This window comes from Nocardia concava NBRC 100430 (assembly GCF_000308815.1).
Lineage (GTDB): Bacteria > Actinomycetota > Actinomycetes > Mycobacteriales > Mycobacteriaceae > Nocardia > Nocardia concava.
In genome coordinates, this window is sequence record NZ_BAFX01000074.1 from 1 (window position 1) to 227,514 (window position 227,514).

General features: G+C 67.0%; 222 protein-coding genes, 1 pseudogene and 1 riboswitch (1 of these 224 only partly in view). Of the genes and pseudogenes, 135 read left to right on the forward strand and 88 right to left on the reverse strand.

All coding sequences use genetic code 11. The annotated features are described in order from the left end of the window. Positions 1–933, reverse strand: a 933-nt coding sequence (locus ON43_RS14400; RefSeq protein WP_040807787.1) for a nucleoside-diphosphate sugar epimerase/dehydratase, incomplete at its 3' end; no start/stop codon positions are given. A gap of 342 nt (positions 934–1,275) precedes the next feature. On the opposite strand from ON43_RS14400, the gene ON43_RS14405 reads away from it, so the two are divergent. The 3 genes from ON43_RS14405 (at position 1,276) to ON43_RS46790 (ending at position 6,708) form a co-directional block, all read left to right on the forward strand. Then, complete coding sequence (locus ON43_RS14405) at positions 1,276–1,566, forward strand: hypothetical protein (RefSeq protein ID WP_245568589.1); 291 nt, start codon at positions 1,276–1,278, stop codon at positions 1,564–1,566. 100 nt (positions 1,567–1,666) lie between these two features. After that, entirely contained in the window at positions 1,667–2,284 is a 618-nt protein-coding gene (locus ON43_RS14410; RefSeq protein WP_040807788.1) for a hypothetical protein, read from the forward strand. A 107-nt stretch (positions 2,285–2,391) separates the two neighbouring features. Continuing rightward, entirely contained in the window at positions 2,392–6,708 is a 4,317-nt protein-coding gene (locus tag ON43_RS46790; protein ID WP_040807790.1) for a caspase, EACC1-associated type, read from the forward strand. 4 nt (positions 6,709–6,712) lie between these two features. Here the strand turns inward: ON43_RS46790 and ON43_RS14420 are convergent, their stop codons facing one another. Beyond that, a complete protein-coding gene (locus ON43_RS14420; RefSeq protein WP_218003267.1) occupies positions 6,713–7,246 on the reverse strand; it encodes an SRPBCC family protein in 534 nt (177 codons plus the stop codon). Positions 7,247–7,307: 61 nt separating this feature from the next. Between ON43_RS14420 and ON43_RS14425 the strand changes: the two genes are divergently transcribed. From ON43_RS14425 to ON43_RS14455, 7 genes are all read left to right on the forward strand, one after another. After that, the gene (locus ON43_RS14425) at positions 7,308–7,895 is read left to right on the forward strand and encodes a TetR/AcrR family transcriptional regulator (protein ID WP_040807792.1); all 588 of its coding nucleotides are present in this window, start codon (positions 7,308–7,310) and stop codon (positions 7,893–7,895) included. 35 nt (positions 7,896–7,930) lie between these two features. Next, complete coding sequence (locus tag ON43_RS14430; RefSeq protein WP_157514032.1) at positions 7,931–8,257, forward strand: hypothetical protein; 327 nt, start codon at positions 7,931–7,933, stop codon at positions 8,255–8,257. A gap of 136 nt (positions 8,258–8,393) precedes the next feature. Continuing rightward, positions 8,394–9,629 (forward strand): cytochrome P450, encoded by a 1,236-nt coding sequence (locus ON43_RS14435; RefSeq protein WP_040807798.1) that lies wholly within the window; start codon positions 8,394–8,396, stop codon positions 9,627–9,629. 15 nt (positions 9,630–9,644) lie between these two features. Beyond that, a complete protein-coding gene (locus ON43_RS14440) occupies positions 9,645–10,373 on the forward strand; it encodes a TetR/AcrR family transcriptional regulator (protein ID WP_040808087.1) in 729 nt (242 codons plus the stop codon). An 84-nt stretch (positions 10,374–10,457) separates the two neighbouring features. Beyond that, complete coding sequence (locus ON43_RS14445; protein ID WP_157514033.1) at positions 10,458–10,925, forward strand: hypothetical protein; 468 nt, start codon at positions 10,458–10,460, stop codon at positions 10,923–10,925. Further along, positions 10,898–11,242 (forward strand): transcriptional regulator, encoded by a 345-nt coding sequence (locus ON43_RS14450; protein ID WP_218003268.1) that lies wholly within the window; start codon positions 10,898–10,900, stop codon positions 11,240–11,242. Before ON43_RS14445 ends, ON43_RS14450 begins: the two co-directional genes overlap by 28 nt. Positions 11,243–11,269: 27 nt before the next feature. Then, positions 11,270–11,683, forward strand: coding sequence for a VOC family protein (locus tag ON43_RS14455; protein WP_040807801.1), 414 nt, complete (start codon positions 11,270–11,272; stop codon positions 11,681–11,683). A 10-nt stretch (positions 11,684–11,693) separates the two neighbouring features. Here the strand turns inward: ON43_RS14455 and ON43_RS14460 are convergent, their stop codons facing one another. From ON43_RS14460 to ON43_RS14475, 4 genes are all read right to left on the reverse strand, one after another. Next, complete coding sequence (locus tag ON43_RS14460) at positions 11,694–13,115, reverse strand: DUF2252 domain-containing protein (RefSeq protein ID WP_040807803.1); 1,422 nt, start codon at positions 13,113–13,115, stop codon at positions 11,694–11,696. A 2-nt stretch (positions 13,116–13,117) separates the two neighbouring features. Continuing rightward, a complete protein-coding gene (locus tag ON43_RS14465) occupies positions 13,118–15,352 on the reverse strand; it encodes an MMPL family transporter (protein ID WP_245568590.1) in 2,235 nt (744 codons plus the stop codon). A gap of 77 nt (positions 15,353–15,429) precedes the next feature. Then, the gene (locus ON43_RS14470; RefSeq protein WP_040807804.1) at positions 15,430–16,419 is read right to left on the reverse strand and encodes a hypothetical protein; all 990 of its coding nucleotides are present in this window, start codon (positions 16,417–16,419) and stop codon (positions 15,430–15,432) included. A gap of 54 nt (positions 16,420–16,473) precedes the next feature. Further along, on the reverse strand, positions 16,474–17,865 hold the full coding sequence (locus ON43_RS14475; RefSeq protein ID WP_040808093.1) for a threonine/serine exporter family protein: 1,392 nt from the start codon (positions 17,863–17,865) through the stop codon (positions 16,474–16,476). Positions 17,866–18,003: 138 nt separating this feature from the next. On the opposite strand from ON43_RS14475, the gene ON43_RS14480 reads away from it, so the two are divergent. The 3 genes from ON43_RS14480 (at position 18,004) to ON43_RS42490 (ending at position 22,967) form a co-directional block, all read left to right on the forward strand. Continuing rightward, the gene (locus ON43_RS14480; protein WP_040807805.1) at positions 18,004–19,911 is read left to right on the forward strand and encodes an acyl-CoA dehydrogenase family protein; all 1,908 of its coding nucleotides are present in this window, start codon (positions 18,004–18,006) and stop codon (positions 19,909–19,911) included. A gap of 204 nt (positions 19,912–20,115) precedes the next feature. Further along, positions 20,116–22,266 (forward strand): MMPL family transporter, encoded by a 2,151-nt coding sequence (locus ON43_RS14485; RefSeq protein WP_040808095.1) that lies wholly within the window; start codon positions 20,116–20,118, stop codon positions 22,264–22,266. A gap of 47 nt (positions 22,267–22,313) precedes the next feature. Then, on the forward strand, positions 22,314–22,967 hold the full coding sequence (locus tag ON43_RS42490; protein ID WP_051178426.1) for a phosphatase PAP2 family protein: 654 nt from the start codon (positions 22,314–22,316) through the stop codon (positions 22,965–22,967). 1 nt (position 22,968) lies between these two features. Here ON43_RS42490 and ON43_RS14495 read toward each other — a convergent pair whose 3' ends face one another. Both ON43_RS14495 and ON43_RS14500 read right to left on the reverse strand, forming a co-directional pair. Beyond that, the gene (locus tag ON43_RS14495; protein WP_040807807.1) at positions 22,969–23,862 is read right to left on the reverse strand and encodes a nuclease-related domain-containing protein; all 894 of its coding nucleotides are present in this window, start codon (positions 23,860–23,862) and stop codon (positions 22,969–22,971) included. 83 nt (positions 23,863–23,945) lie between these two features. Further along, positions 23,946–25,652: a GMC oxidoreductase gene (locus tag ON43_RS14500; protein ID WP_040807809.1), complete on the reverse strand. Its 1,707-nt coding sequence runs from the start codon at positions 25,650–25,652 to the stop codon at positions 23,946–23,948. A gap of 150 nt (positions 25,653–25,802) precedes the next feature. On the opposite strand from ON43_RS14500, the gene ON43_RS14505 reads away from it, so the two are divergent. From ON43_RS14505 to ON43_RS14540, 8 genes are all read left to right on the forward strand, one after another. Beyond that, positions 25,803–26,429 carry a CDP-alcohol phosphatidyltransferase family protein gene (locus ON43_RS14505; RefSeq protein ID WP_040807810.1) on the forward strand — a complete coding sequence of 209 codons (627 nt, stop codon included), beginning with the start codon at positions 25,803–25,805 and terminating at the stop codon, positions 26,427–26,429. Between the two features lie 73 nt (positions 26,430–26,502). Then, positions 26,503–26,901, forward strand: a complete 399-nt coding sequence (gene gcvH / locus ON43_RS14510) for a glycine cleavage system protein GcvH (RefSeq protein ID WP_051178428.1) — start codon at positions 26,503–26,505, stop codon at positions 26,899–26,901. Between the two features lie 185 nt (positions 26,902–27,086). Then, entirely contained in the window at positions 27,087–27,554 is a 468-nt protein-coding gene (gene garA, locus ON43_RS14515; protein WP_040807812.1) for a glycogen accumulation regulator GarA, read from the forward strand. 44 nt (positions 27,555–27,598) lie between these two features. Further along, positions 27,599–28,372: a transcriptional regulator FtsR gene (gene ftsR, locus ON43_RS14520; RefSeq protein WP_086007953.1), complete on the forward strand. Its 774-nt coding sequence runs from the start codon at positions 27,599–27,601 to the stop codon at positions 28,370–28,372. A gap of 67 nt (positions 28,373–28,439) precedes the next feature. Further along, a complete protein-coding gene (locus tag ON43_RS14525) occupies positions 28,440–28,913 on the forward strand; it encodes a bifunctional nuclease family protein (RefSeq protein WP_040807814.1) in 474 nt (157 codons plus the stop codon). A 218-nt stretch (positions 28,914–29,131) separates the two neighbouring features. Beyond that, positions 29,132–29,698 carry a MerR family transcriptional regulator gene (locus ON43_RS14530; protein WP_040807816.1) on the forward strand — a complete coding sequence of 189 codons (567 nt, stop codon included), beginning with the start codon at positions 29,132–29,134 and terminating at the stop codon, positions 29,696–29,698. 130 nt (positions 29,699–29,828) lie between these two features. Beyond that, a riboswitch (glycine riboswitch) is annotated at positions 29,829–29,924 on the forward strand. A 161-nt stretch (positions 29,925–30,085) separates the two neighbouring features. After that, positions 30,086–32,926, forward strand: a complete 2,841-nt coding sequence (gene gcvP, locus ON43_RS14535) for an aminomethyl-transferring glycine dehydrogenase (RefSeq protein ID WP_040807818.1) — start codon at positions 30,086–30,088, stop codon at positions 32,924–32,926. A 124-nt stretch (positions 32,927–33,050) separates the two neighbouring features. Further along, complete coding sequence (locus ON43_RS14540; protein ID WP_051178429.1) at positions 33,051–33,707, forward strand: AAA family ATPase; 657 nt, start codon at positions 33,051–33,053, stop codon at positions 33,705–33,707. 59 nt (positions 33,708–33,766) lie between these two features. Here the strand turns inward: ON43_RS14540 and ON43_RS14545 are convergent, their stop codons facing one another. Together ON43_RS14545 and ON43_RS14550 are read right to left on the reverse strand one after the other, a co-directional pair. Then, the gene (locus ON43_RS14545) at positions 33,767–35,629 is read right to left on the reverse strand and encodes a glycoside hydrolase family 5 protein (RefSeq protein WP_040807820.1); all 1,863 of its coding nucleotides are present in this window, start codon (positions 35,627–35,629) and stop codon (positions 33,767–33,769) included. A 99-nt stretch (positions 35,630–35,728) separates the two neighbouring features. Then, positions 35,729–36,349 (reverse strand): TetR/AcrR family transcriptional regulator, encoded by a 621-nt coding sequence (locus ON43_RS14550; protein WP_051178431.1) that lies wholly within the window; start codon positions 36,347–36,349, stop codon positions 35,729–35,731. 75 nt (positions 36,350–36,424) lie between these two features. Here ON43_RS14550 and ON43_RS14555 point away from each other — a divergent pair, with 75 nt between their 5' ends. Both ON43_RS14555 and ON43_RS14560 read left to right on the forward strand, forming a co-directional pair. Then, entirely contained in the window at positions 36,425–37,447 is a 1,023-nt protein-coding gene (locus ON43_RS14555) for a GlxA family transcriptional regulator (protein ID WP_040808102.1), read from the forward strand. Between the two features lie 127 nt (positions 37,448–37,574). Then, positions 37,575–38,291 (forward strand): alpha/beta fold hydrolase, encoded by a 717-nt coding sequence (locus ON43_RS14560; protein WP_040807821.1) that lies wholly within the window; start codon positions 37,575–37,577, stop codon positions 38,289–38,291. 21 nt (positions 38,292–38,312) lie between these two features. On the opposite strand, the gene ON43_RS14565 is transcribed toward ON43_RS14560, so the two are convergent. Next, positions 38,313–38,918, reverse strand: coding sequence for a TetR/AcrR family transcriptional regulator (locus ON43_RS14565; RefSeq protein WP_040808104.1), 606 nt, complete (start codon positions 38,916–38,918; stop codon positions 38,313–38,315). 91 nt (positions 38,919–39,009) lie between these two features. Between ON43_RS14565 and ON43_RS14570 the strand changes: the two genes are divergently transcribed. Then, positions 39,010–39,735: a carboxymuconolactone decarboxylase family protein gene (locus ON43_RS14570; RefSeq protein WP_040807822.1), complete on the forward strand. Its 726-nt coding sequence runs from the start codon at positions 39,010–39,012 to the stop codon at positions 39,733–39,735. On the opposite strand, the gene ON43_RS14575 is transcribed toward ON43_RS14570, so the two are convergent. Beyond that, the gene (locus tag ON43_RS14575; protein ID WP_051178434.1) at positions 39,647–40,873 is read right to left on the reverse strand and encodes an MFS transporter; all 1,227 of its coding nucleotides are present in this window, start codon (positions 40,871–40,873) and stop codon (positions 39,647–39,649) included. The genes ON43_RS14570 and ON43_RS14575 overlap by 89 nt on opposite strands. A 99-nt stretch (positions 40,874–40,972) precedes the next feature. Between ON43_RS14575 and ON43_RS14580 the strand changes: the two genes are divergently transcribed. Then, positions 40,973–41,470 (forward strand): Lrp/AsnC family transcriptional regulator, encoded by a 498-nt coding sequence (locus ON43_RS14580; protein ID WP_218003269.1) that lies wholly within the window; start codon positions 40,973–40,975, stop codon positions 41,468–41,470. Between the two features lies 1 nt (position 41,471). Here the strand turns inward: ON43_RS14580 and ON43_RS14585 are convergent, their stop codons facing one another. The 3 genes from ON43_RS14585 to ON43_RS14595 form a co-directional block, all read right to left on the reverse strand. Further along, positions 41,472–42,152 (reverse strand): DUF2510 domain-containing protein, encoded by a 681-nt coding sequence (locus ON43_RS14585; RefSeq protein WP_157514034.1) that lies wholly within the window; start codon positions 42,150–42,152, stop codon positions 41,472–41,474. A gap of 92 nt (positions 42,153–42,244) precedes the next feature. Continuing rightward, a complete protein-coding gene (locus ON43_RS14590; protein ID WP_040807827.1) occupies positions 42,245–42,568 on the reverse strand; it encodes a hypothetical protein in 324 nt (107 codons plus the stop codon). A gap of 55 nt (positions 42,569–42,623) precedes the next feature. Further along, positions 42,624–43,433 carry a LysR family transcriptional regulator gene (locus tag ON43_RS14595; RefSeq protein WP_040807830.1) on the reverse strand — a complete coding sequence of 270 codons (810 nt, stop codon included), beginning with the start codon at positions 43,431–43,433 and terminating at the stop codon, positions 42,624–42,626. A 67-nt stretch (positions 43,434–43,500) separates the two neighbouring features. Between ON43_RS14595 and ON43_RS14600 the strand changes: the two genes are divergently transcribed. After that, entirely contained in the window at positions 43,501–44,394 is an 894-nt protein-coding gene (locus ON43_RS14600; RefSeq protein ID WP_040807832.1) for an NAD(P)H-binding protein, read from the forward strand. A gap of 89 nt (positions 44,395–44,483) precedes the next feature. Here the strand turns inward: ON43_RS14600 and ON43_RS14605 are convergent, their stop codons facing one another. The 4 genes from ON43_RS14605 to ON43_RS14620 form a co-directional block, all read right to left on the reverse strand. Next, positions 44,484–44,894, reverse strand: a complete 411-nt coding sequence (locus tag ON43_RS14605) for a DUF7144 family membrane protein (RefSeq protein WP_040807833.1) — start codon at positions 44,892–44,894, stop codon at positions 44,484–44,486. Between the two features lie 91 nt (positions 44,895–44,985). Then, positions 44,986–46,659, reverse strand: coding sequence for a substrate-binding domain-containing protein (locus ON43_RS14610; protein ID WP_063712555.1), 1,674 nt, complete (start codon positions 46,657–46,659; stop codon positions 44,986–44,988). A gap of 122 nt (positions 46,660–46,781) precedes the next feature. After that, a complete protein-coding gene (locus ON43_RS14615; RefSeq protein WP_040807834.1) occupies positions 46,782–47,048 on the reverse strand; it encodes a WhiB family transcriptional regulator in 267 nt (88 codons plus the stop codon). A 63-nt stretch (positions 47,049–47,111) separates the two neighbouring features. Then, positions 47,112–47,657, reverse strand: a complete 546-nt coding sequence (locus tag ON43_RS14620) for an HNH endonuclease (RefSeq protein ID WP_040808110.1) — start codon at positions 47,655–47,657, stop codon at positions 47,112–47,114. 392 nt (positions 47,658–48,049) lie between these two features. On the opposite strand from ON43_RS14620, the gene ON43_RS14625 reads away from it, so the two are divergent. Together ON43_RS14625 and ON43_RS14630 are read left to right on the forward strand one after the other, a co-directional pair. Next, positions 48,050–48,967, forward strand: coding sequence for a LysR family transcriptional regulator (locus ON43_RS14625; RefSeq protein ID WP_040807837.1), 918 nt, complete (start codon positions 48,050–48,052; stop codon positions 48,965–48,967). 39 nt (positions 48,968–49,006) lie between these two features. Continuing rightward, entirely contained in the window at positions 49,007–49,819 is an 813-nt protein-coding gene (locus ON43_RS14630) for an amidohydrolase family protein (protein WP_040807839.1), read from the forward strand. 15 nt (positions 49,820–49,834) lie between these two features. On the opposite strand, the gene ON43_RS14635 is transcribed toward ON43_RS14630, so the two are convergent. Continuing rightward, on the reverse strand, positions 49,835–51,238 hold the full coding sequence (locus ON43_RS14635) for an MDR family MFS transporter (protein ID WP_051178436.1): 1,404 nt from the start codon (positions 51,236–51,238) through the stop codon (positions 49,835–49,837). Then, positions 51,235–51,897: a hemerythrin domain-containing protein gene (locus ON43_RS14640; RefSeq protein WP_040807841.1), complete on the reverse strand. Its 663-nt coding sequence runs from the start codon at positions 51,895–51,897 to the stop codon at positions 51,235–51,237. The genes ON43_RS14635 and ON43_RS14640 overlap by 4 nt, the downstream gene beginning before the upstream one ends. Before the next feature lie 96 nt (positions 51,898–51,993). Between ON43_RS14640 and ON43_RS14645 the strand changes: the two genes are divergently transcribed. Then, on the forward strand, positions 51,994–52,605 hold the full coding sequence (locus ON43_RS14645; RefSeq protein ID WP_040807843.1) for a TetR/AcrR family transcriptional regulator: 612 nt from the start codon (positions 51,994–51,996) through the stop codon (positions 52,603–52,605). A gap of 42 nt (positions 52,606–52,647) precedes the next feature. Here ON43_RS14645 and ON43_RS14650 read toward each other — a convergent pair whose 3' ends face one another. Beyond that, the gene (locus tag ON43_RS14650) at positions 52,648–53,775 is read right to left on the reverse strand and encodes an NADH:flavin oxidoreductase (protein ID WP_040807845.1); all 1,128 of its coding nucleotides are present in this window, start codon (positions 53,773–53,775) and stop codon (positions 52,648–52,650) included. 116 nt (positions 53,776–53,891) lie between these two features. On the opposite strand from ON43_RS14650, the gene ON43_RS14655 reads away from it, so the two are divergent. Together ON43_RS14655 and ON43_RS14660 are read left to right on the forward strand one after the other, a co-directional pair. Then, positions 53,892–54,323: a MarR family winged helix-turn-helix transcriptional regulator gene (locus tag ON43_RS14655; RefSeq protein ID WP_040807847.1), complete on the forward strand. Its 432-nt coding sequence runs from the start codon at positions 53,892–53,894 to the stop codon at positions 54,321–54,323. Between the two features lie 225 nt (positions 54,324–54,548). Beyond that, positions 54,549–56,591, forward strand: coding sequence for an MMPL family transporter (locus tag ON43_RS14660; protein WP_245568591.1), 2,043 nt, complete (start codon positions 54,549–54,551; stop codon positions 56,589–56,591). Positions 56,592–56,772: 181 nt separating this feature from the next. Here ON43_RS14660 and ON43_RS14665 read toward each other — a convergent pair whose 3' ends face one another. Both ON43_RS14665 and ON43_RS14670 read right to left on the reverse strand, forming a co-directional pair. Beyond that, positions 56,773–57,951, reverse strand: coding sequence for an NAD(P)/FAD-dependent oxidoreductase (locus ON43_RS14665; protein ID WP_040807849.1), 1,179 nt, complete (start codon positions 57,949–57,951; stop codon positions 56,773–56,775). A 142-nt stretch (positions 57,952–58,093) separates the two neighbouring features. Next, the gene (locus tag ON43_RS14670) at positions 58,094–58,654 is read right to left on the reverse strand and encodes a DUF4383 domain-containing protein (RefSeq protein ID WP_157514035.1); all 561 of its coding nucleotides are present in this window, start codon (positions 58,652–58,654) and stop codon (positions 58,094–58,096) included. 352 nt (positions 58,655–59,006) lie between these two features. Between ON43_RS14670 and ON43_RS42495 the strand changes: the two genes are divergently transcribed. Further along, entirely contained in the window at positions 59,007–59,852 is an 846-nt protein-coding gene (locus ON43_RS42495) for a hypothetical protein (RefSeq protein WP_051178440.1), read from the forward strand. Positions 59,853–59,943: 91 nt separating this feature from the next. On the opposite strand, the gene ON43_RS14680 is transcribed toward ON43_RS42495, so the two are convergent. Beyond that, entirely contained in the window at positions 59,944–60,630 is a 687-nt protein-coding gene (locus ON43_RS14680; RefSeq protein WP_040807852.1) for a DUF8020 domain-containing protein, read from the reverse strand. Positions 60,631–60,668: 38 nt separating this feature from the next. Further along, positions 60,669–61,595, reverse strand: a complete 927-nt coding sequence (locus ON43_RS14685; protein WP_040807854.1) for a PDR/VanB family oxidoreductase — start codon at positions 61,593–61,595, stop codon at positions 60,669–60,671. 144 nt (positions 61,596–61,739) lie between these two features. On the opposite strand from ON43_RS14685, the gene ON43_RS14690 reads away from it, so the two are divergent. From ON43_RS14690 to ON43_RS14725, 8 genes are read left to right on the forward strand one after another with little or no spacing between them, the layout of a single operon-like run. Further along, positions 61,740–62,900: an acyl-CoA dehydrogenase family protein gene (locus ON43_RS14690; protein ID WP_040807856.1), complete on the forward strand. Its 1,161-nt coding sequence runs from the start codon at positions 61,740–61,742 to the stop codon at positions 62,898–62,900. 44 nt (positions 62,901–62,944) lie between these two features. After that, on the forward strand, positions 62,945–63,469 hold the full coding sequence (locus ON43_RS14695; RefSeq protein ID WP_040807858.1) for a YiiD C-terminal domain-containing protein: 525 nt from the start codon (positions 62,945–62,947) through the stop codon (positions 63,467–63,469). Next, a complete protein-coding gene (locus tag ON43_RS14700; protein ID WP_040807860.1) occupies positions 63,466–64,359 on the forward strand; it encodes an alpha/beta hydrolase family protein in 894 nt (297 codons plus the stop codon). The genes ON43_RS14695 and ON43_RS14700 overlap by 4 nt, the downstream gene beginning before the upstream one ends. Positions 64,360–64,368: 9 nt before the next feature. Then, positions 64,369–65,487, forward strand: coding sequence for an ABC transporter ATP-binding protein (locus tag ON43_RS14705; RefSeq protein WP_040807861.1), 1,119 nt, complete (start codon positions 64,369–64,371; stop codon positions 65,485–65,487). Positions 65,488–65,519: 32 nt separating this feature from the next. After that, positions 65,520–66,890: an ABC transporter substrate-binding protein gene (locus tag ON43_RS14710; RefSeq protein WP_245568592.1), complete on the forward strand. Its 1,371-nt coding sequence runs from the start codon at positions 65,520–65,522 to the stop codon at positions 66,888–66,890. Then, on the forward strand, positions 66,887–67,735 hold the full coding sequence (locus tag ON43_RS14715; protein WP_040807864.1) for a metallophosphoesterase: 849 nt from the start codon (positions 66,887–66,889) through the stop codon (positions 67,733–67,735). The genes ON43_RS14710 and ON43_RS14715 overlap by 4 nt, the downstream gene beginning before the upstream one ends. A 3-nt stretch (positions 67,736–67,738) precedes the next feature. Further along, positions 67,739–68,692, forward strand: coding sequence for a carbohydrate ABC transporter permease (locus ON43_RS14720; RefSeq protein ID WP_373283445.1), 954 nt, complete (start codon positions 67,739–67,741; stop codon positions 68,690–68,692). Beyond that, positions 68,685–69,509 (forward strand): carbohydrate ABC transporter permease, encoded by an 825-nt coding sequence (locus tag ON43_RS14725; RefSeq protein ID WP_051178442.1) that lies wholly within the window; start codon positions 68,685–68,687, stop codon positions 69,507–69,509. Before ON43_RS14720 ends, ON43_RS14725 begins: the two co-directional genes overlap by 8 nt. 34 nt (positions 69,510–69,543) lie before the next feature. Here ON43_RS14725 and ON43_RS14730 read toward each other — a convergent pair whose 3' ends face one another. Beyond that, the gene (locus ON43_RS14730) at positions 69,544–70,173 is read right to left on the reverse strand and encodes a LysE family translocator (RefSeq protein ID WP_040807867.1); all 630 of its coding nucleotides are present in this window, start codon (positions 70,171–70,173) and stop codon (positions 69,544–69,546) included. A gap of 285 nt (positions 70,174–70,458) precedes the next feature. Here ON43_RS14730 and ON43_RS14735 point away from each other — a divergent pair, with 285 nt between their 5' ends. Next, a complete protein-coding gene (locus tag ON43_RS14735) occupies positions 70,459–70,713 on the forward strand; it encodes a hypothetical protein (protein ID WP_157514036.1) in 255 nt (84 codons plus the stop codon). Here the strand turns inward: ON43_RS14735 and ON43_RS14740 are convergent, their stop codons facing one another. After that, positions 70,714–71,934, reverse strand: a complete 1,221-nt coding sequence (locus ON43_RS14740) for a cytochrome P450 family protein (RefSeq protein ID WP_040807869.1) — start codon at positions 71,932–71,934, stop codon at positions 70,714–70,716. It abuts the gene before it with no gap. Positions 71,935–72,105: 171 nt separating this feature from the next. Here ON43_RS14740 and ON43_RS14745 point away from each other — a divergent pair, with 171 nt between their 5' ends. Genes ON43_RS14745 through ON43_RS14755 form a run of 3 tightly spaced genes read left to right on the forward strand, consistent with a single transcriptional unit; the run spans position 72,106 to position 73,711 of the window. After that, the gene (locus ON43_RS14745) at positions 72,106–72,531 is read left to right on the forward strand and encodes a hypothetical protein (protein ID WP_040807871.1); all 426 of its coding nucleotides are present in this window, start codon (positions 72,106–72,108) and stop codon (positions 72,529–72,531) included. Continuing rightward, a complete protein-coding gene (locus ON43_RS14750; RefSeq protein ID WP_040807872.1) occupies positions 72,525–72,752 on the forward strand; it encodes a helix-turn-helix transcriptional regulator in 228 nt (75 codons plus the stop codon). The genes ON43_RS14745 and ON43_RS14750 overlap by 7 nt, the downstream gene beginning before the upstream one ends. Continuing rightward, positions 72,749–73,711 carry an NAD(P)-dependent alcohol dehydrogenase gene (locus ON43_RS14755; protein ID WP_040807873.1) on the forward strand — a complete coding sequence of 321 codons (963 nt, stop codon included), beginning with the start codon at positions 72,749–72,751 and terminating at the stop codon, positions 73,709–73,711. Before ON43_RS14750 ends, ON43_RS14755 begins: the two co-directional genes overlap by 4 nt. 191 nt (positions 73,712–73,902) lie before the next feature. Here ON43_RS14755 and ON43_RS14760 read toward each other — a convergent pair whose 3' ends face one another. Continuing rightward, positions 73,903–74,781: an alpha/beta fold hydrolase gene (locus ON43_RS14760; RefSeq protein WP_051178444.1), complete on the reverse strand. Its 879-nt coding sequence runs from the start codon at positions 74,779–74,781 to the stop codon at positions 73,903–73,905. Positions 74,782–74,876: 95 nt separating this feature from the next. Here ON43_RS14760 and ON43_RS14765 point away from each other — a divergent pair, with 95 nt between their 5' ends. Next, positions 74,877–75,851 (forward strand): helix-turn-helix transcriptional regulator, encoded by a 975-nt coding sequence (locus tag ON43_RS14765; RefSeq protein WP_040807875.1) that lies wholly within the window; start codon positions 74,877–74,879, stop codon positions 75,849–75,851. Between the two features lie 18 nt (positions 75,852–75,869). Here the strand turns inward: ON43_RS14765 and ON43_RS47155 are convergent, their stop codons facing one another. Both ON43_RS47155 and ON43_RS46205 read right to left on the reverse strand, forming a co-directional pair. Then, entirely contained in the window at positions 75,870–76,097 is a 228-nt protein-coding gene (locus tag ON43_RS47155) for a hypothetical protein (RefSeq protein WP_373283449.1), read from the reverse strand. Further along, positions 76,031–76,510 (reverse strand): TetR/AcrR family transcriptional regulator, encoded by a 480-nt coding sequence (locus tag ON43_RS46205; RefSeq protein ID WP_505778414.1) that lies wholly within the window; start codon positions 76,508–76,510, stop codon positions 76,031–76,033. Before ON43_RS46205 ends, ON43_RS47155 begins: the two co-directional genes overlap by 67 nt. A gap of 128 nt (positions 76,511–76,638) precedes the next feature. On the opposite strand from ON43_RS46205, the gene ON43_RS14775 reads away from it, so the two are divergent. From ON43_RS14775 to mtnK, 5 genes are all read left to right on the forward strand, one after another. Then, positions 76,639–77,775: an FAD-dependent oxidoreductase gene (locus ON43_RS14775; RefSeq protein WP_040807876.1), complete on the forward strand. Its 1,137-nt coding sequence runs from the start codon at positions 76,639–76,641 to the stop codon at positions 77,773–77,775. Positions 77,776–77,873: 98 nt separating this feature from the next. After that, positions 77,874–78,953 carry a substrate-binding domain-containing protein gene (locus ON43_RS14780; protein WP_040807878.1) on the forward strand — a complete coding sequence of 360 codons (1,080 nt, stop codon included), beginning with the start codon at positions 77,874–77,876 and terminating at the stop codon, positions 78,951–78,953. Then, complete coding sequence (locus ON43_RS14785) at positions 78,940–80,487, forward strand: sugar ABC transporter ATP-binding protein (protein ID WP_040807879.1); 1,548 nt, start codon at positions 78,940–78,942, stop codon at positions 80,485–80,487. The genes ON43_RS14780 and ON43_RS14785 overlap by 14 nt, the downstream gene beginning before the upstream one ends. Positions 80,488–80,524: 37 nt before the next feature. Continuing rightward, complete coding sequence (locus ON43_RS14790; RefSeq protein WP_040807881.1) at positions 80,525–81,553, forward strand: ABC transporter permease; 1,029 nt, start codon at positions 80,525–80,527, stop codon at positions 81,551–81,553. After that, positions 81,550–82,755, forward strand: a complete 1,206-nt coding sequence (gene mtnK / locus ON43_RS14795; protein WP_051178446.1) for an S-methyl-5-thioribose kinase — start codon at positions 81,550–81,552, stop codon at positions 82,753–82,755. The genes ON43_RS14790 and mtnK overlap by 4 nt, the downstream gene beginning before the upstream one ends. Here mtnK and ON43_RS14800 read toward each other — a convergent pair. Next, on the reverse strand, positions 82,749–83,171 hold the full coding sequence (locus ON43_RS14800) for a tautomerase family protein (protein WP_040807883.1): 423 nt from the start codon (positions 83,169–83,171) through the stop codon (positions 82,749–82,751). The genes mtnK and ON43_RS14800 overlap by 7 nt on opposite strands. Positions 83,172–83,196: 25 nt before the next feature. Beyond that, positions 83,197–83,898, reverse strand: a complete 702-nt coding sequence (locus ON43_RS14805) for an SDR family oxidoreductase (RefSeq protein WP_040807884.1) — start codon at positions 83,896–83,898, stop codon at positions 83,197–83,199. A 351-nt stretch (positions 83,899–84,249) separates the two neighbouring features. Here ON43_RS14805 and ON43_RS14810 point away from each other — a divergent pair, with 351 nt between their 5' ends. After that, positions 84,250–85,056 (forward strand): hypothetical protein, encoded by an 807-nt coding sequence (locus ON43_RS14810; protein WP_040807887.1) that lies wholly within the window; start codon positions 84,250–84,252, stop codon positions 85,054–85,056. 370 nt (positions 85,057–85,426) lie between these two features. On the opposite strand, the gene ON43_RS14815 is transcribed toward ON43_RS14810, so the two are convergent. From ON43_RS14815 to ON43_RS14835, 4 genes are all read right to left on the reverse strand, one after another. After that, complete coding sequence (locus ON43_RS14815) at positions 85,427–86,011, reverse strand: Uma2 family endonuclease (protein WP_040807889.1); 585 nt, start codon at positions 86,009–86,011, stop codon at positions 85,427–85,429. A 273-nt stretch (positions 86,012–86,284) separates the two neighbouring features. Then, a complete protein-coding gene (locus ON43_RS14820) occupies positions 86,285–87,625 on the reverse strand; it encodes a tyrosine-type recombinase/integrase (protein WP_040807892.1) in 1,341 nt (446 codons plus the stop codon). Between the two features lie 253 nt (positions 87,626–87,878). After that, positions 87,879–88,142 carry a hypothetical protein gene (locus tag ON43_RS14825; RefSeq protein ID WP_245568595.1) on the reverse strand — a complete coding sequence of 88 codons (264 nt, stop codon included), beginning with the start codon at positions 88,140–88,142 and terminating at the stop codon, positions 87,879–87,881. Between the two features lie 874 nt (positions 88,143–89,016). Further along, a complete protein-coding gene (locus tag ON43_RS14835) occupies positions 89,017–90,207 on the reverse strand; it encodes a PucR family transcriptional regulator (RefSeq protein ID WP_083913421.1) in 1,191 nt (396 codons plus the stop codon). Positions 90,208–90,343: 136 nt separating this feature from the next. Here ON43_RS14835 and ON43_RS14840 point away from each other — a divergent pair, with 136 nt between their 5' ends. The 3 genes from ON43_RS14840 to ON43_RS44810 all read left to right on the forward strand — a co-directional run bounded on the left by ON43_RS14840 (position 90,344) and on the right by ON43_RS44810 (position 93,646). Continuing rightward, the gene (locus ON43_RS14840) at positions 90,344–91,813 is read left to right on the forward strand and encodes a long-chain-fatty-acid--CoA ligase (RefSeq protein WP_040808125.1); all 1,470 of its coding nucleotides are present in this window, start codon (positions 90,344–90,346) and stop codon (positions 91,811–91,813) included. 51 nt (positions 91,814–91,864) lie between these two features. Beyond that, positions 91,865–92,716, forward strand: coding sequence for an alpha/beta fold hydrolase (locus ON43_RS14845; protein ID WP_040807894.1), 852 nt, complete (start codon positions 91,865–91,867; stop codon positions 92,714–92,716). Positions 92,717–93,493: 777 nt separating this feature from the next. After that, positions 93,494–93,646, forward strand: a complete 153-nt coding sequence (locus ON43_RS44810) for a hypothetical protein (RefSeq protein ID WP_157514037.1) — start codon at positions 93,494–93,496, stop codon at positions 93,644–93,646. Positions 93,647–93,760: 114 nt separating this feature from the next. On the opposite strand, the gene ON43_RS14850 is transcribed toward ON43_RS44810, so the two are convergent. Then, the gene (locus ON43_RS14850) at positions 93,761–94,264 is read right to left on the reverse strand and encodes an Lrp/AsnC family transcriptional regulator (protein WP_040807895.1); all 504 of its coding nucleotides are present in this window, start codon (positions 94,262–94,264) and stop codon (positions 93,761–93,763) included. A 278-nt stretch (positions 94,265–94,542) separates the two neighbouring features. On the opposite strand from ON43_RS14850, the gene ON43_RS14855 reads away from it, so the two are divergent. From ON43_RS14855 to ON43_RS46795, 4 genes and pseudogenes are all read left to right on the forward strand, one after another. Next, entirely contained in the window at positions 94,543–96,885 is a 2,343-nt protein-coding gene (locus ON43_RS14855) for a thiamine pyrophosphate-binding protein (protein ID WP_040808126.1), read from the forward strand. Between the two features lie 12 nt (positions 96,886–96,897). Next, positions 96,898–97,989, forward strand: a complete 1,092-nt coding sequence (locus ON43_RS14860; RefSeq protein ID WP_040807897.1) for a 2-oxo acid dehydrogenase subunit E2 — start codon at positions 96,898–96,900, stop codon at positions 97,987–97,989. 313 nt (positions 97,990–98,302) lie between these two features. Further along, positions 98,303–99,594 (forward strand): annotated as a pseudogene (locus tag ON43_RS14865) (IS701 family transposase). An 81-nt stretch (positions 99,595–99,675) separates the two neighbouring features. Further along, positions 99,676–99,807, forward strand: coding sequence for a transposase (locus tag ON43_RS46795; RefSeq protein WP_167333438.1), 132 nt, complete (start codon positions 99,676–99,678; stop codon positions 99,805–99,807). An 89-nt stretch (positions 99,808–99,896) separates the two neighbouring features. Here ON43_RS46795 and ON43_RS14875 read toward each other — a convergent pair whose 3' ends face one another. From ON43_RS14875 to ON43_RS14890, 5 genes are all read right to left on the reverse strand, one after another. Continuing rightward, positions 99,897–101,273 carry an acyltransferase family protein gene (locus ON43_RS14875; protein WP_083913422.1) on the reverse strand — a complete coding sequence of 459 codons (1,377 nt, stop codon included), beginning with the start codon at positions 101,271–101,273 and terminating at the stop codon, positions 99,897–99,899. A gap of 189 nt (positions 101,274–101,462) precedes the next feature. Beyond that, on the reverse strand, positions 101,463–102,818 hold the full coding sequence (locus ON43_RS14880) for a glycoside hydrolase family 27 protein (protein WP_086007954.1): 1,356 nt from the start codon (positions 102,816–102,818) through the stop codon (positions 101,463–101,465). 95 nt (positions 102,819–102,913) lie between these two features. After that, positions 102,914–104,338 (reverse strand): MFS transporter, encoded by a 1,425-nt coding sequence (locus ON43_RS14885; protein WP_218003271.1) that lies wholly within the window; start codon positions 104,336–104,338, stop codon positions 102,914–102,916. 233 nt (positions 104,339–104,571) lie between these two features. Continuing rightward, positions 104,572–104,742, reverse strand: coding sequence for a hypothetical protein (locus tag ON43_RS44815; RefSeq protein ID WP_157514038.1), 171 nt, complete (start codon positions 104,740–104,742; stop codon positions 104,572–104,574). A 249-nt stretch (positions 104,743–104,991) separates the two neighbouring features. Further along, positions 104,992–105,591: a TetR/AcrR family transcriptional regulator gene (locus ON43_RS14890; RefSeq protein WP_040807901.1), complete on the reverse strand. Its 600-nt coding sequence runs from the start codon at positions 105,589–105,591 to the stop codon at positions 104,992–104,994. Positions 105,592–105,747: 156 nt separating this feature from the next. Here ON43_RS14890 and ON43_RS14895 point away from each other — a divergent pair, with 156 nt between their 5' ends. Beyond that, positions 105,748–106,182: a type II toxin-antitoxin system Rv0910 family toxin gene (locus tag ON43_RS14895; RefSeq protein ID WP_040807902.1), complete on the forward strand. Its 435-nt coding sequence runs from the start codon at positions 105,748–105,750 to the stop codon at positions 106,180–106,182. A 30-nt stretch (positions 106,183–106,212) separates the two neighbouring features. Here ON43_RS14895 and ON43_RS14900 read toward each other — a convergent pair whose 3' ends face one another. After that, complete coding sequence (locus tag ON43_RS14900) at positions 106,213–106,908, reverse strand: TetR/AcrR family transcriptional regulator C-terminal domain-containing protein (RefSeq protein ID WP_051178452.1); 696 nt, start codon at positions 106,906–106,908, stop codon at positions 106,213–106,215. A 141-nt stretch (positions 106,909–107,049) separates the two neighbouring features. Here ON43_RS14900 and ON43_RS14905 point away from each other — a divergent pair, with 141 nt between their 5' ends. Then, entirely contained in the window at positions 107,050–107,865 is an 816-nt protein-coding gene (locus ON43_RS14905) for a class I SAM-dependent methyltransferase (protein WP_040808134.1), read from the forward strand. A gap of 3 nt (positions 107,866–107,868) precedes the next feature. Here ON43_RS14905 and ON43_RS14910 read toward each other — a convergent pair whose 3' ends face one another. Both ON43_RS14910 and ON43_RS14915 read right to left on the reverse strand, forming a co-directional pair. After that, positions 107,869–109,023, reverse strand: a complete 1,155-nt coding sequence (locus tag ON43_RS14910) for an acyl-CoA dehydrogenase family protein (protein ID WP_040808135.1) — start codon at positions 109,021–109,023, stop codon at positions 107,869–107,871. Positions 109,024–109,108: 85 nt separating this feature from the next. Continuing rightward, positions 109,109–109,630, reverse strand: a complete 522-nt coding sequence (locus ON43_RS14915) for a flavin reductase family protein (protein ID WP_083913423.1) — start codon at positions 109,628–109,630, stop codon at positions 109,109–109,111. Between the two features lie 153 nt (positions 109,631–109,783). Between ON43_RS14915 and ON43_RS14920 the strand changes: the two genes are divergently transcribed. The 11 genes from ON43_RS14920 (at position 109,784) to ON43_RS14970 (ending at position 119,742) form a co-directional block, all read left to right on the forward strand. Then, a complete protein-coding gene (locus ON43_RS14920; protein ID WP_040807907.1) occupies positions 109,784–110,452 on the forward strand; it encodes a TetR/AcrR family transcriptional regulator in 669 nt (222 codons plus the stop codon). Between the two features lie 106 nt (positions 110,453–110,558). Continuing rightward, positions 110,559–111,197 (forward strand): TetR/AcrR family transcriptional regulator, encoded by a 639-nt coding sequence (locus ON43_RS14925; protein ID WP_040807908.1) that lies wholly within the window; start codon positions 110,559–110,561, stop codon positions 111,195–111,197. Between the two features lie 2 nt (positions 111,198–111,199). Next, entirely contained in the window at positions 111,200–112,045 is an 846-nt protein-coding gene (locus ON43_RS14930; protein ID WP_040808137.1) for an MlaE family ABC transporter permease, read from the forward strand. Further along, complete coding sequence (locus ON43_RS14935; protein ID WP_040807910.1) at positions 112,045–112,911, forward strand: ABC transporter permease; 867 nt, start codon at positions 112,045–112,047, stop codon at positions 112,909–112,911. Before ON43_RS14930 ends, ON43_RS14935 begins: the two co-directional genes overlap by 1 nt. Positions 112,912–112,915: 4 nt before the next feature. Continuing rightward, positions 112,916–113,959 carry an MlaD family protein gene (locus ON43_RS14940; protein WP_040807911.1) on the forward strand — a complete coding sequence of 348 codons (1,044 nt, stop codon included), beginning with the start codon at positions 112,916–112,918 and terminating at the stop codon, positions 113,957–113,959. After that, the gene (locus ON43_RS14945; protein ID WP_040807912.1) at positions 113,956–114,963 is read left to right on the forward strand and encodes an MlaD family protein; all 1,008 of its coding nucleotides are present in this window, start codon (positions 113,956–113,958) and stop codon (positions 114,961–114,963) included. Before ON43_RS14940 ends, ON43_RS14945 begins: the two co-directional genes overlap by 4 nt. Next, positions 114,963–115,994: an MlaD family protein gene (locus ON43_RS14950; protein WP_040807915.1), complete on the forward strand. Its 1,032-nt coding sequence runs from the start codon at positions 114,963–114,965 to the stop codon at positions 115,992–115,994. Before ON43_RS14945 ends, ON43_RS14950 begins: the two co-directional genes overlap by 1 nt. Continuing rightward, the gene (locus tag ON43_RS14955) at positions 115,994–117,103 is read left to right on the forward strand and encodes an MlaD family protein (RefSeq protein WP_157514039.1); all 1,110 of its coding nucleotides are present in this window, start codon (positions 115,994–115,996) and stop codon (positions 117,101–117,103) included. Before ON43_RS14950 ends, ON43_RS14955 begins: the two co-directional genes overlap by 1 nt. Then, positions 117,100–118,137, forward strand: coding sequence for an MlaD family protein (locus ON43_RS14960; protein WP_063712551.1), 1,038 nt, complete (start codon positions 117,100–117,102; stop codon positions 118,135–118,137). The genes ON43_RS14955 and ON43_RS14960 overlap by 4 nt, the downstream gene beginning before the upstream one ends. Then, positions 118,134–119,102: an MlaD family protein gene (locus tag ON43_RS14965; protein ID WP_040807917.1), complete on the forward strand. Its 969-nt coding sequence runs from the start codon at positions 118,134–118,136 to the stop codon at positions 119,100–119,102. The genes ON43_RS14960 and ON43_RS14965 overlap by 4 nt, the downstream gene beginning before the upstream one ends. A 34-nt stretch (positions 119,103–119,136) precedes the next feature. Beyond that, positions 119,137–119,742 carry a hypothetical protein gene (locus tag ON43_RS14970; protein ID WP_051178459.1) on the forward strand — a complete coding sequence of 202 codons (606 nt, stop codon included), beginning with the start codon at positions 119,137–119,139 and terminating at the stop codon, positions 119,740–119,742. A 26-nt stretch (positions 119,743–119,768) separates the two neighbouring features. Here the strand turns inward: ON43_RS14970 and ON43_RS14975 are convergent, their stop codons facing one another. Continuing rightward, positions 119,769–120,467: a TetR/AcrR family transcriptional regulator gene (locus ON43_RS14975; protein WP_051178460.1), complete on the reverse strand. Its 699-nt coding sequence runs from the start codon at positions 120,465–120,467 to the stop codon at positions 119,769–119,771. Between the two features lie 110 nt (positions 120,468–120,577). Between ON43_RS14975 and ON43_RS14980 the strand changes: the two genes are divergently transcribed. The 7 genes from ON43_RS14980 to ON43_RS15005 are packed head-to-tail and all read left to right on the forward strand — an operon-like array spanning position 120,578 to position 127,209. After that, positions 120,578–121,426 (forward strand): alpha/beta fold hydrolase, encoded by an 849-nt coding sequence (locus ON43_RS14980; protein ID WP_040807919.1) that lies wholly within the window; start codon positions 120,578–120,580, stop codon positions 121,424–121,426. After that, positions 121,423–122,316: an alpha/beta fold hydrolase gene (locus ON43_RS14985; RefSeq protein ID WP_040807922.1), complete on the forward strand. Its 894-nt coding sequence runs from the start codon at positions 121,423–121,425 to the stop codon at positions 122,314–122,316. The genes ON43_RS14980 and ON43_RS14985 overlap by 4 nt, the downstream gene beginning before the upstream one ends. Continuing rightward, a complete protein-coding gene (locus ON43_RS14990) occupies positions 122,313–123,887 on the forward strand; it encodes an FAD-dependent oxidoreductase (RefSeq protein WP_040807923.1) in 1,575 nt (524 codons plus the stop codon). Before ON43_RS14985 ends, ON43_RS14990 begins: the two co-directional genes overlap by 4 nt. Before the next feature lie 13 nt (positions 123,888–123,900). After that, positions 123,901–124,146 carry a hypothetical protein gene (locus tag ON43_RS45555; protein WP_051178461.1) on the forward strand — a complete coding sequence of 82 codons (246 nt, stop codon included), beginning with the start codon at positions 123,901–123,903 and terminating at the stop codon, positions 124,144–124,146. Further along, positions 124,136–125,227, forward strand: coding sequence for a zinc-dependent alcohol dehydrogenase (locus ON43_RS14995; protein WP_063712552.1), 1,092 nt, complete (start codon positions 124,136–124,138; stop codon positions 125,225–125,227). The genes ON43_RS45555 and ON43_RS14995 overlap by 11 nt, the downstream gene beginning before the upstream one ends. Further along, complete coding sequence (locus ON43_RS15000; protein ID WP_051178463.1) at positions 125,224–126,396, forward strand: DUF3500 domain-containing protein; 1,173 nt, start codon at positions 125,224–125,226, stop codon at positions 126,394–126,396. The genes ON43_RS14995 and ON43_RS15000 overlap by 4 nt, the downstream gene beginning before the upstream one ends. Before the next feature lie 33 nt (positions 126,397–126,429). Continuing rightward, positions 126,430–127,209, forward strand: coding sequence for an HpcH/HpaI aldolase family protein (locus ON43_RS15005; RefSeq protein ID WP_051178464.1), 780 nt, complete (start codon positions 126,430–126,432; stop codon positions 127,207–127,209). A 607-nt stretch (positions 127,210–127,816) separates the two neighbouring features. Here ON43_RS15005 and ON43_RS43695 read toward each other — a convergent pair. The 3 genes from ON43_RS43695 to ON43_RS15020 are packed head-to-tail and all read right to left on the reverse strand — an operon-like array spanning position 127,817 to position 130,622. Next, a complete protein-coding gene (locus ON43_RS43695) occupies positions 127,817–128,341 on the reverse strand; it encodes a YceI family protein (RefSeq protein WP_083913425.1) in 525 nt (174 codons plus the stop codon). 8 nt (positions 128,342–128,349) lie between these two features. Beyond that, positions 128,350–129,201, reverse strand: coding sequence for a fumarylacetoacetate hydrolase family protein (locus ON43_RS15015; protein WP_040808147.1), 852 nt, complete (start codon positions 129,199–129,201; stop codon positions 128,350–128,352). Positions 129,202–129,257: 56 nt separating this feature from the next. Continuing rightward, positions 129,258–130,622 (reverse strand): amidohydrolase family protein, encoded by a 1,365-nt coding sequence (locus ON43_RS15020; RefSeq protein WP_157514040.1) that lies wholly within the window; start codon positions 130,620–130,622, stop codon positions 129,258–129,260. Positions 130,623–130,845: 223 nt separating this feature from the next. Between ON43_RS15020 and ON43_RS15025 the strand changes: the two genes are divergently transcribed. Next, on the forward strand, positions 130,846–131,901 hold the full coding sequence (locus ON43_RS15025) for an MCE family protein (protein ID WP_245568596.1): 1,056 nt from the start codon (positions 130,846–130,848) through the stop codon (positions 131,899–131,901). Between the two features lie 52 nt (positions 131,902–131,953). Here ON43_RS15025 and ON43_RS15030 read toward each other — a convergent pair whose 3' ends face one another. The 3 genes from ON43_RS15030 to ON43_RS15040 all read right to left on the reverse strand — a co-directional run bounded on the left by ON43_RS15030 (position 131,954) and on the right by ON43_RS15040 (position 137,345). Then, on the reverse strand, positions 131,954–133,393 hold the full coding sequence (locus ON43_RS15030; RefSeq protein WP_040807929.1) for a carotenoid oxygenase family protein: 1,440 nt from the start codon (positions 133,391–133,393) through the stop codon (positions 131,954–131,956). 1,477 nt (positions 133,394–134,870) lie between these two features. Beyond that, entirely contained in the window at positions 134,871–135,812 is a 942-nt protein-coding gene (locus ON43_RS15035; protein WP_051178466.1) for an esterase/lipase family protein, read from the reverse strand. A gap of 30 nt (positions 135,813–135,842) precedes the next feature. After that, the gene (locus ON43_RS15040) at positions 135,843–137,345 is read right to left on the reverse strand and encodes a UbiD family decarboxylase (RefSeq protein ID WP_040807930.1); all 1,503 of its coding nucleotides are present in this window, start codon (positions 137,343–137,345) and stop codon (positions 135,843–135,845) included. A gap of 80 nt (positions 137,346–137,425) precedes the next feature. On the opposite strand from ON43_RS15040, the gene ON43_RS15045 reads away from it, so the two are divergent. From ON43_RS15045 to ON43_RS15090, 10 genes are all read left to right on the forward strand, one after another. Beyond that, the gene (locus ON43_RS15045; protein WP_040807932.1) at positions 137,426–137,899 is read left to right on the forward strand and encodes an SCP2 sterol-binding domain-containing protein; all 474 of its coding nucleotides are present in this window, start codon (positions 137,426–137,428) and stop codon (positions 137,897–137,899) included. A gap of 80 nt (positions 137,900–137,979) precedes the next feature. Continuing rightward, positions 137,980–138,630, forward strand: coding sequence for a TetR/AcrR family transcriptional regulator (locus ON43_RS15050; RefSeq protein ID WP_157514041.1), 651 nt, complete (start codon positions 137,980–137,982; stop codon positions 138,628–138,630). Between the two features lie 155 nt (positions 138,631–138,785). Beyond that, positions 138,786–140,192 (forward strand): cytochrome P450, encoded by a 1,407-nt coding sequence (locus ON43_RS15055; protein WP_245568609.1) that lies wholly within the window; start codon positions 138,786–138,788, stop codon positions 140,190–140,192. A gap of 106 nt (positions 140,193–140,298) precedes the next feature. After that, a complete protein-coding gene (locus tag ON43_RS15060) occupies positions 140,299–141,864 on the forward strand; it encodes an aldehyde dehydrogenase family protein (protein ID WP_040807933.1) in 1,566 nt (521 codons plus the stop codon). A 46-nt stretch (positions 141,865–141,910) separates the two neighbouring features. Then, a complete protein-coding gene (locus ON43_RS43705; RefSeq protein ID WP_083913427.1) occupies positions 141,911–143,302 on the forward strand; it encodes an SDR family NAD(P)-dependent oxidoreductase in 1,392 nt (463 codons plus the stop codon). After that, positions 143,299–144,936, forward strand: a complete 1,638-nt coding sequence (locus ON43_RS15070; RefSeq protein WP_083913428.1) for a DUF4334 domain-containing protein — start codon at positions 143,299–143,301, stop codon at positions 144,934–144,936. The genes ON43_RS43705 and ON43_RS15070 overlap by 4 nt, the downstream gene beginning before the upstream one ends. Before the next feature lie 11 nt (positions 144,937–144,947). Then, positions 144,948–145,508, forward strand: a complete 561-nt coding sequence (locus ON43_RS15075; RefSeq protein ID WP_040807935.1) for a UbiX family flavin prenyltransferase — start codon at positions 144,948–144,950, stop codon at positions 145,506–145,508. Beyond that, on the forward strand, positions 145,505–145,960 hold the full coding sequence (locus tag ON43_RS42505; RefSeq protein ID WP_051178468.1) for a hypothetical protein: 456 nt from the start codon (positions 145,505–145,507) through the stop codon (positions 145,958–145,960). Before ON43_RS15075 ends, ON43_RS42505 begins: the two co-directional genes overlap by 4 nt. A gap of 19 nt (positions 145,961–145,979) precedes the next feature. Then, a complete protein-coding gene (locus ON43_RS15085; protein ID WP_040807937.1) occupies positions 145,980–147,533 on the forward strand; it encodes a succinic semialdehyde dehydrogenase in 1,554 nt (517 codons plus the stop codon). 1 nt (position 147,534) lies between these two features. Next, positions 147,535–148,338 carry an SDR family oxidoreductase gene (locus tag ON43_RS15090; protein WP_040807939.1) on the forward strand — a complete coding sequence of 268 codons (804 nt, stop codon included), beginning with the start codon at positions 147,535–147,537 and terminating at the stop codon, positions 148,336–148,338. Between the two features lie 46 nt (positions 148,339–148,384). Here the strand turns inward: ON43_RS15090 and ON43_RS15095 are convergent, their stop codons facing one another. Then, positions 148,385–150,160 carry an AMP-dependent synthetase/ligase gene (locus tag ON43_RS15095; RefSeq protein ID WP_040807941.1) on the reverse strand — a complete coding sequence of 592 codons (1,776 nt, stop codon included), beginning with the start codon at positions 150,158–150,160 and terminating at the stop codon, positions 148,385–148,387. Positions 150,161–150,402: 242 nt separating this feature from the next. Between ON43_RS15095 and ON43_RS42510 the strand changes: the two genes are divergently transcribed. The 4 genes from ON43_RS42510 to ON43_RS15115 all read left to right on the forward strand — a co-directional run bounded on the left by ON43_RS42510 (position 150,403) and on the right by ON43_RS15115 (position 155,407). Further along, positions 150,403–151,569 carry an FG-GAP repeat domain-containing protein gene (locus ON43_RS42510; RefSeq protein ID WP_051178469.1) on the forward strand — a complete coding sequence of 389 codons (1,167 nt, stop codon included), beginning with the start codon at positions 150,403–150,405 and terminating at the stop codon, positions 151,567–151,569. A gap of 35 nt (positions 151,570–151,604) precedes the next feature. Next, positions 151,605–153,353 (forward strand): alpha/beta hydrolase family protein, encoded by a 1,749-nt coding sequence (locus ON43_RS15105; RefSeq protein ID WP_157514042.1) that lies wholly within the window; start codon positions 151,605–151,607, stop codon positions 153,351–153,353. Between the two features lie 127 nt (positions 153,354–153,480). Then, a complete protein-coding gene (locus ON43_RS15110; protein WP_083913429.1) occupies positions 153,481–154,440 on the forward strand; it encodes a CE1 family esterase in 960 nt (319 codons plus the stop codon). 166 nt (positions 154,441–154,606) lie between these two features. Beyond that, positions 154,607–155,407 carry an MmyB family transcriptional regulator gene (locus ON43_RS15115; RefSeq protein WP_157514043.1) on the forward strand — a complete coding sequence of 267 codons (801 nt, stop codon included), beginning with the start codon at positions 154,607–154,609 and terminating at the stop codon, positions 155,405–155,407. A 957-nt stretch (positions 155,408–156,364) separates the two neighbouring features. On the opposite strand, the gene ON43_RS15120 is transcribed toward ON43_RS15115, so the two are convergent. Beyond that, positions 156,365–157,126 carry a class I SAM-dependent methyltransferase gene (locus ON43_RS15120; RefSeq protein ID WP_040807946.1) on the reverse strand — a complete coding sequence of 254 codons (762 nt, stop codon included), beginning with the start codon at positions 157,124–157,126 and terminating at the stop codon, positions 156,365–156,367. Between the two features lie 318 nt (positions 157,127–157,444). Between ON43_RS15120 and ON43_RS44820 the strand changes: the two genes are divergently transcribed. Further along, positions 157,445–157,609: a hypothetical protein gene (locus tag ON43_RS44820; protein ID WP_157514044.1), complete on the forward strand. Its 165-nt coding sequence runs from the start codon at positions 157,445–157,447 to the stop codon at positions 157,607–157,609. A 271-nt stretch (positions 157,610–157,880) separates the two neighbouring features. Here ON43_RS44820 and ON43_RS15130 read toward each other — a convergent pair whose 3' ends face one another. After that, the gene (locus ON43_RS15130) at positions 157,881–158,426 is read right to left on the reverse strand and encodes a hypothetical protein (protein ID WP_245568597.1); all 546 of its coding nucleotides are present in this window, start codon (positions 158,424–158,426) and stop codon (positions 157,881–157,883) included. Positions 158,427–158,642: 216 nt separating this feature from the next. Between ON43_RS15130 and ON43_RS15135 the strand changes: the two genes are divergently transcribed. The 3 genes from ON43_RS15135 to ON43_RS15145 are packed head-to-tail and all read left to right on the forward strand — an operon-like array spanning position 158,643 to position 160,323. Continuing rightward, positions 158,643–158,972 (forward strand): hypothetical protein, encoded by a 330-nt coding sequence (locus ON43_RS15135; RefSeq protein WP_040808163.1) that lies wholly within the window; start codon positions 158,643–158,645, stop codon positions 158,970–158,972. Beyond that, positions 158,953–159,471 carry a DUF6879 family protein gene (locus ON43_RS15140; RefSeq protein WP_040807949.1) on the forward strand — a complete coding sequence of 173 codons (519 nt, stop codon included), beginning with the start codon at positions 158,953–158,955 and terminating at the stop codon, positions 159,469–159,471. Before ON43_RS15135 ends, ON43_RS15140 begins: the two co-directional genes overlap by 20 nt. A 3-nt stretch (positions 159,472–159,474) precedes the next feature. Beyond that, on the forward strand, positions 159,475–160,323 hold the full coding sequence (locus ON43_RS15145) for a helix-turn-helix domain-containing protein (RefSeq protein WP_040807950.1): 849 nt from the start codon (positions 159,475–159,477) through the stop codon (positions 160,321–160,323). Positions 160,324–160,559: 236 nt separating this feature from the next. Here the strand turns inward: ON43_RS15145 and ON43_RS15150 are convergent, their stop codons facing one another. Beyond that, entirely contained in the window at positions 160,560–162,743 is a 2,184-nt protein-coding gene (locus ON43_RS15150) for a malate synthase G (RefSeq protein WP_040807952.1), read from the reverse strand. A 183-nt stretch (positions 162,744–162,926) separates the two neighbouring features. Here ON43_RS15150 and ON43_RS15155 point away from each other — a divergent pair, with 183 nt between their 5' ends. The 3 genes from ON43_RS15155 (at position 162,927) to ON43_RS15165 (ending at position 165,597) form a co-directional block, all read left to right on the forward strand. Beyond that, a complete protein-coding gene (locus ON43_RS15155) occupies positions 162,927–163,673 on the forward strand; it encodes an SDR family NAD(P)-dependent oxidoreductase (RefSeq protein WP_040807953.1) in 747 nt (248 codons plus the stop codon). A 71-nt stretch (positions 163,674–163,744) separates the two neighbouring features. Next, positions 163,745–164,305, forward strand: a complete 561-nt coding sequence (locus ON43_RS15160; protein WP_083913448.1) for a TetR/AcrR family transcriptional regulator — start codon at positions 163,745–163,747, stop codon at positions 164,303–164,305. 2 nt (positions 164,306–164,307) lie between these two features. Beyond that, positions 164,308–165,597 (forward strand): acyl-CoA dehydrogenase family protein, encoded by a 1,290-nt coding sequence (locus ON43_RS15165; protein ID WP_040807955.1) that lies wholly within the window; start codon positions 164,308–164,310, stop codon positions 165,595–165,597. 81 nt (positions 165,598–165,678) lie between these two features. Here ON43_RS15165 and ON43_RS15170 read toward each other — a convergent pair whose 3' ends face one another. The 3 genes from ON43_RS15170 to ON43_RS15180 form a co-directional block, all read right to left on the reverse strand. Continuing rightward, positions 165,679–166,404, reverse strand: coding sequence for a hotdog fold domain-containing protein (locus ON43_RS15170; RefSeq protein WP_040808166.1), 726 nt, complete (start codon positions 166,402–166,404; stop codon positions 165,679–165,681). Between the two features lie 91 nt (positions 166,405–166,495). Next, entirely contained in the window at positions 166,496–167,071 is a 576-nt protein-coding gene (locus ON43_RS15175; RefSeq protein WP_083913449.1) for a DUF305 domain-containing protein, read from the reverse strand. Between the two features lie 104 nt (positions 167,072–167,175). Further along, the gene (locus ON43_RS15180; RefSeq protein WP_040807959.1) at positions 167,176–168,753 is read right to left on the reverse strand and encodes an LVIVD repeat-containing protein; all 1,578 of its coding nucleotides are present in this window, start codon (positions 168,751–168,753) and stop codon (positions 167,176–167,178) included. Between the two features lie 170 nt (positions 168,754–168,923). On the opposite strand from ON43_RS15180, the gene ON43_RS43710 reads away from it, so the two are divergent. Continuing rightward, on the forward strand, positions 168,924–169,547 hold the full coding sequence (locus tag ON43_RS43710; RefSeq protein WP_083913431.1) for a DUF4232 domain-containing protein: 624 nt from the start codon (positions 168,924–168,926) through the stop codon (positions 169,545–169,547). Positions 169,548–169,555: 8 nt separating this feature from the next. On the opposite strand, the gene ON43_RS15190 is transcribed toward ON43_RS43710, so the two are convergent. Continuing rightward, a complete protein-coding gene (locus ON43_RS15190) occupies positions 169,556–171,331 on the reverse strand; it encodes a tetratricopeptide repeat protein (RefSeq protein ID WP_157514045.1) in 1,776 nt (591 codons plus the stop codon). A gap of 450 nt (positions 171,332–171,781) precedes the next feature. Here ON43_RS15190 and ON43_RS15195 point away from each other — a divergent pair, with 450 nt between their 5' ends. Then, positions 171,782–173,335, forward strand: coding sequence for a VWA domain-containing protein (locus ON43_RS15195; protein ID WP_040807962.1), 1,554 nt, complete (start codon positions 171,782–171,784; stop codon positions 173,333–173,335). Here ON43_RS15195 and ON43_RS15200 read toward each other — a convergent pair. The 5 genes from ON43_RS15200 to ON43_RS15220 all read right to left on the reverse strand — a co-directional run bounded on the left by ON43_RS15200 (position 173,301) and on the right by ON43_RS15220 (position 179,952). After that, the gene (locus ON43_RS15200; protein ID WP_245568599.1) at positions 173,301–174,233 is read right to left on the reverse strand and encodes a 3-methyladenine DNA glycosylase; all 933 of its coding nucleotides are present in this window, start codon (positions 174,231–174,233) and stop codon (positions 173,301–173,303) included. The genes ON43_RS15195 and ON43_RS15200 overlap by 35 nt on opposite strands. Then, complete coding sequence (locus ON43_RS15205; protein WP_040807963.1) at positions 174,230–175,294, reverse strand: hemolysin family protein; 1,065 nt, start codon at positions 175,292–175,294, stop codon at positions 174,230–174,232. The genes ON43_RS15200 and ON43_RS15205 overlap by 4 nt, the downstream gene beginning before the upstream one ends. Beyond that, positions 175,287–176,657, reverse strand: coding sequence for a hemolysin family protein (locus ON43_RS15210; protein WP_040808170.1), 1,371 nt, complete (start codon positions 176,655–176,657; stop codon positions 175,287–175,289). Before ON43_RS15210 ends, ON43_RS15205 begins: the two co-directional genes overlap by 8 nt. Before the next feature lie 417 nt (positions 176,658–177,074). Further along, on the reverse strand, positions 177,075–178,511 hold the full coding sequence (locus ON43_RS15215) for a GuaB1 family IMP dehydrogenase-related protein (RefSeq protein ID WP_040807964.1): 1,437 nt from the start codon (positions 178,509–178,511) through the stop codon (positions 177,075–177,077). Positions 178,512–178,740: 229 nt separating this feature from the next. After that, entirely contained in the window at positions 178,741–179,952 is a 1,212-nt protein-coding gene (locus tag ON43_RS15220) for an RNA-guided endonuclease InsQ/TnpB family protein (protein ID WP_245568600.1), read from the reverse strand. Positions 179,953–180,162: 210 nt separating this feature from the next. On the opposite strand from ON43_RS15220, the gene ON43_RS15225 reads away from it, so the two are divergent. Continuing rightward, complete coding sequence (locus ON43_RS15225) at positions 180,163–180,603, forward strand: nuclear transport factor 2 family protein (protein WP_040807966.1); 441 nt, start codon at positions 180,163–180,165, stop codon at positions 180,601–180,603. 7 nt (positions 180,604–180,610) lie between these two features. Here ON43_RS15225 and ON43_RS42520 read toward each other — a convergent pair whose 3' ends face one another. The 7 genes from ON43_RS42520 to ON43_RS15260 form a co-directional block, all read right to left on the reverse strand. Next, the gene (locus tag ON43_RS42520; protein ID WP_051178472.1) at positions 180,611–180,991 is read right to left on the reverse strand and encodes a cupin domain-containing protein; all 381 of its coding nucleotides are present in this window, start codon (positions 180,989–180,991) and stop codon (positions 180,611–180,613) included. Between the two features lie 239 nt (positions 180,992–181,230). Further along, positions 181,231–182,835 carry a DEAD/DEAH box helicase gene (locus tag ON43_RS15235; RefSeq protein WP_373283447.1) on the reverse strand — a complete coding sequence of 535 codons (1,605 nt, stop codon included), beginning with the start codon at positions 182,833–182,835 and terminating at the stop codon, positions 181,231–181,233. Then, the gene (locus ON43_RS15240; protein ID WP_040807967.1) at positions 182,828–183,769 is read right to left on the reverse strand and encodes a M56 family metallopeptidase; all 942 of its coding nucleotides are present in this window, start codon (positions 183,767–183,769) and stop codon (positions 182,828–182,830) included. The genes ON43_RS15235 and ON43_RS15240 overlap by 8 nt, the downstream gene beginning before the upstream one ends. A 44-nt stretch (positions 183,770–183,813) precedes the next feature. Further along, the gene (locus tag ON43_RS15245; protein ID WP_040807969.1) at positions 183,814–184,215 is read right to left on the reverse strand and encodes a BlaI/MecI/CopY family transcriptional regulator; all 402 of its coding nucleotides are present in this window, start codon (positions 184,213–184,215) and stop codon (positions 183,814–183,816) included. Positions 184,216–184,293: 78 nt separating this feature from the next. After that, a complete protein-coding gene (locus ON43_RS15250; RefSeq protein WP_040807970.1) occupies positions 184,294–185,121 on the reverse strand; it encodes an ABC transporter ATP-binding protein in 828 nt (275 codons plus the stop codon). Then, a complete protein-coding gene (locus ON43_RS15255) occupies positions 185,118–186,143 on the reverse strand; it encodes a FecCD family ABC transporter permease (protein WP_245568601.1) in 1,026 nt (341 codons plus the stop codon). The genes ON43_RS15250 and ON43_RS15255 overlap by 4 nt, the downstream gene beginning before the upstream one ends. 134 nt (positions 186,144–186,277) lie before the next feature. Continuing rightward, entirely contained in the window at positions 186,278–187,315 is a 1,038-nt protein-coding gene (locus tag ON43_RS15260; RefSeq protein WP_040807973.1) for a FecCD family ABC transporter permease, read from the reverse strand. A gap of 135 nt (positions 187,316–187,450) precedes the next feature. Between ON43_RS15260 and ON43_RS15265 the strand changes: the two genes are divergently transcribed. Continuing rightward, complete coding sequence (locus ON43_RS15265; RefSeq protein WP_040807974.1) at positions 187,451–188,158, forward strand: hypothetical protein; 708 nt, start codon at positions 187,451–187,453, stop codon at positions 188,156–188,158. A gap of 25 nt (positions 188,159–188,183) precedes the next feature. Here ON43_RS15265 and ON43_RS15270 read toward each other — a convergent pair whose 3' ends face one another. Both ON43_RS15270 and ON43_RS15275 read right to left on the reverse strand, forming a co-directional pair. Continuing rightward, positions 188,184–189,341 (reverse strand): lipase family protein, encoded by a 1,158-nt coding sequence (locus ON43_RS15270; RefSeq protein WP_051178473.1) that lies wholly within the window; start codon positions 189,339–189,341, stop codon positions 188,184–188,186. Between the two features lie 124 nt (positions 189,342–189,465). After that, entirely contained in the window at positions 189,466–190,389 is a 924-nt protein-coding gene (locus tag ON43_RS15275; protein WP_040807976.1) for a LysR family transcriptional regulator, read from the reverse strand. Between the two features lie 270 nt (positions 190,390–190,659). On the opposite strand from ON43_RS15275, the gene ON43_RS15280 reads away from it, so the two are divergent. The 12 genes from ON43_RS15280 to dmpG all read left to right on the forward strand — a co-directional run bounded on the left by ON43_RS15280 (position 190,660) and on the right by dmpG (position 200,990). After that, positions 190,660–191,088, forward strand: coding sequence for a MarR family winged helix-turn-helix transcriptional regulator (locus ON43_RS15280; protein WP_245568602.1), 429 nt, complete (start codon positions 190,660–190,662; stop codon positions 191,086–191,088). Continuing rightward, the gene (locus ON43_RS15285) at positions 191,085–191,498 is read left to right on the forward strand and encodes a hypothetical protein (protein ID WP_040807977.1); all 414 of its coding nucleotides are present in this window, start codon (positions 191,085–191,087) and stop codon (positions 191,496–191,498) included. Before ON43_RS15280 ends, ON43_RS15285 begins: the two co-directional genes overlap by 4 nt. 46 nt (positions 191,499–191,544) lie before the next feature. Next, the gene (locus tag ON43_RS15290; RefSeq protein WP_040807979.1) at positions 191,545–191,988 is read left to right on the forward strand and encodes a PaaI family thioesterase; all 444 of its coding nucleotides are present in this window, start codon (positions 191,545–191,547) and stop codon (positions 191,986–191,988) included. Positions 191,989–192,091: 103 nt separating this feature from the next. After that, a complete protein-coding gene (locus tag ON43_RS15295; RefSeq protein WP_040807981.1) occupies positions 192,092–192,394 on the forward strand; it encodes an urease subunit gamma in 303 nt (100 codons plus the stop codon). Between the two features lie 4 nt (positions 192,395–192,398). Further along, the gene (locus ON43_RS15300) at positions 192,399–192,710 is read left to right on the forward strand and encodes an urease subunit beta (RefSeq protein ID WP_040807982.1); all 312 of its coding nucleotides are present in this window, start codon (positions 192,399–192,401) and stop codon (positions 192,708–192,710) included. Then, positions 192,710–194,431, forward strand: coding sequence for an urease subunit alpha (locus ON43_RS15305; RefSeq protein WP_040807983.1), 1,722 nt, complete (start codon positions 192,710–192,712; stop codon positions 194,429–194,431). The genes ON43_RS15300 and ON43_RS15305 overlap by 1 nt, the downstream gene beginning before the upstream one ends. Before the next feature lie 174 nt (positions 194,432–194,605). Continuing rightward, positions 194,606–195,460, forward strand: coding sequence for an alpha/beta fold hydrolase (locus ON43_RS15310; protein WP_040808180.1), 855 nt, complete (start codon positions 194,606–194,608; stop codon positions 195,458–195,460). Between the two features lie 2 nt (positions 195,461–195,462). Next, entirely contained in the window at positions 195,463–196,485 is a 1,023-nt protein-coding gene (locus tag ON43_RS15315; RefSeq protein ID WP_040807985.1) for a VOC family protein, read from the forward strand. After that, complete coding sequence (mhpA, locus tag ON43_RS15320) at positions 196,482–198,236, forward strand: bifunctional 3-(3-hydroxy-phenyl)propionate/3-hydroxycinnamic acid hydroxylase MhpA (protein WP_083913435.1); 1,755 nt, start codon at positions 196,482–196,484, stop codon at positions 198,234–198,236. The genes ON43_RS15315 and mhpA overlap by 4 nt, the downstream gene beginning before the upstream one ends. Further along, positions 198,233–199,048, forward strand: a complete 816-nt coding sequence (locus ON43_RS15325) for a 2-keto-4-pentenoate hydratase (protein WP_040807986.1) — start codon at positions 198,233–198,235, stop codon at positions 199,046–199,048. The genes mhpA and ON43_RS15325 overlap by 4 nt, the downstream gene beginning before the upstream one ends. Further along, positions 199,045–199,980, forward strand: a complete 936-nt coding sequence (locus ON43_RS15330; RefSeq protein WP_040807988.1) for an acetaldehyde dehydrogenase (acetylating) — start codon at positions 199,045–199,047, stop codon at positions 199,978–199,980. Before ON43_RS15325 ends, ON43_RS15330 begins: the two co-directional genes overlap by 4 nt. Next, complete coding sequence (dmpG, locus tag ON43_RS15335) at positions 199,977–200,990, forward strand: 4-hydroxy-2-oxovalerate aldolase (protein WP_040807989.1); 1,014 nt, start codon at positions 199,977–199,979, stop codon at positions 200,988–200,990. Before ON43_RS15330 ends, dmpG begins: the two co-directional genes overlap by 4 nt. 2 nt (positions 200,991–200,992) lie before the next feature. On the opposite strand, the gene ON43_RS15340 is transcribed toward dmpG, so the two are convergent. Then, positions 200,993–201,631: a TetR/AcrR family transcriptional regulator gene (locus tag ON43_RS15340; protein WP_051178475.1), complete on the reverse strand. Its 639-nt coding sequence runs from the start codon at positions 201,629–201,631 to the stop codon at positions 200,993–200,995. Between the two features lie 91 nt (positions 201,632–201,722). Here ON43_RS15340 and ON43_RS15345 point away from each other — a divergent pair, with 91 nt between their 5' ends. From ON43_RS15345 to ON43_RS15355, 3 genes are all read left to right on the forward strand, one after another. Beyond that, positions 201,723–202,856 carry an amidohydrolase family protein gene (locus tag ON43_RS15345; RefSeq protein ID WP_040807992.1) on the forward strand — a complete coding sequence of 378 codons (1,134 nt, stop codon included), beginning with the start codon at positions 201,723–201,725 and terminating at the stop codon, positions 202,854–202,856. A 65-nt stretch (positions 202,857–202,921) separates the two neighbouring features. Then, complete coding sequence (locus ON43_RS15350; RefSeq protein WP_040807994.1) at positions 202,922–203,593, forward strand: O-methyltransferase; 672 nt, start codon at positions 202,922–202,924, stop codon at positions 203,591–203,593. 116 nt (positions 203,594–203,709) lie between these two features. Next, positions 203,710–203,964, forward strand: a complete 255-nt coding sequence (locus ON43_RS15355; protein ID WP_040807995.1) for a hypothetical protein — start codon at positions 203,710–203,712, stop codon at positions 203,962–203,964. 15 nt (positions 203,965–203,979) lie between these two features. Here the strand turns inward: ON43_RS15355 and ON43_RS15360 are convergent, their stop codons facing one another. Next, positions 203,980–204,534 carry a PadR family transcriptional regulator gene (locus ON43_RS15360; RefSeq protein ID WP_040807997.1) on the reverse strand — a complete coding sequence of 185 codons (555 nt, stop codon included), beginning with the start codon at positions 204,532–204,534 and terminating at the stop codon, positions 203,980–203,982. Positions 204,535–204,619: 85 nt separating this feature from the next. Between ON43_RS15360 and ON43_RS15365 the strand changes: the two genes are divergently transcribed. Together ON43_RS15365 and ON43_RS15370 are read left to right on the forward strand one after the other, a co-directional pair. Further along, a complete protein-coding gene (locus ON43_RS15365) occupies positions 204,620–205,024 on the forward strand; it encodes a nuclear transport factor 2 family protein (RefSeq protein ID WP_040807999.1) in 405 nt (134 codons plus the stop codon). 4 nt (positions 205,025–205,028) lie between these two features. After that, positions 205,029–205,439 (forward strand): YchJ family protein, encoded by a 411-nt coding sequence (locus ON43_RS15370; RefSeq protein ID WP_040808000.1) that lies wholly within the window; start codon positions 205,029–205,031, stop codon positions 205,437–205,439. Between the two features lie 125 nt (positions 205,440–205,564). On the opposite strand, the gene ON43_RS15375 is transcribed toward ON43_RS15370, so the two are convergent. After that, complete coding sequence (locus ON43_RS15375; protein WP_040808001.1) at positions 205,565–206,233, reverse strand: TetR/AcrR family transcriptional regulator; 669 nt, start codon at positions 206,231–206,233, stop codon at positions 205,565–205,567. Positions 206,234–206,345: 112 nt separating this feature from the next. Between ON43_RS15375 and ON43_RS15380 the strand changes: the two genes are divergently transcribed. Beyond that, on the forward strand, positions 206,346–207,845 hold the full coding sequence (locus tag ON43_RS15380; protein WP_040808002.1) for an MFS transporter: 1,500 nt from the start codon (positions 206,346–206,348) through the stop codon (positions 207,843–207,845). Here ON43_RS15380 and ON43_RS15385 read toward each other — a convergent pair. Further along, positions 207,790–208,659: a hypothetical protein gene (locus ON43_RS15385; RefSeq protein WP_157514047.1), complete on the reverse strand. Its 870-nt coding sequence runs from the start codon at positions 208,657–208,659 to the stop codon at positions 207,790–207,792. The genes ON43_RS15380 and ON43_RS15385 overlap by 56 nt on opposite strands. A gap of 111 nt (positions 208,660–208,770) precedes the next feature. On the opposite strand from ON43_RS15385, the gene ON43_RS15390 reads away from it, so the two are divergent. Then, positions 208,771–209,673 (forward strand): SDR family NAD(P)-dependent oxidoreductase, encoded by a 903-nt coding sequence (locus ON43_RS15390; protein WP_245568603.1) that lies wholly within the window; start codon positions 208,771–208,773, stop codon positions 209,671–209,673. On the opposite strand, the gene ON43_RS15395 is transcribed toward ON43_RS15390, so the two are convergent. Further along, positions 209,662–210,639, reverse strand: a complete 978-nt coding sequence (locus ON43_RS15395; RefSeq protein ID WP_040808007.1) for a zinc-binding dehydrogenase — start codon at positions 210,637–210,639, stop codon at positions 209,662–209,664. The genes ON43_RS15390 and ON43_RS15395 overlap by 12 nt on opposite strands. A 124-nt stretch (positions 210,640–210,763) precedes the next feature. Here ON43_RS15395 and ON43_RS15400 point away from each other — a divergent pair, with 124 nt between their 5' ends. Continuing rightward, positions 210,764–211,108, forward strand: coding sequence for a hypothetical protein (locus tag ON43_RS15400; RefSeq protein ID WP_040808008.1), 345 nt, complete (start codon positions 210,764–210,766; stop codon positions 211,106–211,108). Between the two features lie 22 nt (positions 211,109–211,130). On the opposite strand, the gene ON43_RS15405 is transcribed toward ON43_RS15400, so the two are convergent. Together ON43_RS15405 and ON43_RS15410 are read right to left on the reverse strand one after the other, a co-directional pair. Beyond that, positions 211,131–211,997: a sigma-70 family RNA polymerase sigma factor gene (locus ON43_RS15405; RefSeq protein ID WP_040808010.1), complete on the reverse strand. Its 867-nt coding sequence runs from the start codon at positions 211,995–211,997 to the stop codon at positions 211,131–211,133. 4 nt (positions 211,998–212,001) lie between these two features. Next, entirely contained in the window at positions 212,002–212,397 is a 396-nt protein-coding gene (locus ON43_RS15410; protein ID WP_040808182.1) for a VOC family protein, read from the reverse strand. Positions 212,398–212,587: 190 nt separating this feature from the next. Here ON43_RS15410 and ON43_RS44825 point away from each other — a divergent pair, with 190 nt between their 5' ends. After that, a complete protein-coding gene (locus tag ON43_RS44825; protein WP_157514048.1) occupies positions 212,588–212,731 on the forward strand; it encodes a hypothetical protein in 144 nt (47 codons plus the stop codon). 29 nt (positions 212,732–212,760) lie between these two features. Continuing rightward, positions 212,761–213,765, forward strand: coding sequence for a PHP domain-containing protein (locus tag ON43_RS15415; protein WP_040808011.1), 1,005 nt, complete (start codon positions 212,761–212,763; stop codon positions 213,763–213,765). A 13-nt stretch (positions 213,766–213,778) separates the two neighbouring features. On the opposite strand, the gene ON43_RS15420 is transcribed toward ON43_RS15415, so the two are convergent. The 6 genes from ON43_RS15420 to ON43_RS15445 all read right to left on the reverse strand — a co-directional run bounded on the left by ON43_RS15420 (position 213,779) and on the right by ON43_RS15445 (position 220,209). Then, positions 213,779–214,123: a hypothetical protein gene (locus ON43_RS15420; protein ID WP_157514049.1), complete on the reverse strand. Its 345-nt coding sequence runs from the start codon at positions 214,121–214,123 to the stop codon at positions 213,779–213,781. Between the two features lie 203 nt (positions 214,124–214,326). Continuing rightward, positions 214,327–215,610: a glucarate dehydratase family protein gene (locus ON43_RS15425; RefSeq protein ID WP_040808013.1), complete on the reverse strand. Its 1,284-nt coding sequence runs from the start codon at positions 215,608–215,610 to the stop codon at positions 214,327–214,329. Between the two features lie 80 nt (positions 215,611–215,690). Then, a complete protein-coding gene (locus ON43_RS15430) occupies positions 215,691–217,157 on the reverse strand; it encodes an aldehyde dehydrogenase (NADP(+)) (RefSeq protein WP_218003272.1) in 1,467 nt (488 codons plus the stop codon). Between the two features lie 55 nt (positions 217,158–217,212). Beyond that, positions 217,213–218,346, reverse strand: a complete 1,134-nt coding sequence (locus ON43_RS15435; protein WP_040808014.1) for an L-talarate/galactarate dehydratase — start codon at positions 218,344–218,346, stop codon at positions 217,213–217,215. Position 218,347: 1 nt separating this feature from the next. Then, complete coding sequence (gene kdgD, locus ON43_RS15440) at positions 218,348–219,253, reverse strand: 5-dehydro-4-deoxyglucarate dehydratase (protein WP_040808016.1); 906 nt, start codon at positions 219,251–219,253, stop codon at positions 218,348–218,350. 47 nt (positions 219,254–219,300) lie between these two features. Beyond that, positions 219,301–220,209, reverse strand: coding sequence for a LysR family transcriptional regulator (locus tag ON43_RS15445; RefSeq protein WP_218003273.1), 909 nt, complete (start codon positions 220,207–220,209; stop codon positions 219,301–219,303). Positions 220,210–220,412: 203 nt separating this feature from the next. Between ON43_RS15445 and ON43_RS15450 the strand changes: the two genes are divergently transcribed. From ON43_RS15450 to ON43_RS15490, 9 genes are all read left to right on the forward strand, one after another. Then, positions 220,413–221,216, forward strand: coding sequence for an IclR family transcriptional regulator (locus tag ON43_RS15450; protein WP_051178477.1), 804 nt, complete (start codon positions 220,413–220,415; stop codon positions 221,214–221,216). 36 nt (positions 221,217–221,252) lie between these two features. Continuing rightward, entirely contained in the window at positions 221,253–222,056 is an 804-nt protein-coding gene (locus ON43_RS15455; protein WP_040808019.1) for an NAD-dependent epimerase/dehydratase family protein, read from the forward strand. 119 nt (positions 222,057–222,175) lie between these two features. Next, on the forward strand, positions 222,176–223,564 hold the full coding sequence (locus ON43_RS15460; protein ID WP_083913436.1) for a sugar porter family MFS transporter: 1,389 nt from the start codon (positions 222,176–222,178) through the stop codon (positions 223,562–223,564). Beyond that, positions 223,561–224,562 (forward strand): lactonase family protein, encoded by a 1,002-nt coding sequence (locus tag ON43_RS15465; protein WP_040808021.1) that lies wholly within the window; start codon positions 223,561–223,563, stop codon positions 224,560–224,562. The genes ON43_RS15460 and ON43_RS15465 overlap by 4 nt, the downstream gene beginning before the upstream one ends. Continuing rightward, positions 224,559–225,353 (forward strand): aldose epimerase family protein, encoded by a 795-nt coding sequence (locus ON43_RS15470; protein ID WP_040808022.1) that lies wholly within the window; start codon positions 224,559–224,561, stop codon positions 225,351–225,353. Before ON43_RS15465 ends, ON43_RS15470 begins: the two co-directional genes overlap by 4 nt. An 84-nt stretch (positions 225,354–225,437) precedes the next feature. Beyond that, complete coding sequence (locus tag ON43_RS15475; RefSeq protein ID WP_157514050.1) at positions 225,438–225,665, forward strand: hypothetical protein; 228 nt, start codon at positions 225,438–225,440, stop codon at positions 225,663–225,665. 47 nt (positions 225,666–225,712) lie between these two features. Then, positions 225,713–226,345, forward strand: coding sequence for an urease accessory protein UreF (locus tag ON43_RS15480; protein ID WP_040808024.1), 633 nt, complete (start codon positions 225,713–225,715; stop codon positions 226,343–226,345). 66 nt (positions 226,346–226,411) lie between these two features. Next, positions 226,412–227,143 carry an urease accessory protein UreG gene (ureG, locus tag ON43_RS15485; RefSeq protein ID WP_040808026.1) on the forward strand — a complete coding sequence of 244 codons (732 nt, stop codon included), beginning with the start codon at positions 226,412–226,414 and terminating at the stop codon, positions 227,141–227,143. Further along, a protein-coding gene (locus ON43_RS15490; RefSeq protein WP_040808187.1) for an urease accessory protein UreD crosses the window boundary here: on the forward strand, positions 227,133–227,514 show its 5' portion. Its footprint extends 269 nt past the window's final position; only the first 382 of its 651 coding nucleotides appear in the window; it begins with the start codon at positions 227,133–227,135; its stop codon lies off the right edge, out of view. Before ureG ends, ON43_RS15490 begins: the two co-directional genes overlap by 11 nt.

The window sequence follows — 227,514 nt, forward strand, 5'->3', positions numbered from 1 at the left end:
GGCCGCCTTGCCGAAGGACTTGGCGCGATCGTATTGCGGGCGGCCGATGTGCAGCAGCGGCAGGTTCGCGACCGGGCGGATCGAAAGGCGTTGATCGGCAACGTCCACCACGCCCGGGGTGACGACCAGATCGATGCCGCGCGGGGACAGCTGCCAGACCAGATCGTTGATGCCGGTGGTGCCGAGGCGCTCGGTGGCGGCGATGGCCACCGTATCCGCGCCCGTGGCCTCGACGGCCTCGATAATGGTCGATTCCGCGCCCAGTACGGGCAGCCCGGACTCTTCGATATCGGTGAGTTCGTCCTCGGCGGCATAGGGGCTGTAGACGCCTACCACGCAGTAGCCCACGGCGGGATCGCGTTCGAAGCAGCGCATGATCTCGTGCGCCGAATCATGGCGGCCCACAACGAGGACCGAGGTCAGGAAGCGGCCCTCGCGGTGCTGGCGGCTGGCGAACTTGCGCCACAGCATCCGGTTGATCATCAGACCGAGCAGGCCGACCGGCAGCGCGATGGCCAGATAGCCGCGCGCGAACTCGATGCGGAGTAGCAGGGAGGCGATGGCGATCAGACCGAATAGTCGCATCGTGGCGCCGACCAGACGCCGGTACTCCTCGGAACCGGACCCGATGATCGCTGTCGACCACGCGTTGCTCAGCGCGAGGAAGCCGAGCCACGCCAGGACGAGCAGCGTCGAGATCGCCGAATATCCGACCCGGGCGCCCCCGGCCCAATCCAGCTGCGAATCATTGTTGTTGAGGCCATCGAAGCGGATGAGCTGGGCTCCCGCCACGGCCCCCGCCACCACCAGCGCATCGCTGATCCGTAGCCGCCGGCCGTATTCCGCCTGCCAGCGCCCTTGCCCGGACCGATGCAGCCGTTCCCGGCGCCGGTTTCGGAGTAATTCCTGGTCCTGTTCGATCTGGAAGGCCATTCCGGAGCTCCATCGTGTGCACACTGCGCATCATGGCCGTCCCCCCTGATCTGGACGCCAGAGCTGAATCCTACTGTGTTCGCCAACCGAACGGCGAGTGATTGACCTGAGACTGAATAGTCTGGATGCCAACGGTTTTCGCCCGCCGTCCGGTCTGTCCATCGGGTGCGCCAACCGGCCCGTTACCGGTCCTGTCGTCGGCTTCTCGCCCCCGCTTCCCCCATGGCAGAGTTTCTGCGGATCAGCAGTCCGCCGACGCGTCCGGATCCGGCACCCGAAGTTGTGACGAGCCACCAGAATCGGTGTCTGGCGGGGCTATTCGAGACTCGGACATCATGAGCCATGTTCAGAAGATCCGGCATCTTCGCCGATCCGCCGGTCGAGTTGACCACGGCCCAAATGGGGTCGGCGGTGCGCGGGGCCAAGCGAGCCGCTCGTGAATCCCGCCGGTCACTGCGCACAGCGGGCGGCCAATACCGGCGGTACCGCAGGAGCGCGGGTGCGATCTATCTGGATTGGCCACGGTGGCGCGCGGAGTACCTCCGCGAGTATCGCGGCGGGTCCGATTGGGTCGGGCCCGACAACCCGGACGGTATCGGCGGGGCCGCCTCCCTCAGCAGCTCGGGATTATGAGATAGGTCGAATTCGGTTGCCCGGCAGCCTTGTCGGCGATTCCTTCGGGCACCGAAAGCGGCCTGGCCGACCGGATGGTCGTGTTAGGGTTGGGGGAGGGGTGACCATGCTTGACGGATTCCTTTCAGCCTTTTTCGCGGGACTGGTCAACAACGTGATCAAGCCGGTGTCCGAGCTGATTCCCAGGTGGGCGTTGATCGCAATCGCGGTGGTGCTGGCCGGGGCGGGCATCTTCTACGGCGGCGTACTCACCGGACGCCATGGTGCCCAACAATCTTCGACATCGGCGGGGGTGACCTCGACGTCCCCGACGCCGACCGCGCCGAAGACCTCGCTGGGCGGGCTCGACCTGCAGCGATACTGTGTCTCCTACGGGTACGACCATGTGGACGTGCTGTCGTGCCAGGCGACCATCAATCTCGACAAGGCCTGCGAATGGCAATACAACCAATCGGGCCTGCACCTGAATTTCTCGTCGAGCGATCCGCGTAGCGGAATGTGCTATTCGCCGGAACAAATTGCCAAGGGCGGAATCTCGGATATGGCCGGCTACTGCCATGCGACGTTCCGGACCAGCATCGGCGTCGACGCGGCGATACTCGACAAGACCTGGGTGTGCCAGGCCCCGATCGATCCGCAGATCGCCTGTATCTGGCAATACCAGTCGGCCAAGGTGGAACCTCGGCAAGAGGGCGACACCTTGAAGTGCTACAAGTAGCGGGAGCACAGTTCTCTCCTCGCCTTGCGCGGCATGGCAGACTTTTCCCGACACGCCGTGCGGGGGAAGGATGACATGGAACTGGTGCTCGCGGCCGGGGCGGCTGGATGACGCTTCCCGATCCGGAGGCCTCCCGTGCGGTGCTCATCGGAACCGCGAGCTACGGAGCTGATTCGGGATTCAAGTCGTTCCCGGAGATCGCCCGCAGCCTGACCGATTTCGCCGGCTTCCTGCGCACCGAAACCGGAATCCCGGAGCGGCACATCGAGGTGGTGCTCGACCCCTCGGACAGTTCGGCCATCGCGGCGAAGGTCACCGCGGCGGCGCAGGCGGCGACAGGGCTGCTGCTGATCTACTACGTCGGCCACGGCGCTGTGGTCGACAATCAACTGCACCTGACCCACACCGGGTCTCGCGTCGACGACGCCGATGTGACGGCGCTGGGGTACCCGATCCTGCGATCGCGGATCAAGGCGAATGCTCGCGGGCCGGTCGTGGTCATCCTCGACTGCTGTCACAGCGGCCGGGCCGTCGGCCGCGAGGTGCTCGCCGGGGACAGCGAGATCCTGCGCGCGGCAACCGATATCGACGGCGCCTTCGTCCTCACCGCCACCGACGAGAAGACGAAGTTCGCCCTCGCCAAGGGCGATGGCGGGCGCACCGCGTTCACCGCGATGATGCTCGACATCCTGCGTACCGGGGTCCCGACCGCGGATCGATACCTGACCATGTCGGTCCTCTACCGTGAACTCCGCGACCGGCTGCCCGCCGCCAATATGCCCAAACCCAAAGCCCTGGAACGCGGTACGGCCGGGCGGGTGGCGCTGGCCGCGAATCCGGCGTGGACCGGCCGCAGCGCGCCCGAGCTGCTGCCGACCACCTCCGTCACCCCGTACCTGGCCCAGATCCGCGATCTCACACCCGACGACGGGTTGCTGGACCGGGAGACAGAACTGGCCGAGCTCGCCGAATTCTGCTGGGGCGAAGAGGCTTACGTGTGGTGGCAGGCGGGACCGTGGGCGGGCAAGACCGCCATCATGACCTGGTTCGCGCTGCATCCGCCGCCGAATGTGCACGTGGTGTCGTTCTTCATCACCTCGCGGCTGGCCGCCCAGGACGACCACAATGCCTTCACCGACGCTGTCGTGGAACAGCTTTCGGCGCTGCTGCCCGATGAGGCCGCGACCGTCGCGCGGGTGAACCCCAACCGCGATGCCCTGCGCCGCCACCTGCTCGACATCGCGGCGCAGCGGGCGGCGAACAGTGGGCGCCGGATCCTGTTGCTGGTGGACGGGCTCGACGAGGATCGCGGTAGTCCCAGCATCGCGTCGCTGCTGCCGCGGCATCCCGGGCCGGGGCTGCGGGTCGTCGTGGCCGGGCGGCCGAATCCCGGTCTGCCGCTGGACGTTCCCGGCAGCCATCCGCTGCACCACTGCCGCCGCCGCGAGGTCGAACGGTCGCGCACCGCCTTCGACATCATTCAGGCGGCGCGTCTGGAGCTGCGCGGCATACTCGACCGCTCCGATGTCGATCAGGAGATTCTCGGGCTGATCACCGCGGCGCACGGTCTCACCGGGGCCGAGCTCGAGGATCTCACCGGTCTGCCGCCCTTCCGGATCGACCGCGTCCTGTCCGGGGCCACCGGGCGCACGTTCCGCGCGCAGTCCAGTCGATTCGCCGCGGACCAGATCCATCTGCTCGCGCACGAGACGCTGCAGCGGGAGGCCGAGACCGCGCTGGGCCGGGTGCTCATGGGCACCTATCACCGCCGCATCCACGAGTGGGCGATCGGCTACCGTGCGCGCGGCTGGCCGGTCGAGACGCCGACTTACCTGCTCACACGGTATTTTTCGATGCTGCGCGGGCGCGGAGACATCGCGCGGATGACCGAGTTGGCGCTGGACACCGCGCGACACGATCGGATGCTGGAGCTCACCGGCGGCGACGGGATCGCACGGACCGAGATCGGCACGGTGTCGGCGTTGTGGCTGGGCAATCAGGATCCGGATCTGCTCGCGGTGTGCAAGCTCGCCATGCGGCGGCGGCATTTGACGCAGCGCGGCAGAGACATTCCCACTCGGTTGCCCGCCGCGTTCGCGCTGCTGGGTGAACTGGCGCGGGCGCAGAGCCTGGCCGACGGGATTCCGTTGCGCGGTCGGCGGGTGCAGGCGCGCATCGCGGTGATCGCGGTTCAATTCGGTGCGGCCGACCGGCGACGGAACCGCAGACTGGTCGACTCGCTGCGGGGATCCGGCGACCGGGTGCTGGACGATTCCGGGCTCGGTGAGCTGGCCGCCGCTCTGGTCGCGGCGGGCGATGTCGAGACCGCCGAGGAGCTCGCGCACGAGATCACGACGCCGTGGGAGCGGGTTCGCATACTGGCACAGCTGGTTTCGGTGTGGTGGCAGGAGGGGCGGCAGGCCGAGGTCGCGGCCGCCATGACCGAGATCAACCGGCACGTGCTGCTGGTCAAGGCGGCCGAACGCCGCGACGAGATCCTGGGGTACGCGGCGGCCGCGTTCGCCGACACCAGGGATTTCGAGCGCGCGCTGGCGCTGGCGGACACGCTGCGCACGCTCGAGGATCTGGTCGCGGCGCGCTGTCGCATCGCCCGGGCCATGGTGGGCCACGGTGCGACGGAATCGGCTCGGGGATGGGTGCATTCGGTGCTGGCCACCTCCGGACGGGCGACCGTCGCCGACCCGATCGGGCGGTCCCGGGTGCTCGGCCGAATCGCGGGCGATCTCGTCGCGGCGGGCTTCTCCGATGAACTCCGCGAACAGGTCGACGATCTCGCGGCCCAGGTGGCCGGATGCGCGCCGCGCGCGGCGGTCGCGGTGCTCGAGGGGCTGGTGCGGTGCCTGGTCGAACTGGGGGAGGCCGACCGCGCGATCGAACTGGCCGATCGGTTCTCCTCGGGGACAGCGCAACTCGATCTGCTGACCGACACGCTCCCGGCGCTGGTGGCGGCCGGTCGATCGACGCGCGCCCGCCGGCTCGCCGCGGATATCGAACTCACCTCCTACCGCACGCCGCCGGACCCGTATCGGCGGGGATTCCCGCTGCACACGCTGGTGCGCGCGCTCGCCGCCGCCGGGGACCTGACGCGCGCTCACGCCGTGGTCGACCGCATCGACGACACGGGTTGCCAATTCCTGGTTTTCACCTACCTCGGCACCCGGGCCGGCGAATCCGCCGCTCGCGCAGACGATTTCCTCGACCGCGCCCTGAATACGGTGAACGGCCTGCTCGGCCAGGTGGAGACCTGGGACGAGCAGGCCACCGACGCCTTCGCCCGCACCGTCCTCGGCACCGACTGGCTCGGCCGCGACCGCGTCGAGAGCTCGCCGACCCCGCTGACCGAACTGGTGCGAACCCTGCTCGCGCGGGGCGCGATCGACGTGGCGGCCGGGCTGGCGGACCGGCTCGCCTCCCTCTACTCGATCTGGTTCGAATCCGCCGACAGCCTCGACCGCGGGCTGGGTGAGCTCGCGGCGGTATTCGTCGAATCGGGCCGCGCCGATATCGCGGCCCGCATGATCGCCACGATCCCCGGCCTCCTGCGCCGCCTGACGGTGCTGCAACTGCTCGTCGAACGCCTCGACGGTGATCAGGTGGCGCCCATCGTGAAACCGATGCTCGACGAAGTCGAGGACGAGGTGATGACCGGCCGACTCACCGAACAGCCCCTGAATCGCGTACGCCTGGCCCAACTTTCGGCCGCCGTCGGCGACGCCGACCGCGTGGCCCGCCTGATGGACGGGCTCACCGACGTCGGCCCTGCCGCCCAGCGCATCGTCTCGTCCCTCGCCACCGCCCGAGCCCGCGCCGGAGCCATCGACGAGGCCGCCGCCATCGCAGGCGCCATTTCCGACCGTGCCGAACGCACCCGCGCCTGCGGCGAAGTCGTCACCGCCCAGATCCGCGCGGGCCGCGAACGCGCCGCCCTCCACTCCGCCACCCGAATCCCGGAGCCCGCCGAACGAATCCGCCTCCTGGCTCTGGTAATCCCGGCCCTCGCACAGAAATTCGGCCCCGCGGCCGGTCACACCACCCTCCTCGAAGCGACGAGCCTGCTCGCGACCATCGACAGCGCCGCCCACCGCGATCGTGCCGCCGCCGTCCTGGTCGACGCCGCCCTCACCATCGGCTCGATCGACCACGCCCACGAGCTGGCCGACTCCGTCGAATCCGACCTCCGCCCAACCCTGCTCTCCCGCATCGCCGATGCTCTGGTCGCCACCCTCGACGACATCCCACCCTCCGACCGCGACGCCTCCCGCCGCCGAATCCGCCGAATCCTGGCCGAGATCTGGGGATCGGGCCGCTGGTACTCGGCCCTGGACGCGCTAGCCCGCTTCGACCCGCCCCTGCTCGCCGAAATCGCCGACGAGGCAGTGCGATTCGACGCGAGTGGGCGCTGACCCCTCACCTCACCGGTACTGCTCCACCCGCAGCGCTTCGCCGCCCGCTGACCTCCGCGCTGTGCACCCGTCCGCGCAGAAAGCGCACATATCGGCTGTGACGGCTCTTCGGTGGCGTGCCCGGAACGAGATCGGCCTCGGCCCGATCGAGCGAATCCTCCAGTGCCGCATCGTGCAACCACCGCCACATGAGTGGCCAGCTGAACCGAGCCGCCCCGTGTGTCCGCATGACCAACTCGTGCGTCAGCCGGGTATGCGTGGCATCCACTTCCTCCACGAGGAATCCATGGGTTCCGTCGAAGCCGAGCGGTCGCCGAAACCGGAACACCACCTCTCGCCCCGGCACGTACTTCACGCAGATGTAGCGGATCGGCCCGTGGCCACCCGACGCCCCGACACCCAACGGCCGGTCGAAACGCATTGCGGGCCAACGGTGTACCGGCCACAGTCGATCGTCGTCACTGGCGAGGCTATCGAGCAGCCGACCGACCGACTCCGCGTCCGCGGTAATCACCCGGCTGTGGACATTGCGCACCATGACCGAACCTCCCATTTAGCGAATACTCTCTAATTCACAATTAGAGGGTACTCTCTAGAACGTGTCAAGAAAGCCGTCGCACACCGCCGACTCCCTCCTGGACGCCGCCGCCGAACTCGCGGCCGCCGAAGGCGCCGCAGCGGTCACCATGAGCGCCGTCGCCGCAGCCGCCGGCGCCCCGAGCGGCTCCGTCTACTACCGCTTCCCCGACCGCCCCGCTCTCCTGGCCGCCCTCTGGCTACGCACCCTCGACCGCTTCCAATCCGGATTCCTCGAGGCTCTGCAACTGGACCCACCCCACCAAGCCGCCATCCAAGCCGCCCACCACGTCACCGCCTGGTCGCTGCAAAATCCCACCGACGCCGCCGTCCTGCTCACGGGCCCAGAACCTTTCGGCTACACCCAGTGGTCCGACGAAGCCCGCGCCGCGGCCGCCGACCGCCAACACCGGCTCGACGCCGCCATCCAAACCCTGGCCACCCGCCTCGGCTACCGCACCAAATCCGACCGCGAACGCCTGACCCTCCTCATCATCGACCTCCCCTACGCCGCCATCCGCCGCACCGCCCACCACCCCAACTCCGACCTCCCCACGACCGCGAAGGCCGTCGACCAAATCGTCCGCGACGCAATGGCTGCCACGCGATAGCGGTGTCCCGCGAACCCGCGGATACGATCGCGCTCATGGCATCGCCCGATAGGAGCACCGGCATTCAAGCGGTTATCACCGGCCCGACCACTGGATACAGCGGCCACACGATCACCCTTGACGGCAGCCGGTCTCGGGCCGGCGACGCGTCGATCCACTACCACTGGACACCCGACGCGGCCCTTATCGCATGCAATCCGGACTTCGCCCAGCAGGCTCGAAGCTCTTCCATCACGCTTGTGCTCCCCGAAACACCCCTGCGCACCGTCCGAAGGGTGGAGCTCACGGTCCACGGCGCGGAGAAGGAGACCTCGCATCGGACCCTGCACAGCATCGCCATCAAACCGGCCCCGCCTCAATGACCCGCTGCGCCTCGGCGGTTCGACGGAACTCGGCGTGGGCATGACACATCAAATGAACGCTATTTAGTAATAGGTGTTCACAAAGTGGGGTGTGGTGTGGAACACTCGGCGGCGAACGTGTTCCAAAGGAGGTACCGTGTCCGCGCCGTCCATCCCCAATCGGATCGATTTCACCGATCCCGATCTGCTCGCCACTCGCCTGCCCGTCGAGGAGTTCGCCGAGCTCCGTCGTACCAGCCCCGTTGCCTGGATTCCGCAGGTGGGCAGCGGGTTCAAGGATGACGGCTACTGGGCCGTCACCCAGATGGAGGACATCAAGGAGATCTCCAAGACTCCGGATGTCTACTCCTCGGAAGAGAACACCGCGGTCATCCGCTTCTACGACGACATCATGCGCGAGGAGATCGAGGTCCAGCGCTTTCTGCTGCTGAACCAGGATCCGCCGCGCCACACCAAGCTGCGCCGCATCGTGTCCAAGGGTTTCACCCCGCGCGCGGTGGAGAGCCTGCGCAACGCGCTGCGCGAGCGCGCCGAGCGAATCGTGCACGAGGCCAAGAAGAACGGCTCCGGCGACTTCGTCAAGGAGGTCGCGTGCGAGCTGCCGCTGCAGGCCATCGCCGAGCTGATCGGCATCCCGCAGGAAGATCGCGGCAAGATCTTCGACTGGACCAACCAGATGATCTCCTACGACGATCCGGACTTCGAGGGTGACCACAAGGTCGCCACCGCCGAGGTCATGGGCTACTCCTGGAACCTGGCCGAGGAGAAGCGCAAGTGCCCGGTCGACCTGGACGGCCACGAGCAGATCATCAACACCCTGCTCAATGCCGACGTCGACGGCGAGGCCCTGGCCTCGGACGAATTCGCCTGGTTCGTCATCCTGCTCGCGGTCGCCGGCAACGAGACCACCCGTAATGCCATCACCCACGGCATGAAGGCGTTCGTCGACCACCCCGAGCAGTGGGAGATCTACCGCGAGCAGCGCCCGCGCACCGCGCCCGACGAGATCGTCCGCTGGGCCACCCCGGTCATCGCCTTCCAGCGCACCGTTCTTCAGGACACCGTCCTCGGCGGCCAGGAGCTCAAGAAGGGCCAGCGCGTCGGAATGTTCTACTCCGCCGCCAACTTCGACGAGACCGTCTTCGAGAATCCGTTCGAGTTCAATGTCCTCCGGAACCCGAATCCCCATGTAGGCTTCGGCGGCACCGGCACCCACTTCTGCGTGGGCGCCAACCTGGCCCGACTGGAGATCGACCTCATGTTCAACGCCATCGCCGATGTGATGCCGAACCTGAGCCAGGTCTCCGACCCCGTCCGCCTGCGCTCGGGCTGGCTGAACGGCATCAAGAGCTGGCAGGTCAAGTACGAGTGAGTGGTCGAAACCAGCATGAGTGAACCCCGTCGACGCGGCCGGATGCCTGCGGTCAGCGACGCCGACATCCGCCGCGTCGCGCGGTCACTGCTGGTCGAGCAAGGCCCGGACGCGATCACGCTGCGGGCCATCGCGCGGGAGCTGGGCATCACCGCTCCCGCGCTCTATCGCTATTACGAATCCCGCGACGATCTCGTCGCCGCCGTCCGCACCGACGTCTGCGCCGACCTGGCCAAGGACCTCGAGGCCGCCATCGCCGACCTCCCCGACGACGCCGGCACCCGCTTCTTCGCCATCTGCCGCGGCTTCCGCACCTGGGCCCTGACCCACTCCCGCGAATTCACCCTCGTCTTCGCCTCCCCGGTGACCGCCGGAATCACCAGCGCCATGCAGCAATTCGGCGAACCCGTCGGCCGCATCTTCCTCGGCGCCGCCGGCCGCCTGCTCACCGAATACGAGGTAGTCACCCCGCCCCTGGACCTCATCCCGTCCGAACTCCGCGACGACCTGATGAAGTTCCAAACGGAACTCCTTGCCGTCCTGGCGGATTCGGGCCAGAAGTTCCCCGCGGAAAAGCTCGACCTGGGCGTCAGCTACGTCATGATCCAGTTCTGGGCCCGCCTCTACGGCCACGTAACCCTAGAGGTCTTCAACAACTACCCCATCCAAATCTCCCACCCCGACGTCCTCTTCGACTCCACCCTCGCCGACATCGGCCGCAGCATCGGCCTGGTCGCAGGCTGACGCCCACGCTGCCGCCGTTGATCTCCTACGCACAGGACGGGAAACTGGTTTCCTGTTGGAAACTGGTTGATGTACGTTGATGGGGTGACCGAGATTCAGACTCCGCAGGAAGCGTTGGATGTTGCTGCCGCCAGTACGCGGCAGGCGCGGGATGCGGCCGCGTTGCCCACCTGGGGGCCGATTGCGGCGGGGGTGGCCGGCGGGCTTGCCGTCATGCTGCTGTGCACGGTGGTCGAGATCGGGGTCGTGAGTCCGCTCGGGTGGGGTGCCGGTGTCGCGGGAATTGCTGCGGGAGTGGTGTATTACCGGCTGCTGGGCTGGTTGAAGCGGGTGCGCCGGGAGCGTGGGATCATTCCGCTGCCATTGGCGGAGTGGAAGCAGAATGTGCTTCTGATCGTGGTGATCATGGTGGTACCGCCGGTTGGACTGGCCGGCTCGGGCTTGGATGTGTGGCTGCGGCTGCTGTCCGCCGCGATCATGGGCGTCTGGATCTGGTTCACGCAGGCGCGACCCCGGTTCACCTGGTGGAAGAACCGGCATTGGAAGAGCTGAACGAGCTGTTCGGCTCGCTGCCGCGGTTGAAGCTCGTCGCCTTCCTCGACGGGTGCAGCGAAGCGGAATTCCTGGTGATCACCGACCTGTGCGGGCTGAACAAATCCACCCTCTCCAAAGCGATGACCACCCTGGAAACGGCCAAGTACGTCACCGTCACCAAGGGCTACGACGGCCGCAAGCCGAAGACCTGGCTGGCCCTGACTCACAAGGGCCGCACCGCCTATCACGCCCACCTGGCCGCCCTCGCCGCTCTCACCCGCAAGGCAAGCGAGACCGACCACCGTCCTGACGACACCGGACGAACCGGCGGGTAAGGGCAACGGTGTGGAAGCATCGGCCGCATGTCGATTTCAGCGGAGGCCATTGCGCATGTGCGGCTCACGGTTTGCGATATCGAGCGGTCGCGGGCGTTCTACGAGGCGGTGTTCGGATGGCCGGTGGCGCTGGAGGTTCCGGCCGGCGCGGACGAGGAAACCCGGCAGCGGCTCAGCTTCCTGCACGGCGGCGTGATCTATCGGATGCCCCAGGGCCTGCTCGGCCTGCGCCCCGCCGCCACCGATCGCTTCGACGAAAACCGCGTCGGCCTGGACCATCTCGCCTTCGCCGTGCAATCACTGGCCGAACTGGAAGCCGCCGCAACACATCTCGACACCTGCGGCGTCATCCGCGAGGAGATCAAAGACATCGGCGTGAGCTACATCCTCGAATTCCGCGACCCGGACAATATCGCCCTGGAGCTGGTCGCTCCCAAGTAGCGGGCGAGTCTCACACCCCTGTCTCCGCTGCGATCCGGCCCGTGCGCACCGCCGCGACCAAGTCGGCGTGGTCGGCCTCGGTGCGGTTGGCGTAGGTGACGGCGAAGGAGGCGATTGCTTCGTCGAGTTCGTCGCTCTTGCCGGAGTATCCGGCGATGAGGCGGGGGTCGGCGGTGTGGGAGTGGGCGCGGGCGAGGAGGGCGCCGGTCATGCGGGCGTAGTCGTCGATTTCGTCGGCGGGGAGTTCTGCCGGGTCGACGCTGCCCTTGCGGTTGCGGAATTGGCGGACCTGGAAGGGGCGGCCAGCCACTGATGTCCAGCCGAGCAGGATGTCGCTGACTACCTGCATTCGCTTCTGGCCGAGAACGACTCGGCGGCCCTCATGGTCCACCTCGGGTACTTCGAAGCCGGCGGTCATCAGGTGCGGGACCAGGGTGGACGGGCGGGCCTCCTTTACCTGGAGGACGAGGGGCTGGCCCCGATGGTCCAGGAGGAGAACGACATACGAGCGGGTGCCGACGCTGCCTGCGCCGACGACTCGGAAGGCGACGTCGTGGACCGCGTGGCGGGCCAGCAGGGGGAGCAGGTCCTCGGGGACCGTTGTCGCGTACTGCTCGAGGGACGCCGCCACCGCTGCGGCCTCGGAGTCCGGCACCCGTCGCAGCACCGGCAATGCCTCGATGAAGCGCCGTCCACCGTCCTCGAGCTCCTCCGTCGACGTCGACGCGAAGCGCCCGCTGGTATTGGCCCGCGCCTTGCGGGAGACCCGCTTCAGTGTGCCGAGCAGGTCGTGGGCATCGGCGTGGGAGACGAGTTCCTCGTCCGCGATGGCGTTCCACGCGTCCAGCACCGGCAGCTCGGCGAGCAGCCGCATGGTGTGGCGATACGCGCCCGCCGCGTCGAAAGCCGCCTTGCGACAGCGGTTCTCATCGGCCCCGGCCTCGCGGCCCGCGAGTACGAGCGAGGCCGCGAGCCGCTTGAGATCCCATTCCCAAGGGCCCTGGACCGTCTCGTCGAAGTCATTGAGGTCGATGACCAACTCGCCCCGCGCATCGGCGTACAGCCCGAAGTTGGCGGCATGCGCGTCCCCGCAGATTTGCGCGCGAATCCGCGTCATGGGCGTGCGCGCGAGGTCGTACGCCATCAGACCCGCCGACCCGCGCAGAAACGCGAAGGGTGAAGCCGCCATCCGGCCCGCCCGCAGCGGAGTGAGCTCGGCGATCCGCCCACGATTGGATTCCTCGACAGCGTCGGCAATGTGCGGCCGCGCTCCGTCGAGCTCGAATGCGGAATGCGCGCTGCGCGGCACCGACTTTCGCAGCGCCTTGCCCTCGTTCTTCGGCGACCCCTGGGCGGGCCACTCGGCGAACCCCCGCACCGGCGGCAGCCGCCGCAGACCCGACCCGGTCGCCGTTTCCTCGATGCCGGTCACGGTCAACTCCTGGCGTCGACGAGTTCGGGCTCGCGCAGGTGCTGGGGTTCGGCCCGAAGAACGGGTTCGCCCAAGCCGATTCGACGTTGGAGGCGCTTCATCCAGGCCGGAGCCCACCAGGCCCGGTCGCCGAGGAGCTTCATGGTGGCGGGGACGAGGAGCATGCGCAGCACGGTGGCGTCGATGAGCAGGGCGGCGATCATGCCGTAGGCGATGTACTGCATGAGAACCAGATCGGAGAAGGCGAAGGCGCCGGTCACCACGAGCAGGATCAGGGCCGCGGCGGTGATGATGCGGCCGGTGTGTGCCGTGCCGGAGCGGATGGCCTCCTCGGTGGTCGCGCCGCGCGCGCGGGCTTCGACCATGCGGGACAAGAGAAATACCTCGTAGTCGGTGGAGAGCCCGTAGATGATCGCGATGATCAGGAACAGGATGTTGGCCTGGATCGGCTGCGGGGTGAAGTTCAGCAGGGTCGCGCCGTGACCCTCGGTGAAGATCCAGGTCAGGATGCCGAGGGTGGAGCCCAGACCGAGAACGCTCATGAAGGCGGCCTTGAGGGGCAGGACCAGCGAGCCGAAGGTGAGGAACATGAGGATCGTGGTGAAGGCCAGCACCAGCAGGATCATCAGCGGCAGCCGATCGAGCAGCGCCGCGATGGCATCGTGCTGGATCGTCGGCACACCGCCGACGAGCAGCGTCACATCATCGGGAACCGGCAGCGCCCGCAGATAGTCGATCGTCTTGTCGTACTTGGTGGAATCGACCAGGAACGCCGAAGTCCGATAGATATCCGCCTGCTTCTTCGAGCGGGTCGGAATATCGAACCCGGCGGGCAGCAGTCCGGGCGCCTTGCTCGCCTGCGCCAGCAGCGGACCGACCTCGGTGCTGTCATCCGTCTTGATGATCAATTCGATCGGATCGGACTTGCGGTAGGGGAAATAGGTGTCGATCTGCTGCTGAGCCACGCGCACCGTATTGTCCGGCGGCAGATACTTCTCGCTGAACCCGCCGAAGGCGATATTGCGCACCGGCACGATCAACAGCAGCAGACCGAGGATCAACACCGCGGTGATCTTGCGCGGATGCCGCATCACCCAGTCGGTGCTGCGGCCCCAGAACCCGTTCTCCACCTCGTCCGCCGACTGTGTACGCCGGAATCGCTTGATGCCCAGCGCATCCACCCGCCGACCCAGGATCGCCAGCATCGCGGGCAGAATCGTCACGGCCGTCAGCGCCGCCAGCGAGACCGTGGCGATCGCGCCGTAGGCGATCGACTTCAGGAACCCCTGCGGGAAGATCAGCATGCCGCCCAGGCTGGCCACGATCATGGTGGCGGAGAACAGCACCGTGCGTCCCGCGGTCATCACCGTGCGCCGCACGGCCGTGGGCGTGTCATATCCCGCGGCCACCTCCTCGCGGAACCGGCTCACGATGAACAGCGCGTAGTCGATGGCCAACCCCAGCCCGATCATCGAAACCACCGGGGCCACAAAGGAATTCACCTCGGTGTAGTTCGTGATCCACCGCACGATCCCGTTCGCGCCCAGCACCGTGAGCACACCCATCAGCAGCGGCAGCGACGCGGCCACCACACCGCCGAAGATGAAGAACAACAGCACCGCCACCGCCGGAATGGCCAGCAGCTCCATCCGATGGGTATCGGCGGAAATGGTGTCGGTCAGCGCCGTGGCCACCGGCTGCAGCCCGCCGACCCGCACCTCGATCCCGGGAACCGTGAACGCGCCCTTCACCTTCGCGTACTCCGCCGCGAAGTCGCCGCCGACGACGTCCTTCAGGGCGATGCCCGCGATCGTGCGCGTCTTGTCCTTGGTGGCGAAGGCGGCGGAGGGACCCCGCAGGGAGTTCACATTCGGCCAGTACGCGAAACTCACACCCGCGATCTCGTCCGGAAAACGCTGGGGGAGCGCGTTGAGCGCATCGACCACCGGCTGACTGACATCCGGATCATCGAACGTCGTGCCCTCGGGCGCCTGGTAGAGCACGACCACATCGACATCGTGGGTCGCCTCGAAATTGATGGCCGACAGCTGCGATTCGAGCACGGACTCCGAACTCGGATCGTCCAAACCGCCCGCGCTGAGATGACTCTCGAAGCCCCAGGCGTATCCGCCCAGCGCCAGCATCGCCGCCGCGACCAGGGCGAGCACGACGAACCGGAAGCGCGCTACGAATTTGCCCCATAGCGCGAACACATCTCGATCACGCGGTCGCCTCATGCCCATACGACACGGTAACAGTCAAGATCACTAGAAGTGAAAAACGTTGCAATACAATGCAATTCAGCTATTTCCGATCAGTGGCAGCCATCGGTGGCGGGAATCGGGTGGGTGGGGTCGAAGTAGTAATCGGAGTCGTGCTCCGGCGGTGTTAACCCGTGGCCGTTTCCGAAGGAAGGCGCCAGGAAACCCTTTCTGGCCCAGGCGCAATCCACGGCATAGGTGTGGCCCTTCCCGTTGCGTAGCCAGATGCCCTGGGACTCGGCCGAATACGGCCGCCCCGAGCCGTCGGTCGCGCCGACGAAGGTGTAGTCGATTTCCCACCGCTGCACCACCACGATGTCCATCGCCTGGTGGACCTTCTGCGGATTCCCCGGATCGAAGGCGTAGGCCACCACGTAATTGGTGTGCACCGCCAGATCGCCTTCGTCATTGACCTGGGCGACCATGGTGCCGTTCACCTTCGGCTGCGCGGGCAGCAATTGCTGACCCGGCGCGAGCGCGGTGACGAACATGCCCTTGCCGTCCTCGGGAGTATCCCGGATTTGTTTCTCGGCGTATTCGCGGTATTTCGGCGCGAATTGGCTCAGCACCCGCGCGGTGTCATCGGCCAGCAGCGTGGCGCGATCGACCCGCGCGGTGATCAGGGCCGGGCGGGTGCGCTCGTAGGCCGCGGCGACGGCGCCCGCGTCATAACGCCCGACGGGTGCGGGTTCGGGCGCCACGAATCCCTCCGCACCGTCGGCCCAGCCCGCCGCGGGAGTATTGAGAAACGGCATCGTGAGATTCACCCGCACGGTTTCGGGCGCCCGCTTGGTCGAGGTCGCGCTCGGCTGCCCCGAACTCGATACGCCGACCGCCCCCATACTCGGCCGATTGAACGCGATCCACGCCCCCAGCACGACCACCAGCACCGCGGTCACCGGTATCCATCTGCGCATCCGGCGGTTTCGGCTCGACCAACGCTGGCGGCGCGCATGCTGTTTCTCTATGCGCGCGATGCGGTCGGCCCATTCCGACCCCATCAGATCCGGGTGGTTCGCCAGATCGTCGTTCTCGCTGTTCATTCATCCCCACGTTCGGTCGAGCGGACCGACGTTAACGGACGAACCGGGCGCTGATCAACTGGAGGCGAAGCGCGGCCGCCGAATGCTGCCGATCCGCCTCACAATGCGGGGTCGGCGCAGGTCGCGGGCGATCCACTCGCCGAGCGTGACACCGGCGGCCAGGGCCAGTCCCACCGCGAACGCACCCGAGAGTTGATTGAACCCGATCAGCAACTCGTCATTGAGAAACGCGTACAGCCCGCGGTACACGCGCAGACCGGGCAGCAGGGGAGTGATGCCCGCGACCGCCACCACCAACGGCGGGGTCAGCGCCCGCCGCGCGAGCAGACCACCGGCCAGGCCCACCACGGTCGCCGCACCGCCCGAGGCCACGATCGGCCCGAACCCGAAGTGCTGGATCAGCAGATACACCACCGTCGCCGCCGCACCGCTGAAGGCCGCCGCGGCCAGCGCCCGCTGCTCGGCGTAGCAGGCCAGCGCGAAGGCCAGCGAGGTGACGGCACCGGCGAGCAGCTTGAGCGGCAGATTGGTCAGGTCGCGCGCGGTGACCATGTCCACGGCCGGCACCGAGGCCTCGAACACCTCGGCCACCCGCAGGGTGAGCGCGATGCCGGCGATGATGCCGCCGGTCATCATGATCACCTCCAGCATGCGGGCCGACGCGGTGATCGGCGCGCCCGTGATCGCGTCCTCGACCGCGCCGACCAGTTGTAAACCGGCCAGCAGCACCGCGATTCCCGCGGCGATGATGAGCGAGGGATCCAGATGCAGGCTCGAGGCGTAGGTAGATATGAGCACCGCGGGCGTGGCGGCGATGATGCCACCCATCATGTGCTGGAAGAAGAAGGGCAGCCCGCGCCGATTCAGAATCCGGTTGGTGCGGTCGATGAGGGTGGTCGTGGCGAAACTCAGCAGGGCGATCAGCCAGCCGCCGTTGAGCAGCACCGCGACACCCGCGGCCATCAGCGCCCAGCCGACGGTAGCCGACCATCGGGGATAGGGATGCGGCGCGGAGGTGATCTCGTCGAGGGCTTTCAGCGCCTCCTGCGGCGGCACCAGTTCCTGTCGGATGCGGCGGGTGAGCCGATCGACGGCGGCCAGCCGGGTGAAGTCGAGGGACCGGTAGTGCACCACGCGCATGGTGGAGGCCGGGGGTAGTCGCGGGCCGCGGTCGGCCGAGATGCGAATCGAGTTGTAGGTGACGTCGATATCGCATTTGGACAGCCCGTAGGTGGCGGCGATGAATTCGATCTGGGTGGTGGTGTCGGTGACGGCCGTGCCCGAGGCGAGCACCACCTCGCCCACCCGCTCGGCCAGATCCAGCACCTCGGTCACGGTGGCGTCATCGGTGAGGTCGATGGGCTGCACCGGTGCGGGGGCTTCCACCACCGTGTCCACGGTGGCGCGATGCTCGGCGGTCACGCGGTCCACGGTGCCGGTCAGCAGCCGCTGCCAGCGGGCGCGCAGCCGGGGGGCCGTCCCCACTTGCTCGTCGGTAGCCAACTCGTTGGTCACAAGGCCGACCGTACACGGGTGCGAAAGATCACCGGGGTCAGTGGTGCCCGGGCAGTAGTGTTTTCGAGTATGGCGACGAGCGACGTTTCGATTGCGAAAGAGCTACGCGCGGCACTCGACGGCCCTTGGCGGGAGGTGCGTGAGGAAGCCCGGGCGAGCATCGACGACGACCGCCTCTACGGTGATCCGTCCCTCGACATGAAGGCGGCGCGAGCCCGTGTCCTGGAACAAATGCACCTGGTCGCGTCCTACGGCTGGGTCGAACGGGGGTTCCGGCATGTGGACGGGCGCCCGGCCGATCCGGGCGCGGCGGTCACCGCGCTGGAGATGCTCGCCTACAACGATCTGTCGCTGTGGGTGAAAAGCGGTGTGCAGTGGGGACTTTTCGGTGGCGCAGTAGAGAACCTCGGCACAGATAGGCATCGCGGCTACATCGACGATCTGGTCTCGCTGCGACTGCTGGGCTGTTTCGCCATGACCGAGACCGGGCACGGCAGCGATGTCGCGAATCTGGAGACCACCGCCACCTACGATCCGGCCACCCAGGAGTTCGTGGTGCACAGCCCGACTCCGTCCGCGCGCAAGGATTACATCGGCGGCGCGGCCGAACATGCCCGCATGGCAGCGGTTTTCGCACAGCTGATCACCGGCGGCGAAAGCCAGGGCGTGCACTGCTTCCTGGTGCCGATTCGTGACGAGGCGGGCAGCGACCTGCCCGGCGTCACCACCTCCGACTGCGGTCTCAAGGGCGGGTTGCTCGGCGTCGACAATGGCCGAATCGTGTTCGACCAGGTGCGAATTCCGCGCGAGAACCTGCTCAACCGGTACGCCGATGTCGCGCCCGACGGCACCTACTCCTCCGATATCTCGAACCCGAGCCGCCGCTTCTTCACCACCCTGGGCACGCTGGTGCGCGGACGGGTCAGCGTCGGCGGTGCGGCCGCCGCGGCGGCGCGGATCGCGCTGTCCATCGCGGTGCGCTACGCCGAGCAGCGCCGCCAGTTCGCCGATCCCGATACCGGCGAGGAGACGCTGCTGCTGGACTACCGCAGCCATCAGCGCCGCCTGCTGCCGCTCGTAGCCCGTTCCTACGCACTGGCTTTCGCGCAGAACGACCTCGTGCGCCGCATGCATCTGGTGCAGACGGGCCAGGATCTGGATCCGCGCGCCCAGCGTGCGCTGGAGAATCGCGCGGCCGGTCTCAAGGTGGCCCAGACCCGGCATGCCACGGCGGCCATCCAGGAGTGCCGCGAAGCCTGCGGTGGCGCAGGCTATCTCACCGAGAACCGGCTGGTCACCCTCAAGGGTGACACCGATGTGTTCACCACCTTCGAGGGCGACAACGTGGTCCTCACCCAGCTGGTAGCCAAGGACTTGCTGACGGCCTACGCGGAGGAGGTCCGCGACCTCGACGCGCTCGGGTGGGTGCGCTTCGCCGCCACCACGGCCCGCGATGTGGTGCGCGAGCGTTCCGGTGTGCGACAGATGATCCAGCGGCTGCGCGACCGCGGCGACGAGACCGTCGACGACGCCGACCTCTCCCGCCGCTCGGTGCAGCTGCAGCTCTTCGCCGACCGCGAGGACTACATGGTCCGCACCGCCGCCCACCGCCTGCGCGCCCGCGCCAAGGAAACCGGCCCGTTCGAAGCATTCAACAACGCCCAGGACCACATCCTCGCCGCCGGCACCGCCCACATCGAGCGAATGGTGCTGGAGGCCTTCATCGATGGCATCGCCGACATCGAGGACCCCGACGCCCGCGCCCTGGCCGACTCCGTCTGCGACCTCTACGTGTACTGGACCATCGAGCAGAACCAGGCCTGGTACATCATGCACCGCTTCATGTCCGTGGAGCGGGCCAAGGCCGTCCGCCGTGGCGTCAACGAACTCGTCGACCGCCTACGCCCCCAAGCCCTCACCCTGATAGAAGGCCTCGGCGTCCCCGAAGGCATGCTCCGCGCCGCCATGCTCGACTGACGCACGCCGCCGGGCGCGGCCGTTCACACTGAACCTGATTGCCGCTGTGCATCGTTGAGAGGTTGACCACACTCGCACTACTACATGCTGTCGTACCCCAAGATGTGATCGATATCGTCCCCGCGCGAGCGGGGGGATCGCTTTGCCGCGAGGGGGAGTCATGATCTCGGTACGCGTCCGATCGCACGACGGTGAGGGCACGCGATGATCGATCGGTTGATCACACCGGCGCTGCGGACGCCGAAATTGGTGCTGGTTCTGGTGGGGATCGCGTTCGTGCTGTGCGGGGCACTGGGTTCGCAGGCGGCGGCGCGGCTGACCAATGGTGGGTTCGTGTCCACGGAGTCGGAGTCGGCGCGGGTCGCCGGGATTCTGGAACGCGATTACGGCATGTCCGGGATGCAGTTGGTGCTCACGGTCGAATCGCCCGGCGGCGCTTCGGGTCCGGCCGCGAGCGGCCGCGGCAAGGAGATCGCCCAGCAGTTGAAGGGTGACTCGCGGATCTCGAAGGCGGTCTCGCCGTGGACCGATCCGATGCTGAGCAAGGCGCTGCTCAGCAAGGACGGCAAGATCGGGCTCATCGTGGCCACCGTGCTCGGCGACGAGAACAACGCTCCCGGCATCGCCCACGAGCTGGCATCCGAATTCACCGGAGACAGCGACGGTGTCACCGTGCGGGCCGGGGGACAGGCCATGGTGTGGCGCGACACCGGGCAGCAGACCCAGAAGGATCTGGCCGTCGCCGAGGCCATCGCGCTGCCGCTGACCTTTCTCCTGCTGGTGTGGTTCCTGAGAAGTCTTGTCGCGGCGCTCATTCCGTTCGTCACCGGCGTGGTCGCCATCGCGGGGGCCAGCGCGGTGCTGTACCTCATGACCTATGTGGTTGAGCTGTCGGTGTTCGCGCTCAATATCACCACCGCCATCGGCCTGGCCTTGGCCATCGACTACTCGCTGCTGATCATCGGACGCTATCGCGAGGAGATCGCGCGGGGGAGTGATCGCACCGAGGCCCTGACCGTCGCCATGCAGCGCGGTGGCCGGGCGGTCGCCTTCTCCGGCAGCACCGTCGGCATCGCGCTGATCGGAATGCTGTTCTTCCCCATGGCCTTCCTGCGCTCGCTGGCCTCGGCCGGGCTCGCGGTGGTGGCCCTGTCCATCCTGCTGACCTTGACCATGGTGCCCGCCCTGCTCATGCTGCTCGGCGACCGCATCAACCGGAAACCGTTGCGGGAGGCGGCGCCTGTCGAACACAGCCCGCTGTACCGGATGGCACGCCGCGTACAACGGCGGCCCGCGCTGTACGCCCTGCCGGTCCTGGCTCTGCTCCTGCTGCTGGGCTCACCGATCGTCGGCCTGAAACTGGGTCTGCCCGACGACCGCGTCCTGCCGGGCACGCTCGAATCCCGTCAGGTCGGTGATGTGCTGCGAGATCGGTTTGACGACAACGCGACCGGGACCGTGCAGATCATTCTGAGCGGCGTGCGGAACGACTCGATCGCCTATGCCGCCGAGCTGTCGAAGGTCGCCGATGTCGACGCGGTCGTCGGTCAATCGGGCACTTTCCGCAACGGCCAGCTCGTCGGCCCGGGGGATCCCACAGCGATCGGTCCGGATACCGTGCACCTGTCCGTCGACTCCCGACTCGACCCCTATTCGGAAGCGGCACAACGGCAATTGGACGCTCTGCGTGCCGTGGCAGCGCCCGCTCCGGTGCTCTTCGGCGGCCTCGCCCAGCAGACCGAGGACGCCGGGCAGGGCATCGCCCAGGGCTTCCCCAAGGCCGTCGCCTGGATCGCGATCGTCACCTTCGTGCTGCTGCTCCTGCTCACCGGCAGTGTCGTGCTGCCGCTGAAAGCCCTGGCGCTCAATACGCTTTCGCTGTCGGCGACCTTCGGCGCACTGGTGTGGATCTTCCAGTGGGGCCACTTCGGCGGCCTGGGCACCCAATCCACCGGATACACCATCGCCACCCTGCCGGTCCTGCTGTTCTGTGTGGCCTTCGGCCTGTCCATGGACTACGAGGTGTTCCTGCTTGCCCGCTTCACCGAGGAATGGGAGCAGTCCGCGAAGACCCGCGCCGACAACGACAATGCCGTGGCCCTGGGCATCGCCCGCTCCGGGCGCATCGTCACCGCCGCGGCCCTGCTCATGGCCGTGGTCTTCGCGGGCATCGCCGCCAGCGGCGTCACCATGAACCGCATGCTCGGCCTGGGCCTGGCGCTGGCGGTGCTCATGGACGCCACCCTGGTCCGCATGGTGCTGGTGCCCGCCTTCATGCGCGTCATGGGCACCGCCAACTGGTGGGCCCCCGCCCGCTCGCGCCGACTCCTGGAACGAGCCGCCCTGCGAGAGTGACACCTGCCCTGCGAGAGTGACGCAGGGACCGTCGCTATCGTGCAGGCGTGACCAGATCGACCGCCCCCGCCCCGGCGCAGCCCGGCACCTGGCCCCGTCGCGCCGCCCTGCCCGCCCTGTTGCTGGCGGGCGTGGTCGTCACTCTGCTTGTGCCGCTGTCGTTTCCGCCCGGGGGAGGGTCGACGAGCCTGGACCTGACCCTGGAACGCGACATTCACTCGGTCCTGGACGCGCACCGGTGGGTGTACTCGGTGCTGATCTTCCCCAGCGATAGCTATGTCGTCCTGCCCATGCTGCTCGCCTCCGCCGCCTGGTTCGCCTATCGGCGGCAGTGGTGGCAGGCGGGCTTCGCGCTGGTGGCCCCCGAGCTGGTGGTGGCGGTGAATACCTTTGCGCTGAAGCCGTTCTGGGGCCGCGAGCTCCAGCACTACCTCGCCTACCCCAGCGGCCACACGGTCCAACTGGTGGCCGTCGCGACCGCCTTCGCCTTGGTGAGCGATTCCGCGCGCGTCCGCGCGGTCACCACCATCGTCATGATCGTGGTGCTGCCGGCCGTCATGATCGGCATGGTGGGCTTCGGATACCACCATCCGACCGACGTTCTGGGCGGTACAGCGGCCGCTGTCGCACTCGTGACGGCGCTGTATCTGCCGTTCCGCTACTTCACGGCTATGCCTCCGGCACAGCCGATTTCACGCTGAGCTAGAGCGTCGTCCAGGCCAGCGCGACGACGAACCAGACGCCCCACACCAGCGCGATGATGAAGCCCAGCGTCAGCATCACCCGCATGAACCCGCGCCCCACCTCGATCCGGTCGCCGGTGCGCGGGTAGAGCTTGCGCGGGCTGAACCACGGCTCCGGAATGTGCAGGCCGTGCCCGGCCATCGCGGCCTCGCGCTCCAGTCGCGCCTGCTCCTCCGCGTACGCCTCGGCCTGGGCCTGCTGCGGCCCGCCGTGCCACAGCGTCACGTCGATCGGACCCAGGAAACCCTCGTTGAGCAGGTCCTGCGGCGAGGGCAGATACGGCAGGATGCCCAGGCCGCGGAACGCGAACGCCACGTCATTGGCCGACCATTGCGGTCGCCCGCGCGAGAGCAGGCTGGTGAAATGGTCGCGCAGCGCCCGTTCGTCGCCCAGCAGCACCTGGAAGCTCGGATCGCTCCACAGCTGCTTGACCCGCAGATTCGACCCGGGCGGCGGCACCACCAGCACGATGCCGTGAATGACGCGCTGCCCCAGCCCGCGCTCGGCCAGCCAGTTCTGCAGCGCGAAGGTGTGATCGCGGGACTTGTCCAGCGGGGTGCGCTTGTCACCGCCCTCGAAGCCGATGATCCGGTCGCCGACCCGCCACGGGCCGTTGACGGGAACCTCGAGCTCACCGTCGAGCTTCTCCGAGAGCGCCTCGGCCTCGATCACCACACAGCTGTTGGGAGTCCACACCACCGCGTCGAAGGGATGCAGCCGATCACCGTGGAACAGACTGCAATTCACGGTCGCGACACCCTTGGGATCGGTGGTGCCCTTCCAGGTGCGCATCCAATCGATGAGCACCTTCTCGGCGTGGGTGCCGGCGGCGTTCTGCACTCGGACGAGCATCGGCTCTCACCTTCCTCGTCGAATCGATACCGGGAATGGTACGGGCACAACGCCCCAAACTACCGCCGGGCACGCCGCCGCGCTCAATTCACCGGCAGCGCCGGATCGGTGGGGTAGTCGGTCGGGAAGATGGGCAGCCGCAACGCGCCCGGCGCGAAGTCCGGCACCACCGCGTGCTTGGGCGCGACCGGGTTGATGCGCCGGTACGGCGCGCCCAGCTCCGGACGGGTGTCGGCCTCGTTTCGGTTGGGCCAGAACGCCATTGCGCGCTCGGCCTGCGCGGTGATGGTCAGCGACGGGTTCACGCCCAGGTTCGCCGTCACCGCCGAGCCGTCGGCGATGTGCAGGCCCGGATGGCCGAACACCCGCTGATACGGGTCCACCACACCGCTTTCCGGCCCCTCACCGATCACGCAGCCGCCGATGTAGTGCGCGGTGGCCGGGATATTGAAGACATCCATGGCCAGCATCTGCACATCCCCGTCGACCTTCTCCCCGAACCGCCGCCCGACCTCGTGGGCGAGCGGGATCCAGGTCGGATTCGGCTTGCCCGTGCCCTGTTTGGTCTTGAGCTGCCCCCACCGCCGGAACGAGGTCAGCGAGTTGTCGAGGGACTGCATGACCAGCAGGATGACCGACTTCTCCGAGGCCCGGCGCGCATTCAGGCTGCGCGCGAACACCACCGGATGCAGCACCATGGCCAGCAGGAACCGCAGGAACCGGAACGCGCCGCCGTCGACCAGCGGCACCGACAGCGGGAACAGGCCGTTCTGGCCCTTGCCGTAGTGGCAGACCTCGACATGGGTGTCGGGTTCGGGATGGATCGAGGAGGTGATGGCGATGCCTTCGGCGAAATCGTCGCGCGCCTTGCTCACCACATTCAGGATGGCCTCGGAGTTGGACCGGGTCAGCTCGCCCAGCCGCGGCGACAGATTCGGCAGCACACCCTCGTCGCGCATCTTGTGCAGCAGCTTCTGGGTGCCCAGCGCCGCGGCCGCGAACACCACCTGCTCGGCGGTGAACACCTTGCGCCCCTTGCGAACCCAGCGATCCGAGCGCTGCGTCTCGATGGCGTACCCGCCGCCGGTCATGGGCCGCACCTTGGTCGCGGTGGTCAGCGCGAACACGTGCGCACCGGCCTGCTCGGCCAGGTACAGATAGTTCTTGGGCGTGGTGTTCTTGGCATTGTGCGGGCAGCCGGTGAAGCAGCGCGCACAGTGGATGCAGCCGCTGCGCCGCGGCCCGACCCCGCCGAAGTACGGGTCGGCCACCTCCACGCCCGGCTCGGCCTCATTGAAGAACACGCCCACATTGGTGGCGTGGAAGGTGTCGGCGACCCCGAGATCCTCTGCCACCGAACGGATCACGTCATCGGCCGGGGTCATGCGCGGATTCGGCGCGACACCCAGCATGCGCTGCGCCTGGTCGTAATAGGGCGCGAGCTCCTCGCGCCAGTCGGTGATGTGCGCCCACTGCTTGTCGCTGTAGAACGCCGGCAGCGGCTCGTAGAGGGTGTTCCCGTAGATCAGCGACCCGCCGCCCACCCCCGAGGCGGAGAACACCGCGCACTTGCCCAGCACGCTGATCCGCTGCGTCCCGGTCAGCCCGAGCCGCGGCGCCCAGATCGACTTGCGCACATTCCAGTTCGTCTTGGGAATGTCCTCGGCGTTCCACCGGCGGCCGGATTCGAGCACGGCCACCCGGTAGCCCTTCTCGGTCAGCCGCAGCGCCGAAACGCTCCCCCCGAATCCGGAACCGATAACGACGACGTCGTAGTCGAAGTCGGGCATGGTCTTTCCTCTCCCTGCAACCCCTGGATGAGAAGGATCGCGTCCGATTCTCTCACCTCTGTATGGCGCAGACCATATCTCTTCCGTACCTGGGCGGCGCGGCGGCGTGCCCGGATGGTGATGCCGGAGTGATTGAGGTAAGACCGGTCTGTGACTACCGAGCGGAACGCCGAACCGGTCTACAGCGACCGGATATTCACGGTGCCCAATATCCTCAGCGTGCTGAGGCTCATCGGCGTCCCCGTTTTCCTCTGGCTGCTGCTGGTCGAGAAGGCCGACGGCTGGGCCTTCACCCTGCTGGTCCTCAGCGGTGTCACCGACTGGCTCGACGGCAAGCTGGCGCGCCTGTTGGACCAATCGTCCAGACTGGGCGCCCTGCTCGATCCGCTGGTCGACCGCCTCTACCTGCTGGCGACCCTGGGCGGCTTCCTGATTCGCGGCATCCTGCCCTGGTGGGTGGTGGTCATCCTGGTCGGCCGCGACGCCATCCTGACCCTGACCCTCGGCATCTACAAGCGCCGCGACCTGCCCCCGCCGGACGTCATCTACCTGGGCAAGGCCGCCACCTTCGCCCTCATGTCCGCTTTGCCGTGGTTGCTCGCCGGTCAGATGGACTGGGCCGCCGCGGGTTTCGGCCGCGCCTTCGGTGGGGCATTCTTGGTCTGGGGCACGGCGGTCTACGTCTGGACCGGAATCCTCTACGTCGGCAAGGCCGTCGCCGTGGCCCGAGCGATCCCGCCCGCGGGCCCGAGCGATACCGCCCGTGCCACACCATGATCACTCCCGATAGGGTGTGCCCGACGGATCGACGACGATCCCGAGAGGAACGCCCGTTGAAAGGACACTGCCAGTGACCGCAGTACCCGAGCAGTTGCGCTACTCCGAAGAGCACGAGTGGGTGAGCAAAGTGGGTCCGACCCGGGTTCGGGTGGGCATCACCGATTACGCGCAGTCGCAGCTCGGTGACGTCGTGTTCGTGCAGCTGCCCGGCGTGGACTCCGATGTCGCGCTTGGTGACAGCATCGCCGAGATCGAGTCGACCAAGAGCGTGTCCGACATCTACGCCCCGCTCGCCGGGAAAGTCGTTGCGGTGAACGAGGTTCTGGACGCCGAGCCCGAGACGGTCAACTCCGAGCCCTACGGCGACGGCTGGCTGTTCGAGATCGAGACCGACTCCGCCGAGGCGCTCGACGCCGCACTCGGAAAGCTCCTGGATGCCGCAGGTTATCAAGGAGTTATCGGAGGCTGAAGGAGCCTTCACAGTTCTACCTGCACGGGTACGCCCTGGCAGGGTACGGTCAATGCCAACAGAAGTGCGCGCAGCCGGTGCCCGGAGTTTCCGGAACTACCCGAAGCGGGGAGCGGCCGGAGTGCCGCATCGCTGAGGGCACCAATTGCTTGCATGGATTATTCGGTTCGAGGAGGAGAGCAAGGGTGAGCGAGAACAAGGACCCGGGTTACCAGGAGACGGCAGCAGAGACCACTTCGGTGTTCCGCGCCGACTTCCTGAACGAGGTCGACACGTCGCGCACCGAGCAGACCGGCGAGCAGCCGGTACAGGGAGTGGAGGGCCTGCCCGCGGGCGCGGCCCTGCTGGTGGTCAAGCGTGGCCCGAACGCCGGTTCGCGCTTCCTGCTCGACCAGCCGACCACCTCGGCGGGACGCCATCCCGACAGCGACATCTTCCTTGACGATGTCACCGTCAGCCGTCGCCACGCGGAATTCCGCCAGGACGACGACACTTTCCAGGTGGTCGACGTGGGCAGCCTCAACGGCACCTACGTCAACCGGGAGCCGGTGGATTCCTCGGAGCTGCAGAACGGTGACGAGGTCCAGATCGGCAAGTTCCGCCTCGTCTTCCTGACGGGTCCGCGGCCGGCGGCGAGCGACTCGACGCTATAGGGCCGAGCGGAATGACTGGCGCAGCGCAGTGGACGCGCGGAGGCATGTCGATCGGCTCCGTGCTGGATCTCCTGCGTCCGGATTTTCCGGACATCACCATCTCCAAGATCCGATTCCTGGAATCGGAGGGTCTGATCAGCCCGGAGCGCACGCCCTCGGGGTACCGCCGCTTTCACGTGGCGGACGTCGAGCGCCTGCGCTTCGTGCTGACCGCACAGCGGGATCAGTACCTGCCCCTGAAGGTGATCAAGGAACAGCTCGAAGCGATCGACAGTGGGGCGGCGACGCTCGGGGTCCGGGAGGCCCGGGCCCGGGCGAACGCCGTGGGAGGGGTCGCGGCCATGCCCGATTCGACAGATGGGCTGGCCGCCAACGGGAACGGCCGCCTGCGGCGGCTGAACGCGGTGCCCGGTGAGGTATCGCCCGAGGAACTCCGGTTCGATCACGAAATCCGGATCACCCGGGCGGATCTGCTCGACCAGGCGGGTATCGACGAGAAGTTCCTGACCGAACTGATCCGCGCCAACCTCATCACCCCCGGCGCGGCAGGCTATTTCGACGGTGACGCGGTCACGCTGGCCCGCACCGCCAAGGCGCTGAGCGAATTCGGTTTGGAGGCAAGGCATCTGCGCGCCTTCAAGCTGGCCGCCGATCGCGAGGCCGCCATGGTCGCGCAGATCGCGGCCCCGATCGCCAAGAGCCGCGACGCCGATGCCCGCGCGCGGGCCGAGGAGACGGTGCGCGAGTTGGCGGCATTGTCGCTGACGCTGCACACCTGCCTGGTGAAGACCTCTGTGCGCGCTTCCCTCGGCGGCTGAAATCTTCGCCTAGACTCGGTATTACAGCCGGGGGCTGGCGGCCGGTGTGGATTTGGGAGGCAGTGCGATGAGCGAAATGCGTGTGATCGGCATCCGTGTCGAACAGCCACAGAATCAGCCCGTGCTGTTGCTCCGAGAGGTTTCCGGCGACCGGTATCTACCGATCTGGATCGGGCAGGCCGAGGCCACCGCGATCGTGCTGGAGCAGGAGGGCGTGACACCGATCCGCCCGCTCACCCACGATCTGATCAAAATCCTGATCAAGGAGCTCGGCCACACCCTCAAGGAAGTGCGGATCGTGGATCTGCAGGAGGGCACCTTCTACGCGGATCTGGTCTTCGAGAACGATCTACGCATCTCCGCGCGGCCCTCGGATTCGGTGGCCATCGCGCTGCGGGTGGGCTGCCCGATCTATGCCGAGGAGCCGGTGCTCGAGGAGGCCGGACTGGTTATGCCGGACGAGCGCGAGGACGAGGTCGAGAAGTTCAAGGAGTTTCTCGAATCGGTATCTCCCGATGATTTCAAGGCCACGGACAGCTGACCAACTTCTGACCTGGCGATGATCTTGGTCTGAGCTCGAAACGAGACAAATCCGTGTCTCTACCTCAGGTTTAGGGTTAAAAACACGCGGCCCGATCATGCTTGGACGGACCCGATTCTCCCGCAACAATCAGGAGAGTAGCCTCGATTGATAGGCCAACGCTCCAGAGTCGATTGACAGAGCCCAGCCCTGATAGGCAAGCAGTAAGGGAGTAGTCAGTGGGAGATCAACCGCAACCTCAGGATGTGGTGCAGCCAGGGCTGTTCCCCGATGACACGGTGCCGGACGAACTCGTCGGCTACCGCGTGCCCAGCGCTTGTCAGGTGGCCGGGATCACCTACCGCCAGCTCGATTACTGGGCCCGCACCGGACTGGTCGTCCCGTCCATCCGCAGTGCCACCGGATCCGGCAGCCAGCGCCTCTACTCGTTCAAGGACATCCTGGTCCTCAAGATCGTCAAGCGCCTGCTCGACGCCGGCATCTCGCTGCAGAACATCCGCATCGCCGTGGACCACCTGCGCAGCCGCGGGGTCGAAGACCTCGCCGGCATCACCCTCTTCTCCGACGGCACCACCGTCTACGAGTGCTCCTCCGCCGAGGAAGTGGTCGATTTACTGCAGGGCGGACAGGGCGTCTTCGGCATCGCGGTCAGCGGTGCGATGCGCGAATTGACCGGGGCCATCGCCAACTTCCCGGCCGAGCGCGCCGAAGCGGGCTCCACCTCGGATCGCCCCGAGGACGAGCTGTCCTTCCGTCGCAAGGCCCGGATGAGCAAGACCGGCTAGAAGACCCTGTTTTCGGATGCGCGTCGCCCGTTGGGCGGCGCGCATTTTCGTTGTCCGGATCCGGTCGCGATGTGAAACGCAGCCCAGGCAACATTCCTGTAACTTGACGCCCTCTAAACTGGCAGTGCGTCGCAGCCGTGCGGGAGAGTTCCGGGGGTAGCCTCGGACGCCGAAGGAGCAGCACCTCCCCGTCAATCTCTCAGGCACAAGGGACCGTGCGGAGTTTCGACGCCTCTGGAAAGTGGTGGCCGCGCGTCACCCGCCCATGGTGAAAGGTCAACGGCCGCAAGGCCGGGGTCCGAATCTCTCAGGCATCGAGGACAGAGGGGGAGGGCAGACGAAGCGCCGGTTTTCGGACCGGCACCCCGCCCACCCCTTGGAGCAGCCGTGATCTGGACTCGATCCTTCGCCGACCGCCACATCGGCCCCGACAGCGGTGAGACCGGCCGCATTCTGGAGACCGTGGGCGTGGAGTCGCTGGACGAACTCGCCACCAAGGCCGTGCCCGCCAGCATTCTGGACGCGCCCGCCGGCAATGGTCTCGACGCGCTGCCCCCGGCGCTGTCGGAGCACGAGGCCCTCGCCGAGCTCGCGGCGCTGGCCGGTTCGAACACCGTGGCCACCTCCATGATCGGGCTCGGTTACTACGACACCCTCACCCCGCCGGTGTTGCTGCGCAATCTCATCGAGAACCCGGCCTGGTACACCGCGTACACGCCCTACCAGCCCGAGATCAGCCAGGGCCGGCTCGAGGCGCTGCTGAACTTCCAGACCATGGTCGCGGACCTGACCGCCATGGAGGTGGCCAACGCATCCATGCTGGACGAGGCCACCGCGGCGGCCGAGGCCATGACTCTGCTGCAGCGGGCCAACCGCAAGAGCAAGTCGCAGCGGCTGCTCATCGACACCGACCTGTTCCCGCAGACCCGGACGCTGCTGTACACGCGCGCCGAGCCGCTGGGCATCGAAATCGTCGAGGCGAACCTGGCCGATGAGGCGCTGCCCGAGGGCGAGTTCTTCGGTGTGATCGTGCAGCAGCCGGGCGCCTCCGGGCGGATCGTGGACTGGGCTCCGGTCATCGAGGCCGCGCACGCGCGGGGCGCACTGGTCGCGGTCGGCGCGGATCTGCTTGCGCTGACACTGATTACGCCGCCGGGGGAGCAGGGCGCGGACGCGTGCTTCGGCACCACGCAGCGCTTCGGTGTGCCGCTGGGCTTCGGCGGGCCGCACGCGGGATACCTCGCGGTGCACTCCGCGCACGCGCGCCAGCTGCCGGGTCGACTGGTCGGTGTGTCGGTGGACGCGGACGGCAGCCTGGCCTACCGGCTCGCGCTGCAGACCCGTGAGCAGCACATTCGTCGCGAGAAGGCGACCTCGAACATTTGCACCGCGCAGGTGCTGCTGGCGATTCTGGCCGCCATGTACGCCTCCTACCACGGCGCCGACGGGTTGCGGTCGCTGGCGCGTCGCGTGCACGGTCACGCGCAGTGGCTGGCCGCCGGACTCGGCGACGCGGTCGTGCATCAGAGTTTCTTCGACACCGTGCTGGTGAACGTGCCCGGCGGCGCGGAAGCCATTGTGACCAAGGCGAAGGGGCACGGGATCAACCTGCGGCTCGTCGACGCCGATCACGTCGCCATCGCGTGTGACGAGGTCACCACCGACACCCATGTGGTCGCGGTGCTGGACTGCTTCGGCGCGGAGATCCCGGTCGGACCCGAAGGCGCGCTCTTCCACGGCAAGCAGCGCCCGCACATCGAGGTCCGCACCTCGGAGTTCCTGACCGCCCCGGCGTTCACCAAGTACCGCACCGAGACCGCCATGCTGCGCTACCTGCGCGCGCTCTCGGACAAGGACATCGCCTTGGACCGCAGCATGATTCCGCTGGGTTCGTGCACCATGAAGCTGAACGCGGCCGCGGAGATGGAGTCCATCACCTGGCCCGGCTTCAACCGGGTGCACCCGTACGCGCCGGTGGAGGACGCGCCGGGCCTGATCAAGCTGATCGAGGACCTCGAGGGCTGGCTGTGCGCGGTCACCGGCTACGACCAGGTCTCGTTGCAGCCCAACGCCGGTAGCCAGGGCGAATACGCGGGCCTGCTCGCGATTCGCCGCTACCACCTGGATCGTGGTGACTCGCACCGGGATACGTGCCTGATCCCCGCCAGCGCGCACGGCACCAACGCCGCCTCCGCGGCCATGGTCGGCATGCGGGTGGAGGTCGTCAAGACCAGCCCCAACGGCGATATCGACCTCGACGACCTGCGCGCCAAGATCGCCGACCACGCCGAGCGGCTGGCCTGCATCATGATCACCTACCCGTCCACGCACGGCGTGTACGAGCACGAGGTGGCCGAGCTGTGCGGGCTGGTGCACGAGGCGGGCGGCCAGGTGTACGTGGACGGCGCGAACCTCAATGCCCTTGTCGGACTGGCCCGTCCGGGCAAGTTCGGCGGCGACGTCAGCCACCTGAACCTGCACAAGACCTTCTGCATCCCGCACGGCGGCGGCGGTCCGGGCGTCGGCCCGGTCGCGGTGCGCGAGCACCTGGCCAAGTACCTGCCGGGCGATCCCCTCGAAAAGGGTTCGCACGCGGTGTCGGCCGCCAAGTACGGATCGGCCTCGATCCTCCCGATCACCTGGGCCTACATCCGCATGATGGGCGCCGACGGCCTGCGCCGCGCCACCCTCACCGCCATCGCCTCGGCCAATTACATTGCCCGCAAGCTGGACCCGCACTTCCCGGTCCTCTACACCGGCGACAACGGCATGGTCGCCCACGAGTGCATCCTGGACCTGCGCGAGATCACCAAGCAGACCGGCGTCACCGTCGACGATGTGGCAAAGCGCCTGGCCGACTACGGCTTCCACGCCCCGACCATGAGCTTCCCCGTCGCGGGCACCCTCATGGTGGAGCCCACCGAGAGCGAAAACCTCGAAGAGCTGGACGCTTTCATCGAGGCCATGATCGCCATCAAGGGCGAGATCGACCAGGTCGCGGCCGGTGTCTGGCCGGTGGAGGACAACCCGCTGCGCGGCGCCCCGCACACCGCGGAATGCCTGGTGGGCGAATGGGATCACCCGTACAGCCGCGAAAAGGCCGTCTACCCCATGGGTGTCAAGCATGCCCGCGCCAAGGTGTGGCCGTCGGTCCGTCGCATCGACGGCGCCTACGGCGACCGCAACCTGGTCTGCTCCTGCCCGCCCCTGGACGCCTACGCGGAGTGATCCGCGCGGCTCGATGAGCGTGGTCGAGTGCCCCTCCGGTTCCAGGAACCGGAGGGGCACTCGGCATTCGGCCGATGAGTCATGTTCGAGGTCCGTCACCGGCGCGGACGGATAGTTTTGTCGAATGGGTGTCGGTGGGCGTGACCGGTCCTGTGATGCGGCGGCGTTGCGTGCGCGGTTACGTCACGTGTATTGGATCGGCGGGGGCAGCGGTGCGGGCAAGTCGACGGTCGCGGCGAATCTCGCTGCGCGGCACGGGTTGCGGGTGTACTCGACCGATGAGGCGATGCGGGCGCATGCCGCACGGAGCACTCGGGACGACTCGCCTTGGCTGAGCCGGTTTTCGGCGATGAGCATGGATGAACGCTGGGTGGAGCGGTCACCGGAGACGATGCTCGACACCTTCCATTGGTTCCGGGGTGAAGGATTTCGGTTCATCGTCGACGACCTGGTGGGCGTGTCCGGCGAAACCGGGGTCATCGCAGAGGGATTCCGCCTGCTGCCGCCTCTGGTGGCTCCGCTGCTCGCCGAGCACGACCGCGGTGTGTGGTTGCTTCCGTCGCCCGAGTTCCGCCGGAGAGCGTTCGACCGGCGCGGCTGGGAGATTCCCGGCAAGACCGGTGATCCGGAGCGTGCCGCGCGCAATCTGCTGGAGCGGGATCGGTTGTTCACCAACCGTCTTCGGGAGGAGACCGCCCGCCTCGGGCTGCCCGTCATCGAGGTCGACGACATATCCGAGGAGGATCTGACGGCCCGGGTCGGCGCGGTGCTCGGCCTGTGAGCCTGCTTCCGGCGGAAAGGGAAGCAGGCTCACGGTGCGGAGCCTTGGGTGGCCAACGGTCAGGGAAGGGTGCGGCAGTAGAGGGCCTGGGGGCGGTTGCCTCGGTTGTTGTTGCCGGAGAAGGCGATTCCGGCGACGTACTCGTTGGCGTTGCACTGGCCCTTGTAATAGCCGTTGGCCCAGTCGCCGCCCTCGCCGGAGGCGGGACGGTTGTCGCCACGGTCGAACCAGACGGTGCGTCCGGCGCCTGCCAGGGGGAGGCGGGCGGGGGCGCAGAGGATGGCGGACATGGCGTCACCGTGCAGGCTGTAGCCGAGCATGAATTGGCCTTCGGCGCACTGGTATTTGGTGAAGCCGTTCGCCCAGTCGGTGGTGACCTTCTCGGTGTTGACCTTGACCGCGTCGGCGCCGGGCTGCCACAGGTCGCTCACGGTGGCGTCACCGCAGAGCCCGCCCTGGCCGCGGTCGGTGACACCGAACAACCGCTGGCCGTCGGGACACACCATCTTGTGCGCGCCGCCGTCCCAGTCCGCGGCGGCGCGGATCGAACGGTTGTCGTCCTCGTGGATGCCCTGCAGCATGGACCAGCTGCGAACCGGGGCGACCTTTCCGGTGAATCCATTGGCGGCCATCAGGCGATCGAAATGCCCACCGCGCCAGTCGTCCGCGTCGGTGATCTTGCGCAGCCCGCCGCCGGTGTCATAGCGCAGCAGGCCCCAGGAGTTGCCCTTGTCGCTCTGCTGGAAGCCGACGATCGGCCAGTAGGCGAAGTCGAGATCCCGATCGATCAGGTAGTCGACCATGTTCTTGAACCACGCTTTGTCGAGATCGCTGGAATCGGTTTTGCCGACACCGAATTCGCTGACCCACACCGGGGCGGTGAAATGCTTGTCGGCCGTGGTGGCGACGTAGCCCGCGCGTTCGTCCATCGACTTGAACAGATCGGCGCGCGACATGTCGCGGAAGCGCGGATCGTGGGTCTCACCGCCGCCGAGGCCGGTGCCGCCGGTGTGATTGGGGCCGATATAGCCGTAGAAGTGGACCGCGTACACGACCTTGTGGGACGTCACCAAGGTGGTGGACAGTCGCTGGATCGGCTCCAGCATCGGCCGCTCGTGCCAGGTCAGGTCGGTGGGGATGCCCATCCAGTTCACGCCCTCGACCATGATGAGCAGCTGCGGATTGCCCTTGGTGAGGATGGCGTCGCCCGCCTCCTGCGTGGCGTCGGCCCAGTCGTGGCTGTCGCCCTGCCCCCAGTTGGGGTTGTCCCAGGTGTCACGGCGCACCTCGTTGCGCAGGTCCGCGCCGATGACGCCGGGATCGTTGCGATAGCGGGCGGTCATGAAAACCCAGTCGTCGATCCACTGCTCCCAGGACTGGCCCGAATTCCAGCGCTCGTTGCCGTCCACGCCACAGCACCAGCGCGTACTCGTGGTGTGGTTGTTGAGGATGACGCCGAGCCCGGCCGAGGTGAGGGCGGTGACGGCCCGGTCGTACACCTCGAGCGGGCGCAGTCCGTTGAGTTCCGGGTTGACGGTCAGTCCCTGCACCGCGCGGGTGTCGGTGATCATCTGGTTCGAGAACGGCAGGCGAATGCTGTTGAGCCCCAGCGCCTTGAAGTCCGCGACCAGTTTGGCCATCGGTACCCGGTCGAGTCCCAGCGGGGCCCGGTGCCCGTTCTCCTCGGCGGCGTTGTTGGCGTCCACCTCGTCGTCGCCGCTGCCGTTCCAGGTGCCGCTGGCCCCGTGCCAGTTGCCGGACTTCAGCTTCACCCGATTGCCGCCGGCATCGACGATGTATCGCCCGCTCGTACTCAAGGGGCCCTTCAGACCCCCGGGGTCAGCCGTTGCGGGAGCGGTGCCGTTCATGAACGGCACCGCCAGCGTCCCGAGCAGGAGCAGCACCGTGGCCAGCTTTCTCATTCCGAATCCTCATCATCGCGAAGCCAATCCGATCGACCGTAGGATCGGGCGCGCGATTTCTGAAACAGCAAAATTCGGGCCGCTGATCAGCTTTTCTTGTTAATCACCTGAGCGGCAGGGATGGTCGGCCCAGGCCGCGGGCAGAATTTCGCCCGAGATGTCGGCGATTTCGCTCAAACGGGACGGGGCGACGCCCATGCGGCTCAGCTGGATCAGGCCCTGGGTGGTCATGATGATGTTGGCGCTCAAGGTCGAGAGCAGGGTTTCGTCGATCGGGCCCGCGGTGGCCATGGGCTTGCGGAGGCGTTCGGCTACACCGTTTTCCATGGCGGCGGTGGTGCGCGCGCCGATGGTCGCGACCTCGGGGATGCGGGTGGCCAGCTGGGCGATGCTGTTGATCATCAGGCAGCCGCGGCGGTCCGGGTGGGCGGCGCAGTCGTCGATGACGGCCCGGCAGAGGGCACGGACGGCGGCGCGGGCCGAGCCGGGGGCGGATTCGACGACCTCGCAGACGAAGCGGGCGCGTTGGTCGCAGTAGCGTTCGAAGGCGGCCAGGAACAGGCCGCGCTTGTTGCCGTAGGCGCCGTAGAGGCTGCCGTTGCCGATGCCGGTCGCACGGGAGACGTCCTCCACCGAGGTGGTGTCGAAGCCCTGGGCCCAGAAGAGCTCGATCGCGGCATCGAGCAGTGTCTGCTCGTCGAACTGCCGTGGTCTACCCATGGGGATCACCGTATCAATATGCGATCTGGCGCACTCCACTTGTTCTGGAGGCGTGCCTCCAGAATACTGGTGGATATGTCCTCCATATCTTCCGATTCGACCCGCCGCCGGGTGGGGATCCTCATGTTCGATGGTGTGAAGATGCTCGACTTCGCAGGCCCCGCCGACGTTTTCATGGAGGCCAATCAGGTCGTGCACGACTATGAGGTGGTGTTGCTCTCGCCGGACGGCCGCGATGTCCAGACCTCGATCGGGGCGCGGGTGGCGGTGTCCGGGGCCGCGGCGGAGGCCGGGCGGTTCGACACGGTGATGATTCCGGGCAGTGAGCTGCCCGCGTCGGTGTTCATGACGCCGGAGGTGCTGGCGGCGGCCCGCTGGCTGTCGGCGCGCACACGTCGGTTGGTGTCGTTCTGCAGTGGCACCAGGGTGCTGGCCGAGCTCGGTTTGCTCGATGGGCGGCGAGTGACCACGCACTGGAAGTTCGCGTCGGATCTGGCCCGCCGATTTCCGGCGGTGGAGGTGGACGCCGACGCGATCTTCGTGCGCGACGGAAACCTCTACAGCTCGGCCGGTGTCACGGCGGGAGTGGACCTGGCGCTCGCGCTGGTGGAGGAGGATCACGGTGCGGAGGTGGCGCGGCAGACGGCGCAGCTGCTGGTGGTGTACATGCAGCGAGCCGGTACGCAGTCGCAGTTCTCGGCCTCGCTGGCCGGGCCGGTGCCGCGCAGCTCGCTGGTGCGCACGGTCGTCGATTTGATCTGCGCGGATCCTGCCTTCCCGCATACGGTGCAGACCCTGGCCGCGCACGCACGGGTCAGCGTCCGGCACCTGACCCGGCTGTTCCGGTCCGAGTTGGAGCGGTCACCGGCCGAATACGTGGCCTTCATCCGCTTCGGCGTCGCCCGGGACCTGCTGCACAGCGGGGCGTCGGTGACCGAGGCGGCGACGGCCGCCGGTTTCGGCAGCAGTGAGGCGCTGCGCCGGACTTTCATCGCGCGCCTGGGGATTTCACCGCGCGCCTATCAACAGCACTTCCGGACCACCGGGTCGGCGAGCTGGGCGGACCGGCCGGACACCACCATCGCCGCCGTGTCTTGAATCGTGGACTTCACGGCCCATCCGGCGGGGCGCGGTTCGATATTTCCGGACGAAAATGAAAGCCGCTGTGGCACAGGCCATCGCGACACTGCCTGATCTCCGATTCGACTCGAGGAGTTACCCCGCTATGACGACCGCCCCGACCGTGGTTCTGGTGCACGGCGCTTTCGCCGATTCCTCCAGCTACAACGGCGTCATCGAAATCCTGGCCGCCGAAGGCATCCCGGTGCTCGCCGCCGCCAACCCCTTGCGCGGTCTCACCTCCGACGCCGCCTACATCGCCTCCGTCGTGGACAGCATCGACGGGCCGGTGGTGCTGGCCGGACATTCCTACGGCGGCAGCGTCATCAGCGTTGCCGCACAGGGAAAGCCGGAGGTCAAGGCACTGGTCTACCTGGCGGCCTTCATCCCCGCCGAGGGTGAGAGCGCACTGGAACTGACCGACAAGTTCCCGGGCTCGACCCTCGGCCCGACCACCCGCCCCGCGTCGTATCCCGCGGCGGATGGCGCCGAGGCCACCGAGCTCTACATCCGCCGGGACGAATTCCCGCAGCAGTTCGCCGGGGATGTTCCCGCCGCCACCGCCGCCGCCATGGCGGTGACGCAGCGCCCGGTCGCAGTGGCGGCGCTCCAGGAACCGGCCGCGGCCGCCGCCTGGACGACCATTCCGGCCTACGCGCTGCTCACCACCGAGGACAAGAACATCCCCGTGGAGGCTCAGCGTTTCATGGCCGAGCGTGCCGGTGCCGACACCGTCGAGATCGCCGCTTCGCACGCGGTCACGGTGTCGCGGCCCGACGCGGCCGCCGAGCTGATCCTGCGGGCGGTACGCGCGATCGGCTGAGCAAAGGGCAAGCGCCCCTGATCAATCGAGGCCGACGAGTTTGGTGAGGAAGCGGTCGAGCTGCTCGTCGGCGGGGGGCCAGGGCATATCGGGTTCGTTGATGCGTTGGGAGAGCATGCCGTTCACGGCGGTGCGCAGGTCGATGGCGACGGTGGTCGCATCGTCGGCGGGGGCCAGGTTCGCGTCCATGCAGCGCTGGACGGCGTCGACGGTGCGCTGGACCATCACCTGCTTGAACGGCATGCCGAGCTTTCGGTGCACCAGACTCTCGTGCAGAACCTTGTAGAGGCCGGGATGCCGCTGGGCCCAATCCATTTGGGCAAGCATGCGCGCGCGTAGTCCGCGGGCGGGATCTTGCTCGGCGGCGTCCGCGGCGTCGCCGGCGCCCACCAGTTCCTCGTGACAGCGCTGGGCGACCGCGAGTACCAGCGAATCCCGGTCGGGGAAGTGCAGATACACCGAGGTGGCGGCGATCCCGACGGTGCGGGCCACCGCGCGCAGTGACAGCGCCTCGTCGTCGGCGAGGTCGTCGAGCATTCGCATCGCGGTCTCGACGATCTCCTCCCGCAGCATCTCGCCGCGTCCGCGGGCGTTCGGGCGGCGGCGCGGTGCCGAGATTTCTTCCATGACCGGCATTGTAACTGGACAGTCATAGCGCTACATTTATAGCGCTACAGCTGTAGCGCGACACATGTTCATAAAATGAGGAGTGGTCGCCATGACCGCAGTCACCCCGCCCGCCGAAACCGATATCGCGGCACTGGATTCGATGTTCGCGCAGATGGAATCGGCCAGCGTCCGGCACGCCGACGCGGTATCCAGCTTGTCCGAGCGGGAGAAGGTGTTCCTGCGCCTGACCGCCGACGTCTGCGCCCAGGCCCTCGGGCTTCCTTTCGAACGCCACCTGCGCGACGGACTGAATCTCGGCGTGACCTCCGCAGACGTGCGCGCCCTGCTGCGCCTGATCTCCTACGACAGCGGCTATCATACGGCGCTGGCCGCATTCGATCGCCTGGCCGAGCTGGAAACGGTGCTGGGCCTGCCGATTCCGGAGACCGTGGAACCGCTGCCCGGCGAGCTGGTGACGTCGGGCCCCGATGCTCCGCCCTCGCCGCTGCCGGAAGCGGCGCGCGCCACCTTGGCTCAGCTGGATCCGTACTTCCTGGATTACTTCGATCTCCAGTCCCGGATGCGCACGCCGTCCGGTCCGGGGACCCTCACGGTTCGCGAAAGAGCCTTCACCACAATGAGTATCGATATCCACTACCAGACCCTGGGCGATACCTTCCGCATCCACACTCAGCGGGCGCTCGGCGGCGGCGCGACCGTGGACGACGTCCGGGACGTGCTGCGCTTCAACGCGCAGTTCGGCGCCACGCGAGCCTGGCAGGCGTGGAAGGCATTTCACGCCCACGCCGCCGAGGGGGCATGGGAGCTCGGCTGAGCAGTGTGGCGGGGACGGCCAGGACTATGAGCGACAGGGCCGCCAGGAGGGCGTAGCCGCCGAGTGCGTAGCCCGCGGTCGAGGCGAGGGTGGCCAGGGCCGATCCGCCCCACACCCGTGATTCGACGGCTCCCTGGATGTGCATGCGTTCGGTCTCGGGGAGGTTGCCCGCGAGCAGGTTGCTGGCTCCGATGTAGGCGAGGTTCCAGGCGTAGCCGAGCAGGAACAGGTCGATCGCGAGTAGGGCACCCCCGACGGCGCCCGCCACGGGGGCCGCGGTGGCCGAGATCGCCAGCAGCGCAAGGCCGGTCACGATCAGGGGCCGGCCGCCGAAGCGGTCGCACAGCAGGCCCGACAGGGGTGCGAGGGCGAACATGCCGAAGGTGTGGGCGGAGATCATCACGCCGACGATGTGCAGGCCGTGGCCGTGCTGGTGGATGGCGAGCGGGGCGGCGGTCATGATCGTGGTCATGACCACCTGCGCGGCCAGCATGGAGGTAAGGGCCAGCCGCATGGGCGGGCGTTGGGGCGGAGTCTCCGGTGGAGTGGTGGACGTGTCGCGGCGCAGGGTGGTAGCGGTGAGGGCCGCGACCGTGACGGATACCGTGCCGAGCAGGAAGACGGCCGTCTGCGCGGGGCGGTCCACCGTCTGTGCCGCCGCCGACAGCGGGGCGAGCAGGAGCGGACCGCCCACCGCCCCAATGGTTCCCGCCCACACGACCACGGCCAGCAGCGCACCCGGCCGTCCCGGCCGCAGGTCGGCGGCCGCGTACCGGGACAGCTGGGCCGCCGCATTGCCGACGCCGAGCAGCACCATGCCGACGATCAGCAGCCAGACCGTCACCGTCGACAGCACCGCGCACAGCCCACCGGCCACGCCGACGGCGTATCCGCTCACCAGGCCCGCACGTCGACCGCGGCGTGCCATGACCGCGGTCAATCCCGATGCCCCGAGCGCGGTTCCGAGCACACCGGCGGCGCTCGGCAGCCCCGACCAGGCCGGGCCCAAAGCATCGGCGGCCACCAATGTGCCCATCGTGGAGGCGGTCACCATGGTCAGGCTCATTGCCGCGGCACCCAGGAACAATGCCACCAGCCACCGGCGTTTCAGCACCGGCTCGGTCTCGATTGCGGTCATGAGAAAACGCTAGAAGCCGTGCGGGCCGCAAAGAATATGATGGTCAAGGAGATTCGGCCGCTTCGGCTGCCGATCGCAAGGCGTTCAGGAGGAATCGGTTTGCACACGAACAAACCCCTGGACGACACCGACTGGAACATCCTCGCCGAGCTCCAAGCCGACGCCCGCCTCTCGTACAACGAATTGGCCCGCCGCGTCCACCTCTCCGCGCCCGCCGTGGCCGATCGGGTGCGCCGCCTCGAGGAGTCGGGCGTGATCGCCGGTTACGAGGCCCGCGTCGACCCGCGCCGCACCGGCCTGCCGGTCCTCGCGTTCATCCAATTGCGTTGTGCCCTGGGCAAATGCCTGCTGAAGACCAGCACCGCCGAGGACTATCCGGAGGTCGTGGAGGTTCATAAACTCAGCGGCAGCCACTGCACCCTCCTCAAGGTCCGCGCCGCCTCCCTGCAGCACTTCGAGGGCTTGGCCGAGCGCATCGGCGAGCACGGCACCATCGAGACCCATATCGTCCTGTCCACCCAATACGAGACCCGCTCGATCGTGCCTCTGGAAGTGGACCGCCCCGTGAGCAATCCGAGCGGCTGGCCGCAGCGCTGAGTCAGGCTCCCGTGGTGCGGGAGCGGATGGCGCGGTAGGTGCGGGGGACGGTCGCGAGAACGAGGCTCGTCAGGGGATCGGTGAGTGGGTGGTCGAGGTGGACCCACATCTCGTATCGGTCGATCAGAATGCGGTTGAGGGGCACCACCTTGTAGTCGATGGTGCCGATCTGTGCGCCGTCGGCATCGCGGACGAGGAATCGGGTCGATCTCGAGCCGGTGCATTGGACCGTGGCGACCAGCCGATCGTCCTCGTCGGTAATTGTGAACTTGCCTGTCGCCGACCAGCCCTGGGTGATCTTGCCGAGCCCGTCGATGCGCGTGACGGCCTTGAACCGGACGACGCCCTCGGTGATCGTGTGGACGAGTGCGTCATGCTCGTCGCGAAGTTCGACATTCGAACCGGCCAGCCGCTCCAGCGTTTTCGCCCCGATCGGCACCAGCGACCCCACCGCCGACCCGTCGCCGTCGACGATGCTCCAGCCGTGATGCTCGATCAATTCCGCCTTGTGCCGAAACACCAGCGCCCGTTCCCGGAGCAGCCGCGGATCGTCCGAAACCTGCTGCGTCGCCGTGGTTCTCACGGGCAGCGGTTGGCTGCGTTCGGTCCATCGATAGCCATCCCAGAACCGGAGAACGCCGCGCTCGGGATACCAGCCCGCGGGCGGAAGCGGTTGCGTCATGCCCTCAGGGTAGGAATCCCGGGCCTGCGGCCCCACCCACCGCAGGGGTGGGAAAACATCACCCGGTCATCGATCGAGTCGCGGACCCGATGCTATGCCTGGCCGGTTTCGAAGCGGCTGACCTTGCCACCGGTGATGGTGAAGCGCCATGCGGTGCGCATCGCGCCCCAGGTGTCGTTGCGGTAGTTGGCGATCAGGGCGAGGCCGTCGTCGGATTGCGACTCGACGTCCATGTGGCCTCCCGAGGAGAAGATCTCGCGCTCGGTCCAGTCGTCGACGTCGCGGTCCGAGCCATCGTCGGACATGGTCACTCCGGGCGTGAGGGTTGCGGCGAATGCGCTGCGGTCTCCGGAGTTGAGCGCGTCGACGAATGCCCGTACGGCGGGGTTGGTCAGCTGATTGACGGCGATGCTCATGAATTCACTCCCTTGCGGTTGGCGGGAACGATCTCACTTGATGCGAACCTCATGGTCACACGGGGCGCAGGGTGGTCAGGGCTGTGTCGAGGAAGTCTCGGACGAGTTTATCGGGGTGGCCGGAGGGGAGGACCAGGCAGGTTTCCAAGGCGGGGGCGTCGGTGACGACGTGATGGACCACATCGGGGCGGGTGTAGGCGCGGGCCAGGCTCAAGGGGACCAGGGCCAGACCCTGGCCGGAGGCGATCAGCTCGAATTTCTCCTCCAGGGAGGCCGTGCGGCGGTTGGCGAAGTCGAGGATCTGTTCGCCGTCGAGGTCGGCTTCGGTGAGGGAGTCGCGTGCGGCGAGTGGGTGGGTGGTGGGCATGCAGGCCACCCTGGGATCGAGGCCCACGGGGATGGTGCGCATGCCGGTGTCGTCGAAAGGTCTGCGGAGGTAACCGATTTGGGCGCGGCCGTCGCGAAGTGGAGTGTCTCGTTCCCACCAGCGGGCGGGGACTATGTCGGTATCGATGTCGGGGTGGAGGGCGGCGAATTCGCGGATGGCTTCGGAGATCCGCAGGCCGGGGGAGAAGGCGATGACCAGCCGTCGCGCGCCGCGGTCGGCGCGCTGGACGCGTTGCACCGCGGCATCGACGGCGGCGAGGATGCTCTGCGCTTCCTCGTAGAGCTGCCTGCCCGCGGCCGTCAGCTCCACATTGCGAGTGGTGCGCACGAGCAGCGCGCAGTCCAGTTCCTGTTCGAAGGCCTTGATCTGGCGGCTCAGCACGGGCTGGGCGATGTAGAGCTGCTCCGCGGCCCGGCCGAAGTGGCGGTGCTCGGCCACGGCGGCGAAGTAGCGGAGCTTGCGCAGATCCAGATCCATACCTTCACGGTATCAATCGATGGAAAGGGTCTTGGACGTCGCGTCGTGGGCTCACCAGACTCGAAGCATGATCGTCATTACCGCCCCCACCGGTCACATCGGCAGCCGGCTGCTGGAGATCCTGCTCGAAACCGCCACTCGCGGTGAGGAATTGCGCGTCATCGTGCGCGATCCCGCCAGGCTGCCGGAGGCGGTCCGCTCCCGCGTCGACATCGTCACCGGATCGCACGGTGACGCCGATGTCGTGGACCGGGCCTTCGCCGGCGCGGACGCCGTCTTCTGGCTCGTCCCGCCCGACCCCTCCGCCCCGACCCAGGACGCCCCGTTCTCCGGCTTCACCGCCGCGGCCGCGAAGGCGTTCACCAAACATCGGGTCGGCCATGTCGTCGGCGTCTCGGCGCTGGGCCGCGGCACGCCGTTCGCCGATCGGGCCGGGCACGTGACGGCGTCGCTCGCCATGGACGACCTCATCGCGAGTACGGGCGTGGCCTTTCGGGCGCTCACGAATCCCTCGTTCATGGACAACCTTCTGTGGCAGGCGATTTCGATCCGCGAGACCGGCGTGTTCACCGGAACCGTGGCCCCCGACCGTGCCGCGCCGATGGTCGCCACCCGCGATATCGCCGCGGCCGCGGCCCGCCTGCTGCTCGACCGCTCCTGGACCGGAACGGGTGAGGTGCCGGTGCTGGGACCGGAGGATCTCGCGCCGAATGACCTGGCGCACACCATGTCCGAGGTGCTCGGCCGCCCGATCGGCTACCAATGGCAGTCCCTCGACGACTGCCGTGCCACGCTGACCGCGCGCGGTACCAGCGAGGCGATGGCCACCGCCTTCGTCGACATGATGCGCGCCAAGGAGAGCGGCCTCGACGACGCCGTCCCGCGCACCGAGGCGACCGCCAGCCCGACCACCTTCCGGGAGTGGTGCGAGCAGACCCTCGCACCGGCGGTCGGCGTCTGAGCGATAGCCGATCGCGCTGAGCGTTGGCCAATAACGAAGTGCCCCACCGGTTCCGGGAACCGGTGGGGCGCTTTCTGTGGTGCCGGAGTCTAGCTCGACGCGGGCTTGTAGGCCGCGATGGCCCAGATCACCACGACGTCCAGCGCGATGATGAGCAGCGACCAGGCCGGGTAGTACGGGATCCAGAGGAAGTTCTCGACGATCGAGAGCGCCGCCAGGATGATGGCCGCGGTGCGACCCCAGGTGGTGCCCATGAGCAGGCCGATGGCCACGCAGATCTCGATGACGCCGAGGACGATGTGGATCCAGCCCCAGCCGGTGGTGTTCAGCTTGTAGATGTAGTCGTAGCCGACTACCAGCAGGTCGTCCGAGGCGACCGCGGAGATGCCCTGCAGGACCGAGAGCACACCGATCACGATGAGCAGAATGCCCGCCGCGATCGATGTTCCGGCTGCCAAGCCCTGCTTCAATGTCGGTTCAGGACCGGTACTGTGTGCCATTCGCCGAATATGCCACGGGTTTGCTGGCTAATCGGACAACCGATACCGACGTGTTGCGGTGGGGATTTCCGCACACTCGTCGGACTGGGGGTCACGGCGTGGTGAGCGCCTGTGAGACAGCGGTTCCGAACGGGAGATCGGCGGTGGTGCCGACCTTGGTGTATGTGCCGCCGGTGCGCTGGCTCAGGGTTTGCAGGGTCTGAGTGCCCGCGCCGCCGACCACGATGACGTCGACGCGCACCGGATGGGCCGGGTCGGTCGCGGCGGCGATATCGGCGAGCAGCTGATCGCCGGTGATGGGGGAATCGTCCTCCGGGCCGTCGGTGATCAGCAGAATCGAATTGGTGCGCGCCGTCGCGTAGTTGGCCAGGACGTTCTTGTAGGCCGCCTCGAGGGTCGGATAGGTGCGGTCCGGCTTGGACGGACTGGCGGTGACGGTGGTCAGGCCCTGGCTGATGGCCGCCCGCTGGTCGTTGCTGAGCGGCGCGGTCGCGGTCACCACCTTGTAGGGGTTGTTGCCGTCGAGATTCTTCGAGTACTCCCACACGCCGAGCCCGAACTCCGGCGGCATCACGCCCATCGTGGACTCCAGTGCCGCAACGGCATTCGCGAGCCGGGTGCCGTAACCCTCGGCGGCGGTCATGGACGAGGAGACGTCGAGCAGCACGGTCGCCTGCACGCCGAGCACCGGGTGGGCGAGGATCTGATTCACCTTGTCCAGCACCGCTTTCGCCGGCACCGGGGTGGTCGCCGGGGGAGCGGCGCCGAAACCGTTGTCGGTGAACAGCTTCGACTGGTCGGGGGCGCGCAGGAAATCGGAGAACAGGCTCGCGACCAGATTCTGGGTCGCGTCCACCCAGGAACCGGTGAGCTGGGCGGCCGGATAGTCGGCGACCGGGCCCGCGCCGTCGGGGCGGAAGGCGGTCAGGCCGTTGCGGGCGCGGATCTGCTGCTCGGTGGCCGGCACGGCGTGCACAGGCGCGTTCGCCTGGGTGTTGGCGGCGAGGTCGGTGAGCGCGGTGGCGGTATCCTTCGCCGCGGGTGCGGATGCGGCCAGGTTCGAGATGGCCGAGACGACCTGACCGGTGGCGACCGCCTTCGCGTCGAGGGGATCGGTGCCGGAGACACCCGACCCGACCGCGGAGGCGACCGCGAGCGAGGCGTCGCCCGCGGGCAGGGCCAGGCGCAGCTTGCCCCAGGGCGCGAGCCCGATATCGGCGAGTGAACCGCTCTGCAGCTTCGGCAGATCCGCCCAGTGGACCTTGCCGGTTTCCAGGGCGGTGCGAAGTTCATCGGGGACCGCGAGAGAAATAGGACTCACGGCGATCGGCGCGGGGGTCCCGGCGATCAGGCCCGGCACCCGCATCTGCTCGACCGAACGGGTGGACTCCGGAATCCAGAGCCCGGGCTGCGGGCCCAGCGCCGGATCCCACGGCTTGCCGGAGGTGAAGCCCGCGACCATGGCGGCCGACGGCTGGGCCGTGACGCTGACCTGCGCGCAGTGGTCGCGGACGTGCGGCTTGGTGGAGTTGAAGCGGTCGGCGGCGGATTTGACGGGGGTGAGGATGTCGGGATCGACGGTGACATTCAGGGTCGCGGTGCCCTCGACGCAGGAAGCGGCCGCACGGGTGTCGCGCTCCTTGGACCGATCCGATAACCAAGCCCAGCCGACGACGGCCAGCGCTAGCACGATCACCGCGGCGATTGCGATAACTGGTCCCTTGCTGACACCTCGTGACCCGCCCGCGGCGCGATGAGTACCCACGATCGACCATCCTATGATGACCACCAGGTCACCACGTGTACCAGCCGGTTACGCGCAATCCGACCGGCACGGAACGGAAACGGCGGCCACCCCGCAGAAGTGGCCGCCGTCACGCGGATTCGTCAATCGCGAATCATCTTGCCGCGGTCGTACTCGTGGCCGCCCCAGACACCGGACTGGCCGGTACGCGAGGCGAAGTCACCGCATTCGCGGCGGATCGGGCAGGACTCGCAGATCGAGCGCGCGTAGTCGAAGTCCTGCGAGGGGTACGGGAACCACGCCTCGTGGTTCGGGTCGCCCTTGCAGGCCGCGTGCTGCCAGTAGTCCTTCGAGTCGGAGATGGGGAGCAGATCCGCCAGGGTCGGCTCCCGAAGTGCAGTGTTCGTCATCGGATCTCGCTCCTTTCATGTCCGATCACGCGTGATGGATTACTTCTGTTCAGTCGATTCGGTTCACGAGGCGGCCAGTTCCTTCCAGACCTGGCGCTGCGCCCGCTCTCTGTCGTTGGGCGCCTTGGGCTCCCACAGCAGGCGCATCCCGGCCTCCTCCGGAGTCCGGTCCGCCTTGTAGGTATTGCAGGGACCGCACGCGGCGATCAGGTTGGCCCAGGTGTTGGGCCCGCCCTTGGACCGCGGGCGGATGTGGTCGACGGTGCGTGCCCAGCCGTTGCAGTACCCGCAGCGGTAACGATCACGCCGCAGAATCGCGGGCAGGGTCGCGCGGCTGTCGTCGTCGTGCACGAGGATCCGGTGCTCGAGGTAGATGTAGCGGTGCAGCCGGATGGTTTCCGGCAGCGCCAGCTCCAGGTGCTTCGAGCGGACCGGGAAGTGCGGCGTGCGATCGGTGACCGTCTCGGCGGCACCGCTGAGCAGCAGCACCACGGCACGGTCGGCGCGGATCGTGGTCAGCGCCTCGTAGGAGGCGTTGAGCAGCAGCACTCCGGCGTGTATCCAGTTGTCGGTGGTTATCTCCGGGTCTTCGGCATGACGGAACAGCATGGGGGTCACCATGTTTCGTGAAAGGGAACGACAGGAAAGAAAGAAGGGGCCGGGGTCTACGCGCGGGCCTGGAGACGGCCGATGGACCGGTCGTTGCCGCGTGGTGTGCGCTTGGTACTCAAGCCGTCTCCTCCTTTCCTGCTGGTCACGACCGTGGCGGTCGGGTGATCTTCGGTGAAACACATGGTGGCACAACGGCCATGCCGTGTGCGAGCGGATTTCTCCCCCGTAGACAGACAACGAACGAGCGCCCCGACTTGTTCCGGGGAGACGGGAATCACATCGGGGGTTCACTGTGTAGCAACCGAACCGGGGGTGGCTGTGCGGTCGCGATTCATCATCGGTTATTTGCCGCCGCTACCGTGAGAGTCACTCGGAAGGAGCCTGGCGTCATGGAGTTCCGACATCTCGTTTCGTTCATCACGATTGCCGAAGAGTTGCACTTCGGCCGCGCAGCGCAGCGCCTCCACCTCACGCAGCCCAGTCTCAGCGCACAGTTGCAGAAGCTGGAGAAGTCACTCGGGGTCCAGCTGGTCGCCCGGAATTCCCACGAGGTTCGGCTGACCGCGGCCGGACGCGAGTTCGAGTTACAGGCCCGCCAGATCGTCGCCCAGATGGAGCGGGCGGCGCGGGCGGCCAAGGCCACCGCCGAGGGGCGGTCGGGCAGTCTGGCCATCGGCTACAACCTGCCCGCGAGCCGGCATGTGCTGCCGGACACGCTGGTGCGGATGACCGAGCGGCATCCCGACATCGTGGTGTCGTTGTGGGAGAAGCGGACCGGGCCGCAGCTGGCGGCGCTCTCGGACGGCTCCCTCGATATCGCCCTGGTGTACGGGCATCCGAGCACGGCGGAATTCCGCTATCGGCGGCTGCTGCACCGGGTGCCGCTGGTGGCGGTGGTCGGGCGAAGACATCGCTGGGCCGACCGCCCGGGCGTGCCGTTCGCGGAGCTACAGGGGCAGGATTGCGTGCTGTTCGCGCGCGAGCAGTGTCCGGCCATGTACGACACCATCTTCCGGGCCGCGGCGCAGACGCGGATCACGCTCAACGTGGCCCATCACGCCGATGATCCGGGTGCGACGGCGCACATGGTGTCGGTGCGGCCGATGGTCGGGTTCGCCTCGCTGCCGCGCGCGATTTCCATGGGAATGGGTGCGCCCGGCAGCAATTCGGTCGCGGTCAAACTTCTCGATCCGGTACCCACTCTGGATTTGTATGCGGTGTGGCGGGCGGAGGAACAGAATCCGGCCGTGGCCGCCTTCCTGGAATGTGTGGAATCGGAGGAGCTCGCCGCGCTCGCCTCGGCATGATGGGAGACATCCGCCCGCCACGCGAAGGAGCACGCGCAGATGACCGTCGACGCCTGGGCCCAGCACCCCACCGCTCGCTTTCTCGCCCACGACATGTTCGCCTCCCTGCGCCGTTGGTCCGGCACGGAAATCCCGACCGGCGAGATCCCTCTGAAGTCGACGCTGGCCGTCATGGACGCGGCCGGCGTCGATCACACCCTGTTGTCGGCCTGGACCGCACCGGAGGGCGTGCTCATCTCCAATGACGAAGTGGCCGAATGGGTTTCCGAAGCACCCGACCGCCTCTCCGGTATTGCCTCGGTGGATCTGCGCCACCCCATGGACGCGGTGCGCGAGTTGCGTCACCGGGTCGAGGACCAGGGGTTCAAGGCGCTGCGAGTGCTGCCCTGGCTCTGGGAGACCCCACCCACCGACCGCCGGTTCTACCCGCTGTTCGCCGCGTGCGTGGACCTCGGCATTCCCTTCTGCACCCAGGTCGGCCACACCGGCCCGCTCCGCCCCTCCGAAACCGGTCGGCCCATCCCCTACATCGACCAGGTGGCCCTCGACTTCCCGGAACTGACGATCGTCTGTGGCCACATCGGCTACCCCTGGACCGAGGAAATGATCGCCGTAGCCCGCAAACACCCCAACGTGGTGATCGACACCTCGGCCTACACCACCAAACGCCTTCCCCCCGAACTCGTTTCGTTCATGAAGACCGGCACCGGCAGCCACAAGGTCCTCTTCGGCACCAACTACCCGATGATCTTCCCCCAGCACGCCCTCGACGGTCTGGACGCGCTGGGCCTGGACGACGAAACCCGCACTCGGTACCTGGACGCGAACGCCCGCCGGATCTTCGCGTTGTAGCCGAACGGCGGGTCGCTACGGGGCTGTGGGTTGTCGGTGGCGCGGCAGCATCAGCGCCGGCAGGACCGCGACAGCGCCGAACATCAGTGCCCACCAATATGTTTGGGTGAACGCGTGGGCATCGGGTGGGCGATGGTCGAGGTAGCGTTGCAACAGCACCAGCAGCGCTGCCACGCCGAAAGAGCTGCCCGCGCGGATGCCGACATTGGTAGCGGTCGTGGCCGAGGGGATTTCGGAGTGCCGCAGGGTGCGGTAGCTGGCGCCCATGGCCGCGGGCATGACCATGCCGTGCCCGAGACCGATCACGAACAGTGTTGCGGCGACCGGGATATCGCCTGCCGATCCGATCCGGATGAGACCGAGCAGGCCCACCAGCACGACGGGGAGACCGGAGAGGATCAGCAGCCTGGGGGAGTACCTGTCGCTGAGCTTGCCGGTGAGCACCGTGGTCGCGATCGCGCCGATGCCGAGCGGCGCGACCAGCGCTCCCGAGCGCAACGGGCTGTCGCCGTGAACGGTCTGAAAGTTCAGCGGCAGTAGCGCTGTCAGTCCGGACAGGGTGGCGATATAGACGAACATCATCGCGTTGACGGCGGCGAAATTCCGGTCTCGCAGCAGTCCGACGTCGACCAGCGCGGTGTCGCCTCTGCGCAGGGCATGGACGGCGTAGCCGCCGACCAGCACGAGTCCGGTCAGTACACCGGCCACGACCCGGATGTCGGTGGGGCTCGTTCCGCCGCCCGCCTGCGAGGTGCCGTACACCAGCGCACCCAAACCCGGGGACAGCAGAGCCAATCCGGGAAGGTCCAGGCGCGCGGTGCGGTCGCGGACCCGGTCGGGCGGTAGCACGCGAATGGCGGCGAGGACCGCGATCGCGCACAACGGGACGTTGATGTAGAACATCCACCGCCACGACAGGTGGCCGAGGATCAGACCGCCGACCGTCGGGCCGAGCACCGGGGCGAGCATGGCCGGTACCGCGACCGCGCTCATGACGCGGCCCATCCGCTCCGGCCCGGCGGCGCGGGCCAGCATGGTCTGCCCGATCGGCATGACCATGCCCGCCCCGAAGCCCTGCAGTAGTCGGAACATGTTGAGCGCGAAGATGTTCCAGGCCAGTCCGCACAGGACCGACCCGGTGATGAACAGCAACAGCGAGGCGATCCACATGGTCTTCGGGCCGAATCGCACGATCGCCCAGCCCGACAGCGGGATGCTGGCCGACAGCGCGAGGGTGTATCCGGTCAGCACCCATTGCACCGTCGTGAGCGGTGAATGGAACCGGGTGCCAAGGGTGTTCACGGCGACACTGGTGATCGTGGTGTCGAGGATGGTCATGATCGCGCCCAGCACCACCACGAGCACCAGCTTGCGCAGGGCCGGGTCGAGGTCCGCCGAGGTGGTGGGTGCCCGCGTCATTTGTCTTGCTCCGCGCGCTCATCGGCCTGCAGCCAGCCGCGGCGCGCGCGGGTGTAGCGAGGTTTCAGCACGTAGCGGTAGAGAGCGCGGATCGGGGCGGGCAGGAAGTCGAGCATCTTGGCCTGGGCTGCGGCGGGCGCGTCGTCCAGCGCCCACGGCAGGTACTCGGTCACGGCGCGAAGTCCGTTGCGTTTGCGCATTTCCGCGCCGAAGGCCGCCCAGCCGGGGCCGCCGACGGTGCGATCGATGAGCGGCAGGGCCACCTGCTCCTCATGGGTGAAATGCGTGTCGAGGGCCGCGGCGAGGGCGTCGACATCGGACCGCAATCCCGGGCCGCCCGCGGAATTGGCGATGCCGAACTCCACCTTGCCCAGGAGGTCCTCGATGCCCTCGTGCTCGGCCTCCATCTCATCGAGAATCGCCAGGTCCGCCGGATCGGCGACAGCGGCGCGCACCAGCGGCCACAGCGCGGCGTCCTCGGTGCTGTGATGCCGGTCGAGTTGGCGGCGGAACGTCTCCCATCCGATCGCCACCGAAGGCTCGGCGAGGCGGCCCGCGGCGACGGCGGACGAGAGGCGGACCAGGTCGCGCATGCAAGCGTCGTGGGCCAGGTACATGCCGAAGAAGTCGATGGTCGTGGTCGGTCTGTGCTCGTTCATGACCAATGTCCTTTCGCCGCACGGTGATCCGCGACGATTGAATTTAGTTAGACTGTCTGTATGAATAAATCACCCGCACCGGGTACTGTCAAGGCCATGAGCCCACGCCAGTACAACCTTGGAAAGCGCACCGCGCAGGTCGAGCTGAGTCGCCGACAGGTTCTCGATGCCGCCAGGTCGTTGCTGGGTGAGTCCGACAGTTACACCGGTTTCACACTGGACGCGGTGGCCAAGCGCGCGGACGTCGCACGTGCCACGGTCTACTACCAGTTCAAATCGAAAACCGGTCTGCTGGAAGCGGTCTGCGACGACCTCGGCGTCGCGGGCGGCCTCTCCGAACTGGTCAAAGCCTTCACCAACCCCGAACCCCTAGCCGCCCTTACCGAATTCATCACCTGCTTCGCCCGCTTCTGGCAGGCCGACCGCCCTGCCATGCGCCGCCTACGCGCCCTGGCCGCCCTCGACACCGACGTCCATGCGGTCATCACCGCCCGCGACGACCGCCGCCGCGAAGGTTTGCTGGTATTGGCCGCGCCCTTCGCCGACGGCGGCGCCGCAGCGGAAGATATCGATCAGCAGGTGCGAATCCTGCTGGCCCTCACCAGCTTCGAAACATTCGACACCATGGTCGGACCCGACGGTGACCTGCTCGACGCGGTACCGGTGATCGCCGGCCTCGCGGCGACCGTCCTCGGGCCGGACGCCTGAATCTCGTTGGTTCGGAACGCGATTCGATCAATCGATCGGTGCCTAGCTCAGGGACTTCAGGGCCGCGGCGTCGTAGGGCTTCAGCTCGTCGATTCGGCCCGCGAGGACCTTGGCCGCCCATTCCGGATCCTGAAGCAGCGCCCGGCCCACGGCGACCAGGTCGAATTCATCGCGCTCCAGGCGGTCGAGGAGATTGTCGAGGCTCCCGAGGGGAGCGCCCTGGCCGGCGAAGGCGCGCAGGAAGTCGCCGTCGAGGCCGACCGAGCCGACGCTGATTGTCGTTTTGCCGGTGAGCTTCTTGGTCCAGCCGGCCAAATTCAGGTCCGAGCCCTCGAATTCGGGGATCCAATAGCGGCGGGTGGAAGCGTGGAAGGCGTCGACACCGGCGGCGGCGAGCGGGGACAGGATCGCCTCGAGTTCCTGCGGGGTTTGCGCGAGCCGGGCGTCGTAGGCCTCCTGCTTCCACTGGGAGTAGCGGAAGATCACCGGGAACTCGGGGGAGACCACCGCGCGGACCGCCGCCACGATCTCGGCCGCGAACTTCGTGCGGGCGACGGAATCGCCTCCGTAGGAATCGGTTCGGCGGTTCGTCCGCTCCCAGAGGAACTGATCGAGCAGGTAGCCGTGCGCGCCGTGCAGTTCGACGCCGTCGAATCCGATGCGCTCGGCGGCCGCGGCGGCCTCGGCGAACGCGGCGATGACGTCATCGAGGTCACGCTGGGTCATCGCCTTGCCCGTGCCCTCGGTGCCGTCGACGCGAATACCGGACGGGCCGACCGCGGGGGCGTCGGCGAAGGGCGGCTCACCGTGATTGCGGACCATGCCGATGTGCCAGAGCTGCGGCATGATCGTGCCGCCCGCCGCGTGCACGTCCGAGACCACCTTGGCCCAGCCAGCCAGCTGCTCGTCACCGTGGAACCGCGGCACCCGATCGCTCTGCCCGGCGGACTCGTGGCCGACGTAGGTGCCCTCGGTGACGATCAGGCCGACACCCGCGGCCGCGCGGCGGGCGTAGTAGGACCGGACATCGTCGCCGGGAATGCCGCCGGGGGAGAACATGCGCGTCATCGGCGCCATCACAATGCGATTCGGGACGGTCAGCCCGTTCAGCGTGATGGGGCGTGACAGCAGGCTGGCCGCGCGGGACACATCGGAAACGGTGACGGTCACGGGTCGCTCCTCGGAGTTATTTGTCAATGTGGATGGTTGAGAACTTCAAGCAATGCGACCCGACGCTAACCGCAGATGCTTGAGGTAGTCAAGTATCTGCGGATAGGCTGATTCCCATGGCCGCCGCTCCCCGCACCGACACCGCCCAGCTCATGGAGTTGCTCTCGCTCTCGCTCGGCGTCTACTACGGGGACTTCACCGCGGCGGCCGCGAGCGAAAATCTCACCGCGATGCAGGGCAAAACCCTGACCGTGTTGCGCAGGGGCCCGATCGCCATGCGCGCACTGGCCGAGATCATGGCCTGCGACGCCTCCAATGTCACCGGCATCATCGACCGACTGGAGAAGCGCGGCTTCGTCCGCCGCGAGCCCAGCGCCTCGGACCGCCGCGTCACCAACCTCGTCATCACGCCGGAGGGCGAGCAGCTCTCGGACGCGATCCGCGCGAAGATGCACACCACCCGCGACGGATTGAACAGACTCGACTCCGAGGAGCGGGCTCAGTTGTGCGCCTTGCTGAAACGAGCCTTCCTCTCCCGCCCCGAATAGCACCAGTAGTTCGCAGACTCGGCTCGCTGCGTGCCTGCGGCGACGCTGTGACCAAACGCTCAGGGTTTCCCCGGATGCGGTGAGAGTCGGTGGCGACCATAGTTATTCGCGTCATCGTCCATATGACTGACAGGGGGGCGTATGTCTGCGCCGACTGATCCCGATATGACCGACTTATTAGGTCGATTGTCCAGAATTCCGAGTGGCCGTCGCAGCAAGTGGGTTGTGGTGGGGGTGTGGGTCATCGCGTTCATCGCGTTGGCGGCATTCGCGCAGCAGCTCACCGGTGCGCAGAAGAACGACAATGTGGCATGGCTTCCCGGTGGGGCCGAGTCCACGCAGGCCTATCATCTCGCCGAACCGTTCGGCAACGCCGACGAAGCGCCGGTGGTGATCGTCTATGAGCGACCCGAAGGCATTACCGACGCGGACAAGGCCGTCGCCGAGGCCGATGCGGCGAAGTTCAGGTCGGTGAACCATGTCGTCGGGGAGAAGGTGCTCGGGCCGATCGTCGCCAAGGACGGCCAGGCGCTCGAGACGGTGGTGCCGATTCGAATGGGGACCGGCGGCTGGAATCAGTTGGCGGACACCGTGAAAGCCCTGAAGAACGCGGCGGGGGAGCGGCCGGACGGGCTCTCGTTCCTGCCGACCGGTCCGGCCGGTTACGCGGCGGAGTTCGGGCAGGCGTTCAAGGGCATCGATGGAATGCTGCTGTATTCCGCGGGTGCGGTTGTGATCGTGGTCCTGTTGGTGACCTACGGCCCGATGCTGTGGCTGCTGCCGATCATCGCGGCGGCCGTCGCGTTGACCATTGCCCAGAGCGCCGTATTCGGCGCTACCAAGCTGGGATTGACGGTGAACGCGCAGAGTGCGGCGATCCTGATGATCCTGGTGTTCGGCGCCGGAACCGACTATGCGCTGCTGCTGATAGCGCGGTATCGGGAGGAGTTGCGACGGCACGAGGACAAGCACGAGGCGATGGCCGTCGCGCTGCATCGGGCCGGGCCCGCGGTGCTGGCCAGCGGTGCCACCGTGATCATCGCGATGCTGACATTGCTTGTGGCGGAACTGAATTCCACCGCGGGGATCGGGCCGGTCGCCGCGATCGGCATCGCCGTGGGTCAACTCGCGATGCTGACGCTGCTGCCCGCCCTGCTGGTCATCGCCGGTCGATGGATCTTCTGGCCGCGGCACCCGAACTTCGGCACCGAGGATCACACCGCGACCGGAATATGGGCTCGGATAGGCAATTTCGTCGCGATGCGACCGCGGGTCGTGTGGGCGGTCACCGGATTGGCGTTGGTGGCCTTGGCATTCGGCATGACCGGGCTCGACACCAACGGGGTCGCGGGCCAGGACTCGTTCACCACCAAGGTCGACGCGGTGCGCGGCACCGAGGTGATGCAGAAGCACTTCGACATCGGCACCGGCAGCCCGGTGGTCGTGGTCGCGAAAAAGGATCGGGCAGAGGCCGTTCGGGATGCGCTGGCCGCGACACCGGGCATCGTGTCCGCGACTCCCGCGGTGACCAAGGATGGCTACGCATACCTCGAAGGCACGCTGGCTGACGCACCGGACAGCCGGGCCGCCGACGCGACCATCGACCGGGTGCGCGAACGAGTGCACGCCGTCGACGGCGCCGATGCCAAGGTCGGCGGCACAACCGCGATCCAACTGGACATCAAACGCTCTGCGTCACACGACAACAAGGTGATCGTCCCGCTTGTCCTGGTGGTCGTCATGGCAATCCTGATGCTGCTCCTACGCTCCCTGCTCGCCCCTGTGCTCCTGACGTTGACGGTGGTTCTATCCTTCTTCGCAGCACTCGGAGCAAGCACGTTGCTGTTCCACGCACTCGACTTCCACGGCGCCGACCCCGGATTACCCCTGATCACCTTCGTATTCCTCGTAGCCCTGGGCATCGACTACAACATCTTCCTGATGTCCCGAGTACACGAGGAAGCCAAGCAATTCTGCACCCGCCGAGGCGCATTGGTCGGCCTCTCCGCCACCGGCGGCGTAATCACCTCCGCCGGCCTGGTCCTGGCAGGCACCTTCGCCGTCTTCACCACCATGCCCATCGTCACCTTCGCCCAAATGGGCATAGTCATCGCCGTAGGCGTCCTCCTGGACACCCTGATAGTCCGCTCCATCCTCGTAACCGCCCTCAACCTCGACCTCGGCGACCGAATCTGGTGGCCAAGCGCACTTTCCCGCCAACCCCAGCCCCAACGCCCCGAACCCGAACTGGCCGAATCGAACGCCTGAACGCTCACGGCCACCGCCATCGAAAGACCCCACCCGGGGGAGACTCTGGGCGGGGTCTCCCCAAACCTCTTTTCCGACAGGGGTGTTCATCTGGCGCGGTGTGGGCGGCTTTGGAAACGGGAGCTGTCGCCCGCATCGCGCCATGACGGGAGGTGTTGAGACGTGAGTGTTGGTGAAGCGGTCACATCGTCAGTTGCGCGGCGGAGGCGGGTTGTTCGGGGCGTGGGCCGCCTTTGAGCCAGGACAGTGAGCCGGGGTTGCTGGCCTCGCGGCGGATTTTGGTCACTCCGAGATTGCAGGTCATTTCCTTGATCTTCGCGCCCGCGCGGCCGCCGATGTAGAGGTTGATCGCGATGTCGTCTTTGCGGGCGAGCTGTCGGATGCCGGCGCGGCGGCCGAGGCTGACGCAGGTTCCCAACAGGGCCAGGTCGATCGGCGCTGGTTCGGTTCCCGCAATGTGGCTCAGGACGGTGTTGGCGGCCTGCGCGCCGAGGGGGCCAGCGCCCTGGCCGCTCATCCGCAGGGGTTGGCCCGACGGTGCGGCGGCGTCGCCGGTCGCCACGATGCGCTCGTCGTCGATGCTCGTCAGTGTCTCGTCGGTGAGCAACCGGCCGACCGCGTCGGTGCGCAGCCCGCTGTCGGCCGCCAGTGTCGGGACTCCGAAGCCTGTCGTCCAGATGGTGAGTGCGCTCGGACGCACGGTGCCGTCGGCGAAAACGACTGCGTCGGGCCGAACCTCGGCCACCCTGGCGGCCTCGAGGACGACGACACCGTGCCGCGACATCCATTTGGCGACATAGCGGCGACCCGGCGCACTCAACGACGGCATCAGGGTGCCGCCGCAGACCAGCGTGACCGCACGTCCTTGTTCGGCCAGCTCGGCCGCCGTCTCGATACCGGTCGCGCCGCCGCCGACGACGGTGACCGGAGCATCGAGTGGCAACTCGGCCAACCTGGCGTGCACCCGCTGCGCGGACTCGAATTCGGCGATGGGGAAGGCGAACTCGGCAGCGCCGGACACCGACGGAATCAGGGCGGTGCTGCCGACCGCGTAGATGACATGGTCATAGTCCAACGCGCCGCCCGACACCAGCCGCACCTTCCGAGCCGCGGTTTCGATGCGGGTGGCGCTGTCGACCACCAATTCGACGTCCTCCCCGAGGAGCGTGCCGTAATCGATCGTCGCCTCGCCGGTACCGGCCACCAACTGGTGCAACCGGAGTCGATCGACAAACGTGGGACGGGGATTCACGAGCGTGACATCGACATCGGTGCGCAGCCGCAGCCGATTGGCGGCGACGGTGCCGGCGTAGCCGCCACCGATAACGACAACCTTGTGGTGTGTGTTGTGTTCAGTCATGCCCTCGAGACACCGCTGATCGCGGAGATATGACACGACCCGATGTGACGTGCGCCACGTGATCGGAAGTCAACTCGCCGTATCTCGCCGACCGCCTGTTGCGGCGTTGCGGTTGGAGTGCCACAGACCCGGATGCGTGTTCCTAGCTGGTGACCGTGGTGGTTCCGGGGAACGAGCGGCGCTCGCCCAGGGTGGCGAGTGTGCCTGCGGCGAGCATGATTACGGCTTCGACTGCGTGCACGATGCTGCCGAAGGTGTCGACTGCCATCATGTGCAGGACATTGTCGCCACCGATGAATCCGAGTGCGGCGACGAGGAGATAGAACGGCCCGCACGCATACAGGTAGCCGACCGCGCGGTTGCGAAAAGGCGCGAGGGCGAGAGCGGCCATTCCGGTGAGCAGATGAAACAGTGCGTGCCAGCCGTTGACGGTGACCGGGATGAAGCCGAGGAACCGCATAGTGCAGGACTGCATGTGTCCGCCGAAAGCCATGTCCGGGTAGATCCCGTAGGCGATCACGCCGTTGGCGGTGAACCACGCGCCGATCAGGAAAACAACTACCTGGACAGGAGACTCGAAGATCGAAGTGGCATAGCGCAGCACCCGGGCGCGGACACCGGCGAATAGCGGCTCCCACCATTTCTGGGCGCCTCGTGACACAGTGCCGGTTTGGATCATTGCCGCCTCGTCACCGAGCGCCACGGCCGCATGTCACCTTTGGACGACTTCTTTGTCATACCCAGTCACACTACATGTGACATTGCGTTACAGGCAATTTTCAAGAGTGAGAGGGTGGCGGCGGAGTCGTTCGATGGCGCGGGTTTCCCTTGGAGCGCAGAGGTATTCATCGATCAGGCGGCTCGTACCTTGATGGCCTTCGTAACTGGAGGTCGATCGGTTCGGTGGACCGGTGGGTGGAGGTCGGCGAATGGCCGGTTTGCCGGTGGGAGAGGCGGTTTGGAGTGGGCTCGGAGTAAGATCGGCGGGGCCATCGCGGGTTCGGGTCCGCTGCCGAGAGGCTCGACGGTGGATCACCGGATCGGGGGAAGCGCCGATGTCCGAGTTGCGTGGTTATGCGGTGTTGGCCGCCGCGGTGCCGGTGTTGTTCGGGTCCGGCGTGGCCGCGGCGCAGCCCGCGGAATTCGGCCGGCCTGCCGTGGATCGGCTCTCGCCGACGGAAACTCCTGGCGCCGTGGCGAATCCGGATCCGCATTCGCTGCGGTTGGGAACCACCACGGTCCCGCTGCCGGACGGCATCGACCCGCGGTTGCGGGACCAGGCCCAGGCCTATGTGGACGGGGTGCAACAGCAGATCACCACCGCCCTTGACGGCGCCGGCGTTCCGCGTGGCGAAGCCGACCGCCGCAGTGCCGCGACCGTGGGCGGAGCGGTCATCGGCGCCGCTGTCGGCAAGCTCGCCGTCTTCCCGCTCGAGATCGTGGGATGCGGAGTCGGCGCGGCGGTCGGTGCGGTCGCGGGTGGTGTGATCGGTGGACTTCCCACCGTGGGCGCCGGGGTACCGGTGGGCGCGGCGGTCGGCGGTGTGGCGGGCTGTCTGCTCGGCGGATTGGCGGTGGCCATCCCCGTGGACGTGATCGGCCTCGTCGGCGGAGCCGTCATAGGGGGCGCCGCCGGTGGGGCATTGAGTACCGGCGGCGACGAATCCTCGACCTCGACCGACCTCCTCGCCAAAACCCCCACGCCCCAACCCGATCCACCCGTCTTCGAGCCCGCCGCGCCGGTGGCCGAGGCCGTCGCCGCGATCAGCCCCGACGCCGACGCGGCGGTCACGTCGCTGCGCTCCGCGATCGCCGCGATACCCCCACTGGATCCCAGTGCGCTCGGCGTACTCACCCAGCCCGCCAACGATCTGCTCGCGGCGGTGCAAGCAGCGCTCTGAATTCCGGCGCACGGCGAAAAGACCCCGCCCGGAGGGGAATCCGGGCGGGGCCGTGTCCCCCGCGCGAGCGGTCGCCGGGTTTGTGGCTGCGTTATTTGGCGGGGGTGAAGGGGGAGTTGATGGTGGTGAAGTACTGGATGGCCGCGGCGATGGCTACCGGGGCCGTGACGAACAGCTGACCCGCGATGGTGCCGAGGAAGCCGACCGCGGCGGCCCCCGCGATGCAGCCCGCGAGGGGGCCCGCGCCGAAGAGGGTGGCCAGGGCGCCGGTGAGGGCCAGGCCTACGGTGGCGCCGCCGAGGCAGCCGAGGGCTGCACCGGCCAGGCCGCCGGTGAGGGTGCCGATGGTGGCGCCGGTGGAAATGGTGGTGGCCATGCGGTTCCAGGCGGCCTGTTCGCGGTCGTACATCGACTTCCAGGGGGCCTGGTCCTCGTAGGGGAGGGCGACCGGCTGGTAGACGGCATGGGATATGTCGAATCGGGGGGTCAGGGTGGCGGTGCGGTCGGTGATGTCTGCCGCGATCGGGAAGACGAAATCGTCTACGCGGAAGGACAGTTCGGTGCCCGCGAGGACGGTGCCGTCGGTGGCCTTGATCTTGAAGATGCCGTTCTCGACGACCATGGAGCCCGCGTCGGTCCGGATGACCGTGGTGGCGGGGGTGCTGGTCGCGGTGTAGTTCAAGGGGGCGGGGGTGTCGGCCCCGGCCGTGCCGGTGGCGCCTGCGCCGATGCACAGGGTGGCCGCGAGCAGCGCGGACGCCGCAGCAGTGTTCCTCATCTGTTTCTCTCTGCGTGTGTTTTCTGGTGCTTCCCGTGTCAGAGATCGAGCACGAGAACGTCGGAGAGCGCCCGGGACACGCAGGGCATCAGGGCCCTGCCGTGGGCGCGTTCGTCGGCGGTCAGCACCGAATCGCGGTGCTGCACTTCGCCTTCGAGGAAGGTGGTCTCACAGCTGCCGCAGGTGCCCTCGCGGCAGGAGGTGACGATCGCGACGCCCGCGCCTTCGAGGACGTCGACGATCGTCCGGTCCGCCGCGACCGACAGCACCTGACCGCTGTGCGCGAGCCGGACCAGAAAGGCGCGATCGACGGCATTGTCGACGCGCCGCGGCGTGAACCGCTCGGTGTGCACCGCCAGGCCCCGGCGCGCGGCCTCGGACTCGACGGCGTCGAGCAGGGGCGCGGGGCCGCAGCAGTACACGGCGGCGGTGGTGTCGGCCAGCAGGGAAGCGATGGGCAGGAGCCCGGATTCGTTCTGCGGCAGCAGATTCACGTGCTCGTAGCCCTGGAGCTCGCCGGTGAAGGCGAGATGCTCCCGGCTGCGCGCACCGTAGTGCAGGCTCCAGCGCGTCCCGGCGCGCTCGGCGGCGGCCACCATGGGCAGGATCGGCGTGATCCCGATACCTCCCGCGATGAACACGTACTCCTCGCTCGCCACGAGCTCGAAGTTGTTGCGTGGCAGCGACACCCGCAGCTCGGTACCGGAAAGCGCGGTTTGGAACAGATGCTCGGATCCGCCGCGCCCCGCCGGTTCCCGCAGAATCGCGATGCGCCAGCGCCGCTCGTCGGCGGGATCCCCGCACAGCGAGTACTGTCGTGTCCCAACGGATCCCGCGTGCACGTCGATGTGCGCGCCCGGCGTCCAGCTCGGCAGTACACCGGAGCCGGATGCCGAAAGCTCGAGGGCGAACACGCCCTGCGCCACGTCCCGCCGGTCGGTCACCCGGACCGTCAGCTCGCTCATCGCATCCCCTCGTGGAGTCGGTGTCGAGGCCAACCCTGGTGGAGCCGGGGCGTCGATCGCGTGGCGGTTGCCCGAGTCGATTCGACCGATAGGCATTGACGATCGTCCCGCCGAACCACCCTGCCTCCGCCCGAGACTGGCCCCATGAGCGCTGTGGCGGAACTGGTCGAACGGACCAGAGCATTCGTGACCGAGCACGTGTACCCCGTGGAGCGCGAGGTGGTGGCCGGCGGCCGCGTCACCGATGACGCGCTGCGGCTGGATCTGCAGAAGAAGGCCAAGGAGGCCGGGGTGTTCGGGCCGCTGTCCGATCCGCGCTACGGCGGACTGGGACTGGACACGCGGGGTCAGGCGCAGGTTCTCGAAGCCGCGGGCGCGAGCCTGCTGGGTCCGCTCGCGGTCAACGCGTGGGCGCCCGACGACGGCAATATCCACCTGCTCGCCCATGTCGCCAATGAGGAGCAGCGGGAGCGTTATTTGGCTCCGCTGGCCTCCGGCGAGGTGCGGTCGGCGATCGCGCTGACCGAACCGGCCCCGGGCGCGGGCTCGGATCCGCGCATGCTGCGCACGGTCGCCCAGGAGGCCGACAACGGCTGGATCATCAACGGGGCCAAGCACTTCACCACCGGAGCCAATGGCGCGGCCTTCACCATCTGCGTGGCCATGACCTCCGACGGGCCGACCATGTTCCTGGTCGACCAGGACAATCCCGGCCTGCGCGTGGGACGCCGCATGCCGACGCTGGACCACACCAGCGCGCCCGGCGGCCACTGTGAGGTCGAGTTCGTCGATTGCTTCGTCCCCGATGAGGCGGTGCTGGGCGAGGTGGGCCGCGGCCTCGAGCTCGCACAGGTCCGGCTCGCGCCCTCGCGGCTGGTGTTCTGCATGAACTGGCTGGGGCTGGCGGTACGGGCACAGGAGCTGACCGTCGAACACATCACGCGCCGTTCGGCTTTCGGCGTCCCGATCGCCGAGCACGGCATCGCGCAGGGCCTGGTCGCCGACAACGAGATCGATATCGCCGCCGCCCGCGCCCTGGTGCGCTCGGTCGCCGAGACCATCGACACCTTCGGCCCGTCCTCTCCGCAGGCCCGTCATGAGACCTCGGTCGCGAAAACCTTCGTCTCCGAAGCGGTGTGGCGGGTGCTCGATCGCGCCGTCCAGCTGCACGGCGGACTCGGGGTCTGCGAGGACCACCTCGTCGCGCGATTCCTGGTGGAGGCCAGGGCTTTCCGCATCTACGAAGGCCCGTCGGAAGTGCTGCGCTGGTCGATCGCCCGCCGAGTCCTGCGCGGGCCGCGCTGAATCCGAGAGCCGCGCTGCATCCGAAATCAGAAGGGAAGACAAAGATGACCGGAACACTGGCCGGATTCGCCGCCGCCTATCCGGAATTGGATTACGGCGCTGTCGATTACGAGTACCTGCGGGTGGTATCGCAGGAGATGGTGCCGTTCGGTGGCCACGTCGGCACCCTCGTCACCGAGATCGGCCCGGAGCGGGCAGTGGTGGAGATCCCCGCCGTGGAGCAGGTCCGCAACCACATGGGCACCGTGCACGCGGGCGCGCTGTTCACCGCCGCCGATATCGCGGGTGCCGCGGCCTTCGTCGGCGCGGCCGCCGAACGCCTCTACACGGTGGAGCGGCTGGTGCTGCGCGGCGGCACCGCCTCGTATCGCAAACCGGCACTGGGCCGTATCCGCGCCGTCGCGACCGTCGACGGGCCCGAGGTCGCGCTGATCCTGGCCGCGACGGAGTCGGCGCGCTTCGAACTGTCGGGCAAGGCGTCGCTGTTCGACGACAACGACGTGCTGGTCGCCAAGTTCACCTTCGACTACGTGTGCGATGTGACCATCGCCGGAACCGAGGCGCGATGACCACCGCGACCCCCGAATCCCGTTCGGACTTCACCGGCTTGGAATCGAGCCGGGTGGAGACCGCCGACGGCGTGACGTTCACCGTGCGGTTCCTGCCAGCGGAGAACACCGCCGCGCCGGTCGTGCTGATCCTGCCCGCCATGGCTATGAAGGCCAAGAACTACTTCTCCCTCGCCAAAGCGCTGCACGCACAGGGCCTTTCGGTGGCCACCGTCGACCTGCGCGCTCACGGCGAGTCCACCCCGAAGCTCGGTGAGCACACCGATTTCGGCTACCGCGAGATGATCGAAACCGATCTGCCCGCCATTGTGTCCGCGGTGGAGGATCGCTTCCCCGGCGCACCGATCCACCTGTTCGGCCACAGCCTCGGCGGCCAACTGGCACTGTTGTTCTCGGCCGCCGAGACCGGCCGCATCGCCGGCGTCACCGTCATCGGCACCGGCACCGTCTTCTGGTGGGCCTTCGGACCGCGCCGCTGGTGGGAGGCGCTGAGCCAGATCCAGTGGATCGGCCTGGTCTCGCGGGTGCGCGGCAGCTGGCCCGGCGGCGTGCTGATTCCGGCCCCCATGCCCGGCGGGGTGATGATCGACTGGTCGGTGCACTCGCTGACCAGCTACTACCGCCCGAGCGGCACCAAACGCCGCTACAACTCGCTGCTGGCGGCCATGCGATTGCCCGTCCTGGTCATCTCGCTGTCCGAGGACGTGCTCGGCCCGAAATCCAATGTGGACTTCCTGGTTTCGCGAATGCCCGCAGCCCAGGTGACGCAGTGGCACATCGACGAGAACTCGAAGGTCGCCAACCGCGACCACTTCCTGTGGGTCAAGGACGCCCCCGCCATCGCCGCCGGCGTGGCGAATTGGATCACGACCGGCTCCGCGCCGGCCTGAAGGAGAGACGTGGCCCGGCTGCAGATCGACGCGGTGTCGAAACAATTCGGCGCCGACTACGCGGTGCGCGAGGTGAGCCTCGACATCCCCGACGGTGAATTCCTGGTGCTGCTCGGACCCAGCGGTTGCGGCAAATCCACGCTGCTGCGAATGATCGCGGGGCTCGAGCAGCCCAGCGAGGGCCGAATCCTGCTGGACGGCAACGACATCACCGACGAGGCGCCGCAACAGCGGGATCTGGCCATGGTTTTCCAGAGCTACGCGCTGTATCCGCACCTGAGCGTGGCCAAGAACATCGGCTTCCCGCTGCGCGCCCGCCGCCGCTCGCGAGCCGAAATCGCCCGGAGGGTAGGGGAAGTCGCGGGCACGCTGGAACTGTCGGCCCTGCTCGAGCGTCGTCCCGCCGCATTGTCGGGCGGGCAGCGGCAGCGAGTCGCGTTGGCGCGGGCCATGGTTCGCGATCCCGGCGCGTTCCTCATGGACGAGCCGCTGTCGAACCTGGACGCCAAGCTGCGCAGCGCCACTCGCGCCGAACTCATCGGCCTGCACCGGCGCCTGGGGGCGACATTCCTCTACGTCACCCACGATCAGGTGGAGGCCATGACCATGGCCACCCGCATCGCGCTGCTCAATGCGGGACGGGTGGAGCAGGTCGGGACGCCCGAGGAACTCTACGACCGGCCGCGCACCGCCTTCGTCGCCGGATTCCTCGGCTCGCCGCCGATGAATCTGTTTCCGGCGGAGGTGATTTCGAACGACGGCGCGCTGCGGGTGCGAGCGGACGGCATCGACGCCGCCCTCGGGCTGAACGGCGGACCCGAGGACGCCACCGCCGTGCTCGCGGGCATCCGCCCCGAACGACTGCGCCTGGATCCGGCCGCGACCGCCGTGCGCGGGCGCGTGACCATGGTCGAGAACCTGGGCAGCGAGGAACTCGTGCACATCACCGCTGGCACGGTCGAGCTGTGCGTGCGCGCGCCCCGGCCGGTGGGCGTCGCGGTCGGCGAGGACATCGGATTGCGCGCCGACGCCGCCGACATCCACCTGTTCGATCCGGCCTCCGGGCTGCGGATGACCTGGCAGGAGCCGGAATCCGACAGCGCGGACGCGACGGCCTCCGTCGCCTGAACTTCGATCACCACTCGATGAGGAGAAACCCCGTGAAACGCACCGTGCCCTTACTGGGCCTGGTGTTCGCCGCCTGCCTCGCGCTCACCAGCTGCGGGCTGGGCGGCACCACCGCCACCGAAACGACCGCCACCGCGCAGGTCCCCGAACTCGGCCCCGACCAGAAGGTCTCGATCGTCTTCGAGTCCTACAACTACGGTCTGGCCGGCGCGTGGACCGATACCTTCAACGCCCTGATCGCCGACTTCTCCAAGAAGTTCCCCAACATCAAGGTGACCGCTCAGAAGCCGCAGGGCAACAGCCCCAACCCGGCCAGCGACACCATCTCCAGCATTCAGAACCAAATCGTCGCGGGCAATCCGCCCGATGTCGCCCAATTGGGTTTCAGCGACCTGGATTTCACCGTTCACCAGCTCGGCGCGAAGCCGCTGGACACGCTGTTCGGCAAGCAGGCGGTGCAGGCCAACTTCGACGGGCAGCGCTTCCACTTCCATCCGCGGGCGCGGGTGCTCGACGACTGGGACGGGCACACCTACGGCGTTCCGTTCGTGTTCTCCACGCCGGTGCTGTACTACAACGCGAGCCTGTTCACCGCCGCCGGACTGGATCCGGCCAAGCCGCCGACGACCTGGCAGCAGGTTAGCGAGGACGCCAAGGCCATCGCGGCCAAGACCGGCCAGGGCGGGGTGTACCTGGACTGCCTGACCAAGTCGGCCAAGGACTGGTGCTTCCAGTCGCTGGTGCGTTCCAATGGCGGACGCGTCATCTCCGAGGATCGCCACCGCCTGACCTACGCCGACGCGCCCAGCGTCGAGGTCGCCAAGATGGCGCAGGATCTGGTCGGCGCCGGCGCCATGCCGAAGCTGGCGCAGAAGCAGGGCTACGAGGCGTTCGCGCGCGGCGAGATCGGCATGATCCTCGAGACCAGCGCGATTCAGGGCACGTTCGTCGCGGGTGCGAAGGACAAGTGGGATCTGCGGGCCGCCGCCATGCCGCGCTTCGGCGACAAGGTGCCGGTGCCCACCAATTCCGGTGCGGGACTGCACATTCTGACCAATGATCCGGCCAAGCAGCGCGCCGCCTGGGAGCTGATCAAGTACCTCACCAGTGAGGACGCCTATGTGCAGATCTCCAAGAACATCGGGTACCTGCCGCTGCGGTCGGAGATGGTGACCGACACCTCCGTGCTCGGCGCGTGGGCGTCCCAGAATCCGCTGCTGTCACCGAATATCGCGCAGCTGGCCACCATGGAGCCGTGGATTTCCATGCCCGGCAACGATTATCTGCAGATTCGTGACGGCATGATGGACGCCATCGAGTCGGTCGTGTTCCAGGGCAAGGACGCCCAGTCCACGCTCACCGCCGCGCGTGACGCCGGCGCCAAACTCCTGCCCGCCTCATGAGCCCGCTGACATTGGTGCAGCTCACCGACACTCATATTCGCGCGGCAGGGGAGCAAGTGCTCGACGCGGTGGACACCCACGCGGTACTGCTGGGCGTTCTCGACCGGCTGCGCGGCGGCGGGCGGCGCATCGACGCGCTCATTCTGTCCGGCGATCTGTCGGACAACGGCTCGCCCGAGGCGTATAGGCGGCTGCGGGACGCGGTCGAGCCGGTGGCCGCAGAACTCGGCGCGAAGGTGCTGTACGTGATGGGAAATCACGACGAGCGCAACGCTTTCGGGACGGAACTGCTGGGTCTCGGGGCCGAGGCCACCGGGCCGTACGACCGGGTGCTGGACGTGGACGGGCTTCGAGTGATCGGCCTGGACAGCACGACCCCGGGCCGCCACGACGGCCGCCTGGAACCCGAGCAACTGGCCTGGCTGGGTGAGCAATTGCGGCGGCCCGCCGAGCGCGGCACGCTGCTGGTGCTGCACCATCCGCCGCTGCCGTCGGCCATTCCCGCCGCGGAATTTCTCAAGCTGCAGGACGCCGACCGGCTGGCCGAGGTAATCGCGGGCACCGATGTACGCATGATCCTGTGCGGGCACAACCACATGACCGCCGCGGCGGCGCTGGCCGGAATCCCCGTGTGGGTCGGCCCGGCCCTGGCCTATCGCATCGATGCCATGGCACCGGCCGGACGTCAGCAGGCCTTCGGCGGTGCGGGTTTCACACGCCTGGACGTGCTCGGCGAGACGGTCATCGCGACGGCGGTCGATGCCATCCCGGTCAATCGGATCTACGACAAGTCCGAGACCGAGGTGCAGGATCGGCTGTCCGCGCTCGCGGCGGAAGCCGGGTAACCGGTGTTCGTCACGGTCGAACTCGAGGACGCGCCGCCGGTGCTGGCCACGGCACCGGCGGCGCGTCCGCGGCGTGCCTTGATGCGCCGGGTAGCGCGGATCGCGGCCCCGTACCTCTATCTGGCGCCCGCGGTGTTCCTGCTGGTGGTGTGGACGTATCAGCCGCTGGCGCAGGCGCTGCAGCTGTCCACCTACTCGTGGAATCTGCTGCCGACCTCGCCGATGCGGTCGGTCGGGTCGGCGAATTACGAACGGCTGGTGGATCTTCCGGCCTTTTGGGCGTCGGTGCGCCGCACATTCGTGCTGATCGTCGGGCTGCTGCCGTTCACGGTCGGGCTCCCGGTGCTTCTCGCGCTGGCCAGTCGCCGGGTGGGGCCGCGCGCTCGCACCGTCTATCACGCATTGATCTTCGCGCCGTTCCTGGTCGCGCCGGTGGCGGCGGCCGCGGTGTGGCGGTGGCTGCTGCATCCGCGCACCGGATTCGTCGACCGCGCACTGGATTCGCGGCGCAACTGGGTCTACGACGGCAGCACCGCGCACTGGGTGATCATCGGCGTCACCGGGTGGCAGTTGCTCGGCTTCGCGGTGCTGGTGGTGTGGGCCGGATTGGCCGGTATCAGTGGCGATTACGACGAGGCGGCACGTGTGGACGGCGCCAGCCCCGCACAGATCCGCCGCTGGATCACCCTGCCGCTGCTCTCGCCGACCCTGCTGTTCCTGGTGCTGATGACCGTACTGCTCAGTCCCACACTGACCTTCCCGCTCATCGACACCATGACCCAGGGCGGCCCCGCGCAGGCCACCACCAACATCTACTACCTGCTCTACGAATACGCCTTCCACAGCTTCGACGCCGGTCTCAGCGCCGCCGCCGGTGTGCTGATGTTCGTCGGCTTCGGCGCGCTGGCCGCCGGGCTGGTCTGGATCTCGGAAAAGGTTGCCTTCCACGATGATTGACTCCCCGACGGGGCAGCGGCTGCGGACCGCCGGCGGCCATGCGCTGCTGGCGGGCACCGCGCTGATCTGCGTGTTCCCCATCTACTGGCTCTTCGCGACCGCCCTGCGCCGCCCCGAGGAAGTCGGGTCGCTGTCGCCGCTGCCGTGGCCGATCTCGCTGTCGAACTTCTCCGGCGCGGCGCGTCAGGTCGACATCACCGGCCTGATCGCGAATACCTTTGCGATGGCGGCACTCTCGGCCCTCGGCCAGCTCCTCATCGCCCTGCTCGCGGCCTACGCGTTCGTCATCTACACCTTCCGCTTCCAGCGCCTGCTCTACCTGGCCTTCGTAGGCACCTGGCTGGTCCCCTTCCAAGTCACCATGCTCCCCAACTACATCCTCCTGACCCGACTGGGCCTGCTGGACACCATCATCGGCGCCATCCTCCCCACCCTCTGCTCGGCCCTGGCAGTCCTGCTCCTCCGCCAGCACATGGCCGCCTTCCCCAAGGAACTCATAGCCGCCGCCCGCATAGACGGCCGAGGCAGCTGGTCCATCCTCTGGACCGTAGTCGTCCCCAACCTCCGCCCCGCCCTAGCCGCCCTGACCATCCTCCTGTTCATCAACGCCTGGAACGAATACTTCTGGCCCGCAGTAGTCCTCCGCCGCTCCAATGCCGTCCTCCAACTGGGCCTCCGCTCCTTCATGGGCACCGAAGGCGACCAATGGGGCCCCATGATGGCCGTAGCCGGCCTGGCCTGCCTCCCCGTCCTCCTCCTCTACCTCCTCCTCCAACGCCACATAGTCAACGCCTTCGTCCGCTCCGGCCTCAAATAGCCGAGTACACCGCAGCTTCGCCGCGACCACCCCGTCAGCGGTGACTCGCGGCCAGCTTCACGCCGAAGGCGACCAGGACGGTGCCGGTGAGGGTGTCCATTACTCGCCGCACCGAATCTCGGCTCAGCCACGCCTTCGCGAGGGTTGCCGCGCCGATGATCGCGGTGAACCAGATCATGCCCTCGATGTTGTGCACCACGGCGAGGGCACAACCCATCAGCAGCGGTGACGCGCCGGTCGGCAGAAACTGCGGCAGCATCGCCACGTAGAAGACCCCCACCTTCGGGTTGAGCAGGTTGGTGCCCAGCCCGCGTGCCCACGCGCCCAGTATGCCGTTCGGGGAAACAGTATCCGAGGGTCGTCGGGTCATATCCGAACGCCGGACACCCTGACGGATCATGCCGATGCCCATCCAGATCAGGTACAGCGCGCCCGCTATTCGCAGTGCGGTGTAGCCCAGTTCCGAGGCCGCCACCAACGCTGAGACTCCCGCCGCCGCGGCGATTCCCCACACCAGGGTCCCGGAACCGATCCCGACGGCGGTCGCGAACGCGTAGCGGCGTCCTCGGCTCACTGCCGCCCGCAGGACGATCGCGGTATCCAATCCCGGTACGACGGTAAGCAATCCGGCTACGACTGCAAACGACATCAAGGCTTGCATCATCTGCTCAGCCTAGGGCGTGGGCGCGGCCGGACCTGGGCGGGCCAGTTGTGAAAGGTGTTTGTTTATGACAGATTTGGTGACCTATTCGCGGCGGTGTCGCCGGGTGGGGATGGACTGTTAGGGTTCGCCGCTGTCTTTGTTCGGGGGTGGCGGATGTTCGAGTAGAGGGAATCGGTGGGGATGCGACGCGTTTTCTTGGTGGGTTCCGCGTGGGCCGGGATGGTCGCGGTTGCGGCCGGGGTCGCGGGGGCTGTTCCGGGAGATATGAGTAATGGGGAGCCGGATGTGGTTGCGCAGCAGCAGGTTCGGCAGGTTGCGGTGGGGGTGGATATTGGGGCGGAGGTGTGGGTGTTTTCGCCGCCTGCGGGTGGGTTCACCTGCTACTGGGGATATGTGCCGTATCCGGGGCATGATGCGCAGGGGAAGCCGTATCAGCCGTGGGCGGATACGGTTCGGGTGGTGGGGCCCGGCGGGTGGAGCGAGCGTCTGGATACCGGTGCGGTGATCCAGACGAACTGCTATATGCGGGCCCGGCGGTAGTCAGTCCAGCAGGACCGGGAGTTCGCGCAGGGAGTGGATGAGGGTGCTCGGATGCCACGCCAGCTGCTCGGCCTCCGTGGACAGTCTCAGCTTCGGGAAGCGGGATAGCAAGGCGGAGAAGGCGATTCGGGCTTCCAGGCGGGCCAGGGGAGCGCCTACGCAGAAGTGGATGCCGTGGCCGAAGGCCAGGTGGCCGGTGGTGTCGCGGTGGGGGTCGAGGTCGTCGGGGGAGAGGTAGCGGTCCGGGTCGCGGTTGGCGGCGACGAGGGCGATGAAGACGAATTCGCCCTGGGGGATGTCCACGCCCGCGATGGTGACCGGTTCGGAGGTGTGCCGGATGGTGCTCATGTTCACCGGGCCGTCGAAGCGCAGGAACTCCTCGATCGCACCGGGAATCAGCTCCGGATCGTCGCGCAGGGCCTGGAACTGTGCCGGATTGCGGAGCAGGGCCAGGGTGCCGTTGGCGATCAGATTGACGGTGGTGTCGTGCCCGGCGACCAGCAGCAGGAACGCCATGCCGACGAGCTCGGCCTCGGTGAGCGTGTCACCGTCCTCGGCCGGAACGGCCAGGGCGGACAGCAGATCGGCGGCGGGCGCAGCGATCTTCTCCCGCACCAGCCGGGTCAGATAGCCGGCCATAGCGCGGGTGGCGTGCTCGCGCTCGTCCTCCACGCCCGCCACCGCGACCAGCGCCTTGGTCCAGTGCTGGAAATCCGCGCGGTCCTCGATCGGCACCCCGAGCAGCTCGCAGATCACCGTGATCGGCAGCGGCTCGGCGAAGTCGTGCAGCAGATCCGCCTCGGCGCGACCGTCCATGGCGTCGACCAGTTCGGTGGCGATCTCCTCGATGCGCGGGGCCAGCGCGGCCACCCGGCGCGGAGTGAAGGCACGGGTCACCAGCTTGCGCAGCCGCGTGTGGTCGGGCGGATCGGTATTGAGCATATTGGTCAGCAGCGCCAGATCTTCCGGGGTCGCCTCCGGCGTACCGCGTTTGCGGCTGATGATCCGGTTGGTGACCACCGCGTCCTTCTGCAGGCGTGGGTCGTTCAGCGCGGCGCGCCCGGCGGCGTAGTCGAGAATGACCCAGCGAATGATGCCGTCGGGGAACCGAACCTGCCGCACCGGGCCGTCCTCGCGCCAGCGGCGGTAGTGGGAATGCGGATCGGCGAAGAATTCCGGCCCGATGGACTCGATCCGATCCGGGGCTTCGATGTCTGCCATAACGCGACACTATCCGATGTAATCAACTGTGGTGGCGACGAATTCATCACTGAACAGCCCACCGCCGGTCCGGCGCGAGCGGACGATGCGAGCGTTCGAGCCCGCGCGAGACCCACTCTCGTGATGTAAAAAATTCTGTACACCGAGTCGGGTTTGCTTTACATTGCATGCATGCCCTACGAGGAGAAGCGAACCTGCATCCTGGGTGCCGCGGCCGTGGTCTCGTACGCGATCTATCTGATCGTCGTGCTGGCCCGGGCGCGGCACTCGGCCTTGGTGGACGTGGCCTACGTCGCGCCGCTGCTCTGGACGGTCGGCGCCTCCATCGCCGTCTCGATCCTGGCCAGCATCACCGTCGCGCTCGTCTCCCGCGACCGCGACCGCCGCGACCAACGCGATCGTGAAATCGATTCGCGCGGAACGCAGGTCGGCAACGCGTTCATCGCACTCGGTGCGATCGCGGCGCTGGTGCTGGCCATGGCCGATGGGGACCGGTTCTGGATCGCGAACGTTCTCTACCTGGGTTTCACCCTCGCGGCCGTGGTCGGCGCGGCCACCAAACTCGCCGCCTACCGGCGGGGGATGCCGCCGTGGTGAAGCCGACGCGGGTCACCAACAATATTCGCGCGCTGCGCTTTTCCCACGGCGAGATGACCCAGGCCGAACTGGCCGACCGGCTCGGGGTGACCCGGCAGACCGTCAATGCCATCGAACAGGGCAAGTACTCGCCATCCTTGGAGGTGGCGTTCCAGATCGCCCGGGTGTTCCGTGCACCGCTGGACGAGATCTTCGAATATCCGGAAGAAGACGAGCCATGAAGGCCATCACGCAAGACGCCTACGGCGGCACCGAAATGCTCTCCTACACCGAGGTTCCCACACCGGATACCGGGCCGGACGGGGTGCTCGTCCGGGTCCGGGCCGCGGGCGTGGACCCCAGCGTCTGGCACATCATGACCGGAGAGCCGCGGATCGCTCGGCTGGCGCTGGGGCTGCGCCGGCCGCGAGAACGGGTGCGCGGCTGGGACGTCGCGGGGATCGTCGAGGCGGTCGGCCCGCGGGTGACCGAATTCAAACCCGGGGACGAGGTTTTCGGCACCGCGCCCGGCTCCTTCGCCGAATTCGTCTGCGCCCCGGCCGCCAAGTTTCAGCCCAAGCCGGTGCGGCTCGGCTTCGAACAGGCTGCGGCGCTGCCGATCTCGGGGATGACCGCGCTCACCGGGCTGCGGGACGCGGGACGGATCGAGGCCGGGCAGAAAGTGCTGATCATCGGTGCGTCAGGCGGGGTCGGCCACCTCGCCGTGCAACTGGCCAAGCACTACGGGACCGAGGTGACCGGCGTGTGCTCGGGCAAATCGGCGGAGTTCGTGAAGGAACTCGGCGCGGACCACGTCATCGACTACACCACCGAAAAACTCACCGGCCATTACGATCTCATCCTCGACATAGCCGGCATCCGGCCCCTGCCGCAGCTGCGCTCGCTGCTCACCCGCACCGGGACCCTGGTCCTCGTCGGCGGCGAGGGCGGCGGCCGCATCCTCGGCGTGCTCGACCGCATGCTCCGCGCCATGGTGCTGTCGCCCTTCACCCGCCAGCGCCTGCGCGCACTGGTGTCGCTGCCCGCACCCGAAACCCTGCACACCCTCGCCGAACTCGCGACGGCGGGTGCGGTGACCCCGCGCATCACCCGCACCTACGCCCTGCCCGAGGCAGCCGCCGCCATCGACGCCCTGGCCACCGGCCACTCCCGCGGCAAGGCCGTCCTCGTCGTCGGCTGACCCCGGAAACGCCCGAACCCCTCCACCGCGGTCCGCAGTGGAGGGGTTCGTGAAATCGTCTGCTCTACAGCGGGATCGGGCCCGAGGAACCCGTGGTGAGCCAGGACCAGGTCGCATTGACATGGCTCAGCAGCACATTGGCGATTTCCAGGACGGTAGAACCCATCGATTATTCCTCAAAGTCGGGGTTGTCAACGGTGCACAGCGTATCCGCCCCCGTCCGGCAGCGAAACCGGCTGGCGCGACGGCGAATCGGCGAGGAAGGCCAGTAGATCGGCGGTGAGCCGCTCGCCGTGGGTGAGGTACAGGGCGTGCGGGGCGTTCTCGTAGACGATGAGTTCGCTGTTCGGGAGGAGATCGGCCTGGCGGCGGCCGCCGAATTCGAGGGAGATCGACGCGTCGGTGTCGCCGTGGATGATGAGGGTCGGCACCGTGATCGCGGGCAGTTCGGCGCGGAAATCGGTTTCCACGACGCTGCGATTGCTCTCGATGGCAGCCTGGAGAGACGTGCCGAGGATCGACGCCAGCGCCCGGTCGCGGGCGAACTGGGAGACCGCGCAACCCGGTAGACCCGCACCGACATACGGATCGGCGTTGTCGGTGAGCCACGTGTCGAGACCGTGCCGCCACGAATCGCGCAGCGCCTCGGCCGCTTCCGCCGGGACGCCTTCGGGATTGTCCGGCGTCGCGAGCAGGAACGGCAGGGCGGCGGCGACCAGGACGAGCCGGTCGACGCGGGCGCTGCGGTAGCGGGTCAGGTAGCGGACGATCTCGCCGCCGCCCATGGAATGCCCGACCATGGTCGCGTCGTGCAGGTTCAGGTGATCGAGCAGATCGGCCAGATCATCGGCGAGGGTGTCGTAGTCGTAGCCGAGACCCGGATCATCCGAGCGACCGTGACCACGCCGGTCGAGGGCGATCGCCCGGAATCCCCGTGCCACCAGATCGGCCATCACGCCACGGGGTTCGGTGCTGTCCATGGCCCAGGCCGAGCAGAACACGACCGGGCGGCCGGTGCCCCAGTCGCGGTAGAAGAGGGTGGTGCCGGTGCGGGTTTCGATGAAAGGCATTGCGGTGTCTCCCCATTCGGTTCGTTCGGAACGAGGAGCAAACTAGCGGCGCTTCACTGACATCTAGTGTCAGTGGATTCCGGCAGAATCTCGGTATGCGTGCCAGCCGTCTGATGTCGATCCTTCTGCTGCTGCAGACGCGCGACCGGGTCACCGCGCAGGAGATCGCCGACCAGCTGGAAGTCTCGGTCCGCACCGTCTACCGGGACATGGAATCGCTCTCCGCCGCGGGCATTCCCGTCTACGGCGACGCGGGCCACGACGGCGGCTACCGCCTCCTCGACGGATTTCGCGCCAAGCTCAACCTCCTCACCACCGACGAGGCCGAGTCCCTGTTCCTGTCCGGATTGCCCGCCGCCGCCTCCGATCTGGGGCTCGGAGCCGTCGTCACCGCCGCCAACCTCAAGGTCATGTCCGCCCTGCCCCCGGAGCTGCGCGACCGGGCGGGCCGCATCGCCGAACGATTCCACCTCGACGCCCCCGGCTGGTACAGCGAGACCGAACCCACGCCCTACCTCACCCCGGTGGCCAACGCCGTCTGGAATGAGCACGTGGTGCGTTTCAATTACATACGTTGGGCCACACCGCATCTCGTGACCCGGACCACCGAACCGCTCGGGCTCGTCCTGAAATCCGGCAACTGGTACCTGGTCGGTCGCACCGATGCGCAGATCCGTACCTACCGAATCTCGCGAATCATGGAACTGGAGATTCTCGACGACCCCGTGGCTCGTCCCGCCGACTTCGACCTGGCCGCCTACTGGTCCGGCTACCTCGAATCCTTCGACCAACGCCGCCACCGGGATTCGGCCTCGATCCGCGTCGACAGCGCGACCTTCGAACGCCTCACCGAGCTCCTCGACCCTGCCGCGGTGCAGGCTGCCCGGGAATCGGCCACCGCGCCCGACCCGACCGGCCACCGCGAAATCCGGCTCCCCATCGAATCCCTCGAGCGCGCCGTCCCCGACGTGCTCCGTCTCGGCGCGGGTGCGGAAGTCCTCGGCCCCGAGGAACTCAGGTCGCGCCTCGCCGCCGAGACCGCCGCCATGGCCCGCGCCTACCGGCCCTGACGTCGGCGCGGGGTGGAGTCAGCTGCCCGCGGAACCGAGACCTAGATGCTCGGCCAGGATCGCCACCTGATCGGCGAACTGTTCGAGAAACTTCGGCGAGCGCGGATCGACTCCGCAGGCGGCCTCGACGATCTGCGGCAAGGTGGTGGGAGCCATGGCCATCGCCATGAGCATGACCGTCAGGCATCCCGGGTCGAGCTCGGCCGGCAGCTTGCCCGACTGCTGAAGCTCGCGCAGTTCCGCGATGGTGTCCGCGAACCGGTCCGAGGCCGTGGGGGTCTGGGTTCCGGCGTATTCGAGCCCGCCCACGCCAGCAGGCGGACACCCTCCGGATTGTGCAGCGCCTCGAGCGCGTAACTGCGCAACTGCTCGGGCAGCGGAGTGTCCGCCGGCGCCACCTCGCCCCGGCGCTGCTGCCACCACTGCTGCGAAATGGCCTGGTACAGGCCCTCTTTCCCATCGAAGTAATACGAGATCAGCTGCACGTTCACCCCGGCCCGGGCCGCGATCGCGCTGATTCTGGCACCGGCGTAGCCGTGCGCGCCGAACTCCTTCATCGCCGCGTCCAGGATCAGGGCGCGGGTGCGTTCGGGATCGCGCTGCCGCTCCTGCGGCTTGGGCGATCGGCGGGGAGTCGAAGCGGGCATGGACGCGATCATACATCCGCCTGGTTCAATCAAACGAACACTTGATAATGTCAATAAGACGATTGACAGGGCTGTGCTGGCGGCGCACCCTGGAGACGCAGCTGCCGAAGAGTCGAACGGAATCGTCGAGGAGTATCGAAATGAAAGACAGCACAAGGGTTCTCATCGCCGGCGGGGGAGTCGGCGGTCTGACGCTGGCGCAAGCCCTGCGCACCGCCGGGATCGAGGTCGTGGTCTATGAACAGGACCCCACGCCGCAGACCCGTAATCAGGGCTATCGCATCCACATCGATCCGGACGGCAATGCCGCGCTGGGCGAATGCCTCACTCCGGAGATCTTCGACGCGCTGCGCCGTTCCAGCAGCATCAGCGGCGATATGGTCACCAGATTCACCACCGGACTCGAGCGGGTGTCCGCCTACGAATTCCCCGGCATTCCCGCCGACATGATCACCGCCGTGGATCGCAATGCCTTCCGTCGCGGGCTGCTCACCGGGTTGGACGACGTCGTGCGATTCGGCCGGACGGTCTCGGACTACCGGATCACCGACTCCGGCCGAGTGCGAGTCGAATTCGCCGAGGGCGGCACCGACGAGGGCGATCTGCTGGTCGGCGCCGACGGCGTCGGATCGGTCATCCGCCGTCGACTGCTACCGGAGGCGATCGTCGAGGACTTCGGCATCCGCTGCCTCTACGGCCGCATGCCCCTCACCGGCAACCTCGAACCCGAGGAATTCGACCGCGGCCTGACCATGGTGGCCGAGGGCCGCACCTGCGTCGCCGCCTTCGGACCCGTCCGGTTCCGCACACCCCAGGCCGGGCAGCCGGACTACTTGATGGTCGCCCTGTGCGCGACACCCGAACGCCTCGGCGTCGGCGACGAGGTGCTGTTCCGCATGTCCGCCGAGGAACTGTGGAAGCTCTCGTCCGACATCGTCTCCGACTGGCACCCCCGGATTCGCGACATCTACGCCCGCTCCGAGATCGACAGCTTCTTCCCGATCACCTTCCGCATCAGCGCCCCGGTGGCAGGCTGGGAACCCGGCCCGGTCACCCTGATCGGCGACGCCATCCACGCCATGCCCCCGACCGCCGGTGCGGGCGCGAACACCGCCTTGGCTGATGCCGCCACCCTCGCCCGCGAAATCCTCTCCGCCACAAGGGGAGAAAAGTCGCTCGCCACAGCCCTCGGCGACTACCAGTCCGTCCTGCTGCCCCGCGGCCACCGCGCCGTCGAGAACTCCCGTCGCATGGCAGCCGAGATGTTCTCCGACTGACGCGGATTCCGATCACGCTGATCGAATGCGGTGTGCGGAAAGGTTCCGATCGGTAGTTTCCCGGTTTTGCCTTTCCGTCCGACCCTGGAGATTCCACCGTGTCACGCTTGGCCTCGGTCCTCACCGTTCCCGCCCTCGTCCTGTTGGCGACGGCGTGCTCCCAATCCGGCGGGGGCGCAACGGGACCGCAGGCCACCTCGACGGTCGCGCAGGCGACCGGCCCGCGGCCCGCGCCGTTCGATCACGGCGCGGTGCCGGTGGCCCTGGTGCGGCAGAGTGGTGCGGGCGACTACTTCGAGCAGTGGGGCCAGGGCGCGAAGGCGCAGGCCAAGGCGCTCGGCATCGATCTGTCCGTCTACGACGCGCAGGCCGACAATGCCAGGCAGGCAACCGATCTCTCCACCGCGATCAACTCGGGTGTGCGGGCGATCATCGTCGACCACGGCTTCCCGGCGACGCTCGAGCCGCTCATCGATCAAGCCGTCGGCAAGGGCATCACCGTGGTGACTTACGACGTGGACACCACCAACCCGAAAGCTGTGACCACGAGCCAGAACGACGCCGATATCGCCAACGCGGCCATCGGAGCGCTGTCCGCGGCCATCGGCAAGAACGCACCCGTCGGCTACGTCAATGTTGCCGGGTACGCGCCGCTGGATCGCCGGGATGCGGTGTGGCAGCGCGCCCTCGGCGACAACGGCTGGACCCAGGCGTTCAAGGTGGGGAAGGTGACCGACTCCACCGCGACCGACACCGTGCCGCTGGTCAGTGCCGCACTGACCCAGCACGGCGAGGTGAAGGGCATCTTCGCGCCCTATGACGAGCTCGCCAAGGGGGCGACGCTCGCGGTGCAGAACAAGCGACTCAGCGGGGTCAAGGTGGTCGGGGCCGACATCTCCAACGCGGATATCCAAGCCATCACCGCCGCCGACAGCCCGTGGGTGGCGACGGCCGGGACCGACCCGTCGGCGGTCGGCGCGGCCGTGGTGCGCACCGCCGCCCTGCAGCTGGCGGGACAGCTCGGCAAGCCGAGCGTGCAGTTCCCGGCCGTGGCCGTCACCCGGGATCTGCTGGTGTCCAAGCAGATTCAGAACCTCGATCAGCTGCGTGCGGCCGTGCCCGCCTTGGCACTGGGACAGGTCAGCGCCGCGGACTGGATTCCCGTTGTCGCTCACTGACTCCGGGGAGCCCGCCGATACCGGCACGCCCGCACCCGTGGTCGCGCTGCGGGAGGTCGGGATGTCCTTCGGCGGGCGCGCCGTGCTCGACGGGGTGTCGCTGGACCTCACCGGAGGCCGGGTGGTCGCGCTGCTGGGCGCGAACGGGGCCGGGAAATCGACGCTGATCAAGGTGCTTTCGGGCATGTACCCGGCGCACCGGGGCGAGATCCGGATCGATGGCGTCCCGGCGCGGCTGCATTCACCCGCCGAGGCGCGCGCATTGGGCATCCGCACGGTGCATCAGCACATCGCCGACACCGTCGTTCCGGGCCTGTCGGTGGCGGAGAACCTCGTCTTCGAGGAGCTGGCGGCGGGCCGGGGCCCGGCCCTGTTGAAAGGCTCCCGAATCCTGGCACGCGCCAAGGAGATCCAGGACGTGCTCGACCTGGGCTGGGATGACCGCCTGCTGCGGCGCGATGTCGCCGAACTCGGCATCTCCGATCGGCAACTGCTGATTCTCGCCCGCGCCCTGGCCACCCGTCCCCGCCTGCTGATCCTCGACGAACCCACCTCGGCGCTGTCAGCGGCCGAAGCCCGACGATTGTTCGCCCTCGTCGAACGGCTGCGCGACGCCGGGATCGCCATCCTCTACGTGTCCCACCGGATCGGCGAAATCGACGCGCTGGCAGACGATCTGGTGGTACTGCGCGACGGGAAGCTGACCGAGCTCCAGCAACGGCCCTTCGACTGGGATGCCGCGCTGCGCGCCATGCTCGCGACCGCACACTCGGCGGCCACCCGACGGCCCGCCGACGCCGGACCGCGCGACGGTGAACCGGTGTTGTCGCTGCACGGCATCCCGCTGCGACCCGCCCGCCGCCCGCTGGACCTCGACCTGCGCGCCGGTGAAGTGACCGGCATCGTGGGATTGCTCGGCGCGGGCAAGACCGAAACGGCGCGCGGCGTCTTCGGCGCGGACCGGTTCGCGGGCGGCTCGATGCTGTTGGACGGCAAGCCCTTCCGTCCCCGGCATCCGGCCGACGCCATCCGGCGCGGTGTGCATCTGGTGCCCGAGGACCGCCACGCGGACGCCCTGGTGCCGGGATGGTCGATCGCGGAGAACATCAGCCTGCCGTTCCTGTGCTCGGTGTCGAATCGCTGGGGATGGCTCGGCTCCGGAAAAGAGGCCGCCGCCGGCCGTCGCGGCATCGACGAACTCGGTGTCGTCGCACGCGACGAGCACAGCCGCATCGAGGAACTCTCCGGCGGCAATCAGCAGAAGGTGGTGGTCGGGCGCTGGCTCGCGGGTCCGCCCCGGGTGCTGGTGCTCGACGAACCGTTCCGCGGCGTCGATCTGGGCGCGCGCCGGGACATCGGGCAACGGGCGCGGGCGCTGACCGCCGCGGGCGGCGCGGTACTGCTGCTGTCCGCCGATGTGGACGAGGTGCTCGAGGTCGCCGATCGCGTCCTCGTGCTCGTCGACGGCGAAATCCGGCTCGACACCTACGATCCCGACCCCGATGCCATCGTGCGGGCCCTCGCCGCCGTGTGACCACCGGCCGAATTCCACTGTCCTACAGAAAGACTCCATGACGATCACCGAAGAAACGTCCGCGGCGACCGTCGCGCCGCGCGTGCGGCGCGCGGGCGACCTCGTCGTCAAATACGGATTCCTGGTCGTGACGGCCGGGTTGTTCGCCTATTTCAGCGTGAGCGAACCGGCATTCCGCAGCGGTTCCACCCTGCTCGAGGTCCTGCGCTACGTGTCCGTCGCCGCCATTCTCGGCCTCGGCGTGACCCTGACCATGGCCGTCGGCGGCCTGGACATGTCGGTGGGCGCGGTCGCGGGTCTCGCGGTCTCGGTCGCGGCGCAGACCATGGTGGTGCACAACCAGATCGGCGCCATCGCGATGCTGGCCGTGCTCGGCGTCGGCGCGCTCGCCGGTCTGGTGAACGCCGCACTCGTGGTGCTGCTGCGGGTGCCCGACATGCTCGCCACCCTGGGCACCATGTTCGCCATCTCCGGGCTGAAACTGGTGATGGTCGACGGACAGTCGATTTCGCCGGGCATGACCCTGGCCGACGGATCGACCGCACCCGGCAAGTTCACCTCCGGATTCCTGTCCATCGACCGCGGCAGCGTGCTCGGCGTACCGAACTCGGTGCTGATCTTCGCGGTGCTCACCATCGCGGCATGGGTGTTCCTGGCCCGGACCCGGTGGGGCCGGGTGCTGTACGCGATCGGAGCCAACCGGGAGGCCGCGCGCCTGGCCGGGGTGCGGGTCGGGCGCTACCGCAGCCTGGCCTACGTCCTCTCGGCGCTGCTCGCCGCCACCGGCGGGCTCATCCTGGCCGCGCGCATCGGCCAAGGCGATGTCTCGGCGGGCAACTCGCAACTGCTGGAGGCCGTGGCCGTCGCGCTGGTGGGCACCTCCGTGCTGGGGCGCGGGCGGCCGAACGTCTGGGGGACCGCGCTGGGCGCGGTGCTGATCGGCATAGTGTCGTCCGGGCTCACCATCGCCGGATTGCCCTACTACACACAGGACGTCGTCGAGGGTGTCGTGCTCATCCTCGCGCTGGTCTGCAGTTTCACGCTGTCCGAAGGGAGAAGATCGTGACCGGGGACTATCGCATCCTCGAACCCGCCGATGTTCCGGAGTACCTGCGCGAGCGCGGCTACTGGGGCACCGGCGACGTGGACGTCCGGGAGGTGTCCGACGGCAATCTGAACCGGGTGTTCATCGCCACGCGCCGCGACGACGGGCGCAGCGTCGCGGTGAAACAGGCGCTGCCCTGGGTCCGGGTCGCCGGGCCCTCGTGGCCGATGAGCCCCGCCCGCGCGGACGCCGAAGCCCGCGCCTACCAACGGGTTCGGGCCGTCGCACCGGAGGTTGTCCCGGTCCTGCACGACTACGACGCGGCGAACTACGCGCTGATCCTCGAAGACCTCTCGGATCTGCGCGTGCTGCGCGGCGTCCTGAACGAGGGCGGCGGCTACGGCGGCGTGTCCACGGCGGTCGGCGTCTTCGTCGCCCGATTGTCCTTCGCCACCAGCGATTTCGGATTGTCCTCCGGCGAACGCAAGGCGCTGATCGCGGAATCGGTGAATCCCGACCTGTGCAAGATCACCGAGGATGTGTTCCTCGCCGAACCGTTCATCGAGCACGAGCACAACCACTGGCACGAGGGCGTGGCCGACCTGGCCGCGGAATTCCGTGCGGATTCGGCCCTGCGCACCGAAATCGCCGACCTCCGACACACTTTCATGACCAGCGCCCAAGCCCTCCTGCACGGCGACCTGCACACCGGCAGCATCATGACCGGCACCCGCGACGGCTCCGAAGTCGTTCGGATCTTCGACCCCGAATTCTCCTTCGTCGGCCCCATCGGCTTCGACCTCGGCTCCTACTGGGGCAACACCATCGCCGCCGAGGCCCGCGCCCGCGCCCTCGGCCGCCCGACCGAACCCGGCGCAGAGCTCACCCTCAGCTGGCAGGCCTTCACCACCGAATTCCGCCGCCTGTGGCCCACCCGCGTCGACACCTTCTTCGACGACGCGTACCTCACCCGCTTCCTCCACCGCGTCTGGACCGAAGCCCTCGGCTACGCCGGCGCCGAACTCATCCGCCGCACAATCGGTTTCGCCCACCTGTCCGACCTCGACACCCTGCCCGACCCGACCCTCGCCACCCGCCAAGCCCTCCTCGCGGGCCGCGACCTGATCCTGCACCGCACCACCCTGGCCAACCCTGCCTCAGCCGCCGGCCTCCTCGAAGGGTCGGGCCGGGCCATCGAAGGTGCCGCCTGGGCGAGTCAGTAGGGGATGGGCCGATTCTCCTCGGCCCAGGCATGTTCGGCCGCACTACCGATCGGTGGTGGGAACAGTCCTGCGATCATCCAGGTGTCCCGTGGCACTTCGGTCACATTGAATTCCAGATGCAGCCCGCGGTCGTGCGTGTAGGGCGCGAGCATCGCGTCCAACCCCTGCGTCATCCGCTTGCGCATCTCCGGATCCTCGAGCGTGCGCGCCAGATGGTCCACCGTGATCCGCACCGAAGCGCCGGTGGCCCGCCCTCCCACATAGAACGAATCCGACGGAATCTCGTGATAGAGCACCACCGCGTAGAACTCCGGGAGGCCGAACCGCACGTAGTACGCGGTGATCTCCTTGGCCAGACGCTCCTTGTCCGAGGCGGTGTAGGTGTTCGCGGGATGGTAGATGTGCCACAACGGCATGACGATCGACTCCTGTTTCGAAGGCTCAGCGCAGGAAGGGAAGGGTGAGGTTCTCGACGGGTCCGTTCAAGCCCGACTTGACCTGCCGGGTGAACTCGTCCACCAGCACCTCGGTGGCCCCGCCCTCGAGACCGTCGGCCAGCGCCGTGGCGACCTCCGCCGGGCTGAGTTTCTGGGTCTGAATGCCCTTGACCATGTCGGTGTCCGCGAAACCGAGGTGCACGCCCACCACCTGGGTTCCCTGCCCGGCCAGCTCGATGCGCAGTGAATTCGTCAGCGACCACAGCGCCGCCTTCGACGCCCCATAGGCCCCCGCACCCGAACTCCACGACAGCACCGAGTGGATATCCACCAGCGCCCCACCGCCGTTCGCCTCCAGAATCGGCGCGAACGCCTGCGCGATACGCAGCGGCCCGAACACATTGGTCTCGAATGTCTCGACCACATCGGCCATTTCGGCCTTCAGCAGGGGAGCGGACCGCAGCACCCCGGCATTGTTGATCACGATCTCCACATCGGCGGCCGCTTCCGCCAGCGCCGCAACGGAATCCGGGTCGGTAACCTCCAGCTCCAGCGGCACCACGCGCGGATCCGCACTCGCCTCCGGCTTACGCGCCGTGACATAAACCTTCGCCGCACCCCGCGCCAGCAACTCCTGCGTGAACGCGCGCCCGAGCCCGCGCTGCCCGCCGGTGACAAGCGCGACAGCACCCTCAATCCTGGCCATCTCTACCTCCTGAGTTCCAGACCATCTAACTTTATTTCACTATAGTCAGGCAATCGGGTCGATGGCTAGGTCAGAGGTCCGGGTGTGGCGGACCGAGGCAGTGGGGGAAATCCGTCCGGCGACATTGAAATGTTCCTCGACACGGGTTCGAGAATCCGGGCGGATTCGTCTGCCCGGCAGACAGCGGGTTTGCGGGAGGATCACTGGGAGCGTATGCCGCCGAACAGCCGTTCAAATAGCAGAATCAGGCATCGGTGCGAAAGGAACGTGGTGTTCAGAACAGGAACGGATATCGAAGTCCCAGAACTTCCCTGGCCGCAGGCGTGGGGTAGCGCACGGCCGCGTCCGGCGATGGTCATCGCAGCGATCTTCTTCGGGATCGGCTTCCTGATCGCGATCCCGTTCACCCTCGATGCCTCCCGGGCTGGGAACTCTCTCAAGACGTTCTACGGTGTCGCGATCGCCCTCGTCTGCCTCAGTTTCGTGGCTGCCGCATCGTTGAATCTGCGTGTGCGCCGCAAACGCCTTCCATCAGGAATCATCGATGGAGCAGTTGATGGCATTGTGGGACTACGACTTTCACTAGTTCGATACTGGCGTGCAATCCTCGCGATGTGGCTCATCGCGGGCACCGTCTTCATGATCGCTCGTGCGGCCTTGGTCCTTCGGCAACTGTTTTCACACGACGCAGACGGGCAGGGCACAGGGGTGGCACTGGAGGTGACGCAACTCGTGATCGCGGTTGCGGTCATAGGCGCGTTCGCCTTTCTCGCCGTATTCCTCTTCACAGGGCGACGTGACAACCATGTCACACTCGACGAGGCGGGGCTGGTGCGAGTCTCCGGACCCGTCACGAAATCGATTGCCTGGGAGGATATCGCAGTTGTCACGCCCTTCCTTGCGAACGAAACACCAATGGTGCGAATAGTTCCTACGTCCGGAACCTCCTTCCAAACCGACACTGGTAAGAGCAGAGCGGCGCGCTGGGGGCGGCAACGAGCCGACCGGCAAATGGACCTCCCGGCACTGGCCTTCGGCATCGACCCCGCACTGCTGCTCCATCTGGTGCAGTTCTATCAACGGCATCCCGAAGACCGCCACGAACTGCGGTCCACGGCCGTTCTCGACAGAATCCGCAGTGGAAAACTAATGGGCTGAGCGGACGAGGTTCTGCGGTCTGATTGCGCGATTGCTGCTCTACCGTTTGTGGTCGGGGTGTAGCTGATCCTCTGCCTCTGAAGCCTTGCGTCTCTGGGCGGCCCGTCTCAGATTCTGTTGTATGACTAGACGCTGGTGCTGCAGTTGTGCGGCTTTCCTCTGTGCGGAGCTTGGGCCTGGTCCGAGGTGCATGTCGCCTCCGCTCCGATTCAAAGGGATGTAATTGACCCAGTCTCCGAGCCGAAGATCATGATCGCCACTGCTCGCGGTTGACCTCGACGGCGATCCGCTCGGGCTTGGGTAACGGGCCGTTGAAATGTTGTTCCACGGGGTTCGAGAATCCGGGTGGGTTCGTATGGCCGGCAGGCAGTTACGAGAAGTCGGCCAGGCGGGACAGTGGGAAGGAGATCGGGAACGGGTCGGTGACCTCGAGGATGTCCTTCTCCTCCAGAAGGATTGGATCGCCGTAGGCAGAGCCTTCGAGGCGGCGGATCTGAATACGTGGACGCGGGTCGAAATCGACCAGCCAGTACTGCTCGATTCCGGTGCGGGCATACTCGATCACCTTGCGGTGGCGGTCTTCTCGCTCGCTGCCTGAGCCGCGGGAAACGACTTCTATTGCCAGTTGGACGTCGGTACCGGGGAACAGCGAGAGGTTTAGATGCCATGCGTCGCGCGCAGCCGTCCTGCTCACGACGACGACATCGGGTTTTCTGGCACCGGAAGGCGTTGGAATGTCCATCGGCGCTTGGATGTAGATGTCGGCTCCGGATCGCTTGGCGGCGCTTTCGACGATGTCCCTGAGCGCGTACACGACGTAGTCATGGCGAGGACTGGTCGACCGTTCGATCAGCCAGCCGTCGACGAGTTCGAAGCCTTTACCCTCGTCTCGAAGGTTTGCCATGTCCGCCACGCTGTAGGGACCGTGGCCATACACCGGATCGCGTGCGCTCACCGGTTGCCGTCTTCGCGCTGAGGAACATGCGCCCAGAATAGGGGAATCCCCGGCAGACCAGTGGTCGACCGGGGATTCCTAAGGGGCTCAGCCAGAGTCGGGGTTACGCCGTCTTGTTGAAGGCCTTGGCCTCGCGGCGGCGGCGGTGGAGGATGGGCTCGGTGTAGCCGCTCCGGCACTCTTACCCGGTCTGACCTGCGCCGGACGCCGACACGAGTGGGCGTGTGACCGTTTTGTGGACGTTTTGGGCAGATCAGTCTGCATACCTGGTACTCACCGTGCGTCGGCCAGATCGACGACCACGCGCTCGTCGGGGACGTAGTGACGCGCTGTGATGGGCGAGTTCTCCTCATGCCCGAGGATGAGACGCGCGGCCGGGAGTTTGTACTTCTCGGCGACGCGGGTCGCGCGGGTCGAGCGCAGCGTTCTCGGCGTCGACCACTCCAGGCCGGTTCCACGCACGACCTTGGCCCAAGTCAGTGACATCTGTTCCGACCGCACCACCTTCCCTGTTCGAGAAGGGAGCACCAGCCGCTGCCCCGGCCGAGCCGCGATCTTCCGTCGTCGCAGCATCGTCATACAGTCGTCGCCAACCTTGATCGTTCGCATCGATTTCGCGGTCTTCGTGAACGGCTGCCGATACGCAACGCACACTACGTCCTCGTCGGCGAAATCCGGCCAGCCGCGTGGGTAGACGATCTCATCGCCTTGGAGGTTGTACTGCGCGACGACACTTCTGACCTGATGCACACGGAGTTCGGAGTCGACGATCGTCCCGGTGACACTGACCTCGCATCGATCGAAGTCGATGTCATCGAACAGGACGGCAAGTGCCTCGCTGGGGCGAGCGGCAAGCTCGTACGCCAGGGCCCTGAAGTCCATGTAGCGCTGCTCGAACCAGGGCGAGGCGAACGGGCGTGGGAAGTAGCCTCGCTCCGCCTCCAGGTACGAGCTCATCTCGTTTGGCGTGAACGGCTGCGGTTCGTCAGGGAAGTACGGGTTGGGGGTGGTCCTCGCACGGCCCCGCTTGACGACGGCCTTCGTCCGGCTGCCTTTGTTCCTCTTCACGCTGTTGACCGGGTTGTCATCGCGGAGCCCGTCGTCCACCAGCATCTGAAACGCATTGCGCAGGATCGACTTCTGGCGGGTCTTCTTGTACGCGGTTCCGTTCATTTGCTCCAGATGGATGCGGATGTGGAACGGTCTGGTCTCCAGCGCCTTCATCCGCCCCAACGCGGACCCCGAAATCGTGATCTTGTCTTCTTTCCCCCGACCTTTCGTCGCGGGATTGATCTCTCGCCGATAGTGTTTGGCGTTCTGCGGGCGCTTCGTGTCGTCATGCTCATACAGCTTCAGCCACGTCAGGCATAACGCCTCGACCGTCACGTTGGGACTGTAGGCGCCAAGCGACTCGGCCCGCGGTTTCCATGCGGCGATTCGCTTCTTCAGGTTCGCGACGGCTTTCGGCTTCGACTTCCCGGAGGCGTGGACCTTTGTCGGCTCACCGAGCGGCTCGCCGACAAGGCAATGGATCTGGTAGGTCTGACGCGACGCACTCCACTTCGGTTCACTGAATTTCCCGGGGATCCCCGGGCCCAGCTCAGCCTGTGACATACGCGGCCCCCCTGTTGGCAACCGCGCCGCCCGAGTACCGCAGACCTCCGGCACCCGGATGAGACAGGTGCCGCGCTGAATCCACCGCCTGTCCAAGCATTTGCCACCCCTTCCTACTCGGTCATTCGCCTTGGTCTACCTGGGCACTGCCATTCAGCTGTGCCGTGCGGCGAGAGCGTAGGAAAGTCAGAAGCACGCATGAAAGACCACCAGCAGTAGCTGTGTGATTGCTAGACGACCTGTGTATGAGGTACTACAGATCACCGGTCATGTTCTCGTCGATGAAGGCACGCAAGGAACGCCACGGATAGAGGACACTGCGGCCATACTTCATATAGCGTGGCCCGATTCCGAGGTGTCGGTCGTTGGCAAGCTTGCCCACGGTTGTCCGCAGAAATCTGGCCGTCTCGGCGGGAGTTGCCAACTCGCACATATCCGCTCGTGCCGCGAGATCCTTCTCGGTTTCATGCCTCATCTCTGAATGCTTGCCTTCCGCATCCATTTGATCATCCTCCATCGCTCACCTCCATTCATCTCAGATTGAATATGCGCCTACCTAATTGAAAATCCAGAGTCCTTCTCAACTTGATGGAACCAACGATAGCCAATTATCGGCCATTTTCTATGTCCCCAACGCGTCGCCCATTACATTCCATATGGCGAGCTCTCGGACCCTGGTCAGTGTCTCCCCGTCGAGCCCTGGACCATCGAAAGGCGGCCCGGGACTACTGCGCTTGTTTTCGTGATGCCGTCATGGCGTGATCGGGTTCAGGCCTGCTTCGGTGAGGCAGCCGTCGATCAGGTTGGGGCGCTATTGGATCCGGCGTAGCCCGGTGCGGACGTCGATAGTTAGACAGGCGGGGTCGGTGACCAGGTGTTGGCCAAGCGGCGCCGTGGGAGGGGTCAGATGCCTTCCGGTCGGGTTGAGCTCGGTCGCGTAGGCCGGCAACTGGTAGACCGTCAGCTAGTCCCGGTCGGCGAGACATTCACGCAGCCGCTGGCTAAGACCAAGGTCGAGCTGGCTCGGCTGATGACGCAGAAGGCGACGGCACTTAACGAGCCTGGGCGGTGAACGCTGGGCTCATAACCCAGAGGTCGCAGGTTCAAATCCTGTCCCCGCTACTAATGAGGGCGGTCCTGACCGATAGGTTTCAGGACCGCCCTCAACTTTTGTCGAGGCTCCTGGCAACGGATTTGGCAACTTCCCGGGATGCCTGCGCCTGATCGGTGCGTCGAGACTGTGAAATGCTTTGCTACCAGGCGGTTCTCGGTGAACCAAGCGGGAGGCGGTGGGACGGTGCGATCGCTGGGGTGCCAGCCCAGTGATCGCAGGCGGGCGGGATCCCGGACCTCGGGGGATCGAGGGGCAGTCGATCTGGTGGATGGACCTGTCACAGGCTGCGATTCGGGCGGTGCAATGCACGCAAGGCGGCCCCGAGTTCGAGGATTGCTCGGGGGTCGGTGAGGGAACGGCCGGTGACTTCCTCGATGCGGCGCAGGCGGTAGCGGACGGAGTTGGGGTGCAGGAAGAGTTCGCGGCCGGTGTCGGCGGCGGAGCCGTTCGCGGCGTACCAGGTGCGGAGGGTTTGCAGTAGCCGTTCGCGTTCTTCATAGGGCAGGGCCAGAAGGGGGCCGAGCGAAACTCGGGTCATCCGTTCGGCTTCGACCGGTGCTGCCGCGATCAGCATGGCGAGGGGGTCGTCGTCGAAGCGGGCGACGCCGCGGGGGCGGTCGCGTAGACCGGTGAGGGCGAGCCGGGCGAAGTGCAGTGCCTGCGGTGTCTCGGGCAGGGCGTCGTAGGGCGGGCTGATGCCCACGCGGGTGTGATGGGCTCGTAGTGCCTTCAGTGCCGATCGTTCTCGGGATTCGGGCAGAGCGAGTACACCGATCTGCTGGTCGGGCAGCAATCGCCAGGCGGAGGTGATTTGTGCTGCGCGCAAGGTGGTTTCGATGCCGGGTAGCGCTTCGCGTCCGGTGGCGGGTGCTTCTGCGGCGACGACGACGTAGCGGCCGGCGGGTGGCAGGCCGAGGATCCGGGTTGCTTCGCCGAGGGTGGCAGGATCGGCGATCATGCCGGTGAACAGGGCCTCGACCAGCACGGAGCGTTCGTGTTCGCGTTGCAGGACCAGTTCGGTGCTGGTTTCTCGGTAGGCGGCCGCGACCGCGACCGCGTATTCACCCGATAGAGCCCAGACCTCTGCGGCGAGGGCGACGAGCATCGCGTCGGTGACCTCGGGGTGGCGTCGTGAGGCGGAAACCAGTTCGGACCACAGGAATTCGAATCCGATGCGGAAGGCGTGCAAGGTTTCGGCCAGGGGCACACCCTGCTGTGCACGTAGTCGCCCGGTCTCCTTGGGCGGTTCCGGGTCCACCGGTGCGGTGGTGGTGAAGTGTCGCAGCATCAGAGTGAGATTGCGCGTGCAGGAGGTGCGAATGGTGTCGAAGGGCACCTGCGCCTCGTTGCGGTAGGTGTCGAGTTCGGCGAGGAAGCGCCGGGCCAACCGCAGTCCGAGGTCGTCGATGGTCTCGAGTAGGAGCGCGGCTACTTCGACGATTGCTTCCGGCGGCGTGGTGCGGGGCATTTCCGCAGGTTACCGGTTCGTGGTTGTTGCGGCGAACAGTTGGCGGACCGGTGATGTTGTCCCTGCGTCCATGGGAGCGCGATCGCATCGATGCGACGATTTCGGCGATGTTTTCGGCACTACCGGAAAGTTGACGATGCGCTCCTTGACCGTGAATCTGCTGCAGTCGGCCCTGCGTGTCCCGGACCGGGTCGCGGTGCGATCGGACGATACGGTCCTGACCTATGCGCAGCTCGAGGAGCGGACCGCGCGGGTCGCCTCGATGCTGCGTGCCGAGGGCGTGACTCCAGGGTCTCGGGTGGCTCTGATGATGCCCAACGTGCCGGAGTTCGTGGTTCTCTACTACGGGATCCTGCGCGCGGGATGCGTTGTGGTGCCGATGAATCCGTTGCTGAAGGCCCGTGAGGTCGCCTACTACCTGTCCGATTGCGGTGCACGAGTGCTGTTCGATTGGAGGGGCGGTCCAGGGGAGGGGCCGCAAGGGGCGGCGGCGAGCGGGACCATTGTCCGGACGATCGATCCGACGTCGTTTGCCGCCCTGCTGGCGCGGCACGCGCCACGCCATGACAGTCCAGAGGTGGAGCTGGATCAGGTGGCGGTGATCCTCTACACCTCGGGGACCACCGGCCAACCCAAGGGAGCGGCGCTGACGCTCGCCGGGCTCGCGCACAACGCCGAGGTGTACGCCTCGACCGTGCAGGAGCTCCACCACGATGATGTGATCCTGGGCTGCCTGCCGCTGTTCCACACCTTCGGGCAGACCTGCGCACTCAATGCCGCGATCTATTGCGGAGCCGCGCTGACATTGGTTCCGCGCTTCGAGCCGGCCACGGTATTCGAGGCGATCGCCCGCGACCGGGTCACTGTCTTCGCTGGTGTGCCAACCATGTACTCCGCGCTGCTGCACGACGCGGTCGCGACGACAGCGGACGTCACGTCGTTGCGGCGCTGTGTATCCGGCGGTGCGTCGCTGCCGGTGGAACTGCTCACCGCCTTCGAGAAGACCTTCGGCTGCGAAATCCTGGAGGGCTACGGTCTGTCGGAGACCAGCCCCGTGGTCACGTTCAACCACGCCGGGCGGCCGCGCAAACCCGGCTCGATCGGTGTGCCGATCCGTGACGTCGAGGTCGAGTTGGTCGATGTGATCGACGGGATCGGCGAGATCGCGGTCCGCGGCCCGAATGTCATGTCCGGCTACTGGAATCGGCCCGAGGCGACCGAGGCCGCGATTCCCGACGGCTGGTTCCGCACCGGCGACCTCGCCCGGCGCGACGACGACGGCTACTACTACATCGTCGACCGCAAGAAGGACATGATCATTCGCGGCGGGTACAACATCTACCCGCGCGAAATCGAGGAGCTGCTCTACGAACACCCCGATGTCGTGCAGGCCGCCGTCTTCGGCATCGCCGACGATCACTTGGGGGAGGAGATCGTCGCCGCCATCGTTCTGAGCGCGGAAGCGAACACCACCGCGGAGGAACTGCAGAGCTTCGTGCGCGAACGCATCGCTGCCTACAAATACCCCCGCCACGTGTGGTTGCTCGACGAGCTGCCCACCGGCCCCAGCGGCAAGATCCTCAAACGCGCCATCACTCGGCCGTGAAACACGCCGCCACCCTCCATGTTTCATCCCTCGAAGCCGCAGGAGCATCCCATGTCCACCTTCACCAGCAGCGATGGCACCGTCATCCACGTCCGGGAATGGCTGCCGGTCGACCAGGAACCGGTCGGGATCGTGCAAATCGCGCACGGGATGGGCGAATACGCCGCCCGCTACAGTCATCTCGCCGAACGACTCGCCGACGCCGGATACGCTGTCTATGCCCCGGACCATCGCGGGCACGGCCACAGCATCACGGGCACGCCCGGCGACCTCGGCGAGAACGGGTGGAACTTACTGGTCGAGGACCTTGTGACACTCACCAGGCTGCTGCGCGTCAAGCACACCGGGATTCCCGTCGTCCTGTTCGGACACAGCCTCGGATCCTTCGCGGTTCAGCAGTACATTCTCGAACACTCGGGCCTCGTCGACGATGTCGTGCTGTGCGGTACCACAGCGGTCGACCAGCTGTTCGCCATGATCGCCGAGGCAGATGGAGATCTGCTGGGGCTGTTCAATGCCCGATTCCAGCCCACACGCACGACGGCCGACTGGATCAGTCGTGACGAGGGGCAGGTCGACGCGTATGTGGCACATCCGTGGTGCGGGTTCGATCTCGACCCGGCCAACATGACGCTCTTGGCAACGGTTGCCGCCGAACGGCTTTCGAATCCGACAACCGTTCCCACCGATCTACCTGTGTACGTGATGGTGGGTGATCGGGATCCGCTCAACGACAATCTGCGGTTGAGTGATCTGCTGATCGACCGATATCGCGAGGTCGGGTTGACCGACATCACCTACCGCGTGTATCCGGGGGCGCGGCACGAGATCCTCAACGAGATCAACCGCGACGAGGTGGAAGCCGACCTGATTGCTTGGATTACCCGTGTGCCGAGTCCATAATCGTCTGCTGCCCAGAGCATCTCGTAACAATGAGGGCGGAATCGGCCGGGCGAGACGATTGTTCATCGCACTCGTCAGCTCGGTCAGGAAGTTCTCGGACTGCCGGAGCTGCTCGGGGAATGCCGGGCATGACGGCGGCGACCTGCTCGCCGAGCCGGCGGAAGAACTCGTCGGCGAGCTCGTGTACCTCTGTCGACCTGGTCCGCCTAGGCCTGGCCTTCGAGGTCATCGGTCCAGGCGCACTGGCAGTGTTCGCCTTACCGGAGCGACAAGGCTCCCCGGCCCGCCCAGCCATTGGGCGCGCTGGGATCGTGATCTTTGCCGTGGTGGTGCCGATGCTGACCGAACCTCGCCTCCGGGACCGCGAACAACTGGCACGGCGACCGACCAGCACCCACGCCGATCGGCCGAAATTGGCAACGGATTTGGCAACCGGACACGGCGAAATCCAGTGTGCCGGGTGAAACGACACGGATAGCACGGACGATCGAAACCCCGCTGACCGGCACGGAACGGATTCCGCCGAACACGGCGGGACCGTGCGGGGCAGGTCCTTGTTGGCTCATAACCCAGAGGTCGCAGGTTCAAATCCTGTGCCCGTTACTACGAAAAGCGGCCCTGGGCAATAGGTTTCAGGGCCGCCTTTCAACCTTTGTCGAGGTTGATGACATCGCAGTTGGCATCACGCCGAAATGCTCATATTGGTCACCGCTTGAAACGCTCCGAAACGCCTGCTACCAGGTGTTTTCCATGGGGCGGAGCGGGACGGATGGGACTGTGATCGCTGGGTTTGCCAGCCCTATGTGGTACCACCCGCGCTGGTTCGACCGCTACGTCCCCGACCTCGACATCGAGGGCGTCGAACTCGAACAGCGATTCGCCCGCGATGCCGAACCGGAAGCTCCGCAGCCGGTTGCGGAATCCTCATGACCTGCGCTGGTGACAGAAGCCGATTTCGCCCTGACCAGCATCGAGCGCTAGGTGGTCATCGACGCTGACCATCGTGGCTGGACCGCGGGGTGACCTTACCTGGCCGAGTTTGGACTACTCGGCTTCGGCCTGAATCGAGGACTCCGCCGCTAGCTGCTCGATCAGGGGCGTCAGTCGATACCCCACGAGCTCACGCATGACCAGAGCGGTGTTGGTGCGTTTGACGCCCCTGATGCCGAGAATTCGCCCTGCGATCCGGTAGAGATCGTCGGCGTCCCGTGCCACCACCTGGATGAGCAAGTCCGATACACCGCTGAGTCCATGTACCTCCACGACCTCGGGGATTGTCTCCAGGGCCGCGGAGACTTCGTTGAGCAGACGTTGCTTGACGTTCGTAAACACGAAGGCGCGCAGCGGAAAGCCCAAGAACGCAGGTTCGACACGTCGCTCGAAGGAGCCGAGGACGGCCGACTGATCCCAGCGGGCCAGCCTGGCTTGGACGGTGTTGCGGGAGACGCCGATGCGGTGCGCCAGGGCGACCGTCGCGGCCCGCGCATCCGCTCCCAGCGCCTGGAGCAGACGACCGTCGAGTGCGTCGCCGACTGTTTTGCTTGTCATATCGCTGACCTTCCGCCGCGACGTGCCGACGTATCGCGTGCGATCTGCTCAAATTTCCTGTCGGCGATTGCGCGAATCTTGTATCAATGCTGCACTTGTGAGGCAGTTTTGCACAAGCATGCTGTTTTCGGTAGGTCGGAGATCCCGCTGCCGCCTCAATCCGCCGCGCTCGCCGACCACTGCGTGCGCAACGGTCAGTCTCACCTCGTCATGCGTGCTGCGCCGGTTCTATCGGCGCGGACGTCGCGCCTATCGTGATCATCTCCCAGGAAGCTGCCATGACCGTGTCCACAGCAGATCGGCCATCTGGTCCCCGGTTCGGGGCTCACTCCACGCACGCCGACACTCTCGACGAAATTCAGCGTCGAGTGCTCTGGTTGTCGACTGGAATCGTTCACCACGCCAACAGAATTCGGCCGAATGCGTCGGGGCTCAAGGTGGGTGGCCATCAAGCCTCGTGCGCGTCGATGGTTTCGATCATGACCTCGTTGTGGTTCGAGCAGTTGCAGCCAGGCGATCGAGTTTCGGTCAAGCCCCATGCGTCTCCGGTGTTGCACGCGATCAATTACCTGCTCGGCGTGCTCGACGAGAAATATTTGACGACTCTGCGCGAGTTCGGGGGCCTGCAGTCGTATCCCAGCCGGGCGAAAGACCCCGACCCCGTGGACTATTCGACCGGATCGGTCGGAATTGGTGCTACCGCTCCGATCTGGGGCGCGATCGCACGGCGATACGTGAACGCCGCGATCGGCAATACCGGAACCGGCCGCCAATACTCGCTGGTCGGCGACGCCGAACTCGACGAGGGAGCGGTCTGGGAGGCAGTACTCGACCCCTCGGTCGCCGACCTGGGGGAAATCGTCTGGATCGTCGACATGAACCGTCAATCACTGGACCGGGTGGTGCCGAACATCGCTGCGGCCAGGCTGGAGAAGATGTTCGACGCTGCCGGCTGGCAGGTGATTACCGTCCGGTTCGGCAAGCTCCTGGAATCGTTGTTCGTTCGCGCTGGCGGGCCTGAGCTTCGCGCCAGGATCCTCGACATGTCGAATCCCGAATATCAACGCCTGCTCCGGTGTTCATCCGACGAGCTGCGGCGACGGTTACCCGGCAGTGGGATCGGCGCTGGACCGATCGAGGAACTCGTCGCGGAACTCGACAACGAGACGCTCACCAGGGCGATCGGTAATCTCGGTGGACATGACCTGGACGCGCTTCGCGCCGCCTATGCACAGATCGACGACACGCGGCCCACCGTGATCATCGCGTACACCATCAAGGGATATGGGCTTCCTACCCAAGGACATCCCCAAAACCACTCCTCCCTGCTGACCGTCGAACAGTTCGCAGCACTGGCCGACACGCTGGGAATGAGCGTCGAGACCCCCTGGATCAAATTCGATGACAACACCCCCGCCGAACGACTCTGTCGAGCCGCGGGCGAGCGCTTGCATCGGCCCGAAATTGCTTCTGTAGCAACTCCTGCGGTGCCCGCTGATATCGGCCGTACCCCCGGGGGCATCGCCACTACACAGGCGGCACTCGGCCGGGTACTGCTCGATCTGTCCAGGCAGGCACCCGAGGTCGCGAAGCGGGTGATCACCGTGAGCCCGGACGTGAGTTCCAGTACCAATCTGGCCGGCTGGCTCAACAAGGTCGGAGTTTGGTCACCGCACGAGCGGCACGACTGGTTCGCGGACGACGCCGAGACGATCATGCACTGGCGGGAGGATCCGACCGGGCAGCACATGGAACTGGGAATAGCCGAAACCAATCTGGTCGGGCTGATGGGTGAACTCGGTGCCACCTGGAGTCGGTGGGGGCAGCCGCTGTTCCCGATCGGAGTGCTCTACGACCCCTTCGTGGAGCGGGCGCTCGAGCCCTGGTCGTACGGGATATACGCTGGGGGCCAGTCGATTCTGGTCGGTACGCCGTCGGGGGTGAGTCTCGCCGCGGAGGGCGGGGCGCACCAGTCGATCAAGACGCCGTCGATCGGGCTCGAACAACCCGGGTGTATCAGTTATGAGCCGGCATTCGCGATCGAGGTCGAATGGACTCTACTGGACGCGATTTCGCGCCTCGGTCGCCCCAATGGAAGTTCCTCATATCTGAGGCTTTCGACTCGGCCGGTCGATCAGACGCTGGCCGCGGTGCCCGCTGATCCGAGTGCTCGTCAGCGCCGCCGCCGTCACGTACTCGCAGGTGCCTACCTGCTGCGCAAAGCTTCGCGACCGACGGTGACTCTGGCGGCGATGGGTGCGATGATGACCGAAACGATCATTGCCGCAGACCGACTCGCGGATCTGGGAATCGATGCCGACGTCATATGCGTGACCAGTCCCGGCTTGCTGTACGACGCCCTGCAGTCCCGGCGAGGCCGCAGTGAGGGCTCGTCCTGGATTCTCGACCAGGTTTTCGCCCCCGATCGTTCCGCGCCGATGGTGACCGTCCTCGACGGACACCCTCACACCCTCACCTTCCTGTCGACGATCAACCACGTCCGAACGATGTCGCTGGGGGTCAGCAAGTTCGGGCAAGCCGGCTCGCTCCAGGACGTCTACCGCTATCACGGCATCGATGCCGACTCGATCGTCGCCGCGGCCCTCGACCTCACCGACTGACCAAGGAAACAAATGAACACACCGCAGGCACTCGCCGGCGTTGTCACGCTGCAGCCACTCGGCGACAACATCACCGAAGCCACCATCACACGCTGGCTGAGGGCCGTCGGAGATCACATCGATGCTGATGAACCGCTGGTAGAGGTCGCCACCGACAAGGTGGACACCGAGATCGTGGCGACGCTGTCGGGTACGGTGCTCGAGCTTCTGGTCGCCGAAAACGACGTTGTTCCGATCGGAGCTCGGCTGGCAGTCATCGGCCAGATGGAAGGAGCCGCTCCTCGCGAGATGACCGCCCCGCCAGTGCCATCAAAGCCGATCGAGGCGCCGGTGGTGGAGCTCGAGCCGCCGAACGATGCCCCTGCGCCCGCGGCCACACTCGCATCGGATGCGCGAATCGAGCGGCTCCCGCGAATTCGGCAGACCATCGCCAAACGGATGCTCGAATCACTGCACACGACAGCGCAACTCACCACTGTCGTCGAAGCGGACGTCACCAACGTCGCGCGCCTGCGCGATGCCCACAAGGAGGACTTTCGGCGGCGGACCGGCGTGAAGCTGTCGTTCCTGCCCTTCTTCGCCAAGGCGGCGATCGAAGCACTCGTCGTACATCCGGTGCTCAACTGCTCGGTCAACTCCGAGTGCACCGAGGTGACCTACCACTCCGCGGTTCACCTCGGCATGGCTGTCGACAGCGACCGCGGCCTGATGGTCCCGGTTATCAGAGATGCGCAGACTCTCACCATCCGCGCACTCGCACAGGCGATCTCGGACAGTGCGGATCGAGTGCGCACCGCGACGATCGGCCCCGACCAGCTGATCGGCGGCACCTTCACGATCACCAACACCGGCAGTCGAGGCGCGTTGTTCGACACCCCGATCCTCAACCTCCCGCAATCGGGAATCCTCGGAACCGGCGCGGTCGTCGAACGCGTGGTGCCCCAGCGAGATTCAAGCGGCGCACCGACCTTCGGAATCCGCTCGATGGTCTACTTGTCGATCTCCTACGACCACCGGATCGTCGACGGAGCCGACGCCGCCCGCTTCCTCGGAACGATCAAACAGCGCCTTCACAGTGGATTCAGCGCCGAGGAACTCGGCTGATCGGCCTTCTAACGTGAGGACCCGCGCAGGGTGGCCGCACCGGCGAAGAGGGTTGCCACAGCGAAGAGGGTAGGGGTTAGCAGATCGAGCCAGAGTCGGGTTGTAGGCAATGGGAAGGTACCGGCCTCGGCCATGGCGTCGGCGGCGTAGCGCAATGGCACCATGTCGCTGGAAATCGGGAGTAAGCCTTTATCGGCTTCTTGCTGGTCGACTGGTCATCGAAGCAGTCTTGTGCACCTGTGAGTCCTAGTACTCCAGCCGCACTTCGTGATGTTGTTGGGTAGCATAGGGTTTCGTGCTGGTTGATGAGGATCTGGCAGCGTGGACTGCTGGGCTCGAGGAGTTGTTCGGGCGGGTTGCGGGGCGGTTCCACCGGGCGGAGCCGCGGTTGCGGGCACGCGCGTACGTACGGGGCCTGCTCGCACCGCTAGCGGGGAAAAACGGCTGGACCTTGGCCGAAGCCGCAGGTGATTCGACCCCGAACGGGATGCAGCGGCTGCTGAAGAAGGCGGCCTGGGATGTCGACGGCGTCCGCGACGAGGCACGCGCCTATGCCGTCGAGCATCTGGGCGATGCGGACGGCGTACTGGTGGTCGACGAGACCGGATTCCTCAAGAAAGGAACGAAATCGGCTGGGGTGCAACGGCAATACTCGGGAACGGCTGGCCGGATCGAAAATTGCCAGCTCGGCGTGTTCTGCGCCTATGTCACCGCGAAGGGCCGCACGTTGATCGACCGGGAGTTGTATCTGCCCAAGTCGTGGACCGCCGACCGGGATCGCTGCCGCGACGCCGGCGTGCCCGACGAGGTCGAGTTTGCTACGAAACAAGTCCTGGCACAACGGATGCTGGCTCGCGCCCTGGACGCCGGTGTGCCCGCTCGGTGGGTCACCGCCGACGAGGTGTACGGCGGTGATTCGAAGTTCCGGCTCTGGCTCGAACGCCGACGGATCGGCTATGTGGTGGCCGTGCCCAGCAGCGCGCCGATCGTGTCACTGGCGGGTAGTTGGCGCGCCGACCAGGTCGTCGCGGACGCACCACACGAGGCGTGGAAGCGTCTGAGCTGCGGCGACGGAGCGAAAGGCCCCCGGCTGTTCGACTGGGCCGTCGCCACACTGCCCTCGGTCAGCGAAGCCGGCTCCGGGTGGCGACGCTGGCTTTTGGCCCGCCGGTCCCTGACTCGAAACGCCAAGGGCGAACTCGAAATCGCCTACTACCTGTGCGGTGCGCCGATCGGCACTCCCGATGAGGATCTCATCCAGGTCGCCGGCGCCCGCCGGTCGGTCGAGGACTGTTTCCAGACCGCGAAAACCGAAGTCGGGCTCGATCAATATCAAGTCCGCCGCTACGACGCCTGGTACCGCCACATCACCCTGGCCATGCTCGCCCACACCTATCTCGCCGTCACGGCCGCTGTTTCCCCAAAAGCCTTGGCAGCGGCCTCATTCCACTCACACTCGGCGAAATCAAACGTCTCCTGGCACACCTGATCACACCGATACCGAACCTGACCATGGCATATCGCTGGTCGACCTGGCGACGAAAACACCAGCACCGCGCCAAGCAAGCCCACTACCAGCGAAGACAGGAAAACATCACGAAGTGATGCTGGAGTACTAGGTCCTGTCTCCTAATGGAGTGAATCGATCGGCCCCGATCTTGGGGCCGATCGTGCATCATGTCCGCCGTGGCGACCGTGATCGGTGATCGATACCAGGTTCTGACCGACAAGCAGTGGGAGCTGCTGGAGCCGAACGCCCAAGGCCACGTGGGCCGGAACTTCGCCGACAACCGCCTGATCGTGGAAGGCATGCTGTAGCCGCGCTGCTGGCTCTGGCCGATACCACCGGCAACCTGGACACTGGGTCCCCACCTCTGTTGTCTACGGACTCATGGCTGTCGAATATTTCACGAGCCGGGTTCGGACCGGGGAGTTGTGAGGGGTACCGGATTTGCCGTCGATGAAGGTGTGGATGACATGGTGGCCGCTGAACTCGCTGCGGTATCGGGTGACGGGGTTTCCTTGGTTCTCTTGCGTGCCCACCGGTGCATGATCGGCTTGTCCACCAGGTGGTAGAGCGCGGCGGCCAGTGGTAGCTGAATGACGAATGTCAATGCGGTGATGAAAAGATAGCCGTGGAAACCCCAGCTGTGCCCGGCGATGAGGTGGCGCTGCAGGAACAGCTGGACGGGATATCCCACCATGTAGAACGCGAAAGATACGTCGCCCAACCACACTCCGAGCCTGCTACTGTAAATCCCTTTGATGCCGCGGAGATCGCGCACCGCATAGGTCGCGATGAGTGCGGCGAGGGGCAGCATCATCACAATGGAGGTCTTGAACGCCATCGGCACGTAATAGGTCAGGGCGTAGGCCCCGGCGCAGACGACCAGCGTCCAGGCGAGGTTGGTGTTGCGCCACATTCCCGATTTCACCAGGCGGCAGAACAGGACGCCGATAAAGAATTCCAGCAGGCGGGTGGGTGGGAATTGGTAGGACAGCCACGCGCTGGTCGGCATCGCAAACGTTCCTGAGCTACCGACCGAACCGGCCATGTCTGGGGACATGGGCATACCGGGGGATACGGACATGGTGGCCGAGTAGTCATAGCCCGACCAGGTTATATCCGGCGATTTCTGCAGAGGTGGATACATCGACGTAATGCTCGAAATATCGAAGGCGGGAGAACTGAAGTGGATTATCAGGTGTATCGCCAGCAGGATTCCGGAGAGGATTCCGATGGCCCACCAGATCGCTCGCCCGCGGATCCGGTTGACGAGTGGCACCAGGAATGGAAAGAGGAAGTAGAACAGCATTTCGGAGCAGAGGCTCCACGACGGACTGTTCAATTCCGCGCTGGTGCTCCAATCCTGGGACCAGGTATGGATCAACAGGAAGTTCGGGATCTGACCGGCCAGTTCGGCGAGTGGGAAACCGAGCAGGACCACTACGATGAGGGCAGTAATCAGATGCGACGGAAAGATTTTGAATACCCGACGCCTAAGAAATGCGCGGATGGTGTCCTTGGCGCTGTCGTACGACCAGTCGATGATGAATCCCGACAACAGGAAGAAGAATGCGACGCCGGTTGCGCCGAGCTGCAGTGGGGCGATGTCCGACAGCTTTTTCGAGGCGTTCGAGGCGGAGAACGGAAATAGTTGGATCAGGAATCCCGAGTGTAAGAGAAATACCGCGAAGGCGGCAATAAATCTCAACCCGGTAAGGGAAGGTAGCGCGGGTAGACGGCCTTTCGTGGAAGCTATTTCCACAGCGGGTGCAGACATGGAAGGTTGACCACCTCTCTGGCGGGAATGTAGTCGGTGAAATGTGGTGACACGTCGATTCGCCGGTGAATCGGCGGCACTTGGGGCTGTGTCGTGCTTGGGGCGCCTGGCCCGCGGCCGACTCGGAGGACACCATCACCGAGACCGGAACTGAAGCGTCGCGGTGTACTTCGGGCGGACCTGCGGTGTTCAGGTCGAGCGATCGGGTGTTACGCGCACCAGGGTGACCCCGTGTGGCGGGATGTCGTGTGCGGTGATCGGGCCTGTTGTCGTTGTGGTCGTGTGTGCCCATGGGTCACGGACCTGGTACTGGTCGGCTGTTGCGAGTCCTGTTGCCGTGGTGGTGGTTTCGATGGTCGTCGGGCGGTCGCTGTCGTTGTGCAGCGCTACCGCGACGGAGCCGTCGGCGAGTGGTTTGGTGATGATGCGATGGTCATTGGGCAGGGCGGTGCCAGGTGTGCGTGTGAGGTCTTGGTCGATGGCGATGACTTCGCGGTTGGTGAGGATGTCGCGGGTTTCGGTGGACATTGTTCGCACGTCGTTGCCGGCGATCAGTGGTGCGCCGAGCATGGCCCACAGTGAGAAGTGGGCGCGCTGTTCGGCGATGGTGAGGCTGTCCTGCCGGCGGAGCAGGTCGAGCAGTTGCGGGGAGATGCGCAGACGGGGGCCGAGATGTTCGGCGTCCTCGGTGGACAACGCACCCTGTTTGGCGGCCATGGCGGGCATGCCGTCGGTGTGTGCGCCCAAGAACTCGGCCATGGTGAGCCCGACGACGAGCATGTCCGGATCGCGCCCGGTGCGGTTTCCGGCGGCTGTGGCGGTGTATTGATCCATGACGCCGACGAATCCGCGGGTGTCGAAGCCGCCGATCTTCGCCGGTGGTAAATCGTTGCGCCACAAGGGGATCAGGTCGCCGGTGCTGCGCGTCATATCGGCTACCGCCGACCAGTCGTAGGTGGCGCCCGCGTCGGCGTCGTCGGAGCTGTTGGGGTTGATGCTGTAGACGATTGCGCGACCGGTGGCGCGTAGCTCATCTCGCATCGCGGTGAATACGTCGACCTGTTCGTTGTGGTCGGAGTCGGCGTGGCACCAGTCGTATTTGAGGAGGTCCACGCCCCATGCGGCGAATTGCCGCGCGTCCTGGGCCTCGTGGCCGAGGCCGGCGGTGGCTCGGGTCTGCCCGCAGGTCTCGTTGTAGGGGCTGGAGTACAAGCCCAGGAGCATGCCGTGGTCGTGGGCATAGCCGGCGACGGCGGCCATGCCGTGCGGGAACTTTTCCGGATCGGCCTGCAGGTCGCCGTGCGAATCTCGCTCGGGTGCAGCCCATCCGGCGTCCAGGTTGACAAACCGGTAACCGGCATCGCGCATGCCGGAGGCGATCATGGCGTCGACGGTTTCTCGGATTGTGGTCTCGTTCAGTGGAATTCCAGAATTCCAGCTATTCCAGCCCAGCACCGGGACGGGGACCGTGCCGGGCTCGGTCGGGGACGCGTTCGCTGTCGCCGCGGTCAAGACCGTACCCGCGACGAACACTGCGAAGGTCATTCGCCGTCGCATCACCACTCCGATCGTTCCGGGGAAGCCCGCTGGTAGATACCTGCGATACTGCTGAACATGGCTATCTGCTCTCGGGTCGTGGGTCACATGTGGACGGTCGGTGTCTGCGAGTCGCTTTGTTCGAGGACGTCGCGGCGGTACAGCAGAGCGGTGACGACCATGCCGGTGCCGAGGATGGCGGCCGACCACCAGTAGGCGGTGGCGTAGCTGGTGAGCTGAGCGTTGGCGAGTACACCGGGGTCGACGGGGCCGTGGGATGCGAGGTAGTCGTCGGCTGCGCTGGTCGACATGGTGGCGAGGAACGCGGTTCCGATCGAGCCGCCCACCTGCTGCGCGGCATTCACGGTCGCGGACGCGGCACCGGAGTCCGCGGCCGCCACCCCGAGGGTCGCCGCGCTCATGGCGGGCGCCACGATCAAGCCCATACCGAAACCGGCGACGAACAGTGCGGGCAACACGTGGGTGAGGAACGCGCTGCTCAGGTCGAAGGTGGTCATCCACACCAGTGCGATCGCGGTGATCGCCATACCGGGTGGCACAACGAGTTTGGGGGTGATCCGTGGGATCAGGACATTGTTCGCCGTGATGGCCGCGATCATCAGACCCACGACCATCGGCATGAACGCCAGGCCGGTGCGGATCGGCGTGTACCCGAGATTGAGCTGCAGATAGTAGGTGAAATACAGGAAGATGCCGAACATCCCCGCACCGCTGATGAAGATCGCGGTCATCGATGCGGCGCGAGTGCGGTCGGTCAGGATCCGCAACGGCAATACAGGATGATTCGTGCGGGTTTGCCACCATACGAAAGCCGCCAGCAAAACGACGCTGGCCGCCAGCAGACCCCAGGCGGAGATATCTGCCCAACCGTTGGTCTGCGCGTTCGTGCAGCCGTAGACGAGGCTGAACAGACCAGCCGACACCAGCGTGATGCCGGGTACGTCGAGCCGCGCCGTGCGGTCCCGGCGGCCACGCGGCAGTAGGAGTGCCCCGCCGATTGCCGCGAGGAGCGCGAAGGCCAGATTGACGAACAGCGTCCAGCGCCAGCTCAGCGTCTCGGTCAGGACACCGCCGAGCAGTAGCCCGATGGCGCTGCCCGCACCCGACACCGCGCCGTACACGCTGAAAGCGGTCGCTCGTTCCTTGCCTTCGGTGAAGATGGTGGTCAGCAGCGACAGCGCGGCCGGGGCGAGTAGTGCGGCGAAGATGCCCTGTCCGGCTCGGGCGGCCACCAATATTTCGAAACCGGGTGCGGCACCGCCCACCGCGGACGCGATGGCGAAGCCGATCAGACCGACGAGGAACGTCGCTTTGCGGCCGAACAGGTCTGCGATCCGTCCGCCCAGGAGTAGCAGGCTGCCGAAGGCGAGGGCGTACGCGGTGACCACCCACTGCCGCTCGTTGTCGCTGAAGCCGAGGTCGTGCTGCGCCGATGGCAATGCGATGTTCACGATGGTCGCGTCGAGCACCACCATGAGCTGCGCGAGGGCGATGACGATGAGTAGCAACCACCGCGAACGGCCGGGACTTCGGGAGGAATCGGCTGGGGCAGGGTCGCTTTTGGTCGGTTCGACAGCCGCATGCTCGGGCATGGACTACGCCTCTCTTATAGTACGAAGTCGTTCTATAAGAAGAATGGCAGTGGCTTGGGAGGAACGCAACCGTACTATTTAGAGTGTGAGCCGTGTCTCATGAGAACGACTCGGGCTGCCGCTGTCGGCTGGGCGCGGCCGAGATTCAGTCAGCGACAGGCGGAGTGGTGTAACGCCGGTAGCTCGATGTCGTCGATGAATCTGGTGATGTAGTCGGCATCGGCGAGGGAACCGTCGAAGACCGGCCGCGTGACGAACACGCCGAAGAGCGGTGGGTCCAGCGCCGCGGTCGATAGCTCGTACTCGCGACTAGGCGTCATGTGCGGCCGCCGAATAGGCGTTCTCGGTCACGGCGGCTCCTCATCGCCTGTGGAGTAGCAGAGCCAGGTAGTCGGGATGGAAGCCGCGGAAGTCTTCGACACTGGGGTCGGACACGACCTCAGCTGCCGCTTGCCCGTGATAACTCGAACAGGGCGTCAACGACCATCTGCTGTTCCGGGGGACACCGGTCGATCGCGTCATCATCTGTTGCGATTTCCGCCTAGCTGGCGGTTGTCCGCCGGGTCGTGCTAGGCGTGCAGTGGTGTGTGGAGGGCGGGGAGGATCAGTTCGTCGATGAATCGGGTCATGTAGTCGGTATCGGCGAACGAACCGTCGAAGAGCGGGCGGGTGACGAAGACCGCGAAGAACAGGTGGGACAAGAGGTCTGCGGTGGGGTGTTGTTCGGGCAATTCTCCTCGCTCGACCGCTCGATCGAGGAAGTGGGTCAGGACGGCGGTGTCGGGCTCGAGCAGGACGGATCGAAGGGTCGCCGCCAGGTCGGGGTTGGTGAGCGCGGCGTGATCGAGGGCGGCGATCAGCGCCGTGTCCTGCGCCGCCCGCGGTGTGAAGCGGCTGGCCATGGCCACCAAGTCGCCGCGCAGGCTTCCGGTGTCGATATCTTTCGCGTCGGTCGGGCCGGTGACGCGTATGGCCGCGGCGACCAGTTCGGGCTTGGTCGGCCACATGCGATACAGGGTTGCCTTGCTGCAATGTGCCTGCGTAGCAAGGGTGTCCATGGTCAGCGCCTCGTATCCGACCTCGCGCAACAGGTCCAGCGCCGCGGTCAGCAATTCATGCTCGCGGGCGGGGGACATACGAGGTCGGCGAATGCGCTCGGTCTCGGGCATCGCGACTCCTCGGGAATAGTACGGGTCTGTACTCAACGATAGCGGTCGAGCTTCCGGTGGCCGACGAGCATCGAATTTCGGTTACGGTGTTTCCGAAATTTGGACATTCCGGCTACGCTGTAACCGAAATAACCGTGCGAGTCCAGGAGAAGTCGTATGCGCACCGTTGAGACCACTGCCAGCTACCAGGCCCAGCCCGATCAGGTGTGGGCGGTCATCGGCAACCCGGCGCGATGGGGGGAATGGCTGGCCATTCACAAGTCGTGGAAGACGCCGGTGTCCGATCGGATCACCGAGGGCGAGACGGCGACCGCGGCCGCCAATGTCATGAATATGCCGGTCACCATCGACTGGACCTTCGAGAAGGTCGATGTGCCCCGATCGATCACCATGGCCGGCACGACACCGGTGGGCGTGACGCTCGCCCTCGACATTCACCTTCGCCGAGTCGATGGCCAGGCCACCCATGTGGACCTGCGGGTGAGCATCAACGGCGGCATGATCGACGGCCCGATGGGGGCGATCTTCAAGGGTTCCATCGTTGGCGCGCTGGACAAGTCGCTGAAGAAGGCCGGAGCGCTGATCTCCTGATGTCGGTGGGTTCGCCCGGCCCTGGCCGGGTCACCGCGACGCTGGGGAGTGGTGCAGGGCGAGCCCTTCGATGATCATGTCCAGGCCGAAGGCGAACTCGTCTTCGAGCCTTTGTGTGGGCAGGCAATCGGCGACCGCGATGGTCGAGGGGAAGTCGGCCGGATCGAGCTGGTGGAAGAGCGCGGTGAGACGGGCGGGCTCGGGGTCGGGGGCGGTGGGGTCGTGGAGCTGCGCGGCGAACCCGAGGACGTATCGGGCCAGCACGGCGTACGTGCGGGCGGCCGCTTCCGGCGCGAAACCGGCGTTGAGCAGCATGGTGAGGAAACGCTCGCGTAAGGCGAGTGCATTGGGGCCGGTGGGGACTTGTTCGATGAGCAGCGGTGCGATGCCGCGATGCCGACGGAGGGTCTCGAAGATGGTCTGCGCCGCCGCCCGGCAGGCCTGTCGCCAGTCGCGATCGGTCGTGTCGATATCCAAATCGACCTCTCCGAAGACGTGGTCGACCACGAAACCGACGAGCTCGGGACGTCCGGTGACGGCTCGATAGAGCACCGCCGTGCCGGTGTCGAGTCGCTGGGCGAGGGTGCGCATCGATAAGGCCGCCGCGCCTTCTTCGTCGACCAATTGCACTGCGGTGGTGACGATTTTGTCGAACGGCACGCGCGGGCGCCCCGGTGAGCGACGCGCCGGGCGGGTGCCGGTTTCGGGTTCGATGCTGCTTCCCATGCGCACATTGTCGCCGACGGCGACGCTGTCCCGGGAACGGCACGTGGTTACGGCGAAGCCGAATGTGGTCGAACCCCGATTTTATTGGCTACGCTGTAGCCGATAACGTCTCGTTCTCGGCTCTGAGGAGTAGGCATGAATATGAGTGACGCCGAATCGGCTATCGCGACAATGCCGCGCGGCGGCCCCGACGCCTCCTGGCTGGACCGGCAGCTGCAGACGGACGTACCGGAATATCTCGATCGCTACGACGTCCCGGATGAGCTGAAGCAGAAGGTCATCACCGCCCTCGATCGGTTCGGCACCCTGGCCCGAGTGCACGAGAAGAACGCTCGAACGGCGTTGCGGATGGTAGCCGACGTACCGGAGCCGCGCATCCTCGAACTCGGTGCGGGCCACGGGAAGCTGTCGGCCAAAATCGTCGAGTACCACCCCGGGGCCACGGTCACGGTGAGCGACCTGGATCCCACCTCGGTCGCCAAGATCGCCGCCGGCGAGCTGGGTGCGCATCCTCGGGTGCGCACCCAGGTCATCGACGCGACCGCCATCGATGCCCCGGACGACAGCTACGACCTCGTGGTGTTCGCGATGTCGTTTCATCACCTGCCGCCTTCGATCGCTTACCGCGCGATCGCGGAAGCGACCCGGGTAGGGAAGCGGTTCCTGGTCATCGATCTCGAGCGGCAGTCTGTGGCGGGGCACGCGGTGGGTGCGATTCTGGGTTTCCCGCTCCTGGCCGCAGCGCTGCTCGCCCCGCCGGTCCGGCCGTTCGTCCACGATGCCGTGATCAGCGGCTTGCGCGCCTATAGTCGCTCGGCGTTCTCGGCTCTCGGTCGAGCGGCTAATCCGCACATGGACATCGAATTCCTGCCCACCCGAACGCGATTCGGACCTCCGTCGACGACGGTCGTGTTTTCGCGACCGAGGGGCGTGCCGAATCCGCTTCCGGCGGAATGACGCTCAGACGAGCGGTGTGATCTGCTCCGAGATACCGAGTAGGGCCTTGCCATAGGTTTCCATCGAAACGTGCGGCAGGGTCACTGCGTGCCGGGCGGCGATATTGGAATCGCGCCAAATGCGCTGCATGGCATTGACTTCGGCGAATGCTCCCGCGCCGTGGGCGTCGAGCAGGATGGTCAAGGCCTCGTTGATGCTGCGCAATGCGATCGCGACATCGCCTCTGATCCGGGCGCGGTCGAGCAGCTCCGGGTAGATTCCGGCCTCGGCGAACGCCTGGACGTCGTCGGCCGCTCGATAGGCGTGCAGGTGCGCGGTTTCGATCTTCATCGCGGCCTCGGCGACCAGCAATTGGAAGGCCACGGAGTCCGCTTGCCGGGTGATCGTGGTGTACGCGAGCGCCTTCTCCGCCGCTTTGGTGCGGACCAGCTCCAGGGCCGCACGGCCGAGGCCCAGTTGCGGTCCCAGGACCGCGACGTTCAGGAACGAGGCCATGGCCGAGCGGTAGAGGGGCGCCTCGGGATGCTCGGAGATGTACTCGCCCATCAGGATCGGAAGCAGCGGCACAACGCGAGCATCGGGAACGTACACGTCTTCGGCGACGATCGTGTTGCTGCCTGACGCGCGCATTCCCGCGACGTACCAGGTGTCCTCGACCTGGAAGTCCCCGCGGGGCATCGCGATCGCGACCTGGTCGAGCGGCTGACCGTCGTCGTCGACCAGCAGTGCCCCGTTGGTGGCCCAGTCGGCGTGCAAGCTGGCCGACGCGTAGGGCCAGCGGCCGTTCACCCGGTAGCCCCCGTCGACCTTGCGGACGGTGCCGGAAGGCGCCAGCACACCGGCGATGATCAGATCGGGGCTCGTGGCGTACATCTGCTCGAAGTCGCTGCCCCCTTTGAGGGCGGCCAGCCAGGCATTGGTATTCGACAGCATGACGACCCATGCCGCGCCGCCGTCAGCTTCGGCGATCGCCGACGATACGTCCAGCAACGCGCGCGAGCTGCTCTCGAGGCCGCCCACGCGACGCGGTACCAGGAGTCGGAACGCGCCGGCTTCCTTCAGCGCGTCGATCGTCTCCTCGGACACGCGTCGGGCCGATTCGCTTGCGGCCGCGTTCTTCCGGATCAGCGGCGTCAACTCCTTGATGCGCGCCAGCACATCCTCGACGGTCTCGACCCGACTGTTCGCTGCGGTGGTCATGGGTGCTCCAAAATTGTTGTGATGGTGGAAATTCGGTGGCTGTTCAGGCGACGAGCCGGCGATACCGCGAGCCGTGGAAGACCAGGGGGTGCGCACCGGGACGCGCCCGGATGCCGTGGATGGTGAGCACGACGATCGTGTGATCACCCGCGGGAAACTCTTCGTACGGGGCGCAATCCAGCCATGCCGTCGCACCGGCGATCAGTACGGCGCCTTCGGGGGTGCACTCGTACTCGATGCCGGAGAACCGGTCGTTCGAGCGCGACGCCAATTGCCGGCATGTCGGCTCCTGCTCGTCGCCGAGGATGCTGAGCCCCAGTCTGGGCGCGTCGCGTAGCTCCGCCCAGGTCCGCGAGCTGTTCATGATGCAGATCGACACGAGCGCGGGTTCCAGCGACACCGAGGTGAACGAGCTGACCAGCATGCCCGCGGGCCGTCCCCGCCGCTCGGCGCAGACCGCGAGTACGCCACTGGGGAAGCAGCCGAAGGTGAGCCGCAGCTGGTCGGGGCTGCGGGGCGTTTTCAAAGAGGCTGCGGAAACGTCGATCTCGACGCTATCGCTCATAGCACAACTCCTAAGTGAGCCAGGCCACTTCCCGGCCTTGGCGAGCAGCGTAACTATCTCGTTGATTTTATGTCAATGACTTCAAATCAACTTGTTTCTCCCTGGTCGCGAGGGCACTATCGGGTGGAGACGGCTAGGTGAGGGAAGGGCGAGATGACTGAGACGACCAAGGCGGGCCGACCGAGTGCGCGGGCCGCGCAGGCCGCCGAGACCCGGCAGCGCCTGGTGGATGCCGCGGTCGAGCTGTTCGCCGAGCGCAGCTACGACGAAGTGGCCGTGGCTGATATCTGTCAGGCCGCCGGGGTCGCGCACGGGTTGCTCTTCCATTACTTCGGCAACAAGCGCGGCATCTACATGGAGGCGATTCGGGAGACGTCGCATCGCATTCTGCAAACCCATGTCGTGCGTCCCGGGATCTCGCCCGTCGAGCAGATTCGCGAAGCGTTCACCGCCCAATTCCGTTATCTGGCAGCGCATCGCGGTCTCGCATTGCGTTTGGTGCTGGGTGGCCGGGGCGCCGATCCCGAGGCGTGGGAAGTGCTCGAGTCCGGGCGCTGGCAGACCATCGAGGGCTGGATCTCGCTGCTGGGGATGGACCCGCAGAACAAGGCTCTGCGCATGATGATCCGGTCGGTCGTGGGCGCGATTGACGAGGCTGCCGCCTACTGGCTACAGAACGACGAACCGTTCGATGTCGATGTCGTCGTCCAATGTCTGATGCACCTGACTGCCTCGGCAGTGCGCTCGGCTGCCGCGCTCGACCCCACGCTCGATATCGAGGCGACGCTGCGGCCCTTGCTCGAGGAGTTCGCTGCCTCCTGACATCCTGACCGGCTCCGACGTGGCCGGAGTGGGCAGAATAATAACGGCAACAATGTTGCTGAAATAGCTTGACGACCGAAGTGATTACGGACACACTGTATCCGTTATGGATGGACACGCTGTCGTGGAATCACCGGACGTCGCCGCACCGAATGCGCGAGCGCGGCGCGTCTCGCGCACCCGGGCCGCCCTGATCCGATCCGGACGACAGGCCCTCGTCAGCGGCCGGGCGACGCGGCTCGGCATTGCCGATCTGGCGCGCGACGCAGGCGTCGCGACCGGATCCTTCTACAACCACTTCACCGGCAAGGACGAGTTGTTCGCGGTGGTTATCGCCGAGGTGGTCGACGGGCTCGCCCGCATCCTCGACGACGCTGTCGCGGGCGTGGACGAGCCCGGCGAATACCTCCGCGCCCAGATCCGCGCACTCGTGGCGATCGGCCACGCCGATCCCGGCACCGCCGCGGTGGTCGTGGTCGCGCGATATCAGGTGCTCGAGGATCCCGCCATCCGCTCGCACCTGTCCTTCGGCGTCCATGCGGGGCTGTCGTCGGGATGCTTCCGCGTCCACGATGTCGAGGCCGCCCTTGACCTCGTGGGTGAAGTCGTCCTGGCGCTCCTGCGAACATCGCGGCGCAATCCCGCCGCGGTGACGACCGAGTGGATCGAGACCCTGGCCCAGCAGGTGCTGTGCGCGCTGGGATATCCGAGCGAAACATCCCGAACGAAAGAACGACTGTCGTGACTCTGCTACCCAAAGTGTCCGGCGCACAGCGTGATTCCGCTTTGCGGCTCGTGCGCGAGAACTTCTCCGACACCGTCGTCTCCGGCCTGCGTACCTGGGGGCGGACGGTCGACCTCGTCCTCGAGTCGGTCGGACAGGGGATGGGCGATCTGGTGCGCGGACGCTTCCAATGGCGCGAAATGCTGCATCAGGCCTGGTATTTGGTCACGGTCACCGCCCTGCCCGCGATCCTGATGGCGGTTCCGTTCGGCGTGATCGTCTCGGTGCAGATCGGCAACATGATCCGGGAATTGGGCGGGGACTCGCTGCTGGGGGCGGCGAGCGGACTCGGGGTCATCAAACAGGGCGCCCCGATCGCCACCGGACTCCTCCTCGGCGGCGCCGGCGCCGCGGCGATCGCCGCGGACCTGGGCGCCCGAACCATCCGCGAAGAGGTGGACGCGTTGCGGGTCATGGGCGTCAGCCCGGTCCGCCGCCTGGCGGTTCCGCGCATAGTCGCGATGGTACTGGTCGCGCCACTGCTGAACGTGCTGATCATCTTCACCGGTGTGGCCGCGGGATACTTCGTCGCGATCAGCGCCCAGGGCGTGACCTCCGGAAGTTACTGGGCCACTTTCGGTTCCTTCACCACGGTGACCGACGTGGGGATCTCGCTGCTGGAAGCGATCCTGTTCGGCTTCATCGTGGCGATCATCGGCTGCCAGCGCGGGCTGGAGGCCAAGGGCGGGCCCCGCGGCGTGGCCGACGGGGTGAATGCCTCGGTGGTGCTCTCGGTGGTGTCGGTTCTGGTCGTCAATCTCGTTGTCAGCCAGCTGGTTCAGATGTTCGCTCCGACGAGGATGGCGTGATGACCGCGACGCCGTACGCGCCGCGCGGTCTCCGCTGGGCATATCGAGCGGTCCGCGGCAGACGACGGCTGCTGCTGCCGATCGATTCGATCGGATTCATGCTGTCTTTCTGCTGGCACACGCTCTCGGCTATTCCCTTGACGCTCAGGCACTATCGCATGCAGACGCTGCGCACCATCAGCGAGACGACCTGGGGGAGAGGCTCGCTGATCGTCGGCGGCGGCACCGTGCCGATGCTGATCGTGCTGGGCATGGTGCTCGGCGCGGCCGTGGGTATCCAGTCCTTCGGCACGCTGAACATGGTCGGACTCGGCCCGCTGACCGGCATCGTCTCCTCGTTCGCCAATACCCGCGAACTCGCGCCGATCATCGCGGCCATCGGATTCGCGGCCCAGGCCGGATGCCGGATGACCGCGGAGATCGGATCGATGCGCATCTCGGAGGAGATCGATGCGATCGAATGCCTCGGCCTGCGCTCGATTCCGTTCGTGGTGACGACCCGGGTGATCGCGGGCGTGGTCGCGATCGTGCCGACCTTCCTGATCACCTTGATCCTCAGCTACCTGTCCTGCGCATTGGTCGTCGTCGGCGTCCACGGTCAGGCCTCGGGGGTCTACGACCACTATTTCAACCAATTCGTCAGCGGCCCCGATATCGCCGCTGCCGTGCTGAAGGTGATGGTCTTCGGCGTCGCGGTGATCCTGATCCATTGCTATCAGGGCTATTTCGCGACCGGCGGCCCGGAAGGCGTCGGCATCGCGTCGGGACGGGCGGTGCGCGCCAGCTTCGTCGCGATCATCACATTGGACATGCTGTTGAGCCTGATGATCTGGGGCTTCAACGCGACGATCACGTTTACGGGATAGCGACATGCCAGTATTCGGGTTGCCCGGGGCGGCCATCACCGAAAAGACCGCACGGCGAACGGGATTGCTCGCCCTCGTGGCCGCCGTGGCCATGGCCGCGGCCTGGACCGGGGTGCAGTCGGCGCGTGTGGACGATCGGATGCGCGTCACGCTGCGCACCGAGCAGATCGGCGACGGCATCGTCACCGGTGCGCGAGTGCGGCTGGACGGAGTGAACATCGGCGAGGTCACCGGCATCGACAGTGCCGGTGACGGGCAACAGCGGATTACGCTGCGGCTGGACAAGTCTCAGCTCAGCGGGCTCACCGACACGCTCGCCCTCGACTACGCGCCGTCGAACCTGTTCGGCATCAGCGAGGTCGAATTGCGCCGCGGCCAAGGCGGAGTCGTGTTGCGCGACGGCGAGAACGTCGATCTCACCGGCGCCTCGGCGGCACGAGTCACGAACGCCACCCTGGGCACGCTGATCCGGTCGCTGGGGCAGACCACCGACCAGGTCCTCACGCCGCGGCTCGCCGAACTGCTCACCACGCTGGCCACCGACGCCAAGGCCTTCACCCCGATTCTGGAGGCCATCGTGATGCTGGGCCGCGTCGTCGCCGAAACCCAGCGCTACGATCCGTCCTTCCTGATCGGCCGGTATGCCTCCACGTTGCACGGCACCGCCGACTTCGCCGGTGCTACAGTCGATCTGCTCGACCACATCAACAACATCGAGGTCTTGCGCACCGATCAGCCGCTGTTCGATTCCGGCGTCGCGCTGCTCGCCGAGCAGATGTTCCCCGCGATCACGAACCTGGGATACACCGGAGAGCGGTACTACACCGGTTACGCCGACATGCTGACACCGTTGCTGAACGTCACCGCCCAGATGGTGCCCACACCGCAGCGGTCGAGTGCGGAGCTGCGAACCCTGTTGGAACGCATCGACAATGCGTTCGTCGACACCCCTGACGGCCCGGTGCTGCGCCTCGAACTCACCCTGCGCGGTTTTCCGGTGCTGGCCGCCCCGCTGTTCGGCACCGCGAGCGCGGGAGGCGCACGATGAAATCGACTGCCGGCGTGCTGCTTCGGCTCGTGGTGTTCGCGGCCACGATGGCGGTGCTGTTGGCCGCGGTGGTGGCGGCGATCGAGCGGCCCGTCTCCGGTCGCACCGACTCGTTTCGGGTGCTGTTCACCGATGCCAACGGTCTGAAAGCCGGTGACGACGTGCGGATGTACGGCGTGCAGGTGGGCAAGGTCGGCGCGATCAAGCTGACGCAGGGCCGCGCCGCCGTGCAGGTCAGCGTGCAACGCGATCACCCGGTGTTCGAGACGAGCGTCTTCGCGATCCGCTATCAGACCTTGACCGGTCAGCGGTACGTGGATGTCCGCCAGCCCGCGGCGCTGGGCGTGCGGCTGACGGCCGGGGCGACCGTCGCACCCGAGCACACGATCCCGTCCTTCGATACCACCACCCTGTTCAACGGGCTGCAACCGGTGTTGCGGGACTTCTCGCCGAGCGCGCTCAACCAGCTTTCCGAAAGCGTGCTCGCGGTGATCGAGGGCAACGGTAGCGGTCTGGGACCGGCACTGGACGCGGTGGAACAACTGAGCCGCTACGCGGTGGATCGGCAGGCCGTGATCTCCGTCCTGGTCCGCAATCTGCACACCCTCGACGACCGCCTCGGCGGTAAGTCGCCGTATCTGGACACGCTGATCCAAGGACTGACCAACTTGTTCACGGTGCTGGAAGACAAGCTGAAAGGTCTCGTCGACTTCGCCCTGGCCGCGCCGCCGGTCCTGGGTCCCCTCGACGATCTGCTCGCGACCCTCGGGCTGACCCCGGACACCAATCCGGACCTCGACAATGCCCTGCACGCCGCGTTCCCCGACCCGCAGGCGGCCACCGAGGTACTGGGCAAGCTGCCCGGACTGCTGCAGTCGCTCGATGCGATGTTGCCCGCCGCCGCCCCGGAGCTGACGGCGACCTGTTCGAACGGAAATGCGCCGGTGCCACCGCAACTGCGGGTATTCATCGGCGGCCAGAGGATCACGCTGTGCAACCGGTGATGTCAGAACTTCGCAAATGGATTCCCCTCGGCGGTGACCGGCCCGTCGCCGATGCGCGAACGGTGCGCCGACGCGAACTGCGGCTCGGCTCGGGCGGCGCGGCCGCGGTGGTCGTGGTGCTGGCCGCCTGCGGTGTCCTCTACGCCGCGCCCCCGGGCCGCGCGGAATACGGGGCCGATATGACCGAGGCCGGAGCGATTCGCGCCGGTGAGGACGTACGCATGGCCGGCATCACCGTGGGTACGGTGAAATCGCTGGAATTGCACGACGATCGGGTGCACATGACCTTCACGGTCGATTCCGATGTCTTCGTCGGCGACCAGTCGACCCTCGACATCCGGATGCTCACCATCGCGGGCGGCCACTATGTGGCCTTGATCTCGGCCGGTTCGAAACCGTTGAGCCGCAAGGTGATCGCCAAGGATCGGGTACGGCTGCCGTACACGCTCGGTCAGGCGTTCCAGGACGCGGTGACCCCGGTCCACGACGTCGATGGGGAAACCTTGCGGAAGAATCTCGCCGAACTGCAGACGGCGCTGGTCAAGAGCCCGGACGGGCTGCGTCAGCTGGGACACGCGGTCGACTCGGTCGTCGACATTCTCGACCGGCAGAACGCGGATGTCTCTCGGGCACTGGCGATTTCGCAGGAGTATCTGAGCGCGATCAGCGACGATACCGCGCTGTACGGCCGACTGACCCACGAGCTCAACCTCACCACCGACATCCTCGTCGACAAGCGGGCCGAGTTGCGCGCGTCGCTGGATCTGCTCGAACGGATGCTGTCGCGCCTGGCGGCGATCGAACCGGCCTACGACAGCTCCCTCAAACCCATGTTCGACAAACTCGCCGAGGCGGTGCCCGAGTTGGATCGGCTCACGGGTCGGCTCGACCAGGTCGTCGCCAACGTCGAGCACCTGGGGCAGCAACTGACCGAGATCGCCGGTGCTCCGGGCGGGCCCGCCCTCGACCGGTCGGCGACCACGGTACCCGCGCCCGCACTGTGCATTCCGGTGCCGGGGAGGACCTGCTGATGCGCCGATTCCTTGCTTCCCGAGGCTTCATGTCGGTCGCGGCGGTGATGGTCATCGCCGTGGTCGCGGCCGCCGGCTATATCGTGCTGACCGGTGCGGCGAAGCCGACGCGCGCGTATTGCGCCATGATGCCGGACGCGGCGGGGCTGTATCAGGGCAGTCACGTCACCATGCTCGGCATCCCGGTCGGCTCGGTGACCGGGATCGAACCGTCCGGTGACGGGGTGCGAGTCGAGTTCCGGATCGAGTCCGATCATCCACTGCGCGGCGATGTTTCGGCGGTGACACTGTCGGACACCCTCGTCGCCGACCGCAACCTCGCCATGCTGTCGGCGCCACGACCGGCCCCCGAGTGGGACCCGGGTCGGTGCGTCACCCGCGCGCTCACCCCCAAGAGCATGACCCAAACCATGGACGCGCTGTCCAAACTCGCGAGCGAACTGAGCGCACCGGACGACCCGGCCCGCAGCAGCACCCTCGGCGGCGGCGTTTCGGCCCTGGACACCGCCGTCACCGGTACCGGCGATGCGCTCAACGCGTTGTTGTTCAAGCTCGGCGATGCGTTGAAGTCACCGGATGCGGCCATCGGGCGCATCGGCGAATTGATCGATGCGATCACCACCTTGAGCGCGGCGATGAAGAACAACTGGGGCGATCTCGAACACATGCTGACCCGACTCGGCGGCATGCTGGATCAGGCCAATACCGAGGTGATTCCGCCGTTCGTCGGCATTGTCGACGCGCTGCGCGTGCTGCTGCCCTGGTTCAACGACATCACCACGACATTCGGGCGGTCACTGCTGAACCTCGTGCGCGCGACGGTGCCGCTGGTGCGCTGGGTCGGCGCGAATGTCGGCACCCTCGAGCAGTTGGTCGGCATGATTCCGACGCTGACCGACGCCTTCCGCAGGTCCGTCGACCCGGCTACCGGGCAGGCCGCGCTCGCCTACGCCGGGCCGAAAACGGCTCTCGCCCAAGCCGATGCCGAGCAGACGTGCGCGGCGATCAACCTCGCTCTCCCGGGCCGGTGCCACAGCGCCGAGCACGGTTTGGCCGAGATCGATCTGGTTCCGTTGGTATTGGCTATGGCCGGAGCGAGGGTGCAATGAACTTCACGACGAAGCTGCTCGCACTGGCGGTGGTCGGATGTGCGGTCGGCGGCTGCGCGTTCGATCCGTCGGCTATCACGCTGCCGGGCACCGGCCGCGGCGCCGGATATCGGGTGCATGTCGAGTTCGCCAATGCGCTCAATCTGCCGGGGCGGGCGAAGGTGATGGCCAACGGTGTCCAGGTCGGCGACCTCGCGGCCGTGCGCGTGGTGGATCCCGCCGCCGCCGCGCCCGGCCATGTGATCGCCGACGTCGACATCGACCGCGCGGTCCGACTGCCCACCGCCACGACCGCGCAGCTGCGACAGAACACCCTGCTCGGCGATATTTTCATCGAACTGACCACGCCGCCGGGCGGATTCGGCAACACCCTCGCCGACGGCGGCACCATCCCGATCGCACAGACGAAACCGGCGGTCCAGGTCGAGGACGTCATGGCGGGCCTGGCGACGTTCGTGCAGGGCGGTGCGGTCCAGCAGTTCCAGGATCTGGTGAATCGCTTGAACGCGGCATTGCCCGCACAGCCGTCCGACAGCGCGCACATCGCGCAGGTCCTCGGCGCCGACTTCGGCGATGTCGCACAGCATCTCGGCGAAGTCGACAACTTCCTCGACGGTATGGAAGCCAATGTGAACATGGCGCTCGACCGCGATCGGGCACTGCAATCACTGCTGACCGAGCAGGGCGCCACACACGTCACCTCGGCGCTGCACTCGCTGATCCTCGTCCTCGGCCTGGCCGGTGCGCTGGGTGACATCGTCCACGCGCTGACCTGGATAGCGCCCCTGGCATCCGCGGGCGACGCCGCGGCGAAAGCCCTGGTGCCGTTGCTGTTCACCGATCGACCCCTGGACCTGAACGCGCCGTCGAACCTCAACCGGCTGGTATCCCTGCTCCGAGACCAGATCATCCCCTTCGTCGAGCACGGCCCGAAGGTCGACCTCGTCGGCATCGATGCCGGAAACGGTGTCCCCGCGTCGGAGCAGACCGCGCGGCTCATCGACACGTTGCGCATGATCGGAGCAGTCCGTTGAAATCCCGAATCCTCGGTCCCGCACTGTCATTGGGCAGCATCGCCGCCGTCGCGCTGATCGCTGCCGCCTACCTCGCCTTCGATGTGGTCGGCGTCGACTGGTTCACCAGGTATTCCACCTTGACCATGACGCTCACCAATTCGGGCAGCCTCGGTCCCGAATCGCCGGTGTCGCTGGCGGGGCTGCGCGTGGGAAAGGTCGTCTCGGTGCGCAATGGCGAGGGCGGCGTCCGCGTCAGCATGAAGGTGAACGATGACTACCGCATTCCGGTCGCGAGCACGGTCACCATCGAAAACCTTTCCGCGCTGGGTGAACCCGAGGTCCGATTCACTCCGAACAGAGGCAGCGCCGCCCCGTACCTGCGCGACGGACAACAGATCGACACCCGCGTGATCCGGACACCCACATCGATACCGGAGGTGGCTCGTCAGGTAACCCACCTGATGGAGCAGCTGGATCCGCGGGCGATCGGCGATCTCGTCGACACCTTCACCCGCGGGCTGGCCGGTACCGAGGCGATCGTGCCGCAGCTGGGGCGATCCACCAGCCTGCTCGCCGCCACCCTGCTCGCCCGCACCGATGCGATCCATCGGATGCTCACCGACCTGCAGGCGGTGGGTGCGGATATGGAGTGGACCGGTCCGGCGCTGAGCGCTGCCGCGCCGGGCTGGAGCCAACTCGGAACCTCGGCGGACAATCTCGCCCAATCCATCGAGAGGTTCGTCCGCATAGGGCAAATGCCGGACATGTATGTCGAAGGCACCGGCCTCATGCCGTTCTTCGCCGAGTTCACCGACTACCTCGCGCAGATGGGGCCCGGACTGGCGCAGCTGGTGCCCGTGCTCAGCCCCTTGGCGGCCCAGGCCACCGGGCAGTTGAGCAGCGTCGACCTCAGCGCGCTGATTTCGCAAGCGCTCGCCGAAACCGGCGACGGCGCACTGCGTTTGCAGATCAACGTCAAATAGCCGACGTGCAGACCCAATCACCGTAGGAGTAGAGATGTCCATCGAAACCGAAGATCGAATCGACGAGGAAAAGACGACGCAGGCGGACGCCCCGGCCTCCGAGGCCGGGCGAACATCGGGGACGGTGTCGATCCGGTTGTCCGCCATCGCGGTCGGAGCCGCGCTCGCGGCATTGGTCGCGGCCACGGGGATTTTCGCCGCGTTGTGGATGTCGGCTCGCGGTGACCTCAGCGACCGCGATGCCACCGCCGCCGCCGACCGCCGGGCCGAGCAGACCGCCACGGAGTACGCGGTCGGCGCGTCCACCATCAATTTCCAGGACTACAACGCGTGGGTCGGCAAGCTGAAAGCCAATACCAGTCCCCAGCTTTCGAACAAGTTCGACGCCACCGCACCCAAACTTCAGGAGATTCTGGTGCCGTTGAAATGGTCGTCGACCGCGACACCGATCAGCGCGGTCGTCACCTCCGAGACCGGCGGCGTGTACAAGGTGAACGTTTTCCTGAACGTCAATTCCACCAATGCCCAAACTCCCGACGGCGGTCAAACAACGGTGACCTACAACGTCACCGTCGATTCGGGCGCGGGGTGGAAGATTACCGACGTCGGGGGCATGGACGGCGCCCTGCCGTTAAAATAATCGCACTGCCGTTGAAATGAGAGCCCTCATGGCTGGGCGGTGCCGTCGCGCAGCGGCACGAGGCCGGCTACGAGAAGTTCGAGACCGAAGCGGAATTCGCTCTCCAATGTCTGCGCCGGCAGATGATCGGCGACGGCGATCGTGGCGGGGAAGAGCTCCGGATCGAGCCGACGATACAGCGCTGTAAGGGTTGCGGGGTCGATGCTGGCAGCGGTGCTGTGGCCCTGTAGCTGCGCGGCGAAGCCGATGGCATACCGGGCGATGGTGGCGTACGCCAGCGCCGCCGATTTCGGCGAAAACCCATGGGCCAGCAGCATGGCCAGGACGCGCTCGCGCAGCGCCAGCGAATGGGGCCCGATCGGCACCTGCGCGATGAGCAGTGGCGCGATCCCGGGGTGGCGGTGCAGCACCGAGAAGATCGCCTCGGCGACCGCGATGCCCGCGCGCTGCCAGTCGCCGTCGGGCTCGTCGTCGCCGATGTCGATCTCGCCGAGCACCCAGTCGACCACGTGGGCGAGGAGTTCGGCGCGATTGGCGACCGCTCGATACAGCACGGCGGTGCCGGTATCGAGGCGTTGGGCGAGCGCGCGCATCGACAGCGCGTCGGCGCCCTGCTCGTCGACGATCTGTAGCGCGGTCGTCACGATCCGGTCGAAGGGGACCCGTGGGCGGCCGGGGGAGCGTCGCGTCGGCGCCTCGACGGCGTCTGAATCGGTAGTGGTCACGCGTTCGTCCTTGGGGTGTCGTCGGGTCTGGACACTCGATCATCATATCGGTAACGACGTTGCCGATTATGCTTGACCTGGCGTCATATATCGGCAACACTGTAACCATTATGAGTAGACGAGCAGCCGAGGATTACCTCGACCCCGATTCGCGCTACGCGGTCGTCGAGGGGCGAAATATCCACTACAAGCGCGCTGGCGCCGGTGCCCCGGTGCTGCTGCTACACGGCAGCGGATCGTCGCTGCACTGCTTCGACCGGGTGGCCGCGGATTTGCCCGCGTTCGACGTGATCCGTCCCGATCTGCCCGGCTTCGGTCTCACCGGCCCACGCCGCGACCGGGACTACCGGATCGCGGCCTTCACCGAGACGGTCGCCGCATTCCTGGACGCGATCGGTGTCGCCAAGGTGGCGATCGTGGGCAATTCGCTGGGCGGCAATATCGCCTGGAATTTCGCGTTGGACTACCCGCACCGAGTGGACCGGCTGGTTCTGATCAACGCCACCGGCTATCCGGGTAAGTCGCTACCGCTGGCAATGCGCCTGGCGCGCAACCCGATCGGTCGCGTGCTGATCCACCGGCTGTCCTCGCGATCGGCCACCGAACGCAATCTGCTCTCGGCGGTGGGATCGCGTAAGTCGGTGGTGGATGAGGCGATGGTGGATCGCGTGCATGCGATGCTGACCCGGCCGGGCAACCAGCAGGCGTTCATCGACTTCGCCAATACCGACCAGATCGACCGCACCGCAGAGATTCCGGCCATCGCCGCACCCACGCTGGTGCTGCGCAGCGCATCGATCGACGCCCAGTATTTCGTCCGCGATATCCCCGGCAGCCTCGAACGCGTGCACCCCGGCGGTGGTCATCTGCTTCCCGACGAGGACCCGGAATGGGTGGCGAGCGCGCTGCTGGAGTTTCTGCCCGCCGAGGTGGTCGCGCCGAAAAGGAGCCGACGATGAAGTATTTCGTGGTGCGCGGCGAAACCCGTCGCGTCGATCGGGCCACCCGGGCTGATTTGCGCGGTGATTTCCTCGAATGCAGTGCCGGGATAACACATTACGAGCTGACCGGCCCGGAAGGCGGCGAGGTCGTCGTCTGTGCGGGCAGCCTGACCACCCCCTTGTTCTACTGGGATCAGCTGGTGGGCGAGTTGCATTCGCGCGGGTTCCGGACCCTCACCTACAGCCCGTACGGCCGCGGCTATTCCGACCGCGTCCAGGCCACCTACGACGAGGCCCTGCTGGTCGGGCAACTCGCCGATCTGACCGAGCGCCTGGGCCTGGTCGAGCCCTTCCACCTCGTAGGCGCCTCGATGGGTGCTTTGGTGGCAATGGTTTTCGCCCAGCAGCACACCGCCCGGGTCGCCACCTTGACCTTGGCCGGTCCGGCCGGGCTACAGCCCGCACCCGCCTTCGCCGCCGTGCTGCGCAACGAGACGGTGGGCACTTTCGTGGCGAAGAAGCTGGGCAGCAAGATGCTCGACCGGCATCTGTCGCATAACGTCCGCGATCCCGAGCGGTCAGCGGTGCTGACGGCGATGGTGCGCGAGGCCTACCTTTTCGAAGGATCGATCTACGCCCTGGCCGCCACGATCGCCGACTTCCCCCTCGGCGGTCGCCGGGAGCTCTATCGGCAGACCGGGCGCTTACCGATCCCGAAACTGTTGCTGTGGGGCGACGAGGACACGGTCACCCCGATCACCAGCCTCGACGAGGTGACCGAGCTGCTGGCGCCGGTCGAGTCGCACATCGTCTCCCCGTGCGGGCACATGGTGCCCTTCGAGGAACCCGCCGAGATGTGTCTGCGGTTCACCGCGTTCGTCAATGCAAGGAAGGAGTCGTCGCGATGACAACCAAGCCGAAGACCGAAACAGTCGACGTCCTCGTCGTCGGCGCCGGACCGACCGGTACCGCCCTGGCGCTCGATCTGGTCCGCCGCGGCGTGACGGTGCGGATCATCGACAAGGCCGCCAACGCATTCGAAGGCTCGCGTGCCAAGGGAATCCAGCCGCGCAGCCTGGAGGTCCTCGAGGACCTCGGTGTCCTGGAGGAGATTCTCGCCGGCGGAGCCAATTATCCGCCCCTGGGCATTCACGCGGGCCCGCTGACGATTCCGTGGCACATGGTGTCCCGTAACGACATGACATCCGATGTGCCGTACCCGAATACGTGGCTGATTCCCCAGTTCCGCACCGACGCCGCCCTGCGCGACGGATTGCGGCGCAGGGGAGTGGCCGTCGAAACCGAGTGCGAATTCCTCGGATTCGAACAACGGCCGGATGCGGTGGTCGCGACCATCTCGGGCCCCGGCGGGGTGACCGAGATCAGCGCGCGCTACCTGGTCGGCGCCGACGGCGGCGCGAGCGTGGTGCGCCGGGCCGCCGACATCGGCTTCGAGGGTTCGACGGACGAAGCCGATCGAATGATCATCGTCGACGCCGCGGTCGACGGCCTTTCCCGGGACCGCTGGCATGTGTGGCCGCGGCCCGGTGGCCGATTCGTGGGCGCGTGCCCGCTGCCGCACTCGGATCGGTTTCAGGTGATGATTCGCCTGAACCGAGGCGAGGAGCCCGCTCTCGACGAGGAGAGCCTGAACGCGCGCTTCCGCAAGCAGACCGGCGACAGGAAGCTGCGGCTGTTCGATATCGGCTGGAAGTCGGTGTTCCGCCCCAACATTCGCCTCGCGGAGCGCTATCGCTCGGGCCGGGTGTTCCTCGCCGGCGACGCCGCCCATGTGCATCCGCCCGCGGGTGCGCAGGGACTCAACACCGGCCTGCAGGACGCTTACAACCTGGGCTGGAAACTCGGCCAGGTACTCGCGGGCGCTCCCGAGTCCCTGCTCGACACCTATGAGGCCGAGCGGCAACCGATCGCCGCCGGTGTCCTGGGTTTGGCGACCAAGAAGTACGAGGGCCTGGCCAAGCTCGACCCGTCGGCGATCAAGCGCGGCAACGATGAACGGCAGCTCGACCTGAACTACCGGGGCGGGCCATTGGCGAAAACCGGAACTGGCCGGACCGCGAAGTTGCAGGTCGGCGACCGCGCCCCCGACGCGAAACTGGTGGACGCGAACGGCGGCGCGCGACGCCTGTACGAGCTCTTCGCCGGAGCGCATTTCACCGCGATCGCCTACGGCGGCGCGGCCGTCGAGGAACTGGCGGCACTGTCGTGGCCGACGGCTGGCGCGGGACTGAAGAAGATCGCCATCGATGGCGGGGAAGACGCGAATGCCGATGTGGTGCTTGCCGATATCGCGGAGTCGTTCGCCCGCGCGTATGGCGTCACCGACTCCGCCCTGCTGTTGATCCGGCCCGATGGATACCTCGTCTCGATCGCCACCACCGATATGAGTCGCGCCGTCGGTGCCCAGGCCGCGTTGCTGTCGCCCGCCGTCGAAATTCCTGCCGTGCCGACAGTTTGATTTTGGAAATGCGATGTTGTGGCACCTGACCGTCGATTTCGGGATCGGTTCACCATTGCATTTCCTTGCCACCTACGAGGCCGCCATCACGTTCGCGCGGGAGGCGGTCGAAGGCGGCTGGGCGCGGGCCGTCGCCGTCGATGATCGCGTGGACCAGAGCTATCCGGCCATGCCGTGCCAGGGCCTGTTCGCCCAGCCGTGCCCGCCGAATTCCGTGCGTATTCCTAACTTCACCAGAAAGGTCGCAGATGCCCCCTGAGACGATGTTGGCCGCGGTACTCGGCGAGCCGGGGACGATCACCACGACGCGGTTGCCCGTCCCCGAGGTCGGACCGGACGACGTCCTGGTCCAGGTCCGCCGCGCGTCGCTGTGCGGTTCGGACCTCAAGATTCGAAGTCAGAAATTCTTCGGCGGCGACGGGCCGCCTTCGAAAGCCTTTGTCCCCGGGCATGAATACGCGGGTGTGGTGGTCGCGGTGGGCAGTAGCGTCGACGAGTTCGCGGTCGGCGATCGGGTGGTGACCGAGGCGCACCGCGGGTGCATGCGCTGCGTCAACTGTCTTTCCGGGTCCTATACCGACTGCTTGAACTCCGGCAAGCTGCACAAAGGCCATCGGACGCAAGGCATGACGGTCAACGGCGGATTCGCCGAATACGTCGTCAACCACGTGTCCACACTGCATCTGCTGCCGGACGCCGTCGACTTCGACGCGGCGGTCGTCCTCACCACCGTCGGCTCGGTCATGCACGCCTTCGACGCGCTCGGCTCGCTCGTGGTCGGCGCCAGCGTCGCCGTGATCGGCCCCGGCCCCATCGGGCTGCTGGCCGTCCAGGTCGCGCGCCAACTCGGAGCCGCACCCGTTGCGCTGATCGGCACTCGGGCCAGCCGGTTGGAACTCGGGAAACAGTTCGGCGCCGACCTGGTGATCGATTCGCGCACCGAGGATTCCGTTGCCGCCGTGCGCGATCTCACCGGCGGGCGTGGTGCCGATATCGTGCTCGAATGCTCGGGTGCCGGGCCGTCGGTCGATCAAGCGATCCGGATGGCCAAGCGGTCCGGAAAGGTCGTGCTGGTGGGCTTTTTCGAGCAGCCGGTGACGGCGGACCTCAATCATGCGGTCATGAACGGCATTTCGCTGCAAACGGTCCGTGGCGAAGGCGCCGGTTCGGTGGCCAGGGCCGTCTCCCTGGCCGGTCAGGGCAGAATGGACACCAATGCGCTTGTGACACACCATTTCCCGCTCGAGGACATCGGTGAGGCGTTCGACACCTATGCCGAACGCCGTGGCGATGCCATCAAGGTGATGCTGGACGTGTCCGACGACCCGCAAGCGCCATGATCGGTGCAGCGCATACGCAGGCCACCGAGACCGACTCGCGACGAGCGGTCGCCGCGGCGATGACGACCGCGGTCACGGCGTGGCTGGACACCCTGACCGACTCCCAGCGTGCCGCGGCGCTGTTCGATTCGCCGCTGGTCGCCGCGGCGAATGCCGAACGCGTGCGGTGGTATTACACCCCGACCGACCACGGCGGGCTGGCCCTGCGTGAGCAGTCCGCCGCCCAGCAGCGGCTGGCGATGCGACTGGTCGCCTCCGGGCTGTCCGAGGCCGGGTACGCCACCGTCGCCACCGTGGTCGGTCTGGAGAACATTCTGGACCAGGTCGAAGGCTGGAAAGCCGATTGGGCCAGGGAACGCGGACGCGACCCGGAGTTGTACTGGCTCAGGCTGTTCGGTACGCCGGGCAGCCCGGTGTGGGGTTGGCGCTTCGGCGGTCACCACATCTCGCTCAACTACCTCATTGTCGACGGTTGCCTCGTCTCGACGACACCCTGTTTCATCGGTGCCGACCCGGCGAGCACCGCCCTGCTGGGTGGTTCGCCGCTGCGGCCGCTCGGCGGGATCGAGGAGGTGGCAAGGAATCTGGCCCGCTCCTGCACCCCGGAGCAGCGCGAACACGCCTTGCTGCACGAGTCCGCGATCTCCGACATCGTGTCCGGCAATCGGGCCCGGGTGTCGCACGGCGACACCATGATGCATATGCAGGACCTGTGGCGCGGCCAGTTCGCCGACCCCGCGCTGAACGAACTCGTCGACGACATCGACCGGCGTGCGGAAGCGGCGACCGGATACACGGAGGCGGATCACGCGGCATTGGCAATTTCGGTGCCGCCCAAGGGAATCTGCGCACGGAGTCTCGACGCCACGCAACGGCAAGACCTGCGCCGGTTGATCGCGCTGTATACGGACCGCGCACCGGCCGCGATGGCGGCTGTCCATGCCGCGCGCTACGCCACCGACGCGGTCCTCGACGCCACCTGGTTCGGGTGGGCCGGAGGCATGGACCTCGATGATCCCCACTACTACCGGATCCAAGGACCGGACCTGCTCATCGAATACGACAACACCCAGCGCCGGGCCAACCACGCGCACGCCGTCTGGCGGGATCTGTCCGCCGACTTCGGATTCGATGCGCTCGCCGAACACCGAATGAACCACTCCCACTGACAGGCCGCCGCGCCGACCCGCAAAAGAGGCACCGTGACGAACAATTCGAAGACAAGCGTGACCGCATTCGCCGAGCAGCTGCGGTCCGGGGCGACAGCCGTGGGTTACTGGGTGGTATGCGACAACCCGGTGGCCACCGAACGGATCGCGATGCTGGATTACGACTACGTCTGCATCGACGCGCAGCACGGCCTGATCGAATATCGGGGCCTGCTCGCCGGAATCACCGCGATTGATGCCGCGGGGACCGCTGCCCTGGTCCGGGTGCAACTCAACGACCCGTTCTGGATCGGCCAGGCGCTTGACGCGGGCGCCTGCGGAGTCATTGTGCCCATGGTCGACACGGCGGCCGAGGCGGCAGCGGCGGTGGCGGCGTGCCGCTTTCCGCCGGTAGGCCGCCGCAGCAATGGCGCGCTGCGCGCGGGGCTGCGGATCGGCCCCTCGCTGGCCGAAGCCAACGTCCAGGTCGCGTGCGTGGTGATGATCGAGACCGCGGATGGCTTGCGCCATGTCGACGAGATCGTGTCGGTTCCCGGAGTCGACGCCCTCTACATCGGGCCCTCGGACCTGCGTCTCGCACTCGGCGGCGCGAGTCCCACCGACCCGGCGGTCGATGCCGAGTTCGAGGAGGCGCTTCGCGTGGTGCGCAAGGCCGCTGCCGCCGCCGGAAAAGCCGTGGGCATCCATTGCCCGAACGGTGCGGTTGCCGCACGCCGCCTGGCCGAGGGCTTCAACTACGTCAGCATCGCCAACGACTTGATGCATATGGAACAGGCAGCCAAAAGCCACCTCGCACAGGCGACCATCGAATAAAGGGCCGCCATACAGACCTGCAGCACGCTTCCGAGCGGCCTCGAAGTCGGGGCCATCAAGCGTCCGACTCGACAACTCCTACCTGACAACTTTGCGCGGAGTCGGCGGGGTGCACTCCCACACACCCCAGTCAGACGAAGGCTCCGACCCCGCAAAGGCCCGCGTTCCCTGCCGGAATCAACATCCCACAGCGGCCATCGGCCCCACCCCAACGATGGCGCTGACAGAGAGCATCCCCACCCTCACGTTCAATGGGGCCAGCTCCTGGACTGGCTCAAAGAGTTCGCCTCGGAGGCGATCAGGCGAGGGTGGGATCCGGAGGAGTATCCACCACCAAGGGCGATGGGCCAAAGATCCACGGCTGGTGGATGTATGGGCACGGCCGCAGTGTCGTTCGGGTTGTCGCTGAGGACGGTTCGGTGTGGCTTATCAGTGAGAAGGGCTGATGCAACCTGCTTAAAATCCCGTGAACCGAGGATTCGGAACTGGGCCGGGGGCCGGGCCGGCGAGTGCACGCACATGCCGCGCAGCTTGTCGGCGATGTCGAGGCGGTCCGGATCGGCGTGGATGGTGTTGCTGCGGAAGGCAATCGGCGGAGGTGCTCGAGTCAGGATTGGGCGTTCGGCTGGCCTGCGCGGTCAGGGGTAGGGATGAGGGTGCCTCGGATCGCGAGGTCGATATGAGGGCGGACGATGCCTAGCGGGGGTTTGATGCCCAACGCCGATAGGTCTATCCGTTTGGCGGCCGTGGCGATGAGTTGGGCGCCGTATTGTTCGAGTTCGACGTCGAGGCGGATGTCGGTCGTTGCGTCGCGGACGGTCAATACGCCGTCCACCTCGAGGCGCGTGGCACCGCGAGCGCCGGCGCGACCGTGGAAGGAAATCACCGGGTGGGTTTCCACGTCGAGGAACGTGGGTTCACGTAGATGCCGATCGCGAATATTGAGACCGGTTGCAATGCTTGCGGCATGCACTTCCAGTAGTACCGCGGCGGTTGCGTTCTTGTCCCAGGTTATCGAGCCGCTCGCTCGGCGAAAGCGACCGGAGACGGGGACTAGACCCCAACATCCGCGCGCGGAGAACCCGATGTCCGCGGTCGCTGGATCGAGTTCCCAGGTACCGGCTTGCTCCATTCTGCCGTTCATGCGGGACCGGCCGCGACGATGGGATTCTGCAGCTCGCCGACACCGTCGATCCGGCTGATCAGGATCTGGCCGGGTGTCAGGAAGCGCGGCGGATTCAGCGCGCTGCCGATTCCAGCCGGTGTTCCGGTGAATAGCAGGTCACCAGGCAGGAGAGGGAGCACGGCCGAGAGGCGTGAGATCAGCTGTGGCACTGGGAAGATCATGTCCTTGGTACTCGTCTTCTGCACTTCTACTCCATCGAGAGTGCAGGTCATGTGCAGGTCGTCGGGATCGGGCAGCTCGTCGGGGGTGACCAGCCAGGGGCCGATCGGGCCGTACCCGGGGAGGGATTTGCCGAGACTGAATTGCGGTGCGGGCCCGCGAAATTGGATGGAGCGTTCGGAAATGTCTTGGGCCACGGCGACACCGGCGACATGTTCCCAGGCGCGCTCGGCCGAGACGTCGCGTGCGTGGACGCCGATCACGACCGCCAGCTCGATCTCCCAGTCGGCGGTGCCGTCGGTCGGTACGGGAATGCTGCTATGGGCACTGGCCAGGCAGCTGGCGAACTTGGTGAACACGAGCGGGTCGCTCGGCAGGTCGAGACCGGACTCGGCGGCGTGCTGCCGGTAGTTCAATCCGATGGCGAAGATCTGCGGCGGGCGCGGCGCGGGAGGCTGCAGGAGCGCGAGGTCCAACGGCTCGGCGGTGGACAGGTCGGCGCTCTCCGCCCACTGTCGGAACCGGGTCCAACGTTCGTAGATCGACTGCGGTTCGGCGGTGAAACGCCCACCGCTGGCGCGTTCGACGTCAACGGCTCCGGCCGCGGTCACGATGACCAGGCGGCCATCGAGATTACCGATCCTCACTGTCACTCCTTGGCGTTGAAGATATTGTGGCTTTGTCTAATTCGAGGTATGTGCGGTCATATCCACGGATCCGCGGACAGGGCTCGGCAACCCGTGAAAAGGATCTTGTCGACACGGGAACGGCTTACGAGACCTGCCGCGGAACTTTCGAGATGCTGTAGCACCGATTCGACGTCCACGCCGAGCAGTCGACCGTCGCGCTTGACGATGCGTCCGTCCACGATGACGGTGTCCACGTTGCTGGTGTCCATGTGCTGCACGATCGCACCCGCCGCGTGATTCACCGGTCCCGCGTTGAGCGTGCGCGCGTTGAGCGTGATGACGTCTGCCCGCTTGCCCGGTGTCAGGGATCCCACGAGGTGATCGAGATGAGCGCCTTGCGCACCGCCGAGGGTTGCCATTCGGAGTATGTCGCGAACCGAGATCGGCTGTACCTCAGTCGAATTGGACTGCCTAGCGACTTCTATGCGACTGCGCTGCCAGGTGTAGGCCGCGCGCATCTGGGAGAAGAAGTCGACGGGTGCGATGCCGACCGTGTCGGTGCCGAAGCTCGTGGCGATCCCATGGTCGAGAGCTGCCTGCAGGGCGGGTTGCCCCATCGCCAGCGTCTGCTCCGCACTGGCAGAGACCGACACCGTGCCGCCGGTTCGCTGGATGACTTGCCAGGCGGCATCTTCGAGGCCGAGGCAGTGGATGTAAGTGATCCAAGGCCCGAGCAGTCCCTTCGTTTCGAACTGTTCGAGCACGCGCCCCCAAGTGGCGTCGTTGACGTGCGCGAACATCGGCAGCTCGAGATCTCGGGCGAGCGCGAACAAATCCTCGTCGATGTGATAGCCCAACGCGAGCCGGATCAGGGTCTGATCGCCGGCTGCCCCGGCATTCGCGAGCAGGCGGTGGATGTCGTGCGGGTGGGCATACGAGGGATCCGGCTCGTGATCGCCCAGCGACGGCGAAAGGCTGAAGACACAACGGATTCCGGATCGGCGGATGCCATCGAGCGCAGCGTCGGTGTGGTCGGGGGTGTAGGAACATTGCGAGGTGTCGACGACGGTTGTGGTGCCCGCGGCCAGGTTCTCCAGCGCTCCGCCGAACTGTCCCCAGTAGACGTCGTCGGGTGTGTACTGATGAAACAGCGCGTCGGTGCCGACCCGGGATTGCATGAAGTAATCGACGTCGAGGGCGTCGGACCAGAAGGAGCGCAACGCGGTCTGAAACATGTGGTGATGCGAATTCACGAAGCCGGGAAGAATGATCTTGCCCGTGCAATCGACCACCTGCGCGTCGGCATGCACCTCCTGGCCGACTTCGGCGATCCGGCCGTTCTCGAGTAGCACGTCCCCGCGCTCGAAATCGCCCAGGCTCTCGTCCATCGTGAGCACGATCCCGCCGCGTAGCAACAAGCGTCCGTCTATCTCGTTCATAATGGTAACAGTGTTGCCGTTATTGTGAGGAGTGTCAACGGGTGGCCCGATCTGGGCGCCTGCCTATATTCGGCAACGGCGTCGCCTTTAGTGATTGACACACCCTCGAATAAAGGCAACACTGTTGCCGATAAGGATCCGTGTGGGCGACCGCAGGCCTCTACGTGATCCAAGCCGCTCCGCCTCGCCTGGAGATTTCATGCCCTTTGCAATCCGTGTCGGATTGACCGCCGTGCTCGGGTGCGCGTCACTGCTGGCCGGTAGCTGTTCTTCGGTGTCGCATCCGATCGTGCGCGACACTCACATCACCGCTGACTTCCGCAGCATTGCCGGTGTATACGAGGGCAATCCCATTACGGTGCTCGGCTTGCAGGTCGGGACGGTGGACAAAATCATCCCGCGCAGTGGTTTCGTCGAGGTTCACATGAGCGTCGACGGAACGGTGGAGATTCCCAAAGATGTTGTAGCGGCGCTCATTTCACCGTCCATCGTCACCGACCGGCACATCGAGCTCACGCCACGCTACACCGGTGGCCCCACCCTGCCGGACAACTCGCACCTGAGTGTCGAGTCCACTCGCACTCCGGTGGAGTTGGACGCGATGATCAGGACGATCGACGAGTTCTCCGCGGCTCTGAAACCCGAACCGGGCACTCGAATCGGACCACTTTCCGGTCGGGTGCTGTACCCCCTGCTGGACCGGCAGGGCGAAAAGCTGCGCGACAGTCTCGACGCCTTGTCGGGCGCGCTGCAGGTCGGCGCGCAGAACAAGGACGCGATCAGCTCGATCATCGTCAAGCTGAACGAGCTGACCACGATGCTCGCCGACAATGACAGCTCGGTGCGCGACTTCAGCGCAAACCTCACGCAGATGACGTCGATGCTGGCCGAGCAGGCCCCTGGCCTCCAGGCCGCGCTCGATCAACTCGATGGGTTCCTGGCCGATACCAGCACCACCTTCGGTCAGTACTCGGACCGGTTGGCCTACACGCTGTCCGGGTTGACGGCGGTGACAAATCAGTTGCGTGCCAACGCCGCTGGAATCACCGAGGTTGTCGACGTTGCGCCCCTGCTGTTCCAGAACCTCGACCGATCGGTCGATCGCTCCGACCGATTTCTGCGCGCTCACGCGGTATTGGGTACTTCGCTGTCCGGAGAGGCGATCAGCCTGTTCTGTGAGCGCATTCAGATGCGCTCCGACGGCTGCCGCACTGGAAAGGTGCAAGACTTCGGCCCTGACTTCGGGCTCATGGCAGCAATGTTGGGCCTGACCCCTTGAGAGTGCGTCGGGGCGGGCACCGGCGCACCGTCGAGGGGCTGCGATGGACGGTTCAGGCTCCGCGCAGAGCGGCGTCGAGTTCCGAGGCATCGGCCCAGCTGCCGTGGAATCCCATGGGAACCCGATGGTTCAGCTTGATCCGGGCGATGGGTGCGGCCGTGAAGTCCCGCGCGTCCTGGACGACGACCTCGCTACGATCGACGGCGGGATCCCACCAAATGGACAGCAGCCAACCGTCATCCTCGTCCGTGGCATCAGGGCGTGGCACGAATTGTGGTTCGCTGGGTGAGGTCAGCGAACCGTCGAGGGGTTGGACCGACGTCTGGCCCGTGAGGTAGTCGTGCTTGGCCACGCCGTCGGTGAACCAGTCTCCGACCCCTCGGGTCGTGGCGTAGTAGCCGTACCGATGCGACAACCCGGTGCGCTGCTCGTTGATCTGAGGGAACTCGCCGAGGATGTCGGTGGTCTGGCTGTCCTTCACCGTCCCCGCGGCGAGGTCGAGTTCCCACCGCCAGGGTGTGGCGACCAGCTGCTTGAACCACCAGTTCCAATCCCCGCCCGGCGGTGGGGATTCGAGCTCCTTACGGGTGGGACCGAAGCGCTCCGTACGGTGCCCATCGACCACGATTCGGGTGCCATCCTGATAGGCATTGAGGAAGTGAGTGGGCGCGAAAACGTCGGGGGAGTCGAGCCAGCGAACTACACCGGTCTTGCGATGCAGGACGGCCCATCGGCAGATCGACAATGTCTCCGGTTCCCAGACTGTCGAGGGCTGGCCGTTGAAGACGTTCTCGATGCGGACCATCGCCGGATAGGCCAGGAAGATCGCGTAGTCGGGCGTGACGGCGTAATCGTGGACGAAAGTGGGAACGCCCAGGTCGACGAGGTGACGATCGAGGATCTTGCCGTGCCGGTCGGCCCGGTACCAGGTGAGGGCGCCGTTGACGTTGCCGAAGAACAGGAAGTCACCGTTGGTCGGGTCGACTTTGAAATGGGCCGTCATCGGTCCGACGATCTCGCCACCGAAGTCGTAGCACCGGCTGACCGTCTCCAGGGTGTCCGGACGCAGCTCGTGTGGAGCGGCCGCTTCGCAAAGTACCAGCAATCGATTGTCGTAGAGAGTCACGTGCGTGTTCGCTGGGTTCTTCGGGAGTGTGCCCGGTGGCAGTGCAACGTCCGAGCCATGCATGAAGCTGCCGAAGATCGCTTGGCCCCGTTGCCTTTCCAATTGCAGCCCCGCAGTGGCGACGTACCGGTTGCGATAGGTTGCTCTGCCGTCGCGGAGGAAGATGGCGTTGATCATCCCGTCGCCATCGAACCAGTGATGCCGAGTGGGATCAATCGGGCGATAGGCCTGACTGCTGCTGACTCGATACAGCGCGCCACTCAGCTCACGCGGGAGCCGTCCCTCGATTTCCAGATCGAAGGCCTCGCCCTCTTCTCGCCATGGTGCGTAAGGGCCGTTGAGAAACATGTTCGTGGGGTCCCACATGGGCACTCCTCTTTGTCATGACTGGAATCCGGGTGTGACCACGGTTCAATATGGTACGAATCCGTTCTATATGGAGAGCTTCGCATGAGTGTGGGAGAAACGCAATCGTACTATTTGTGCTGTGATGGCGGTCTCAGCCTGGCTTGGCCCCTAGTTCATGGCGTCGAAGATCTGTGGTGCCGAGCTGAGTGTTGGGAGGTACCGCATGCTGCTGCATGACGCGACGGCGGGTTTCGTGGATCGCGGCGGTGGCGGACTTTGGCGGGGCTCGACGCGTCCGCCCAGGATGGTCCGTCGGCCGTCGCCGGGCCTGCCGTCAACTCAAAATGGCTGTGCGCCTGGATGAAATGGAAACTAACTTGCTCCGCCTAAATGCCCCACCGAACAGGAATCCTGGCACGGCGAGATCGAGGGGCTCCCACCGCGCGCCCGCCTAGGTCAGAACCGTTGTCGTTCACCGTGTTCGGTGGGATCCGCCCGCATTACCGCTGTTGCGCCGCCTTGCCGAGGTCCAGGACACAACGCGACTTGGTTAGGGGTGCGCGACGACCAGATCGTCGCGGGCGGGGAGATCGCGGGCGGCGGGCTCACCGCAGCGCTGACTCTGCTCGTTCGCGACCGGGGCCAGGCCGAGATCGCATTCCGGATGCCCATCTACCTACCAGAGGTCGCAGGTTGCGAGCCATCTTGGCTGCCAGTCGGAATCCTGGCGCAGGTTCGAGCGCTCGATGCCGCGGAACCGGTGGGATGTGATGGGAATTTTAGTGCCATTTTGCGTGCCATTTTGCGGCCGGAATGGTGCGAATCCATAGGTTTCGGCAGGACACGATGGGACGTCTCGGGATCGTGAAATCGCAGGTCAGAATAGGAGACCCCCCCAAGATCGCCTGGTCAGTGGCCGATCTTGGGGGTTCTACGAGATGATGAAAAAGTGATGGTCTAGGACCAGGCATTTCGGCCGCTCGGTGGGCGTTTTGTGCCTCTGAAGTGCCACTTTGGGTGCCACTTTGAGCCGGTTCGAGAGGTGGCCTCTACGGTCGAGTCCTTCGTCGTCGGTGGGTGGATGAAGAAGGACTGACGGTTTCTGCTGGTCAGCGGGTCATGAACCTCTGAACCGGGTCGCAGAGTGCCATTTTGGTGTCAGTTTGAATGGATTCGGCTGTTCCGGGACGCCAGTCTTGTCGACTGTGACGATGCCGCTGGTGGACCGGCATGCCGGTGCATGCGACCCCGCAACGAATTCCTTATCGATGTGCCCCTGTCGAGCGCAGCTGTCCACCCGCCGGTTCCTTCTTCATCGTCTCGAGGATGACCTTCAGCGGGATCGTCGTGGCTTCGGTGTCGAGGTTCCTGATGACAGTGTGGATGTGCTCGAGTCGTTGCAGGCGCGGATTGTAGTTGAGTGGGATGGCGTCGAGACGAATCGCCCGTGACCCACTGACGTCGCACCGTTGCTACGCGACACGCAGGTTGGTAGTCAGTCCGTGTAAGTAGGCAGCGCCGGTTCGCTGGCGACGAATGGTTGTTGCAGTGCTTGGATGCCGCCGAGAGTGACGCCGTGGGCTTCGCCGGTGAGCATTGCGGGTGCATCCGCGTACGGCATGAATTGGGTTGAGCAGACTGTGGAGTCGATGCGGGTGGGGTCGGCGGTGCCGTCGTGGGTGAGGGCGTCGAGGGTCAGGGCCCAGGAGATGGAGTCGCCGACGATGAGGCCGTGGTCGGCGATGCGGGTGGCGCAGAGGTTTTGGAGGGCGATGTTGCGGGCGCCGGTGAGGGTGCTGGCGGTGGGCTGGGGGAGGACTACTTCGTCGAACATGCTGTAGATGCTGGTGTAGTCGATGGTGTCGGGCAGTTTGTCGCGGGTCAGACGGCGCAGGAATTGCGAGCCGGGCCGCATCTGCCAGGCGAGTGCTGGGCACAGGGAGGCAGCGCACAGCAGGTCGGCGTCTGCGGTGCCGTTGTAAACGCCTGCCAGAGAAACGTATTTGTCGACGGCCGCGGCAGCACTGGGCCAGAACTTCAGCGCCCACAAGGCCAGTGGTGCGCCTTGGCTGTAGGCGACGACCGAGATCGGCTGTCCGGAGCGCACATTCGCGACCCGGATGGCATTGACGACGACTTCGGCGCTCTCGTACACGCTCGTCACTGCTCGGTCGAGTTCGACGGTGCACACCGCGAACCCGGCGGCCTCCAACCCTGATCGCCAACCCCACGACCAGGTTTCGGCGGCGTCGATCGCGGTTCCGGGCACGAGTAGGACAGTCTTCTTCCGTGCGATGTCCGGACCGCAGTCGACGGCTGCATCCAGGGAGGATTGCGGGGTGGTCAGTGGCGGGTCGGTCGCTTCCGCGCCGGCGGTCGGTGCGTGGAGGCTGGTCAGCACGACCGAGGACAGTGCGGCAAGAACAAGGGCGCGCAACGTTGGGCTCCTGTGGGTGAATCGATTCGGTCAGCGTGGGGTGGTGTCGGGGAAGCCGTCGCCGAGCCAGTTCGCGAGCACGCGGTCGCGGACGGCGGCGGGGACGTTGTGGGCGAAGCCGGTGCGCTCGGGGCGAGTCACGCCCACGGGCGGAAGGCAGTTGTAGACGATGCGGGGGTTCATCCAGCCCTGCGGGTAGTTCCCGATGGCCGGGAAAATGTAGGGCGTGGTCGGCCAATTGAGGACGCCCTCGACGAGAATCCGGTTTTCGGGCCTGGTGTCGTAGCGACCCTGCAGCGCCCACACGACCTCGCCGAGATCGGCCGGGTTCACGTCGTCCTCCAGCACGATGACGGTATTGAGCGGGGTGCCGTGCCCACGCATGCCGAGCGCGGTTTCGGCGATGCGGCGGGACAGGATTCGGCCGTCGGATTCGACGTCGCGCCAGTCGTCGGTGACGGTGACGACGAGCCATCCGCAGGCGGATTCGAAGGGTGTCCAGGCGGTGGCGACGGGCAGGCCCGCGGTCCGCAGGGTGACCACCATTTCGGCGGCCATGCCAGGGCCGATGATGGTGTGGGTTTCGTCGGCGGGTTCGCCGGAGGAGGAGAACGGGAAGATCGGGTTGTCCCGGTGGGTGATCGCGTCGACGTGATAAACCGGCTCGGGGGCGGGGGTGTCCGGGAACATGTAGCCGCCGAAGTCGCCGTAGGGGCCTTCCAACGCGAGTTCGGAGATGGAGAGCCGGCCCTCGATGACGATCTCGGCGGTCGCGGGAACCTCCAGATCGTTGGTCTCGCACGTGATCACTTCGACGGGTTCGCCGAAATAGCCACCGATGTAGTTGACCTCGTCGATGTCACGCGGCAGCGGTGAGCCCCCCGCGAACAACGCCAGGGGTTCGACGCCGAGCGCGAGCGCGAAAGGCATGTCCTGCCCCAGTTTTCGCCATTCCGCGAAGATCTGGCCGAGGTGCTGGAACGGCATGACGGTCCCGGTGGCCCGACGCTCGTCGAGCACCTGGATACGGGCGACGGACCAGTTCGTCCAGCGGCCGTCAGGGCTGCGGACGATGATGATGCCCAGGGTGTTGAGGTAACGGCCGCCGTCTCCCGCATGCAGATATGGCGAGGGCAGCGTCGTCAGGTCGACCTCATCACCGAGCAAGATGTGCTGTTTGCAGGGCGCGGCCTCGACGCGCACCGGGGGGATCGGGGCGCGATCGCGCGCGGCGACGAGCGTTTCGATGATCTCGCGCGCATCGGCGTGCGGATCCAGGCCGAGAGTGAGGGCCAGGCGGGAGAGGTGCTGTCCGGGAATCCGGCTGGTGCCGACCGGTGCGGTGAGGGCACGGAAGCCGGGCGCGGTGTCCGTGATCGAGGTGAACAGTGCTGCGGGGGAGCCGGTTTCGTAGATCCGGCGGGAGATGGCGCCCATTTCGAGGTTCCAGTCGACCTCGCGCTCGACCTCGACCAGCTCGCCTATCTCGCGGAGCGCCTCGATGTAGTCGCGCAGACTCGAAAAGCGTTTCATGCCAACTCCTGTTCACCCTTGATTGCACACAGTATCGTACACTCTGTTCGATATTGGAAGACTCCGAAAGAGGTTGTCCGGTGCTGGTCAAAGACCGTCTCGCGCGGGCGAACGCGCACTTCATCGCCGGTCGTAGCCCGGCTCAACTGGCGATACTCGACCGCGGTCCGGTGCGCCGGGTCGTGCTGGCAACGCTGCCCACGCTCATGCGATTGTTGTTCGACGAGTCGGGCACGCGGGCGCTCGGAGGCGATCCGCTGTCGGGCACGCTCGAACTGAATATTCGCCGACCCGATGGAACGGGCGTCGACCCGTTCGAGATCGCGATTCGCGACGGCGGCTGTACGGTGTCCCGCCGCAGCAGCTTTCGCCGTCCCGACGCTCGAGTGACCATCGGACTGGCCGACATGGTGCGGATGGGCAGCGGCGCGGTCGACCCTGGCCGGTTCGTCGCCGAGGGCATGGCCGACGGGCGGATTAGCATGGGGGGCGATCCGTTCCTCTTCCTGGCCGTTCCCAATCTGTTTCGGATGGCCAACCGGAAACTGATCTGAACACCCCGTCGTCGCGAATGCGCACAGGATGTTCGACATATCGTTCGACCAGTGGGCTGCTCGAGCGATAGGATTCGTTCATGGCATCGGTAACCCGCAACAAGAGTAGCCACCGTGATCGGCGCACCGCGACGGCTCGTCGCGTGCTCGAGGCGACGGACGCGTTGTTGCGGGGCGGGGAGCGGTTCACCGAGATTCCGGTGGAGCGCTTGCTGGCCGAGGCGGATGTCTCGCGGTCCACGTTCTACGTCCATTTCGCCGACAAGTCGGTTCTGCTCGCACAGCTGGCGGAGCAGGCTCTCGCCGATATCCAGGCGGCGGCCGAGGTGTGGTGGTCGCTCGAGCATGCGATCGGACCGGAGCCGGCGGCGAAGACGATTCGCGGGATGATCAAGGTCTATCGCAGGCACGCACACGTCTTGCGCGCCCTGACCGAGGTCTCGACCTATGACGACGCGGTGGGTGCGCTGCGACGGCAGCGGATCGAGGACTACACCGCGATGTCGGCCCGCCGGATGCTCGAGGAGCAGCGGCAGGGGTTGATCGCCGCGGAGGTGGATGTCGACTACACGGCTTCGATGGTGATCCACCTGATCGACGGCGCGATCATGGAGCACATCGCCTACGGCTCGCCGCGCGATGACGCACGGCTGGCGAATGCGCTGGCCCGAATGGGCTGGCTCGCGCGCTACGGGCGGATCCCGGCCGAAGGTGCCGCCGGGCTGGGCTGAATCGCCGCTCGCACACACGAAATACGGGCCGCTGCGACCTTCGTCGCGGCGGCCCGCGTCTTGACACCTGTGGCCTTCCGAATGCAATATCGAACAGACTGTTCGACACACTGGTGTGTCGGCGCCGTATTTCGAAGGAGGCGGCGGTGAAGTCGCTGCTCAAGTTGCCCGAGGATTTCGAGCTACCAGCCCTCCGTCCACAGCAACCGGCGCCGCCCCGGCCGGGGAGCGGCCTGAAGTCGATCCCGGGTGACGCCGGACTGCCCGTCGTGGCCGATACGTTTCGATACTTCCCGGATCCCGGCGCCTGGTGCGTGCGGCAATACCACCGGTACGGACCCGTGTCGTGGTTCGGGCTGATCGGGCTCACCGGGGTGGCCGCGCTCGGCCCGGACGCCTGGGATGTGGTGGCGCGCAACAAGGATCGCGCCTTCGCGGCAGGTCCGGGGTGGGGCAAGATGATCGGCCCGTTCTTCACCCGCGGTCTGCTGCTGCTCGATTTCGACGAGCACCTTTTCCACAAGCGGGTCATGCAGGAGGCGTTCGGCCGGCCGCGGCTGATCAGCTACCTGGACGAGATGAACCCGGCCATCACCGCCGCACTGGCGAAATGGCAACCGGGGCAGCGATTCCCGGCCAGCCGTCAGCTCAAACAGCTGACCCTGGACGTGGCGACCCGGGTGTTCATGGGTGAGGAACCGGGGCCGGAGTCCGACGAGCTGAACGCCGCCTTCACCGACTGCGTGTACGCGGGCTCGGCCCCGATCCGCTTCCGGATGCCGGGCGCACGCTACCGGCTGCCGGGCACCAGGTGGGCTCGCGGGCTCGACGGCCGCAAGGTACTCGAGCGCCACTTCTACGAGCGTCTCGCGGACAAGCGCGCATCCACGGGCAACGACCTGTTCACCGTGCTGTGCCACGCGCGGACCGGGAACGGCGAGGAGTTCACCGATGTGGACGTGGTCAACCACATGATCTTCCTGATGCTGGCCGCGCACGACACCGCGACCATCACCATGACCACCATGCTCTACCAGCTGGCCAAACATCCGCAGTGGCAACAACGTTGCCGCGAGGAATCCCTGGCGCTGGGCAAACCGGCCCTGGAGTTCACCGATCTCGATCGGCTGCCCGCACTGGACATGGTGATGAAGGAAGCGCTGCGCCTGGTCGCACCGATCCCGCACATGCTGCGCTACACGGTGAAGGACACCGAAATCCTCGGCCACTTCGTCCCGCAGGGCACCTATGTGCTCGTCAACCCGCAGATGAGCCATCAGCTCCCCGAAATCTGGCCCGACCCGGCGCGATTCGATCCGGAGCGTTTCGCCGAGGACCGCCGCGAGGACAAGGCGCACAAGAACGCCTGGGTGCCGTTCGGTTCGGGCGCGCACAAGTGCATCGGCATGTACTTCGCGGGTATGGAGATCAAGGCGACCCTGCATCAGATGCTGCAGCGCTTCGAGTGGTCGGTCGAACCGGGTTACGAGATTCCCTGGGACCGTTGGACATTGCCGATCGCCAAGGACGGCATGCCGGTCGACCTGCGCCCGCTGCGGTAGTGGAACCGAACTCGCTTCGGACGTTGACAACGCCCGCAAGTATCGAACACTATGTTCGACAACTAGTTCATCAAAGTGCGCGTCCGCGCCCGACCCGAGGCCAGTGATGTCGACCAGAACAACTCCCCGAAAGCCGGTCACCGCCCCGGTTCTCCAGGTGCACCGCCCCGCGGACGGCACCGTGCTCGCGGAACTACCGATGACGACCGCCGCACAGGTGCACGAGAAGGTGGAGGCCTTGCGCGTCGCGCAGCCCGCCTGGGAGGCGCTCGGTGTCGCCGGGCGCGCCAGACACTTGGAGAACCTGCGAGATTGGTTGCTCGACAACCAGGAACGCATGCTCGGGCTCATGCAGGCGGAGGCGGGAAAGCCGCGTGCCGACGCCATGATCGAGCTGGGCTGGATGGGCGACATCGTGAACACCATGGCCGCGGGCAGCCCGAAGTGGCTGGCGGATCGGCACGTTCGCCCGCATCTGCCACTGCTGGCGACCCGCCGGTTCACCGTGGTGCGGCGGCCCTTCCCGGTGGTCGGGGTGATCGGTCCGTGGAACTTCCCGACCGTGCTCTGCGCCGGCGACGGCATTCCCGCGCTGTTCGCGGGCGCGGTGGTGCTGCTCAAGCCCTCGGAGATCACACCGCTGGCGTGTGCGGAGGTGGTGCGCGCCTGGCGCGAGGACATCGGCGCCCCACCCGTGCTCGACGTCGCGATCGGACTGGGCGAGGTCGGCGCGGCACTGGTCGATGCCGTGGACTTCGTGCATTTCACCGGCTCGGTGCGGACCGGGATGCTGGTCGCCGAGCGGGCGGCCAAGACGGTGACACCGGTGAGCCTCGAACTCGGCGGCAAGGATCCCTTTGTGGTGCTGCGGGATTCGAATATCGCCCGGGCGGCCAACTGCGCGGTGTTCAGCGGCCTCGCCAACAACGGCCAGGTGTGCGTGTCCACCGAGCGCATCTACGTCGAGGCTCCGATCTACGACGAATTCGTGGCACGGGTGGTGGCCAATGTGCGCGCGCTGCGCCGGGGCACCGACGGCCCGCACATCGGCGTCGAACTCGGCGCGATGACCTCCGCGGCCCAGATCGGCATTGTCGAAGACCATGTGCGCGAGGCGATCTCGAAGGGTGCGCGCGTCCTGACCGGCGGCAGCCGGGTCGAGCGCGCGGGCAACTGGTTCGAGCCGACCGTCCTGGTCGATGTGGACCACTCCATGAAGGTGATGGTGGAGGAGACCTTCGGGCCGGTGCTGCCGATCATGAAGGTCGCCGACGCGGAGGAAGCCATCCGGCTCGCCAACGACTCCGAATTCGGGCTCTCGGCAACGGTTTTCAGCGGCGATGTGAAGCGCGGTGAGCAGGTGGCGCGGCGGATCGAGGCCGGTTCGGTGAACGTCAACGACTACGGATCCACCACCACCTGCCTGGATGTGCCGATGGGCGGCTGGAAGAAATCCGGCATCGGCTCGCGGGCCGGGTCGACCGCGGTCACGAAATACACCCGCACCCAGGCGATCGCCAGCCCGCGCGTGCCGACCCTCGACACCGAGGCGTGGTGGTTCCCGTACTCGCCGCTGAAGCAGGGCGTCGTGGAGTGGGGCCTGCGCCTCCTCAACGCACGCGGCCTGCGACGACTCGGCCTGCGCCGCGATCTGGCCGTCGACGGACGGTGACGAGCGTGGAAACAACAACCCGCACAACAGGACTGGAGAACAAGGCATGACCGCGGATCACACGGCGGAATCGGCTCGGATCGGCCGCCTCTACGTCGAACTGCTCGGCAATCGTGAGTTCGAGAAGGCCGCCGCGCTGTGGAAGGCGGGCGAGATCGACGACATCGTCGGCGTCGGCAAGCTCCGGGCCCCGGAGGGGGTCGTCTCCTTCTTCGAGGGCGTGGTCGCGGCCGTACCGGACATGCGCCACGAGGTCCTATCGGTCACCGCGCAGGATGACCGGTGCGTGGTGCTGTGGCGCATCTTCGGCACCTTCGACGGGTCCGGCACCCTGATGGGGCTCGCCCCCAACGGCCGTGCGCTGAGCATGCTCGGCACCGACGTACTCACCATTCGCGACGGCCAGATCGTCTCGAACACCTCGCTGTCCAACGGCCTCGAGGTGGCACGCCAGCTCGCCGTCATGCCGCCGCAGGGTTCGATCGCCGAACAGGTGACCTTCGGTCTGGTCAATTCGCTTGCACCGCTGGCCAAGGCGGTGCGCCGCAAGCGTGCCGAGAGCGCGCGGATACCGGCCGACGCCCTGGCGGACAAGCACGTTGTCATCACGGGCGCGGCGCGTGGCATCGGGCGCTGCACCGCGGAGGCCTTCGTAGCGGCGGGCGCTCGGGTGGCCATCGGTGACCTGGACGGCGCGGCCGCCGAGGCCACCGCTGCGGAGATCGCCACACGCACCGGCGGGCACGTCCTCGGTTTCGCCGTGGACGTCACCGACACCGCGGCGTTCGCGCACTTCCTCGACGCGGCCGAGGACGCTCTGGGCGGATTGGATGTCCTGGTCAACAATGCCGGGATCATGCCCACGGGAGCATTTCTCGAGGAATCGGATCTGCTTACCGACCGCCAGATCGAGGTGAATGTGAAGGCGGTCATCACCGGCGCCAAGCTCGCCGGTGGGCGCTTCGCCCGCCGACGCAGCGGCCATATCGTGAATGTCGCCTCCATGGCCGGTCTGTCCCCGGCTCCCGGCGTGGCGGTCTACTGCGCCACCAAGGCAGCCGTCGTGTCCCTCGGCGACGCGCTGAATCAGGAGTTCACCGGAACCGGCGTGCGGGTCAGCACGATCGCGCCGTCGCTGGTGCGGACCGAGCTCTCGGCGGGAATTCCGGTGCCGCGCATGCAGGAACGCTTCCTGCTGGTCGATCCGGAGGAGGTCGCCGCCGCGGTCGTCGCGCAGGTGGTCGGCCGTCGGGGCGGCCTGGTCACCGTGCCCCGCGCGACCGGCGCGTTCGTCCAGTCGACCCGAATGCTGCCCGAAGGCCTGCGCAACACTCTCTACCGCGTCACCGGCGTCAGCTCGGCCAACTTCCGCACCGACGAGACGGCCCGCAAGAGCTACCGCGACCGGATCGCCGCGGAAAGCGCGGTGGCGCAATGACACTCGCAGACAGATTCGCCACGGTGATCGTTCCCGGGCACCGCGCGACCGCCGAGGAACTCGACGAGCTGTTCGCGGCGGCCGAGAGCATCGGCATCGAATTCATGCTGGGGGAGTGGGACGGCGGGCATTTCGCGCTCGGACATCCGATCGAGAAGCAACTCGACGCCATGCGCTGGGCCGGTAAGTCGTTCACCGACCGCGACACGGTCTCCCCGATCGTCTGTTTCGATGCGGCCGGCGGGCGCGCGGCCAACCCGTCCTTCGGTGGTGCGCGCCTGCGGGAGATGGTCTATCAAGGCTCGGTGACCGCCACCATGGTCTACGACGAGCTGCCCATGTTCGATCACTTCCGCAGGATCGACGACGACACCGTCATGGGCGCGATGGACAGCAAGGGCCGCACCAAACCCGGCTACTTCTATCTCACCCGCCGTGCCACGGCGGAGATCGAGACCTCCGAGAATGCGGAATCTGATACCAGCGCCGAGATTTCCGGCTCGGCCTCCGTGTTCAAGGCTCAGGTGCCGCCGCTGTTCATCGACGCGGCGTTGATCCGGGCGCGGAGCGGGCCGTTCTCGATCGAACAGGTCGAGCTGGAAGCGCCCCGCGCCGATGAAGTGCTGGTGCGGATAGCCGCCACGGGTCTGTGTCACAGCGACCTCACGCTGGCCGGGATGTTCGTGGCCGGGCAGTCGCCCCTCGTGCTCGGCCACGAGGGCGCGGGAACAGTGACCGCCATCGGCGATGAGGTCACCGATCTGGCCGTGGGCGATCGAGTGGTTCTCAGCTATGCCTGGTGCGGACGATGCCGAAACTGCCTGCGCGGCAAAATGGCCTACTGCGCCGAGGCCGGCACCCTGAACCTGCTCGGTGTGCGCCCCGACGGCAGCACCGGCATGCGACAGGACGACCGCGACGTGCGCGGCCGGTTCTGCGGCCAGTCGTCGTTCGCCGGGTACGCCCTCGCCGCCGCACACACCGTGGTGCGGGTGCCCGCGGACATCCCGTTCGAGATACTGGCTCCGCTGGGCTGCGGGGTGCAGACCGGTGCGGGAACCGTGCTGAATTCCCTGCGCCCCGAACCCGGTTCGACGCTGGCGGTGTTCGGCGCGGGATCGGTCGGCATGGCGGCGATCCTGGCCGCCCGGGTCGCCGACTGCGAGCAGATCATCGCGGTCGACCCGCGCCCGGAGCGGCGAGCCTTGGCGCTGGAGCTGGGGGCGAGCGCCGCGTTCGCCCCGGCGGAAGCCAAGGACGGCATTCGCGCGGCCACGGGATCCGGTGTCGATTTCGCCGTGGACTGTGTCGGCAGCCCGGACGTGGTGCGCGCGGCGGTGGGCGCGCTGGACAGCCCTGGCGTCTGCGCGACCGTCGGCGTGCGGGGCAAGGCCAATCCGATCGAGCTGGATCAGACCAAGCTCGTCGGCAAGGGCCAGACGGTGCGGGGTGTGGTCGAAGGTGATTCGGTGCCTTCGGCTTTCGTTCCCCTGCTGGTGGATCTGTACCGCGCGGGCCGGTTCCCGGTGGACCGGATGGTCACGACCTTCCCCTTCGAGAAGATCAATGACGCCGTCGCCGCCACTCGGGACGGCACCGCGGTCAAAGCGGTGCTGACCTTCGGCGAGGCATGAGGGAGACGACCATGACCCGCAGGCTGATCATCGGAGTGAGCGGCTCCAGCGCACCGCAATTGGGCTATGCCATGTTGAAGGCGCTGCACGGGCGCACCGACGTGGAGACGCACCTGGTGCTGACCCGTGGCGCCGAGCTCAGCATCAAGCTCGAAATGGGTATGTCCGCAGGCGAATTCGAGGCCCTGGCCGATGTCGTGCACGATGCGGCGAACCTGGGCGCGTCGATCTCGTCGGGCTCCTTCCGCACCTGCGGCATGGTCGTCGTTCCGTGCTCGATGAAGACCCTGGGCGCCATCGCCTCCGGCACCAGCACCGACCTGGTCGGCCGAGCCGCCGACGTATGCCTGAAGGAGCGGCGCAGGCTGGTGCTGGTGACCCGGGAGACACCGTTGAACCTCATCCACATTCGGAACATGGAGACCGTCACCCTGGCCGGAGCGACGGTCCTGCCACCGGTCCCGGCGTTCTATCACAAGCCGCGCACCATCGACGACCTGCTGAATCAGACGGTGGGCAAGGTGCTCGACCAGTTCGACATCGAGCACTCCCTGTTCGAGCGCTGGTCATGACGGTCCCCGCGGAAGTTCGTACGGCGCTGGCCGGTCGTCCCGAGGTCGGCGCGTGGGATCCCATGTTCCCCTTGCTGACCGTGGACACGACCGGTTTCCCACACGTGTGCCTGCTGGGCCGCGCGGAGCTGTCCACCGACGCCGACCACGTGTACGCCGTGCTCGCGAGCCCAACGACGGTCGGCAACCTGAAGCGAACCGGACTGGCCACCCTGATCGTCATCGGGGCCACGGCCGCCGCGTACTGCAAGCTGACAGCGGGCCCGGGTCAGCTCGAGCGCGACGGGCTGCACGGCTTCGAATTCACCCTCGCGGAGGTGAAATTCGACAGCGCCGCAGTCGATCTCACCCCGCCCCGATTCCAGGTCGATGCCCGCCTGACCGAGTCGGAGCGCTGGCAGGACTCGGCGGCGCTGCTCGCCGAACTGGCCGGAAACCACACGATCCACTGAGCGAACAGAAGGTGCGACGATGCCCCTCCCGTCGACGACGACATTCGACCGACTCCGGACCCTGGTGGCCATCGGCGACCCGCACAACCGGTCGGAACGCCGCATACCGGAGGTGTTCACCGGCCGCGAGCTGGCGACCATTCCGGTCGGCACCGCCGAGGACGTGACCGCCGCGGTCGCGAAAGCTCGTCGCGCCCAGCAGGAATGGGCGCAGCGTCCGATCCGGCAGCGGGCCGCGATCCTGGAACGGTTTCGCACCCTGGTGTTCGAGCACGGCGATGTCGTGCTGGACATGCTGCAGGCCGAATGCGGTAAGTCCCGCGCCTCGGCGCAGGAGGAGCTGCTCGATCTGGCGCTCAACGCGCGATATTACGCTCAACGCGGACCGGATCTGCTCGCGCCCGAGCGCGTTTCGGCCCCGCTGCCCGGGGTGATCAAGACCGTCGTCCGGTACCAGCCCAAGGGTGTGGTCGGCATCATCGCGCCCTGGAACTATCCGATCGCGCTGTCGGTCTCCGATGCCCTGCCCGCACTGCTCGCCGGGAACGGAGTGATCGTCAAACCCGACAGTCAGACGCCGTACAGCACCCTGGCGGCCGTGGAATTGCTGTACCGCGCGGGAATTCCACGCGAGCTGCTCGCCGTGGTGCCCGGTCCCGGGGCGGTGGTCGGATCGGCCTTGATCGAGCAGTGCGACTACCTCATGTTCACCGGCTCCTCGGCGACCGGTCGGCTGCTGGCCGAGCAGTGCGCACGCCGGCTGATCGGCTGCTCGGCCGAGCTCGGCGGCAAGAACCCAATGATCGTCACCGCCGGGGCCGATCTCGACATTGTCGCCAAAGCCGCACTGCGGGCGTGCTTCTCCAACGCCGGGCAGCTGTGCATGGCCATCGAACGCATCTACGTGGAACAGTCCATCGCGGCGCGGTTCCTCGAGCTGTTCGGCCGCTATGCCCGGGGCATGGTCCTCGGCACCGCTTACGACTTCACCGTCGATATGGGTTCGCTCATGTCCGAGGAGCAGCTGAAGACCGTTTCCCGGCACGTCGACGACGCGAAAGCCAAGGGGGCCACCGTGATCGCAGGCGGCAACCCTCGCCCCGATATCGGCCCGCTTTTCTACGAGCCGACCGTGCTGACCGGCGTCACCGACGACATGGACTGTGCCCGGAACGAAACGTTCGGACCGGTGGTCTCGGTCTACCCGGTGCGCGACGTGGCCGAGGCCGTGGCGCGCGCCAACGACAGCGAATTCGGGCTCAATGCCAGCGTGTGGGCGGCCTCGGCTGCGGAAGGTGAGGCCATTGCGGCCCGGATCCGTTGCGGCACCGTCAATGTGGGGGAGGGATACGGTCCCGCCTACGCCACTATCGGCGCACCCATGGGAGGCATGGGATCCTCCGGCCTCGGTCGTCGCCACGGCCCCGATGGATTGCTGAAATACACTGAACCGCAAACCATCTCGACCTCGCGCACCATTGTCGCGGACGCTCGCTTCGGCGTACCCGAGCACATCTGGCGACGTGCGCTCGCGCCCATGGTCCAGTTCGTCCAGCGGATACCGGGGTTCTGAGATGACGGTCGTGGCAATCACCGGCGGAGGACGTAGCATCGGACTCGCGATCGCGCGTCGCCTGGCGCACACGGGCATGCGGGTGGCGATCGGCGATATCGACACCGGCGCAGCCGAATCGGCGGCTGCCGCAATTCCCGGTGCGATCGGGCTGCCCCTCGACGTCTCCGACGCGGCGAGCTTCGAATCGTTCGTGCGGGAGGTCGAACGGACGCTCGGCCCCATCGATATCCTGGTCAACAATGCCGGAATCATGCCGATCGGCGAATTCCTCTCGCACGATGCGGAATTGGCACGGCGTGCGGTGAACGTCAACCTGCACGGCCCGCTCAACGGCATGCGTGCGGTGCTGCCCGGCATGCGCTCGCGCCGTCGCGGCCACATCGTCAATGTCGCGTCCACGGCGGGCTCCCGCGGCATCCCCGGCGGCGTGGTCTATTCGGCCACCAAATTCGCCGTGGTCGGCATGACCGACGCCATCCGGCAGGAATTCGCACCACACGGGATCGCCGTCTCGACCGTCCTGCCATCGTTCACCGATACCGAATTGATCGCGGGCACAACCGGATTGCGTGGCGTGCCGACGGTGCGGCCCGAGGATGTCGCCGATACGGTCGCACGTGTCATCGCACGACGCCGCGCGGTGGCCTTCGTCCCGGGCTTCCTCCGCGGGCTGGTGGGCCTGCAGGCAATCCTGCCGGTGTGGGCCGGTGACCTCGCCGCCCGCTGCTTCGGTGCCGACCGGGTGTTCCTGACCGCAGACCACGGCCGGCGTGCGGCCTACGACGAGCGAATCACCGGGTGATCGACCGTGCCGCCCACGATCTCGAAGTCGCGGGCGGCACGGTCGATCAGGAGTAGAGGTCTTCGATGGCCTCGGCGTAGCGGTCGTTGATCTGCTTGCGCCGCAATTTCATCGTGGGTGTCAGCACGTCGCTGCCCGGCTCCCAGAAGTCGGCGACGATGGTGAACTTCTTGATCTGCTCCACCCGTGACAGTTCGGCGTTGGCCAGTTCGACAGCGCGTTCCACCATGGCCCGGACCCGGGAATCCTTGGCCAGCACGCTGGGATCGTTTGCAAGGCCGTGCTTTTCGGCGAACAGGGCCGCGCTGTCGGAGTCCAGGCTGATGAGCGCGACGTTGTACTTGCGGTTGTCGCCGATGGCGACGGCCTGTCCGATCAACGGGGCGTGCGCCTTCACCCGGTTCTCGATATTGGACGGCGACATGTTCTTGCCACCCGCGCTGATGATCAGCTCCTTCTTGCGGTCGACGATGCGCAGATAGCCGTCGGCGTCGAGCTCGCCGATATCGCCGGTGTGCACCCACCCGTCGGCATCGATGGCTTCCGAGGTCTGCTCGGGCTTGTTCAAGTAGCCCTTCATGACGATCGGGCCGCGCACCAGCACCTCCCCGTCCTCGGCCACCCGCAGCTCCGATCCGGGCACGATCACACCGACGGTGCCCAGCCGCACCCGTCCCGGCGGACACATGGTCGCCATACCCGAGAGTTCGGACATACCCCACGCATCCGACACCGGCACTCCCACACCATTGAAGAACCGCAGCACATCCGCGGAAATGGGAGCGGCGCCGGACACGGCCAGGTTGATCTGGTCCAAGCCCAGAGCGACACGCAGTTTCGACAGGACGAGCGCGTCCGCGATCCGCCACCGCAACTGCAGGTCCCAGGGCAATGGGCGGTCCGACAATCGCGTGTCGGAGGCTTCCCGCCCAACCGCGACGGCCCAGCGCGCCAGCCCGCCCCGCACACCGGTCGCCTCGCCCAGCTTCTCATCGATGGCCGCCTTCAGCTTCTGCCAGACCTGCGGCACCGCGCCGAGAAAGGTCGGGCGGACTTCAACCAGCGCGGGGACGAAATCCTTGCGATCGGCGACCGCGGTGACCTGATTGCCCAGGACCATCAAGGTGTAGAGCGCCGACCAGCGGTCCGCCACATGCGCCGATGGCAGGAACGACAGCACGCGATCCTGCGGGCCCGCCTGCACCAGGCGCTCGGTGCCCTCGACCATCGCCAGCATATTGGCGTGCGTGAGCTGCACACCCTTGGGATCACCGGTGGTTCCGGAGGTATAGATCAGGGTGAGAACGTCATCGGGTTCGACCGCACGCCAAGCATTCTCGAAGTCGAAGTCCGATTCGGGAGCCGCCTCGACCTGCTCCAACGTCGGCAGTTCGCCTGCTTCGCCCGCAGTGCGGACCACGTGCGCCACCGCTGTGGCCTCCCGCGCGGCGGTGATGGCGGGTAGGTATGCCTCGTCGCAAACGACGACCCGTGCCCCGGAATCGCCGAGCACATACCGGATCTGCTCCGGCGACGAGGTGTTGTACACCGAAAACGGTGCCGCCCCGAGATGTTGGAGAGCGACGTCGACGGGATAGAACTCCGGCCGGTTGGCCATCATCAGCGCGACCCTGTCACCCCGCCGCACCCCGAGCGCCGCGAAACCCGCCGCCAGCCGACGCACCCGCTCATCCCACTCACGGAAGCTCAGCGCCACCCCGCCGCCCACCGACCGCACCGCGATCTTGCCGGGATCTCGCTGAACAGTGGCCTGAAAGGCCTCACACATGGTGGCGGCGCGGGACGCATAGGTCTGCGGCATCGCTTACTCCTTCGATCGACGGCGGACTTCTGCCCGCCCTACGATCCGAATTATATGTCGAACAAACTGTTCGATATCAAGCATCTGATGCAACCGAGATCGCCGCGGAGACCGGCGTGACGGCGGTAATGGTCAATTGGCTGGCGGGGGCGATCATGGAGGTGACGATTCGGCGGTCTTAGCCTCGGCGGAGGTGCTCGTGCGGTCGCGTGCGAGTGGATCGGGAGTCGGTGTTGTCTCGCATGCGCACAGTCGTTGTCGCGGTCTGCCTGTCGATTGTCGTGGCCGTGGCGATGTCGCCGGGGACGGCGTCCGCCGCTGGGATCGAGTTCGGGCCTCCGGAGGGTTATCCGGGGGTGGTGCTCAGCGGCGGTGCGGGTCCGAGTGAGTTGGTGGTGGCCGATTTCAACGGTGACGGTCTGCCCGATCTTGCTTCCGGGAATACCATCGCGACCGGGATCTCGTTGTCGCGCAATGCCGGTAATGGCACGTTCGTCGAGGCGGGTGGGGTTGCTACCGGGGCGGATACGCCGTTGGTGGCGGCGGGTGATTTCAACGAGGACGGGCATCAGGATCTGGTGGCGGCGTCGTTTCTCACCTCGTCGTTGTCGGTGTACGCCGGGCATGGCGACTTCACCTTCACACCTGTTGGCAGCTATCCGATTCCGTCCATTCCGTTTCAGCTCGCGGTGGCGGATGTGAATGGTGACGGGCACCAGGACATCATTCTGGTGAACGGCGCACCGGCGCTGGTGACCGTGTTGCTGGGCAATGGTGACGGCACCTTCCGGCCGGGTCCGACCGCGATGCCGGGCGGCCTTTTCGGCTTGACCATGGCCGTCGGCGATCTCGACGGGGACGGCATTCCGGATCTGGCCGTGGCCGATATCGACTTCCGGCTGCGGGTGCTGCTCGGCCGCGGTGACGGCAGCTTCACGGAAGTGGGCTCCTACGGGGTGGGCGGTTTGCCGGAGTACATCGAGATCGGCGATCTCGATCGCGACGGCAACCCGGACCTGGTGGTCGCCAACGCGGCCACCAACGACCTGTCACTGCTCTACGGCACCGGTGGTGGCGGCTTCGAGCCGGAGGTCCGGATGCGTGACCCGCAAGGCGCGCTCCTCGACGCCAAACCCGGTGTGACACTGGCCGATTACGACGGTGACGGCTGGCTCGACATCGCGTCGGTCTCGGATTTCGCCAGCCAGGTGACCATCATGCGCGGGGTCGGCGGCCGGAGATTCGAGGAAGCCGGGCGCTACCAGGTCAGCGACGCGCCGGAGGCGATCCTCTCGGCCGACGTGGACGGTGACGGCGCTCCGGACATCCTCGCCCCGGGCAACGTGCCATTGCACGGACTCGACGTGAAGACCCGAATCTGGCTGCTGCGCAACAAGCGCGTCGGCTAGTCCGGTCAACCGCGGAATACAGAGGGAGAGAACGTATGTCACGTCGCGTTCGTTTCGCGCGGGCGATGCTCGTGCTGGTGTCGTCGCTGACCTTGTCGGCGGCCGTCACGGGGCCGGGCCCGGCGGCTGCCGAGCCGTATCCCGCGCCGGAGCCGCCCGACCCGAGTTATGTGTTGTCCAATTTCCTGACCCTGTTCCAGGGCACGGTGCACGATCTCAACAATCCCGCGATGCTCGACTACTTCGTCAAGGCGAGCATCCTCACCAACACCGGCCGGCTGACATCGCAGTTCGAGGAGCTGACCCGGCCCGAGATCTACCAGACCTCCGACGGGCAGTCGAAGGTGCTGGCCGGCGCCCAGAAGCTGTGGGACACACTGCTGCACACCCCACCGCTGCGGTTGGGTTTTGCGCCGCATCCGGATTACCTGCCGGATTGGAATCATGACGGCAAGTTCGGGCTGGCCGATACGGCCGGGGTGACGCTCATTCCGGCCAGTGCGGACGCCATGGTCGACGACAACTACTACGACCCGGCCTACCAGCAGGCGCAATACCGGTTCCCGTGCCTGCAGCCGGACGGTGCGGTGCTCTACGAGACCACCGACGGTGATTGTGCGGCAGGCGATTCCGGCGCTGACTTCAAGTTCGGCATTGTCGAGAAGGTGAAGATCGTCGACTCGCGAGGTATCCCGCTCGTCGGGAAGGTCTGGCTGCCCGCGGATTTCGACGCCTCATCCGAGAAGAAGTATCCGGTGACCATGGGCATGCCGGGCGCTGCGGAGTCACAGGAACAGGTCGCCATGTACGCGCAGTCTGCTGCCCGTGCGGGCTATCTCACCTTCACTTTCGCTCAGGCCGGTCAGCCCGGAAGTGACGGCAACGCACTGGATCTCGTGCTGCCGCTGGGTTCGGTCGAGGACTGTTTCGCCCCTGGCTCCTGCCGCGATGCCCAGGATATCGTGCGCTGGATCTTCGGTCAGGACATCACCCCGGTGGTGGACCTGGCCAACGAGGCCGCCAATGTGCTCGCCGGACAGAATCCGCGGCTGGTCCGCAGCAATCCCGCCTACGAACCGGTCGGCAACAACCCGCGCAATCAGTGGATCGACAAGCTCGACCTCGAGCATGTGAACTTGTGGGGTCAGTCCGTCGGCTCGATCGGCGTCACCAACTATTTGAACTGGCAGGACAAAGGATTCGGCATCGACGGCCGCCCGCTGCCGCATGTCAGCTCGGTCGTCGGCATGTCGGGCTTCGCCGCCACCACCGCGGCCTCCGCGCCCTTGCAGATGCAGACCGCCGACTTCGACATCCCCGGGTTGTCCGGCTACGGCATCACCAACTTCTATCAGCCGTTCTTCAACCCGACCGACGGCCCGTACGGCACCAAGGACCGCTACGACAACCTGCTGCGTTCGGGCCGCAGCCAAGCCATGCAGGTCATCGCGTATGAGGGTGGCAGCCACGGAGATTCGGTCAACTGGGTCGCCATTCCCCGCAACCTGCGCTCGCCCGCGCTGTCGGTGCACTACTACCTCGACTGGTTCGATTGCTACGGCAAGGCCGATTCCAGCGCCTCCGCCTGCCAGTCGTTGAGCGAACCGGTCAAAGGCCTGTCACGGGCGGTGGCCACCGAATACGCGCCCCAGGGGTCCGCCGGACCCAGCCTGTGCGTCACCGTCCCCGACCGGGCCAGCCTCGCCCAGATCCTGCGCCCGGAAGTGTTTCTCTACAACCTCAACAACAGCCCCGCCAAATACGACTGTCAGCCACAGCGCTGACCTGACCTCACCCTCGAACCGCTCGCCGTCCCGGGCCACCGACGGCGAGCGGTTCGTGTTCTGAAGGTCGGCTGAGGGTTCGGTGCGGTGGCCGGGCTTCCCCGGCTTTGGATGCTATGAAGTTGCCATGAGTATCGGGCGCGGGATGTGGATCATCGGTGCGGTGCTGGCGGTGGCCGTCACAGCGGGATGTGGGGACGGGGCTTCGTCGACATCCGGGGCGACTTCATCGACGTCGAGTGCCGCTGCGATTCCGCCGGTGCTCGGCGCGTCGACGATGGCGGGTGCCGGGTCGACGGTGGAATCGCTGACCGTCGATGGCAAGACGGCCAACTATGTGCTGCATGTCCCGGCCGGCGTGAGTGGTGCGTTGCCGGCGGTGATCGTGCTGCACGGCGGGAACGGCAGCGGCACCCAGATCGAGACCGTGAGCGGGATGTCGGCCGTCGCCGATAGCAGCGGTTTCGTGGCCGCCTATCCGGACGCGACCACACCGAGTGCTATCAAAGCCTTGATCGCGGAACTGGTTTCACAACACGGCGTCGATCCGGCGCGGATCTACCTCAGCGGCATCTCCCACGGCGGCATCGACACCCAGGTGGCGGCCTGCGCGCTCTCGGGGCAACTGGCCGGAATCGCGGTGCTCTCGGCAGGACTGCCCACCCAACTCGAATCGCAGTGCCCGATCGCGAAGCCGCTGCCGGTCATCCTGATTCACGGCACCGCCGATCCCGTGGTGCCCTACGCCGGCGGCACCGTGAACAGCCCGAACGCGACGGAACGCGGCAATGCCACAGTGTTGCTGTCCGCCGTCGATACCCTGAAGTTCTGGCGCGGCAAGGACGGCTGCACCGGTGACACCACCACCGCGCCCGCACCGGGCACCGACGATACGGTCACCCTCACCACCGGCCCCGCCTGCACGGATGGCGTTCAGGCGCAACTGTATTCGGTCCAGGGCGGCGGCCACACCTGGCCGGGCGGTAGCACCACCCAGCAGCAGTACAGCAGTACCCTCGGCCCACTCAACACAACATTCGACGCCAGCAAGACGATCTGGGACTTCTTCGCCACCCAAGCCCACTGAGGCCGGGTCAGGTATCGAAAACGACGCACTACCTGTCCACTGACAACTGGCATGTCAGGTGTCGGGTGACGCCCAGGATGCATACCGGGCGGTATTGTGAGACCATCTGTTCTCAGATACCGGCGGTCGTGGTAGATGCCGTTGGGACCATGTGGAGGAGGCCCTGATGGCAACTGAAGCGAGACGCCAGCAGGACACACGTGGCATCGGGGATCGGAGTCCGGTAGTTCCGGCATTTGGGGATGTGTTGCGGCGCTTGCGTGTTGCGCGGCGTATCTCACGGGAAAGGCTGGCTTTCAATACCGGCGTCAGCGGCAGTTACGTCACGCATCTGGAGAAGGGGCAGCGTGAACATCCCACCAGGGTGGTGGTGGAGGCGTTGATTCGATATCTGGATCATCTGAGTCCGCTGTCGGCTGCGGATCGTCGTCAGTTGTGGGATACGGCCGGGATGGGAACCGACGAAAATCGGTCCCTTGCTGAAATGCGTGCGGCTATTACGCCGGACTTGCTTCTCACGCTTGCCCTGCACGACCCGAAACCTGCGGCCTATATCGATATCTGCGGCAATCTCCTGGCATGGAACTGCGGTTTCGGGGCATCGTTCCCGGGAATCGCGGAGGACGGCAGCATCTTTCGCTGGTTGTTCGGCAATGAGCAGGCTGTGCGCGTGCTGGTGAATTGGAATGCCGATGTGGCGCAGGCTGTGCGGTGGTTGCGCAGTTCGATCGGTCGGATCGGCAGCCTGGGGGAGTATGCCGATCTGCTGGATGAACTACGCGGGTATCCGATGCTCCGGCAGGTATGGGACGAGGGAGAGACCGAGTTCGTTCCCCCGCTGTGGTCCGGGGAATTGCGGGATCCGGAAACCGGTCGTCAGTACCCGGCCCTCGTGCAGTGCGGACGGGTCGCGTCCGCGACGTACCCGGGCCAGCTGATCGGATTGTTCGTTCTGCCTGTGGCATAAGTGAATCCGGCGTCCCTGAGAAGCTGCTGACCGGCGCTGCTTTCATGGGCGCGAATTTCGCGGCCTCGGTCACAGTCCCCGAAGGCCATCACGGATCTGTCCGACGGGATCTGCTCCAATCCGTACGAGTTCGGCGCCTTTGCGATCGCCTGGGGGAGAACCACTTTACGGACCTCGTACCCGCTGCTACTCAATCCGGCACGCACGTGCGACCGGCAACAGATTGTCGACCGCAGACCGACTCAACCAGGCAGGCGCAGGGAGCTGACAAGTGCTCGACCGTTTCCCGTTGGCTCAAGATCCGGAGGTCGCAGGTCACGTGTCATCCCGGCTGTGGGTCGGAATCCTGGCGCACGTTCGCGTGGTTGATGCGGCGGAACCGGTGGGATGCGGTGGGAATTCCAGTGCCATTTTGAGTGCCATTTTGCGGCCGGAATGGTGGGAATCCAAGGGTTTCGGTCGGAACTGGTGGGATTCGTTGGGGCAATGAAATGCCAGGTCAGAACGGGTAGAACCCCCAAGATCGCCAGGTCAGCGAATGATCTTGGGGGTTCTACGAAATGATGAAGAAGGATTGACCGTTTCCGCTGGTCAGCGGGTTGTGAACTGCTGAACTGGGCCCCGGCGTGCCACTTTGGTGCCATTTTGAACGGGTTCAGCAGTTCCAGGACGTCCGCGTTGTCGGCCGCCACCATGCGGCGAATACCCTGGTGAATGTAGTGAGGTTGCGCCGTCGACTTGTTGGCGTCCATGTGTCCGAGCTGGGCGCTGGCCCGCTCGTCACCTCCGGTGACTCCGCATCGAGCTGGCGGCGTCTGAGTTGCTGGTCGTGTATCTCGAGGATTGGAAATTGTTGGGCAGGCCTTGCTTTCGGGCAGGTATGTCGAGATCGGTATCGAATCCGCGGGCTGTTCGCGGACGAAGGTAGGAAACGGGCTAGACCTTCGTCGCGAGCCTTCAGGCCGGTTTGCGGGCCTCGATGAGGAAGCGGGTTGTGGTCGCGACGAACGGGCCGTCGGCTTCGATTTGTTCGTGCAGTTGGCGGAGCCGATCGTGGTATTCGACGACGGTGAAGCCGGGCACCATCCAGATCACCTTCCGCAGGAAGTAGATGACAGCACCGATGTCGAAGAACTCGGTTCGCAGCTGCTCGAAGCGCAGGTCGGCCACCTGCAGACCGGCTGCTTCGGCCTCGCGGCGCGTGTCCTCGGGATGCCGTGCGCGCCGGACGTGGTCGGGTTGTGGTCCCAGGAAGTATTCGACCAGTTCGAAAACGCTTGCCGGACCGACGTGCTGGGAGAAGTAGGTGCCCCCGGGCTGCAGTACGCGGGCGATTTCCGTCCACCACGCTTTCACCGGGTGCCGACTGGTGACCAGGTCGAACGCCGCGTCGGCGAAGGGTAGCGGTGGCTCGTCGGTATCGGCGACGACCACAGCACCCCGCGGGTGTAGCAACTGGGTCGCTTTGGCTACATTCGGCGGCCACGACTCGGTCGCCACCATGGTGCGGGGGAGCGTGGGCACGCCGGCCAGTACCTCGCCGCCGCCGGTCTGGATGTCCAGTGCCGCAGTCGATCCGGCCAACCGCTCACCCATGAGTCGTTGATATCCCCAAGACGGGCGCTGTTCGGTGGCGCGGCCGTTCAACCAGGAGAAGTCCCACCCGGCCACCGACACGGCGTCGGCTTCGGCAACCAGTTCCTCGAAGCTCCGCAACATGTCAGCGATCCTCGCACAGGAATCCGTTGTGAGGCGGCAGGGCCGCAGCCCGTGAGCCGGCGCGGTAGGTGGTCCGTAGGTCGGGATCGAGTCGGTTCAGGATGGACAACAGGACGACTTGCAGGTCGTCGCCGCCGGTGATTAGCCATCCGTGAACTCCGGACGGGGTTTCGAACCGATGAATGGGCCCCTCGTTCTGTACTTTCCGGTAGAAGTCGTGGGGGTCTCGGAAATATGCTTCGTCGAATGTGACGCTGGTGGGTGACATGGTTCCCCGGTTTCCGTGATCTTGGAACACGAAAAGCGCACTATTGCAGTATGACCGACAAGATCGTACGTCAGGAGGAACACGCGCCGACGCCACAGTGGCTGCTTGTCGAGACGTTCGGTGAACTGGACGGTAACTACACAATCGTTGACTGGGGTGGACAACCTGCGAAACCTCCGGCTGATCCGGTGGGTGCACGGATCGCCGGTACCTGATGAGATCGCGTGGCGCAGGAATCGCGGAGAACCGGATCCGGAGGTGCACCCTGACGATCGGCAGCAAATGATCGAAATGGCCCGGGAGCCTTTGGATGGCACTCCCTCCCAACGGCATTGACCGGGAACCCGCGCTCGACCCGATGGCAAGTACCGAAAGAACCTCCGGACCACTTGAGCGACTCCGCAATTCATGAGGATCCGAGACATGCCCCAGCCTTCTCCTGTGGCTGGGGCTGTCTTCCCGCGGATTGCGGGCATCGGAATGGCTTCAGGGGGTTACCGCACGGTCCGTACGGAGTTCGGGCGTTCGGTCCGACAGCGGCGGCAAGACACGACGTGAGTACGTCGATTCCGGGTGCACGGTTACCACGTCCAGCCGCTGCACCAGCGAGCCGGGCGCTTCGCCCTCCTCGAAATGCTCGAGCGACGGCACGAACACCGCTTCCGCGTCCAGACGGGTAGCTTGGGCCTTCAACCGTGCGAACGGTGGCCGACCGCTGGCGGGGTCGTAGACCACGATTTCGGCCAAGTCGTAGCCGTATCGCGCTGCGAGCCTACGTATCTCGCTCTCGTCCCACTGCTGACTCACGCCGGAGACATCAGTGCGCAGGTATCCGAGCGCGGTGGGTGTGTATCGCATGACCGCCCTTTGGTCGTCGTGGCCGTCGATGGCCGTGGAGTCGTGGAGTTGGAGGTAGAAGCCGCCGTAGTCGTCGGCGGAGTCCTGACTGCTGCTCTGGAGTTCCAGTACGCCGCCGGGGAACTGGAACAGTCGCGTACGCGGCACGGCCTCTGGTTCGTCTGGATCGGTCACGGCTGCCCCTGTCATCGCTGGTGAGGCAGTCCGGGGCCGAGACGACTGCACCGCCCCGAACGCATAGACCGACGCTAAGAAGCGTGCAGGTCTCCAAGCCATACCTATGCTGAACTATGCCGAAATTGGCCTATTCCGTGGCTGGTCCGTACTTCCGAGCGGGACAATTGGGATGCGCAAGCATAGTTGCGCCTAGTCCAGATAGGGAGCGTCATCATGTTGTTGAAATTCCTGGGCAAGGGTGGTTCGGGCGATGGTGAATGCCCGTCGCTGTACGTGGCCGACACCAGCACCTACGTCATCGTGGGCTGGAAGACCGATACACCGGGGACGGTAGAGATTCCGCACCTGCTGTTGGGGTTCGCAGAGCCGGATACCTTCGTTGGTGCCACCATGACCGATACCGGCCGAGGAACGTTCCTGGTGTCCGGCGAACCGATCATCAACCATGAGATGGTGGTCCGGCTGGACATGGAGCCCCACGAGACCGCCATCGAAGTGCCCAGGGCTGAGAGGACTTTCTACGGTGTTACTGCGGCAGCCTAGCCCGTGGCCTGAGCTGTTCAGGAAGGCCCAACGCGAGGCATTCCACCTGGAAGTGAGGGACACCTACTCCGTGCCTGCCGAATCAGAACCGTTGCGGCGGTTCTTGAACGGTGAACCACCGATACCGGAGTACGGCAAGCGGCCGTGGACAGAGCTTGTTCAGGAGACCGTCAGCCGGGGTGTGCGAGTTACTCGCGTCCGGGTAGTAACCGAGCCGCACTCGGACTATCAGCGTTGGCTGCTGTCCATCACAGCGAGCAATGTCGAGGCAGGAGAAGACATTCGGTACCTGCCCCGTCACCTTGCCCGAGACGTGCCATCGGATGACTGGTGGCTGTTCGACGACGCCACCGTGGGTTTCAATCTGGTGGATAACGACGGGAAGCCCGCTGGTGCAGCAATCACCACAGACCCCGGCATTGCTGCGTACTGCCGAAGCGTGAAGGAAATGCTCTGGCAATCCGCGTCGCCCTTCCGGGAATACACGGGCGAAGTTTGATCGGTGGGTGATTCGGTACAGCAACAGCGCGAAGCGCTCGGGGAACGCCTCCGGGCGCTTCGCCAGTCCGCCGGTCTCAGCGGTAGCGAGCTTGCTCGTCGGGCGGGCTGGCATCAGACCAGGGTCCCCAAGATCGAGTACGGCAAGACCAAGCCCTCGGTGGTCGATATTCAGCTCTGGTGCAAGCTCACCGGGGCTGAGGGTGAATTACCGGACCTGGTTGCGTCGCTGCGGAACATAGACGCCGCTTACCGGGAGTGGCGTCGGACCCTCAGTGGTGGGACCAAGCAGAAACAGCACGAGATTCTGCGCCTGATGCAGCAGGCTAACGTGATTCGGGTGTATCAGCCGTCTCTGATACCTGGACTACTTCAGACCGCCGAATACGCTGCGGCGATACTGCGGAGGTCCATCAGGTTCCACGGGATACCTGACGACCTGGATGAGGGGGTAGCTAAACGCATTGAGCGGCAACAGGTTCTATACAAGGGTGACCGCAGGTTTCATCTGCTGATGGGTGAGCAAGCCCTGTACAACAACGTCGGTGGAGACTCGGTTATGAGAGGACAGCTAGACCGGCTGATTGCGGCAATGGGGTTGCCGCGAGTCACGTTCGGGATTGTCCCCATGGGTACCGAACTTCCGATGCAGCTGACCAACTTCGTCATGTTCGATGAGCGACGGGTTACCGTCGAAGGGATTACCGCAGAGTTGACGATCACCCAGCCACGAGAAATCAAGCTGTACCACCGGACGTTCGATGTCTTGGCGGGTCAGTCCGTGACCGGAGAAGTCGCACGGGAGTTGGTTTTCGAGGCCGCCAACAGGCGAACCGACCGGCGCAAGAGGTAGTCGGGCCACGAGGCACTGGCCGTGTAGGTTCCGTCGACATGCCGGATCGTGAACGCGTTCTTCAAATCGCCGGCCTCGGTCGCGGCGGATGGCCGATTCGCCGACGTTGCGTGACGGCCCGGGATGTGGGGTGATCTCCAGTTATGGCCGAGGCCCCGCCCGGAATGCTTCCGGGGCGAGGCCTCAGGTTGAAAAGAGCTGCCAGGAGCTACTTTTCAGACGTTTCCAACGCTCGGTCAGACCGACTTGTTGAAGGCCTTGGCCTCGCGGCGGCGGCGGTGGAGGATGGGCTCGGTGTAGCCGTTGGGCTGGGTGGTGCCCTCGAGGACCAGTTCCTTCGCCGCCTGGAAGGCGATGGAGGCGTTGAAGTCCGGAGCCATCGGGAAGTAGGACGCGTCGCCCGCGTTCTGGCGGTCGACGACCGGGGCCATGCGCTCCAGGGAGGCGATGACGTCGGCCTCGGAGACGATGCCGTGGCGCAGCCAGTTGGCCATCAGCTGGGAGGAGATGCGCAGGGTGGCGCGGTCCTCCATGAGGCCGATGTCCTTGATGTCGGGCACCTTCGAGCAGCCGACGCCCTGGTCGATCCAGCGGACCACGTAGCCGAGGATGCCCTGGGAGTTGTTGTCCAGCTCCTGCTGGATCTCCTCGGGCGACCAGTTGGTGTCGGGGGCCAGCGGGATCTCGAGGATCTCGTCGACGGTGGCGCGCGGGCCGCCCTTGGCGATCTCGGCCTGCCGCTTGAACACGTCCACCAGGTGGTAGTGGGTGGCGTGCAGGGTGGCGGCGGTCGGGGACGGGACCCACGCGGTGTTGGCGCCCGACTTCGGGTGGCCGATCTTCTGGACCAGCATCTCGGCCATCAGATCCGGCATGGCCCACATGCCCTTGCCGATCTGCGCCTTGCCGGGCAGACCGGTGGCCAGACCGGTGTCGACGTTCCAGTCCTCGTAGGACTTGATCCACTGCTGGGCCTTCATCTCGGCCTTGCGGACCATCGGCCCGGCCTCCATGGAGGTGTGGATCTCGTCGCCGGTGCGGTCCAGGAAGCCGGTGTTGATGAAGACCACGCGGTCCTTGGCGGCGAAGATGGACGCCTTCAGGTTCACCGTGGTGCGGCGCTCCTCGTCCATGATGCCGACCTTGAGGGTGTTGGCGGGCACGCCGACGACCTCTTCGATGCGGCCGAACAGCTCGTTGGTGAAGGCCACCTCGTCCGGGCCGTGCATCTTCGGCTTCACGATGTAGATCGAGCCGGTGCGGGTGTTCTTGAGCTCGGTGTCTCCGTTGAGGGCGTGCTTGGCGATCAGGACGGTGATCAGGCCGTCCATGATGCCCTCGGGAACCTCGTTGCCCTGCGCGTCGATGATCGCGTCGGAGGTCATCAGGTGACCCACATTGCGCACGAACAGCAGCGAACGGCCGTGCAGCACAAGCTCACTGCCGTCGAGGGCGGTGTACACGCGGTCCGGGTTCATGGTGCGGGTGAAGGTCTTGCCGACCTTGGTCACCTTCTCGGCCAGCGTGCCCTTCATCAGGCCCAGCCAGTTGTGGTAGCAGAGGACCTTGTCCTCGGCGTCCACGGCCGCGACCGAGTCCTCGAAGTCCATGATCGTGGTGACCGCGGACTCCAGCACCACGTCCTTGACGCCCGCGGTGTCGGTGGAACCGATCGGGGAGGACGGGTCGACCTGGATCTCGATGTGCAGGCCGTTGTGCTTGAGCAGGATCGAGGTCGGGTTGGCCGGATCGCCCAGGTAGCCGACGAGCGCATCGTTGTCGGCCAAGCCGATCTCGGTGCCGTCCTCGAGGCCGACGACCAGCTCGCCGTCCTCGATCGAGTACTTGGTGGAGCCGACGTGCGAGCCGGTGATCAGCGGCACCGCGTCGTCGAGGAAGTTGCGCGCCCACTCGATGACCTTGTCACCGCGGACCTTGTTGTAGCCGCTGCCCTTCTCCGCTCCATTGGCCTCGGAGATGGCATCGGTGCCGTACAGCGCGTCGTAGAGCGAACCCCAGCGCGCGTTGGCGGCATTGATGGCGAAGCGGGCGTTCATCACCGGCACGACCAGCTGCGGTCCCGCCTGGGTGGCGATTTCGGCGTCCACGTTCTCGGTTCCGATTTCGAAATCGGCCGGTTCGGGACGGAGATAGCCGATCTCGGTGAGGAACTGCTTGTAGGCAGCCTTGTCGTAGCCTGCGCCCGGGTTCGCGCGGTGCCACTCGTCGATCTTGGCTTGGATGTCGTCGCGTTCTGCGAGCAGGGCTCGGTTGCGAGGGGCGAGGTCGTTGATGACGGCCTCGGCACCCGACCAGAACGCGGCGGAATCAACACCGGTGCCGGGGAGGGCCTCGTTCTCCACGAAATCGTGGAGCACCTTGGCAACCTGCAGCCCGCCGACCTGAATCCGCTCTGTCATCTACTGCCTCATTTCGAGAAGCCGGGTGGAAAAAGTACGGGCGTCATATTACTCGCGGTTACCGGGCGGTATTTCACGGCCTCGGGGTTGGGGCCTCGCACGATGGGTCTTGATTGTATCGATCGGTACATTTAATGTACTGGTTGGAACATTTTTTGGCGGCTCGTCGCGAAGGTGCGATTCATGGGAAATCCCTTGTCCGGCAAGGTCTCTGTGGTAACGGGCGGCAGTCGCGGGCTGGGCCGGGAGATGGTCCTGGCGCTCGCTGAGGCGGGCTCGGATGTCGTCATCGCCAGCCGCAAGCTCGACGCGTGTGAGGAATTAGCCTCCGACGTGCGTGCCAAGACCGGGCGACGGGCGCTGCCGGTGGCCTGCAACGTGGGGGATTGGGCGCAGTGCGAGGCGCTCGCCGAGGCGGCTTACGGCGAGTTCGGCGCGGTGGACGTGCTCATCAACAATGCCGGGATGTCGCTGCTCTATCCCAGCTTGGACCAGGTTTCCGAGGCCATGTTCGACAAGGTGATCGCCACCAATCTGAAGGGGCCGTTCCGGCTCTCGGCCCTGTTCGGGTCGCGCATGGCCGCGGCGGGCGGGGGATCGATCGTAAATATATCTTCGGTGGAGGCCGTGCATCCGGAACCGACGGCGGTGCCCTATGCCGCCGCGAAGGCCGGACTCGAGGCGCTGACCATGGGTTTCGCTCAGACGTACGGACCGGCCGTGCGGGTGAACACGATTCGCTGCGGGGCCTTCGGCACCGATATCGCCAAGGCCTGGCCCGCGGGGCTGGCCGAAGAGTTGGCCCGCCACACCGCGCTCGGCCGCATCGGCGCACCCGCCGACATCGTCGGGGCCGCACTGTTCTTCGCCTCGGACGCCTCGGCCTACTGCACCGGTTCGACACTCGCCCTGGACGGCGGGATCCGTTGACCGCCCCCGCCCGCAAGCGCGGCCGCCCGCCCGCCTCGGCCTCCGGCCCGGGGGAGACCCGGGAGCGGATCATGGCCGCCGCGCTGGAGCTATTCTCGGAGAAGGGCTTCCACGGCACCGGCGTCGCCGAGATCGGGGACCGGGCCGATGTGCAGCGCGGCGCGCTGTACTACCACATCGGCTCCAAAGAAGAACTGCTGTGGGAGATCCTCGCCGAGTACACCCGGCTCATGCTGGCCGAGGCCGAACTCATCGCGAGCGGCTCGGACTATCCGGTCACCAAGCTGCGCAAGCTGATCCACTCGCATGTGCGCCTCATCATCGAGAACCGCCGCGCCGTCGCGATCCAGCTGCGTGACGTCACCGCGCTCAGCGGCGAACGGGCGCGCGAACTGCAGGAGCTGCGCGACCGCATCCAAGCCCTGTGGCAGAGCGTCATCGACGCGGGCAAGGCTTCGGGCGTGCTGCGCACCGCCGACCACGTCGTCACCAACAGCGTGCTCGGCATGCTCAATTCGGTGACCTTCTGGTACCGCGCCGACGGGCAGCACACCCCCGACGAGATCGCCGGCATTCTCTGCACCACCGTCCTGGACGGACTCATCCAACCGCGCAAGAGCACGAAAGGCTGATCATGGCTTGGGATTTCGAGACGGACCCGGAGTACCAGAAGAAGCTGGACTGGGTCGCGGAGTTCGTCAGGACCGAGGTGGAACCCCTGGACCTGATCTACCCCAACCCGTATGACCGCACCAATCCGGAGATTCGTGCGCTCATGAAGCCGCTGCAGGAGAAGGTGAAAGAGCAGGAGCTGTGGGCCTGCCACCTGGGGCCCGAACTCGGCGGCCCCGGTTACGGGCAGCTGAAGCTGGCGCTGCTCAACGAGGTACTGGGCACCTCGCAGTGGGCCCCGCTCGTCTTCGGCTGTCAGGCACCGGATTCCGGCAATGCGGAGATCCTCGCCCACTTCGGCACGCCCGAGCAGAAGGCGAAGTACCTGCGGCCCTTGCTCGATGGTGAGATCGGCTCCTGCTACGTCATGACCGAGCCCACCGGAGGTTCCGACCCGACGTCCTTCCAGACTCGGGCGGTCCGCGACGGTGACGAGTGGGTCATCAATGGGGAGAAGTGGTTCAACTCCGCCGCCGAATTCGCGACCTTCCATATCGTCATGGCGGTCACCGACCCGGACGCGCCGCCGCACCAGCGGCTTTCCATGTTCATCGTGCCCGCGGACACACCCGGCGTCGAGGTCGTGAAGAACTTCACCGTCCCCGGCTTCAGCGAACACGAAGGCCACCTGCGTTTCTCGAACGTCCGCATTCCGGCTGATTCGCTCCTCGGCGCGGAGGGCCTCGGCTTCATCGTCGCTCAGACCCGCCTCGGCGGCGGCCGCGTCCACCACGCCATGCGCACGGTCGCGTTGGTGCGCAAGGCCTTCGACATGATGTGCGAGCGCGCAGTCTCCCGCCCCATGGGCAAGGGCGTCCTCGGCGGCAAGCAACTGACCCAGGAAAAGATCGCCGAATCCTGGATCGAGATGGAGCAGTTCCGGCTGCTGGTGCTGCGCACCGCGTGGCGCATCGACAAGGAACAGGACTACCGCAAGGTCCGCCACGACATCGCCGCCATCAAGGTCGCCATGCCGAAGGTCATGCACGACATCGCCCAGCGCGCAATGCATCTACACGGCGCCCTCGGCGTGAGCACCGACCTCCCGTTCACCGACATGATGACCTACGCCCAGATCATGGCCATCGCCGACGGACCGACCGAAGTCCACAAGATCACCCTGGCCAAGGAGGTCCTCAAGACCTACGCCCCGGCGGATCCGGTGTACCCCAGCGGTTACCGCCCGGCCCTGCGCGAGAAGGCCCGCGAATTGGTAGCCACCCGCCTCGAACACACCATCGCCAACCTCTAACCGTTTCCGTCGAGCGGCGCATCCTGGAGGCGAATTCCGGACTATCCAGGCAAATCCCCTCCAGGATGTGCAGCTCGACGGTTAGAGGGTTTTCGGCTCGATCCAGAGGGCCTCGGCGAGGGCGCACAGGTCGCCGTCCGGGGTCGAAAGGGCCACGCCGACAGTGTGTTTGCGGCCGTCGCGGTGCAGGACCCAGGCGTGGGAGATGTAGTCGGCTCCGGCCAGGATGGGGGCCGTTTGGGTGGCGGTGAGGGCGGCGGTGAAGGTGCCGCGGCCCATGCCGGAGAAGATGAATCCGGCCAGGCCGCCGGGGCAGTCGAGGGCGGCCCAGACGATTTCCGGTGGGAGTTCGCCGTTCTCGTCGGCGAGGGCGGTGTCGGGGGTCCAGGCGGCCGCCATCACCTCACGGCCGGGAATCCGCCAGGGGAACAGTCGCAAGCCCCGGCCCGGCTCGCACGCCTCGCCGCAGCCGTAGCAGTCGGTGATAGTGCGACCCGGGTACGACAGCCGCGTTTCGACCGCTTCTTTCGCCTCGGACCAGGACGGGGTGGGGATCGGGTCGATCGTGAGCGTGGCGGTGCTCGCCTCGACCAGCACGGTGTCGTCGAGGGAGGTGAAGGCGGCGCGGCCGGATTCGGGTCGCGACAGCTGGAACGGGGTGCCCACCATGACCGGGCTGCGGAAGTCGACGCGCACGGTCTCGGCGTCGGCGTGCGGCGCGAGTAGGCCCGCGATGTAGCCGCCGAACACGATGTCCGGGTAGCCGTGGATGTGTTCGGGGAGGGTGAGCGCTTCCGCCTGGGTCATGGTGAAGGTCAACCTTTCCCGGCCTGGCGGCCGATCTACACGATCGACGATACCCAGCGGCCGTACCCGTGGTCTCGTGAGATTTCGCACCTCAGGACAGGGGTTGCGCTCCCCGCTGGGCCAGCATGATGGTCATCAGCCCGGCCTCCTGGGATTGGGCGGAGATCATGCCGCGCGCGGATTCCTTCACCGGGCCCGAGGCGATGAGCTGATCGGCCGCCTTCGCCATGGCCGCGCCGCCGCGATGGTGGCGCAGCATGAGCTGCAGGAACAGGATCTCGGCGTCCTTGCCCTTCGCGGCGGCCAGCGAGTCGAGCTCCGCCTGGGTGGCCATGCCCGGCATCGAGGTGCCGTTCGCGCTGGTCATGGTCATCGAATGATCGTGCGCGGCATCGGTGTTCATCCACGCCATCGGATGCTTGGAATCGGGTGAGGCATTGGCCAGGCGCAGCCAGCCGAGCATGGTGCCGATCTCCATGCGCTGGGTGTCGCCGATCTGCTGGGCCAGCTGCCGCACCGTCGGGTCGACGCCGGAATCCAAGCGCTGCACCATGATCAGCGCCTGCTCGTGGTGAGACGACATGTCCTGGGTGAAGCCGATCTCGACCTGGCTGAGAACCGTTGTCGCGGAATGGTTCTCGGAGAACACGACCGGGCGCAGCAGCATCCCGGCCGCGATCAGCGCGAGGGCGAGCACGACGGCCACGAGCGGCCGCCGGACCCGATCGCCCAGGCGGGCAGTCGTTGTGCCCTCGGGTTCAGCGTCTTCCGTCACGAGCCGACCACGGACTGCTGATCGGCGGGTGGCGTGTACACGTCGTCGGCGAGCTGCAACACCATGAAGCCGTTGTCATTACAGGTGGCCCACAGCTGGCTGCCGTGCCACTCCGGCGGCGAGAAGCACCAGTCGCTGGACAGGTCGCCGAAGGCCACCATGCCGGTCCGCGCCGACAGCGCCTGGGTCGGATCGAACTTGCCCTCCAGGATGGCCCGGGCCGCCGACGGGAACTCCATGGCGGGCACGCCGATAATCGAGGCCAGCGCGTGCGGGGAGTTCCACAGCTCCAGGTTGCGGCCCTTGCGCGCGGGCGGATTGAAATAGCCGATCTCCTTGGCGTGGAACGGATCCCGCACATCGAAGACGCGGATCCCGGCCTCCTCCCAGGCGCAGGCCAGCGCGGTCGGGTTGGTCGGGCGGTCCGCGGCGCAGTAGTGCGCGTCGTAGGAGAACACCGACCCGCCCATGGCCGAGGCCATCGCCGAATCCTGGTTCTCCGGCAGGTTGATCTCCAGCTTGATCTTGGTCGCCACGAACGGATTCGTCTCGTCGGAGATGTCGATGAGCTTCACCCCGCCCGCGCCGCCCTCGTCCACGGTGAACAGGTACGGCTTGCCGTCATAGGTGACCGGAATGCTGTGCTGGGTCGCCCAGCCATCTGTCCAGAAGACCCGGCCCAGGTGCGCGACCTGCGGATTCGGATCGCGGCGCTGCACAGCGCTGATGTCGAGCACGGTGAATCCGGCCAGCGCGGACAGGTACATGCGGTTGCCGTCCGGGCTGATCCCGAAGCCGTGCGCCTCGATCCCGGTGAGGCCCTGCCAGATCACGTGGGGATTGGTCGGATCGGTGAGATCGACGGCGCTGACGAAACCGGGCGCGATGCCCGAGGCCCAGTAGGTCCGGCCGTCCGGCGAGAAACCGCCCTCGTGCGTCGTGATCGGCAGCGGCATCAGCAGATTCGTGCCCGCGCCTTGGTTCAGCAGCCGGGGATGCGCGCAGTCGGAGATGTCGTAGACCGACAGGTATCCCGCACCCTCGCCGACCGGAACACCGGTGCCCACCAGCAGTTTCCGCTCAGCGTTGACCTTGAGCGACTCCCAGGTCCCGGCCAGCATGGCCGGTTCGGTGAGGCTCCCGGTCACCACCGGATTCGCCGGATCGGAGACATCGAGCACCTGCACGCCCTGCGAGGGCCCGAGGATATTGCCCGGGAACAGCGATCCCGTGTACGAGCAATGGTCATAGGTCGTCGAGGTGATGCCCGCGCCCTTGCCGACATACCCGCCGACGAACGACAGATTGCAGCGATACCCCAGCGTGCTGCGCCCGCTGTTGCGGTCGTCGGCCGGAACATCGCCCTGCAGACCGTTTTCCGGCAACGCGTCCGCGCCGCAGTCCGCGCGCGGCACCGAGGTCCGCCCGACATCCAGGAACTGCTGCACCTGATTCGCGAGATCGTCCTGCAGATCCGCGGACGCACCGTGCATCGGCAGCACGGCCGCCCCCAGCAGCGTCACCGCCAGCACCGCCGCCGGCTTGGACCGGCGCATGCGCGTGAACCGCCTCATCGCGGTACCCCCGTCTTCGTTTCGAGCACAAGCACGGTGACCGGCCGCACATCAGGATGGCGGCTGTGGTCACGGTTACGTCTCGAAACGCTAACCCATAAACTGACCGGCCGGTAGGGGTTCAGGCAAAGATTGTCTGTGACACTCTGGTGGTGGAAGGAGTGTCGGCAATGCGCAGAGCAGGATTCGCGACAGTGGTGGCGTGTGCGGTCGTGGTGGTCGCCAGCGGATGCGGCGGTTCGACATCCTCCGGTACCGCCACCCAATCCGGTGGGCCGACGGCGGCGACCACGACGACCGCCGACGGCGGCAATTCCGGCGGCACCACCCCGGAATCGACCGCGCCGCAACCGAATCCCAAACCCACCGACACCCCCATCGCCGCCTGCGCCCCCGGCCAGGTCGACGTCACCGCGCAGAACATGGGCGCGGCCACCAGCCACTACGGGCTGACCCTGGTCTTCTCCATCGCCAACCCCGCCCAGGCGTGCACCCTCACCGGCTACCCCGGCATGGACGAGATCACCGAAACCGGCGAGGTCGTGCACGCCGAACGGACGCTACGCGGATTCATCGGCGGGCTCCCCGAGGGCAATGACAAGGAACCCACGGTAGTGGTCAAGTCCGGCCACCCCGCCCGCGCCGTCGCCGAATCCGTCGCCTGCGGCGTGCTCGACAAACCCGACCCCAAGGTCGCGAAAGTCGAAGTCACCCCGCCCAACTCCACCGATACCCGGGTGATCGACAAGTCCCTCACCGTGTGCAATCTGAAGATCCACCCGGTCACCGAATAGCCGCGCGGTCAGTCCTGCTCGTTGTTGGCGAGGATGTCCCGGGCGAGGCTGAGGAACGGGTCGTCGAGCCAGGGGCAGGCCAGGGTGAGGCGGCAGAACGAGGACAGGATCGTCACCGGGCGGGTGCGGGCCGCCTCGCCCAGGTCGAGCATGCGGCGGCAGATCGCCATGCCGATATCGTCGCGGGTGTCGGGATGGGTCCAGGCGACCGCGATGAGAGCGAGCGCGGCGGCCTCGCAGACCCAGTCCTCCGGGCCGCGGAGCAAATCGAAAAGTACCGTGCGGCGGGTGGATTCGTACCAAGGTTCGGCGACGCGGTGGTGGGCGATACCCAAGGATGCGGCGACCTGCACGGCGCGGACCCACATGTCGGGGTAGCGCGCGGTGAAGGCGCGGGTCTCGTCGTCCGCGGGGGCGGGCGGGTGGACCAGGGTGGCGATCAGGTCCGGTAGGGGTACGTCGGACAGTGCGACCGCGTGATCGTAGGCGGCGGGCAAGTGGGGCCAGCGCAATTGGGTTGTGCGCCGGACGGTCTCGGCCGACTCGCGGGCCGGGGCGGGGACGGTGCGCTCGGCGATCATGGCATCGCCGGGGTAGCGCCAGACGGCGACACCCGACGGATTCCATTCGGGGGAGGGGAGTCTCGGGTCCGGATGACCGGCGTCCGAGACGGTGAGCTCGGCGCGGGGCAGCACGGAAAGCAGGGTCATCATGGCGCTCGGCGGCTCGACGCCGGAAACGGTGCCCTCGAACGACAGGTCCCGATGCTCGGGCTGCTCGGCGAGGATCTGATGCAGCAGGTTCACCAGTGATTCGGTCGCGCCGTCGACGTGGCCGAGCCATGGTGTGTCCCAGGAGAATCGGGCCAGCAGATCGCCCGCGTAGTGATGGTCGGGATGGTCGCGGAGGTGGTCGGCGAGCGCCAGCAGATGGCGGGGGTCGCGGTCCATGCGATAGCGCAGGCCCAGGAGTGCGGGCGCGGCCTTCTCGTGTGCCGGTGACTTGGCCGAAACCTCTTCCAGCCAAGGCAATCCCAGCTCCAGGCGGCCGGTGTCGGCATACAGCTCGGCCAGATCGACGTGCAGGTACACGTCGGACGGATCCCGCCGCAGGTAGTCGGACCACACCGCGATCGCATCGTCGGCCCGGCCGATCGACCTGTACACGTGGCCCAGCATCACACTCGAGAGCCGGTCCGGATCGCGGCGATGCGCCCGCACCGCCCAGGATTCGGCACGATCGAACGCGGTGAAGCGGCGAGCCAGCGCAGAACCCAACGCGAGCAGCCGATTATCCTCGGCTTGCCGCTCGACGGCGGCGCACAGCAGCGCGAACAGCGGCCCGAGCGGATCCCGCAGCTCCTCCGGAACCGGTTCGGGCAGTGCCCGATTGAGCGTGATCAGCCCGTAGAGCACCGTCTCACCGCTCAGTGCCTCGGCGAGCCCGTCGCACCCGAGCCACGGCACCCGCGCCCACGGCAGACTCGGCTCGAAGGCTGCGAGCTGAGCGAGCAGCGACACCGCCTCATCCCACTGCCCGGCGGCGGCCAGCAGATGCGCACGCGCGGCCATCGACCCCGCATACGGCCGCTCCATCGGATACAACCCCAATGCCGCCTCGACCCCACCCGCCGCCACGGCGAGCTGCGCCAGCACCTCATGCGCCTCCGGCAGCGCGGGCTCGGTATTCAGCGCATCCGCGACATGATCCGCCGCATGCGCCAGATCACCGCTGTCGAGCGCCAGCACCGCGACCGAAACCTCGCCTCGCGCTTCCGAAACCACCACACCACTCCCCGCATATCGACTCGGCCGATTCGACCTTCGCGCACATGATCTCCGACCACGTCGCCCTTCGCCCGCCGAGGTGCTTGCTCGATGAGATCCGCCAGGGCTCAGTGGGTTTCGAGAGCCGGGCTCGGCAGACTGGAGCGTACCCTCGGTGCCCGATCCGCCACCCCGCAGGTCGGTGGGCAGCAGCCGCCGGGGCGGTGTGGGCCTGCGACCCCTGGTCACGCCGCGACCCCCTTGCCGATCTCGCGCGGCACGACTCGTCACGCGCCGTGCATGCCGCGCAGCACGACCACTTGTCCTTGGTTCGACGACCGGCCTCGGGAACTGGTGCGCCAGCATGGCCGGGACGGCCGCGGACAGAGCGAGTTTCGGCCCGGGGCATGGCGGAATGATCGTCGGCTATCGGATGTGGCGGGGCAAGGTCTGCGGCAGACTGGGGCGGTGACGAATCTCAGCAAAGGCGCCAATGTGCCGGTGTCCGCGTCCGCCGTGCGTGCGGTGGTGGGCTGGTCGGGTGGGGCCGGGGTGCCCGATATCGACGCGTCGGCGCTGCTGCTGACCGCATCCGGGAAGGTGCGCAGCGATGCGGATTTCGTGTTCTACAACCAGCCGAGGCATATCAGCGGGGCGGTGCAGTATCCGGGGAAGCAAGGCACAGCCGATGCCGTCGAGGTGAATCTGGCCGGGGTTGAGGCGGATATCGAGCGGATCGCATTGTGCGCGTCCGCCGACGGCGGGACCTTCGGGCAGGTGCCCGGGCTACATCTGCGATTGCTCGACGCCGCCGGGGGATCCGAGATCGCCAGGTTCGATATCGCCGCCGGGCCGGAGACCGCCATGCTGTGCGGCGAGCTCTACCGGCGCGCGGGCACGTGGAAGTTCCGCGCCGTCGGGCAAGGGTGGTCCAGCGGATTGGCCGGACTGGCAACGGATTTCGGGATCACCGTCGACGAGGCACCGCCACAGCCGATTCCGACCGCGCCCCAGCCCACTCCCCAGATGCCGCCTGGTCAGTACCCAGCGCCCGGTCAGTTCGCGCCGCCCTCCCCGGGCGGGTTCGCGCCACCTCCGCCTGTGGGGCAGTACCCGCCGCCAGTGCCCTCCGGGCAGTTCCCACCACCGGCACCCGCCGGGCAGTATCCGCCGCCACCAGGGCAGTTCGCGCCTGCGCCACCCGCCGGGCACCCTGCGCCGCCCGCGCCTCCGTCGCCCGGTGGCCCCGGGATCCGGCTGACCAAGGGGGAGGAGCGGCTGCCCATCGATATGCGGAAGCGGTTGTCGCTGCGCAAGGAGCAGGTCGCGGTCAATCTCGCCAAGCGTGGCATGCAAGGACTGACCGCACGAGTGGTGCTGGTGCTGGATGCTTCTGGGTCGATGACGCAGCTCTACAAGAAGCGGGTCGTGCATCGGGTGGTGGAGCGGATGGCGGCGGTGGCCGCGCAGCTCGATGACAACGGGAGCATGCAGGCGTGGACCTTCGCCACCGAGGCGGCGCGGCTGCCCGATCTGAACATCGGGGAGCTGCCGCAGTGGCTGGAACTGCATGTGCGCGTGGGCGAGATGGGGCTCTTCGGGCGTCGGCGACCGCCGCAACTGCATCCCGGGCAGGTGGACATGCGCGCCATCGGCTTCTCCAACGATGAGCCGAAAGCCATTGCGCAGGTGCGTGATTACGTCCGCCGGGAGCCGCTGCCCATGCCGACGCTGGTGCTGTTCTTCTCCGACGGCGGGGTGCACAGGAATCGGGAGATCGAACACGAATTGCGTTCGGCGGTGGAGGAACCGATCTTCTGGCAGTTCATCGGGCTGGGTCAGCGCGGCGGATACGGCGTGCTCGAGCAGCTCGACACCATGGGCGGCCGCCGGGTCGACAATGTGGGGTTCTTCGCCGTGGACGATATCGACAAGATCAGCGATGCGGAGCTTTACGATCGGCTGCTGGCGGAGTTCCCGTCCTGGATCACGGCTGCGGCACGCGCGGGGATTCTGCGCTGACGGCAAGCAACTCCCGGCAGGCGGTCAGCAGGCGGGTTCGTAGGGTCTCGGCGCGGGCGGCGATATCCGCCTGCGCCCGGACGTATTCGGCTCGGCCGGAGGGGGTTTCGATCCGGATCGGTTCGTAGCCGAACTCCAACAGGTCGTACGGGCTGGCCTTCATATCGAGTTCGCGGGCCGCGCACGCCAGTTCGAAGGCATTGAACAACAGGTCGGAGCCGATCAAGGGGGTGAGTTTGAAACCCCACTTGTAGATGTCCATATTGGCGTGCAGGCAGCCGGGCTGCTCGCGGTCGACCTGGAGTTCACGGGTGAGGGGCTCGATATTGAGCGGCACCGCTTCGGGGGTGAAGAACCGGAAGGCATCGAAATGGGTGCAGCGCAGTTGCATCGATTCGACGACCGCGTCGGTGCCCGCGGAGCCCAGGCGCAGCGGAACCTGCTGATGGCGCACATCGTCGGTGCGATAGACCATGGCCCACTCGTGCAGGCCGAAGCAGGACAGCTGAGCCGGGCGCGTGGCGGTGGCCGCCAGCAGGCGGGCGACGAATTCGACGGTGTCGCGGCGCTTTTCGAGGAACGCCGGGTCGGCGGTCCACCCGGTGAGCGGTGCGCCGACCTCGGCCGAGATCCGGTGGTAGCCACGGAATTCGGTGTACTCGGGAGCCTCGGCCAGGATGGTGCCGAAGCCGGGGTGCCAGCGCTTGAGCTGGGCGGGCTTGTGGCCGTAGTAGGTGAACAGGAAGTCGATCACCGGATGCTTCGAACCCGCCGCCCGCCGTTGCAGATACGGGCCGACCAGGGCATCGACCCGATCGCGGTGGGCGGCCGCCCGGCCCCGCCAGTCGGGGCCGGACAACCACTCGGATCCGGGTAGGTCGTTGTACACGTTCATCATTCGGCGAGGCGGTGGGTGGCGTCGCGGACGGTGCCCACGAACTCCTCCACCAGATCTTCCAGGGCCACGATGCCCACCGTATTGCCGCGGCTGTCGACCACACGGCCCAGGTGAGAGTTGGTGCGGCGCAGGCGAGCCAGCGCCTCGTACAACGTGGTGCCCATGGACAGAGTGGGCAGCGGGCGGATATCGGTGCGAGGGATCGGCGTACCGGGCCCCGCGTCATCGTCCGCGGTCAGGTCGAGGACATCCTTGACGTGCAGGTAGCCGACCAGCGAGCCGTCGGCCGCACGCACCGGATAACGCGAGAATCCCGTTTCGGCGACCGCGGATTCGATATCGCCGAGCGTGGTCCCGTCCCCGCGCAGCGGGACCGAGCGGAGCTCGGCCAGCGGCACCATCACATCGGCGACGATGCGATCGCTGGTGCCCAGCGCCTGGGTGAGGCGGCGATGCTCCTCCTCGTCCAGCAGTCCCTCCGACCGCGATTCACCGAACATCTCCGCCAGCTCCACCGACGACACCGTGGAATCCAGCTCGTCCTTCGGCTCGATCCGCAAGGCGCGCAAGGTCATATTGGCCGCGAAGTTGTAGACCGCGATCAACGGCTTGGCCAGCCGCAGCCACATCAGATGCAGCGGAACCAGCAGCAGCGCAGAACGTTCCGGCCCGGCCAGCGCGATGTTCTTCGGGATCATCTCGCCGAGCAGGATGTGCAGGATCACCACGATGGCCAGCGCCAGCGCGAACGAGATCGGATGCAGCAGCGAATCGGGCATGCCGAGCAGCTCGAACGGCTTCTCCAGCAGATGCGCCACCGCGGGCTCACCCACCCGGCCCAGCAAGATCGAGCAGATGGTGATGCCCAGCTGCGCGGCCGCCAGCATCATCGACAGATTCTGGCCCGCCTCGATCACCGTGTTGGCGCTGCGCTTGCCTTGTGCCGCAAGCGCTTCCAGCCGGTCGCGGCGCGCCGAGATGAGCGCGAACTCCGCGCCCACGAAGAACGCGTTGCCCAGCAACAGCAGGAAGGTCAGCAGGACGGCGTACAGGTCACCCATGGCTGTGCTCCCAGCTCGCGAGGGCCTCGGCGTCGACCGGGCGGATCAGGACGCGGTCGATGCGACGGCCGTCCATGCGCTCCACGGTGGCGATCCAGCCGCCGGTGGTCTCCGGATCGAGCAGATTGGCCGGCTGCGGCAGCAGGACCTCATCGCCCGCCACCGGGATCCGGCCCAGCCGGGTCAGCACCAGACCGCCGAGGGTTTCGTATTCGCCTTCGGGCGCGTCGTATCCGGTGGCGCGGGAGACCTCGTCGATGCGCAGCAGCCCCGAGCAATTCCAGCCGGTCGGGGTGCGGCGCACGTCGAGTTCCTCCTCGTCGTGCTCGTCGCGCACATCGCCGAGGATCTCCTCGATCAGATCCTCCATGGTGACGATGCCCGCGGTGCCGCCGTATTCGTCGACCACCAGCGCCACCTGCATGCCGTCGCGGCGCACCCGATCGAGCACCTCGTCACCGTCGAGGCTGGCGGGCACCACCGGCACCGGCTTGGCGATGGTCTTCAGCTTGATATTGCGGCGATCCTTCGCCGGATACACGAACACCTGCTTGACGTGCACGAACCCGAGCGTGTTGTCCAGATCGCCCTCGATGACGGGGAACCGGGAGTAGCCGGTCTCGCGCGCGGCATCGATCAGATCGGCGAGAGTGCAGTCCTGATCCAGGGATTCGATGGTCATGCGCGGGGTCATGAGCTCCTCCGCGGTGCGCTCACCGAACTGCAGCGAGCGATCCACCACCTGCGCGGTGCGCTGGTCCAGCACCCCGTGCAGCGCGGAAGTCCGCACCAGCGAACCCAATTCCTGCGGCGAGCGCGCCGAGCGCAGCTCCTCCGCCGGTTCGATGCCGACCTGGCGCACCGCCCAGTTGGCGGCGCCGTTCAGGAAGTTGATCATCCACTTGAACACCGTCGAGAACGCGATCATCGGCCCGGCGGTGAAGCGCGCCACCTCCAGCGGCGCGGCGATGGCGATGTTCTTGGGCACCAGCTCGCCGTAGATCATCGACAGCGAGGTCGCGATGATCAGCGCCAGCGCCAGCGAAATGCCATGGGAGGTACCGGCACTCACGCCGAACGCGTTGAACATCGGCTCCAGCAGGCGAGCCAGCACGGGCTCGGCGATATAACCGGTGATCAGCGTGGTGATGGTGATGCCCAGCTGCGCGCCCGAGAGCTGGAACGAGAGCGTGCGATGCGCACGGCGCACCTGGCGGGCCCGGCGGTCGCCCTCGCGGGCGTGGGCCTCCACGGTGGAGCGTTCCAGGGCGGTGAGCGAGAATTCGGCGGCGACGAAGAGCGCGGTGCCGGCGGTCAGGGCGATGAATCCGAGCAGACTGAGAACGGTGAGCAGAACCGACACGGTCAGCACCACCTGGCCGTTCGCACTACCGATAGAGCGGGGACGCCGGGTTTGTCACCCGGCTCGGTAGAGGAGCCCTCCTGTGAAGCGCCCTTGGACGCGGGTGACAACTGGTTCCTTTCGCAGGGGTTCGCTTGGCGGAATGTACGCCACGGGTACCCATTTTTGGGCCCGGTCAGGCCATGGTACCGGGAGGCTTTCACGGTTTCCGCACAGCGGGGCCGTATCACATGCCATGCCGCGCTGAATCACACGGCATCTCGTCATCCCGGCGTGCTTTTGGCCGGGATCCATATCGGTGCGGTGGATTCCGGCCAGGAACATGCCGGAATGACGGGGTAGTTGTGGCCCGCACACGCGAAACCCGGCGGATCCTCGCGACCCGCCGGGTTTCGGCTGTGCAGTACTAGCGGGTGATCACCAACCGGACGGCAGCGGACGGCCCTCGGCGAAACCGGCGGCCGACTGCACACCCAGCGTGGCGCGCTCGTGGAACTCCGCGAGCGTGCGCGCACCGGCGTAGGTGCAGGAGCTGCGCACACCGGAGGTGATGTGGTCGATCAGATCCTCGACACCGGGACGCTCGGGATCCAGGCGCATGCGCGAGGAGGAGATGCCCTCCTCGAACAGCGCCTTGCGGGCCCGGTCGAACGCCGAGTCGGTGGCGGTGCGGGCGGCCACGGCGCGCTTGGAGGCCATGCCGAAGGACTCCTTGTAGCGGTTGCCGTCACGGTCGACGCGCAGATCGCCGGGCGACTCGTAGGTGCCCGCGAACCAGGAACCGATCATCACGTTCGAGGCGCCGGCGGCCAGCGCCAGGGCGACGTCGCGCGGGTGGCGGACACCGCCGTCGGCCCACACGTGCTTGCCGAATTCCTTGGCGGCCGCGGCACATTCGGCCACGGCGGAGAACTGCGGGCGGCCCACGCCGGTCATCATGCGGGTGGTGCACATGGCGCCGGGGCCCACACCGACCTTGATGATGTCCGCGCCGGCCTCGATGAGATCGCGCACGCCCTCGGCGGCGACCACATTGCCCGCGACCAGCGGCACACCCAGATCCAGGGCCGCCACGGTGCGCAGCGCTTCGATCATCTTCTCCTGATGCCCGTGCGCGGTGTCCATCACCAGCACGTCGGCGCCCGCGTCGACCAGGGCCTTGGCCTTGGCCGGCACGTCACCGTTGATGCCGACGGCCGCGGCGATGCGCAGCTGGCCGTTGGCGTCGGTGGCCGGGGTGTAGATGCCGGTGCGAATCGCGCCGGTGCGGGTCATCACGCCCGCGAGGGTGCCGTCGGCATTGACCAGCACCGCGATATTGGTGTGCTTGGCCTCGAGCATGGCGAAGATGTCGCGCGGCTCGGTGTCGGCGGGAGCGGACACGAAGTTGGTGTCGGCGACGGTGCTGAGGCGGGCGAAGCGGTCGACGTCCGAGCAGGACGCCTCCGTCACCACGCCGACCGGCTTGCCGTTCTCGACCACGATGACCGCGCCGTGGGCACGCTTGTGGATGAGGGCCAGCGCATCGGAGACCGACTGCTCGGGATCCAGCACCACGGGGGTGTCGGCCGTGAGCGAGCGGCTCTTGACGAAGGCGATGGTGTCGGCGGCCGCGGGAATCGGAAGATCCTGCGGCAGCACCACGATGCCGCCCCGGCGGGCGACGGTCTCGGCCATGCGGCGGCCGGCGACGGCTGTCATATTGGCGACCACGAGCGGAATGGTCGTGCCGGTCCCATCCGTGGAGGAGAGATCGACATCGAACCGGGACGCCACATCCGTCCGGCGCGGGACGAGGAAGACGTCGTCGTAGGTCAGGTCATAGGGCGGAGTCTGCCCGGGAAGAAACTGCACGTTGTTCGACGCTCCATAGGTTGACGTGGGAATATGCCTGTATCCGTGCTCCGATAGCAGGTCTATAGCACGTTTTGAAGTCGCCAACGTGTTGGTAACTTCTGACCTGGTGTCACGCACGCCAACCGAACATCCTACCCGTGCATTGCCGCGGTGTAGCAGCGAGCGTCGGCAGCAGCAGCACGTTGGACCATGTTGACGTCGTCTCCGGACTGGCCGGAGATTCCTGCTAGCGCCCTGTCGGGCGCTTTCGGTGGGTTCCTGCTTCACCGGCCGGTGCCGGGGCGAGCCCCGGACTTACCTGGTCTCCACAGGCGTTTAGCAGTCTCTCCGCCCGTCCGGCGGCGAGAACATTGTTCGACGCGTTCAGATCCCGATCCAGCACCGCCCCGCACGCCGGGCACGTCCACACCCGCACCGACAGCGGTTTCGGCCCGTCCCGGTGCCCGCACGGCGCGCAGATCTGTGAGGACGGATAGAACCGGTCCACCTTCGTGAAGTACCGCCTGACGCGGGCCGCTTTCTCCTCCAATAAGTGAAGGAAGATGCCCCAGCCCGCGTCGTGCACAGACTTCGCCAGCCGTGTTCGCGCCAGGCCCTTCACGCACAAGTCCTCGACATAGACCGCTTGATTTTCACGGACTATCGCCGTGGCCTGCTTGTGCGCCCAATCCCGGCGCGTATCAGCCACTCTCGCATGCGCCTTCGCCACCATGAGCCTGGCCTTGGCACGATTGGCTGAACCTTTCTGCTTGCGCGACAACGCTTTCTGCGCCCTCCGCAGCCTGCGCTCGGCGCGGCGCAGAAACCTGGGAGACTCGATCCGCTTACCGTCCGAGAGCACCGCGAACGTCTCGAGCCCCAGATCGATACCGACCTCGGGGTCCACCGGCGGCAGCGGCGCGTCGCCGACCTCGACAACGAACGACGCGAAAAACCGGCCCGCCGCATCCTTGATCACCGTCACCGACGACGGCTCGGCAGGAAGCTCCCGCGACCACGCGACCTTCACCTCCCCGATCTTGGGCAGCCGGAGCTTCTTGCCTGCGGTGACCGCGAAACGTGCATTGCGGGTAAACCGGACCGACTGCCGGTTGTCCCTGCGGGACCGGAACCGCGGCGAGGAGACCTTCGAGCCCTTGCGTTTACCGGTCACCGAGTCGAAGAAGTTGCGGTAGGCGCTGTTCAGATCCGCCAACGCCTGCTGTAACACCACCGCCGACACCTCGCCCAACCACGCCCGCTCCGGGGTCGCCTTAGCGGCGGTCAACCGTTTGGACAACTCCCCGTCAGGTATGTAGGGAAGTTTGTTCGCGAACGCCGCGCGGCGTTCGGCCAGTGCATCGTTGTACACCACCCGCGCGCACCCGAACGCCCGCGCCAGCGACTCCTGCTGACCCGGCGTGGGATACACCCGATATCGGTAACGCAACTGCACCACCGCAACACATCTGCACCCACCGACAACTTCACCAGACCCGCGCGGTCCAGGGCAGGCTCGAGCGGCGACCCTCCCCTTGGGGCCTTCATCACCGCTCTGAAGGGCAGCGCACTGGCCCGCGCCCTGGTAGCTGAATGCTGAGAGTTCGCGGTGCGTTGGGTGCAGAAATATGGGGAGCGGGCGTTGACGGTGTGCTCTACCTTCGCCACAGTGACTGATCTTGCGGCGCTCGCCGATCGACTGGACATCGGCGACACCATCACCAAACTCTTCGTCTACTGCGACCAGGCGCGCTGGTCGGACCTGCGCGAGTCGGTACTCGCCACCGAGGTGTACTTCGACAGCGGTTTCGGCGGACCGGTCGGGCCGCGGCCCGGCGGCGACATCGTCGACGACTGGGCCGCCGGGCTGGGCGCCCTCGACGCCGTGCATCACCAGTCGGGCAATCAGCTCATCGAGATCACCGGCGACACCGCGCTGGCGCATGCGGACGCCATCGCCGTGCACGTGAAGAACGATGCGCAGAACGGCACCACCCGGTGGTTCGTCGGCAGCTATGTGATCGGGCTGGAGCGCGGTGAGAAGGGCTGGCGCATCAACCGTTTCGAGTACACGTTGAAGGTCATCGACGGTAACGCCGACCTGACCTGAGCGGCGCTCACGCGGTGGGGATGAACAGCGCCTCGAAGGGCGGCTCACCCACCGCGACGGTCGTGTGACCGCGTCCTGCGGTGTCGGCGGCCAGCACCAGATCGCCGGGTGCGAAGCGTCGCCGCGCACCGTCGGAGGTGGTCACCTCGATCGCGCCGCGCAGCATGACCACCCACTGCCGGGCCGGGGCCGGATGCGGCTCGCTGTCGAAGCCGACGCTGCGCAGGTAGGAGACGCCGGTGGCCGAGGGCATGCCGCCGACCGCCATCGCGGGCACGCCGGGCGCGAGAGTTCGGTCCGTCAAAGGGATTTCGGCATCGGTGAATACGGACCCACCGTCGGTGGTGGAGTCGATCACGGTGTAGCTCAGGCTCTTTCGCTCGATCATGGTGCCGATGCTCGCCGGTTCGCGGACTGTCCGCGATTCCCCGGAGGGAATAGCGCGGACGCGAGTCCCGGTCGTCGTGCCGGACGGTTCAGCCGGTGGTTCGACAGTCCTGGCGTGTGGTTGCCGGAAAATTGCTATAGCCTCGCGAGGGCTCCGAGTTATCTCAATCTCGTCCGATTTGCCGGGAAAACTCGCCGGATTTCGCGGGCGTGTCGTAGGGACATCCAAACGTGTTGGCGTCAACGGGAAGTACGGCGCGCACCCGGCTTCCGCTTCTTGTTGTGCGGACGGCTCTCACCCTTGGGTCGCGTCCACACCCGAGGCTGCTCGCGCGCATCCCGTTGGGCCTTCACCGGCGTCGACGGATCGGACACCGGACGACCCGAAGGGCGGCGGGCACCGGTGATCTCCGCGAGCCGCCGATCACCCGGCCGCACCTCCACCTCGGTGAGCGTGAGACCGGCGAGCCGGGCCAACTGCGCGGCCTCGTCGGCGTTGTCAGGGGTCACGATGGTGACCACCGTGCCGGAGGCGCCGGCGCGGGCGGTCCGACCGGTCCGGTGCAGGTAGTCCTTCGGATCGGCGGGCAGGTCGACGTGCACGACCAGCGAGACATCGTCGATGTGCAGCCCGCGTGCGGCCACATCGGTGGCGACCAGCACGGGGGCGGTCCCGTCCGCGAACGCGGCGAGGGTTCGGGTGCGCTGGTTCTGCACCTTGCCGCCATGCAGCGCGACCGCACCGATGCCCTCCTCCCGCAGCTTTCGCGCCAGCTTGTCCGCCCCGTACTGGGTCTTCACGAACAGCAGCGTGCGCCCGGCCCGCGCCGCGATCTCGGTGACGACCAGACGCTTGTCGGTCCGCCGCACCCGCAGCGCGTAGTGGGCGATATCGGGGACCGCGCGCCCGGCACCGGCGTTGTCGGCCGGTGAACCCGAATCCGTCACTGCGAGAGCTGGATCCGTGTCCAGCACAGTCGCGGCGACGGGGCGAGCATCGGACTCGTCGCCGGCAGGCCCCGTGCCGACCGAATGCCAGGCCGGATCGCGCAGGTAACGTTGCGCCAGTTCGTCGATCGCGCCGTCGAGGGTCGCCGAGAACAGCAATTGCTGAGCGTCGGCGGGCACCTTGTTGAGCAAAGCCGTGAGCTGGGGTAGGAAGCCGAGTTCGGCCATGTGGTCGGCCTCGTCCACGGTGACCACTCGAATGTCGGTCAGCGCCACGGCCTTCCGCCCGAGCAGGTCGGTCAATCGGCCGGGCGTCGCGATGACCACGTCCACGCCGCGTGCCAGCCGCTCCTCCTGCTTCTTGATCGGCAGCCCGCCGACCGCGGTGGCCAAGCGCAGGCCGAGTGCGAGCGCGGGCTCGTCCAGGGCCGATTCGATCTGCATGGCCAGTTCCCGGGTCGGCGCCAGGATCAGGCCGCGCGGTCGCTTCGGCTGGCTCGGCGCGCCGAACAGCCGGGCCAGCAGCGGCAGACCGAACGCGAGGGTCTTGCCGGAACCCGTGGCGGCCTGCCCCAGCACATCGCACCCGGCCAGGATGTCCGGAATCACCGCGCGCTGAACCGGGAACGGTTTGTCTATCCCGTTGCGCCGCAGTGCCTGCACCAAGACCACGGGCAGCCCGAGATCGGCGAAATTCGCCGCGGTGAGCCTCGCGAGGTCCGGCGTGCGGACCCCGGTGTCGCTCACGGGTTCGGGGGACGAGGGCTCGGCGGTGGGCGACGCGTCGGTGTGGATTTCGGCCTCCTGGGCTGGATTCGGGTGCGTTCGGGATGCGGGCAGGGCGGAACCCGCCGCGCCCGAGTCGGATTCGGGGACGTGCGGGTGGGGATCAGGCACGGCTGACCAGTCGGCTGAGTTCGACCAGCCAGGGGATGGCCACCGCGAGGGTGGGGACCACGAGGATGGCCATCGCCGCCAGATACGCGGCGACGGCGATGCGCAGGTCGCCGATGGGACCGGCGAGCCGCTGGATGCGGATCAGGGTGGTGGGGCCGCCGACGGCCATCGCACCCTGCGGGGCAGGCGAATTCGAACAGGCCACCAGGGCGCGGGCCAGGGGAGTGGGCCCGGTGACCTTCACCGCGGAATCGTCGGCGAGCAGTTCGATGAGCAGCTTCACCGAGTCCAGCGCGGATTTCGAGCGCACCACCCGCGGGAACGCCTCGTGCGCGGCGGTGAACGCCTCGAGCACCAGGTCGTGGCGGGCGCGCAGGTGGGAGCGCTCGTGGCTGACGATGGCGGTCAGTTCTTTTTCGGACAGGTTCGTGACGGTGCCTTGGCTGAGCACCACGCGCTGGCGAATGCCGGGCAGGCAGTAGGCGATCGGCTCGGTGGCCGCCAGCACCCGGATATCGGCCGCCTTGCGTTGCACGCTGGACTGATCGAGCAGGTCGACCAGCATGCGATGGCGGGCGCGACGACGCCGGGTGTGGATGCCGACCCGGATCACCGACCAGATGAGCCGGGCACCGACCAGCAGGGTGAGCGCGAAGACGAACACCAGCGCCAGCCACAGCGGCAGACCGAGCGCGTCGATCTCCTTGCTGGGCGTGGTGGTGGGGCGGCCGTCCGCGCCGGGCACCAGCAGCCGCGAGGCGATGGCGAGTCCGGAACCGAAGGCGGACAGCACCGCCGCCAGCGCGATCGCCTGCCAAAGCACCAGCGCCGCACGGGGACTGCGATAGGGCCAGGTCGCCCGGCTGAGCAGCGCTGGCACCGGTCCCGCCAACAACAGGGCGAGACCGGCGAATACCGGCGCTGTCCAGTCCAATGTCCTCAGCTCACTGCGTTGTGGGGCTCGGGCCGAGGATACGGCTATTTGGACTCGGGTTTGTCCTTGCGCGCGACCTCGGTGGCTTCGAGCTTAGCGAGTGCATCGCGCAATGCGGCAGCCTCATCCGCACCCACCTGTTCGACGAAGTGCACCAGGGCGGCCCGGCGGCTGCCCACCTCATCGGCTTGCTGCAGCGCGTCGAACATCAGACTGGCGACGAGCTCGTCGCGAGTGTGCACCGGGGCGTAGCGATGCGCGCGGTCATCACGCTGCTGGACCACCAGATTCTTCTTCGCCAAGCGCTGCAGAACGGTCATCACCGTGGTGTACGCGAGTTCACGACGTGCAGCGAGTGCTTCATGGACCTGCCGGACCGTTTGCGGTTCGTCGGCCGACCACAACTGGTCCATGACCGCTTTCTCGAGTTCACCAAGACCTGCCATTCCACAAGTTTACGGAGACAACGACAGGAATGCGTACTACAGGTCGTCGTAACCGGGTGGTAGCTGGTGTGGGATTCCTCATACCCCGGCGTCGACCGGCATATCTGCGAGCGCGGACGCGTGCACGTGGCGGGCGCCGATCGGGACGATCATCGGTCGACCCGACACCGGATCCTCGAGCACCTCGGCACGCAGGCCGAAAACCTCGCGCAGAAGATCGGCGGTAATGATGTCGGCGGGCAGGCCCTGGGCGACGATGCGACCGGCGTGCATGACGATCAGTCGGTCGCTGTAGCGAATCGCGAGATTCAGATCGTGCAACACCATGACCACCGTGCGGCCGAAGTCGTCGTGCAGGCGATCCACCAGATCGAGAACCTCGAGCGAATGCGCGAGATCCAGATATGTGGTCGGCTCGTCGAGCAGCAGGATGTCGGTGCCCTGCGCCAGCGCCATGGAGATCCAGGCCCGCTGCCGCTGGCCGCCGGAGAGTTCGTCGAGGGTGCGCCCCGCCAGATCCGCGATGCCGGTCTGTTCCAGCGCGGTCGCCACTTCGGCCTCGTCGTCAGCCGACCACTGCCGCAGCCACGACTGATGCGGATGCCGTCCCCGCGCCACCAGATCCGCCACGGTCAACCCTTCCGGCGCGACCGGCGTCTGGGGCAGCATGCCGACGATCCGGGCGACGTCCTTGGTCTTCATGGTGGAGATGGCCTTGCCGTCCAACAGGACCCGGCCGGACTTGGGACGGAGGAGTCGACCCAGCGAGCGCAGCAGCGTCGACTTGCCGCAGCCGTTGGGACCGATGACGGTGGTGATGAGCCCGGGCTCGATATCGACCGACAGCCCGTCCACGATGACCCGCTCGCCGTAGCCGAGGGTGATGTTTTCCGCAGCGAGAGTCACAGGGTGGCCTTCCGATTGGCGCGAACGAGCAGGTAGAGCAGGAACGGTCCGCCGACCGCCGCGGTGACCACACCGACCGGCAGAGAGACGGGAAAGGCGGTGCGCGCGAGCAGGTCCGCGCCGACCACAGCGATGGCTCCGACCAAGGCGGAGGCGATGATCGGCTCACCGGGGGTGCGCAGGAGCCGCCGTGCGATCTGCGGCGCGGCCAGGCCGACGAAGCCGAGCGGGCCGACCGCCGCGGTCGCCAGCGCCGCGCAGACGACCGCGGCCGCAATGAGAATCGCCTGCTGGGTCTGAATTCGGACGCCGAGGACCCGGGTGGTGTCGGTGCCGAATCGCAAGGTCGCCAGTGTCCGGGCGGATCCGGCCGTCACGAGTAGCGCCAGTCCGAGCCCGATCGAAGCGGGGATCAGGGTCGACCAGTCCGCGGCATTGAGCGAGCCCGTCAACCACTGTTGCGCGTGCGCGGCATCGGTCAGCGTCGCCCGCGTCAGCAGCCAGCTCACCACCGACAGCAGGGCCGCGTTCACGCCGATTCCGATGAGTACCAACCGGAATCCCATGACCCCGCTGTCCCCGGTCGTGGTCCGGCCCCAGGCCAGCAGGTAGATGACCACGGCCGTGAGGAGCCCGCCGATCAGCGCGGCCGCCGAAACACCCAGCGCCGCCGTGGTACCGGTGGCGACGCCGCCCATGCCGACGAGCACCGCGACCGCCCCGCAACTGGCACCCGAGGTGATGCCCAGCAGATCCGGGCTGGCCAGCGGATTGTGCAGAATCGACTGCGTCACCGCCCCGGCCAACCCGAGCGCGGCACCGACCACCACCGCGGTCAATGCCCGCGGCAGCCGCGAATCCATGATGACGAACCGCTGCGCCCGCGTTCCCCCGCCGCCCAGCACATCCAGCACCCTGCCGATCGGAATCCTGAACTCGCCCAGCGCGATATCCAGCGCGAACAGCCCGAAGAGCAAGGCCACGAGCCCGATCACCGTCAGCAGCGCACCGACACGCAGCACAGTCGAGAGTTTCCCGACCCGTAGCGCGGGCCGAACAGCGTGCAATGTCGCCGATTTCGTGCCGGAGGCAGCGTTTGCCGACGGGTCGCCAGGGCTCACAGCGCCTGCTTCGCTGGTGAGAGGTGTTGGAAGACTCACAGGCTCACCAGCTTTCGGCGGCGGACGAGCAGGATGAAGAACGGTGCGCCAAGGGCGGCGAGGGTGATTCCGGCTTGGAGTTCTCCGGGGCGGGCGATCAGGCGTCCGGTGGTGTCGGCCAGGAGCAGGACCACCGCGCCGAGCAGGCCCGAATAGGGCAGCAGCCAGCGGTAATCCGGGCCGGTCAGGGCGCGGGCCAGGTGCGGGACGATCAGGCCGAGGAAGGCGATCGGGCCGACCGCCGCGGTCGCTGCGCCCGCGAGCAGGACGACGGCGGCCAGGCCCAGGGTGCGGGTGCGGGCGAGATTGACGCCCAGGCCGCGCGCCACATCGTCGCCGAGTCCGAGGAGATTGAGACCTGGGGCCGAGGCCAGGGCCAGGATCGCGCCCAGGATCAGGAACGGCAGGATCTGGCGGAAGGTCGAGGCGTCGTGCCCTGCCACATCGCCGACCACCCAGTAGCGGTAGGTATTGAGGGCCGTGCCGTCCAGCAGGACAACGATATTGGTCATGGCCTGCAGGAATGCGGTTACGGCCGCGCCCGCCAGGACCAGGCTCAGCGGGCTGGCCTTGCCGCCGCCGACGGCGGAGACGCCGAACACCACCAGGCCGGCCAGCAGGGCGCCCGCGAAGGCGAACCAGATGTACTGCGCGGGCGTGGTGAGCGCGAGCAGATGGATGCTCAAAGCCGCCAGAAAGGCCGCGCCCGCGTTGATGCCGAGTAATCCCGCGTCTGCCAGCGGGTTTCGGGTGTAGCCCTGGATGAGCGCCCCGGCTATGCCGAGCGCGAGGCCGGTGATCAGGGCGAGTCCGGTTCGGGGGAGCCGCAATTCGCGCACGATCTGGGTCGCCGAATCCGCGGCCGGACACGAAAGCGGTGTTCCAGCAGGACAAACGAGTGCGTCGTACACGGTCCCCAATCCCAGATTCCGGGATCCGAGGGCAATGCTGGCGGCCGCCGCGACCAGCAATAACGCGGCGAGAACGAGAAGTCCGAGCAGACGTCGCCGTCTGTTGGTGACTACGGCGGGCACGGTGACGAACTACTCCTGACGCGTTCATTGCTCGATAAGTATGGTAACCCTAACCTATCTTCCCGTTCTCGTTGTCCATGCAGTGGTTCTCATTCGCTAATGCCATGGCCGAACAGTCGATGATGAGGAGGTTCGATGCTCGAACCCGTAACCGTGTGCCCGCCGCGCGATTCCCTGCTCGCCTTCGGGCTGGCGTGTAACCGCCTGCGCGCGCTGCAACCCGAACACCCGCGCGTCTACGCCGTCGCCGCCATGGCCGATCAGGGCAAACGCCGCTGGTGGCGGCTGGCCGACGGGATCCGTGAGGGCCGCATCGAGTTGATGTACCGGCGTCACGTCGCGGAGATGAGCAATGCCGATATCGCCGCCGAGGTGGTGGCCACCGCGCTGATCCACGCGGTGGTCGGGCGGGTGCTGGCCCTGGTGGTGTCGGAGGGGCGGGCCTGGGATCCGGGCCTGGAGAACCTGTGGATCCACACCGACAATGACGGCGGCATCGACTGGGCGGGATTGTCCGACACCACGATCCGCGTGGTCGACGGCGATCTGCTGGCCCGGCAGGCCGGGGTGGTGGCGCTGCCGTGCGAGGCGGCGCTGTACGTGTGGCTGGCGCACCGCTGCATTCCCGCGCTGACCCTGGTGCAGGAGGCCATGGCCCGCTGCGCCGGACTCGGGCAGCGCCGATTCTGGTCGCTGGTGGCCGAATCCGTGGTCGGGGCCGCCACCTATGTTCCGGCGCTGGCCCGTACGTCCTCGTCGGACGGTGCGCGGCGCGGCCAGGCCATGCTGGCGGCGTTCGAGGATCGTGGTCTACCGGTGCGCCGGGCCTGCTTCGTGCGCTAGCGGTTCAGCTGGGGCACGGCATGGGTCAGGACGGACAGGTGGAGGCGAAGGGCTTGTCGGCGAACAGGTCCGAGATCCAGCCCAGCCATCGGTCGGCCACGGCGGCGGGTGCGTCGTGGCCGCCCGGAACCACCAGATCGTGCACCGGCGTTCCCAGGGTGCACATCTCGGTGACCGCAGCGGAGGACCACGCGGTCACCACGAGCCTGTCGTCATCGCCGCGTGCGATATAGGTGGGCAGGTTGGTCGCGGATTTCGGGAGGTTGGTGCGGTTCTGGAGGTCGGTGAACGGTTGCGCGGCCGCGTCATCGACGAAGCTGACCTCGTCGGGGTTGCCCGCATTGGCGACCGCGACTTCGTCCGGCGTCACCTGACCTGTGCACTGGGATTCCAGACGCGGTGCGGCACTGAGCAAATCACCGTGGATGACCCGGTCGTAACCGTATTCGGGATGGCTGTAGCGCACGGCCGCAACCAGATACGGCAGGATCAGATACTGGTCCGGGGCATTCAGGCTACGGCTGCGAACCGTATCGACGAACCGCAGTTCCAGCGCGGGCGACAACAGCACCGTGCCGTGGATCTTCAACTCCGGCGCATAGGCTTTCGCGGTCTCCGCCGCCGACTCCGCGGCGCGCCCACCCTGCGACGCCCCGACCAGCACCGTGTCTCCGGCCAGCGGCAGCCCCGTCGCGTGCGCGGCCCGAACCGAATTCAGTACGTCATACCCGGATGACGGCGTATCCAAATAAGGTGCCTGCCCCGGCCCATCCAGCCCCTGATAGTTCGTCATCACCACCGCCCGATGCCCGGCCAGCATCGCCTCCACCGACGGCGCGGACCCGAACAACGTCGGCGAATTCGTCGGCGCACACGCACTGACCACCCCGGAAGTCCCGTGCGCGAACGCGACCACCGGCCACCCACCCGCCGGAGCCTCCCCCTTCGGCACGAACACCGCCCCCGACACCTCGATCGGCTGCCCCGTCGGCGAAGTCGACTCATACCGCACATACGTCGCCGACCCGGCTGCCGCGGTCAACGCCGAATCGAGGTTCTCCAACGGCCGCTTCGATATCAGCTTCCCAGGTGAATCAGCCTTCGGTGCGGGCGTTTCGGTGGACGTGCCGCACGCCGCGAGCAGCGCGACGGCCAATATCGGGAGGATGACTCCTGCTCGCACGCTGCTCCTCACAGTGGATTCAGCTACACGGTGGCCCTCTTGCATTATCGGCCCGGAAGCCGCTCAGCCGCGCCCTTCCCCACTTCCGCTCGACGAGTCGCACCGGTGCGCGAGGTCTCGGCGATCAGTCGTTCGCGTCGCGGGCGGAGTCGATGGCGGTGGCGCGGAGAGCCTCGGCGACGCGGGCGACGGGGTCGGGGAGTGGGCCGGGGAGGCGGGCCAGGAGGAGGCGGCGTGTCTCGGTGGGGCCGCCGCGGACGGGGAGGACGCGGACGCCGGGCGGGCAGGCCGGGGCGAGACTTGCTGGGATGGTGGTGATTCCGCAGCCGGCGGCGACGAGGTTCAGCTTGGCCAGCCAGTCGCGGACGGTGTGCGCGATGACCGGCCTTTCGTCGAGACCGGGCCAGACGCCCAGCGACCGGTCGTCGCCCGTGCCCGCGATCCAGGATTGGCCGCGCAGGTCGGCGATGTCGATGTGCTCGCCGCGCGCGAGGGGATGGTCGGCGGGGACCGCTATGCGCAGGCTGCGGTCGGTGAGGATCTGCTCTTGCAGCGCGGGCGTTTCCGCGTCGAGGGGCCGGTAGGGCGGCGGGGAGGCGACCAGTGCGAGGTCGATGGTTTCCGCGCGCAACGCCCGGACGAGTGCGGGCGTACCGCCTTCCCGGCCCACCACCGTGATGCCGGGATGCGTATCCCGCAGCCGGGCGAGGGCGGCCGGGATAAGCGCGGCCCCGGCGCTGGCGAACCAGCCGAGCCGCACCGTCGCCCGCTCCTCGGGCATCCCGGCCAATTCCCGTGCGGTTGTGTCGATCTGGTCGATCACGGCCGAGGCCCGCCGGGCCACGATGCGCCCGGCGGGCGTCAACCGCACACCGTCGTGATGGCGCTCCAGTAGCGGTGTCCCGGCGGCGCGCTCCAGGCTGGCGATCTGCCGCGACACCGCGGACTGGGTGTAGCCCAAGGCCATTGCCGCCGCCGTGAGCGTCCCGCGCTCGGCGACCTCCCGGAACACGCGCAGGGCGGTCAGCGAGGCGTCACTGAAGGTCATGACTTCTACGCATAGCAGTCCCGCCGATTTCGCGCCGCCGACATGATTTGCCGCTGCCCCGTCGGCAGGGTTGCTTTGTTAGGTAAGCCTGACCTACACTAAGAACCGGCGTCAGGACCGAGCGTCGATCCGGAGGGCTGCCGAGATCCCCGGTCCGCTGCCGCGGCGGGCTTCCCCGATTGGGGGAGCCCGCCGCTTCGTATCCGGGATTCGGTATTCGACGGGGTTCGCCCTTGCCCGAATTACTACGAAATCGTATAGTTCGAAATCGTGGTAAAGGATGTGCCCTCGCCGTCCGCGCTGCTCGAACTGCAGCGCGCCACCCACGCGACGCTGCAGCTGCTCGCGGCCGAGTTGGTCGATCTGAATCTGAATGCATCGGAGATCAACGCGCTGGCCAATCTCGCGGATGGTCGCTCTCGTACCGTGTCCGAGCTGGCCGCCGAGGTCGGTTCCCGCCCGACCACACTGACCAGTGTTCTGGATCGACTCGAGCGCCGCGGGCACATCACCCGGACCGTCGGCCCCAACGATCGGCGTGTGGTGGTCATCGATCTCACCGAATCCGGGCGCGCCGCGGCCCGGATCGTTCGCAGGGCGATCGCAGACCTCGAACGCCGAGCCTTCGCGGCCCTGCCACCCGAGACGATCGCCGCCTTGCGCGCGGGCCTGCGCGCCCTGACCGAGGTATCCCCGTGAACGAGCCCCATCCGCGCGACGACGACTTCGATTCCCTGCTGGCGCAGCTGGTTTCGGAAGCCGGTCGTTTCGGACATCGTGAACACGTGCGATTGACCTGGCTGACCGTGCGCGGCCATGGCGTCGCCTCGGCCATCGATCGCATCGGCGACGGCATTCGTCGCACGGCCCGCTACGAGGGCAACCCGCGCAAGTATCACGCGACGCTCAGCCGCGCCTGGGTGGAGCTGATCGGCTACCACGCCGCCGAGCATCCCGGCGCGGACTTCGAGACCTTCCTCTCCGAGAATCCGGAGCTGCTCGACAAGCGGCTCCTGCTCCGGTTCTACAACCCCGCGACCCTCGCCTCCGAGCGGGCCAGGGTCGGATGGGTCGCCCCCGATCGCGCGCCCTTCCCGCGTCGGCATTGAGCAACCCGCCGCTCGGTTTCAAGATCCGGCGTGCGAACGTGGAGCCATGAGTGATGAGTTCGCCTCGATCAAATCTATGGCCGATGTGACGCCGGAGCTGATGAACAAGCTCAGCGCGGGGACCTTCACCGATCTGCTCGGGCTGAAATTCACCGAGCTGAGCGGGGATGGGGCCACTGCGGAGTGGGTGGTGACCGCGCAGCAGCATCAGCCGGCTGGGATCGCCAACGGCGGCGTGTACTGCACGGTCATCGAGACCCTGGCCAGTGTGGCGGCGAGTGCGTGGCTGGGGGAGCGCGGGACCGTGGTCGGGGTGAACAACAACACCGATTTCCTGCGTGCGGTGCGGGAGGGGAAGTTGACCGGGGTCGCCACGCCGATTCACCGGGGACGGTCGCAGCAGCTGTGGGTCGTGGTGATCACCGATGAGCAGGATCGGTTGGTCGCGCGCGGGCAGGTGCGGTTGCAGAATCTCAACGCGCAGAACTGAAATCGGGCGGACCGAAAGGTCTCTTGCCGCTGAAACATGCTGGTAACGCAGGTCGTGCCAGAATGACCGACGATCCATCCCCGCGATTCGACGAGGAGTCCGAATGCGATTGTCGCCGCACGAGCAGGAACGCCTGCTGCTGAGTTACGCGGCCGAGCTGGCCCGGCGGCGACAGGCTCGCGGACTGAAGTTGAACCATCCGGAGGCGATCGCGCTCATCACCGATCACGTACTCGAGGGGGCGCGCGACGGGCGCACCGTCGCCGAGCTGATGGCCTCCGGGCGCACCGTGCTGACCCGGGCCGACGTCATGGACGGCGTGCCGGAGATGATCCACGACGTGCAGGTGGAGGCCACCTTCCCGGACGGCACCAAGCTCGTCACCGTCCACCACCCGATCGGATGACACCGTGATTCCTGGTGAATATCTCTGTGCCGAGGGCACGATCGAGCTGAACTCCGGTGCCGAGCGCATCGAACTCGATGTCGTGAACACCGGTGACCGTCCTGTCCAGGTCGGCTCGCACGTGCACTTCCCGCAGGCCAATTCCGCGCTGGAATTCGATCGCGAGGCCGCCCACGGCCGCCGCCTCGACATCCCCGCCGGCACCGCGGTGCGTTTCGAACCCGGTCTGGGCCAGCGGGTTTCGCTGGTCCCGCTGGGCGGTACCCGCGAGGTGCATGGAATCAGCCTCACCCCACCCGGAAAGCTGGATGCCTGATGGCCGAATTGTCCCGCGCCCGGTATGCCGAACTGTTCGGCCCCACCGTCGGCGACCGAATCCGCCTGGCGGACACCGATCTGCTCATCGAGATCACCGAGGACCGCAGTGGCGGACCGGGTCTCGCGGGCGACGAGGCCGTCTTCGGTGGCGGCAAGGTGCTGCGCGAATCCATGGGCCAGGCCCGCGCCACCCGCGCCGAAGGCACCCCCGACACCGTCATCACCGGCGTGGTGATCGTCGACTACTGGGGAATCATCAAGGCCGACATCGGCATTCGTGACGGTCGCATCACCGCCATCGGCAAGGCCGGCAACCCGGACACCATGAGCGGGGTGCACCCGGACCTGGTGGTCGGGCCCTCGACCGAGATCATCGCGGGCAACGGCCGCATCGTCACCGCGGGCGCCATCGACTGCCACGTGCACTTCATCTGCCCGCAGATCCTCGACGAGGCCATGGCGGGCGGCATCACCACCCTGGTCGGCGGCGGCACCGGCCCGGCCGAGGGCTCCAAGGCCACCACCGTCACCCCCGGATCCTGGCATCTGGCCCGCATGCTGGAGTCCACCGACTCCTGGCCGGTGAACATCCTGCTGCTGGGCAAGGGCAATACCGTCCGCGAGGACGCGCTGTGGGAGCAATTGCGCGGCGGCGCGGGCGGTTTCAAGCTGCACGAGGACTGGGGCACCACCCCGGCCGCCATCGACCACTGCCTCACCGTCGCCGACGCGTCGGGTGTGCAAGTGGCGTTGCACTCGGACACCTTGAACGAGGCCGGATTCGTCGAGGACACCCTCGCGGCGATCCGCGGCCGGGCCATCCACTCGTATCACACCGAGGGTGCGGGCGGCGGGCACGCGCCCGACATCATCACCGTCGCTTCGCATCTCAATGTGCTGCCCAGTTCCACCAATCCGACCCGGCCGCACACCGTCAACACCCTCGACGAACACCTCGACATGCTCATGGTGTGTCACCACCTGAGCCCGTCCATCCCGGAGGATCTGGCCTTCGCGGAGAGCCGGATCCGTCCCTCCACCATTGCCGCCGAGGATCTGCTGCACGATCTGGGCGCGATCTCCATGATCGGCTCCGACGCCCAGGCAATGGGCCGCATCGGCGAGGTGGTCATGCGCACCTGGCAGACCGCGCACGTCATGAAGCGCCGCCGCGGCGCACTGCCCGGCGACGGGGCTGCCGACAACAACCGGGTGCAGCGCTACGTCGCGAAATACACCATCTGCCCGGCGGTCACCAATGGCATCGACCACGAGGTCGGCTCGATCGAGGTCGGCAAACTGGCCGACCTGGTGCTGTGGGAACCGGCCTTCTTCGGCGTCCGCCCGCACGCGGTCCTCAAGGGCGGCGCGATCGCCTGGGCCGCCATGGGCGACGCCAACGCCTCCATCCCGACGCCCCAGCCGGTCCTGCCCCGCCCCATGTTCGGCGCCGCGCCGATCGTGGCGGCCGGAACCTCGCTGCACTTCGTCTCCGAGCAGGCCATCGAGGACGGCCTGGCCGACCGCCTGCGCGTGAACCGAAAACTGGTCCCGGTGGCCAATGTTCGCCGCCGCACCAAGGCCGACCTCCCCAACAACGAGGCCATGCCGCGCATCGAGGTCGACCCCGACACCTTCACCGTCCGCATCGACGGCGAGGTCTGGGCCGAACAGCCCGCGACCGAACTACCCATGGCACAGCGGTACTTCCTGTTCTGACCGTCTGACACCCGACAAGCGCCAATGCCCCGCAGGGCATTGGCGCTTTTTCGTGTCCGGAGCCCGCCCACCGACGCGCCCATTTCTGATGGTTTCATCATTTTCTCTTGACAGAGGAAACGGTCGTAACTGATGATTTCATCAATAACGGGCATGGAGGTGGCTGTGACTGGCATCGATGAGGGCGTCACGACCGGGCGCACGGTTCGGGTCGACGGGCGCGAGATCTATTACGGTGAGGCCGGATCGGGGCCCGCGGTGGTGCTGCTGCACGGCGGCGGGCCGGGGGCGACGGGTGCGGCGAACTACTCGCGCAACATCGGGGCCCTGGCGGGGCGATACCGAGTGATCGTGCCGGATATGCCCGGGTACGGACGGTCGGCGAAGTGGATCGACCGGTCCGATCCGTTCGGGAGTCTCGCCGGGGCGGTGGGCGGGCTGCTGGACGAGCTCGGGATCGACGCGGCGCATCTGGTCGGGAATTCCTACGGCGGTGCAGCGGCGCTGCGGCTGGCCATGGATCGGCCGGACAAGGTCGGGCGGATGGTCCTGATGGGGCCCGGCGGAGTCGGGACGACGCGGGCGCTGCCGACCGCGGGACTCAATGCCCTGCTGGACTACTACCGGGGCGATGGGCCGAGCCGGGAGAAGCTGCAGCGGTTCATTCGCGAATATCTCGTCTTCGACGGGGATTCCGTGCCCGAGGAGCTCATCGAGCAGCGCTACCGGGCCAGCATAGATCCGGAGGTGGTCGCCGATCCGCCGCTGCGTCGCCCGTCGGGGCCGCTGGCGCTGCGGACGCTGTGGCGGATGGACTTCACCCGAGACCCGCGGCTGCGCACGGTCGCTCACCCGATGCTGGTGTTCTGGGGCGCGAACGACAAGGTCAATCGTCCCGACGGCGGGCGGATGCTCGCGGCGGCCATGCCGAACTGCGACCTGTACCTCGCGGCCAATACCGGCCACTGGGTGCAGTGGGAACGCGCCGAGCTGTTCAACACGCTCGCGGGCGTCTTCCTCGAGGGCTGAGCATGAGCGAGCGGTTACGGCCCGCCGGATCGGTATTCGGTGCGGTCCATCTGGGATACATTGCGGTGCGGTCGAATCGGATCACCGACTGGCGGCGCTTCGGCGCCGACGCCGTCGGCGTGCACGTCGACGACATCGACGGTGGCGCACTGCGTTTCCGGCTCGATGACCGAGCCTGCCGATTCCTGATCGAGCGCGGACACGCCGAGGACGTGACCGCGCTGGGCTGGCAGATCGACGATCACGAAACCTTCGACCGCATCCTCGCCCGGGTCACCGCACGCGGCGTGCCCATCGCCGAGGGCAGTGTGGAGGAGGCGGCACGGCGCGGGGTGGAGCGGCTGTGGCGGTTCGCCGGGCCCAAAGGCATTGCGCAGGAGATCTTCACGGCGCCGGTGACCACGCCCGAACCGCTGCGCATGCTCAGCTCCGGCTGGGTCACCGGGGAGGCCGGACTGGGGCACGTGGCCCTGGTGTCGCGCGAGCCGGAGGCCGTGCGCGGGTATTACGGAACCGTCTTCGACTCCCGGCTCACCGATTACATCGACGAGAACATCTCCGGGCTGCGCATGAAGATCCGATTCCTGCGGGTCAACGAGCGGCATCACTCGATCGCCATCGCCAATATTCGCGGCCTCCGGATCGATCCCCTGCGAACCAGGGTGCAGCACATCAATATTCAGTCCGCGACCCTGGACGACATGCTCGCCGCCTTCTCGCGGGTCACCGAGCTGGGTTTCCGCATGCAGTGGTCGGTCGGCCAGCACACCAACGACCGTGAGCTCTCGTTCTACTGCGTGACACCGTCGGGATTCGAACTCGAGGTCGGCTGGAATCCGCTCGTTATCGGGCCGGAACTCGAATCCACCTGGGAGCCCACGACTTATCAGGGCATCAGCGTCTGGGGCCACGGCGCGGTGGGGGAGACCGTGCTGGGCAAGTTCGCCCAGTTCCGTCAGGCCCTGCGCACGGTCCGCACACCCGAGATCACCGTCCCACAGCTCACCGGAGGACTGCCGCGATGACGAATACCGACTATGACGTCATTGTCGTCGGCCTCGGACCGACCGGCCTCACCCTGGCCAATCTGCTGGGCCGCCGCGGCGTCCGCGTGCTCGTCCTGGAACGTGAGCCCGAGTTCTATGGCATGGCCCGCGCGGTCTACACCGACGACGAGGGCATGCGGATCTTCCAGACCGCCGGTGCGGCAGATGAACTCGCCGCCGACATGAATATCGACTCGACGGTGCAGTGGGTGCGCGGCGATGGTCGGGTACTGGCGCAGTTTCACCGCACCGACCGGCCCCTGGGCTGGCCGATCGCGAACTTTCTCTATCAGCCGTACCTGGAGAACACCCTCGAACGCGCCCTCGTCCGATACCCGCACGTCACCGTGCGGCGTGGGCGAGAGGTCCTCGGCTTCGACCAGGACGGCGACGGCGTCACCGTCGAACACGCCCGATGCGGTGGCACGGGATACGGCAAGAACGCGCCCGATACCGACCCGCGGACGGCTGAGCGGGCGCGTGCCCGGTTCCTCGTCGGCTGCGACGGCGGGCGCAGCGTGGTGCGCACCGAACTCGGAATCGACATGCACGGCACCAGCTTTCCCGAGCGCTGGCTGGTCGTGGATCTGAAGGCCCGCGACGGCGCGGACGCCTTCCGGCACCTGCCCTACTTCGACTTCGTCTGCGACCCGGACCTGCCGATCGTGTCCTGCCCGCAGCCGGGCGGGCACCACCGCTTCGAGTTCATGCTCACCGAGACCCAGACCAAGGAGGAGATGGAGAGCCCGGAAACGGTGCGCCGTCACATCTCCCGCTTCGTGGACCCGGACCAGGTCGAGGTCCTGCGCAGGCTGGTCTACACATTCAACGCGGTGGTCGCCGACTGCTGGCGCGAGGGCCGGGTCCTGATCGCGGGCGACGCCGCCCACATGACCCCGCAGTTCATCGGCCAGGGCATGAACTCGGGGGTCCGCGACGCCGACAACCTCTCCTGGAAACTCACCGCGATCCTGAAACACGGTGCGGACCAACGGATTCTGGACACCTACGAGGCCGAACGCCGACCGCACGCCAAGGCCATGATCGATCTGTCGGTCTTCAACAAGAACGTCGTCTCGCTGAGCAATCCGCTGCTCGCCGGAGCCCGAGACCTCGCCCTTGCCACCGCCGTGCGGCTGCCCGGAGTCGGCGGCTGGCTCCGAGCCGCGAAATTCAAGCCGTCCCCGCGCTTCCGGCGCGGCGCGTACCTGGGACTGCCGCGTCGGGGATGGCGCGGCATCGAGGGGACCCTCGCCCCGCAACCCGATGTCCGCACCTTCGACGGGCGACCCCTGCGCTTGGATGACGCACTCGGCGTGGGCTTTTCGCTGGTCGGCTACGGCGTCGACCCCCGCGCGGGGCTGAGCGGCGAGGAACTGGCGATCCTGCGGGCGTTGGGCATCGGTTTCGTCACGCTGTATGCCGTCGGCGGCAGGCCGCAGGGCAGGCCGGGCGATCGGCAGATCGTCCCCGACCACGTGACCGACGTCGAGGATCACACCGGTGCACTGACCCGGTGGCTCGCCAAGGGCGGTGCCCGGCGCGGCAGCGTGATCCTGTTACGCCCCGACCGGTTCGTCTTCGGCATTGCCCGGCCAGGACGCGCCGGGGAGCTGATCGGTGAGCTCCGCACACAGCTGTTCGGTTCCGGCGGCGGGCCGACCGCGCGGCCTTCGGTACCGGTGGTGGCCGCGACGAAGACCGCGCCGGGTTTGGAGGAGATTCGATGAAATCGACAGTGATCGAGAGCCCGCAGGTGCGCGCGGCAGCCGAGCGACTGGCCCGCGCGATGGCGACCGGGGAGCCGGTCGAGCCGGTGCGTGAGCTGATCGGGCCGGACGATGTCGCGGTGGCGTATGCCGTGCAGCGCATCGGGGTTCGGGACCGGGTAGCGGCCGGGGCGCGGGTGGTGGGACGCAAGATCGGGCTCACGTCACCCGCCGTGCAGCGGCAGCTCGGGGTGAATCAGCCGGACTTCGGGGTGCTGTTCGACGAGATGGATGTCGCCGAGACTCCGGCGGCGCGACGGCCCGCGCTGCTGCAGCCGAAGATCGAGGCGGAGCTGGCGTTCGTATTGGGCGCCGACCTCGACGGCGAGCAAATCGATGCGATCGCAGTGCGCGGGGCGGTCGAGTACGCGGTCGCCGCGCTGGAGATCGTGGACAGCCGAATCGCGAACTGGGACATCGGTTTCGCCGACACCGTCGCGGACAACGCGTCGAGCGGATGGTTCGCGCTGGGCGCGGAGCGGCTCTCGCTGACCGAGTTCGAACCGCGCGATATCGCCATGAGCATGGCCGTCGACGGGGAGATCGTGTCCACCGGAACGGGTTCGGCGTGCCTGGGGGATCCGCTGAACGCGCTGGCCTGGCTGGCGCGCACCGCACGTGATTTCGGTGATCCGCTGCGCGCCGGGGAGATCGTGCTCTCCGGCGCGCTCGGACCCATGGCCCCGCTGCGCCCCGGCGCCCGGGTGCGATCCGAATTGTTCAGTGGCACCGGTCTTCTCGGTGCGGTCGACTTCACCTGGGAGCAACGATGAGTCGTACGAAGGTCGCCGTGATCGGCTCGGGCAATATCGGCACCGATCTGATGATCAAGGTGCTGCGGCTGTCGGACACCCTCGAGATGGCCGCGATGGTGGGCATCGATCCCGCCTCCGACGGGCTGGCGCGCGCCGATCGGCTGGGTGTGCCGACCACCGCGCACGGGGTCGACGGACTGATCGGTATGCCCCACTTCGACGAGATCGACGTGGTCTTCGACGCCACCTCGGCGGGTGCGCACCGGGCCAACGCGGCGGCGCTCGCGCCCCACGGCAAGCGGCTGATCGATCTGACCCCCGCCGCGATCGGGCCTTTCGTGGTGCCCGCGGTCAACCTGGACGCGCACCTCGACGCCTCCGACGTGAACATGGTGACCTGCGGCGGGCAGGCCACGATTCCGATCGTGGCCGCGATCTCCCGGGTCGCCGCGGTGCCCTACGCGGAGATCGTCGCCTCCATCGCGTCGAAATCCGCCGGTCCGGGCACCCGCGCGAATATCGACGAGTTCACCGAAACCACCTCGCGCGCCATCGAAGCCGTGGGCGGTGCGGCGCGGGGCCGGGCCATCATCATCCTCAACCCGGCCGAGCCGCCGCTCGTCATGCGTGACACCGTGCTGGCGCTGATCAATGACCCGGACTCGGAACACGAAGCGGCCGTGCGGGAATCGATCACCGCCATGGTGGCCGCGGTGGCTGCGTACGTGCCCGGGTACCGGTTGAAACAGGACATCCAGATCACGCCGCTGGCTCCGGGCGCGGCGCTGCGCACGCTCACCGGGAACGCGCCTGTCACCCATCAGGTTTCGGTGTTCCTCGAGGTCGAGGGTGCGGCCCACTACCTCCCGGCGTACGCCGGAAACCTCGACATCATGACCTCGGCCGCACTGCGGGTGGCCGAATGCCTGGCCAGGGAGAGCATTCGATGACCCGGATATATCTGCAGGACGTGACCTTGCGCGACGGGATGCACGCGCTGCGGCACCGCATCAGCCCGGCGACTGTCGCGCGGGTGGCGGCCGCCCTGGACGCGGCCGGGGTGGACGCCGTGGAGGTCGCACACGGCGACGGCCTGCACGGCGGCAGCCTCACCTACGGTCCCGGTAGCCACACCGATTGGGACTGGCTGGAAGCCGCGGCGGGCGCGCTCACCACCGCCCGGCTGACCACGCTGTTGCTGCCGGGCATCGGCACCGTCGAAGACCTGCGCCGCGCCTGCGATCTCGGCGTGCGCTCGGTGCGGGTGGCGACCCATTGCACCGAGGCCGATATCGCCGCACAGCACATCGCGCACGCCCGTGAGCTCGGCATGGACGTCTCCGGGTTCCTCATGATGAGCCACCTGAACAGCCCGGAGGGGCTCGCCGCACAGGCCAAGCTCATGGAATCGTATGGCGCGCACTGCGTTTACGTCACCGACTCCGGCGGCAGGCTCACCATGGACGGCGTGCGCGACCGTGTCCGCGCCTACCGCGAGGTCCTCGACGACGGCACCGAGATCGGGATTCACGCGCACCAGAATCTGTCCCTCGCGGTGGCCAACAGCGTGGTGGCCGTCGAGGCAGGTGTGGCGCGGGTCGACGCATCGCTGGCGGGTCTCGGTGCGGGAGCGGGCAATACGCCGCTCGAGGCCTTCGCGGCGGTCGCCGAGCTGTCCGGCTGGAAGCACGGAGCCGACCTGGACGCGCTCACCGACGCCGCGGACGACCTGATCCGGCCGCTGCTGGATCGTCCGGTCCAAGTGGATCGCGAGACCCTCGCGCTCGGCTACGCGGGCGTGTACTCGAGCTTCCTGCGGCACGCCGAGAACGCCTCCGCCGCCTACGGAGTCGATGTCCGGGCACTGCTGGTCGAGGCCGGTCGGCGTCGGCTGGTGGGCGGTCAAGAGGACATGCTCGTCGATATCGCGCTGGATCTCGTCGCCCAGGGCGCGAAGTGACCTCAGAGCTGCGGCTGCGGCGGCAGGTCGCCGGTGGTCAGCCGCTCGGCCGCCTGCTTGGTCATGCCGAACATGCGCAGCACGTGGAAGGTCATCTCGTCGGTGAGCGCGTCCGCGTCGGCGTCGGGCCGGGCGTCGAGCAGTTGCAGCAGTCCCAGCAGCGCACCGCCCGCGGCCATCACGGCCATGTCCGCGTCCATCGGCTCGAAGCGTCCCGCCTCCTGGGCGGCGCGGATGTCGTGGCGGGCGCGCGGGGCCAGGCCCTCGTCGCGCAGCAGCACCGACAGGCCCGAATTCAGGATCACCCGAACCTCTTCGGGCAACTGCCGCTGCAGGCGGCCGGTCATGCGGAAACTCACCGCGAAGACCTCGGCCGGATCGTCGTAGCGGGCCACGATGTCGTCGCGCATCTCGCTGTAGATCAGCAGCACCGAGCGGACGGCCTCGTCGAAAAGCTCTTCCTTGGACCCGAAGTGGTTGTAGAACGAGCCGAATCCGACATCGGCGGCATCGGTGATCTCCTGGATGCTCACCGCGGAACGTCCCTCCGACAGGAACTTCCGCGCCGCGCCGAGCAGGGCATTGCGGGTGCGTTCGCGCCGCCGGTCGGTGCGGGTGCGCACCTCGGGTGCTGCGGCCATCGGCTGCCTCATTCCATTCGAAACCGTAGACAGAATCGTATCTGACGAAAATATCAGAAGCGATTTCGATCATGATCGAAAGGCGAACGCCGTGACAGACTCTCGGCCGCGCTCCCGCGGCACCGTCAACCGCCGCAACGCCCTGGGCGGCAGCCTGGCCGGTGTGCTCGGCCTGGCCGCGTCGGCGCTGCCCGGCGGACCCACCGGACCGGCCCGCGCTCAGCAGCCCGCGCCGACCGGGACCTACCGCATCGACCTGCACGCCCACTTCCTGCCGCCGGATTATCGTGCCGCGCTGCTCGAACACGGGCATGTCACCATCGGCGGCTACCCGACCCCGGACTGGTCGCCCGAGCAGGCCATCGCGTTCATGGACTACTACGGCATTCAGGCACAGGCGCTTTCGGTATCCGACCCGGGCGTGTCGTTCCTCGGCGGCAAGGAGGCCGTCGATATGGCCCGCTACTGCAACACCTACGCCGCGGGGCTGTTCGCCTCGAATCCGACGCGGTTCGGCGCGTTCGCCGTGCTGCCGATGCCCGACATCCCGGCCTCGATCGACGAGGCGATCCACGCCCTCGACGAACTCCACCTGGACGGGGTGATCCTGCTGTCCGCCTACAACGGTGTGTATCTGGGTGATCCGCGCTTCGAGCCGCTGATGATCGCGCTGAACCAGCGCAACGCCTACGTGTTCGTCCACCCGGCGGCGATACCCGACCACGCCAAGCCAGGACTTCCGCTGCCGGACTTCCTGGAGGAGTTCACCTTCGACACCACGCGGGCCGCCACGATGATGATGGTGACCGGAATGACCCAGCGGTATCCGAACATTCGCTTCCAGCTCGCACACGCGGGCGGCACGGTTCCGTTCCTCTCGCATCGGCTCAGCGTGGCGTCGCAATCGGTGCTCGGGCAGCTGTGGCCGGAGGATCTGCCCCGGCCCTCGATCCTCGACACCAAGAATCAGATCGGTCGCTTCTATTACGACACCGCGCTGAGCGGGTCGGCCGCCGCCATGGCCGCCGTGCTGCAGGTGACGGCACGCGATCACATCGTCTTCGGCTCCGACTGGCCCTTCAGCGCACTCACCTTGCCGCAGACCGGTTCCCATGACCCCGCGCCCGGGCTCAGCGACGTTTTCGATGCCGATCAACGACTGGAGATCGAGCGGATCAACCCGCTGCGGCAGCTGCCCCGGCTGGCCGCCGCCGTCGGCGCCTGAGTGCTAAATATCTCCCCCTGAGCGCAATGGTGGGAGCGCGCGCAAACCGGTGGCAGACTCGGCGTATGACGACTGCCAACTGGGCCGAGGTTGATCGCTATCTGGTCGAAACCCTCGTGGGACACGGGGATTCGGCCACTCTGGAAGCCAATGCGGCGGCGGGCCTGCCCGCCATCGACGTGTCGCCGCCGCAGGGGAAGTTCCTGTATCTGCTCGCGAAGTCGGTGCTGGCGCGGCGGGTGCTGGAGATCGGGACGCTGGGCGGGTACAGCACCGCGTGGTTGGCGCGGGCGGTGGGGAAGTCCGGGCAGGTGGTGACGCTCGAGTACGCGGCCAAGCATGCGGAGGTGGCGCGGGAGAATCTGGATCGCGCCGGTGTGGGGGAGCGGGTGGAGATCCGGGTGGGGGCGGCGCTGGACTCGCTGCCGGTATTGGCGGACGAGCAGCCGGAACCGTTCGATCTGGTGTTCATCGACGCCGACAAGGTCAACAACTCGAATTATGTGCGGTGGGCGCTGCGGCTGACGCGGCCCGGGTCGGTGATCATCGTCGACAATGTGGTGCGCGATGGCGGTATCGCCCATGCGGATTCGGCGGACGCGGCCGTGCGAGCCAGTCGCGAGGTCATCGAATTGATCGCCGGCGAACCGCGCTTGGACGGGACCGTGCTGCAGACCGTCGGCGGTAAGGGCTGGGACGGGATCGCCTATGCGGTCGTGCTGGGCGAGGACGACTGAGTCGGAGCTCACTCCGCACGGGTGAGCTGGGGATATCTGCCCGGCTCACCCACTTCGGTTCTGATTGCCGAAAAGTTGCCTGGCATCGAGCGGGTCGGGTCAATACGGTCGGAGCAATGAACGATCCGTACGGCCCGACCTTCCCGCCGCCCGCCTTCATGGCCCCTCGGGAGCCGGAGGCGAAACCGGGTGCGCCCGCGTGGGTCCGCAAGGCCGTCGTCGTGGTCGGTCCCGCCGTGCTGGCGCTGGTGGTCGGTGTGCTCGCGGTCGTCATCTACCGCGGTGAGCATCCGCGCACCGCCGACTCCGATCAGGATCAGCGGGCCAATGTCTCCACCTCGGTATCGATCGCTCCGGAGCGCTCTTCCTAAAGCCCCGGCGCACCGTCATTTTCGCGGGCCGGGCGCTTGCTCGGGATTCGCGGCCAGTTCCTCCCAGTAATCCACGTACGCCTGCTCGTGCATGATGCCCAGCCGCAGCACCCGGGCCCGCGAGACCGCGCGCACGCTGTCGTCCGGATCGATTTCCGCGTACAGCTCGCGATAGAGCTCGAGCCAGCGGCGGTGCTCGGCGGCCTGATTGCGGGCCAGCGCCACCACGTCGCCGGGCTCGCCCAGATCGGCGAAGAACAGTTTCAGCTGCGCGGGATCGCGGGTCTCCGGCTGCGGTGAGCTCGGATCGCCGAGCCAGCGGGTGAGTTCGGCTCGCCCGGCATCGGTCAGATGGAAGACGCGGCGGCGGCGTCCACTCTCCTCGGCCTCCTCGCGCAGCAACCCCTGTTCGGCCAGCCGCGGCGGCACGCGATAGAGCTGCGCGTGCGGGATCGGCCAGAACTTGTCGACGCTCTCCTCGATCCGCACCTTCAGGTCGTACGGGGTCAGCGGTCCGTGCCGGGCGATGAGACCCAGCACGATGTGGTCCTGCGGTCCGAGTTCGGCCATCGTCCAATCCCTTCCATTGACACCATCTCACTGAGACTATACATTGGTCTCAGCAAGACGGTATCAATGAGACTATGGAGTTGACATGCGTGACTACGGCATCGAACTGTTCACCCGCTGGACCAACCTGTGGAACGGCGACCTCGACCTGGTCGACGAGATCATGGCCCCCGAATTCACCCTCCGCTACGCCCAGCCGGGCGCGTCCGACTTCGACGAGATCCGCGACCGCGCGGCGCTCGCGGCCAAGATCGACAAGTTCCGTGCCGAGCGGCCCGGCCTCGAGTACTCGACGCAGGGCGTGCCGGTGGTCGAGATGACCGATGCCCGAAGCGGAATCGTGGCCCGGCCGTACGGAGCCCGGATCGTCCAGGACGGCATTGTGGTCCGCGACCTCAGCGGCACCGACATCCTGCGCTTCGAGAACGGCCAGATCGTCGAGGTGTGGTCGGTGTCCGGCGGGGCCGAAGGACGCAGCTTCTACGCTTGATTCCATGTCGAAGCGCCGCAAGACCCAGCCGATCCCCGCAGACTGCCCGTGCGGACTGCCCGCGAGCTATGCGGACTGCTGCGGGCGGCTGCATCGGGGTGAGGCGCGGGCGACGACGGCCGAGCAGTTGATGCGGTCGCGGTTCAGTGCCTTCGCGGTGCATGACGAGGCGTATCTGCTGCGCAGCTGGGATCCCGAGACCCGGCCCGCCGAGGTGGATTTCGATCCGGGACTGCGGTGGGAACGGCTCGAGATCCTCGGTGCGACCGGGGGCTCGCCGTTCCATAGCGAGGGCACGGTGGAGTTTCGTGCCCACTACCGCGCCGGGGGTGCGGCGGGGCAGCTGCACGAGAACAGCCGCTTCCGTCGCGACAACGGGGCATGGGTCTACCTCGACGGCGACATCAAGGACTGACCGGGTGAAACCTCAGGGCATCGCGTGCGCGCATGCATGCGATGTGAAATTGCAGTGCGTGCACGTGTGCATGCCATGCCGGACAAGGGGATTCGGCAGTGCCGTCGGCCCCGGTTTCGGCGAATTCAGCGCCTGGCGCGAGCCTCGAAGCCGTCGCAGAGCGCGGCGAGCCCGGATTCGAGCAGGCTTTCCGGATCCCGCAGGGCGGTGTCGCCCGAACCTTCCAGTGCGGCCAGCGCGGGCGGGGTCGGCCAGTGTGGATCGCCGTCGAGCAGGGCGATGAGGCCGGAGCGGTCGTCGCCGCTGCTGTCGCGGCCCTGTAGCAGCCGGGCACTGACCTCCTGGAGCGCGACGCCGGCGATGTAACTCCACACCGACAGCGACATCCGAGTCGCCTCGCGGGCGTCGACGCCGAGTTCGGCGAATCCCTCGACCAGCCAGGCCAGCACGATCAGGCTGTGCTCGCCGAAGTTGTAGCGCGGCACCGCGAAGGTGAACAGCACCCACGGATGTTCCTGGTAGAGCCGCCAATCCACCTCGGCGGCAATGCGTACCCGGTCGCGCCAGGTCCAGCCCTGGCCCTCGGCCGGGGGATAGAGATTGCGGCGCGAGACCTCGTCGGTCATGGCCGCGAGCAGCGTGTCCTTATTGGGGATGTGCCGGTAGAGCGACATGGCTCCGGCGTTCATGCGTTCGGCGATGCGGCGCATCGACAGCGCATCGAGTCCCGACTCGTCGGCCAGGGTGATGGCGGTGTCGACGATGGCGGCCCGGGTGAGCTTGGCCTCGGTCATCGGACGAATTCTTTCCTTCCCACGCCGGTTATGCGTACACTGTACCCGTTGCTGCGCGTACGGTGTACGCGCGCCTTTCGTGTCAGCCGCACATCAGCCCGAAGGATAGGTCATGACGAGTACCCTCGCGCGTCCCGACGTGAAGACGCCGCGCCGTGCCTGGGCCGGCCTGGCGGTGCTGCTGCTGCCGGTGCTGCTGGTCTCGATGGATATGTCGGTGCTCTACCTGGCCATGCCGACCCTGACCCAGAGCCTGGATCCGTCCGCGACCCAACAGCTCTGGATCCTCGACATCTACGGCTTCATGATCGCGGGCCTGCTCATCACCATGGGCAATCTCGGCGATCGGATCGGCCGCCGCAATATTCTGCTGGCGGGTGCCACGGTATTCGGAATCGCCTCGGTGCTGGCGGCTTTCGCACCGAGCGCGAGCGTGCTGATCGCGGCGCGGGCGCTGATGGGCGTCGGCGGCGCGACACTGCTGCCCTCGAGCCTGGCGCTGATCTCGACGCTGTTCCCCGATGACCGGGCGCGTGCCACGGCCATCGGTGTGTGGACGGCGTTCTTCGCGGGCGGGTCGGCGGTCGGGCCGATCATCGGCGGTGTACTGCTGCACCACTACTGGTGGGGCTCGGTGTTCCTGATCAACACCCCGGTGCTGCTGGTGCTGCTGGTCTTCGGGCCGCTGCTGCTGCCCGAGCACCGTGCGGCCGGGCGCGGACCCCTCGATTGGGTGAGCGTGCTGCTGTCGATCGGCGGCATCCTGCCCATCGTCTACGCCATCAAGCATTGCGCGGCCGAGGGATTCGACCTGCCCGCGGTCGGCATCGGGATCATCGGCGTGCTGCTGCTCACGGCGTTCATCCGCCGCCAGCGGCATCTGGCCGAACCGCTGCTGGACCTGAGCCTGTTCCGGCGTGGACTGTTCTCGGTGGCCATCGGCTCCAGCACGGTCGGCATGCTGGCGCTGGCCGGTATGAGCTACCTGACCAGCATGTACCTCCAGTCGGTCACCGGACGCGACGCCTTGCAGTCGGCGCTGCTCGGCATTCCGATGGCGGTAGTGGTGTTCGTGTTCTCCATGAGCGGCGCGCGCATCGGTCGCAAGCTCGGCACCAAGACCACCTTCGTGCTGGCGCTGAGCCTGGCCGCCCTGGGCAACCTCATGCTGCTCGGCGTCGGCGTGGACGGCGGAATCGGCTGGTACATCGCGGGTTCCGTGGTGGCGGGCATGGGCTTCGGTATCGCGTTCACGCTGGTGTCGGAGGTGGCGGTGTCCTCGGTGCCGCCCGAGCGCGCCGGTTCGGCGGTCGGCATCTCGGAGACCAGCTTCGAACTCGGCAATGGCCTGGGCCTGGCCCTGCTGGGATCCCTGGCGGCCCTGGTCTTCCGCTCCGGCGGCGACTTCGGTCCCACCCTGGGCGAGACCATCAATGAGGCCGGAGGCAATACGGCCCTGGTGGATTCGGCGCGCGAGTCCTTCGTCAACGGCATGCACGTCGCCACCACCACGGGCGCGGTGCTGCTGGCCGGAATGGCGGTCGTCGTGTTCTTCGCTAACCGCCGAAAATCAGACTCCACATCTCCGCGGCGCGAGCGCGCCACGGCATGACGACGTTCTGATACGCCCAGCGGACCGGTTTCGCCACTGCCCGCCACGCGCGGGCGACGGTCGCGAAGAGCGGTTGCAGGACAGTGCGGTTCAGCCAGCGACAGGGAACCACCACCGTCACGGTCACGACGGTGGTGGCCACCTTCCAGCCGAAAACCACAACGGCGACCAACGCCAGCAGGATTGGACGCAGGATCCAGCGCCACAGCTGCCGCAGCGGCCACACGATCAGCCAGGTACCGAGAAAGACCGCGGTGACGCGGACGGCGTCGTAGACCGGTTCGAGCACATGCGCGAGGAGCCACCGGCCGCCGGGCCGCAGCAGTCGCCAGGTTGTGACGATCGGCCATTCGATCAGCCAGGTCCACGCGAATACGACCGCGCGCACCAGGCCGACGGCGACCGGTCGGATCAGCGTGCGAAACACCCACGGGATGCCGGGTTTCAGCACGCGCCGCCACCCCCATTCCTCGATGGCATGCTGAATCGGGCGCAGCAGATATGCCAGCAGGAACGCGCCCAATGGTGTGAGGACCAGGCCGAACAGCAATTGCTGGATCAGCAGCTGCCACAGGTAGTCGCGCACGAAATTGCGCAGCGGCCGGAACACCCAGTCCCGGAACAAGATCGCCAGCGGTTTGGCGAGATGGTCGACGAACAGCCGGAACGCCGCGGCGAGGAGACGCGGTATCGCCTTCATTGCCTCCCACAGCAGCCGCGGTGGAACGAATATCACCAGGGCCAGCGCGCGGGCGATCCACATCCAGATCGAGACGCGTTGCGGTGTCGCCGTTTCCGGCGTTTGCGTTGTCATGTTTTCCTTCCCCCGAGCACCGCCTTCCATCCTGGTCGGGGAATCCGGTTGCGCCCAGGGTATTTCCACTCATTCCCGATTGCGGACCGGTCCTGCGGTTACCCTCGAATCGTGGCTGAGCAACACGCCCAGAACAGTGCGAATCCGGCCGGGTCGAACGGCCGCCCCTTGGCGGAGCGCGTGGCGACCAGGATCTTCTATCCGACCTCACGGCCCCGCGAGAAATCCTTGCGCGAGGCCGTTTCCGGATCCGTCGTGCTGGTGACCGGGTCCTCGCACGGCATCGGCAAGGCGGCGGCGAAGAAACTGGCCGACGCGGGGGCGACGGTGTTGCTGGTGGCGCGCTCGCAGGAAGACCTCGATGCGGTGGCCGCGGATATCCGCGCGGCGGGCGGGACCGCGCACGTGTACAGCTCCGACATCACCGATTTCGACGCGGTGGCGGAATTGGGGCGCACGGTGCTCGCCGAGCACGGGCGGGTCGATGTGGTGATCAATAACGCGGGGCATTCGATTCGCCGGCCGATCGACGAATCCTATGACCGATTCCACGATTTCACGCGCACCATCGACGTGAACTATCTCGGTCCCGTCCGGCTGCTGCTGACCCTGCTGCCCGGCATGCGGGAACGCGGCAGCGGGCACATCGTCAACATCTCGACCTGGGGACTGCGCATGCCGCCCGCGCCGCGCTGGTCGGCCTACGGTGCGTCCAAGGGCGCCTTCGATATCTGGCTGCGCACCGTGGCGACGGAGATCGCCGCCGACGGCGTCACGACCACCTCGGTCTATATGCCCCTGGTGCACACGCGCATGAGCGCACCCACCGACTTCTCCGGCGTTCCCGGCCTGACCGCCGACGAGGCCGCCAACCTCATCTGCCACGCCGTCGTCGCGCGACCCCGCGAGATCTCGCCGTGGTGGACCGGACCCGTGCAGGCCTGGACCGATCTGCGTCGCGGGGCCGCGCAACGTTTCATGGAACGCGGATTCGGGCGGCTGTCAGGGGATTAGCACGACCTTGCCGGTGGTCTCGCGGTTCTCCAGCGCCCGATGCGCCGTGGCCGCTTCCGCCAGCGGGAAGCGCTGCACCGCCGGGCGCAGCCGCCCGGCCGCGGCCTCGGCCAGCGCCTGGGTCTCCAAGGCGCGCAAGCCGCCCCCGCGTTCGAGCATCGGCGGACCGAGTACGACCTGTGAGCTCACGCCGCGGTCGGCGAGGGCCTGATCGTCGATGTCGATCGGCCCGGCGGACCATCCGAACACCAGCCGCAGGCCGCCCTTGCCGAGCAGATCGATTCCGGCGCGGGCGATCTCACCGCCGACGCCGTCGAAGAGAATCGTGGCGGGCCGCTCCCCGTACCTGGCCCGGACGGCGTCGGGCCATGACGGATCGAGGTAGTCGAGCGCCAGGTCCGCGCCGTTCTCGAAAACCTGATCGGCCTTGGCCTTTCCGCCCGCGAGACCGATCACGGTGGCCTTGGCCGCGGCCAGGTACTGCACCAGCAGGGTCCCGATCCCGCCCGCCGCCGATGGCACGATCGCGACCGTGTCCTCGGAGATGTCCGCGAATCCGAGAATGCCCAGCGCCGTCCGCCCGGTCCCGATCATGGCGACCGCCGTGGCCGCATCGAGTCCCTCCGGAATCTCGTGCAGCCGTTCGGCTTCGGTCACCGTGAGCTCGGCGTACCCGCCGGGCGCCTGCCCGATATGGGCGACGACCCGACGCCCGACCCAACTCGGATCGACCCCCGGCCCGACCTGCTCGACCGTCCCCGCCACCTCGCGCCCCGGAACGGTCGGCAGCTGTGGCAACGGCATCGGCCCGCCCGCGATCCCTCTCCGCAGCGAGGTATCCAGCAAATGCACCCCCGACGCCTCGACAGCGATCCGCACCTGTCCCGCCCCGGGTTCCGGATCCGCGACGCTCTCGTACCGCAGGTTCTCCGCGGGCCCGAACTCATGAAGCCGAATGGCGCGCACGACAACTCCTCTGACTGGACAGTTATTCTCTACCGCCCAAACTCTGCAACCTCAACATACGTTCAGGTCAAGAACGAGTAGATTCCCCCAGGTAAACGATCTTGTCGGCCCCGACCATCGAGGCATGACGATTACTGCACCCCGCATCCGCCGGACCGGCGCCTGGCTGCTCACCGGGGTGGCCCTGGTGCTCTGGGTCTATCCCGTCGGTCTCCTCCTGCTGTTAGGGAGCGCATTCTCCGTGGCGGACACCAGATGTGGCGGCGACGCGAACGTGCACCCCCGGTTGAATCCGGCCGGCATTCCCTGGGTCATCGGATCCGGAGTGCTCTGGGCCGCGCCCTTCCTGGTGGCGGTCGCGGTACGCCGCACCCGGCTCACGATCGCCCTCGCCGCCACCGCCTCCGGCGTCTCGCTGTTCTTCATGGTCGTCTTCCTCGCCTTTCCGCAGCAGGGCATCTGTTGGTGATCGACCCGCGCGGTGCGGGTGGTCACGCGGGCAAATCCATTGCGGCGAGCTTGGCCGGGTCGGCGAGGATCGTGATGGTGGCGATTCGGTTGTCCGACACCGTGAACGAGATGAGGGAGAGGGGTAGGCCGTCTTCGTTCCAGGAGAGGTAGCCGGGGCGGTCGTCGACGAGGACCGGCTGGTGGCGGGCTACCTCGCCGGAGAACATCTTGGCGCGGGCGGCCACCTCGGTGGCGCCGAGGGTGACGAAGGTGCCGCCGGGGGTGTCGACCGTGAGGCGGACGTTCGGGTCGAGTACCCGGAGCAGGGCCTCGAAGTCGCCGCCGACGGCGGCCGCCCGGAAGGCCTGGGTTACCTCGCGCTGGGCGCGGCCGGAGGCCGACGGGCGGTCGGTGGTGCGCACCTTGCGGCGGGCGCGGCTGGCGATCATTTTGGTGGCGTCGGCGGATTTGCCCAGGATCTGGCCGATTTCGGCGAACGACACCCCGAACATGTCGTGCAGCACGAATGCCACGCGCTCGCTCGGGCCGAGTGAGTCCAGGACGACGAGGAGAGCCAGGCCCACCGAATCCGCGAGCGCGACATGATCTTCCGGTTCCGGGCTGTCATCGATCACGACGACCTCGGAAATGCCGTCCCCGAGGGACTGTTCGGGCCGGGCGCCGCGAGAACGCAGGAGGTCCAGGCTGATTCGGCCGACCACCGTGGTGAGCCAGCCGGCCAGGTTTTCGATGGCGGCCGCGTCCTGCCGGGCGAGGCGCATCCACGCCTCCTGGACCACGTCCTCGGCGTCGGCGTGCGAGCCGAGCATGCGGAAGGCGACCGCGCGCAATCGATCTCGGTGCGCCTCGAATGTCGCGGTGACCGGATTGGTGGGCCTGGTCTCCATCGGGTCACCGTCCCTTGGGCTGCTGGCGCAGCGAGATCCGGTTGCCGTCCGGGTCCACCGCCTCGATGCGGAGACCGAACGGGTACTCCTCGGGCGCGTCGCCCAGGAAGGTCACGCCGCGCTCGCGGAACAATTCGAAGTCCTTTCGCAGGTCATCGGACTCGAGGATAAGCGGGCCGGGCGCGAGTTCGTTCCCGGCCCCGAGCGGCTGCCCGGCCGAGGGCGCATGCGTCCACAGGATGATCTCGAGCGGGCTGCCGGGAACCTGCACGGTCAGGAATCGCCCGTCCGGGCCCGGGAAGTCGATGTGCTTCTCGAGCCCGAGTCCCTCGGTGTAGAACTTCAGCGCGCGATCCTGGTCGGTCACGTAGACCGTCGCGTACATCACGTTCGTCAGCATGGTGTCCTCCATTCGTCGATGCGACGACCTGGTGTTTTTCGTCGTCGTCCATATGACGAAGGGGTGCGCGCAAAGGTAACAACACCTTTCACTGCCATGTCGTCGCCCCTGCGTCGCCAGTCGCCGATTCGTCTGTAGCGCAGGTGAATCCGCGTCACCTACGGTTGGTGCGAGTTCGCGGGAGGACATGGTGAAGCGGCTTCTTTTCCTGGTGATCGCGATGATCATCGCCGGATCGACCTACGACTACGCCATCTCCGCGGGCCACGTGGGAGTCGTGGTCGTGGCGGGTGTGATCCTCTCGCTGATGCTGGTCGGCAAGGTTGTCGAGTAGCGCGGTCCCACGGCGCGCACACTGGTGAGATGGACCCTGTCGTCGCCCTGCGTCAGATCGCGTTCTTCAAGGACCGCGCCCGCGAGGACCCCCGGCGAGTCATGGCCTACCGCAATGCGGCCGACATCGTCGAGCGCCTCGACGACGCGCAACGGCAGCAACTGGGCCGGGCCAATGATTGGCAGTCGCTGCCGGGGATCGGGCCGAAGACCGCCGCGGTGATCGCGCAGGCCTGGTCCGGGCGCGAGCCGGACGCCCTGGTCAAGTTGCGTACGGCGGCCAAGGACCTGGGCGGTGGGGAACTCCGCAAGGCCCTCAAGGGCGACCTGCACGTGCACTCGAACTGGTCCGACGGGTCGGCGCCCATCGAGGAAATGATGGCCGCCGCTCAGGCATTGGGTCACGAGTACTGCGCCCTCACCGACCACTCGCCCCGGCTGACCGTCGCCAACGGCCTGTCACCGGACCGCCTCCGCCAGCAACTCGACGTCCTCGACGAACTCCGCGACCGATTCGCCCCCATGCGCATCTTGTCCGGCATCGAGGTCGACATCCTCGACGATGGCTCCCTAGACCAGGAACCCGAGCTGCTCGAACGCCTCGACATCGTCGTGGCCAGCGTCCATTCCAAGCTGAAGATGGAATCCGCGGCGATGACCCGGCGCATGGTGCGCGCGGTGTCCAGCGGCCAGGCCGACATCCTCGGCCATTGCACCGGCCGCCTCGTCGAGGGCAATCGCGGCACCCGCCCCGAATCCACCTTCGACGCCGAAGAGGTCTTCACCGCCTGCCGCGACCACGGCACCGCCGTCGAGATCAACTCCCGCCCCGAACGCCGCGACCCGCCCACCCGCCTGTTGAAGCTGGCCCTCGACATCGGCTGCGACTTCTCCATCGACACCGACGCCCACGCCCCCGGCCAACTCGACTTCCTCGGCTACGGCGCCCAACGCGGCCTCGACCTGGGCGTCCCCACCGACCGCATCATCAACACCTGGCCCGCCGACAAACTCCTCGCTTGGACCAGCTCGTAAGTGCTTGCCGCGGTCAGCGATTGGTGAGCAGGACGAAGGTCGCCAAGGTCGTGGCGATGACGGCGAAGCCGCCGTGCGCGAGGACGACTCGCAAGGGGAGATTGGTGTCGCGGCCCGCCCGGTGCGCCGCGCCGGGGCCGTCGACGGCGGTGAGGCCGGAACGGTAGGTGGGGATCCAGCGGACGAACATGGTGGCGCCGAGGGTCGCGGTCGCACCGAGGAGGGCCACGGCGTACACGGCCAGGTTGTGGTTGCCGACGACGACGAAGGTGGTCCAGGTGGCGGCGGTGAGCAGGGCGAGCGCAACGTGGCCGAAGACGAGGGCGGGTGGGAGGCGGCGGTGGCGGCCGTGGCGCACTCGCGCGCCGTACCCCACTGCGGGTGAGCCATGCGCGGAGTATCAGGGCGCCGGAGATCGCGGTGCAGACGAGCATCGCCAACGCCGCGTACCTCACGACTACGAGGCTAGATGATATTGACCGGCCCATGGTTCGGATTCCAGCAAACGCCTGGGAATCGCGTTGTGCTCCAATGAGGTTCGCTGATGGTCGAAATGCCGGGTCAGAACTTGGGGGAGGGTGGGGTGCGGTAGTCGGGGTCCGCGCGGCGCATGGCGGCGATGTCGTCGCGATCGCGCAGGGCGGGCAGGCGGTTCCAGCGTTCGTGCAGGCGGGCGACGGCGTCGGGTTCCAGGTCCACGCCGAGGCCGGGCGCGTCGGGCACGGCCACCGCGCCGGCGGTGAAGGTGAAGCGTTCGGTGATGACGTCCTCGGATTGCCAGGGGTAATGGGTGTCGCAGGCGTAGGCCAGGTCGGGGACGGTGGCGGCGACGTGGGTCATGGCGGCCAGGCTGATGCCCAGCTGGGTGTTGCTGTGCATGGACAGGCCCTTGCCGTAGGCGCGGCAGACGGCGGCGAGGTCGCGGGTGGCCAGCAAACCGCCCCAGAAGTGGTGGTCGGACAGCACGATCTGCACGGCATCCGCGTCGAAGGCCGGTTTCACCTCGTCGAGGGAGGTCACGATCATGTTGGTGGCCAAGGGGATTCCGGTGCGGCGATGCACCTCGGCCAGGTCCTCGACGGTCGCGGTGGGATCCTCGAGGTACTCCACGACGCCGGTCAGCTCCTCGGCGACCTGCAGCGCGGTCTTCAGCGACCAGCCGCCATTGGGATCCAGCCGCAGCGGCGCGCCGGGGAAGACTCGGGCGAGGGCCCGGATCGCCGCTATCTCCTCCTCCGGTGGAAAGACTCCGCCCTTGAGCTTGAACGAGCGGAATCCGCCGTGCACCAGGAACTTCCGCGCCTGATCCACGATGCCCTCGGGATCCAGTGCCGGGCCCCACCGATCGGCCGGGCCGTCGGCGTCCGGGTGCTCGGCCCACTTGTAGAACAGATAGGCCGAATACTCCACCCGATCCCGGACCTTCCCGCCGAGCAGGGTGTGCACCGGCACGCCGAGATGGCGACCCAGCGCATCCAGCGCGGCGACCTCGAAGGCCGACACCACCGACAGCCGCACCTTGTCGGTGGTCAGCGCACCGCGCAAACCGCTGGCCGCCGGTGCGGCGTCGAGCAGGGTGCTGTCGGACCGCCCGAGCCCGAGGATGGTGTTGACCGCACCGACCGGCAGCCCGATCAGCTGCCGAGCCAGCTCCCGAGCCCGCGCCAGATACGCACTGTCACCATAGGTTTCACCGAGACCCACGACCCCGCTGTCGGTGACCAACTCCACGATCAGGCGCGGTGTGTAGGGCTGGTGCACGCCGGACAGATTCAGCAGCGGCGGATCGGAGATGAGGATCGGGGTGAGTCTGACGTCGGTGATCACGGGGAGCGCGGTGGGCATGGCCTGGTAGTCCTGTCGTTGAGCTGGGAACGATTGAGCTCGAGCGTGTTTCGCGGCGGTCTCGGCGTTTCTGCTGGCCGTCAGCGTTTTCCGTCGACGCGGCGGGGGAGCTGCCACGGGTTGGCCTCCCGCAGCGGGGCGGGCAGCAGCGCGTCGGGGAAGTCCTGCCAGGCGACCGGCCGCAGGAACCGTTCGATGGCGGCCGCGCCCATGGAGGTGAATTGCGGTGCGGTCGTGGCCGGATAGGGTCCGCCGTGCTGCTGTGCCCACGACAGCGTGATGCCGGTCGGCCAGCCGTTCCAGAGCAGCCGCCCGGCGATCCGGGTCAGCAGCGGTAACAGCGCCCGCACGCGGTCGTGCTCGGATTCCTCCGCGTGCACGGTGGCGGTGAGGCCGGGCTCGAGCGCGTTCAGCACGGCGCGCAGTTCGTCCTCGCCGTCATATTCGATGATCAGCGACTCCGGGCCGAAGCATTCCCGGTCCAAAACGGTGCTGTCGTCGAGGAAGTCGCGGACCGCCACCCTGAGCAGGGTGGGCGTGAACCCGGATTCGCCGTCGGCCGGATCGGCTTCGGGCGACACCAGCCGGACGACCCCGGCCTGCTCACGCAACACCGCCACACCGGACCGGTAACCCGCGGCGATCCGGTCATTGAGCAGCCGCTGCGGCGCGATCGCGGCGACGGCATCCACCAGATCCCGTTCGAGCCCGTGCCCGGTCGGCAGCAGGAGCAGCCCCGGCTTGGTGCAGAACTGCCCGGCCCCGAGCGTGAACGACCCCGCGAACCCCTGCGCGATCTGTTCTCCACGCGCCGCCACCGCACCCGCGGTCACCACGACGGGATTCAGGCTGCCCAACTCGCCGTAGAACGGAATCGGCCTGGGCCGCGCATTGGCGATATCGAACAGCGCCCGCCCGCCCGGCACCGACCCGGTGAACGCGGCGGCCTGAATGTCCGGATGCCGCAACGCGGTCGTCCCCGCCTCGACTCCGTAGATGATCTCGAACGTGCCCTCCGGCGCACCCGCGGCGGTGAGGGCCGCGACCAGCACATCCCGGGTGCGCGCCGACAATTCCGGATGCCCCGGATGCGCCTTCACAATCACCGGGCACCCGGCCGCCAGCGCCGCGGCGGTGTCATGCCCGGCCACACTGAGCGCCAACGGGAAATTGCCCGCGGTGAACACCAGCACCGGCCCGATCGGCACCACACTGCGCCGAATATCGGGCCGCGGTCCCATCGGCCAGCCCGGATCGGCGTGATCGATGGTGGCGCGCAGGAACTCGCCGTCGACCAGCACGTCCGCGAACAATCGCAGCTGAAACACGGTGCGCGCCAACTCCGATCGCAGCCGCGGTTGTTCCGGCAGATGGGTTTCGCGGACGGCCAGCCCGACCAGCTCGTCACCCGCGCGCTCGATCGCATCTGCCGCGGCCTCGAGCCACCCGGCGCGCTGCGCGGGCGTCGTCTCGGTCATCTCCTCGGCGGCCCGCACCGCCGCCGCGACGATGTCATCGATCCGTTCGAGCGGGGTATCCGCGATCACAAGGTCCTCCGGGACTCGGCATACAAGGATTGGGGTGCAGGCATTTTCAATGGGGTCATGATCGGACCTCGAACTCGGAGACGGTCCATGCGCGTGCCTGGTCGCTCAGCGTCACGCCCAGGCCCGGCCGTCCGGACAGGTGCATGCGGCCGTCACGGATTTCGAGGCGCTCGTTGAAGAGTGGGTTGAACCATTCGAAGTGTTCTACCCACGGCTCGAGGGGGTAGGCGGCGGCCAGGTGGACGTGGACCTCCATCACGAAATGCGGGGCCAACTGGAGTTGTCGGCGGCTCGCGTGGTTCATGATGTCGAGGAAGCGGGTGATGCCGCCGACGCGGGGAGCGTCGGGCTGGACGATGTCGATTCCGGCCTCGATCAGTGCGGTGTGTTCGGCGACGCTGGACAGCATTTCGCCGGTGGCGATCGGGGTGTCGAAGGTGCGGGACAGGTGGGCGTGACCGGCGAAATCGTAGGCGTCCAAAGGCTCTTCGATCCAGGTCAGGGCGAGAGGTTCGAAAGCGCGGCACATGCGTTGGGCGGTGGGGCGATCCCATTGCTGGTTCGCGTCGACCATGAGCGGCACCTGGTCGCCGATCTTCTCGCGGACGGCGGTGACCCGCGCCAGGTCGACGGTATGGTCGGGATGGCCGACCTTGATCTTGATGCCGCCGATGCCGTCGGACAGTGATTCGGTCGCCCGGTCGAGCACCTCTTCGATCGGGGCGTGCAGGAACCCGCCGGAGGTGTTGTAGCAGCGCACCGAATCACGGTGCGCGCCCAGTAATTTGGCCAGCGGCAGACCCGCGCGTTTGGCCTTGAGGTCCCACAGCGCCACATCGAAGGCGGCGATGGCCTGCACCGCCAGGCCGCTGCGCCCTACCGAGGCGCCCGCCCACATGAGCTTGTCCCAGATCTTGGCGATATCGCTGGGATCCTCGCCGAGTAGGACCGGAGCGATCTCGCGAGCATGCGCGAACTGCCCGGGGCCGCCGGCGCGTTTGGAGTAGCTGATGCCGAGGCCCTCGAATCCGGCGGCCGTGGTGATCTCGGCGAACAGCACCGCCACCTCGGTCATGGGCCGCTGCCGCCCGGTGAGGACCTTCGCATCGCTGATGCCACCCGGCAGCGGCAGGGTGACCGAGGAGATCCGCACCCCGGTGATCCGGTCCAGCACGGCGGGAGATGTCATCTCAGGCAATCCTTTTCACCAGCGCGGTCAATTCGGCCAGCTCGGTGTCGGTCAGATCGGTGAGCGGCGGGCGCACCCGGCTCGACGGGCGGCCCGCTGCGGTCAGGCCCGCCTTGATGATCGACACCGCGTAACCCGGTCGGCGGTCGCGGATTTCGAGGTAGGGGAGGACGAAGGTGCGCAGCTGCGCGTACACCGTCTCGCGGTCGTGCGCGCGCACCGCCTTGTAGAAGGCCAGCGCGAACTCCGGCGCGAAGTTGAAGATGGCCGAAGAGTAAGTGGTGACACCCATTTCGGTGTACGGCAGCGCGAAGGTCTCCGCGGTGGGCAGGCCGCCGATATAGGTGAGCCGGTCGCCCATGCGGGCGTAGATACGGGTCATGGTCTCGATATCGCCGACGCCGTCCTTGAATCCGATCAGATTCGGGCAGCGCTCGGCCATCCGCGCCACGGTCACATCGTCGACGCGGGCATTGGCGCGGCTGTAGAAGATCACCCCGAGCGAGGTCGCCGCGCACACCGCCGCCACATGCTCGATGAGACCTTCCGGACCGGACTCGGTGAGATAGGGCGGCAGCAGCAGAATCCCCTGCGCGCCCGCAGCTTCCGCATTGCGTGCCTGTTCGACGGCCACCGCGGTCCCGGCGGTGGCGGGGGCCAGCACCGGCACCCGCCCGGCGGTTTCGGCCACCGCCGCGCGCACCACCCGGTCGATCTCGTTGGTGGTGAGAGAGAAACCCTCACCGGTCCCGCCCGCCGCGAACAGCCCGGCCACGTCGTACTGGGCCAGCCACGCGATGTGCTCGCGGTAGGCGGCCTCGTCGAGATTCAGCTCGGCGTCGAAGTGGGTGACGGGGAACGACAGCAGGCCGCGGCCCAGGGCCGGTCCCAGGTCCTGCGGTGCCATCGCGTCGGGTGGTGTCTCGGGCACGGTGTTCTCACTTTCTCTACGGTTCAGGCTTCCGGCCAGGTCTCCAACACATCGATCACGCGGCGCAGCGCCGGATTCGCCGGATGCCGGCGCCAGACCGCGTACAGCTCGGCGCGCTCGCTCACCCCGGATAGCTGCCGGTAGTGCACGCCGTCCAGATGCAGATGGCTCGCCGCCTCGGGCACCAGTGCGACGCCCCGGCCCGCCGCGACCAGCGCGAGCATGGTGTGCACCTGGCTGACCCGGTCGGCCGGGTCATAGGAGACACCGGCCAGCACCCGGTTCATCAGCTCGGCGAAATAGCGCGCGGGTCCGGGCGCGTACATCAGCATTCGCTCGCCCTCCAAGTCCCGCACGGGCAGCGGGCCGCCGCTCGACAGTCGATGTCCGGCGGGCACCGCCAGCACCAGCGGGTCCCGGTGCACCGGCCGCCCGTCGAACTCGACCCGGTCGAAGGGCGGGCGGGCCAGCGCCAGATCCAGTTTGCCGCTGGACAATTCGTCGAACTGCAGGGCGCTGACCAGTTCGCTCAGCACCAGTTCGATCTCGGGCAGCGCCAGCGAGAGCTGGTTGAGGAGGCCGCCCAGGAAACCGAATCCCGCGGTCGCTGTGAACCCGATGCGCACGGTGCCGGTCCGGCCCCCGGCCGCCAGGCGCGCGGTGGCGGGTGCCGCCTCCGCCAGCGCAAGTAGCCGCCGGGCTTCGGCGAGGAACACCTGCCCGGCCGGCGTCAGCTCCACCTGCCGCTGGGTCCGATCCAGCAGCAGCACACCGATATCGCGTTCCAGCTTCTGGATCTGCCGGCTCAGTGGCGGCTGGGTCATGCGCAGCCGATCGGCGGCCCGGCGGAAGTTGCCCTCCTCGGCGACCACCACGAATCCGCGCACATGCTCCAGCGACAACATGGTCGACAGTCGATCGTCGCCTGTCATCGTCCGGGCTCTCCTGTACCCCGCGGTCCCGCGGATCGTGTTGCCGCCACGCTAAGTCCTCCTTCTGATACCCGTCCAACATTCATTGAGCATCAGCTGATGCCGACAAAGCATCGGACGAAAGTTCATGTATCTGAATACGATCGGCAATCAGACGAGGTTCTGTATCGAGAACGGTCGGAATCCGAGATTTCAGGAGTGCCATGCAGCGTCCGCGTCCCGTGGATCGAGTCGATCGCGACGAAGCGTCGAGCGGAGTGAAGTCCGCGCGCCGGGCGATCTCGGTGCTGGAGGTGTTCGCGGCGCGGCCCGCGTGGCTGTCACTCGCGGAGATGCACGAGGCCACCGGATTCCCGCGGTCGAGCCTGCACGGGCTGCTGCGCACCCTGTGTGATGCCGGCTGGATCGAAACCGACGACACCGGAACCCGATTCCGGCTCGGAGTCCGGGCGCTGGTCTGCGGCACCGCGTACCTGGACCGCGATCCGGTGATGCCGTACGCCACCGAGACCCTCGAAAAGCTGCGCGAGGACACCGGATTCACCGTCCACTACGCGCGGCTGTGCGGCAATGAGGTGGTCTACCTCGAGACCCGCGAATCACGCAGCTCCGAGCACCTCATCTCCCGCGTCGGCCGCACCCTGCCCGCGCACGCCACCGCGCTCGGCAAGGTGCTGCTGGCCGAACTCTCCGACGGTGAGCTGACCGAATTGCTGCCCGCCGCACTGCCCGCGCGCACCGAACACACCGTCACCGACCGCACAGTTCTGTTCTCCGAGCTCACCGTCATCCGCGACCGCGGCTACGCGACCGAATGGCAGGAGGGCACGGCCGGGGTGGCCTGTGCGGCGGCCGCGGTGCCCTACCGGCTCCCGGCCACCGACGCGGTGAGCTGCTCGATGCCGTTGGGCCGCACCACTGAGGCCGAACAGCACCGCGTCGGAGCGCAGCTGCGCGAGGCCGCCGGGCAGCTGGCCCGCCGCCTGCGACAGGCCGGAATCCGCTGATCACATACCTGTTTCGATCGATCAAGGAGTACACACATGGCGATTCACCGCGTCCTCATCACCGGCGCGGCGGGCAATCTCGGACGGCTCATGCGCCCGCGACTGGCCCGCCCCGATCGGGTACTGCGGCTGCTGGATCTGGCGCCGCTGGATCCACCCGCACCCGGTGAGCGGGTCGAGACCGTCACCGGTTCGCTCACCGATCCCGATGTCATGGCCGCGGCCTGCGCCGACGTCGACGCGATCATCCATCTGGGCGGCATCAGCCGCGAGGACGACTGGTCACGCATCCTCGAGGTCAATATCGACGGCACCCACACCGTGCTCGAGGCCGCCCGCGCGGCCGGAGTGCGAAAAGTGGTGCTGGCCTCCAGCAATCACGCGGTCGGCTACCGCCGGATCGGGGAGGCCGGACCGGACGGACTACCCGGCGAGAGCACCCCGCGCCCGGACACCTACTACGGCGTCAGCAAGGCGGCCCTAGAAGCGCTGGGCAGCCTCTACCACGAACGATTCGGAATCGACGTGTCCTGCTTGCGGATCGGCAGCTGCTTCGACAAGCCCGCCGACGTACGGCAGCTGTCGCTGTGGATGTCGCCCGACGATTGCGCACGCCTGCTCGAGGCATGCCTGGCCACCGAACGGCCCGGCTACCGGGTGATGTGGGGCGTCTCGGCGAATACCCGTGCGGTGGTGTCACTTCGGGAAGCGGAAGCCATCGGCTATCACAGCCTCGACGATGCCGAGCGCTTCGCCGACCAGGTACCGGCCGGCGAATTGCCCGAGCACATCGGCGGCGCGTTCCTGGAAACCCCGCTGGGACAGGCGAATCCGCTCTGAGCGTTCACATCCGTGAACGCATGAGCTGATACCGAACGAGCATCGGAATCTGTATTGTGTTCGCCTTTCGAGCATGTGAGCCTGGGCACACTCGTTTGGCAGTAAAGGAAGCATCTCCCATGCAGCAGTCGGCAACGACGCCCGCTCAGCGACGGCGGATCAGCGTCTCCTCCCTGTATTTCTTCGGAGCGCTCGGCGGCATTCTGTTCGGCTACGACCTCGGCGTCATCTCCGGTGTCCTGTTGTTCATCGTGAAGCCGTGGCACCTGGACTCTTTCGCCAAGGGCGTGATCGGCGGCTCGCTCGCGGCGGGCGCGGTGTTCGGCGCCATGATCGCCGGTCGGCTCGCCGACCGCTACGGCCGCCGCCCCACCATCATGGTGGCCGCGGTCATCTTCACCGTCGCCGTACTGGCCTGCGCGTTCGCGCCGACCTATCCGATTCTGGTGGTGGCGAGGTTCGTTACCGGCATCGCGGTCGGTTGCTCATCGGCGACTGTGCCGATGTATCTGTCGGAACTCGCGCCCACTCGGGTGCGCGGCGCGCTGTCCACGTTGAATCAGTTGATGATCGTGTCGGGCATTCTCATCGCCTACATCGTCGACTGGGCGTTGAGCGGTTCGGGCAACTGGCGGTTGATGTTCGGGCTGGCCGCGGTGCCCGCGGTGATCCTGTTCTTCGGGCTGTTCACGCTGCCGGAGACGCCGCGCTGGCTGGTCAAGGCCGGTCGCGAGGAGGAAGCCCGGCTGGTCTTGGAGCAGACTCATCGCAACGAGGACCCCGACGCCGAGCTGGAGGGCATCCGGGAGGTCATCCGCCTCGACGGCGAGCAGCGCGGGCGGCTGCGCGATCTCACCACCCGCTGGGCGCGCCCGGCGCTGGTGGTGGCGCTCATCCTCGCGATCGGCCAGCAGTTCGCCGGTACCAATGCGGTGAACCTGTACGCGCCGGACATGTTCAAGCAGTTGGGATTCGGCACCGGGAACGCGCTGTTCGCCTCGACCGTCATGGGCACCGTGAAGCTGATCTTCACCGCCTGGGTGTTCCTGATGGTGGACCGCTGGGGCCGGAAACCGTTGCTGCTGCTGGGCAATGTGATCATGGCGCTGTCGCTGTTCTCGCTGGGGCTCACCGTGCTGACCATGGGCAAGGGCACCGGAACCGGCATCGTCACGCTGATCGTGCTCAACCTGTACTGGGTGGGCTACGAATTGGGCTGGGGCGCTGTGGTGTGGGTGATGATCGCGGAGATCTTCCCGTTGCGGATCCGCGGCATCGGCACGGCCACCGCCTCGACGGTGCTGTGGGCGGCGACGTTCGCCATCACCTTCCTGTTCCCGGTGATGAGCGATCCGAAGCATCTGGGATTGGCGTACTCGGCGTGGATCTTCGCGGCGGTCAGCGTGGTGCTGTTCGTGCTGGTGCGGCGGTTCGTGCCGGAGACCAAGGGGCGCAGCCTGGAAGAGATCGAACTGGATCTGCGGGCGCGCGCGGGACGGCTGGGATGACGGTCGCGTACGTGTCCAATGCGGACAGCGGCGAGATCTCGGTCTTGCGGCTGTCCGCGGAGGGCAGCTTGGAGCCGGTGCAGACGGTGGCCGTCGGCGGCACGGTGATGCCGCTGACGGTCAGCCCCGACCACCGTCGCCTCTACGCGTCGGTGCGGTCGATGCCGTGGTCGGTTGTCTGCTTCGAGATTCACTCGGGCACGGGCGAATTGCGGGAGCAGGCGACCGTGCCGATGCTGGACAACATGGCCTACGTGTCGACCGACGGCAGCGGGCGTTACCTGCTCGCCGCGTCCTACACGGGAAATGTCGTCTCGATCAACGCGATCGGCGCGGACGGCATCGTGGCCGCGGACCCGATCGACGTACTTGGAACACCCCCGCACGCGCACTCGATCATCACCGATCCCTCCGACCGGTACCTGTTCGCGGCGGCATTGGGCGGAGATGCCGTGCTGCAGTATCGATTCGATGCGCACACCGGCCGGGCCACCCCGAACGATCCGCCATCCGTGGCCACGAAACCCGGTGCCGGGCCACGGCATCTGGTGTTCCATCCGAACGGCCGGCTGGTCTACGTCGCCAACGAGCTGGACGGCACTGTCGGCGGCTACGAATTCGATTCCGAGACCGGGCTTCTCGCGCCGATCGACACCGTCTCGGTATTGCCCGCGGGTGGATTCGACCCCTGGACGGCCGAGGTGCGTCTCACCCCCGACGGGGAACTGCTCTACGTGTCCGAGCGGCGCTCCAGCAGCATCGCCGGATTCCGCGTGGACCAGGCCACCGGCGCGCTGACACCGCTCGGCCACACCCCGACCGAAGCCTGCCCGCGCGGCATGGGAATCGATCCCACCGGCCGCTACCTGCTTGCCGCGGGCCAGGAATCGCATGCGGTAGCGTCGTACGCGATCGACCCCGACAGCGGTGCACTACACGTGGTGGATCGCCGCACGGTGGGCCGGAATCCGAACTGGGTGGAACTGGTGGCGATATGACGGACCGAGACCTGGAACTGCATGCGGGCGACGCTCTGCTGACCGTCGATGTGAGCACCGGCCGCATCGAGGCCCTGCGCCTGCGCGACTCGGAGCTCCTGCGCCGCGGCGCACACTTCGGCAGCTTCCCGATGGCCCCGTGGTGCGGCCGCCTCCGCGACGGCATCCTGCACTGGAACGGTCAGGAGTACCACTTCCCGCGCAATGCCGAACCTCACGCCATTCACGGCACCGTACGCGATCACCCGTGGGAAGTGCTGCGCCACACCGACACCGAACTGCTCCTGGCCCAGGACCTGCGCGCCCCCTGGCCGTTCCCGGGCCGCGTCACCCAGTCGTTCACCCTGTCCGATACCGCGCTCGATTTCCACATGACCGTCGAGGCCACCGCCGAACCCTTTCCGGCCCAGGTCGGCTGGCACCCCTGGTTCGAGCGCCGTCTCACCCCGGACGGCAAGGACCTGGAGCTGTCCTTCACCCCGTCCTGGCAGGAACGCCGCGCCCCCGACCACCTCCCCGACGGCACCCGCATCCCTCCGCGGCCCGGCCCTTGGGACGACTGCTTCGGCATGCCCGACGGCGTCCACGTCACCGTCACCTGGCCGGGCGCAATAGAACTGACCATCACCAGCCCGCTGCACTGGGTGGTGGTCTACGACGAACCCGCCGAAACCGTCTGCGTGGAACCCCAATCCGGCCCGCCCGACGGGCTGAACACCCTGCCCGAAGCGGTGTCTCCGGGCACTCCGCTCACCGGCGCCGCCCGCTGGAACTGGCGCTACCTAGATTGAAATGAAACGTGTTCACATAAGCGGGTTTTCGGCTAGCCTCCCTGCCATCGCATTCGGTGAGAGTGTTCGGAGAGAGGATCGTCGATGAGAAGCCTTGTGTTGAAAGCGTGTACGGTCGCGGCCATCGCCACCGGGGTCGGTGCCGCACCGGCCATGGCCGCGCCGCTGGAGTTGCAGCCCGCCGCGCCCGGTACCGCGGAGCTGGCTCCGGTGGCCGGGCTGGTTCCTGACACCGGATCCTCCGGAGTGATGAACACGATCACTTGCGGGCTGAAGAGCCTCTCGGCGTCCATGCCCTGCCTCTACACCTAGAGCGCCCGCCTTTAGGATCGGGCCATGCGGAAACCGGAGGTGGCCCGATGAGCCTGGCGACACTGCTCACCCTCGCCGATTCGCGGTTGCCGATCGGCGGGCATGTGCATTCGGGCGGGGTGGAAGAGGCCGTGGCCTCCGGGTTGTTGCGTGACGTGACCACCGTCGAGCTCTATCTGCGCCGACGCGTCCGCACCTCGGGACTGGTCGCGGCCTCCCTCGCCGCGGCCGTCACCTCCGGCGCGCTCGATCCGGCTCTGGCCGAGCTGGAGGCCGATGCGCGCACCCCGTCGCCGTCGGCTCGTACGGCCTCGCGCGCCCAGGGGCGCGGGCTGCTGCGTCTGGCCAAACAGGTGTGGCCGCAGGGTGATTGGCTTCCCCTCGGCCTGCGGCCGCACCTGTCCACCGTGTTCGGGATGGTGGGCCGGGTCTGTGGCGCGTCGCCCGAGGACATCGCGTCGGTGACCGTGTACACGACCATGACCGGTGCGGCCACCGCCGCCCAGCGACTGCTCGCGCTCGATCCCGCGGCCGTGGCGGCCTGCACCATCCGGCTCGCCGAGGTCTGCGACAGCACCGCCCGCGAGGCCGCCAAAGCGCTTGCCGCGCTCTCCGATCCGCTGCAGGACGTGCTGGCCGAACGCCACCTGCGCCGGGAGATGCCGCTGTTCGCGTCGTAGCAGGTCGCGGGGCTGGTTACATCGGGTTTACACCGCTGGGCCAGGATGAGGTGGAAAGGAGCGAACATGCCACCTCACCTCATCGACGGGGAACCGCACGATCACAGCCACGACCGCCCCAAGCGGGAGCGGACGCCGGGGGAGCCGCTCCGGATCGGGATCGGCGGACCGGTCGGATCGGGGAAGACCGCGTTGACGGCCGCCCTGTGCCGGCAGCTGCGCGACGAACTGTCGCTCGCGGTCCTGACCAATGACATCTACACCACCGAGGACGCGGACTTCCTGCGCCGGAACGCGGTGCTGCCGGACGAGCGGATCACCGCGGTCCAGACCGGCGGGTGCCCGCACACCGCCATTCGCGATGACATCACCGCGAACCTCGACGCCATCGACGACCTGATCGAGGCGAACCCGCCGCTGGATCTGATCCTGGTGGAGTCGGGCGGCGACAACCTGACCGCCACCTTCTCCTCGGGTCTGATCGACGCCCAGATCTTCGTGGTCGACGTCGCCGGTGGCGACAAGGTGCCGCGCAAGGGCGGCCCGGGTGTCACCTGGTCTGACCTCCTGGTCATCAACAAGACAGACCTCGCTCCCATGGTCGGCGCGGATCTGTCGGTGATGGACCGCGATTCGACCAAGGTCCGCGAGGGCCGCCCATTCGTGTTCACCTCCCTCACCGAGGACCCGGCGGCGACGCCGGTGCTGGCGTGGGTGCGCGAACAGCTGAAGCTGGCCGCCGAGCAGGATGCGGCGGGCACTTCCGAGCAGGGCACGGGCCTTGCCCATTCGCACTGAGTTACGGATCACCGCGACCGCCGGGGCGCTACCGCACATCCATGCGGTCGGCGGCCTGGCGGCGCGCCGCACCGGGATCGACACGGTGCACTTCATCGGCACCGCCGCAACACCTCTGGGCGGGGACGTGCTGGATATCGTTGTCTCCGTGGGCGCGGGCGCGCGCCTGGCCGTGCGCTCGGTCGCGGCCACCATCGCCCTGCCCGGCCGGGAGACACTGAAGTCCGTGGCCCACTGGCGATTCGAGGTCGCGGCGGGCGGCGAACTGGATTTCGATCCTGAGCCGACGGTTGTCGCGGGCGGAGCCGAGCACGAGACCTTCACCACCGTCCGGCTGGAAGAGGGTGCGCGCCTACACCTCCGGGAGCGCG

Bases quoted from the DNA above. Each gene is read 5' to 3' on its own strand.
- ON43_RS15115 (WP_157514043.1), top strand. From the start codon at position 154,607: ATGGCAACTGAAGCGAGACGCCAGCAGGACACACGTGGCATCGGGGAT.
- ON43_RS14810 (WP_040807887.1), top strand. From the start codon at position 84,250: ATGGTCATCGCAGCGATCTTCTTCGGGATCGGCTTCCTGATCGCGATC.
- ON43_RS14805 (WP_040807884.1), bottom strand. From the start codon at position 83,898: ATGGCCAGGATTGAGGGTGCTGTCGCGCTTGTCACCGGCGGGCAGCGC.
- ON43_RS15075 (WP_040807935.1), top strand. From the start codon at position 144,948: ATGACCCGCAGGCTGATCATCGGAGTGAGCGGCTCCAGCGCACCGCAA.
- ON43_RS14945 (WP_040807912.1), top strand. From the start codon at position 113,956: ATGAAATCGACTGCCGGCGTGCTGCTTCGGCTCGTGGTGTTCGCGGCC.
- ON43_RS43695 (WP_083913425.1), bottom strand. From the start codon at position 128,341: ATGGAGCAAGCCGGTACCTGGGAACTCGATCCAGCGACCGCGGACATC.
- ON43_RS14745 (WP_040807871.1), top strand. From the start codon at position 72,106: ATGCCCTACGAGGAGAAGCGAACCTGCATCCTGGGTGCCGCGGCCGTG.
- ON43_RS15450 (WP_051178477.1), top strand. From the start codon at position 220,413: ATGCAGCGTCCGCGTCCCGTGGATCGAGTCGATCGCGACGAAGCGTCG.
- ON43_RS14935 (WP_040807910.1), top strand. From the start codon at position 112,045: ATGACCGCGACGCCGTACGCGCCGCGCGGTCTCCGCTGGGCATATCGA.
- ON43_RS15200 (WP_245568599.1), bottom strand. From the start codon at position 174,233: ATGATGAACGTGTACAACGACCTACCCGGATCCGAGTGGTTGTCCGGC.
- ON43_RS14900 (WP_051178452.1), bottom strand. From the start codon at position 106,908: ATGGGAAGCAGCATCGAACCCGAAACCGGCACCCGCCCGGCGCGTCGC.
- ON43_RS14970 (WP_051178459.1), top strand. From the start codon at position 119,137: ATGTCCATCGAAACCGAAGATCGAATCGACGAGGAAAAGACGACGCAG.
- ON43_RS15090 (WP_040807939.1), top strand. From the start codon at position 147,535: ATGACGGTCGTGGCAATCACCGGCGGAGGACGTAGCATCGGACTCGCG.
- ON43_RS15400 (WP_040808008.1), top strand. From the start codon at position 210,764: ATGACGATTACTGCACCCCGCATCCGCCGGACCGGCGCCTGGCTGCTC.
- ON43_RS14565 (WP_040808104.1), bottom strand. From the start codon at position 38,918: ATGGAAGAAATCTCGGCACCGCGCCGCCGCCCGAACGCCCGCGGACGC.
- ON43_RS14895 (WP_040807902.1), top strand. From the start codon at position 105,748: ATGCGCACCGTTGAGACCACTGCCAGCTACCAGGCCCAGCCCGATCAG.
- ON43_RS15425 (WP_040808013.1), bottom strand. From the start codon at position 215,610: ATGCCCACCGCGCTCCCCGTGATCACCGACGTCAGACTCACCCCGATC.
- ON43_RS14525 (WP_040807814.1), top strand. From the start codon at position 28,440: ATGAGCGAAATGCGTGTGATCGGCATCCGTGTCGAACAGCCACAGAAT.
- ON43_RS14740 (WP_040807869.1), bottom strand. From the start codon at position 71,934: ATGGCAGACATCGAAGCCCCGGATCGGATCGAGTCCATCGGGCCGGAA.
- ON43_RS15405 (WP_040808010.1), bottom strand. From the start codon at position 211,997: ATGGAGACCAGGCCCACCAATCCGGTCACCGCGACATTCGAGGCGCAC.
- ON43_RS14615 (WP_040807834.1), bottom strand. From the start codon at position 47,048: ATGACGAACACTGCACTTCGGGAGCCGACCCTGGCGGATCTGCTCCCC.
- ON43_RS15480 (WP_040808024.1), top strand. From the start codon at position 225,713: ATGAGCCTGGCGACACTGCTCACCCTCGCCGATTCGCGGTTGCCGATC.
- ON43_RS14995 (WP_063712552.1), top strand. From the start codon at position 124,136: ATGCCCCCTGAGACGATGTTGGCCGCGGTACTCGGCGAGCCGGGGACG.
- dmpG (WP_040807989.1), top strand. From the start codon at position 199,977: ATGACCCGGATATATCTGCAGGACGTGACCTTGCGCGACGGGATGCAC.
- ON43_RS15415 (WP_040808011.1), top strand. From the start codon at position 212,761: ATGGACCCTGTCGTCGCCCTGCGTCAGATCGCGTTCTTCAAGGACCGC.
- ON43_RS15275 (WP_040807976.1), bottom strand. From the start codon at position 190,389: ATGACCTTCAGTGACGCCTCGCTGACCGCCCTGCGCGTGTTCCGGGAG.
- ON43_RS15165 (WP_040807955.1), top strand. From the start codon at position 164,308: ATGGCTTGGGATTTCGAGACGGACCCGGAGTACCAGAAGAAGCTGGAC.
- ON43_RS15150 (WP_040807952.1), bottom strand. From the start codon at position 162,743: ATGACAGAGCGGATTCAGGTCGGCGGGCTGCAGGTTGCCAAGGTGCTC.
- ON43_RS14860 (WP_040807897.1), top strand. From the start codon at position 96,898: ATGAACACACCGCAGGCACTCGCCGGCGTTGTCACGCTGCAGCCACTC.
- ON43_RS14990 (WP_040807923.1), top strand. From the start codon at position 122,313: ATGACAACCAAGCCGAAGACCGAAACAGTCGACGTCCTCGTCGTCGGC.
- ON43_RS15000 (WP_051178463.1), top strand. From the start codon at position 125,224: ATGATCGGTGCAGCGCATACGCAGGCCACCGAGACCGACTCGCGACGA.
- ON43_RS15295 (WP_040807981.1), top strand. From the start codon at position 192,092: ATGCGATTGTCGCCGCACGAGCAGGAACGCCTGCTGCTGAGTTACGCG.
- ON43_RS14775 (WP_040807876.1), top strand. From the start codon at position 76,639: ATGAAAGACAGCACAAGGGTTCTCATCGCCGGCGGGGGAGTCGGCGGT.
- ON43_RS15365 (WP_040807999.1), top strand. From the start codon at position 204,620: ATGCGTGACTACGGCATCGAACTGTTCACCCGCTGGACCAACCTGTGG.
- ON43_RS15020 (WP_157514040.1), bottom strand. From the start codon at position 130,622: ATGAACGAGATAGACGGACGCTTGTTGCTACGCGGCGGGATCGTGCTC.
- ON43_RS15460 (WP_083913436.1), top strand. From the start codon at position 222,176: ATGCAGCAGTCGGCAACGACGCCCGCTCAGCGACGGCGGATCAGCGTC.
- ON43_RS42495 (WP_051178440.1), top strand. From the start codon at position 59,007: ATGTCCGAGTTGCGTGGTTATGCGGTGTTGGCCGCCGCGGTGCCGGTG.
- ON43_RS15355 (WP_040807995.1), top strand. From the start codon at position 203,710: ATGAACGATCCGTACGGCCCGACCTTCCCGCCGCCCGCCTTCATGGCC.
- ON43_RS14755 (WP_040807873.1), top strand. From the start codon at position 72,749: ATGAAGGCCATCACGCAAGACGCCTACGGCGGCACCGAAATGCTCTCC.
- ON43_RS14835 (WP_083913421.1), bottom strand. From the start codon at position 90,207: ATGCCCCGCACCACGCCGCCGGAAGCAATCGTCGAAGTAGCCGCGCTC.
- ON43_RS14685 (WP_040807854.1), bottom strand. From the start codon at position 61,595: ATGAGCGAGCTGACGGTCCGGGTGACCGACCGGCGGGACGTGGCGCAG.
- ON43_RS15105 (WP_157514042.1), top strand. From the start codon at position 151,605: ATGTCACGTCGCGTTCGTTTCGCGCGGGCGATGCTCGTGCTGGTGTCG.
- ON43_RS14635 (WP_051178436.1), bottom strand. From the start codon at position 51,238: ATGACGCGGGCACCCACCACCTCGGCGGACCTCGACCCGGCCCTGCGC.
- ON43_RS14760 (WP_051178444.1), bottom strand. From the start codon at position 74,781: ATGCCTTTCATCGAAACCCGCACCGGCACCACCCTCTTCTACCGCGAC.
- ON43_RS14575 (WP_051178434.1), bottom strand. From the start codon at position 40,873: ATGACCGCAATCGAGACCGAGCCGGTGCTGAAACGCCGGTGGCTGGTG.
- ON43_RS15470 (WP_040808022.1), top strand. From the start codon at position 224,559: ATGACGGACCGAGACCTGGAACTGCATGCGGGCGACGCTCTGCTGACC.
- ON43_RS14550 (WP_051178431.1), bottom strand. From the start codon at position 36,349: ATGGGTAGACCACGGCAGTTCGACGAGCAGACACTGCTCGATGCCGCG.
- ON43_RS14980 (WP_040807919.1), top strand. From the start codon at position 120,578: ATGAGTAGACGAGCAGCCGAGGATTACCTCGACCCCGATTCGCGCTAC.
- ON43_RS15305 (WP_040807983.1), top strand. From the start codon at position 192,710: ATGGCCGAATTGTCCCGCGCCCGGTATGCCGAACTGTTCGGCCCCACC.
- ON43_RS14570 (WP_040807822.1), top strand. From the start codon at position 39,010: ATGACCGCAGTCACCCCGCCCGCCGAAACCGATATCGCGGCACTGGAT.
- ON43_RS14690 (WP_040807856.1), top strand. From the start codon at position 61,740: ATGAGCGCTGTGGCGGAACTGGTCGAACGGACCAGAGCATTCGTGACC.
- ON43_RS44815 (WP_157514038.1), bottom strand. From the start codon at position 104,742: ATGACGCCTAGTCGCGAGTACGAGCTATCGACCGCGGCGCTGGACCCA.
- ON43_RS14855 (WP_040808126.1), top strand. From the start codon at position 94,543: ATGACCGTGTCCACAGCAGATCGGCCATCTGGTCCCCGGTTCGGGGCT.
- ON43_RS15290 (WP_040807979.1), top strand. From the start codon at position 191,545: ATGAGTGATGAGTTCGCCTCGATCAAATCTATGGCCGATGTGACGCCG.
- ON43_RS43710 (WP_083913431.1), top strand. From the start codon at position 168,924: ATGCGCAGAGCAGGATTCGCGACAGTGGTGGCGTGTGCGGTCGTGGTG.
- ON43_RS46790 (WP_040807790.1), top strand. From the start codon at position 2,392: ATGACGCTTCCCGATCCGGAGGCCTCCCGTGCGGTGCTCATCGGAACC.
- ON43_RS15095 (WP_040807941.1), bottom strand. From the start codon at position 150,160: ATGCCGCAGACCTATGCGTCCCGCGCCGCCACCATGTGTGAGGCCTTT.
- ON43_RS15475 (WP_157514050.1), top strand. From the start codon at position 225,438: ATGAGAAGCCTTGTGTTGAAAGCGTGTACGGTCGCGGCCATCGCCACC.
- ON43_RS15155 (WP_040807953.1), top strand. From the start codon at position 162,927: ATGGGAAATCCCTTGTCCGGCAAGGTCTCTGTGGTAACGGGCGGCAGT.
- ON43_RS15205 (WP_040807963.1), bottom strand. From the start codon at position 175,294: ATGGGTGACCTGTACGCCGTCCTGCTGACCTTCCTGCTGTTGCTGGGC.
- ureG (WP_040808026.1), top strand. From the start codon at position 226,412: ATGCCACCTCACCTCATCGACGGGGAACCGCACGATCACAGCCACGAC.
- ON43_RS45555 (WP_051178461.1), top strand. From the start codon at position 123,901: ATGTTGTGGCACCTGACCGTCGATTTCGGGATCGGTTCACCATTGCAT.
- ON43_RS15410 (WP_040808182.1), bottom strand. From the start codon at position 212,397: ATGCTGACGAACGTGATGTACGCGACGGTCTACGTGACCGACCAGGAT.
- ON43_RS15135 (WP_040808163.1), top strand. From the start codon at position 158,643: ATGTTGTTGAAATTCCTGGGCAAGGGTGGTTCGGGCGATGGTGAATGC.
- ON43_RS15170 (WP_040808166.1), bottom strand. From the start codon at position 166,404: ATGACCCAGGCGGAAGCGCTCACCCTCCCCGAACACATCCACGGCTAC.
- ON43_RS14925 (WP_040807908.1), top strand. From the start codon at position 110,559: ATGGATGGACACGCTGTCGTGGAATCACCGGACGTCGCCGCACCGAAT.
- ON43_RS14430 (WP_157514032.1), top strand. From the start codon at position 7,931: ATGGCATCGCCCGATAGGAGCACCGGCATTCAAGCGGTTATCACCGGC.
- ON43_RS15180 (WP_040807959.1), bottom strand. From the start codon at position 168,753: ATGAGGCGGTTCACGCGCATGCGCCGGTCCAAGCCGGCGGCGGTGCTG.
- ON43_RS14655 (WP_040807847.1), top strand. From the start codon at position 53,892: ATGGCCGCCGCTCCCCGCACCGACACCGCCCAGCTCATGGAGTTGCTC.
- ON43_RS15050 (WP_157514041.1), top strand. From the start codon at position 137,980: ATGGCATCGGTAACCCGCAACAAGAGTAGCCACCGTGATCGGCGCACC.
- ON43_RS42505 (WP_051178468.1), top strand. From the start codon at position 145,505: ATGACGGTCCCCGCGGAAGTTCGTACGGCGCTGGCCGGTCGTCCCGAG.
- ON43_RS15245 (WP_040807969.1), bottom strand. From the start codon at position 184,215: ATGGCAGGTCTTGGTGAACTCGAGAAAGCGGTCATGGACCAGTTGTGG.
- ON43_RS14700 (WP_040807860.1), top strand. From the start codon at position 63,466: ATGACCACCGCGACCCCCGAATCCCGTTCGGACTTCACCGGCTTGGAA.
- ON43_RS42510 (WP_051178469.1), top strand. From the start codon at position 150,403: ATGCGCACAGTCGTTGTCGCGGTCTGCCTGTCGATTGTCGTGGCCGTG.
- ON43_RS14850 (WP_040807895.1), bottom strand. From the start codon at position 94,264: ATGACAAGCAAAACAGTCGGCGACGCACTCGACGGTCGTCTGCTCCAG.
- ON43_RS15110 (WP_083913429.1), top strand. From the start codon at position 153,481: ATGAGTATCGGGCGCGGGATGTGGATCATCGGTGCGGTGCTGGCGGTG.
- ON43_RS15120 (WP_040807946.1), bottom strand. From the start codon at position 157,126: ATGTTGCGGAGCTTCGAGGAACTGGTTGCCGAAGCCGACGCCGTGTCG.
- ON43_RS15060 (WP_040807933.1), top strand. From the start codon at position 140,299: ATGTCGACCAGAACAACTCCCCGAAAGCCGGTCACCGCCCCGGTTCTC.
- ON43_RS14420 (WP_218003267.1), bottom strand. From the start codon at position 7,246: ATGGTGCGCAATGTCCACAGCCGGGTGATTACCGCGGACGCGGAGTCG.
- ON43_RS14605 (WP_040807833.1), bottom strand. From the start codon at position 44,894: ATGGCACACAGTACCGGTCCTGAACCGACATTGAAGCAGGGCTTGGCA.
- ON43_RS15070 (WP_083913428.1), top strand. From the start codon at position 143,299: ATGACACTCGCAGACAGATTCGCCACGGTGATCGTTCCCGGGCACCGC.
- ON43_RS14825 (WP_245568595.1), bottom strand. From the start codon at position 88,142: ATGGAGGATGATCAAATGGATGCGGAAGGCAAGCATTCAGAGATGAGG.
- ON43_RS15370 (WP_040808000.1), top strand. From the start codon at position 205,029: ATGTCGAAGCGCCGCAAGACCCAGCCGATCCCCGCAGACTGCCCGTGC.
- ON43_RS15380 (WP_040808002.1), top strand. From the start codon at position 206,346: ATGACGAGTACCCTCGCGCGTCCCGACGTGAAGACGCCGCGCCGTGCC.
- ON43_RS14985 (WP_040807922.1), top strand. From the start codon at position 121,423: ATGAAGTATTTCGTGGTGCGCGGCGAAACCCGTCGCGTCGATCGGGCC.
- ON43_RS15315 (WP_040807985.1), top strand. From the start codon at position 195,463: ATGAGCGAGCGGTTACGGCCCGCCGGATCGGTATTCGGTGCGGTCCAT.
- ON43_RS14625 (WP_040807837.1), top strand. From the start codon at position 48,050: ATGGAGTTCCGACATCTCGTTTCGTTCATCACGATTGCCGAAGAGTTG.
- ON43_RS15435 (WP_040808014.1), bottom strand. From the start codon at position 218,346: ATGACATCTCCCGCCGTGCTGGACCGGATCACCGGGGTGCGGATCTCC.
- ON43_RS14620 (WP_040808110.1), bottom strand. From the start codon at position 47,657: ATGCTGTTCCGTCATGCCGAAGACCCGGAGATAACCACCGACAACTGG.
- ON43_RS14470 (WP_040807804.1), bottom strand. From the start codon at position 16,419: ATGAACAGCGAGAACGACGATCTGGCGAACCACCCGGATCTGATGGGG.
- ON43_RS14695 (WP_040807858.1), top strand. From the start codon at position 62,945: ATGACCGGAACACTGGCCGGATTCGCCGCCGCCTATCCGGAATTGGAT.
- ON43_RS14495 (WP_040807807.1), bottom strand. From the start codon at position 23,862: ATGCTCGTCCGAGTGCAGAACGCCGCCGGCACCCACGCCGAGAAGGTG.
- ON43_RS14560 (WP_040807821.1), top strand. From the start codon at position 37,575: ATGACGACCGCCCCGACCGTGGTTCTGGTGCACGGCGCTTTCGCCGAT.
- ON43_RS14715 (WP_040807864.1), top strand. From the start codon at position 66,887: ATGAGCCCGCTGACATTGGTGCAGCTCACCGACACTCATATTCGCGCG.
- ON43_RS14600 (WP_040807832.1), top strand. From the start codon at position 43,501: ATGATCGTCATTACCGCCCCCACCGGTCACATCGGCAGCCGGCTGCTG.
- ON43_RS14595 (WP_040807830.1), bottom strand. From the start codon at position 43,433: ATGGATCTGGATCTGCGCAAGCTCCGCTACTTCGCCGCCGTGGCCGAG.
- ON43_RS14840 (WP_040808125.1), top strand. From the start codon at position 90,344: ATGCGCTCCTTGACCGTGAATCTGCTGCAGTCGGCCCTGCGTGTCCCG.
- ON43_RS14680 (WP_040807852.1), bottom strand. From the start codon at position 60,630: ATGAGGAACACTGCTGCGGCGTCCGCGCTGCTCGCGGCCACCCTGTGC.
- ON43_RS15030 (WP_040807929.1), bottom strand. From the start codon at position 133,393: ATGTGGGACCCCACGAACATGTTTCTCAACGGCCCTTACGCACCATGG.
- ON43_RS14585 (WP_157514034.1), bottom strand. From the start codon at position 42,152: ATGACGCAACCGCTTCCGCCCGCGGGCTGGTATCCCGAGCGCGGCGTT.
- ON43_RS15325 (WP_040807986.1), top strand. From the start codon at position 198,233: ATGAAATCGACAGTGATCGAGAGCCCGCAGGTGCGCGCGGCAGCCGAG.
- ON43_RS14730 (WP_040807867.1), bottom strand. From the start codon at position 70,173: ATGATGCAAGCCTTGATGTCGTTTGCAGTCGTAGCCGGATTGCTTACC.
- ON43_RS14485 (WP_040808095.1), top strand. From the start codon at position 20,116: ATGATCGATCGGTTGATCACACCGGCGCTGCGGACGCCGAAATTGGTG.
- ON43_RS15360 (WP_040807997.1), bottom strand. From the start codon at position 204,534: ATGGCCGAACTCGGACCGCAGGACCACATCGTGCTGGGTCTCATCGCC.
- ON43_RS14955 (WP_157514039.1), top strand. From the start codon at position 115,994: ATGCGCCGATTCCTTGCTTCCCGAGGCTTCATGTCGGTCGCGGCGGTG.
- ON43_RS14405 (WP_245568589.1), top strand. From the start codon at position 1,276: ATGTTCAGAAGATCCGGCATCTTCGCCGATCCGCCGGTCGAGTTGACC.
- ON43_RS15340 (WP_051178475.1), bottom strand. From the start codon at position 201,631: ATGGCCGCAGCACCCGAGGTGCGCACCCGCACCGACCGGCGGCGCGAA.
- ON43_RS14875 (WP_083913422.1), bottom strand. From the start codon at position 101,273: ATGTCTGCACCCGCTGTGGAAATAGCTTCCACGAAAGGCCGTCTACCC.
- ON43_RS14465 (WP_245568590.1), bottom strand. From the start codon at position 15,352: ATGAGGCGACCGCGTGATCGAGATGTGTTCGCGCTATGGGGCAAATTC.
- ON43_RS15330 (WP_040807988.1), top strand. From the start codon at position 199,045: ATGAGTCGTACGAAGGTCGCCGTGATCGGCTCGGGCAATATCGGCACC.
- ON43_RS14790 (WP_040807881.1), top strand. From the start codon at position 80,525: ATGACGATCACCGAAGAAACGTCCGCGGCGACCGTCGCGCCGCGCGTG.
- ON43_RS46205 (WP_505778414.1), bottom strand. From the start codon at position 76,510: ATGATCGCGTCCATGCCCGCTTCGACTCCCCGCCGATCGCCCAAGCCG.
- ON43_RS14555 (WP_040808102.1), top strand. From the start codon at position 36,425: ATGTCCTCCATATCTTCCGATTCGACCCGCCGCCGGGTGGGGATCCTC.
- ON43_RS43705 (WP_083913427.1), top strand. From the start codon at position 141,911: ATGACCGCGGATCACACGGCGGAATCGGCTCGGATCGGCCGCCTCTAC.
- ON43_RS14890 (WP_040807901.1), bottom strand. From the start codon at position 105,591: ATGCCCGAGACCGAGCGCATTCGCCGACCTCGTATGTCCCCCGCCCGC.
- ON43_RS14845 (WP_040807894.1), top strand. From the start codon at position 91,865: ATGTCCACCTTCACCAGCAGCGATGGCACCGTCATCCACGTCCGGGAA.
- ON43_RS14590 (WP_040807827.1), bottom strand. From the start codon at position 42,568: ATGAGCATCGCCGTCAATCAGCTGACCAACCCCGCCGTACGGGCATTC.
- ON43_RS14880 (WP_086007954.1), bottom strand. From the start codon at position 102,818: ATGACCTTCGCAGTGTTCGTCGCGGGTACGGTCTTGACCGCGGCGACA.
- ON43_RS44820 (WP_157514044.1), top strand. From the start codon at position 157,445: ATGACCGACAAGATCGTACGTCAGGAGGAACACGCGCCGACGCCACAG.
- ON43_RS14950 (WP_040807915.1), top strand. From the start codon at position 114,963: ATGTCAGAACTTCGCAAATGGATTCCCCTCGGCGGTGACCGGCCCGTC.
- ON43_RS14455 (WP_040807801.1), top strand. From the start codon at position 11,270: ATGTCGATTTCAGCGGAGGCCATTGCGCATGTGCGGCTCACGGTTTGC.
- ON43_RS14540 (WP_051178429.1), top strand. From the start codon at position 33,051: ATGGGTGTCGGTGGGCGTGACCGGTCCTGTGATGCGGCGGCGTTGCGT.
- ON43_RS14440 (WP_040808087.1), top strand. From the start codon at position 9,645: ATGAGTGAACCCCGTCGACGCGGCCGGATGCCTGCGGTCAGCGACGCC.
- ON43_RS15160 (WP_083913448.1), top strand. From the start codon at position 163,745: ATGGCCGCCGCGCTGGAGCTATTCTCGGAGAAGGGCTTCCACGGCACC.
- ON43_RS14665 (WP_040807849.1), bottom strand. From the start codon at position 57,951: ATGACTGAACACAACACACACCACAAGGTTGTCGTTATCGGTGGCGGC.
- ON43_RS15265 (WP_040807974.1), top strand. From the start codon at position 187,451: ATGCTCGAACCCGTAACCGTGTGCCCGCCGCGCGATTCCCTGCTCGCC.
- ON43_RS14820 (WP_040807892.1), bottom strand. From the start codon at position 87,625: ATGTCACAGGCTGAGCTGGGCCCGGGGATCCCCGGGAAATTCAGTGAA.
- ON43_RS15375 (WP_040808001.1), bottom strand. From the start codon at position 206,233: ATGACCGAGGCCAAGCTCACCCGGGCCGCCATCGTCGACACCGCCATC.
- ON43_RS14630 (WP_040807839.1), top strand. From the start codon at position 49,007: ATGACCGTCGACGCCTGGGCCCAGCACCCCACCGCTCGCTTTCTCGCC.
- ON43_RS14960 (WP_063712551.1), top strand. From the start codon at position 117,100: ATGAACTTCACGACGAAGCTGCTCGCACTGGCGGTGGTCGGATGTGCG.
- kdgD (WP_040808016.1), bottom strand. From the start codon at position 219,253: ATGGCACCGCAGGACCTGGGACCGGCCCTGGGCCGCGGCCTGCTGTCG.
- ftsR (WP_086007953.1), top strand. From the start codon at position 27,599: ATGTCGATCGGCTCCGTGCTGGATCTCCTGCGTCCGGATTTTCCGGAC.
- ON43_RS14920 (WP_040807907.1), top strand. From the start codon at position 109,784: ATGACTGAGACGACCAAGGCGGGCCGACCGAGTGCGCGGGCCGCGCAG.
- mhpA (WP_083913435.1), top strand. From the start codon at position 196,482: ATGACGAATACCGACTATGACGTCATTGTCGTCGGCCTCGGACCGACC.
- ON43_RS14545 (WP_040807820.1), bottom strand. From the start codon at position 35,629: ATGAGAAAGCTGGCCACGGTGCTGCTCCTGCTCGGGACGCTGGCGGTG.
- ON43_RS15455 (WP_040808019.1), top strand. From the start codon at position 221,253: ATGGCGATTCACCGCGTCCTCATCACCGGCGCGGCGGGCAATCTCGGA.
- ON43_RS14645 (WP_040807843.1), top strand. From the start codon at position 51,994: ATGAGCCCACGCCAGTACAACCTTGGAAAGCGCACCGCGCAGGTCGAG.
- ON43_RS15385 (WP_157514047.1), bottom strand. From the start codon at position 208,659: ATGACAACGCAAACGCCGGAAACGGCGACACCGCAACGCGTCTCGATC.
- ON43_RS14800 (WP_040807883.1), bottom strand. From the start codon at position 83,171: ATGCCGTTGTGGCACATCTACCATCCCGCGAACACCTACACCGCCTCG.
- ON43_RS14725 (WP_051178442.1), top strand. From the start codon at position 68,685: ATGATTGACTCCCCGACGGGGCAGCGGCTGCGGACCGCCGGCGGCCAT.
- ON43_RS14500 (WP_040807809.1), bottom strand. From the start codon at position 25,652: ATGCCCGACTTCGACTACGACGTCGTCGTTATCGGTTCCGGATTCGGG.
- ON43_RS14915 (WP_083913423.1), bottom strand. From the start codon at position 109,630: ATGAGCGATAGCGTCGAGATCGACGTTTCCGCAGCCTCTTTGAAAACG.
- ON43_RS15445 (WP_218003273.1), bottom strand. From the start codon at position 220,209: ATGACAGGCGACGATCGACTGTCGACCATGTTGTCGCTGGAGCATGTG.
- ON43_RS14765 (WP_040807875.1), top strand. From the start codon at position 74,877: ATGCGTGCCAGCCGTCTGATGTCGATCCTTCTGCTGCTGCAGACGCGC.
- ON43_RS14905 (WP_040808134.1), top strand. From the start codon at position 107,050: ATGAGTGACGCCGAATCGGCTATCGCGACAATGCCGCGCGGCGGCCCC.
- ON43_RS15465 (WP_040808021.1), top strand. From the start codon at position 223,561: ATGACGGTCGCGTACGTGTCCAATGCGGACAGCGGCGAGATCTCGGTC.
- ON43_RS14640 (WP_040807841.1), bottom strand. From the start codon at position 51,897: ATGAACGAGCACAGACCGACCACGACCATCGACTTCTTCGGCATGTAC.
- ON43_RS15350 (WP_040807994.1), top strand. From the start codon at position 202,922: ATGACGACTGCCAACTGGGCCGAGGTTGATCGCTATCTGGTCGAAACC.
- ON43_RS14940 (WP_040807911.1), top strand. From the start codon at position 112,916: ATGCCAGTATTCGGGTTGCCCGGGGCGGCCATCACCGAAAAGACCGCA.
- ON43_RS15085 (WP_040807937.1), top strand. From the start codon at position 145,980: ATGCCCCTCCCGTCGACGACGACATTCGACCGACTCCGGACCCTGGTG.
- ON43_RS15175 (WP_083913449.1), bottom strand. From the start codon at position 167,071: ATGCTGCTGCGCCCGGTCGTGTTCTCCGAGAACCATTCCGCGACAACG.
- ON43_RS42520 (WP_051178472.1), bottom strand. From the start codon at position 180,991: ATGATCGAGCGAAAGAGCCTGAGCTACACCGTGATCGACTCCACCACC.
- ON43_RS14480 (WP_040807805.1), top strand. From the start codon at position 18,004: ATGGCGACGAGCGACGTTTCGATTGCGAAAGAGCTACGCGCGGCACTC.
- ON43_RS15040 (WP_040807930.1), bottom strand. From the start codon at position 137,345: ATGAAACGCTTTTCGAGTCTGCGCGACTACATCGAGGCGCTCCGCGAG.